Here is a 223,800-nt window from a genome sequence, read left to right as displayed (position 1 = left end):
TCTGGCGGATATAGCCGTCGGGATAGTGATCGTGGTTCATCGCTGCCTCCTTCGGCGTTGGCGACTGTCTCTCACACGTCTTCCAGGCCGATACCCTAGCGCAAAACCTTAAAGAAGCGGACCGCGCCGCCAGCCGTTGGGGCGGGCAGATTGTGCCAATCCGGGGCACATCCGGCCGTTTTCACCGCGCTTGACCGGCCTTGGCGGAAAATTCCGGATTGCAAATCGCCCGCTTTGGGCGGAAGAAGGGCTTCCCTTCGCCTGCCCGCCCCCGAGGTTCCAGATTGCCGCTCGACGTCCTCTTCCTCGTGCTCTTCGGCGCGGCCCTGCATGCGACCTGGAACGCCATCGTCAAGGCCGGCACGGACAAGTCGCTGGATGCGGCGATGGTGGCGCTCGGCGCGGGCGCCGTCGGCCTTTTCTTCCTGCCCGTCGTGCCGCTACCGAAGCCGGAGGCCTGGCCGTTCATCCTCGTCTCGGCCTTCCTGCAGTTCGCCTATTTCCAGCTCGTGGCAGGCGCCTACCGGGCCGGCGACATCGGGCTCGTCTATCCGCTGATGCGCGGCACCGCCCCCCTTCTCGTCGCCATGACGAGCGGCGTGGTGCTTGGCGAGCACCTGACGCCCGCGGCCATGGCCGGCGTCCTCGTCATCTCGGCCGGCGTCCTGACGCTCGCCTTCGAATCGCGCCGCGGCGGGCGGCACGCCATCCTGCTCGCGCTCGCCAATGCCGTGGTGATCGCCACCTACACCTTCGTCGACGGCGCGGGCGCGCGCGTCTCCGGCAATGCCGTTTCCTATACGCTGTGGATGTCGCTGCTGCCGCCGGTTCTGCTCTTCGGCTGGGCCGTCGCACGCCGCGGCAAGGCCACCGTCTGGAACCACGTCCGGCGCAACTGGGCACGCGGCCTCTTCGGCGGCGCCGGCTCCATCGCCTCCTACGGCCTTGCCCTCTGGGCGATGACGAAGGCCCCCGTCGCCACCGTCGCGGCGCTGCGCGAGACCGCCATCGTCTTCGCCCTCCTCATTTCCGTCTTCGTGCTGAAGGAGAAGGCCAGCGTCTGGCGCTACCTCGCCGGCGCGGTGATCGCAGCCGGCGTGCTGGTGCTGAAGCTGGCGTGACCGTTGAAATTCCGGCCCGGATGCTGTATGTACAAGGCTCCGTACAAAGGAACCCGTCATGAAGGTCGTCAGCCTTTCCGAACTGCGCGCGAACATCGCCAAGCACTTCGACAGTGTCGAGGCCGACCGGGACGAATTGATCGTCACGCGGCAGAACCGCGAGCCGATGGTCGTGATGTCCCTTGCGGATTTCGAGAGCTGGAAGGAGACCTTTTATCTCACTGCCAGCCCCGCCAATCGTGAACACCTCCTGCGCTCCATCCGCTCGCTGGATGCGGCGGAGGGCACGATCAGGACGCTCGACGATCTCGCCGCCGGCGAATGAAGATCTGCTTCTCCCCCGAAGCCTGGGCCGATTTCACCTATTGGACGGAAACCGACCGCAAGACGGTGGAGAAGATCGTGGCGCTGATCAAGGAATGCCGGCGCGAGCCGTTTTCCGGCATCGGCAAGCCCGAGCCGCTACGCGGCGAGTTGAAGGGCTTCTGGTCCCGCCGCATCACGCAGGAACACCGCCTCGTCTATCGCGTGACCGGCAGCGGCGCCGCGCAGGTGCTGGAGATCGCCGCCTGCCGCTATCACTACGGCTGACGCTGCCTCACTTCCACTCCGGCATGCGCTTGCCGAGGAAGGCGCCGATGCCTTCCTTCGCGTCGTCCACCAGCATGTTGTCCGTCATGGTGGCGACGGCGATGTCGTAGGCGTCGGCGAGCGGCAGGCCGGCCTGGGCGCGGAAGGCGGCCTTGCCGATGCGCAGGGCCTGCGGCGATTTCGCGGCGATGACGGCGGCGTATTTGTCGACCACCTGACGCAGATATTGCTGCGGCACGATACGGTTGACGAGGCCGAAATCCTTGGCGGTGGAGGCGTCGATCGTCTCGCCCGTCAAAAGCATCTCCATCGCCTGCTTGGGATGGGCCGCGCGGGAGACGGCGACCATCGGCGTCGAGCAGAAGAGGCCGATATTGACGCCCGGCGTGCAGAAGGCCGAAGTATCGGTGCAGACGGCAAGGTCGCAACTTGCGACGAGCTGGCAGCCGGCGGCGGTCGCAAGCCCGTCGACCTCGGCGACCACGGGCTGCGGCAGCGCGGCGATCTTCAGCATGATGTCGGCCGCCATGCGCATGGTCTTCTCGAAGAAGGCGCGTCCGCCGTCTTCATCCGCGCGCCGTGCGGTCATTTCCTTGAGGTCGTGGCCGGCCGAGAAGACCTTGCCCGTCGAGGCGAGCACGACGACGCGGATGGCATCGTCGGCCGCGGCGGCATCGAGGGCAGCGCCGAGCGCTTCCATCGTGGCGATGGAAAGGGCGTTCGCCGGCGGATTGTCGAGCGTGATCCTGAGGATCGGCTCCGCGCGCTCGACGCGCACCAGGCCGGCCGCTTCCTCTTTCCTGAACGTCACCACATCCGCCATGATCGCCTCCTTTCCGTTCTCTCCTTGCGGTCTACGCTTCACCGCCAAGGCTTTCAAGCGCAACGGCATCGACTTTGAGAGGGCTTGCCGCGCCCGCCGGACCGACTGTAAAGCAGGCGAGAGGAGAAGCCCATGCAACTGACGCCGATCATGGACCCGGAGGCGCTGAACCGCTTCCTTGAAGCCGACTTTCCGCAGCTTCATACGGACGGCAAGGTTTTCGAGGTGACGGAAGTCGGCCCCGGCACGGTGGTCATGCGGCTTATGCCCAACGAGCGGCATCTGCGCCCCGGCGGCACGATTTCCGGGCCCACCCTCTTCGCGCTCGCCGATGTCGGCGCCTGGTGCGCGGTGCTCGCCCATATCGGCCCGGTGGCGCTCGCCGTCACCACCAATCTCAACATCAATTTCCTGCGCAAGCCCGCGCCCGGTCCCCTCTCCTGCACCTGCCGGCTCCACAAGCTCGGCAAGCGGCTGGCGGTGGTGGAGGCCTCGATCTTCGACGCGGACAGCGAGGATCTGGTGGCCCATGCCACCGCGACCTACTCGATTCCGCCGCGATAATTTGCGGTATTGAGATACCACACAATTAAGCCATTGTTTTTACTTATCTATCTTTAGGGCTTCCCGGATCGCGTCTCTTGACGCCCCATCCGCTCTCGCTTATAAGCCGCCGAGATCGTGGTCCCCTCGGGCCGCGTTCGATTTTTGGCACCTGCAAGGGGCCAAACCAAGCAACAAGAAACGCCCGCGGCCCCGCAAGGCTCCGGGACCCAAGGAAAGAGCTACTCCCATGGCAACCTTCGTACAGAAGCCCGCCGAGGTAGAGAAGAAGTGGATCCTCATCGACGCCGAAGGCCTCGTTGTCGGTCGCCTCGCTACCCTCATCGCGAACCGCCTGCGCGGCAAGCATAAGGCCACCTTCACGCCCCACGTCGACGACGGCGACAACGTCATCGTCATCAATGCCGACAAGGTCGTCTTCACCGGCAAGAAGTACTCCGACAAGAAGTACTACTGGCACACCGGCTACCCGGGCGGCATCAAGGAGCGTACGGCTCGCCAGATCATCGAAGGCCGCTTCCCGGAGCGCGTCCTCGAAAAGGCCGTCGAACGCATGGTTCCGCGCGGCCCGCTCGGCCGTCGCCAGATGAAGAACCTGCGCGTCTACGCCGGCTCCAACCATCCGCATGAAGCCCAGCAGCCCGTCGCCCTCGACGTCGCCAAGCTGAACAGCAAGAACACAAGGAGCGCCTGATAATGGCCGACCTCTCCTCGCTCAAGGACCTCGGCGTCGCCGCTGCAGCTCCGGCCGCTTCCGCCCCGGTTCACGTCAAGAAGGTTGACGCCCAGGGCCGTTCCTACGCCACCGGCAAGCGCAAGGACGCCGTTGCCCGCGTGTGGGTCAAGCCGGGCTCCGGCAAGATCACCGTCAACGGCAAGTCTTTCGAAGCCTATTTCGCACGCCCGGTCCTGCAGATGATCCTGCAGCAGCCGATCGTCGCGGCTGCCCGTGACGGCCAGTTCGACATCGACGCCACCGTCGCCGGTGGCGGCCTTTCCGGCCAGGCCGGTGCCGTTCGTCACGGCATCTCCAAGGCGCTGACCTACTTCGAACCGGGCCTGCGCTCGATCCTCAAGAAGGGCGGCTTCCTGACCCGCGACTCGCGCGTCGTCGAACGCAAGAAGTACGGCAAGGCCAAGGCCCGTCGTTCGTTCCAGTTCTCCAAGCGCTGATCGCTCGGACAACGTGTTCTTCAGGAAAGGCCGGGGTTCGCCCCGGCCTTTTCGTTTTTAGGAACAAGTGGACGCCCCTCATCCGCCTGCCGGCACCTTTGTAACTTCCCTTTGCCCGGGATTGGCGTTGTACTGCCGATTGCGGTGGCGGATGAGAGACCGCAGCACCTTTGGGACACCAAGCCCGTGGGAGAGCCTGGGTCTTCATCCGCCGTTCCATCGAACCCGAACAGTCGCCAGGGCCGCTCGCGCATGCGAAGCCCGCTTAGGCAAGGATGGGACAGGATGGACGTGATCGTTGGCATTGATGTTTCGAAGGACCGGCTGGATGTGCATGTTCTTCCGGCCGGTGACAGTTTCCTTGTCGGCAACGACCATGCCGGCGTGGATGGACTGATCACCCGGCTGCGAGAGGCAAAGGCCGATGTCGTGGCGCTGGAAGCGACCGGCGGTTACGAGATGCTTGCGGCTGCGGGCCTGTCATCGGCCGGCCTTGCCGTTGTCGTGGTCAATCCGGCGCAGGTTCGTTCCTATGCCAATGCGCTGGGCAAACGTGCCAAGACCGACCCGATCGACGCGGCGGTGATCGCAGCCTTCGTGGCGGCGACGAAACCGGATATCCGGCCGTTGCGCGATGAGGAGAGTGAAGCCTTCTCGGCCATCGTGTCGCGCCGCCGCCAGATCGTGCAGATGATCACGGCGGAAGAGAACCGGGCACGGATGGCGCAGACGAAGGAGACACAGAAGAGCATCAAGCGCCTGCTTGCCGCGCTCCGGCACGAACTTGCAAGCCTGGACGACGAGCTCGACGGCCGTATTCGCAAGTCGCCCTTGTGGCGGGTGCGCGAGGCGCTTCTGACGTCTGTGCCGGGTGTCGGGCCGACCACCGCCCGCACGCTGATTGCCGAGATGCCCGAACTCGGCACGCTCGATCGGCGCCAGATCGCCTCACTGGCGGGGATCGCGCCGTTCACGCGGCAATCGGGCAAATGGCGAGGCAGGAGCTTCATCGGCGGCGGTCGCGGCAAGGTGCGCGCCGTGCTCTTCATGGCCGCCCTCGTGGCGTCCCGTCACAACCCGGTCCTCAAGGCTTTCCGCGACAGGCTCGTGGCTGCCGGCAAGCCGAAGATCGTCGCCATTGTCGCGACAATGCGAAAACTCCTCACCATCCTCAACGCAATCATCCGCGACGGTAAACCATGGAAAAACGCTTGACCACAAAGACAGTCGCTCTCCCCGCTTGCGGGGAGAAGGTCGCTGCAGCGGGATGAGGGGCAGCCTTGCCACTGCCTGAAAGTGACCCATCCTTGCCCGCCGCCCCATTTACCCCCTTGCCTAAAACGCCGCGATTGGCGAACGTCCGCCAGATTTCGGAGGGGATTTTCATGGCCAACAAGACCATCGACCACGCCATTACGGCCAGAACGCTGAAGAGCGCCGCATCGGACCCGACCCATGCCGGCATCCTCTCCTTCATGCGCCGGCGCTATACCAAGGTGCTGAAGGACGTGGACGCGGTGGTCTGGGGCATTCCCTTCGATGCCGCCACCTCCAACCGGCCGGGCGCGCGCTTCGGGCCGCAGGCCATCCGCCGAGCCTCGGCGATCATGGACAACGACCCGCAATACCCCTTCGAGCGCGACCTCTTCGAGGACATGGCCGTCATCGACTACGGCGACTGCCTGCTCGACTACGGCAACCACCAGAAGACGCCCGCGACCATCGAGCGGGAAGCCCGCAAGATCCTGAAATCCGACGCCTATATGCTGACGCTCGGCGGCGACCATTTCGTCACCCTGCCGCTGCTGCGCGCGCATGCGGAAAAATACGGCCCCCTCTCCCTCGTGCAGTTCGACGCCCACCAGGATACCTGGCCGGACGAGAAAGGCCGCATCGACCACGGCTCCTTCGTCGGCACCGCCGTGCGCGAGGGCCTGATCGACGCAGAAAGCTCGATCCAGATCGGCATCCGCACCCATGCGCCGGAAGATTGCGGCGTCCGCATCGTCTACGGCTACGAGGTGGAGGAGATGAGCGCGGGCGAGCTTGCCGACACGATCGTGCGCCATGTCGGCGCGCGCTCGACCTACCTCACCTTCGATATCGACTGCCTCGACCCGGCCTATGCGCCCGGCACCGGCACGCCGGTCTCCGGCGGCCCCTCCAGCGCAAAGATCCTCTCGGTGCTGCGCAAGCTCGGCGCGCTGCATGTGGTGGGCTCCGACGTCGTGGAAGTGGCGCCGGCCTACGACCATGCCGACATCACCGCCATCGCCGGCTCGACCATCGCCATGTACATGCTCGGCCTTCGCGCCGAATGGCTCGCCGAACGGCGTTGAATGCGACACGGCAAGGGTCTATATCGGCGGCAAATCATGAAAAGGATGGATGGCAGATGAAACCGAAGATCTTCATCGATGGCGAACACGGCACGACGGGTCTGCAGATCCGCACGCGCATGGCCGGCCGCGGCGATGTCGAGCTCCTGTCCATTCCCGAAGCCGAGCGCCGCAATGCGAAGCTGCGCGAGGACATGCTGAACAGCGCCGACGTCGCGATCCTCTGCCTGCCGGACGACGCCTCGAAGGAAGCCGTCGCCATGGTCGCCGGCAACAACCAGGTGCGCATCATCGACACCTCGACCGCGCACCGCGTCAACCCGGACTGGACCTACGGCTTTGCCGAGATGGACCGCGAGCAGGCGAAGAAGATCGCGGGCGCCCGCTGCGTCGCCAATCCCGGCTGCTATCCGACCGGCGCCATCGGGCTCCTGCGTCCGCTCCGCCTTGCCGGCATCCTGCCGGAGGACTATCCGGTCACGGTCAACGCGGTCTCGGGCTATACGGGCGGCGGCAAGCAGCTCATCGCGCAGATGGAGAACGCCGACCATCCCGAGCATATCGACGCGCCGCACTTCCTCTACGGCCTTTCCCTCAAGCACAAGCATGTGCCGGAAATGCAGGTGCACGGCCTTCTCTCCCGCGCGCCCCTCTTCTCGCCTTCGGTCGGAAAATTCGCGCAGGGCATGATCGTCCAGGTGCCGCTCTACCTTGCCGACCTCAACGACAATGCCTCGCTCGGCTCGATCCACGAGGCGTTGGCCGATCACTATGCCGGCCAGGACATCGTCGAGGTGGTGGGTCTCAAGGAAAGCGCGGCGCTCCCGCGCGTCAACGCCGTGGAGCTGGCCGATACGGACCGCATGAAGCTCTACGTCTTCGGCACCGCCGGCACCCCGCACGTCAACCTCGTCGCCCTCCTCGACAACCTCGGCAAGGGCGCCTCGGGCGCGGCGGTGCAGAACATGGACCTGATGCTGAACGGCTGAGGCGGTTCAGCCGAGAGCGGAGCGCAAGTCGGTCTGGCCGAAATCGTTGCCCTTGAAGAGCAAGGGGTCGTCGAGAGCTTTTGCCAGCGCATAGGAAAAGCAATCGCCGATATTGAGGCCGGCGGGATGCCGGCCTTTTCCGTAGGCGCGGAACGCCTCTATGGCGAGAGCGGCTTGTCTCGAATCGACAGGTATCGTTTCCGCATCGAGCGCCTCGAGGAAGGCCTCCAATGCCGTGCGTCCGGCTTCGCCCCTGCGTCCCTCGACCACGAACGCGATTTCAACGAGCGTGACGGTGGACAGGAAGCATTTTCGAGCGCCGGCCAGCGCCTCCGCATAGCGTTCGACGTCGTCTTCCATGAAGAGGATGGCCACGATTGCCGAGGTGTCGACGACCATCACCAAAGCCCGTCTTCGTCATATCCGATAATCTCGTCCGCGGAGCGGCCGTCCCGTTCCGGGAGAGCGGCGCAGGCCGCGCCAATCGCAAGCAGACGGCCTTTCAGGTCGGTCGAACGCCCGCGGCGGCGGCGTTCCCGATCGAGCCGCTCGGCAAGAGCGTTGCGGATCGCCGTCGTCAGGCTTTCGCCGGTCAGCGCCGCCACTTCGCGGGCGAGCCGATCCGTTTCCGTATCCTTCAGGCTGAGCGCCATGGAACACCTCTTCTATAAAATCATCGAGATTATGGAAGAATTCATTCCTCAAGTCACGGACGTTCCATTTCCCCGTAGAACCCGCGCCAATGCGCGACGGCGAAGCCAAGCACGATGAGGGCGCCGGCCTGGTGGGCGAGCGCCCAGCCGAGGGGGACCTGCCAGACCAGCGTGAGGATGCCGAGCGTCGCCTGGAGACAGACGAGGGCGAAGAGGACGAGCGAGCGGCGGGCATGGGTCGTCTGCGGCGCGGCGCGGAGCGAGACGATCAGGTTGACCAGCACCAGCGTGAAGAGCACGTAGGCGCCGACGCGGTGGACGAACTGCACGGTCTTCGGGTTCTCGAAGAGGTTGATCCACCAGGGCTGCTGCACGAAGAGGCCGCCCGGCACGACGGCGCCGTCCATCAGCGGCCAGGTGTTGTAGGAAAGGCCGGCGTCGAGGCCGGCCACGAGCGCGCCGAGATAGATCTGGAAGATCGCCATGCAGGCGATGATGCTCGCCATGCGCCGGGAGCTCGCCGCAGGCGCCGGATCGTCACTGTGCGGGGCGAGCGCGCGCATCAGCCACATCGTCCCGGTGAAGATGAGACAGGCGATGGTGAGGTGCGTGGCAAGCCTGTACTGGCTGACCGAAACGCGGTCGGCAAGGCCGGAGGAGACCATCCACCAGCCGATGAAGCCCTGGAAGCCGCCGAGCGCGAGAAGCCCGACGAGCGGCCAGCGCATCTTCTTCTCGATGCGGCCGGTCAGCCAGAAGAAGGCGAGCGGCACGGCGAAGACGAAGCCGATGGAGCGGGCGATCAGCCGGTGCGCCCATTCCCACCAGAAGATCGTCTTGAACGCCTCGATGGTCATGCCCTTGTTGATCTGCTCATATTGCGGGATGCGCTTGTAGAGGTCGAATTCCTCCTGCCAGTCCTTTTCGCTGAGCGGCGGGATGGCGCCGTGGATGGGGTTCCACTCGGTGATGGAAAGGCCCGATTCGGTGAGCCGCGTCGCGCCGCCGACGAGCACCAGCACGAACAGCGTGAAGAGGACGAAGCCCAGCCAGATGCGGATCTGCCGGCGGTTGCGGTCGATCCTGTCCGTCTCGTTGCCGCTGCGATAGGCGGTGGCGGTCGTGGCGCTCATTTCCTCGGCTCCTCTGTCCGGAAGGCGGATGGCCGGCCGGCATTTGACGCGATTGCAACGGCAAAACCGCAGATGCGGCGCCGCCAGCGTTGATTTGCCCGACCAGCCCGTGCAAAACAAGGCCCGAACCTTTGCGGCATGCCGTCGCGGCCCTGCCTCCCCTGAATCCGGAAGACCGTCCATGCCCCCTCGTATCAGAAAGCTGATCGGCACGATCCTCATCATCATCCTCGTGCTCGCCTATGCGCTGATCGCGACGACCGTCGCCTCGGCCACGCTCGGGCAATCGGCCTGGTACATCCATCTTCTCTATTTCGCGGTGACGGGGCTTTTGTGGATCCTGCCGGCCATGCTCATCATCAAGTGGATGGAAAAGCCGGGCAAGCCGCGCGGCAGGTAGGCCGGCCGCGCCCCGCGTTATCCAATCGCTAACCGCACCCGGCGATTCCCGCCGGCGCAAAGCCGCAGGTTAAACCAATCGGCAGGCCCAGCGGCTATGCTTGTCCTGCGGCGATACGGCCGCGGACAAAGGGCGCATGGGCCGCTAGCGATGCAACTCCATTTTCAGACCGCGCCATCCGAGCAGGCTTTCACGGGTGCGGCGGACGCTTCTCAGGGCTCGGCCGTCGCCGGGCCGCTCTCCTTCCGCCTGCACGAGCGCATGGAGCCGCTGGAAGCCGCCTGGCGGGCACTGGAAGCGGAGAACGGCCTTTCCCTGCACCAAGGCTACGACTGGTGCCGTGCCTGGATCGAAAACCATGGCGGGCGGATCCTCGTCGTCGAAGGGGTTTGCGCCGGGCGCACCCATCTTCTCCTGCCGCTCGACATCACCCGCCTCGGCCCGTTGCGTACCGCGCGGCTGCTCGCCAGCGATTTCAGCAACATCAACACCGGGCTTCATACGCCTGCCTTCCGCTCCCTTGCCGCGTCGGGAGAATTCGGAAAGGCGCTTCGGCAGGCGCGCGGCCTCTTCGCCCGCCATTTCGACCTCCTGCTGCTGGACAAGGTGCCGCTTGCCTGGCGCGGGCAGCAAAGCCCCTTCTCCGCGCTTGCCGGCCTGCGCAACCAGAATGCCTCGTTCCAGTTGCCGATCTTTGCGGATTTCGACGAGACGCTGGCGCAGCTCAACGCCAAGCGCCGCCGCAAGAAGTTCCGGGCGTCCGAGCGACGGATCGCCGCCGTCGGCGGCTATGAGCACGTCGTTGCAGAGCCCGGCGCCGAAGCCGTCGCGCTTCTGGAAACCTTCTTCCGCCAGAAGGCCGCGCGCTTCGAGACGATGGGCCTGCCGGACGCCTTCCGCAGCGAGGAAACGCGCAATTTCTTCCGCGCGCTCGTCGCGGTGCCGCACACGCGCGAAACCTATGCGCTCCGCCTTCACGCCGTGCGCCTCAAGGGCGAGCACGAGGGACATATCGTTGCCATCGCCGGCATGTCGCGCAAGGGCGACCATGCGATCTGCCAGTTCGGCTCCATCGACGAGACCGTCGCGGCGGATGCAAGCCCCGGCGAGATGCTGTTCTTCCTCATCATCCGCCAGCTCTGCGAGGACGGCGCGCGCCTCTTCGACTTCGGCATCGGCGACCAGCCCTACAAGCGTTCCTGGTGCACGCTGGAAACGACGCAGCACGATCTCTTCTGGGCGGCATCCACCGCCGGACAGGCGGCCGCCGCCCTCCACCGCATGAAGACGGGGGCAAAGCGCCTCATCAAGCAGAACGCGGCGGTCTATTCCTTCGTGCAGCGCCTTCGCTCCGGCCGGCAGCAGCCGGCACCGGCGGACGCCGAGACGGACTGACCGTCAGGCCGCGCGGCGGCCGGGACGGCGCGGCGGTTCGCCCGCCTCGCCCGTCATCAGCACGATCTCGCTGTAGCCCGCCTCGCCGAACGCGCCGATCAGGTCGACGATCCGGTCCTCGTCGGCACCGGGGATGGAGAGGATGATATTGGTCTCCTGCCCGCGGGTCAGGCGGCGCACGCCCTCCACGTCCGCCGGGCCGCATTCCACGATCACGGTGTCGTAGGCGTCGGAAAGCGAGCCGATCACCATGGCGAGCCGGTCGATACCACGCATGGCCCGCTTGATGTCGGCATTGCCGCGCGGGATGATATGGGCGGCGGAGAGCCGGTCGCCGTGGATGATGTCGCCGAAGGCGGCGTCGCCGACGAGAAGATCGGTGATGCCGGGCACGTCGGTCGACTGCGCCATCAGCCGCGTCGGGCAGGCCGAGCCGGTCAGGTCGATGACCAGCGTCTTGCGCTCGTCCCCGGCGATCCGCCGGGCGAGCATCACGGTGGCCGTGGAACCGCGGTCGCCGGAGGGCGAGACGGAAACGGCGATGGCGATATCGTTGTCGATCATGTGCCGGGCGACCGCGGCGACCGAGAAATTGTCCTCGTCGCCGAGGGCGGAGGCGGGCGATGCTTCGGACGCTTCCGCCTCTTCCTCTTCCAGATCCTCTTCCGGGCCGACATCGGCAAGGAGGGAGCGCGCCGGTACGGGCACGTCGCGAACGCTCGCAAGGTTCTCGCGAACCGCAGGCTTGCGGATGAGGACCGGCCCCTCGACCGTCACGGCGGGCTCGATTTCCTCCTCGGCCCCGTCTTCCTCGCGGCGGCCTTGCACGGCCGCGACGCCGCCGACCGGCCTCAGGGCGCGGCCGCTGAAGAGCTCGGCCAGCAGGATGGCGATGGCGCTGAGGACGAAGCCCGCGACGCCGCCGACGATGGTGATCGGCATGACCTTCGGGAAGGAAACCTCCGTGGGCTCGACGGCGGCGGAAATGACGCGGGCATCGGCCGGCGTCGCGCCGCTGCTGGTGCGCGAGGTCGCCTCGCGGTAGCGGGCAAGATAGGTTTCGAGAAGCTGGCGCTGGGCGGCGGCCTCGCGCTCCAGCGCCTTGAGGCCCACCTCATCCTCGCCCGCGCGCGCCGTGTCCGCCTTCAGCGTGTTGAGCTGCTGGACGAGCTGGTTCTCGCGAAACTGCGCGGTCTTCGCCTCGGTCTCCAGGCTCGTCAGGATCTTCTGCGTTTCCGTCTTGATCTGCGTGCGGATGCCGGCGAGCTGCGAGCGCAGGCCCTTCAGCCGCGGATGACCTTCGAGCAGCGATGTCGAAAGGTCCGATATCTGCGACTGGATCTGCGCCTCGTTTTCCTTGAGGCGCTGGATCATCTGGGAATCGACGACGGCCGGAAGGGTATCGGGCGCCCCGCCGCTCTTCAGCACGGTGCGCACGCTCTCGGCACGCGCTTCCGCGCTGGCGCGCTCGCCGCGAACCCGCGCCAGTTCGGTCGAGATATCGTTGAGCTGGCGCACGGCGAAGGTGGAATTGTCGCCGGTCGGCAGGAGATCGGATTGCGAGCGGTATTCGGCGACCTTCTGTTCAGCCTCGCGCACCTTCTCGCGCAGGTTGGCGATTTCCGGCTCCAGCCAGCGCGTCGCCTCCGAATTGGTGTCGAGCTTGGCGCCGCTCTGCAGGGAAAGGTAGACCTTGGCCATCTCGTTCGGGATATCGGCGGCAAGCCGCGGGTCCTTCGAGCTGAACTCGATGCCGATGACGCGCGACTTCTCCACCTGGTAGACGACCAGCTTGTCGTTGAACTCCTTCAGCACGCGCTCTTCCGGCGGCAGCTCCAGCGGGTTCTTCTTGAGGCCGAGGAGGACGAGGAGGTCGGAGATCGCGGAGGGCTTGGCGGTCGGGTCGAATTCCTCAAGCTCATAGAGCTTCATGTTACGGGCGACCTGCTTGATGAGGTCTGCGGACTTCAGGAGCTGGACCTGGCTGGCGATGCCCAGTTCGTCGAGGGCCGGGCGTTCGCGGTCCTGGGTGCGGTCCTGCCCGGTCGTGAAGGCCGGCTCGCGCGTCTCGATGAGAAGGCGCGCCTCGCCCTTGTATTTCGGCGTGATCAGGTTCGCCGCCACGAAGGCGACGCCCGCGCAGGCGACCGTCGCCATGAGGACACGCATGCGCCTGCGCCAGATCGCGCCGAACAGACCGCCAAGGTCGATATCGACATCCTGCTGGCTCCCGTGAACGCCCGACATATCCCTGCTCCAAACACGATGATTTCCCCGCAAGGTAAACAAAGATGGTAACCCAAGCGTTAATCACTTTCGGTTGTCTTTCTAAATACATGCGCTCCTGGAGAGAAAACCGCCGCCGGCAGTAGGGGCCCTTTACCAGCCATTAACCCTAACGGATCGATAACAGGCCCACACATCTGATTTGCGGGATTGGACAGCGAATGACATTCGCATCGATCAACAGGGGCTTACTGCTCGCGCTGGCGCTCGTCGTGCTGGCGGTTTCGGGCTGCAGCGGCTACCGCCCTGCCCCAAAGGCCTTCCACGAGGCGACCATCCAGCCCTACCGGCTCGATAGCGGCGACCGCCTGCGCATCACCGTCTTCGAGCAGACCGGCCTCAGCAACACCTACACCATCGACCAGGCGGGATACATCGCCTTCCCGCTCATCGGCCCCGTGCCGGCGCGCGGCAAGTCGATCCAGGAACTCGAAAGCATCATCGCGGCGAAGCTGCGCCAGGGCTACCTTCGCGATCCGGACGTCTCCATCGAGGTCGACCGCTACCGCTCGATCTACATCATGGGCGAGGTCGGCCAGGCCGGACAGTACAGCTATGTCGCCGGCATGACGATCCAGAACGCCATTGCGGTGGCCGGCGGCTTCTCGCCGCGCGCCAACCAGCGCGACGTCGACGTCACCCGCAAGATCAACGGCAAGATCATCACCGGCCGCGTCTCCATCTCCGATCCGGTGCTGGCCGGCGACACGATCTATGTCCGCGAACGGCTGTTCTAAGCATCATGGCGGACGATGGGCCTCTGCGCATCATTCACTGCTTCCGGTCGCCCATCGGCGGGATCTTCCGCCATGTGCGCGACCTTGCCGAATTCCATGCCAAGGCCGGCCATGACATCGGCATCATCTGCGACAGCCTCACGGGCAGCGCCTTCGAGGACTCGCTCTTCGACGAGATCCGCCCCTATCTCTCGCTCGGCCTCGTGCGCCTGCCGATCAGCCGGTCGATCAGCCCGCGCGACCTCTTCGCCTTCCGGGAAAGCTATCGTGAAATAAAAGGTTTGCGGCCGGACGTGCTGCACGGGCACGGCGCCAAGGGTGGCGCCATCGCCCGGCTCATCGGCTCAGCCCTGCGGGTCAACAGGTATCGCGTAGCCCGCCTCTATTCGCCGCACGGCGGCAGCCTGCACTACAGGCGCAACACCGCGTCGGGCCTTGCGATCCTGACCGCCGAACGGCTGCTCGAACCGCTCGGCGACGGGCTCACCTTCGTCTGCGACTACGAGCGCGACGTCTACGAGGCCCGGGTCGGCAAGCCGCGCGTGCGCGCCGAGCGCATCTACAACGGCATCCACGACCGCGACTTCGAGACCGTCCATCCGCGCGAGGATGCCGTCGACTTCCTCTATATCGGCATGCTGCGCGACCTGAAGGGGCCGGACCTCTTCGTCGACGCCTTCGCCCGCACGGAGCGCCTCGTCGGCCGCCCGCTCTCGGCGCTGATGGTCGGTGACGGGCCGGACAGGGAGAAATACGCGCAGATGATGCTCCAGCGCGGGCTCGCCCGCCGCATCGGCCTGCTGCCCGCCATGAAGGCGCGGGAGGCCTTCGCCCTCACCCGCAACGTCGTGGTGTCCTCGCGCGCCGAGGCGATGCCCTATATCGTCCTGGAAGCGCTCGCCGCGCGCAAGCCGGTCATCGCCAGCCGCGTCGGCGGCATTCCCGAAGTGCTCGGCCCCGGCAGCATCGCGCTGACCGAGCCGGGCGACGCCCAGTCGCTCGCCGCCGTCATGGCCGAAGCCATCAGCGACCGCGACTGGTTCGGCAAGGCGATGCCGGAGCCCGCCGCCTTCAAGCAGGCCTTCTCGGCCTCCGCCATGTCGAGCGCACTCCTTGGCCTCTACCGCGACATCCTCGCCGGCCAGGATGGCGGAAAACGGCACGCCCGGTAGGGCTCGCTCCTCCCGCTACGTAAACGTTTCTTAGGGCCTTCATGCTATCTCCGGCAGAAACCTCCTGCAGAGGCCTGCCATGAACCATGTCGACAAGCACGAGTCCTTCGATCCGGAAGCCCTGAGGCGCAAGGCCTCGGAAATCCGGACGATCTCGGCCGAATCCCCGCCGGACAACGCCAACGGCGAGAAGGTGGCCGCGCTCAACCCGCTTGCCCGCAAGATCGCCCAGCAGTTCCGCGACGACAGCTATTCGCCGGCAATGATCACCGGCCTCCTGCGCCTTGCCGAATTCGCCGCGCTCCTGGCCATCGGCTATTGCATCCATGTGTTCTACGTCAGCATGGCGATCACGGTGTTCTATGTCGCCGTGCTCGTCGGCGGCGCGGCCATCGGCGTGCTGCTGCTCCAGCTTGCCGACGCCTACCAGGTCCCCGCGCTCCGCTCGCCGCTGCGCATGACGCCACGCATCCTCGCCGCCTGGGCGATCGCGTTCGCCACCATGGCGCTCGCCCTCTTCTTCTTCAAATCGGGCGGGGAGTATTCCCGCGTCTGGTTCGCCTCGTGGTTCGCGGTCGGCGCCGTCTACCTCGCCGTCGAGCGGCAGGTGATCGCCTATGCCATCCGCCGCTGGGCGCGCAACGGCACCATGGAGCGCCGCGCCGTCATCGTCGGCGGCGGCGAGCCCGCCAAGGAGCTCATCCGCTCGCTCGAGCACCAGCCGGAAAACGACATCCGCATCTGCGGCATCTTCGACGACCGCGACGAGCGCCGCTCGCCCTCGATCATCGCCGGCTATCCCAAGCTCGGCACCGTCGCCGAGCTCGTGGAGTTCGCCCGCCTCGCACGTATCGACATGCTGATCATCTCGCTGCCGCTCTCGGCCGAGGCGCGCATCCTGGCGCTGCTCAAGAAGCTCTGGGTGCTGCCCGTCGACATCCGCCTTGCAGCCCATGCGAAAGGCCTGCGCTTCCGCCCGCGCAGCTATTCCCAGGTCGGCAACCTGCCGATGCTCGACATCTTCGACAAGCCGATCGCCGACTGGGACAATGTCGCCAAGCGCATCTTCGACCTCTTCTTCAGCGTGGTCGCGCTGGTGCTGCTCTGGCCGCTCATGCTCGGCGCGGCGGCGGCGGTGAAACTCTCCTCGCCGGGGCCGATCATCTTCAAGCAGAAGCGCCACGGCTTCAACAACGAGGTCATCGAGGTCTACAAGTTCCGCTCGATGTACACGCACCTTTCCGACCCGACGGCCCGCGCCGCGGTGACGAAGGGCGACCCGCGCGTGACTCCCGTCGGCCGCTTCATCCGCAAGACCTCCATCGACGAGCTGCCGCAGATCTTCAACGTGCTGAAGGGCCAGCTTTCCCTCGTCGGCCCGCGCCCGCACGCCGTCGAGGCACAGACCCACGACCGCAGGTATGTCGACGTCGTCGACGGCTACTTCGCCCGCCACCGCGTCAAGCCGGGCGTCACCGGCTGGGCGCAGATCAACGGCTGGCGCGGCGAGATCGACCACGACGACAAGATCCGCTTCCGCACGGAATTCGACCTCTACTACATCGAGAACTGGTCGCTCTGGCTGGACCTGAAGATCCTGTTCCTGACGCCGTTCCGCCTGCTCAACACGGAAAACGCCTATTGAGCGACATGGCCCTCCCCCACGCCCCGGTGTTCCGGCCGCAGCTTGCGGCCGTTGGCGTTGCCGGCTCGGCGCTGGTGACGGTGGGCGTGTTCCTGTCGGGCTTCGTCATCAGCGAGCCCGCGCCCTACGAAGTCTTCATGGCGGCGCTCATCGGCCTGTGGGCGATCGTCGGCCTGCGCATCTCGCGGGGCGTCGCGCCCCTCCTCATCCTGCTTCTTCTCTTCAATCTCGGCGGCATGCTCTCGCTGACGGTGATGGACGATCTTGCCGACGGGCCGATGTACATCGCCGTCTCGACCTTCCTCGCGCTCTCCTGCGTCTTCTTCGCCGCCATCGTCGAAGCGCGGCCGGCGCGGCTCGACCTCATCTTCCGCGCCTGGGTGGCGAGCGCCCTCATCACCTCCATCCTCGGCATCCTCGGCTATTTCCATGCCTTTCCGGGCTCGGAGGTCTTCACGCTCTACGACCGCGCCAAGGGCGCCTTCCAGGATCCGAACGTCTTCGGCCCCTTCCTCGTCGCGCCCTCGCTCTACCTGGTGCACGGGCTGCTGGCCGGGCGCCTTGCCGGCGCGCCGCTGAAGGTCGCCGGCGTCCTCATCCTGGCGCTCGGCCTCTTCCTCTCCTTCTCGCGCGCGGCCTGGGCGCTCTATCTCTTCTCCGTGATGGCGCTCGTCTTCGTCATGCTTTTGAAGGAGCGCACCGGCGCCTTCCGGCTGAAGATCCTCGTCCTCAGCCTCCTGGCCGCCGTGGTTCTCGTCCTTGCCCTCGTCGTCGCGCTGCAATCGGACAAGGTCTCCGACCTCTTCTCCAACCGCACCCAGCTCGTGCAGGACTATGACGGCGGCCATCTCGGCCGTTTCGAGCGCCACCGCATCGGCTTCCTGATGGCGATGGAAAAGCCGCTCGGCATCGGCCCCATGGTCTTCAGCACCATCTTCCCGGAGGACGAGCACAATATCTGGCTGAAATCGCTGACGACCTACGGCTGGCTCGGTTTCTCCTGCTATTTCGCCCTGATCGTCTGGACGCTTTGCGCCGGCTTCAAGACCCTGTTGCGCAACCGCCCCTGGCAGCCCTACCTGATGATCGCCTATATCTGCGTCGTCGGCCACACCGCCATCGGCTTCGTCATCGACACCGACCACTGGCGGCACGCCTATCTGCAGATCGGCATTGTCTGGGGGTGCGTTGCGCTGGAGCGCCGCTACAGCCGGCAGGCAGCGCCGGCCGCGAGCCCGTCATGACCGAGACGCCCGAACGAACCCAGCGGCCGCTCCGCCTGATGCAGGTGCTGGAGCCGAGCGGCGGCGGCTCGGGCCGCCATTTCATCGACCTGTGCCGGGGCCTGCAGGCGCGCGGCCATGTCGTGCACGCCGTCTATTCGCCGGTGCGCGCGGAGGACCGCTTCGTCGCGGAACTGCGAAGCCTCGATCTTGCCGGCATTCATGTCGTCGCCATGGCGCGCTCGCCCGGCCCTTCGGATTTCGGCGCCTGGCGGGCGCTGCGCGGCCTCATGCGGCAAGCCGGCCCCTTCGACGTCGTCCACGGCCATAGCTCCAAGGCGGGCGCGCTCCTGCGCCTTCATCTTCCCGGCCGGCATGTGCCGCGGGTCTATACGCCGCACGCCTTCCGCACCATGGATCCCGGCCTCGGCAATCTCGGCAGAAAGATCTACGGCTCGATCGAGAAACTGCTCGCGCGCGGCTTCACCGACCGGCTGATCTGCGTGTCGGCAGACGAATACGCCCATGCCCGCGCGCTCGGCGTGCCGCGCCGCAAGCTTTCCATCGTCATCAACGGGGTGGAGACGCCGCCGGACGATTGCCGTGCGGCCGTGCGCGATGCGCTCGGCATTCCGGCCGATGCCCTCACCTTCGGCTTCGTCGGCCGCCTCTGTCACCAGAAGGCGCCGGAGCGCCTCGTTGCCGCCTTCGACCTTGCGGCGCGCAGCCTGCCGGATGCCCATCTGCTGATGGTCGGCTCGGGCGAGGCGGAAGGCGATGTCCGCACGCGGATCGCGGCCTCGGCCCATCCGGAGCGCATCCACCTGACGGCCGGCTTCACCGGCGCGAAGGCCATGGCGGCCATCGACGCGCTTGTCATGCCGAGCCGCTACGAGGCGATGTCCTACGTGATGCTGGAAGCGGCCGCCGCCGGAAAGCCGATGATCCTCACCGATGTCGGCGGCGTCTCGACGGTGCTCAGGCCCGGCGAGAACGGCGAGGTGCTGGAAAACAGCGACGACCCGCAGCCTCTCGCCGATGCGATACTGCGCCTTGCCGAGCCGGACCGCCTCGCCCGCCATGCCGACGCCGCCCGCGCCCGCAGCCGGGACTACGGCCTCGAGCGCATGATCTGCGATACCGAGGCGATCTACCGGAGCCTCGTCGCGTAAAGGCCGCCTCCCCCAAAGGGGAAGCGGCCCGAAACGATCCATGCCGGCGATGCTATCGCCGGATCGCCCGTCCGATCGCGATGAGGATGCAGGCGCCGATGAAGCCGGCCACCAGATAGCCGAGCCAGCCGCCGAGCGAGACGCCGATCAGCCCCAGCAGAATGTTCGCCACCGCTGCGCCGACGATGCCGAGCACGATGTTCATCAGCACGCCCATGTTGCTTTTCATGAACATTTCGGCGAGCCAGCCGGCGATGCCCCCGATGATGATGGCTGCGATCCAGCCGATACCTGCGTCTTCCATTCCCGTCTCCTCACGTTGGGATGCCGCCGCCCCAAATGGCCGGCGGGAGGAAACGCAAAAACCGCCCCAAAGTTCCATGACGGAACCGGGCGGGCATTCGGCGGGTGAAGAGAAAATGGTCGGAATGGCGGGATTCGAACCCACGACCCCTTGACCCCCAGTCAAGTGCGCTACCGGGCTGCGCTACATTCCGGACCGCGCAAACCCCTATAGTCTCGGGCACTTGGATGCAAGCCAAAAAATCGGCGGGCGGGAACAAATACGGTGTTTTCGCCCGCCCCTGGGGATAGTGCCGCCTACCGCACCTGATCGAGCAGGCGCTTGCATTCGAGGAGATCGTAGAGGGCCTCCTGCAGGAGGGCGCGGTCCTCCTTGCCGACGCTCGTCTTGCCGATGGAGATTTCCGGCGCCTCGTCCGTGCCGCCGACGAAGGAGAAGAAGCGGCGGCTGGCGGGCGCCTTGGCGCGGCCGACGATCTGGTCCTCGTCGCTGCCGGCCTTGGGCGGCGGCGGCTCCTCGTGGCTTGCGGCCGCCAGGGCCTCGACGGTCGCAAGGTCGCCGCTCGCGATGGCGGCGACGAACTTGTTGCCGTTGACCTTGAGCAGCTTCTGCACGCCCTTGATCGTATAGCCGTGATCGTAGAGGAGATGGCGGATGCCCTTGAGGAGGTCGACGTCCTCCGGCCGATAGTAGCGCCGGCCGCCGCCGCGCTTCATCGGCTTGATCTGCGTGAAGCGCGTCTCCCAGAACCGCAGCACATGCTGCGGCAGGTCGAGATCGTCTGCGACTTCGCTGATGGTGCGGAACGCGTCCGGACTCTTGTCCATTCTACCCTCGATGAAAAGCCAGCGGCGGCATTCTGACACGAATGCCGCCGAATCGCATTCATTTCAGCGGGTTGCCGAACAATATTCAAGCATCGATTCGCCTTTGGCAGGCCGAAGCGCTCAGGAAGCGGGGGATGCCGGCTTCTGTTTCGCCTTGCGCGCGAGATGGGCCTTCAGCACGCGCTGCTTGAGAACGTTGGAGGCCTTGAAGGTCATGACGCGGCGGGGCGAGATCGGCACTTCCTCGCCGGTCTTGGGATTGCGGCCGATGCGCTCGTTCTTGTCGCGCACCTGGAACGTGGCGAAGGAGGAGAGCTTCACGCTCTCGCCGCGCACGATGGCGTTGCAGATCTCGTCGATCACGGTCTCGACGAGCTCTGCCGATTCGGTCCTGGAAAGGCCGACCTTCCGGAAAACCGATTCGGCCAGATCTGCGCGTGTCACCGTTTTGCCGCTCATCGTTCCTCACCGATTTCTTATTGAAAGCGCATGGTTAAGTGGCGGAAGAGTATTGTCCTTGCCCCCCGTGGTCAAGCGGCGCGACGGGCGCGCCGTTCACCTACCAGCGAAGCAGCACCGCGCCCCAGGTGAAGCCGCCGCCCATGGCCTCCAGGAGGACGAGGTCACCTTCCTTGATCCGGCCGTCGGCAGCCGCCGCGGCAAGCGCCAGCGGAATGGAGGCGGCCGAGGTGTTGCCGTGCTGGTCGACGGTGACGACGACCTTCTCCAGCGGGATGCCGAGCTTCCTGGCGGAGCCGTCGATGATGCGCTTGTTGGCCTGGTGCGGCACCAGCCAGTCGATGTCGTCGGCGGAAAAGCCCGTCGCATCGAAAGCCGAGACGATGACGTCCGTGATCATGCCGACGGCATGCTTGAAGACCTCGCGGCCTTCCATGCGAAGGTGCCCGACGGTGCCGGTGGTGGACGGGCCGCCGTCGACATAGAGCTTTTCGCGGTGCGCGCCGTCGGAGCGCAGCTGCGCCGTCAGCACGCCGCGGTCGGCGGTGGTGCCGCTGCCCTCCTGCCCTTCCAGCACGATGGCGCCGGCGCCGTCGCCGAAGAGCACGCAGGTCGTGCGGTCGGTCCAGTCGAGGATGCGCGAGAAGGTCTCCGCACCGATGACGAGGACGCGTTTTGCAAGGCCGCCGCGGATATAGGCGTCCGCCGTCGTCACCGCATAGACGAAGCCGGAACAGACGGCCTGCACGTCGAAGGCGAAGCCGTGGTGCATGCCGAGGCGGTTCTGGATGTTGACGGCGGTGGCCGGGAAGGTGTTGTCCGGCGTGGAGGTCGCGACGATGATGAGGTCGATGTCGGCCGGCGTCAGCCCGCCCTTGTCGAGCGCGGCGCGCGCGGCGGCCTCGCCGAGCGAGGCGGTCGTCTCGCCCTCGCCGGCGATGTAGCGCTGGCGGATACCAGTGCGCTGCACGATCCACTCGTCGGACGTGTCGACCATGCTTTCCAGCTCGGCATTGGTGAGCACCCGCTTGGGAAGCGCCGTCCCGAAACCGCGGACCACTGAACGAATCATTCTGTCTATACCTCGTCGCTCACGCCCTGCGCGCCTTCGACAGGCCGGCCCGCGTGATACTTCTGCAAATCTCTTTCGATCTTGTCCTTGAGGCCGTTGCGGACCATGTCGTAGCCGACATCCACCGCCGCGGCGAAGCCCTCGGCATCCGTGCCGCCATGGCTCTTGATGACGATGCCGTTGAGGCCGAGGAACACGCCGCCGTTGACCTTGCGCGGATCCATCTTCTCGCGCACCCGGTCGAAGGCGCTCTTGGCGAGCACGTAGCCGAGCTTGGCAAGCCAGGTGCGCGACATGGCCGCGCGCAGGTACTCGGCGATCTGCCGCGCCGTACCCTCCGCCGCCTTCAGCGCAATGTTGCCGGCAAAACCTTCCGTGACCACCACGTCCACCGTGCCGCGACCGATATCGTCGCCCTCGACGAAGCCATAATACTCGATCGTGTCGAAATTGGCCTCGCGGATGAGCTGGCCGGCGGCCTTGACCTCTTCCTGTCCCTTGATCTCCTCGACGCCGACATTGAGCAGGCCCACCGTCGGCCGGTCGATCTCGAAGAGGGCGCGCGCCATGGCGCCGCCCATCAGGGCGAAATCGAAGAGCTGGTTGGCGTCGGCGCCGATGGTCGCACCGATATCGAGCACGATGCTTTCACCCCTGAGGGTCGGCCAGATGCCGGCGATCGCCGGGCGCTCGATGTTCGACATCATGCGCAGGCAGAACTTCGACATGGCCATCAGCGCGCCGGTATTGCCGGCCGAGACGGCGACATCCGCCTCGCCCTTCGCCACCGCCTCGATCGCCAGCCACATGGAGGATTTTCCCCGCCCGCGGCGCAGCGCCTGGCTGGGCTTCTCGTCCATGGCGACGGCGATCTCGCAGTGATGGAAGGTGCTGGCCGCCTTCAGCTTGGGATGCTGCGCCAGAAGCGGCTCGCATTCGGCGGCATTGCCATAAAGCGCAAAGCGGACTTCGGGGTGGCGCTCCAGAGCCTTGGCTGCGCCTGGGATGGCGACCTTCGGGCCGAAATCGCCACCCATGACATCGACGGAAATTCTGACCACGCGTGCTTTGCCTTAATTCTTGTTTCCAACGGCAGAAGAGCCGCCGCGGCGGGGGTTGCGCCAAAATAGCGCTTTTCGCCGGGGGCACAACTGAATTATCGGGCGCCTCAAAGGCCTTTCAGTCTTTTTTCCAGTCCTTGAGAACCGCGAAAGGCGAAGGCTTGCGGTCGTCCGCCTCGGTGCTTTCGATATGGCCGGAAAAGGCGACGTCGGCCCTGCGCGGATAGGGATCGATGGCGAGCGCCGCATGCTCGGCGGCGACCGCGCCGGCATCGATCGTGTCGCCCGTGAAGACTTCCGGCGCGTCCGGGCCGTCCGGGTCGAGCAGCATTTCGCCGGTCTCGTTCGTCACCGCCATGCGCGCGAGCTTCGAGCCTTCCGGCACGAAGACGACCTCGACCGGCTCGTCGATATGGGACGGGACGGGATCGAGCGTCACGACGCAGGCCTGCACGATATCCGCCGTGACGCGGCCCTTGAGGCGCACGCCGTCGCGCTTCCAGCGCCGGATCTCGAAGGTCGCCGAAAGGGCCTTCACCTCCAGCACCGACCAGAGTTCGGCAAGCCCGGCACGCTCGTCCGCATCGGCGCTGATCGTCACCTCGACCGGATTGGCCGAGATGTGCCCCACCTTGACCGGGTAGGAGAACGGCGTGTCGTCGTCTTGTCTCATCTTTCGCCTTCCGCCGCCTCAGGCGGCCTGTTCTGCCGGGCCGGGCGCGATGACGTCGAGCGCGCCGACCGCCACCTCGTCCTCGCCCACCTCGGCCATCGCCTTCTCGGCGGTGAAGAGATAGGCGGCAAGGCCCTCCATCGACGGCGCGCCCTCGCCCGCCTGCGGATGGATATTGCGCCGGAGCGCCCCGGCAAGCGCCTCGCGGTCGCCGCCATCGAGCGCGGCCGCGTAGGATTCCAGCCGGCCGTAGAACATGCCGGCGAACTTCTTCATGCGCTTGGGCACGCCGACATCGCCGACGCCGAGTTCGCGAATCGAGTGGTCCACGTCCTCGAAGAAGGCGTCGATGATCTCCTGGGCGATCTCCTGGCCCGACGTGGCGCTGGCGCGCGTGCGGCGGAAGTAGAGGATCAGCATGGCCGAGAGCATCTCGAAACGGCCCATCACCGTGTCGGGAACATCAAGCGCTTCATAGAGATAGGGGTGGCGCGCCGCCTTTGTAAGCGTCGCGTACTGCTTTTCGACGATGCGCCGGTTGCCGTTTTTTTTGCCGAACAGGCCGAAAATCATCATAAAGCCTAGTTTTGCCCGATTCAAACCATGGAGCCATTGCAAGCCATGTTGCATGACGCTCGAAGCTGGTTTACCGAAGCAGGCACGAATTGCAATGGCTGCGCAGCCATCATCGTCCCGGGGATATTGTGAAGAGAGATGCCGTGAATATGAAGCTGTTGCGTAATGCCGCCGTTGCCGTCACCCTCTCCGCATCCGTGCTCGCAGCCTGCCAGGGCCCCAGCGAAGTGCTCTACCAGGGCTATGTCGTCGACGAGGAAACGCTGGCGCTCGCCCCGGTCGGTTCTTCGCGCGAACAGGTGCTGCTCTCGCTCGGCACGCCGTCCTCGACCGCGACCTTCGACAACGAAGTGTTCTACTACATCTCGCAGAAGCGCAAGCGCCCCGTCGCCTTCATGAAGCCGAAGCTGGTGGAGCAGAGCGTGCTCGCCGTCTATTTCGACAAGGACGGCAACGTGGCGCGGCTCGCCCATTACACGCTGCAGGACGGCAAGGTCTTCGACATGATCTCGCGCGTCACGCCGACGGGCGGCGCCGAAACCACCTTCCTCGGCCAGTTGCTGCGCGGCGGCGCGAACCCCGGCTCGGTCATCAAGAACGTTTTCGGCAACAACTGATCGCCGCCTTCGCAAGAAGACAAAAGGAAACCGCGGGGATCGCTCCCCGCGGTTTTTGTTTGTGCCGTCAGGCTCAGGCGAGAACGGCGAGCAGGAGCAGCGCGACGATGTTGGTGATCTTGATCGCCGGGTTCACAGCCGGGCCTGCCGTGTCCTTGTAGGGGTCGCCGACCGTGTCGCCGGTGACGGAGGCCTTGTGGGCTTCCGAGCCCTTGAGGTGCCGCTGGCCGTCCTTGTCGACGAAGCCGTCCTCGAAGCTCTTCTTCGCATTGTCCCATGCGCCCCCGCCGGAGGTCATGGAGATCGCCACGAAAAGGCCGTTGACGATGACGCCGAGCAGCGATGCGCCGAGCGCGGCGAAGGCCGAGGCCTTGGAGCCGGAGATCAGCAGCACGCCGAAATAGACGACGAGCGGCGCCAGCACCGGCAGCAGCGAGGGCACGACCATTTCCCGGATCGCCGCCTTGGTGAGAAGGTCGACCGCACGGCCGTAGTCCGGCCGCTCCGTTCCGGCCATGATGCCGGGCTTCTCGCGGAACTGCCTGCGCACTTCCTCGACGATCGAGCCCGCCGCACGGCCGACGGACGTCATCGCGATGCCGCCGAAGAGGTACGGGATGAGGCCGCCGAAGATGAGGCCGGCAACGACATAGGGGTTGGAGAGGTCGAACGAGATCGTGCCGATATCCGCGAAATACGGATACTTGTCGCCATTGGCGGCGAAGTAGGCAAGGTCGTTCGAATAGGCGGCGAAGAGCACCAGCGCGCCGAGGCCGGCCGAGCCGATGGCATAGCCCTTGGTGACGGCCTTGGTCGTGTTGCCGACGGCGTCGAGCGCGTCGGTGGACTTGCGCACCTCGGGGTCGAGGCCGGACATCTCTGCGATGCCGCCGGCATTGTCCGTCACCGGGCCGAAGGCGTCGAGCGCCACGATCATGCCGGCAATGCCGAGCATGCCGGTGACGGCGATGCCGGTGCCGAAGAGGCCGGCGAGCTGGTAGGTGGCGATGATGCCGCCGACGATGACGATCGCCGGCAGCGCCGTCGATTCCAGCGAGACGGCGAGGCCCTGGATGACGTTCGTGCCGTGGCCGGTGACGGAGGCCTGGGCGATGGAGTTCACCGGGCGCTTGTTGGTGCCGGTATAGTATTCGGTGATCACCACGATGAGCGCCGTCACCAGGAGGCCGACGAGGCCGCAGATGAAGAGGTGCGTGCCGGTGATCTCCTTGCCGGCGACCGTGCCGACCGTATCCCAGCCGATGGTGAGCGACGTCGCCGCACCGAGGCCGAGGATGGAGAGCACGCCCGTGACGATGAGGCCCTTGTAGAGCGCGCCCATGATCGACCCGTTCGCGCCGAGCTTGACGAAGAACGTGCCGATGATCGAGGTGATGATGCAGGCGCCGCAGATGGCCAGCGGATAGATCATCGCGCTGGCAAGGGTCGGCGTGCCGGCGAAGAAGATGGCCGCGAGAACCATGGTGGCGACGACCGTCACCGCATAGGTCTCGAAGAGGTCGGCCGCCATGCCGGCGCAGTCGCCGACATTGTCGCCCACGTTGTCGGCGATGGTCGCCGGGTTGCGCGGGTCGTCTTCCGGAATGCCGGCCTCCACCTTGCCGACGAGGTCGCCGCCGACGTCCGCGCCCTTGGTGAAGATGCCGCCGCCGAGACGGGCGAAGATGGAGATCAGCGAGGCGCCGAAGCCGAGCGCGACGAGCGCGTCGATGACCTCGCGGGAAGCCGGCTCATGGCCGAGCGGGCCGGTGAGGACCCAGTAGTAGATCGAGACGCCGAGAAGGGCGAGGCCCGCCACCAGCATGCCGGTGATGGCGCCCGACTTGAAGGCGATGTCGAGACCCGAGGACAGGCTGACGGACGCGGCCTGCGCCGTGCGCACGTTGGCGCGGACGGAGACATGCATGCCGATGAAGCCGGCAACGCCCGACAGCACGGCGCCGATCAGGAAGCCGACGGCAGCCGTAGCGGAAAGCAGCAGCCAGGCGCCGACGAAGACGACGACCCCGACGATGGCAATGGTTCTGTACTGGCGGGTGAGATAGGCCTGCGCCCCTTCCCGGATATAACCTGCAATTTCCTGCATGCGGGCATTCCCCTGGTCGGCGGCAAGCACCGACCGCGTCGCCCAGATGGCATAGACCACCGAGAGCAACCCGCATGCGACAACGCCAAACAATATGGTCATTTCGCTCTGTCCTCCTTGGAGGCCGCAGGGTCCTCTCCCCGCAGCCGATACGCGTCCGCTCCCGTTTGCCTCCTCACAAGCCGGGCGCCGGCGCGCGGCCAGAGTGCGATTGCGAATCGGTTGCGTCAAGCCGCTGCACCGCGGCAAGCGCTTCTGGGAAACGGATTTTTTTCAGGCGGCCGCGCGGCGGGAGCGCACAAGCAGCAGAAGGACGAGAACGAGGCTGACGCCGGTGATCGGCCAGAACACCAGGTTGATGGTCTGCCAACCATAGGCGTTGAACACCTTGCCGGAGGAGAAGGAGGCGAGCGCCACGGCGCCGAACAGGATGATGTCGTGGAAGCCCTGCACCTTGTCGGCCTCGTGCGGGCGGTAGCTGGAGGCGACGATGGCGGTGGCGCCGATGAAGCCGAAGTTCCAGCCGATGCCGAGAAGGATGAGCGCGCCCCAGAAATTCCAGAGCGCGATGCCGGCATGGGCGACGGCCGCGCAGCCCATGAGGATGAGGAGACCGGCGGCCACCACCTTTTCGGTGCCGAGGCGCTGGATCAGCATGCCGGTGACGAAGCTGGGGGCGAACATGGCGAGCACATGCCACTGGATGCCGAGCGTCGCCATTTCCGGCGAGAAACCGCAGCCGATGACCATGGCGAGCGGCGCGCCGGTCATCATGAAGGTCATCAGCGCATAGGAGGAGATGCCGCAGAACATGCCCGTCAGGAAGCGCTGCGTCAGCACGATCTCGCGCAGCGGACGGACGGCCTCCCCGCCCGCCATTCCGGCCGCCTTGTGGTCGGGCAGGCGCAGGAAGAGGAAGAGGACGATGGCGGCAAGGGAGAGCGGGGCGAGCGCCACGAAGGCGCCGGCGAAGAGCACCGGCTCGAAGAGGTCCTTGGTAAAGATCACCACCTGGGGCCCGAGCACCGCCGAGATGACGCCGCCGGCAAGGATCCAGGAAATGGCGCGCGGCTTGTAGAAGGAGGGCGAGGCATCGGCGGCGGCGAAGCGGATCTTCTGCGCGAAGCCGCTCGAAACGCCGATCAGCACGAAGCCGGCGGCAAAGAGCCAGAAATCGCTGCGGAAGAGCGCGATGGCGGCGAGCAGTCCGCCCCCTGCCCCGACGAGCGCGCCGACGATGAAGCCATGGGCCCGCCCGAGCATGCGCGCGGCGATGGCGACGAGCACGGCGCCGAGCGCCACGCCGATATTGAAGCCGGTGAGCGGGGCGGTGGCGAGCGACTTGTCCGGCCCGAGCAGGTCGTAGCCGGCAAGGCCGCCGATGGAGAACGCGATGGGACCGGAGGAGCCGAGCAGCGCCTGCGCGAACATCAAAAGGGAGACGTTCCGGCGCGCGGCCGAAAGCTCCCGTTCAAGACCTTCGACCGTTCCCGTGCTCATCGCGCCTACCGTTTACTTGCGGGTGTCGGACCGGACCTGCCTGGCGATGCGGTCGAGCACCGCGTTCACCAGCTTCGGCTCCTCGTCCTCGAAGAACGCCTTGGCGATCTCGACATATTCCGTGACGATCACGGCGACCGGAACGTCCTTGCGCTCGCGCAACTCGAAGGTGCCGGCGCGCAGGATGGCGCGCACGGTGGAATCGAGCCGGGACAGAGCCCAGTCGTCCTGCAGCGCCGAACCGATCATCGGGTCGAGCAGGCGCTGGTCGCGCACGACGCCCGAGACGATCGAGCGGAACCACGAGGGGTCCGCCTTGAGATAGGTGTCGCCGTCGAGTTCCTGGCCGAGACGGTGCGCCTCGTATTCGGCGACGATCTCCAGCACGCCGGTGCCGCCGATATCCATCTGGTAGAGTGCCTGCACGGCGGCAAGGCGCGCCGCGCCGCGCTGGTTGGCCGGCTTGACCGGCTGCTGGTTCTTCTCGTCGGTCACTGTTCGCCGCCCAGTTTCTTCTTCAGCCCGATCATGGTGAGGGCCGCGCGCGCGGCAAAGCCGCCCTTGTCGCCTTCCGAGCGGCGGGCGCGCGCCCAGCCCTGCTCGTCGTTCTCGACCGTCAGGATGCCGTTGCCGATCGGCAGAGCCTCGCTGACGGAGAGGTCCATCAGCGCGCGGCTCGATTCGTTGGCGACGATGTCGAAATGATAGGTCTCCCCGCGGATGACCATGCCGAGCGCGACGAAGCCGTCATACCAGGTGCCGCCGTTTTCCATGCCGTCGAGCGCCATGGAGATGGCGGCCGGGATTTCCAGCGCGCCCATGACGGTCACGATGTCGTAGGTGGCGCCGGCGGCATCGAGCGCGTGCTTGGCGCCGTCGAGCATCGCATCGGCCATGTCGTCGTAGAAGCGGGCTTCCACGATGAGGAGATGGGGATTGTCGGTGTTGGCCATGTGTCACCTGAAAATTGGAGGCGTGCCGCCATCATGGGGGATAAGGCGGCGGTCAAACCACGACGGGCGGGGCTTGGCAAGCCTTTTCCGTTTTACGAGGCCATTTCAGGGCTCAGGCGGCGAGCGAGACGCAGTTGCGGCCGTTGCGTTTCGACAGATAGAGCGCATTGTCGGCATTGCTGAGGAGGCAATCGAAGCTCGCGCCCTCCGCGCTGCCGAAGGCGATGCCGGCGCTGACCGTGCAGGTGATCGACCGGCCTCCGGCGGGAATGAGCTTTGCCGCGAAATCGGCGCGGATGCGCTCGGCGATGCGGTGCGCGCGGTCCGGCAGGGTGCGGTCCAGCACGACGACGAACTCCTCGCCGCCGAGGCGCGCCATGCAGGCCGCATGGCCGCAGGCATCGCGCACGACCCCGGCGAAGACCTTCAGCACCGCATCGCCCGCGGCATGGCCGTAGCGGTCGTTGACGGACTTGAAGGCATCGAGGTCGAAGGCGATGGCCGCCGTCTGGTCGCTCATCGCCTGCTCTCCGTAGCGGTCGAACAGGGCGCGGCGGTTGAGCAGGCCCGTCAGCGCGTCCGTATTGGCGGCGCGCTGGTGGCTGGCGGCGACGCGCCACTGGTTGAGCGCCAGCGACATGGCGCCGATGCCGGTGATGCCGACGATCGCCACGACGAGGTTCAGGGTCTCCGCCCAGTTCTGCGGCGCGTGACCGAGCACCGCCCGTCCGTCATGGATGAGCGCGGCCGCGCAGAGGATGAAGGACAGACCGGTCAGCAGGTAGAGGATGACGATGCCGGTGAGCGGCAGGGGCGCTTCCGCCCGGCCGCGCCAGTATTCCGAGGCCGTCGCGGCAAGCGCGGCGGCGATCAGCAGGTTGAGCAGGATGAAGGCGATGCCGTCATAGCCGGCCGCAAGCCACGGCAGGGCGACGGCCGAGCTTGCCGTGAAGACGAGGAACACGCGCCGGCGCCCGCGCAGGCCGGTGCGGAACCGATAGGCCGCGCCATAGATGAAGGCGAAGCCGAGGAACTGCAGCATGAAGGCAAGGCAGCCGAGGCGGAAGCCGGGGGCCTCGATATAAAGGCTGTAGACGATGACGGCCGGCACGATGCAGCCGATGCCGAGCGACCAGGAGAGCAGGAAGCGCTCCACCCTCGCGGACATCCACGAGGCGAAGAGCGTCGCCGAAAGACAAAAACCGGACAGCCCTATTGCCAGAAGCAGGGTCGTGTAGTCGGGCGTCATGCTGGACGGTCTCCAATCATCGGATGGTGCACCCTAGAGATGGAGAGGTATCGATATCGTTACCATCGACCGGGCCCAGCGGCCCGGTCCTGTGCCGATACGAGGCGTATCACCCGCCTGTCACGCCCGCGTCACGCCTTGGGCGCAGGGAACTCCGCCAGCCGCGCCGCATAGCGCGCCATGGTGTCGACCTCGAAGTTTACGAAGTCGCCCGCCCTGCGCTCGCCCCAGGTGGTGACTTCCAGCGTATGACGGATGAGAAGCACGTCGAAGACCGCGCCGTCGACCGCGTTGACGGTGAGCGACGTGCCGTCGAGCGCGACGGAGCCCTTCGGCGCGACGAAGCGCTCGAAGCCCTCCGGCGCGCGGATGCGGAAGCGCGTGGCGTCGCCCTCGGCTTCCACGGAGAGGATTTCCGCCTTGCCGTCGACATGGCCGGAGACGATGTGGCCGCCGAGCTCGTCGCCGATCTTCAGCGAGCGCTCGAGATTGATCTTCGTGCCCGCCTTCCAGCCGGAAATCGTCGTCAGCCGCAGGGCCTCTTCCCAGGCCTCGACCTCGAACCAGCGGGCGTTCGTGCCCGCCTCCGGCAGCGCCGTGACGGTGAGGCAGGTGCCGGAATGGGCGATGGAGGCGCCCATGTCGATGGTGGCGGGGTCATAATTGGTGCGCACGCGCAGGCGCACGCCCTCGTTCATGGGCTCGACCTTCTCGACCGTTCCGATATCCGTGACAATGCCGGTGAACATCACTCGTCTCTTTCGTATTCTTGAAAAGTATCCGCGCCGTAGCGCGCCGTACGGCGAAGCGCAAAGCCCTGCGGCATCCGCCCGGACACACATGGGGATGCGATCCCGCCCTTGCCAATGGCCTTCGGGCCGGTGAACAGCATTATGCGGTCGACAAGGCCGGCATCGAGGAAGGACCGCGCCGTCCGCGCCCCGCCTTCCACCAGCAGCGAGGAAATACCGCGCGTCGCCAGCGCCGCGAGAAGATCGTCGAGCCGGCGCGGATCGCAGATCAGCACCTCGACGCCCAGGGCTTCGAGCGCAGCGGCACGGGAACGCCAGTCGTCGGGCACGGCGGCCGGGTTACCCCCCTCTGGCCTGCCGGCCATCTCCCCCTCAAGGGGGGAGATCGATGGAGAGATGGTTTCCTTCCCATCGCTCCGCGGTGCGGCAGATTCTTCGTTTTCTGAAGAGGAAAACGATGACTCCCAGCCAATCCCCCCCCTTGAGAGGGAGATGGCCGGCAGGCCAGAGGGGGGTGTTCCGGGCATATCCGCCTCCCCCTCCCGCGCAGCCACCACGATCACCGGCACGTACCGCGCCGACAGGGCCAGCTTCGACGCCGACGGCAATTCCACCCGCGGGTCGAGCACGATGCGCACCGGCGAGCGGCTTTCCAGTCCCGGCAGGCGGCAGGTGAGCTCCGGATCGTCGGCGAGCGCCGTGCCGATGCCGATGAGGATTGCGTCCGTCTCGGCGCGCGCGACATGCACCTGCCCGCGCGAGACGAGGCCGGTAATCGCCACCTGCCCCTCGCCCAGCCGGCCGAGCATGCCGTCGCTCGAAACGGCAAGCTTGAGAGTCACATGCGGCCGCTTCTTCGTCTGGCGCGTCAGGTAGGCGGCAAGCGCCGCGCCGCCTTCCGCCTCCAGCACGCCCGTCTCGACCGCGATGCCGGCATCGCGCAGCATGGAAAGCCCCCTGCCCGCCACGCGCTCGTCCGGATCGGTGACCGAGACGACGACGCGCGCAACGCCGGAGGAAATCAGCGCATCGGCGCAGGGCGGCGTCTTGCCGTGGTGCGAGCAGGGCTCGAGGGTGACATAGGCCGTCGCCCCGCGCGCCGCCTCGCCGGCCATGGCAAGCGCCTGCGTCTCCGCATGCGGCCGGCCGCCCGGCGCGGTGACGGCCGAGCCGACGACCACGCCGTCCCTGACGATCAGGCAGGCGACGGAAGGATTGGTGGCTGTAAGACCGAGATTGCGGCGGCTGAGGCGGATCGCCGCCGCCATGAAGCGCTCGTCGTCCGGCACGACGGCGGGCATTCTCAACTATCCGCGCCCGGATCGCGGGCGATCTTGGCGGCGACTTCCGAAAGGATCTTCTCGAAGTCGTCGACATGGGAGAAGTCGCGGTAGACCGAGGCGTAGCGCACGAAGCCCACGTCATCCAGCGCCTTCAGCGCCTCCAGCACCTGGAGGCCGATTTCCTCGGAAGCGATCTCCGTCTCGCCGGAGCTTTCGAGCCGGCGGACGATCCCTGAGACCGCGCGTTCGATGCGGTCCCGGTCAACGGGCCGCTTGCGAAGCGCGATCTCGAAGGATTTCAGGAGCTTGTCGCGGTCGAAGGGGGCCTTTCGGCCCGTCTTCTTGACAACCATCAACTCGCGGAGCTGCACCCGTTCGAAGGTCGTGAACCGACCGCCGCAATCCGGGCAGATGCGCCGGCGGCGAATGGCGGCCCCGTCCTCTGCCGGACGGGAATCCTTCACCTGCGTATCTTCCGAACCGCAATAGGGGCAGCGCATCGGGCTCTCCTTGTTTCCACGCGGTTCCGGACAGAAAACCGCGCGACACTTTTCCTGGAACCGCTGCCCTTACATGTAGGGGTACATCGGGAAGCGGCCCGTCAGCGCGACGACCTTTTCCCGCACGCCCGCTTCCACGGCCGCGTTACCCTCGTCGGAGTTGGCGACCTTCAGGCCGTCGAGGACCTCGACGATCAGGTTGCCGATTTCCTTGAATTCGGCTTCCTTGAAGCCGCGGGTCGTGCCGGCCGGCGTGCCGAGGCGGACGCCCGAGGTGACGAAGGGCTTTTCGGGGTCGAACGGGATGCCGTTCTTGTTGCAGGTGATGTAGGCGCGGCCGAGGGCGGCTTCCGCACGCTTGCCGGTCGCGTTCTTCTTGCGCAGGTCCACCAGCATCAGGTGGTTGTCCGTGCCGCCCGAGACGATGTCGAGGCCGCCGGCCTTCAGCGTCTCGGCGAGCGCCTTGGCGTTCTTGACGATCTGCGCGGCGTAGTCCTTGAATTCCGGCTGCAGCGCCTCGCCGAAGGCGACGGCCTTGGCGGCGATGATGTGCATCAGCGGACCGCCCTGCAGGCCGGGGAAGACGGCCGAGTTGATCTTCTTGGCGATGTCCTCGTCGTTCGTCAGCACGACGCCGCCGCGCGGGCCGCGGAGCGACTTGTGCGTGGTGGTCGTGGCGACGTGGCAATGCGGGAACGGCGAGGGATGCTGGCCACCGGCGACGAGGCCGGCGATGTGGGCCATGTCGACCATGAGATAGGCGCCGACTTCATCGGCAATCTCGCGGAAGCGCTTCCAGTCCCAGATGCGCGAATAGGCCGTGCCGCCGGCGATGATGAGCTTCGGCTTGTTCTTGCGAGCCTTCTCGGCAACGTCGTCCATGTCGAGCAGGTGGTCGCCCTCACGCACGCCGTAGGAGACGACGTTGAACCATTTGCCGGACATGTTGACCGGCGAACCGTGCGTCAGGTGGCCGCCCGAATTGAGGTCGAGGCCCATGAAGGTGTCGCCCGGCTGGAGCAGCGCGAGGAAGACGGCCTGGTTCATCTGCGAGCCGGAGTTCGGCTGGACGTTGGCGAAGTTGACGCCGAACAGCTTCTTGGCGCGCTCGATGGCGAGCTCTTCCGCGATGTCGACGAACTGGCAGCCGCCGTAGTAGCGCTTGCCCGGATAGCCTTCGGCGTACTTGTTCGTCATGATCGAGCCCTGGGCTTCGAGCACGGCGCGCGAGACGATGTTCTCCGAGGCGATCAGCTCGATCTCATGGCGCTGGCGACCGAGTTCCTTCTGGATCGAGCCGAAAATCTCCGGATCGGTATCGGCAAGGGAACGCGTGAAGAAAACGTCGGTGGCGGAAGACTGGCTCATCCTCGAGGCTCCTTAAGGGTAGGTGGCACGGTGTTTATCGTCCTCGCATGGCAAGGGCAATATCCGCTCCACGGTTTGCGCCATTTCCGCGTGCCTTATGAGATAAAAACGACATGGCCGCTGCCGCACCCATGGCCTTCTCAGGCGGCCTCGCCCCCGTCCCGCAGCACCGGCGCGAGACCGAAGCCGAGCGCATGCATGATCTTCATCACGGTGGCGAATTCGGGATTGCCTTCGCCGCTGAGCGCCTTGTAGAGCGCCGGCCGGCTCATGCCTACATCGCGGGCCAGTTGCGCCATGTTGCGCGCCCTCGCCACGATGCCGAGGCAATGTGCGATATGGGCCGCATCGCCCTCCTCGAAGGCGGCAGCGAGGAATTCGGCGATCTCTTCTTCAGTATCGAGGCCTTGCGCCAGGTCGAACGGCTTGAACGTGATCTTCTCTTCCATCCTCATTCCTTCCATTCCCGGGCGATCCGCTTGGCCTCTTCGATGTCCCGCGGCTGGCTTGCCTTGTGCCCACCGCAGAGAAGGAGGACGACCACCGCACCGCGGCGCATGAAATACACGCGATAGCCCGGCCCATAGTCGATGCGCAGTTCGCTGATACCGTCGCCGACGGGCTTTGCATCACCCGCATGTCCTTGTTCGAGCCGTGCCAGCCGCTGGCGAATGCGGGCGCTGGCACGGTGATCGCGGAGACCACCGAACCATGTCTCGAACCGGCTGCTCGCGATTAGCGTGAACATCGCCCATATGTACTCCATGGAGTACATATCTTCAAGCGGCGACAGAATCAAAAGGCCGCACCCCCGTTGCCGAGGGCGCGGCCCGGAAAGCCGTTCTGGGGCTGCCTTATTGCGGCAGCAGGTCCTCGTCCGGGGAGCCGGCGGGCTTTTCCATGCCGTAGCCGGTCTGGAGCGCGAGTTCCGTGGCGCCGTCCATGCCGTAGATGTCGTCGCGGAACTGGACGATGCGGTCGCGGGCCGACCAGGCGGAGATATAGACGAAATAGACCGGGACCTCGACGGCCAGCTTGATCGGCGTGTTGACACGCTCGCCGATCACCTTCTCGATCTGCTGGCGCGACCAGCCGGGCGTGTCGCGCAGGAGCCAGGTCACGAGGTCGCGCACGTTCTGCACGCGCACGCAGCCGGACGATTCGAAGCGCATCAGCTTGTTGAACAGGCCCTGCTGGGGCGTGTCGTGCATGTATTCGTTGTTCTGGTTGTAGAAGTTGATCTTCGTCGAGGCCATGGCATTGATCTTGCCGGGGTCCTGGCGGAACATCAGGTTCGGCGCCTTGTCGGCGAACCAGTCCACCGTCTCCGGCGCCACTTCCTGGCCATTGCCGTCGAGAAGACGGATATTGTTGCGCGTGAGGTAGGTCGGGTCCTTGCGCATCAGCGGCACGATGTCCTTCTCGACGATCGAGCGCGGCGCGGTCCAGTAGGGATTGAGGATGACCTCGTAGATCTTGGAATTGAGGATATGCGTCGGTCGGCTGCTGCGGCCGACGACGGCGACGTGGTGCAGCGCGACGCGCCCGTCCTCCACGGCTTCGACGGAGGCGGCCGGGATGTTCACCATCACGTAGCGCTGGCCGAGATCGCCGGACATGGTCTGCAGGCGCACCAGGTTGGTGTTGAGCTGGCTGAGGCGCGTGGTGGCGGGTACGTTCATGGCCTTCAGCGTGTATTCGCCGAGCACGCCGTCCTGCGGCAGGCCGTGGCGGGCCTGGAAGCGCTTCACGGCGCCATCGACGTAGGAATCGAAGGAATCGGAAATGCCGGCCGAGCGCGCGAGGTCGCCGGAGATCATCAGGCGCTGGCGCAGCGCCTGCACGCCCGGATCGACCACGCCGATCCGCAGCTTCTGCTCGGAGCCGACCTGCGGCCAGCCGCCGGCGGAGACGATCTGCTGGTAGTCGGCGATCGCCTGCTGGATGTTCGGCACGGCGCCGGCGCCGAGGGTGGGATTGTTGGAGCTGACGGCGGCGGCGGCGCGCGAGGCCTTGGCGTCGAACTGGTCGTCCCAGTTGCCGCGGCGCGGAGCGTTGAGAATGTCGTCGAGTGTCGACTGCGCGAAGGCCTGTCCGGCCACGGCGGCAGCGCCGAAGGTTGCGGCAGAGCGCAGGAACGCGCGGCGCGAGAACACATCAATTCCGGTTTTGCGAGACATCTATCCTACCATCTCCTGAACGCCGCTATGGCGGCGCGGTGCATGCAGCACGGCGACCAAGGGGTCCTTACCCGATGCAGCTATCACGAACAGGGTTAATAAACGCAAACCGGCCCCGCCGCCCGCGCATACCTTAAGCCCAGGGTCCGGGTGTCACAGCAATATGGCCAATTCGTGTCTCGGGCCCGGGAGGCGGGGTCAGAACGCCGAAAGCCGGACGCGCAGGGAACGCGGCCGGCTTTTCTGGAGGAGGTCGGAAAAACGCCCGGGATTACAGGCGATAGAGGATGCTGTCGTTCCAGAAGCGGTCGAGGCGCTGGAGCAGCTTGTTCATCTGGCTGAACTCGCCCTCGCCGATGCCGCCGACCTTTTGGATCGAGCCGATATGGCGCTCGTAGAGGCCTGCGACCGTCTCGGCGACTTCCTGGCCGCTTTCCGTGAGCGAGATGCGGACGGAGCGGCGGTCGATGCGCGAGCGCTGGTGGTTGATGAAGCCGAGGTCGACCAGCTTCTTGACGTTGTAGGAGACGTTCGAGCCGAGATAGTAGCCGCGCGAGCGCAGTTCCCCGGCCGTCAGTTCCGAGTTGCCGATGTTGAAGAGCAGGAGCGCCTGGACGGCGTTGACGTCGGAGCGGCCGGCGCGGTCGAACTCGTCCTTGATGACGTCGAGCAGGCGGCGGTGCAGGCGTTCGACGAGGTGAAGGGATTCGAGGTACAGGTTGCGGATCGCGTCTTCCTGCGGATCGATGGCGGGAGCCGCCTGCGGCTTGATCTTGGTGTTCATGTTACTGCCTCACTGTTTCGTTTGGCGGTGTTGGTTTGTTTCCCGCCTTGAGTGAGAACCTAGCGAATGCATCTAAAATTCTACTTAAACCGCAGCCTTAACAGCGCCTTACCGGAAGGCGACCCTGTCTCAGGGTGAATCAGTCCTTACCGTGCGGGCCTGCCGGCGGCGCTGGAGGAAGAGCGCGATGCGGAAAAGGACGAAGACGGCGGCGACTGCAAGGTGCGTCACGACCAGCAGCCGGTTGATGCCGAAGATCGAGGGATAGACCTCGTGCATGGCGATCTCGGTGGCGGCCGCAAGCAGCCAGATCACCGGCCCCCAGGAGACGAGGAGCCAGAGGCCCACGGCGGCGACGGGAAAGAGCACGGCCAGCACCGTGGAGGCCGCCTTCCAGGCCGGCGGCAGGAGATCGAACCGCCCGCGCCCGTCGAAGGAGAAGCCCGTGAGCATCGCCCAGTATTGCAGGGCGAACCACAGGGACGCCACCGCCACCAGCCGCAGGAACAGCGCGAACAGCGTTTCGGTCAGGCTTGGTCTCGGGCCCTTGGCAGAATCAGCAACCATCCGGGGACAGTAAGGGCAAGGCCGGCGCGCATAAAGCCTTCAAAGCGCGTCATGCACGGCCATATGCCGCAGCGCTCCCTCCCCCACGCGATTTGATTGGCCGGCCCGGCATGGTAAGGAGGCGAAAAAACATCCATGCAAGGAAATGGCATCATGAACATCGTCGATGAGATCACCGGCCATCGCCGCATGCGGCGCAACCGGAAGGCCGACTGGACGCGCCGGCTGGTGCAGGAAAACCGCCTGACGGTGGACGACCTCATCTGGCCGGTCTTCGTTGTGCCGGGCGAAAACATCGTCGATCCGGTCGCCGCCATGCCGGGCGTCGACCGCATGAGCGTCGACAGGCTGGTGGAGGCGGCGAAGGAAGCGGCCGATCTCGGCATCCCGGCCATCGCCACCTTCCCCAATATCGACATGAACCTGCGCGACGAGACGGGCTCCAACAGTCTTGCGGCCGACAACCTCATCAACGAAGCCACGCGGGCGATCAAGAAGGCCGTGCCGAACATCGGCGTCATCACCGACGTCGCGCTCGACCCCTTCACCAGCCACGGCCATGACGGGGTGCTGCGCGGCGACGTCATCGTCAACGACGAGACGGTCGAGCTGGTGGCCAAGGCCGCCGTCCTCCAGGCCGATGCCGGCTCGGACATCATCGCCCCCTCCGAGATGATGGACGGGCGCATCGGCGCAATCCGCCATGCGCTGGACGCCGCCGGGCACCAGGACGTCGGCATCATGTCCTATGCGACGAAGTTCGCCTCCGCCTTCTACGGCCCCTATCGCGATGCCATCGGCACGGGCGGCCTGCTCAAGGGCGACAAGAAGACCTACTACATCGATCCCGCCAACGGCACCGAGGCGATGCGCGACGCCGCGCTCGACGTCGAGGAAGGGGCAGACATGATGATGGTCAAGCCCGGCCTTCCCTATCTGGACATCTGTTGGCGCATGAAGGAGGCCTTCGGCCTGCCGGTCTTCGCCTATCAGGTCTCGGGCGAATACAGCCAGATCAAGGCCGCCGCCCTCAACGGCTGGATCGACGGCGAGCGCGTCATGCTGGAAACCCTGCTCTCCTTCAAGCGCGCCGGCTGCGACGGCATCCTCACCTATTTCGCGATGGAGGTGGCGCGGCTGCTGGCGAAGAAGGGGTAAGCAGAGGGACTTACATCGCGGCACCCTCTGCGGGAAAATGGGGAAGGAAGAGCAAGCCGCCAGCCTTTCTCCCCCCTTGTGGGTGAGATGCCGGCAGGCAGAGAGGGTCTTCGTGGCCCCACACCCTCACCCGTTGTTTTCCCCTAAAACATCCCCATATGTGAGCCATGTTCCATTTCGGAGACAATGAGATGAGCGCAGACTTCAACGAGACGCGGGTTCCGACGACGGATTGGCAGGCCTATCGCGGCGTGCTGTCGCGGCGGATCTTCGCCTTTCTGATCGACTACGCCATCATCGCGCTCCTGTGGGTCCCCGCGGCCGTGGTCGTGTTCTTCCTCGGCATCCTGACCTTCGGTCTCGGCTTCTTCCTCTATCCGGCGCTCTTCGCCATCGTCGCCATGCTCTATTTCGGCCTGACGATGGGCGGACCGAGCCAGGCGAGCGCCGGCATGAACGTCATGGGCCTTGCCCTTGCGCGCGTCGACGGCCGGCCGGTCGATTTCCTGACGGCCATCGTCCACCTCGTGCTGTTCTGGATCGGCAATGCGCTGCTGACGCCGTTCATCGTGCTCATCGGCCTCTTCACGGATCGCGGCCGCCTGCTGCACGACCTCCTGCTCGGCACGGTGATGGTTCGCCGCGGCCGGTATTGAGGACCGTCAAAAGCCGCGGGCGAAATCCTCCAGTTGACCTTTTGCCGAACTGCGCCATGGTATTGGCAGAGAAACGTCATACAGCGACGGAGTCGCCCCACGGCCGATGAACACGCAGGCAACATCCTCTCCCCAGTTCTATCTCACCGCGCCGGCGGCATGTCCCTACCTGCCGCAGGAGATGGAGAGGAAGGTGTTCACCCATCTCGTGGGTGAGCGCGCGCCGGAGCTCAACGACCTCCTGACGCAGGGCGGTTTCCGCCGCTCGCAGAACATCGCCTACCGGCCGGCCTGCGAGACCTGCCGGGCCTGCATCTCCGTTCGCATCCTCGTCAACGAGTTCGAGCCGCGGCGCACCATGCGCCGCGTGCTTTCCGCCAATGCCGACCTCGTCTCGCGCGAATACCCGGCCGAGCCCTCCAGCGAGCAATATTCGCTCTTCCGCCAGTATCTCGACGCCCGCCACCAGAAGGGCGGCATGTCGGACATGTCCGTGCTCGACTATGCGATGATGGTGGAGGACACGCACGTCCACACCAAGATCATCGAGTACCGCCTGCGCGAGGAAGGCTCCGGCCTCAAGGAGCGCCCGCAGGGCGAGCTCATGGCCGTGGCGCTGACCGACCGGATGGGCGACGGCCTGTCGATGGTCTATTCCTTCTACAATCCCGACCTCGACCACCGCTCGCTCGGCACCTTCATGATCCTCGACCACATCCGCCGCGCCAGGGCGCTCGGCCTGCCGCACGTCTATCTCGGCTACTGGGTCAAGGGATCGCGCAAAATGGACTACAAAACAAAGTTTTTGCCGCAGGAGCACCTGATGCCGCGTGGCTGGGAGCGCTATGACGGGGAAACGCCTGAAACCCAGCCCTAGAATCGGTCCCCGCCTTGTCCCAGACGAACGACCCCGCCCTGCACCGCAAGGGCCTTCTCATCACCGCCATGGGCGGCCTTGCCCTTTCCTTCGATATTCCGCTGATCCGCTCCGCCGCCGGCGAGGTCTGGTCGGTGCTGGCGACCCGCAGCATCGCCACCTTCGTGACGGCCATGGTCGCCTGGTCGGTCCTGCGCTTCGTGCTGGGCAGGCGCACGGCGCTGATCCCCGGCCCGATGGGCCTCCTGATCGGCATCTTCTACGGCATCAATTCGCTGACCTTCATGCTGGCGGTGTTCAACACGACGACGGCCAACGTCGTCTTCATCCTCGCCTTCACGTCGATGTTCGCGGCGATCCTCTCCTGGGTCTTCCTCGGCGAGCGGCCCGCCAACGCCACGCTCCTCACCATGGCGGCGATGGTCGCCGGCGTGGCGCTGATCGTCCATGACGGCCTTGCGAGCGGCAACATCTTCGGCGATGCCATGGCGGCCTGTTCGGCCTTCCTGCTCGCCTCCGCCATCACGCTGAGCCGCCGCAGCGGCCTCGACATGGGCTTCGTGCCGCTCGTCACCGCCCTCGTTCCCGGCATCGCCGCGCTGTTCCTCCTGCCCGATACCGGGTTCGAGATCGCCCATCCCGGCTTCATCCTGTTCAACGGGCTCGTCATGATCCCGTTCGCCTTCTTCTGCCTGGCGACGGGCCCGCGCTACCTCTCCGCGCCGGAAGTCGGCATGTTCTACCTGCTCGAAACGGTGCTCGCGCCGATCTGGGTGTGGATCGTCTTTGCCGAGACGCCCACCACGCAAACCCTCATCGGCGGCTCCATCCTCATCCTCGCCCTCCTCGTCCACTCCCTCTGGCAGATGCGCTCGAAAGCCCGCGCCGCCCGCGAAAGCGACGCGGCGGCGGAGTTTCCGTTCACGGGATGAGGTGGTAAGCTGCGGTTCCGCCGCCAACATGAGGTGCGACCGTGACGCAGAAAGACGAAAAGCGCGATCCTCCGCCACCTGCCGCTGACGAGGATGTGGAAAGGCAACTGGCAGCGGCTCGGTTTTTCATGGAGAAGTACAAGGAAGCTCTGCGAGAACTTGCAAAGCACTAACGACGCGCTTCCTGCGCGACGTCAGTGTCCCCTATTCCGGCTGATCAGCCGCTGAACTTGCCGCTGCGCGGAAAACCCTTCGGCACGGTGCGGCCGGCGCCGGCGCGGTCGGCGAGCCATTCGGTGAGCTCGTCCTTCGTGCGCACGAAGGTGCGGCCGGCGCTGTCGTCCCAGGAAAGGCCCTCGGCCAGCGTGAAGCAGCGGATGTCGGAAACGCCGCCGTCCTTGTAGCGCTGGAGGCGCACGCCCTTGCCGCGCGACATTTCCGGAAGCTGCGCGAGCGGGAAGATCAGCATCTTGCGGTTCTCGCCGACGACGGCGACATGGTCGCCGCGCACCGGCACGACCAGCTTGGCCTCATCCGGCATCCCTACGTTCATCACCTGCTTGCCCTTGCGGGTATTGGCGACCATCTCGCTCTCGGCCACCACGAAGCCGTTGCCGGCCTGCGAGGCGACGATGACCTTGAGCGCGGGATCGTGGACGAAGGCCGTCAGCACGTCCTGGTCGTTCTCCATGTCGACCATGATGCGCAGCGGCTCGCCGTGGCCGCGCCCGCCCGGCAGCTTGTCCGCGCCGAGCGTATAGACCTTGCCGCCCGTCGTCATGACGAGCACCTTGTCCGTCGTCTGTGCCGGGAAAGCCACCTTCAGCGCGTCGCCCTCCTTGAACTGGAGGCCGGACGTGTCGGCGATATGGCCCTTCAGTGCGCGGATCCAGCCCTTTTCCGAGATGACGACCGTGATCGGCTCCTTCTCGATCATCGCCTGCTGGATGGCCTCGACATCGGCCTCGGGCGCGCTCGCGAACTGCGTGCGGCGGCGGCCGATCTCGGTCGCCTTGGCGAAGGTCTTGCGGACCTCGCCGATCTCCCAGGCGACGGTCTGCCACTGCTTCTCGTCGGAGGAAAGCAGCGCCTCGATCTCCGCCTTCTCCTTCGACAGGTTGTCGAATTCGGTGCGGATCTCGAATTCCTCGAGCTTGCGCAGCGAGCGCAGGCGCATGTTGAGGATCGCTTCGGCCTGCACGTCGGTGAGCGAGAAGGTCTCCATGAGGACGGCCTTCGGCTCGTCGTCCTCGCGGATGATGCGGATCACCTCGTCGAGGTTGAGATAGGCGACGAGGTAGCCGCCGAGGATTTCAAGCCGCCGGTCGATGGCGGCAAGGCGATGGCGCGAACGGCGCTGGAGCACTTCGCGCCGGTGGGCGAGCCATTCGACGAGAACGTCCTTGAGGCCCATGACCTTCGGCACGCGCCCCATCGAGAGCACGTTCATGTTGAGCGGAATGCGGCTTTCGAGCTCGGAGAGCTTGAAGAGCGATTCCATCAGGATCGTCGGATCGACCGTGCGGCTCTTCGGCACCAGCACGATGCGCACGTCCTCGGCCGATTCGTCCCGGATGTCCTCCAGCAGCGGCAGCTTGCGGGCGATCAGCAGCTCGGCGATCTTCTCGATCAGGCGCGACTTCTGCACCTGGTAAGGGATTTCGGTGACGACGATCTGGTAGCCGCCGCGGCCGAGGTCCTCGGTCACCCATTTCGAGCGCACGCGAAAACCGCCGCGGCCCGTCTTGTAGGCCTCGATGATGCTTTCGCGGCTGTCGATGATGATGCCGCCGGTCGGAAGGTCGGGGCCTTGCACGAATTCGACGAGCTTTTCGACATCCGCCTCCGGGTTGCGGATGAGATGGAGCGCTGCGTCGCACAGCTCATGCGCGTTGTGCGAGGGAATGGACGTCGCCATGCCGACGGCGATGCCGGAGGAACCGTTCGCCAGCAGGTTCGGGAAGGCACCCGGCAGGACGACCGGCTCCTCGTCCTCCTCGTTGTAGGTCGGACGGAAATCGACCGCGTCCTCGCCGATGCCTTCCAGCAGCAGCGAGGCGACCTCGGTCATGCGCGCCTCGGTGTATCGGTAGGCGGCCGCATTGTCGCCATCGATATTGCCGAAGTTGCCCTGCCCGTCGACGATGGGATAGCGCTGCGAGAAATCCTGCGCGAGGCGCACCAGCGCGTCGTAGACCGACTGGTCGCCGTGCGGGTGGAACTTACCGATGACGTCGCCGACGATACGCGCGCATTTCTTGAAGGAGGAATTTGACCGAAGGCCCATTTCGCTCATCGCGTGGATGATGCGGCGGTGCACCGGCTTCAGGCCGTCGCGAACGTCCGGCAGGGCGCGCTGGGTGATCGTCGACAGCGCATAGGCGAGGTAGCGCTCTTCCAGCGCCGCCTTGAGGTCGACGGGTTGAATGTGGTCGTCTCCGCCATCGGGCGGCAAAGTGTTTTGTCCCATGGGTCTTGACTAGACCTCCTGCCGATTCGCGGCAAGGAATCCGGGCGATCGGGCTGTGGATAGCGGTTTATAAAGGCTGTTCGAAAACTGTCGCGGCGGGCAGAGAATCCCGTGGAAAGTCCATGCGGCATGAATATATTTGCCGCACCGCCCGTCTAGGAGCGGTAACGGCAAGGCAGCCGTCCAAGAAATCAGAAAGAGAGCCTATCCATGATGCGCACCTCCCACTTCCGCACCCTTCTTGCGGGCGCCGCGCTCGCCACCCTGGCAAGCCCCGCCTTCGCACTCGACGGTGCGGACCTGCTGGCCAAGCTGAATGCGACCTATGCCACGAGCGGCGTCACCGTCACCTCCTCGAACGTCGCCGTCGACGGCTCGACCGTCACGCTGGAAGGCGCAGAGCTGAAGGCCACGGGCTCCGAGGCGCCGCTCAAGCTCGGCACCGTCACCATGGAAGGCGTCGAGGAAGCCGACGACGGCGGCTACACGATCGAGACGGTCTCCTTCGAGGACATCAACGTGACGGAACCCGACACCACGGTTTCGGCCAAGGATATCTCGGTAAGCGGCGTTTCCATTCCCGGCAAGGTCGTCCCCGGCACGCTCGATTCGCTGATGATGTACGAATCGGCCACCACCGGCCCGGTCAGCGTCACCGCCAAGGGCAAGGAAGTCTTCTCCATGTCCGGCGTGGAAGCGAACCTCTCGCGCATGGACGACGATGCCGGCCTCGAATTCGACGCCACGCTCTCCGACCTCAAGGCCGACCTGTCGACGGTCGAGGACCCCAAGACCAAGGACGCGCTGGACACGCTCGGCATCCATTCGCTGGACGGCGAAGTCACCATGTCGGGGAGCTGGGAACTGGCGAGCGGCAAGCTGGCCGTGGACGAATACGCCTTCGACTTCAAGGATATCGGCCGCCTGAACCTCAGCCTTGCCTTCTCCGGCTACACGCTCGACTTCCTGAAGAACGTGCAGGAAGCGCTGAAGACCGCTGAGGCCAACCCGAACAAGGACGAGGCGAACGCCGCCATGGGCATGGCCATGATGGGCCTCGTCCAGCAGCTCACCTTCAACAACGCCTCCATCACCTTCGAGGACGCCTCCATCACCAAGAAGCTGCTCGACTATGCCGGCAAGGAACAGGGCGTGACGGGCGACCAGCTCGCGCAGTCGCTGAAGGGCATGGTGCCGCTGATGATCGCCCAGCTCAACATGCCCGACCTGCAGAACCAGATCTCGGCCGCCGTGAACACCTATCTCGACGACCCGAAGAGCCTGAAGATCAGCGCCGAGCCGAAGGAGCCGGTGCCGTTCCCGATGATCATGGGCGCCGCCATGGGCGCGCCGCAGACCATTCCGCAGGTCCTCGGCGTCTCCGTCACGGCCAACGCCGAATAAGCCTTCCGGCACCCCGCGAAAACACGAAAGCCCGGAGCGTCGCCGCTCCGGGCTTTTTCCTGTCTTGCCGGGGCATGAGGCCGGGCAAGCCCAGCCTTTCGCGGGCTCAGTCCTTCTTGGACGGAACGACCCGGAGCGCGAGTTCGCGAAGCTGCGTCGGCGTTGCCGGCGACGGCGCATTCATCAGGAGGTCCTGCGCCTGCTGGTTCATCGGGAAGAGCGAGATCTCGCGGAGATTCTTCGCACCGACGAGCAGCATGACCACGCGGTCGATGCCGAAGGCGCAGCCGCCATGCGGCGGGGCGCCGTACTGGAAGGCCCGGTAGAGGCCGCCGAAGCGCTCTTCGACGTCCGCCTGCGAAAGGCCGACCTTCTCGAAGGCCTTGACCATCAGTTCCGGCGACTGGTTACGGATCGAGCCGGAGGCGATCTCGAAGCCGTTGCAGACGGCGTCGTACTGATAGGCTTTGAGCTCCAGCGGATCCTTGCTGTCGAAGGCTTCAAGGCCGCCCTGCGGCATGGAGAAGGGATTGTGCGCGAAGTCGATCTTCTTCTCGTCCTCGTTCCATTCGTAGAACGGGAAGTCGACGATCCAGCACATTTCGAAGCGGTCGCGGTCGACGAGGTTCAGTTCCTCACCGGCGCGCGTGCGGGCTTCGCCGGCGAACTTGTAGAACTTGGCCGGGTCGCCGGCGACGAAGAAGCAGGCGTCGCCGTCATCGAGGCCGAGCTGCGTGCGGATGGCTTCCGTGCGCTCCTCGCCGATGTTCTTGGCAAGGGGACCTGCGCCTTCCAGCTTCTCGCCTTCCTTGCGCCAGAAGATGTAGCCGAGGCCCGGCTGGCCGGTCGACTGCGCCCAGGCGTTCATGCGGTCGCAGAAGGCGCGGGAGCCGCCGGTCCTGGCCGGGATCGCCCAGACTTCCACTTTCGGGTTCGACGCGATCATGTTCGCGAAGACCTTGAAGCCGGAGCCGGCGAAGTGGTCGGTAACGGCCTGCATGACGATGGGGTTGCGCAGGTCCGGCTTGTCGGAGCCGTACTTGCGGATCGCCTCGTCGTAGGGAATACGCGGCCAGTTCTTCGTGACGGGCTTGCCTTCGGCAAACTCCTCGAAGACGGCCGTCATCATCGGCTCCATCGTCTCCCAGACGTCTTCCTGCGTGACGAAGCTCATCTCGACGTCGAGCTGGTAGAACTCGCCCGGCAGGCGGTCGGCGCGCGGGTCCTCGTCGCGGAAGCACGGCGCGATCTGGAAATAGCGGTCGAAGCCGGCGACCATGAGGAGCTGCTTGTACTGCTGCGGGGCCTGCGGCAGGGCGAAGAACTTGCCCTCGTGGATACGGGACGGCACGAGGAAGTCGCGCGCGCCTTCCGGCGAGGAAGCCGTCAGGATCGGCGTCGTGTATTCGGCAAAGCCGGCCTCGCCCATGCCGCGGCGCATGGCGGAGATGATCTGCGTGCGCTTGACGATGTTCCGGTGCAGCGTCTCGCGGCGAAGGTCGATGAAGCGGTACTTCAGGCGCACGTCTTCCGGATAGTCCGGCTCGCCGAACACTGGCAGCGGCAGTTCCTTTGCGGCGGACAGCACTTCGATCTCGTGGGCGTAAAGCTCGATCTCGCCGGTCGGCATGGCCTTGTTGACCGTCTCCTCGGTGCGCGCCTTGACGAGGCCGTCGATGCGGATGACCCATTCGCCGCGCACGGCCTCGGCCAGCTTGAACGCCTTCGAATCGGGGTCGGCGACGACCTGGGTGATGCCGTAATGGTCGCGCAGGTCGATGAAGAGCACGCCGCCATGGTCGCGGACGCGGTGGACCCAGCCGGAAAGGCGGACGGTCTCGCCGACATCCGACTTGCGAAGGGCGGCGCAGGTGTGGCTGCGGTAACGGTGCATCGTGGTATCCTGAAATGCTGACGGGCCGCGCGGGAGGAACCCGGCGCAGCTACCCAAGAAAATCGCGCGGAAAAGCGCATGGCCGGGCTCGTTTGTCAAGGCTTGAGGGGTATTCGCCTGCGGAAGCAAAGCGCGTCGTCGCGGATTTACCCCCCTCTGCCGGCAAACTCCCGATTGAGCATCAGCCATTGCAGCATCATGATCGTCTTGGCGTCGACGATGCCGCCGGTGGCGATAAGGGCGCAGGCCTCGTCGATCGGCATTTCGACGATCTCGATGTCCTCCCCCTCGCCGTCGACGCCGCCGCCCCGGCCCTCGCGCTTCGCGCTGTCGATATGCGCGGCGAAGCACGAGACGCGCTCCGTCAGCGTGCCGGGGCTCGAATAGGTGTCGAAGAGGTGGATGAGGTCGGAGACGGCGTAGCCGGTCTCCTCCATCGCCTCGCGGGCGATGGCGTCTTCCGGGCTGTCGTCGTCGAGAAGGCCGGCCGGCACCTCCAGGAGGAAGCCGTCCGGGTGGCCGCCGAAGAAAGCGCCGGGGCGGAACTGGCGCACGAGGACGACCGACCGGCGCACGGGATCGACCAGCAGGATCGCCGCGGCCGCACCGTGGTCATGCACCTCGCGGTCGAGCCATTCGACGCGTCCGTCCTTGCGGGTCTGTTCCAGAACGAGCGTGCGCAGGTGAATGAAGCGCTTCCACACCGTGTTCTGCTCGACGATGCGGATGGGCGAAACGGTTTCGGCCGGCATGAAAACTCCTCAGGCCTTGCGCAGCCAGACGCGGTTGTCGTGGAAGGCCGCGCCGCCATAGGGCGCGATGGGATCGGACCCCGTCAGCACGTTGATGCCCTCGCCGTCGAGATGGGCGGAGTTCGGCCAGATGCCCTCAGCGATCAGCACGCCGGGCTTGGCCTCGCCCGTGATGCGGGCATGGAGGCGGATATCCCCGCGCGTGTTGCCGAGGCGCACGACCGCGCCGTCCTCGATGCCGTTGGCCGCCGCATCCTCGGGATGGATCATCACCTCCGGCCGGCCCTCGCGCTCACGCGAAACCTTCGTCTCGCTGAAGGTGGAATTGAGGAAGGAGCGGTTCGGCGAGGTGGCGAGGCGGAAGGGATGCTCTTCGTCCGCCGCCTCGATGACCTCGACATAATCCGGAAGGACCGGCAGCGCCGCGTGCGGGCCGAAGGCGCCGAGCACCTTGGGCGGCTTGTTGGGCGCGGGCGTTCCCGTCCAGTCCGGGCGGAAGCGGAATTTTCCGTCCGGGAAGCCGAAGCCTTTGAGGAAATGCGAGGCCTCGAAATCCGGCTGGCAGTCGATCCACCTCTGTTCCTTCAGCCCGTCGAAGTCCGTTTCGTAATAGGGCAGCATGCGCGTGATGTGCTCACGCTCGGAAAGGCCGAAGCCCGGCATGTCGGCGACGCCGAGGCGTTTTGCCAGTTCCTCGATGACGAAGAGGTTGGTGCGCACCGTCGCGGGCGGCTCGACGAGCTTCGGCCCGAGAAGGATATGCTGGTGGCCGCCGCCGCGGTAGATGTCGTCATGCTCGACGAACATGGTGGCGGGCAGCACGATATCGGCGAGTTTCGCCGTATCGGTCATGAACTGCTCGTGGACGGCGACGAAGAGATCCTCGCGCAGGAAGCCCCGCTTCACGAGGCGCTGTTCGGGCGCGACATTCGCCGGGTTGGTGTTCTGGATGAGCATCGCCGTCACGGGCCCGCGCCCGCGCAGCGCCACGGGATCCCCCGTCAGGATGGGGCCGATCTGCGACTGGTCGAGCAGGCGGATATCCGGGTCGGCGAGCTTCAGGCCCATCAACTCGGACCGGCGCAGGTGGAAGATGCCGGAATTGCTGTGGAAGGCGCCGCCGCCCTCGTACTGCCAGGAGCCGAGCACGGTGGCGATGGAAAGCGCCGCGTGCATGGAGACCGCGCCGTTGCGCCCGCGCGAAAAGCCGTAGCCGAGGCGGAAGAAGCTGCGCTTCGTGCGCCCGACCAATGCGGCGAAGGCCTCGATCTCCTCCACCGAGAGGCCGGTGATCGCCGCCGCCCAGACGGGATCGCGGCTTGCAAGATGGGCCTCGAGGCCGGCCGGGTCGTCGGCGAACCTTTCCATATAGGCGCGGTCGGCATGGCCGTCGCGGAAGGCGACGTGCATGACGGCGCAGGCGAGCGCCGCGTCCGTGCCGGGGCGCAGCTTCAGCGCGAGGTCGGCCTGCTTCATCGTCGGGTTGTCGTAGACGTCGACGACGACGATCTTCGCACCCCGCTCCTTGCGCGCCTTCACCGCATGGGTCATCACGTTGACCTGGGTGGAGACGGCGTTGGTGCCCCAGATCACCACGCAATCGGACTTCGCCATCTCGCGCGGATCGGGCCCGCGCAGGGTGCCGGCGCCCATGGTGAAGCCGGTCCAGGCGGGATTGGTGCAGATGGAATCGAAGAAGCCGGAATAGCGCTTGGCATGGCGCAGCCGCTCGATGGAATCGCGCTGCACGAGCCCCATCGTGCCGGCGTAGAAATAAGGCCAGACAGCCTCGCTGCCGTGTTTCTGCTCGGCCTTGACGAAGTTCTCGGCGATGGCGTCGAGCGCGGCCTCCCAGGAGATGTCGGCCCAGTCGCCGCTGCCCTTCTCGCCCCGGCGCACCAAGGGCTTCATCAGCCGGTCGGGATGGTAGAGGCGGTCGGCATAGCGGGCGACCTTGGCGCAGATGACGCCGGCCGTGTAGCTGTTGTCGGCGCTGCCCTTGACGCGGCCCATGCGGCCGTCCGCGCTGATCTCGACATCGAGCGCGCAGGTGGAGGGACAGTCGTGCGGACAGGCCGAATGGCCGATGCGCGGTTTTCCGAGATTGGGGGTCGCAACGTTCATGGCTTTTCTATAGGACAGAGCCGGAACGGCCAAAAGGCAAAACGTTCGGCCATCGCAACAATTCATCGTCGTATCAGGGCGCGTTATCCCGCATGAACTATCGCCACATCTACCATGCCGGCAATTTCGCGGACGTGCTGAAACACGCCGTCCTCGCCCGCCTCGTCCTCTATATGCAGGGCAAGGACAAGGCCTTCCGCGTGCTCGACACCCATGCCGGCATCGGCCTCTACGACCTTTCCAGCCAGGAGGCGCAGAAGACCGGCGAATGGAAGGACGGGATCGGCCGGCTGCTGGACGGCGACATGCCGGCCGAGGCGGCCGCGATCCTTGCACCATATCTTGAAGCCGTTCGCACATTGAATCCGCAAGGCGGGCTAACCCTTTATCCCGGCTCGCCGAAACTTGCCCGCATGCTCTTCCGCCCGCAGGACCGGCTCTCCGCCATGGAGCTGCATCCGGACGACTACGAGACGCTGCACCGGCTCTTCGACGGCGACTTCCAGAGCCGCATCACCCATCTCGACGGCTGGCTCTCGCTCGGCGCGCACCTGCCGCCGAAGGAAAAGCGCGGCATCGTGCTGGTCGATCCGCCCTTCGAGATCGAGGGCGAGTACGAGCGGCTGGTGGACGGCCTCGAAAAGGCAGTGCGCCGCTTTGCCGGCGGGGTCTATTGCCTGTGGTATCCCTTGAAGAAGGGAGCGCCCGTCGCCGCCTTCCACAAGGCGCTGAAGGAGACGGGCATTCCCAAGATGCTCTGCGCCGAGCTTGTCGTGCGGAGCGACCGCGAGACGACGGGGCTCACGGGCTCCGGCCTCATCGTCGTCAACCCGCCCTATACGCTCAAGCAGGAACTCGACGTGCTGCTGCCGTTCCTCAAGGAGCGGCTGGCGCAGGACCGTTTCGCCTCGGCGCGCAGCTTCTGGATCGCGGGCGAGGCGAAGGCCCCTTGACCTTTGCCCGGCGGCGGCAACAATCGCCCGCCGAACCGGAGACCTCGACAATGCCGCTTTCCGCCCGCCTCTTCTGCCTGCTCGCCGCCGGCCTTGCCGCGCTGGCCGCCTGCAGCGAGGAGAAGCCGGCGGAAAAGCCGAAGACGGAGGCAAGCCGCAAGGCGCCGCTGGCAAAGACGGAGGTTCCACGCGGAAAAGGCTTCGACTTCTACGTCCTCTCGCTCTCATGGTCGCCGACCTGGTGCGCGGAAAACGATGCCGGCGGCCGCACGCAGCAATGCCGGCGCGGCGAGGATCACGGCTTCATCCTGCACGGGCTCTGGCCGCAGAACGACCGGGGCTACCCCGAATATTGCCCGACGCGCGAACCGGACCGCGTGCCCGAAAGCCTCGGCCGCACGCTGCTCGACATCATCCCCTCGATGGGCCTGATCGGCCACGAATGGCGCAAGCACGGCAGTTGCTCCGGCCTTTCGCAGAAGGAATATTTCACCGTCGCCCGCGCGGCTTTCGAGCGCGTCCGCGTCCCGGCGGAGCTCGATGCCGCGCGCAAGGCCGCGCGCCTTTCGCCCGATGCGGTGGAAGAGGCCTTTGCCGCCGCCAATCGGGGCCTTGCACGCAACGGGATTGCCGTCACCTGCGCGGACGGGCAGCTGGAGGAGGTGCGTATCTGCATGACGGCCGACCTTGCCTTCCGCCCCTGCCCCGCCGTCGACCGGGCCGGCTGCCGCGCCGGGTCCATCCAGCAGCCGCCCATCCGCTAGCCGCCTCTTTCAGGAGCCGAACCATGAAGATCTTCTATTCCGACGCCTCGCCCTATTCCACCAAGGTGCGCATGGCCGCGCTCTATGCGGGGCTTCCCGCCGAGGCCGTCGCCGTCGACACCTCGACGACCCCGCCGGAGCTTGCCGCCGTCAACCCGCTCGGCAAGATCCCGGTCCTCGTCACCGACGAGGGCCTTTCCGTCTACGACAGCCGGGCGATCATGAACTACATCGATCGCCAGACGCGCGGCGCGCTCTATCCGCGCAATGCCGCAAAGCGCACGGAAGCGGACATCCTGGAAGCGACGGCCGACGGCATCTGCGACTGCCTGCTCTCCATCGTCTACGAGCGGCGCATGCGCCCGGAGGAAAAGATCCACCAGGGCTGGATCGACCGGCAGTGGCAGAAGGTGGAACGGGCGCTCGATCACCTGGAGGCCAACATGCCGCGCCTCGGCAAGAAGCCGAACGGCGGCCATTTCGCGCTTGCCGCCATGCTGCGCTACATCGAGCTGCGCTTTGCCGGCCAGTGGCAGCGCGGCCGGCCGAAGCTGAAGCGCTATCTCTCGCGCTTCGAGGCCGTCTTCCCGGACTACGCCAAATTCAAGGCCTGAGCCCGAACGAAAAAAGGCCCTCCTAGCGGAGGGCCTTTCCTGTCGTGCGGAGCCGTTCGGTTTAGAACTTGACGCCGAGACCGACGCGGACGGCGTGGTCCTTGTCGTCGGCGCGAACCGTGGTGGCGCCGAGGTCGTAGTTCTTCTTCTGGTAGTCGCTGTAGCGGTATTCGACGCGGGCCGTGATGTTGTTGGTCACGAAGGCTTCCGCACCGACACCGGCCGTCCAGCCGAGAGCCGTGTGGTCGTCGCTGGCGCCGCCAGCGCCCTTCACTTCGATGTTGGAGGCCGCAAGACCGGCCGTGCCGTAGAGAAGGACCGGGTTGAGGTCGATACCGACGCGGCCGCGCAGCGAGCCGTTGAGGCCCTGCTGGGTGGTGATGCCGCCGTTGTGGGTGTCGACGCCCGAGTAGTTCAGGTCGGTTTCACCGCCGTAGACGATCTGGCCGCTCTGCATGTTGTAGCCGCCGTAGACGCCGCCGCCGATGGCATTGCCCTTGGCGTCGTTCATCTTGGCGCGCTGCCAGCTTGCCGTACCACCGACATAGGCACCGGCCCAGTTGCCGCTTGCGACCGGCTCGGAATAGTCGGCGGCCGGAGCCTGCGGAACTTCGTCGATGGCGTCGGCAGCCTGGGCGACCTGGAAGGCGGCCAGGGAAACGGTCGAAGCGATGAGGGTTGCGATGAGTGTACGCATGATATTCTCCTTTACTGAACGACGCCCTTTTCTGGGAGGCGATCGGGCATCGTCATTCCAATTCAGTCCCGCCCGGTTGAGGGGAAATTGAATAAAGATTGAGGAAATGGAAGAGCCAAATTGTGATATGATTGTGGCAGCGAGGCGGCACAAATTGGATGTGACTTTTCCACAACATGGAATTTGTTAACCATAATTCAAATATTGAAGGAAACCGGCAGAATATACTTAAATCTACTTCTTCCATGGCTTTCAGGTTAAATTTTCCGAAACCTTTTCTCCGGGGGAGTTTAAGCCTGCGCGCGAATGTCTATATCTTTGGCCGGTCAACCAAGTGAATCGGCAGGACGGACTTTTCTTGATGCAGCCCCTAAAGACGGCCCTCGTGACGGGCGGCGCGAAGCGGATCGGCAAGGCCATCGTGGACGATCTCGCCGCGCATGGTTTCTCGCTCGCCATCCACGCGAACACGTCGCTCGAAGAGGCGGAAGCCCTCGCCCGTTCGCTGCGGGAGCAAGGCGTGAAAGCGGCCGCCCTTTCCTGCGACCTTGCGGACGAGGCGGCGACCGCCGGGCTGATCGAGGCGGCGGTGGCCGCCGTCGGCCCGCTCGACCTTCTCGTCAACAACGCCTCCCTCTTCAAGCCGGATACGGTCGAGACCTTCGACGCGGCCCTGCTCGACCGGCATGTGGCGGTGCATGTGAAGGCGCCGTCCGTCCTTGCGCGCGATTTCGTGGGGCAGCTTCCCGCGGGCACGGCGGGCTCCATCGTCAACATCATCGACCAGCGCGTCTGGAACCCGACGCCGCGATACTATTCCTACACGCTCTCCAAGGCGGCGCTCTGGATGGCGACGCGCACCATGGCACAGACCTTTGCCCCGGCGGTGCGCGTCAACGCCATCGGCCCCGGCCCGTCGCTGCCGAACGAGCGGCAGAGCGACACCGATTTCCAGGCCCAGCTCGACGGATTGATCCTGCGCCGCGGGCCCGATCTTGCGGAATTCGGCCGCACGGTTCGCTTTTTGTTCGACACGCCGTCCATTACGGGGCAAATGATAGCGCTCGACGGCGGGCAGCATCTCGCCTGGGAAACCCCCGACGTCGCGGAGATCGCGGAATGAACAGCCGGAAGGTGGAGGATGGCGGCATCCTCTATGACGAGAACGAGACGGACGACGAGGACGAGCTTGTCGAAAGCCCGGCCGAAGGCGGGCCCGCATCCGGCCTCGCCACGCCCGGCATCGACTGGAACGAAGGCGGCGACGTGCCGCAGGGCCTCATCGGCGCCGAGCTGATCCAGCTCTTCGTCAAGCGCCTGCCGAACAGCCCCGGCGTCTACCGCATGTTCAATGCCGACGGCGACGTGCTCTATGTCGGCAAGGCGCGCAGCCTCAAGAAGCGCGTGACGAACTATGCGCAGGGCCGCGGCCATTCCAACCGCATCACGCAGATGATCCGGCAGACGGCGAACATGGAGTTCGTCACCACGCGCACCGAGACCGAGGCGCTGCTGCTGGAAGCGAACCTCATCAAGCGCCTGCGGCCGCGCTTCAACGTGCTTTTGCGCGACGACAAGTCGTTCCCCTATATCCTCGTGACCGGCGACAGCCGCGCGCCGGCCATCTTCAAGCATCGCGGCGCGCGCAGCCGCAAGGGCGACTATTTCGGTCCCTTCGCCTCGGCGGGGGCCGTGGGCCGCACGATCAACTCGCTGCAGCGCGCCTTCCTGCTGCGCACCTGCACGGACAGCGTCTTCGAGACGCGCACGCGCCCGTGCCTGCTCTACCAGATCAAGCGCTGTTCGGCCCCCTGCACGCACGAGATCAGCGACGAAGGCTATGCCGGCCTGGTGCAGGAGGCGAAGGACTTCCTGTCCGGCAAGAGCCAGAAGGTGAAGGCGCAGATGGCCGAGGCCATGAACGCCGCCGCCGAGGACCTCGATTTCGAGCGCGCCGCCGTCTATCGCGACCGGCTGGCCGCGCTCTCGCATGTCCAGAGCCACCAGGGCATCAATCCGGCGGGCGTGGAGGAGGCGGACGTCTTCGCCATCCACCACGAGGGCGGCATTTCCTGCATCCAGGTCTTCTTCTTCCGCACCGGGCAGAACTGGGGCAACCGCGCCTATTTCCCGAAGGCCGACCCGCAGCTTACGGGCGCCGAGGTGCTCAACGCCTTCCTCGCCCAGTTCTACGACGACAAGCCCTGCCCCCGGCAGATCTTCCTTTCCGAAACCGTCGAGGAGATCGACCTTCTCTCGCAGGCGCTCACCGAACGCTCGGGCCACAAGGTCGCGATCTCCGTGCCGCAGCGCGGCGAGAAGAAGGACCTCGTCGACCATGTGGTGGCCAATGCCCGCGAGGCGCACGGCCGCAAGCTCGCCGAGACCGCCTCGCAGTCGCGCCTGCTCGAAGGCTTCGCCGCGACCTTCAAGCTGCCTTACGTGCCGCGCCGCATCGAGATCTACGACAACTCGCACATCATGGGCACCAATGCCGTCGGCGGCATGGTGGTGGCGGGGCCGGAAGGCTTCGTGAAGGGGCAGTACCGCAAGTTCAATATCAAGTCGACCGAGATCACCCCGGGCGACGACTTCGGCATGATGAAGGAAGTGATGACCCGGCGCTTCTCGCGCCTCATCAAGGAAGAGGGCCTGCCGGACCGCAAGGCCGATCAGGGCGCGGAGGCGGCGGACCTGCCCTTCCCCGCCTGGCCGGACGTCATCCTCATCGACGGCGGCCAGGGGCAGATGACGGCGGTGCGCGCCATCCTCGAGGAGCTCGGCATCACCGACCAGGTGATCGCCATCGGTGTCGCCAAGGGCGCCGACCGCGAGGCGGGGCGCGAGCGCTTCTTCATGAAGGGCATTGCCGACTTCTCGCTGCCGCCGCGCGATCCCGTGCTCTATTTCGTGCAGCGCCTGCGCGACGAGGCGCACCGCTTCGCCATCGGCTCGCACCGGGCGCAGCGCAAGAAGGAGATGGTCAGGAACCCGCTCGACGAGATCGCCGGCATCGGCCCGACGCGAAAGCGCGCGCTGCTCCAGCATTTCGGCACGGCCAAGGCCGTCTCGCGCGCGGCGATGGCCGACCTCATGGCCGTCGCCGGCATTTCCGAGAGCGTCGCCCGCCTCGTCTACAACCATTTTCACGAGGATGCGGCGGGTTAGCTGGCCCGGACCCGGGGCGGGTGCTAGCATGGCGGTGGACGTCCTCACCGGGAGAAGCCGATGACCGCCTGCCCCTACCAGACCCCTGCCCTTGCCGCCGGCCTTCTCCTCCTGGCAGCCCCCGCCGACGCACAGACCACGGTGGGCGACGCGCAGATGGTGAGCGTGAGCGGCCGGTGCGGCAAACTCGTCGTCGGCAAAAGGACGCTGACCGATACCTGCACGGGCAAGCTCCTCAACGTCACCTATCCCGATGGCCGCACCGGCTTCTACTTCGTGCTGGCGGACGGGCGCATCGTCACCTTCAGCGGCATGGACGGCGACAATCCGACGCCGGACACCGACATGGTCGATCTCGACAAGGTGATCATGACCCGCAAGGATACGCCGGACAAGCCGGACGTCCTTTCCGCGACGGGCACCTGCCGCTTCGGCAATCCCATGCAGGGGCCGATGACCGTTTCCTGCGAGGGCAGGCTTTCCAGCGGCGGGGCCTTCTCGGCCACCTTCACCACGGACGGCAAGCCGCCGACCTGACCCGGGCGGTCCGTTTCGGACAAAAGGCGTCGGAAACCGCGACAATACGCGCGGCTCCGTAAATTCGCCAAGAATTGCCGGAAACAAAGGTTGACGGCACAGTCACAAAGACCTCATCTAACCCAAAATCGTAGAGACTGAAGATTCCATGGCTTCCCGCGCATACAGCATCCCGAATCTCCTCACCTATGGCCGGATCATCGCCGTTCCGCTGATCGTCCTGTGCTTCTTCATCGAGGGGCGGCTGGAATCGTCGGATTTCGCCCGCTGGACGGCCTTCTGGCTCTTCGTCGCCGCCTCTGTGACGGATTACCTCGACGGCTATCTCGCCCGCATCTGGAACCAGACGTCGAACATCGGCCGCATGCTCGACCCGATCGCCGACAAGCTGCTGGTCGCCTCGGTGCTGCTGCTGATGGCCGCCGACGGCACCATTGCCGGCTGGTCGATCTGGGCGGCCATCATCATCCTGTGCCGCGAGATCCTCGTCTCGGGCCTTCGCGAATATCTCGCCGACCTCAAGGTCTCCGTGCCGGTGACGCGCATCGCCAAGTGGAAGACGACGATCCAGATGTTCGCCATCGCCTTCCTGCTGGCCGGCCCCGCCGGTGACAAGGTCCTGCCCTATACGACCGAGATCGGCATCGGCCTGCTCTGGGTCGCCGCGCTCATCACCATGTATACCGGCTACGACTATTTCCGCGTGGGCCTCAAGCATATCGTGGACGAATAGCATGACGAAGCTCGTCTATTTCGCCTGGGTTCGCGAGCGCATCGGCAAGGGCGAGGAGGAGATCGACCTTCCCGCCGCGGTGAAGACCGGGGCAGACCTGCTGCGCCACCTCAAGACGCGCGGCGAGGAATATGCCCATGCGCTGGAGCATGAGAAGGTCATCCGCATCGCCGTCGACCAGGAACATGTCGAGCACGACGAGACGATAACCGGCGCACGCGAGATCGCCCTCTTCCCGCCGATGACGGGAGGCTGACCGTGGCCGGCGGCGTTCCGGCTCCGGTCGTCGTGCGCGTCCAGCGCGAGGATTTCGACGCGGCCGCCGAGACCGCGCGGCTGACGGCCGGAAGCGCGGCCGCCGGCGCCGTCGTCACCTTCACCGGCCTTTGCCGCGACGAGGGCGGCCGGCTTTCCGCGCTGGAACTGGAGCATTATCCCGGCATGGCCGAGGCCGAGATCGGCCGCATCTGCCGTACGGCGGTGAAGCGTTTCTCGCTCCTCGGCATTGCCGCCATCCACCGGGTCGGCAAGATCGCGCCGGGCGGGAACATCGTCCTCGTCGTCGCCCTCGCCCCGCACCGCCACGCCGCCTTCGACGGCGTGTCCTTCGTCATGGACTACCTCAAGACCTCCGCCCCCTTCTGGAAGAAGGAACACTTCGCTGACGGTTCCCAAGGCGGCTGGGTCGACGCCAAGGACAGCGACGACCGGGCGCGGGAGAAGTGGTCTTAGGCCTCGTTCGCGTTGTGCCGTGGGGCGTGGATCCTCGGGTCAAGCCCGAGGATGACGGAAGAAGAGAGGGGTGCGACCAAAGCGACGGCTCCGCATGCCGCACCGTTCAAGAGGCAGGCAATCTCTCCCCCCCTCCGTCATCCTCGGGCTTGACCCGAGGATCCACCCGCACGGCACGCCGCTACGGCACCGGCCGCTCCCGGCGGAAGATCACCAGCAGCAGCACCAGCGCGGAGAAGATGACAAGATCGCGCCAGAGGAAATCGCCGTAGGCGCTCCAGAGCGTTTCGGCGAGCCCCATCGCCGCGCCGCCGAGGGCGGAGAGGAGCGGCGCCCCTGCCCCGCCGATGGCGGCGATGAACAGCACCTTCACGCCGAAGACGAGGCCCGCACCGAAATCCATGTTGCCGTAGTAGGAAACGGCGAGGATGCCGGTGATGCTGGCGATGAGCGCGGCAAGCACATAGGCGCCGAGATAGACGCCCGCCGCATCCACTCCGCACAGTTCCGCCGCCTGCCGGTCCTGCGACACCGCGCGCCAGCGCCGCCCCCATGCGGAGCGGACGAGGAAGAGATGGCCGGCGGCGACGAGCGCGACCATCGCCGCCGTGTTGAGGAGCTGCAGCACCGTCAGCACGACCGGAAAGGCCGGATCGCCCCACAGCCGCACCGGCGTGCCGAGCAGCGGCGGCAGCCAGAGGCTGCGCGTCTCGGAGGCAAGCCGTGCGGTCTCCATCAGCACCAGCACGACGCCGAGCGCGGCCACCACCACAGTATTGTCCGAGGAAAAGGCGAGCGGGCGCATGACGTGGCGCCCGACGACGAGGCCGGCACCGACGCCGTAGACCAGCGCCATCGCCGCACCGAGGACGAGCGCGGCCGGCAGCACCAGCCAGAGCCTGCTCCAGCCGTAGCCGGCGAAGAGTACGAACATCTGCGCGGCGAAGGCGAAGAGCGCGCCATAGGCGACATCGGCCCGGCGCGTCACGGCGAAGGCGATCGAATAGCCGAAGGCGAGCGCCGCATAGAGCGCGGCGACAGGCAGGGCATTGGCGATCTGCTGGAGGAAATAGGCCATGGCGCTTTCCGGCGGCGTTTCGTGTGTGAAATTATAACTGGCAAAATTGCTTTTACCAGTTAGAATATCGCATGACCTTTTCCTGGACCCGACATCGCTTCTCCGGCGGGGCGCTTGCGCTGGACGTCGCCAATTCCGTGGTGCTGCGCGCCGATCCGGAACGCCGGATCGACCGCTTCGCCGACCCGGCGACGCTCGACGCCTTCCCGGCAGGCGCTGCCCGGCACGGCGCGGAACACGGCCTGTTCGGGGCATTGGAGCCGGTGCGAAAGGACGCGCGGGAAGATTTCCTTGCGCTGCGCGAGGCCATCGACCGGCATTTTCGCGCGGAAATCCTCGGCGCGGGCAAGCCGGCCCTGCTCGCCGACCTCCTCGACGCCATCTCGGCGACGCTCCGGCGCTCCGGCGAGCGGCCGCAGGCGCTGGATACGGCAACGGCCCGCTCCGCCCTCCTGCTCCTGTCCCGGCCGGAGCCGGAACGGCTGAAGATCTGCCCGAACTGCCATTGGCTCTTCCTCGACCGCAGCCGCAACCGCTCGCGCGCCTGGTGCGACATGGCCGTCTGCGGCAACCGAGTGAAGGCGAGCCGCCATTATCGCCGCACGAGGGAGGAGCCCCGGCCATGAAGCGCGTCCTGTTGTCGATCCTGCTGCCGCTTGCCCTTTCCGCCTGCCAGCGCGAGAGCGGGCCGGACCCCTTGAAGCTGACGGGCCGCATGTTCGTCTTCAACTACCGCCTCGCCTACGCGACCTATATCGTCACGCTCGACAAGGTGCAGCCGCTGCCGGACGGGTCCGTCGTGAAGGCGGAATTCGAGAACCCGGCGGGCGGCGACCCGCTGCTGCTGGAGCGGAAGATCTTTGCGAACCAGACGCGCGTCGTGCTGGAAAGCCCGGACATAACCTGCGTGAAGAAGGACCGGCCCTATTCCGTCGCCATCGCCGTGATCGGCCCGGACGGCGCGCGCCTGCAAGCGCTGGAGACGAAGGTGACCTCAAGCGCCGACCAGGACATCCTGCCGGCAAAGCCCCTGATCGTCGGCCCGGGCTACGACAAGAACCCGGAAGTCTTCAAGGACGGCAAGCCCCCCGCACATTTCGAAACGGCGAAGTGCCCCGTCTGAGGCAGGGCCGAGAGGCATGGATGGTCGGGTCAAGCCCGGCCATGACGAAGGAGAGGTTTGCGGAACGACGGTTCCGGTTTGATGGCCGGCATCGCCGCCTGCACGCCGTCATCCTCGGCCCTGAGCCGAGGATCCACAGCCGCGGACGGGGCAGCCCGGTCAAAAGCAAGACGGGGCCTTTCGGCCCCGTCTTTTCATGTCAAAAGCGCGCGGATCAGCCGACGATTTCGGTGTCGGAAAACCAGTACTTGATTTCCTGGGCAGCCGTTTCCGGGGCGTCGGAGCCGTGGACGGAGTTCTCGCCGATCGAGAGCGCGTGGGTCTTGCGAATGGTGCCTTCGTCGGCGTTCGCCGGGTTGGTGGCGCCCATGACTTCGCGGTTCTTCAGGATGGCGTTCTCGCCTTCGAGAACCTGGACGACCGTCGGGCCGGAGGTCATGCCTTCGACCAGCTCGCCGAAGAACGGACGTTCCTTGTGGACGGCGTAGAAGCCTTCGGCTTCGCGGCGGCTCATCCAGACGCGCTTGGAAGCAACGACGCGCAGGCCCGCGTCTTCCAGCATCTTGGTGATGGCGCCGGTCAGGTTGCGCTTCGTCGCGTCCGGCTTGATCATCGAAAAGGTGCGTTCAATCGCCATTTTCCCGTTTCCCTTGGTTTTCCGGTGAAAGTGGCGGTTCAATAGCCGCCAACGCCCGGCAAAACAAGGGGGTGGCGGCGTTTGGCGACTTCAGCGGCAAAGTTTCATGCCGCCGTCACGCGATGGCCGATGCCGCCGTGGAGATCGAGGCAACGGGCGAACCAGCCGGCGACCGGGTCGTCCTCCGCCAGCACCTTCGTGCCCGCGGTCGTGCGCAGCCATTGCAGCGCGCCGAAGACGATGTAGTCCGGAAAGAGCGGGCCGTCGCCGCCGATGAAGGGCTGCGCCTTCAGCATGTTGCGCAGCGGCTGGAGCCTCTTGGCAAACCCATCGACCTCGGCCCGCCCGGCCGCCGCGATCTCCTCCAGCGAGGCGCCGAGGCGCTCCTCCCGGCTGCGGCGGAAATAGGCCTGATCCTTCGGCGCGAGCATGTCGTGGATATCGAGGATGGCGATGCGGGTTACGGCCATGTGCAGCGCCGATTGCGACCAGTTCTCGATGAAGCGGGCCATGGCCTTGCCGCCCTCCCCGCCGAACAGCGAGGGCCGGTCGGGATAGGCCTCGTCGAGATAGAGCGCGATGTCGAAGCTGTCGCGCACCAGCCTCTCGCCGTCGCGCAGGAGCGGCACCGTCGCCGTGCAACCGCCCTCGATGGCCGGGATATCGGTGAAGGGAACCGGCACCGTCTCGTAGTCGAGCCCCTTGTGGGCGAGCGACATGACCGTCTTCCAGACATGGGGCGAGAACTGGCGCGCCGGATCGGCGGCGCAAAGGGCATAGAGCAGTCGCGTCATGAAGGCCTCGTTTGCTGATATGCCGCATTGGACCGCAGCATTGCGCGCGTGGCAAATCAGATAATTTCATGGATGGCATTCACGCCGCTGACGAAGCCCCGTTCTATAGTCCGGATGAATCAGGAGGCCACGATGCTCAATCAATACCGCATGTTCACCGCCTACAATGCCTGGGCCAACCGCACGCTCTACGAGGCGGTCGGCGCCCTTTCGGACGAGGCACGGCGCAAGGACCTCGGCGCCTTCTTCGGCTCGCTGCACCGCACGCTGAACCATCTGCTGGTGGCCGACCGCATCTGGATGAAGCGCTTCACGGGCGCCGGGGATGCGCCGACAAGCCTCGATGCCATCCTTTTCGAGGATTTCGCCGGCCTTCGCCAGGCGCGGCAGGAAGAGGACGCGCGTCTCGCCGCCTTCGTCGATTCGCTGACCGAGGAGAAGATCGCGGCTAACTTCACCTATAGCCCGATCACCAATCCGGGCAGCATCACCCATCCCCTCGGCCCGGCGCTCGCCCATATCTTCAACCACCAGACCCATCACCGCGGCCAGTGCCACGCCATGCTGACGGCGCTCGGCGGCCCGAGCCTTGCGCTCGACCTTCTCTTTTTCCTGCGCAGCGAGAGGCCGGATTTCCTGGCGATTTAGCGGCGAGCGGCCGCTTCGATTCCTGCAATAGCGGTGATACACTCTTCTGCTACGGGAGTATCCGGCATCGGGGCGCGGGGGCGGCTCCGTCTGTCACCCAGGTGACAGGCAGGAAAGGCCGATGCTGGGATAGTCGCTGCCATCGAGGCCGGCGCCGAAGGGCCCGCCTTGCCCGGAGAGAGGACGAACAATGGCAAGAACGACCGAGGAATGGGCCGCCCTGCTCGGCAGCACCCTTTGCAAGATGGCGCGCGTCCACGGCACCGACGCCCCCGATGCCTACCTGCCGGAGGAGTGCTATCCGGTGATCGAGAAGACCTTCGACGTGGCGCTGGCCGAGGCACGCGCCGAGGGCTATGCCGCCGCCATGCGCGACCTGCAGCACAACCGGCAGGTTCGCGAAGAGAGCCCGCGCCGACTGGCGGTGATCGGACAGGTCATGCGTGCAATCCCGCTCGCCCGCCGCATGGCCTGAGGCGGCCAGAATTGCCGTTCGTCAATTTGTCTCGAATTTTTCTTCAGCACACGTAAAATTAACCGCGCAATCCGATAGTTACGCCAATCGATCCGACCCCCGCGCAGGCGTTCCGCCGCGCTCATCCAATGGCGTTTCATGAGCAGCAAAGCCACCTCCGCCCCCAGGGACATACAACCGGCGGTTCCGCCGATCATGGCGCGCATCGCCCATGCCATGGCCAGCCTCGGCATTGCCGCGCTGCCGCGCAACTACGAACTCCTGTTCGAGGCGCTGAACGGCAATGCGGGCGTCGCGCGCGAGATCGCGACGCTCGGCAAGGCGCCCGACCAGGCGATGCTCGATTCGATCGCCCTCAGGCATTCCCTGCCGAGCCATAACGTGCTCGCCGCCGGGCAGGCCGCGGGCGAAGCGGTGCGCGTGCTTTCCGAAATCTCCCGCACGGCAGAGGAGAACCAGCGCCAGCGCGCCGCCGCGGTGCAGGAACTGGAGGAGATCGCCGGGCGGATGAAGGACGACCCGGTGCTCGGCATTTCCGACTTTTCGACCGACACGGGCCGCCTGCTCTCACTCGTGCGCGGCATTCTCGGCGCCGACCGGGCCACGGCTGCGAAAATGGGCGACCTCCAGGCCCATCTCGACGGCCTGCGCTCGGGCCTTGCCGTCAGCCGCGAGGCGCTGACCCACGACCCGGTCACCGGGCTTGCCAACCAGGCGGCGCTCATCGGCCGCCTGAAGCGCTTCTTCCAGGAGGAGGCCGAGGGCAATACCGCCGCCCTCCTCCTTTTCCGGGTCGAGCAGCTCAAGGAATTCGCCGAGACGCATCCGGCAGGGGCGGCGGAAAAGACGCTGAAGCGCCTTGCCGCGATCTTCCGCCAGTCGGTCAAGAAGAACGATTTCGTCGCGCGGACGGGACCGGACCTCTTCTGCCTGCTGCTCTGCGACGTCAACCGCGAGATCGCCGTCACCATTGCAAGACGTGTCGCCGGGCGCGTGGCCGAACGGCCCTTCCCCTTCCTCGACCGCGAGCTGCCGGCCGGCTTCCTCACGCTGACCGCCGGCGTCTCGCTGACCGATTCGGCCGAAACGCCGATGGCGCTCTACGAGCAGGCCGACCGGGCGCTCGCCTATGCCGCCGACAGCGGCATTGCGCTGCGCATCTATTCGGCCGAGGTCGCCGAACGGTCGGGCCGGCTCTATCGTTCAGGCAACGCGGCCTGACGATCCCCGCCGCAAAACCGCTTTACACTTTTGCTGGAATTGCCCCCTCTTCGTCCGGCGCAATTCCGGACGCAAAACCGCTTCGCACTTTTGCTGGAATTGCTCTATAGAGCCGGCATGATCACCATTTCCGGCCTCACCGCCCGCGTCGCCGGGCGTCTCCTCATCGACAATGCTTCCGTTTCCCTGCCGGCGGGCACGAAGGCGGGCCTCGTCGGCCGCAACGGCACCGGCAAGTCCACGCTGTTCCGCATCATCACCGGTGACCTTGCGCCCGAGGCCGGCACGATCTCGCTACCGAAGAACGCGCGCATCGGCCAGGTGGCGCAGGAAGCGCCCGGCACGGACGATCCGCTCATCGAGATCGTGCTTGCCGCCGACAAGGAGCGCGCCGCCCTCGTCAGGGAAGCGGAAACGGCGAGCGATCCGCACCGCATCGCCGAGATCCAGACCCGCCTCACCGATATCGGCGCCCATTCGGCCGAAGCGCGCGCGGCGAGCATCCTTGCCGGCCTCGGCTTCGACCACGAGGCGCAGCAGCGGCCGGCCAAGAGCTTTTCCGGCGGCTGGCGCATGCGCGTGGCGCTCGCCGCCGTGCTCTTCTCCGAGCCGGACCTCCTGCTCCTCGACGAGCCGACCAACTATCTCGACCTCGAAGGCACGCTGTGGCTCGAAGAATACGTGCGGCGCTATCCGCACACGGTCATCGTCATCAGCCACGACCGCGACCTTCTCAACACCGCCGTCAATTCGATCGTCCATCTCGACCAGCAGAAGCTGACCTTCTACCGCGGCTCCTACGACCAGTTCGAGCGCCAGAAGGCCGAGGCCGACGAATTGCAGATGAAGGCGAAGGCCAAGAACGAGGCGGCGCGAAAGCATCTCCAGAGCTTCATCGACCGCTTCCGCGCCAAGGCCACCAAGGCCCGGCAGGCACAGAGCCGCATCAAGGCGCTGGAGCGCATGGGCACGGTCGCCGCCGTCGTGGAAAGCCATGTGCAGCCGATCACCTTCCCCGAGCCGGAAAAGCAGCCGGCCTCGCCCATCGTCGCCGTCGAAGGCGGGGCGGTCGGCTATGTGCCCGGCAAGCCGATCCTCAGGCAGATCAACCTTCGCATCGACAACGACGACCGCATCGCCCTCCTTGGCTCGAACGGCAACGGCAAGTCGACCTTCGCGAAATTCATCTCCGGCCGGCTGGAGGCGGAGGCGGGCGCCGTCAAGCGTGCGCCGGGCCTCAAGATCGGCTTCTTCGCGCAGCACCAGCTCGACGACCTCATCCCCGACCAGTCGCCCGTCGAGCATGTGCGCCGGCTGATGCCGGAGGCCCCGGAAGCCAAGGTCCGCGCCCGCGTCGCCCAGATGGGCCTTGCCACGGAAAAGATGTCGACCGCCGCCAAGGACCTCTCCGGCGGCGAGAAGGCGCGCCTTCTCATGGGCCTTGCCGCCTTCGACGCGCCGAACCTGCTCATCCTCGACGAGCCGACGAACCATCTCGACATCGACAGCCGCCGCGCGCTGATCGAGGCGCTGAACGACTACGAGGGCGCCGTCATCCTCATCTCGCACGACCGCCACCTCATCGAGGCGACCGTCGACCGGCTGTGGCTCGTCAACAACGGCACGGTGAAGAGCTTCGACGGCGACATGGAGGAATACCGCAGCCTCATCGTGCAGTCCGCCCGCAGGGACGACAGGGACAAGCCGGCCGCAGCCGGCGGCGAGGCCAGCAAGGCGGACCTGCGCAAGGCGAATGCCGACCGGCGCGCCCAGCTCGCCCCGCTCCGCAAAAAGATCAACGAAATCGAATCGCTGACGGGAAAACTGCAGAAGCAGATTCAGCTCCTTGATGCGGAACTTGCAGACCCCGCGCTCTACGAGAAGAGCCCGGCCAAGGCCGCCGAGAAGGCGAAGCTGCGGGCGGCGGCTGCCGGAAAGCTCGGCGAGGCCGAGGAGGAATGGCTGGAGCTTTCCGCGCAATACGAAGAGGCGATGGCCGGGTGACCGGCCGGCGCCGGACGATGCTTTTTGCAAGAATCGCACAGAAAACAGGCAGATAGCCGGGCGTTCCCCTCTACGACGAAAGTCGTAGTGGGCCTTTCCGGCGATATCCCCTTCCCGGCTTGAAAGCCTCTTCCCGACATGGTTAGGTTTCCGCGATGATACCAGGACGGGCAAGCCGTCCGCCATTGGGAGGAAAAATATGGATCGTCGTTCATTCATCAAGAAGGCCGGTGTCGCCGGCATCGGCGGCGCGGCCGCCTCGGTGCTCGCCGCCCCGGCGCTCGCGCAGAGCAACCCGAAGATCAACTGGCGCCTCGCCTCCTCGTTCCCCAAGTCGCTCGACACGATCTACGGCGGCGCCGAGGTGCTGTCGAAATACGTGTCCGAGGCGACGGACGGCAATTTCCAGATCCAGGTCTTCGCGGCCGGTGAACTCGTTCCGGGCCTCCAGGCCGCCGACGCCGCCGCGGCCGGCACCGTGGAAGCCGCCCATACGGTTTCCTATTACTACTGGGGCAAGGACCCGGTCTGGGCGCTCGGCGCGGCCGTGCCCTTCGCGCTCAATGCGCGCGGCATGAACGCCTGGCAGTATCACGGCGGCGGCATCGACCTCTTCAACGAATTCCTCGCCACCCAGGGCCTCGTCGGCTTCCCCGGCGGCAATACCGGCGTGCAGATGGGCGGCTGGTTCCGCAAGGAGATCAAGACCGTCGCGGACATGGCGGGCCTGAAGATGCGCATCGGCGGCTTTGCCGGCAAGGTCGTCGAGAAACTCGGCGTCGTGCCGCAGCAGATCGCCGGCGGCGACATCTATCCCTCGCTCGAAAAGGGCACGATCGACGCGGCCGAATGGGTCGGCCCCTATGACGACGAGAAGCTCGGCTTCTACAAGGTCGCGCCCTACTACTACTATCCCGGCTGGTGGGAAGGCGGCCCGACGGTCCACGCCATGTTCAACAAGGCGGCCTATGACGGCCTGCCGAAGGCCTACCAGTCGCTGCTGCGCACGGCCTGCCAGGCGACCGACGCCGACATGCTGCAGAAGTACGACTACCTGAACCCCTCGGCCATCAAGCGTCTCGTCGCCGCCGGCGCGAAGCTGAGCCCGTTCAGCCAGGAAATCCTCTCGGCCTGCTTCGACGCCTCCAACGAGGTCTATGCCGAGATGGAAGCCTCCAACCCGACCTTCAAGAAGATCTGGGACTCCATCAAGGCCTTCCGCGGCGAGTTCTACCTCAATGCGCAGATCGCCGAATACAACTACGACACCTTCATGATGATCCAGCAGCGCAGCAACAAGCTGTAAGCGCCGGCTGAGACGGAAACGGAAAACCCCGGGGCGGCAACGCCCCGGGGTTTTTGTTTGGGCGGCGCGGCTGTCCGGCTCGGCACTCTGCCCTCGCCTTCACCGCCCTCGCCGTCTCCCCCTTTACCGCTCCCTCACCTTGGCTTTCGCTTTCGCTCCTTCTTTCCTCATACCTCCCACCTCCCACCTCTCCGCCGTCATCCTCGGGCTTGACCCGAGGATCCACGCCACAAAGCGAAGCGGTTCCGCGGGGGTGGATCCTCGGGTCAAGCCCGAGGATGACGGCGGAGAGGACGGCGGCTATCCGCTCCCTCTTCAAAGCAGAAGGGCCGGCTTTCGCCGGCCCTTCATGGTTCATTCCGTTACCCGTCAATTGAACGACGGCGGTGCGGAAAGGTCCGTCGCCGGCTTCTCGCCGCCGCCTTCGGCGGGCTTTTCGCCGCCGCTGCCGTCCAGCGGGTTGCCGGCGGGCAGTTGCAGGCCGCCGGGAAGGCCGAGGCCCCCGCCGTTGTCGGGCAGGCCCAGGCCGCCGCCGAAGCCGGGGACCTCGATCTTGATGGTCGCCGGGTCGATGCCGGTGCCCTCGCCCTTGTAGTGCATGACCATGCTCGGGAAGAAGATGGTGAGCGCCACCATGAGGATCTGGATGCCGACGAAGGGCACGGCGCCCCAATAGATCTGCCCCGTCGTCACCGGCTGGGTCATCTTGCCCGTCACGCGGTCGAGATAGGGCACCTTGGCCGCGACCGAGCGCAGGTAGAAGAGCGCGAAGCCGAAGGGCGGGTGCATGAAGCTCGTCTGCATGTTGATGCCGAGCAGGACGCCGAACCAGATGAGGTCGATGCCGAGCTTGTCGGCGGCGGGCGCCAGCAGCGGTACGATGATGAAGGCTAGCTCGAAGAAATCGAGGAAGAAGGCCAGGAAGAAGACGAGCAGGTTCACGACGATCAGGAAGCCCACCTCCCCGCCCGGCAGCGAGACCAGCAGGTGCTCGACCCACAGGTGCCCGTTCACGCCGTAGAAGGTGAGCGAGAAGACGCGGGCACCGATGAGGATGAACAGCACGAAGGACGAAAGCCGCGTGGTGGCGGTCAGCGCGGACCGCACCACATCCATGCTGAGCCGGCCCTTGGCGAGCGCCATGGCGAGCGCACCGACCGCGCCCATAGCGCCGCCTTCCGTCGGCGTGGCGATGCCGAGGAAGATCGTGCCGAGCACGAGGAAGATCAGCGCCAGCGGCGGGATCAGCACGATGATGACCTGCTGGGCAAGCCGCGACATCATGTTGATGTTGAGGCCCTTGTCGGCCAGCGCCACGATGTAGATGAAGATGACGCCGACCGTCGCGCCGAGGATATCGGCATTCTCGCCATAGGTCGGGGCGAGATAGATATGGGCGGCATAGGCGAAGCCGGCCGCGGCTGCGAGCGCGATGAAAAGCGACGTCACGCCCGAGCCGAGCGAACGCGCCTCCAGCGGCAGCGCCGGCATCGAATCCGGCCGGATGATCGTCATGATCAGCACGTAGCCCATGTAGAGGGCGGTGAGCACGAGGCCCGGAATGAGCGCGCCGGCATACATGTCGCCGACCGAGCGGCCGAGCTGGTCGGCAAGCACGATCAGCACGAGCGAGGGCGGGATGATCTGGGCGAGCGTGCCGGAGGCGGCGATGACGCCCGAGGCGATCGACCGGTCATAGCCGTAGCGCAGCATGATCGGCAGCGAGATGAGGCCCATGGCGATGACCGAGGCCGCGACGACGCCGGTGGTGGCCGCCAGCAGCGCGCCGACGAAGATGACCGCATAGGCAAGGCCGCCGCGGATCGGCCCGAAGAGCTGGCCGATCGTGTCGAGCAGGTCCTCGGCCATGCCGGAGCGCTCCAGCACGATCCCCATGAAGGTGAAGAACGGAATGGCCAGCAGCGTGTCGTTCGACATCACCCCCCAGAGCCGTTCGGGCATGGCGTTGAGCAGCGGCCAGGACAGGTTGATCGAATCGGACAGCGGCGCGAGCTCCACGCCGACGACGAAGAAGAGCAGGCCGTTCGCCGCGAGCGCGAACGCCACCGGATAGCCCAGCAGCAGGAACACGATCAGCGATGCGAACATGATCGGCGCAAGGTTCTGTGCGATGAACTCGATCATGCGCCCTTCTCCCCGGCAACGGCTTCATCGAGCGGGGCATGGGTCGGCACGTAGGGCGTCGGGTCCTCCATGTCGCCGCGCATGATGGCGATCTTCTTGATGATCTCGGATACGCCCTGGAAGGCCAGCAGCACGAAGCCGGCGAGCAGGATCGCCTTGGCGGGCCAGACGATGAGGCCGCCGGCGCTGGACGACATTTCCTTCGAATGGAAGGACATGATGACGTAGGGCACGAGGTAGTAGACCATCAGCAGCACGAAGGGCATCAGGAAGAGGCAATGGCCGAAAAGGTCGATCCAGTGCTGCACCCGGCGCGAGAACTTGCCGTAGACGATGTCGATGCGGATATGCTCGTTCTGCGCCAGCGTATAGGCGGCGGCGAGCATGAAGGCGCCGCCGAACAGATACCATTGCGCCTCGAGCCAGGCGTTGGACGATGTGTTGAAAACCTTGCGAACGACGGCATTGCCGGCACTGACGAGAACGGCCACGAGGATCAGCCAGCCGACGGCCTTTCCGATATTTTCCGTGATCGCGTCAATGAGCCGGCTGAAAACCAGCAGCATCTTCATGAAAGCTCCTCCCCGCTTGGCGTGTTATTGGTTTGTTGCCAAGCACAGGCACAGTGCCGATTTCAAGAGCCGATTCAAGCCCGCAGCCCGGTTTTCCCGGCCTGAGAGGCGGCATTAGACGAAAGGCGAATACGCGCGCTGCGCCTTTGCACAAAGGATAGGCAGGCTTGCCCGCACGGCGGCTCTTGCCGCCGGCGAAGGTTCTGCTAAAACAGCGGCGAAATCATCATACAAATAAGGACCGAGCCATGTCCCCGATCAATCTCGCAATCGTCGGCGTCGGCAAGATCGTGCGCGACCAGCATCTTCCGGCCGTCGCGAAGAATGCCGACTACCGGCTGATCGCCGCGGCGAGCCGCCACGGCACGGTGGACGGCATCGACAATTTCAAGTCCATCGACGAGATGCTGGCGGCCGTTCCCGCCATCGAGGCCGTCTCGCTGTGCATGCCGCCGCAGTATCGCTACGAGGCGGCAGAGAAGGCGCTTTCGGCCGGAAAGCACGTCTTCCTCGAAAAGCCGCCGGGCGCGACGCTTTCGGAAGTGGCCGACCTCGAGGCGCTCGCCGCCGCCAAGGGCGTTTCGCTCTTTGCAAGCTGGCACTCGCGTTATGCGCCGGCCGTCGAGGCCGCGAAGAGCTTCCTTGCCGGCACGACGATCCGCTCCATGCGCGTGATCTGGAAGGAGGACGTGCGCCAGTGGCATCCGAACCAGGAATGGATCTGGCAGGCCGGCGGCCTCGGCGTCTTCGATCCGGGTATCAATGCGCTCTCCATCGTCACGCATATCCTGCCGCGCCCGGTCTTCATCACCGCCACGACACTGGAATTCCCGGAAAACCGCGACGCGCCGATCGCCGCGACCATGACCTTCTCGGATGCCAAGGGCCTCGACCTTGCCGCCGAATTCGACTGGCGCCAGACCGGCAAGCAGAGCTGGGACATCGTCGCCGAGACGGATGCCGGCGCTATGGTGCTTTCGGAGGGCGGCGCAAAGCTCTCCATCGACGGCAAGCTCGTGCACGAGGAGCCGGAGCAGGAATATCCGATGCTCTACAGGCGCTTCGCCGAGATCGTGAAGGCCGGCAAATCCGACGTCGACCTCGCACCGCTGCGCCACGTCGCGGACGCCTTCATGCTGGGCAAGCGGAAGTTCGTCGAGGCGTTTCACGACTGAGACCGCCCGACAATGTCGTGACAAACGGTGCGCATTTTGCTAGAATAGGCCCCTGTGGAGATGCGCACCCCATGACCCGCACCATGCGATCCGAGAAACTCGACCTTCGTCTCACTGCCGCCGCGAAACGGACCCTGAGCGAAGCCGCCAAGGCGACAAACCGCTCCGTCAGCGAATTCGTGCTTGAAAGCGCGCTGGCGCGGGCGGAAGCCACCTTACCCGACAGGCGGCATTTCGGCCTTGATGCGGAGCGGTGGCAAACATTCCTCGCGACACTCGACGCCCCGCCACGCGCGATGCCACGATTGAAGCGCCTTCTTGAAACACCGAGCCTTTTCGAGCCGGAAGCAGATCGCTAGCCGTGGCCTTGCGCATAGAGAAATTGCGCCGCAACCATCCGGTCGACGGGTTCGATTGCGGCAAGGATCCACTCAACCGGTTCCTGACCCGCTTCGCCCTACAAAGCCAGCTCTCCAACAGTTCGCAAACCTATGTGGCTTTGTCGGACAACGAGGTCATCGGTTTCTATACACTCGTTTTCGCGGAAGTCCGTTTCGAGGATGCGCCCGACCGGCTGCGCAAGGGTGTGGCGCACCACCCAATTCCACTGATGCTTCTTGCCCGGCTGGCGGTTGCGGCCGATTGGGCCGGCAGGGGAGTCGGCTCCGGGCTTCTCAAGGACGCGTTGACTCGTACACTTGCGGCATCCGACATAGCGGGCCTGCGTGCCTTTGCCGTTCATGCGAAGGACGAAGACGCGCGTTCCTTTTATGCGCGTTTCGATTTCATCGAGTCTCCGAGCGACCCTATGCATCTTTTCGTACTTTTGAAGGATATCCGGGCGCTAATCGGCACCGCGTGAACGGAGCCGCCTCAAGCCTTCTTCACCCAGCGGCCGTCGTTGTTCTGCTGCCAGTAGGTGAGCTGGTGCCCCTCGCCTTTCAGGCGCTTCCAGTGGCCGCGGGCCGCTTCCACTTCCGTCTGGTCGTAGCCGTCGAACATGAAGATCACGCGGTCGTAGGCATCGAGCGGAGGCGGCTGCGCGCCGGCGACGAGGAAGCGGACGGTCGCGGCGTTGGCATTGTCGGGCGTGGTCGTCAGCAGCACCGGCTGTTCGGCGGGAAAGGCCTGCTCGTCGGTGCCATGCGGCAGGAAGCTGTCCTCGCGGAAGGTCCACAGATGCGTGTCGAGCGCATCGCGCCGGGCTTCATCGCCCGCCTGGACGACGACGCGCCAGCCGCGCTCGAGGCTCTTGTCGAGGAGCGGCGGCAGCGCGTCCTCAAGCTTCGATTCGGTCAGGTGGTAGAAGAGGACCTCGCTCACCGTCCCCTCACCCCTCGTAGTTTGCGCGCACCAGCTCGTCGAGCAGGCGCACGCCGAAGCCGGAGGCCCAGGACTGGTTGATCTCGTCGGTCGGCGAGCCCATGGCCGTGCCGGCGATATCGAGGTGCGCCCAGGGCGTGTCCTTGACGAAGCGGTGCAGGAACTGCGCGGCGGTGATCGAGCCGGCATAGCGTCCGCCGGTGTTCTTCATGTCGGCGAACCGGCTGTCGATCATCTTGTCGTATTCGCGCCCGAGCGGCATGCGCCACAGGCGCTCGTTGGTGGCAAGGCCGGCGGCCGTGAGCCGCGCGGCGAGCGTGTCGTCGTTGGAGAAGAGGCCGGCATGGTGGCTGCCGAGCGCGACCATGATCGCCCCGGTCAGCGTCGCGAGGTTCACCATGAACTGCGGCTTGAAGGTCTCGTTGCAGTACCAGAGCGCATCGCACAGCACGAGGCGGCCTTCGGCATCCGTGTTGATCACCTCGATGGTCTGGCCGGACATGGATTTGACGATGTCGCCCGGGCGCTGGGCGTTGCCGTCGGGCATGTTTTCCACAAGGCCGAGGATGCCGACGACGTTCGCCTTCGCCTTGCGGCTCGCAAGCGTGTGCATGAGGCCGATGACGGCGGCAGCGCCGCCCATGTCGCCCTTCATGTCCTCCATGCCGGCGGCCGGCTTGATGGAGATGCCGCCGGTGTCGAAGACGACGCCCTTGCCGATGAAGGCGATGGGGCGGTCCTTGTCCTTGCCGCCCTTCCACTGCATGACGGCAAGGCGCGGCGGGCGCACGGAGCCCTGCGCGACGCCGAGGAGTGCCGCCATGCCGAGGCGCTTCATCTCCCGCTCGGTGAGGATATCGACCTCGACGCCGAGCTTTTCGAGCGCCTTGGCCTTTTCGGCGAATTCGACCGGGCCGAGCACGTTCGCGGGCTCGTTGACGAGGTCGCGGGCAAGGATCACGCCCTCGGCGATGGCGTCGGAAACGTCGTTCGCCTTCTTTGCGGCAGCGGCGTTGGCGGTGACGATCGTCACCTTGACGGTCCTGGCGGGCTTCGTCTCCTCGTCCTCGCCCTTCTTCGTCTTGTAGGCATCGAAGCTGTAGGCGCCGAGCTGCATGCCGAGCGCGAAGTCGGCGGCGTTCTTCGCCGTCACCGTGGCGCCGGGCGCATCGATATAGATCGCCACCTTCTCGGCGCCGCCGGTCTTCGCCGCGGCCGCACCGCCCGCCTTCAGCCAGTCATGGGCGACGAGCTTGTCGGCTTCGCCGAGGCCGAGAACGCGGATACGGTCCACCGGCGCGCCGTGAGGGGCAATGATGTCGAGGCTTTTCAGCGCCTTGCCGGTGAATTTCGCCACGCCGGCAGCGCGCGCGACGACTCCTTCCGGATCGACCTCGCCGAGCCCCGCCGCCGGCTGGCCGGCGGCCTGGAGGAGGATCGCAAGGCCGCCCGAAGCGCGTGCCGTCTTTGCGAAACCGATGTCGAACGTGGAAGCCATGATTTACTCCGATGCCTGTCCTGCGGCCTTCAATGCGGCCGGAAAGGCCGCCAATGGCACCAATTCCTTGTCGCTTTTGCGGCGCTTGGCAAGATGCGGCGCCTCGTTTAGAGATCGTTGACCATGCTTGTTCGCCATAAATTTTCCATCCGCGCGGAGACTCTCCGCTATGGCGTCAGCCTGAAGAAAGTTTATATGCCCATAGGGGTTTCCATGGGCCTTCCCGGCGCAAGAGCGGAACCGCCTGTCGAACGTGCGGATTGAATGAAGATGAAGCTGATCGAGCGCTATATCCTGCGGCGGGCGTCGCTCATGTTCGTCGCCACGCTGCTCCCCCTGCTCGGCATCGTCTGGGTGACGCAGGCCCTCAGCAGCATCAACCTCGTCACCGACAGCGGCCAGTCGATCTTCGCCTTCCTCAAGCTCGCCACGCTCATCCTGCCCTCCGTCATCCCGATCATCCTGCCCTTCGCGCTGGTCATCGGCGTATCGCAGACGCTGACCGTGATGAACGGCGATTCGGAACTGACGGTGCTCGCTTCGGCCGGCAGCTCGCGCACGACGATCATCCGGCCGATCATGATCCTGGCGGTGGCGATGAGCATCGCGTCCTTCGCCGTCGACAATTTCGTCGAGCCCTATTCCCGCATGGCCGTACGCAAGATGATCGCGACGGCCCATGCCGACATGCTGTCCGCCGTCGTGCAGGAAAACACCTTCCGCAAGGTCACGGACGGGCTTTACGTGCAGGTCGCCAAACGGCGCAACGGCGGGGTCCTGGAGGGACTCTTCGTCGCCGACACGCGCGATCCGCGATTCGAGATGGTCTACTATGCCCGCGAGGGCGCCGTGGACGAGAGCAGTTCCGCCCTCGTGATGAAGGACGGCGAGGTGCACCGCAAGCTGCCGGACGGCAACGTCTCCATCATCAAGTTCGATTCCTACGCCTTCGACCTTGCCGACCTCACCCAGACCACCGGCGGCTCGAACATCCGCGCCAAGGACCGCGACCTTCCCTTCCTGCTCAATCCCGATCCGGACGATCCATACTACAAGAAGGATCCCGGCTCCTTCACCGCCGAGCTGCATCGCCGATTCTCGGAATGGCTCTTTCCCGCCGTCTTCGGCCTGATCGCACTCGTCGTCAGCGGCGACGCGCGCTCGCACCGCGAGGCCCGCATGCATCCGATGATCACCGCGCTTCTGACGGCGCTCTTCGTGCGCTGGCTCAGTTTCTACGCCTCCAACAGCGCGGAGGAATCGGCCTATTTCATTCCGGTCATGTATCTCATCCCCCTGCTCACGGCCGCGCTTGCCATCCGCTACCTCGCGCGCAACAAGAGCCTCGACATCCCCATGACCTTCGGCGAGCGTATCGGGGAGCTCCGTGGCCGGCTGCTGTCGCGGCTCACCGGGCGCGGTTCGGTCGGGAGCGGCGCGCCATGATCCGCACCCTCGGCCTCTATTTCTTCCGCCGCTACGTCGTCACCACCATCTGGTTCCTGCTCGGCATCTTCTCGCTGATCTTCATCATCGATTTCAGCGAGATGTCCAACCGGGTCGGCGGGCTCCCCGGCTACACGATCACCACGGGTCTCCTGGTGACGGGGCTGCGCATTCCGATGATCCTCATGCAGACGGTGCCTTTCGTCGCGCTCTTTTCCGGCATGGCGGCGCTCATCTCGCTCAACCGGCGTTACGAGCTCGTGGTGACGCGCGCGGCGGGCATCTCGGTCTGGCAGTTCCTGCGGCCCTTCGTCATCGGCGCTTTCCTGTTCGGGCTGCTCGCCGTGCTGACGCTCAATCCGCTCGCGGCCTGGGGCAGCAAGAAGGCGCAGGAGGTCGAGGCCGCCTGGGGCGCGACCAACTTGGCCCGCGCCGAAACCTCCGTTCCATGGCTGCGGCAGGTCTACGGAAAGGACGAGGCGATCATCGGCGCCAAGGCCGTCCTTGACGACGGAACGCGGCTCCTCAACGTCTCGGTCATCCACTTCGACGACGACAATCGCATATCGCTGCGACAGGACGCCGATTCGGCCACTTTGAAAGATGGTTACTGGCTTCTTAAGAACGTGCGCGAAACGCGCATCGGCGAATTGCCCGTGCATCTCGATGAGGTACAGCTTCGTACCAACCTGAAACAGGAGTTCGTCCAGGAGAGCCTGGAAAAGCCTGAAAGCATTGCCTTTTTCGAGCTTGGCCGGAAGATCGCGGCGGCCAGGTCCTTCGGTTTCCCCACGAACGCGATGGAAACCCAGTTCCAGTCCATGCTGGCCCTGCCGCTCCTGCTCGTTGCGATGACGCTGATCGCCGCCTGCGTCTCGTTAAAATTTAGCAGGTTTAATCAATCGCGTGCGGTGATTCTGGGTGGAATCCTTTCAGGCTTCATGCTTTATGTCGTCACCGTGCTTGTGAAGGCATTCGGAAGCAGCGGTGTTGTTCCTCCGTTCGTTGCGGCCTGGCTCCCAGTGGTCGTCGCAATGTCCTTGGGTGCGACGATTCTTCTGCATCAGGAGGACGGCTAGTGGCGGCAGGCGACCGCAAAACGTATCGGTGGTTGAAAGCCGCCCTGCTTGCAGGTGCGGCCATGTGCGCCCTCGTGCCCGCTTCCGCCCTTCCCGTTCGCGCCCAGATGTCGGACGTCGCCGCGTCCGATCCGAAGGTTCCCGAGGGCAGCAAGCTGCTCCTCGCCTCCAACGAACTCATCTATAACAAAGACAACGAAACGGTGCTCGCCCGCGGCGCCGTGCAGATCAATTACGGCGGCTACAAGCTCGTCGCCCGCGAGGTCGAATACGACCAGAAGACGGGCCGGCTGAAGGCGCGCGGCAATATCGAACTGATCGAGCCCACCGGCAACCGCGTCTACGGCGACGAGATGGACCTGTCGGACGATTTCGCCAACGGCTTCATGAATGCGCTGCGCATCGAGACCACCGACCTGACGAAGCTGGCCGCCACCAGCGGCGAGCGCGTCAACGACGAGGAGATGATCCTCAACCACGCCGTCTACACCGCCTGCACGCCCTGCGCGACCGATCCGACGCATCGCGGCCTCTGGGAGGTCAAGGCGGAGCGCATCGTGCAGAACGGGCGCACCAAGACCATCCGCCTCGAACATGCGCGCTTCGAGCTGTTCGGCAAGCCGGTCGCCTATATCCCGGTGCTCGAGGTGCCGGACCAGACGGTCAAGCGCAAGACGGGCTTCCTGTTCCCGCAGTTCCGTTACGCCCAGAAGCTCGGTTTCGGCGTGACGACCCCCTACTATATCGCGATCGCGCCGGACATGGACGCGACGCTCTTCCCGACGGCGCTCACCAGCCAGGGCTTCCTGCTGGAAGGGGAGTTCCGCAAGCGCTTCCACAACGGCCAGATCACGCTGCGCGCCGCCGGCATCAACCAGATGAACGCCGACGTCTTCACGGCGAATACGAGCGACTGGGAAGAGGACGGCTTCCGCGGCATGGTCGCCTCGACGGGCCGCTTCACGATCAATCCCCGCTGGACGTTCGGCTGGAACGTCATGGCGCAGAGCGACAACAACTTCTCGCGCACCTACGAAATCCAGGGCTACAAGGGCAGCACCGTCACGAACCAGGGCTATCTGACGGGCTTCAGCCGCCGCAACAGCTTTGACCTGCGCGCCTTCTATTTCGACGTGCAGGACGCCGATTCGACCGACACGGCCGAGCGCCAGCAGGCGATCGCCCAGGTTCTCGACCACAAGTATTTCGTGCCGGAATCCGTCTTCGGCGGCGAGCTGTCGATCACGACGAACCTCACCAATCTCGACCGGGACATCGCCGACACCTACACCGTGAACGGCACGAACCGCTACCGCGGCCTCGAAGGCGGCATGACGCGCCTGACCAGCGAGGTGGAGTGGAAGCGGCAGATCGTCGTGCCGGGCGGCCTGGTGCTGACGCCGCTTCTGGCTGCGCGCGGCGATGCCTACCGCCTCGACATGCGCCCGCCGGGCGGCGCCTATGCCGGCAGCTTCACCTCCGACGACAGCGCGACGCGCTCGATGCTGACGGCCGGCCTCGAGGCCCGCTACCCGATCCTGGCGACGACGGACTACAGCACGCATCTCTTCGAACCCATCGCGCAGATCTACGTGCGGCCGGACGAGGACCTTGCCGGCGGACTGCCGAACGAGGATGCGCAGAGCTTCGTCTTCGATGCCACCAACCTCTTCGAGCGTGACAAGTTCTCCGGCTTCGACCGCGTCGAGGGCGGCACGCGCGCCAATCTCGGCATGCGCTATACCGGCACCTTCGACAACGGCGTTACGCTGCGCAGCATCATCGGCCAGTCGTTCCAGCTCGGCGGCCTCAATTCCTTCGCCACCGCCGACCTCGTGAATGCCGGCGCCGATTCGGGCCTGGAAACCGACCGTTCCGACTATGTCGGCATGGCGGGCCTCGACCTGCCGGGCGGCATCTCCTTCTCGACCAGCACGCGTCTCGACAAGGACGACTTCTCGCTGCGCCGCATGGATACCGCGCTGCGCTTCGAGGGCATGCGCTTTACGACCGACCTCACCTATACGCGCATCGCCGCGCAGCCCGATTACGGCCTGACCGAGACCGCAAGCGAAATCCAGGCCGCCGGCGCGTTCCGGTTCCGCGACTACTGGTCGGTCTTCGGCTCGGTGACCTACGACATCGGCAACCATGTCGTCTCGCGCAACGGCATCGGCCTGTCCTATGACGACCGCGACACGATCTTCTCGATCGTCTACGAGCAGGAACGCGACAAATCGAGCAGCGTGGCCAACGACTGGTCGATCGGCGCACGCCTGATGTTCCGCACGATCGGCGACATCCGGGTCGGCGACGCCGCCTTCACCGGCCTCGAATAGGCCGCGCGGCGGCTCTTGTCATCGTTTGGCCGCATGTATTATGCACATCCGGGACGCTTGCGATGACGCCCATGCCGCCCCAGGGCAGCGGGGCGGGCACGGAACGGGTTTGGGAAAGGGACTGGCATGAACGGCAGACAATCTCTTGTGCGCTCCATGATGATGGGCGTCGCGCTGGCCGCGGCGGTCACGCTTGCCGTGCCGGCGGGCACGGCCCTGGCCGCAAGCACGGTCGTCGCCGTCGTCAACAACACGGCCATCACCACGGGCGATATCGAGCGCCGCGTCGCGTTCCTGCGCCTGCAGCATGCCAAGGGCAATCTCAGGAGCATGGCCCGCGAGCAGTTGATCGACGACACGCTGAAGCGCGAGGAAATCCTGCGTACGCGTTCGTCCGTCAGCATGACCGAGGTGGATGCCGCCTATGCGCGCTTTGCCGCCTCCAACAAGATGAACGTCGACCAGCTCGGCCAGATCCTCGACCGCGCCGGCGTCGGCACGGAACATTTCAAGCAGTTCATCGCCCTGCAGATGAGCTGGCCGCGCGTGGTCAACGCCCGCTTCGGCAAGGCAAACGGCAAGACGCTCGCCGAGCGCATGCAGGAGAACGGCGGCAAGAAGCCGGTCACCACCGAATATTTCCTCAAGCAGGTCATCTTCGTCGTGCCGGAAAAGCGCCGCAACGCCATCCTCGGCAAGCGCAAGGCGGAGGCAGAAGCCTCCCGCGCGAAATTCCCCGGCTGCGACCAGGCGAAGGCCTTTGCCGCGACCATGCACGACGTCTCGATCCGCGACCTCGGCCGCGTCCTCGCGCCGGAAATGCCGGAGGACTGGAAGCCGCTGGTGGAGAAGGCCAAGGGCCAGACGACCGGCACGCGCGTGACCGAGAAGGGCGTCGAGTACCTTGCGATCTGCAAGCAGCGCGAGGTGAACGACGACATGGCCGCGGAAATGGTCTTCCGCGCCGAGGACCTTGCCAAGGCGAAGAGCGGCGAGAGCGACGAGAACAGCAAGAAGTACCTCGCGGAGCTTCGCAAGAAGGCGACGATCACCGAACGCTGATGCCGCGCTCCGCCCGCCGGAGCGCTCCTTCCTCGAATTGTGACGGGGCCGCATGACCACGACGACGCTTCCTCCGCTGGCGCTCACGATGGGCGATCCGGCAGGGATCGGCCCTGATCTCACGCTTGCCCTCTGGACGGCCCGCAAGGCACTTTCGCTGCCGCCCTTTCTCTTCATCGGCGACGGCGACGTGCTCAGGCAGCGGGCACAGGCGCTCGGCCTCGACGTCGCCGTGACCGCCGCGGAGCCGGAGACGGCCGCCCGCCTCTTCCCGGAGGCCATTCCCGTCCTTGCCTCCGATTGCGCGGTGCCTGCCGTGCCGGGCACGCCGGATTCCCGCAATGCGGCCGCCGTCACCGGCGCCATCGAGGCGGCCGTGGCGCTGACGCTTGCCGGCCGCACCTCGGCCGTCGTGACGAACCCGATCGCCAAGGCCGTGCTCTACGAGGCCGGTTTCGGCTTTCCCGGCCATACGGAGTTCCTCGCCGACCTCTCGGCGGAGGCGGCGGGTGGACGCGTGCCCCTTCCCGTCATGCTGCTGGCCGGCCCGAAGCTGCGCGCCGTGCCGATGACGATCCACATCCCGCTGAAGGACGTGCCGGCGGCGCTCACGGAAGACCTGATCGTCGAGACCGCGACCATCACCGAAGGGGATCTTCGCCTCCGCTTCGGCATTGCCCGCCCGCGCCTTGCCGTTGCCGGCCTCAACCCGCATGCCGGCGAAGGCGGTGCGCTGGGGCTGGAGGACGACGCGATCGTGCGGCCTGCCGTCGAGCGCCTGAAGGCGGCCGGCATCGATGCCGTCGGCCCGCTTCCGGCGGACACGATGTTCCACGACGCGGCGCGCGCGACCTACGACGTGGCGCTCTGCATGTATCACGACCAGGCGCTGATCCCGGCCAAGGTGCTCGGCTTCGACACATCCGTCAATGCCACGCTCGGCCTTCCCTTCATCCGCACCTCGCCGGACCACGGCACGGCCTTCGCGCTCGCGGGCAAGGGCGTCGCGCGGCCGGACAGCCTGCTGGCGGCCCTTCGGCTCGCCGAAGAGCTGGCCCGCAACGGGCAGGCCATGAAGGAGGCCCGGTAATGGCGGCACTCGACGGACTTCCGCCGCTTCGCGAGGTCATCCAGCGGCACGGGCTCGACGCGAAGAAGGCGCTCGGCCAGAACTTCCTGCTCGACCTCAACCTGACGCAGAAGATCGCCCGCACGGGCGGCCCCATCGAGGACCATACGGTGATCGAGGTCGGCCCCGGCCCCGGCGGCCTGACGCGCGCCATCCTGGCGCTCGGCGCCAGGCGCGTGATCGCCATCGAGCGCGACGCGCGCTGCCTGCCGGCACTCGCGGAGATCGCGGCGCACTATCCGGGGCGGCTGACGGTCATCGAGGGCGATGCGCTGAAGACCGACTTCGAGGCGCTGGCGCCCGGCGAGCCGGTGCGCATCATCGCCAACCTGCCCTACAATGTCGGCACGCAGCTTCTCGTCAACTGGCTGCTGCCGAAGTCCTGGCCGCCCTTCTGGCAATCGCTGACGCTGATGTTCCAGCGCGAGGTGGGCCTTCGCATCGTGGCGGAGGAGAACGACGACCATTACGGCCGGCTCGGCGTGCTCTGCGGCTGGCGCACCCATGCCCGCATGGCCTTCGACGTGCCGCCGCAAGCCTTCACGCCGCCGCCGAAGGTGACGTCATCGGTCGTGCATCTGGAGCCTGTCGCCAATCCGCTGCCGTGCGACGTGGCGGCCCTGGAGCGCGTCACCCACGCCGCCTTCGGCCAGCGCCGCAAGATGCTGCGCCAGAGCGTGAAATCCCTCGGCGGCGAGGCGCTGCTGGCACGGGCGGAGATCGATCCGCAGCGGCGGGCGGAGACGCTGAGCGTGGAAGAATTCGTGCGGCTGGCGAACGCGCTGTAAGCTGTAATATCCCGGCTGCGAAGTATGCGGCCTTGGCTTACCCCGTCTGCCCGGCAGGGCAGACGGGGTGCGGTTTGCTACGATGCCGCCTATCCGAGAACCGGCCTCTCCGTCACCAGCCCCGTCACGAACTCGAACAGGCCATGGCGGCGATCGCGGCGCAGGCGCTCGGCTTTCACGATGCTCTGCACCGCGTCGAAGGCGACGGAGAGGTCGTCGTTGAGGATGACGTAGTCGTATTCCCGCCAATGCTCGATCTCGGCGCGGGAATTGGCAAGGCGCGTCTGGATGACCTCCTCGGTATCCTCCGCGCGGCGGTGCAGGCGCGATTGCAGCTCGCTCATCGAGGGGGGCAGGATGAAGATGGAGACGACGTCGGCGGGCATCTTCTCCTGAAGCTGCTGGGCGCCCTGCCAGTCGATGTCGAACAGCATGTCGCGGCCGGCGGACATGGCCTCCTCCACCGGCTCGCGCGGCGTGCCGTAGAAATTGCCGTGCACCTCGGCCCATTCGAGCAGCGCGTCGGAATCGCGCAGCCGCTCGAATTCCTTCTGGTTGATGAAGTGGTAGTGGCGGCCAGCGATCTCGCTGGCGCGGCGCGGGCGCGTCGTCACGCTGACCGAGAGGCTGAGGCCGGGATCGGCCTCCAGGAGGTTGCGCGCGATGGTCGACTTTCCGGCGCCGGACGGCGAGGAGATGACGAGCATGAGCCCGCGGCGTTCGATGTGGATCTGCTTCGACGGCTCGGCCATGGCCTACTCCAGATTCTGGACCTGTTCGCGGAACTGGTCGATGACGACCTTCAGTTCGATCCCTGCAGCTGTTACTTGAGCCGCGTTCGACTTGGAACAGATGGTATTCGATTCCCGGTTAAATTCCTGTGCGAGAAAATCGAGCTTGCGGCCGATCGGCCCGCCCGCGGCGATCAACTCGCGCGCGGCCGCCACATGCGCTGTCAGCCGGTCGATCTCCTCGCGCAGGTCCGCCTTGGTGGCAAGCAGCGCCGCCTCCTGGTGCAGCCGGTCGCGGTCGAGCGCGGACGCCCCCTGCAGGAGCGCGGCGACCTGCCCGGAAAGCCGCTCGGCAATCGCCGAAACGCTGCGCGAGGGATCGGCATCCACGATGGCGGTCAGCGCCTCGATGCGCGCCACCTGGCCGAGGAGGACGTCCGCAAGGGCCGATCCCTCCTTGCGGCGCATGTCGCCGAGGCGGCGGACCGCCTCGGCGAAGCCGGCACGGATATCGGCATCGCGCGCGGCGCGCTCCGCCTCGCTTTCCTCCGCCTCGCGGAAGTCGACGACGCCGCGCACGGACAGCAGCGTATCGAGCTTGACCGGGGCCGGGTCAATCATGCCGGCAAGCTGGTCGCGCAGCGCCAGAACGGCGGCAAGCGCGCGCTGGTTCACCACCGGCTCCACCTCCGCCTCGCTGATGCTGGCGGCAAGGCCGGCCTGGATGTTGCCGCGCGAGAAGGCTTCGCCCGCAAGGCGCCGCACATCCACCTCCAGCGCCTCGAAGCCGGGCGGCAGGCGCAGGCGCAGGTCGAGCCCCTTGCCGTTGACCGAACGCAGTTCCCAGGCCCAGCGGGTGCGCCCGCTCGTCCCCTCGACCCGCGCAAAGCCGGTCATCGATTGCAATGTCATGTCAGCCTCCAGTGGCGGCGCGGGAAGCAGGCCGCCGGTGCGCGTATGGCGCACGAAATATTCCCCCAAAGTGAAACAGATCGGCGGGCTTGGAAACCATCCAGCGCATGGATTGGCCGGCGATCCACATCAAAGGTGACGGAACGAAAAGGCCCCGGGCAAAGCCGGGGCCGGATCGTCGGGAAAGAGGATCACTCGGCGCCGGCCGCACCCGCTTCCTTGGCGGCCTCGGCCGCCTTCTCCGCTTCCATCTTGCGCCAGCGGCGGACGTTCTGGTTGTGCTCGTCCAGCGTCTCGGCGAAGACGTGGCCGCCTGTGCCGTCGGCGACGAAATAGAGGTCCCCCGTACGGGACGGGTTGGCGACCGCCTCCAGCGCCGCACGGCCGGGATTGGCGATGGGCGTCGGCGGCAGGCCCTTGATGATGTAGGTGTTGTAGGGCGTCTGCTTTTCGAGGTCCGACTGGAAGATCGGGCGATCCGAGGGCTTTCCGTCGCCGCCGAAGAGGCCGTAGACGATGGTGGGGTCGGACTGCAGGCGCATGCCCTTCTCGAGCCGGTTGAGGAAGACCGAGGCGACGCGCGGGCGCTCGTCCGCCTTGCCCGTCTCCTTCTCGACGATGGAGGCGAGCGTCACGAATTCCTCGCGCGTCTCGATCGGCAGGTTGTCGTCGCGCCGCTCCCAGATCTGGTCGATGAGCGCCTTCTGCGCCGCCGCCATCTGCTGGAGGATATCGGCGCGCTTGGTGCCGCGCGAGAACTTGTAGGTATCGGGCATCAGCGAGCCCTCGGCGGGAAGCTCCGCCGGCAGGTCGCCTTCCAGCACCGGGTCGTCGGAGAGGCGCTTGAAGACCTGCTTGACCGTCAGCCCTTCCGGCACGGAGACGCTGTAGAGGATCGACTTGCCGGATTTCAGCAGCTCGACGATCTCGCGCATGGAGGCGCCGGCCTTGATCTCGTATTCGCCGGCCTTCAGCGTCTCGCCGTCGAGATAGATGCGCGAAAGCAGGCGGAAGACGCGGCTGTCGCTGATGATGTCGTTGCGCTCGAGGTTCGCCGCGATCTCGTTGGTGCCCGCACCGCTCCTCACGATGAAGTTCGTGTTGGCCGCAAGCGGACCCGGCTCCTCGTAGCTCTTCACGCCGTAATAGAAGATGCCGATGCCGATGATCGTGGCGAAGACGATCACGGTCATGACGAAATTCAGGAAGATGACGATCTGGCTGCGGGCCTTGCGCGAGCGGCGGCGGCTCGGCGGCTCGGGCACCTGCTCGGGGCGCAGCGCCTCGTTGGCGGACTTGGGAATGATGCGCGGCTGGCCGGATGCCTCGCCGCGGCCGAAATGCGTCTCGCCGGAATCGTTCGTGTCGCTCACGGACTGTCCTCGTGGATTGGGTATTGCTCGACGTCTTCCAACAGAGCAATACGGCAAAAGCGGGATGAACCGCTTGATAGTCGATAAGCCGGGGCGGGCAAAGCCCTCTTCCCGGTCTTCGGATCGCCCTCCCCCGGGAAAGGCGATTCCGGCAGGCGTATGGGCCTGCCGGCGACGGGATGGTCAGGCGTAGCGCTTGAGGACGAGCGAAGCGTTCGTCCCGCCGAAGCCGAACGAGTTGGACAGCGCCACGTTGATCTCGCGCTTGCGGGCCTTGTGCGGCACGAGGTCGATCGCCGTCTCGACATCGGGATTGTCGAGGTTCAGCGTCGGGGGAGCGATGTTGTCGCGGATCGCAAGGGCGGCGAAGATCGCCTCCACCGCGCCGGCAGCGCCGAGCAGGTGGCCGATGGCCGACTTGGTCGACGACATGGAGATCCGCGAGGCCGCATCGCCGACGAGGCGCTCGACCGCGCCGAGCTCGATCGTGTCGGCCATGGTGGAGGTGCCGTGCGCATTGATGTAGTCGACGTCGCTTGCCGAGATGCCGGCGCGCTTCAGCGCCATCGTCATGCAGCGGTAGGCGCCGTCGCCGTCCTCGGAGGGTGCGGTGATGTGGAAGGCGTCGCCCGAAAGGCCGTAGCCGACGACTTCGGCATAGATCTTCACGCCGCGCGCCTTGGCGTGTTCCAGCTCTTCCAGCACCACGACACCGGCGCCCTCGCCCATGACGAAACCGTCGCGGTCGCGGTCATAGGGACGGGAAGCGGCGGTCGGATCGTCGTTGCGGGCGGTCGACAGCGCCTTGCAGGCGGCAAAGCCGGCCAGCGCAATGCGGCAGATCGGGGATTCGGCGCCGCCCGCCACCATGACGTCGGCATCGCCGAGCGCGATCAGGCGGCTGGCATCGCCGATGGCGTGCGCGCCCGTCGAGCAGGCCGTGACGACCGAATGGTTCGGGCCGCGCAGCTTGTGCTTGATCGAGACATGGCCGGAGGCAAGGTTGATCAGCCGGCCGGGAATGAAGAAGGGCGAAATGCGGCGGGGGCCCTTGTCGCGCAGCGTATAGCCGCCCTCGACGATGCCCTCGAGGCCGCCGATGCCCGAGCCGATGAGCACGCCGGTCGCGGTCTGGTCCTCGTCGGTCTTGGGATGCCAGCCGGCGTCGGCCAGCGCCATGTCGGCGGCGGCGACCGCATAGACGATGAAGGGGTCGACCTTGCGCTGTTCCTTGGGTTCCATCCACTGGTCGGCATTGTAGGTGCCGTCGGAACCGTCGCCGAGGGGAATGGAACAGGCGATCTTGGCGGGAAGGTCCTCGACCTCGAAGGCCGTTACCCTGGCAGCGCCGCTGCGGCCTTCGAGAAGCCGGCTCCAGGTGATTTCGGTGCCACAGCCAAGCGGGGATACCATGCCGGTACCCGTGATAACGACACGCCTCATCGTCCGTGATCCACCCTGTAGAATTCTATGTTCGTTGCCTCAATAGAGGGGCGCGGCCTCTTTGCGAGACCTGAACGGGCCGCCTTTCGGGCGGCCCGCCGGAAATCGATGCGGATCAGGCCTGGGCCTTCTCGATGAACTTGACGGCGTCGCCGACCGTCAGGATCGAGTCGGCTGCATCGTCCGGGATCTCGACGCCGAATTCTTCTTCGAACGCCATGACCAGTTCGACGGTGTCGAGCGAGTCCGCGCCAAGATCATCGATGAAGCTTGCGCCTTCGCTGACCTTTTCGGCGTCAACGCCCAGATGATCAATGACAATTTTCTTTACGCGTTCTGCGATATCGCTCATGTCGGATTCCTCGACCTTTGTTTTTGATCGGCACCTCACGGCGCCGGGCACTCAACACGCCCGATGTGCCTCAAGAACACATCCGGCAATCCCTGCAACCGGCAAGAGGGCATCGGCGATACTGCTCTGCACCGCCCGATCGCTCAGGCTTTTGCCGGTCGACTGCTGGCAGTCATGGCCCGATTAACACGGTTTAAGCCTGCCGCAAAGTCCGAAAATAGCCGGTGCGCCAGCGGTCAACATGCAATTTATGCTGCATCGCCGGGCATTTGGGCCCCTTGCCGGATCGTCGTTCAGATCATCGCCATGCCGCCGTTCACATGCAGCGTCTGGCCCGTCATGTAGGCGGCTTCCGACGAGGCGAGGTAAGCGACGGCGGACGCGACCTCCGCGCCGGTGCCCATGCGCTTCATGGGAATGGCGCCCATGATGGCTTCCTTCTGCTTGTCGTTCAGCTTGCCGGTCATGGCGCTCTCGATGAAGCCGGGGGCGACGCAGTTGACCGTGACGTTGCGCGTGGCGATCTCCTGGGCGAGCGACTTGGTGAAGCCGATCATGCCGGCCTTGGCGGCGCAGTAGTTCGCCTGGCCCGGATTGCCGGTGACGCCGACGACGGAGGTGATGTTGATGATGCGGCCGTAGCGGCGGCGCATCATGGGATGGGTGAGCTCGCGCGTCAGGCGGAAGACGGCGGTGAGGTTCACTTCGAGCACGGCGTCCCAGTCCTCGTCGCTCATGCGCACGAAGAGGCCGTCCTTGGTGATGCCGGCATTGTTGACGAGGATGTCGACGCCGCCGAGCTCGGCTTCGGCCTTCTCGCCGAGCGCCTTGACTTCGGCGCGGTCGGAAAGGTTCGCCGGGAAGATCTGGACGCGCTCGCCGAGGTCGTTCGCCAGCGCCTCCAGCTTTTCGACGCGCGTGCCGTGCAGGCCGACGAGCGCTCCCTGAGCGTGGAGGATGCGGGCGATCTCCTCGCCGATGCCGCCGGATGCGCCGGTAACGAGAGCCTTGCGGCCGGAAAGATCAAACATGGTTCCGTTCCTTTGAAGAAAGATCAGCCGATGAGGGTGGCGAGCGCGTTGTCGATATCGGCGGGGGTGTTGATGGCGATGCCGGTGACGGCCTTGTCGATGCGGCGGGCAAGGCCCGTCAGCACCTTGCCGGAGCCGACCTCGTAGAGCGTGGTGACGCCGTTGGCGCCGAACCATTCCACCGTCTCGCGCCAGCGGACCTGGCCGGTGACCTGCTCGACGAGGAGGCGGACGATCTCCTGCGGATCGCTGACCGGCGCGGCGCGGACATTGGCGACGAGCGGCACGACGGGGGCCTTCGCCTCGACGGCGGAAAGCGCCTCGCGCATGGCGTCGGCAGCCGGGGCCATCAGGGCGGAATGGAAGGGAGCGGAGACGGCGAGCATCAGCGCGCGCTTGGCGCCCTTGTCCGTCGCGAGCCGCGCGGCGATCTCGACCGCCGGCCTGGAGCCGGAGATGACGAGCTGTCCGCCGCCGTTGTCGTTGGCGATCTGGCAGGAGCCGCCGGTGGAGGCTTCCTTGCAGATGGCTTCGACATCGGCCTGCTCGAGGCCGATGATGGCGGCCATGGCGCCCTCGCCCACCGGCACGGCAGACTGCATGGCGTTGCCGCGGATGCGCAGGAGCCGCGCCGTATCGGCCAGCGAGAAGGTACCGGCGGCACAGAGCGCGGAATATTCGCCGAGCGAGTGGCCGGCGACATAGGAGACCTTGTCCTTCAGCGTCAGGCCGCGCGCTTCCAGCACGCGCATGACGGCGATGGAGACGGCCATCAGCGCCGGCTGGGCGTTCGCCGTCAGCGTCAGCGTTTCTTCGGGTCCGTCGAACATGACGGCCGAGAGCTTCTGGCCGAGGGCGTCGTCGACTTCCGCGAAAACGGCGCGCGCCTCCGGGAAGGCTTCAGCCAGGTCCTTGCCCATGCCGACGGCCTGGCTGCCCTGTCCGGGGAAGGTGAATGCTACGCTCATAGGGGTTTCTCCCGTCTTCCGTTTTCCTTTCCATTCACATTCCGCCCCCGCAAGTCAAGGCGCGGGTGGATACCACCCCGCGCCGGAAGCCTCATTTCCGGGCGCTTCACACAGGGAATTGCGGCTCGCGTCTTGCACTTCGCGGCGGGCGGCTTACATTCGCGCCGTTTTCCCACCAAAGGATTTTCCCCACCCATGAAATACAATCCGCTCGGCCGGACCGGCATAAGCGTGTCGGAAATCTGCCTCGGCACGATGACCTGGGGCTCGCAGAACAGCGAGCAGGACGCCCACGACCAACTGGACTACGCCGTCTCCCAGGGCATCAACTTTATCGATACCGCCGAACTCTACCCCACCACCCCGCTCTCGCCGGAAACCTACGGCGACACCGAGCGCTTTATCGGCAACTGGATGAAGGCGCGCGGCAATCGCGACAAGGTCGTTCTCGCCACCAAGGTCGCCGGTTCCGGCCGTCCCTATATCCGCGGCGGCGCACCGATGAGCCGGGCGGGCATGCTCGAAGCCATAGACAACAGCCTCTCGCGCCTGAAGACCGACTATGTCGACCTCTACCAGCTTCACTGGCCGAACCGCGGGCACTACCACTTCCGCAACGCCTGGAGCTACGACCCCTCCAGACAGGACCGGGCGAAGGTCGCGGCCGACCTTGAGGAAATCCTCGAAACCGCCGGCGACCTCGTCAAGGCCGGCAAGGTGCGGGCGCTCGGCCTTTCCAACGACACGGCCTGGGGCGTCATGCAGATGCTGAAGGTTTCGGAAGAAAGGGGCCTGCCGCGCGTCGCCTCCATCCAGAACGAGTACAACCTCCTCTATAGGCCCTACGACCTCGACCTTGCCGAGGTCTCGCATCACGAGGAGGTGGGCCTGCTTGCCTATTCGCCGCTTGCCGCGGGCCTTCTCACCGGCAAGTATCTCGACGGGGCCAAGCCCGACGGCTCGCGCCTGACGAAGAACGGCGACCTCGGCGGCCGCTACCAGCCGCTCCAGGAGCCGGCCGTACGCGCCTATGTCGAGCTTGCGCGGGAAAACGGCCTCGACCCCGCCCAGATGGCCCTCGCCTTCTGCCTGACGCGACCCTTCATGGCCTCCGTCATCATCGGCGCGACGTCGATGGAGCAGTTGAAGACGGACATCGCGGCCAAGGACCTTGCCCTTTCGTCCGACGTGATGAACGGCATCCGCCGTATCCACCGCCTCTACCCGGCGCCGATGTAAGCGGCGTCGGGTAGAGGGGGCGAAAGAAGAGAGACCGGCAGCAGAAAGACCGTCTGCAAGAAAGACCGCGCCGCGAGCCGCGTCATTCGATATGCGGGCCGCACCTCCCTCCCCTCCGTCATCCTCGGGTCAAGCCCGAGGATGACGGAGGAGTGAGAGGGTAAGGTGTGAAGGAGCATGAAGGCAAAGCGGTGGCGAAGGGGGTGAAGAGAGGCAAGGCTTGTCGCGAACAAACCCGCTCACGCTTTCCTTCAGAAACAAAACCGCCTCAACAAAGACCGCTTCACCACCCCTCACAAACGAAAAACCCGCCGTCGCCGGCGGGTTTTCCTTTGCGTGTGCCCCATACGGGTGACGTTACGGCGTGGTCGGGGTCGCGCCGCCGCCTTCGGCCGGCTGGCTGCCGCCGGGCTGGGCGTCCATCGGCTGGGTGCCGGTCGCACCGCCCGTCTGGCCGTCGGTTGCCGTGCCGCCGGCCGGCGCGCTGTCCTGCGTGATGGCCGAGGTGTTGGCGTTGGTGTCGACGCCGTCACCCGGCGTTCCGCTGCCGACGAAATAGAAGATGCCGACCGCGACGAGGACGGCGAGGATCACGGCCACCGCCCAGCCGCCCGTCCCGCTGCCGTTGCGGGCGTTGACGACGGTCGGGCCGCGGTCTTCCACGGGACGGTCGTAGCGATCTTCGGGGGGACGATTGACAAGGTTGGGGTCTTGCATGTCTGTCACTCCATCTGGTTGGGTTGCCGGAACAACGCGACATTCCTGCTTTGGTTCCCGCACCGTTCCGCAATGGCACAGCCGATTTGCCCCGCCGGCCTTGCTTTCGGCCGAAAAATCCGTATAAGCGCGCTGTTCAAAACACCCGGGTCACCGGCTGGTGGCTGAACGGAGGGCCGGCACATCCTCGGATTTGCCGTTTGGGGCCAAGGGCTCCAGCCTCCCGTGTCTCCGCTCTCGACCGTCTGGATGATACGCTTTTCTTGCTTCGGGCTCAGGCCCTTGAGAACTGTCGTTGAGGCTTGGCGCCGGTTTCGGGTGTGGATCAAACGCAAGAAAGGCAAAGCCACATGGCTCTCTACGAACATGTATTCCTGGCCCGCCAGGACGTGTCCGCCCAGCAGGTCGACGCTCTCGTCGAACAGTACAAGGGCGTGATCGAAGCACACGGCGGCAAGGTCGGCCGGGTCGAAAACTGGGGCCTCAAGTCCCTGACCTACCGCATCAAGAAGAACCGCAAGGCGCACTACGCGCTGATGGACATCGACGCTCCGGCCGCCGCCATCCACGAGATGGAACGCCAGATGCGCATCAACGAAGACGTCCTTCGTTACATGACCATCGCCGTCGAAGCCCACGAAGAAGGCCCGTCCGCGATGATGCAGAAGCGCGACCGCGACGACCGCCCGCGCCGTGACGGCGACGACCGCGGCCCGCGCCGCGACTTCGGCGATCGTGGCCCGCGCCGCGATTTCGGCGACCGTCCGCCGCGCGGCGACCGCCCGGCCCGCGAAGACCGCGCGTAATCGAAGCAGAAGGAGACTAAGACAATGGCTGATATTTCTTCCGCTCCGGCACGCCGTCCGTTCCACCGCCGCCGCAAGACCTGCCCCTTCTCGGGCGCAAACGCTCCGAAGATCGACTACAAGGACGTCCGTCTCCTGTCGCGTTACATCTCCGAGCGCGGCAAGATCGTTCCGTCCCGCATCACGGCCGTTTCCCAGAAGAAGCAGCGCGAACTCGCCAAGGCGATCAAGCGCGCCCGCTTCCTCGGCCTGCTGCCCTACGTCGTAGCGTAAGGACGTGACACCGCGGCCTGACTCAGCGTCGGGCCGGGGCACATGACTCAAGGGGAAGACGGCTCGCCGCCTTCCCCGTTTCCCTTCCGCGGTGGGCGCGGATCGGAGCCGCCGGCTTTGTAAAGCCAAGAATCCCATGTTGGGGAAACGGTCCTGAATCAGATTGTCAGGAAACTCCTCTAACTGTCTCATCGGACAGGACAGCGAAACGTGAAGACCCTGACGCCGACCTCGATTGCGACCGGCCTGATCGCCGGCCTGACCGCCGCTCTGCTTTCGCTGAGCGCGAACGCGCAGTCGTCGCTCGCCATCGTGCTTTACGCAGCGTCCGCCCTTCCCATCCTCATCGCCGGCCTCGGCTGGGGCAATGCCAGCGCCTTCATCGCCGTTATCGCCGGCGGCGCCATCGCCTCCGTGCTGGTCTCGTCCTATTTCGCCGCGCTCATCGTCATCATCACGCTGATCCCGGCCGGCTGGCTGAGCAACCTCGCCAACCTCGCCCGCCCCGCCTCCGAGCTCGGCGGCCCGGACGATGCGCTCGCCTGGTATCCGCTCTCCTCCATCCTCGTGCACCTCGCCGTCATGGTGACGCTCGGCATGATCGCGGTCGGCGCCATCGTCGGCTACGACAGCGCCATGGCCGGCAAGCTCGTCGACATCGTCATCGAGACGCTGAAGGAACAGGAACCGCTCTACAACCCCGATGCCGCCTCCGTCGCGCAGCTCAAGTCGATCTTCGCGCTGGCGCTGCCGCTCGTGCAGGGCGCGCTGTGGGTGTTCCTGCTGTTCCTTGCCTACTACGTCGCCACCTTCATCGTGCGCGTCTCGGGCAAGGGGCTTCGCCCGCGTGAGGACATGCCCTCCTCGCTGCGCATGCCCCGCAATGCGATCTTCCTCTTTCTCGCCGGTCTCGTGCTCGCCTTCGCGGGCGGCGTGCCGGCGATCGTCGGCGCGCTCGTGTGCGGCACCTTCGGGGCCGGCTTCGTGCTCGCCGGCTTCGCGAGCCTGCATTTCAGGACGCGCGGCAAGCCGTGGCGGCCTCTCGCCCTGTGGTTCGCCTATGCCTCGGTATTGCTCTTCACCTTACCGATCTTCGCCATCCTCGTCCTCGGCCTTTCGGATACGCGGCGCTCCATCGCGCTCACGCCCGCCGGCCCGGCCGGGAAAGACAACCGGAATACCTGAACTCTAGAAAGGAACTTGAAAATGGACGTCATTCTTCTCGAACGCATCGCCAAGCTCGGCCAGATGGGCGAAACCGTAAAGGTTCGCGACGGCTTTGCCCGCAACTACCTGCTGCCGCTCGGCAAGGCGCTGCGCGCCAACGACGCCAACAAGAAGCGCTTCGAATCCGAGCGTGCGACGCTGGAAGCCCGCAACCTCGAGCGCAAGTCGGAAGCCCAGAAGGTCGCCGAACAGCTCGACGGCAAGTCGTTCATCGTCGTTCGCTCCGCCGGCGAAACCGGCCAGCTCTACGGCTCGGTCGCTGCCCGCGACATCATCGAGGCGCTGGCTGCCGAAGGCTTCAACATCGGCCGCAACCAGGTCGAGCTCAACACCCCGATCAAGTCGATCGGCCTGCACAAGGTCGTCCTGCACCTGCATTCGGAAGTCGAGATCGCGATCGAACTCAACGTCGCCCGTTCGGCCGACGAAGCGGAACGCCAGGCCAAGGGCGAAAGCCTGACCTCGGCCGACGCCATCTACGGCGTCGACGAAGACGCCCTGACGGCCGCCGACTTCTTCGATCCGGAAGCCGACCTCGAAGGCGAAGACGAAGCCTGAGACAGACGGTGAGCCGGCCCTGCCGGCTCATTCGTTTCGGGGCGCCTTGCTCCAATCTTCCCTCTGCAGTGATTCCGGGCCGGCTTTGCCGGCCCGTTCGCTTTTGTCAAAGGCCAAAAAATACGGGTTGAAATCCCGGCCAGCGCGTTAATATTTATACTTCGTTAGACTGGATTGGCGGTCGGGCCGCTTCTACAGGCCGGTTTCCGACCAGACCCGTTCCGCCAGATTTTTTAAGCGTGACGGAGTTTACCGAATGAAATTCATTGTACAGACGCTCGTTTCCCGCCTTGTCGAGACCGGAAACCTGAAGATTACCTACCCCGACGGCACCAGCCAGACCTATGGCGACGGCACCGGCAATCCCGTCCACATGCGCCTCAACACCCGCAAGGCCCTGTGGGGCATCGCGTTCGATCCGGCCTATTATCTCGGCCATTACTACGGCACCGGCGATATCGACATCGTCGAGGGCGACATGTACGGCCTCCTCAAGGCCGTCTTCACCGGCAATCCCGATTTCAAATATTACGACACCGGCTGGAACCGCACGCTGGAGCGGGTCCGCTTCCTTTTCCGCTGGCTACGCCAGAAGAATAGCGTCGTGCGCTCGCGCCGCAACGTCCAGCACCATTACGACCTGACCGGCGCCCTCTACGACCTCTTCCTCGACGAGGACCGGCAATATTCCTGCGCCTATTTCGAGCGGCCGGACCTGTCGCTGGACGATGCGCAGCTCGCCAAGAAGCGGCACATCGCCGCCAAGCTCAACATCAACCGCCCGGGACAAAGCGTGCTCGACATCGGCTGCGGCTGGGGCGGCATGGCGCTCTACCTCGCCCGCCAGCTCGGCGCGAAGGTGACGGGCGTGACGCTCTCCGACGAGCAGCACGCGCTCGCCGTCAAGCGGGCGAGCGATGCCGGGCTCTCCGACGAGGTGAAATTCCTGTTGCAGGACTATCGCAACACGGAAGGCCCGTTCGACCGCATCGTCTCCGTCGGCATGTTCGAGCATGTCGGCCGGCCGAACTATCTCACCTATTTCAAGAAGAGCGCCGCGCTGATGAAGCGCGACGGGGTGATGCTGCTGCACACGATCGGCCGCACCGACCGGCCGACGGCCAACAACCCGTTCATCGAGAAGTACATCTTCCCGGGCGGCTACATCCCCGCCCTTTCGGAGGTGATGCAGGCGGTGGAAAAGAGCGGGCTTGCCATCACCGACATCGAGATCCTTCGGCTGCACTATGCCGAGACGCTGCGCCACTGGCGCGAGCGCTTCATGGCGCGGCGCGAGGAGGCGAAGGCCCTCTACGACGAAAAATTCTGCCGCATCTGGGAGTTCTATCTCGCGGCCTCGGAAAGCGCCTTCCGCTGGCAGAACCTCGTGGTCTTCCAGATCCAGCTCGTGCACGACCAGCAGGCCGTGCCGCTGACGCGCGACTATATCGGGCGCGGCGAGGACTGCCTGCGGGCGCACGAGGGCGATGCGAAGGGCGCCCAGCGCGGCGCGCGGCAGTTCCCGAAGGAGGCCTCGCTCTGAGATTCGGGGCCTGTCAACACGGAAGAGGCGGGCGCGGGCAAATCCGCGCTTGCCGCATCCCCGGGGCCTGTGGAAAAGTCTAACAGCGGGCCTAAAGCGCCGACCGGGCGGGAAGCGCTTGACCCCCGGCCCGAAAGACCGGAAACCACCGGCCTTCGCAAACAGCAACGGGGAGATTCGCAGCGATGAACGACGCGGTGCGCAAGCTGAACCAGGCCGGCCGGGAGCCGGCGGAAGCCCATCATCGCGAGGCGCCGAACAACGTCGAGGCCGAACAGGCGCTCCTCGGCGCCATCCTCGTCAACAACGATGCCTATTACCGCGTCTCGGATTTCCTCAAGCCCATCCATTTCTACGAGCCGCTGCACCGCAAGATCTACGAGCTTGCCGGCGACACGATCCGCATGGGCAAGATCGCGACCACCATCACGCTGAAGACCCACCTGCCGGCCGACGGCAAGGTCGGCGACCTGACGATCCCGCAGTACCTCGCGCGCCTCGCCTCCGAAGCCGTGACGATCATCAACGCGGAAGACTACGGCCGGGCGATCTATGACCTGGCGCTCCGCCGCTCGCTGATCACCATCGGCGAGGACATGGTCAACATCGCCTATGACGCGCCGCTCGACATGCCGCCGCAGAACCAGATCGAGGACGCCGAACGCCGCCTGTTCGAGCTGGCCGAGACCGGCCGCTACGACGGCGGCTTCCAGTCGTTCAACGACGCGGTGGCGCAGGCGATCGACATGGCGGGCGCCGCCTTCGAGCGCGACGGCTCGCTTTCGGGCATTTCCACCGGCATCCACTCGCTCGACGCCCGTATGGGCGGCCTGCAGCGCTCGGACCTTATCGTGCTCGCCGGACGCCCCGGCATGGGCAAGACCTCGCTTGCCACCAACATCGCCTACAACATCGCCGCGTCCTATGAGCCGGAGGTGCAGGCGGACGGCTCGTTCAAGGCGAGGAACGGCGGTGTCGTCGGCTTCTACTCGCTCGAAATGTCCTCCGAACAGCTCGCCACGCGTATCATCTCCGAACAGACGGAAGTGTCGTCTTCAAAAATCCGCCGCGGCGACATTTCCGAGGCCGATTTCGAAAAGCTCGTCGCCTGCTCGCAGATGATGCAGAAGGTGCCACTCTATATCGATCAGACCGGCGGCATTTCCATCGCCCAGCTTTCCGCCCGCGCGCGGCGCTTGAAGCGCCAGCGCGGCCTCGATTGCCTGGTGGTGGACTATATCCAGCTCATGACCGGCTCGGGCAAATCCAGCGACAACCGCGTGCAGGAAATCACCCAGATCACCACGGGCCTGAAGGCGCTCGGCAAGGAGCTGAACGTGCCGATCATCGCGCTCTCGCAGCTCTCCCGACAAGTGGAAAGCCGCGAGGACAAGCGCCCGCAGCTCTCCGACCTTCGCGAATCCGGCTCCATCGAGCAGGACGCCGACGTGGTGCTCTTCGTGTTCCGCGAAGAATACTATGTGAAGAACCTCGAGCCGCGCGACGAGTTCGACCCGAAATACGAAGAATGGAAGATGCAGTTCGAGAAGGTGAAGGGCACGGCGGACGTCATCATCGCCAAGCAGCGCCACGGGCCGACAGGCACGGTGAAACTCGCCTTCCAGTCGGAATACACCCGCTTCACCGACCTCGCGGACCCGTCGTTCACGCAATACGAGCATTGAGGCGGAAGGGGTGCCGGGCGGAGGTTGCCTCCGTTCGGCGCTCCTTTCACCACCGTCGACGTATCGCGTTTGCCCGCCCCCTCACCTCCTGCGAAACCCCGGGGCCTTGCAGAAATCCGCGACAATGGCGAGGGCGCGGCGGGCGCGGGCTTTCTGCTCGGCGTCCATCATCGGCAGGTCGAGGCGGTCGGAGCAGGTCTCGCCGGTGGCCGCCTCGCCCGAGAGCGACATGCGGCTGGAACAGTAGAGCCCCTCGCCCGCAAGCACGACCTGCACGGCCTCCTCCGAATCGAGCGGCACGGGGTTGGTCTCGGCGATCATGTCCTCCACCGAGGCATAGGCGGTGACGGAGGTGATGCGGGCGAGGTCGACGAGGCCGAGCGTCAGGGTCGCCCACTTGTCGGGGAATTGCAGGGCCGAGATCGTGCGGGCGCGGCAGGGCGCGCCGGACACTTCGAGCCGCGTCGCCAGCCGCGGCGCGTCGGGGTTCTCCACGACGGAATAGTAGATGTCGCCGCTGTTGTCGCGTTCCGGCAGGGCGCCGTCCTGGGCAAGGCCGAGCAGCACGGCATGCGTCTGGCGCATCTCGGCATCGGTCGGCGTTTCCTGCGCCGCCGCCGGCATCCGGCAGGCGAGCGCGATGGCCGCCGCCCAAAACATCGTTCCCGCCGTGCGCCGCATGGTTCCCCCGTTTCGGCCGGCACCATAGAGGCCGCTCCCGCCGGCGGCAATGCGGCCGGCGGGCATATTGCCGTCATGGTCCACAGGCTGTATTCAAAGCCATGAGCACGCAGCACACGCCCGCCCGTTCCAGCCTTCCCGTTGCCGGCGAGGACCATGCCCGCCTGACCGTCGACCTTTCCGCGCTCGCCGACAACTGGCGCGCCATGGCGCGCCGCTCGGGCGCGGCCCGTGCCGCCGCCGTCCTGAAGGCGGATGCCTACGGCATCGGGCTGGAACCGGCGGCAAGGACCTTCCACCAGGCGGGCGCGCGCGATTTCTTCGTCGCCACCCCGGCGGAAGGCGCGGCGCTGCGGGCCATCCTGCCCGAGGTGCGCATCTACGTGCTGTCCGGCATGTGGGCCGGCTCGGAGCGGCTGTTCTTCGAATTCGACCTCGTGCCCGTCATCGCCTCGGAAGAACAGCTCGTCGTCTTCATGGCGGCGATCGCCGAGGGAGGTGACCTTCCCTGCGTGCTGCATGTCGATACCGGCATGAGCCGCCTTGGCCTGCGGGTCGAGGACGCGCTGGCGCTCGCGGACGACCCGGCGCGGCCGGCAAGCTTCTCGCCGATCATGCTCCTCAGCCACCTCGCCTGCGCGGACGATCCCGGGCATATCCTCAACCGCCAGCAATTGCAGCGCTTCCGCAGCGTCGTCTCGGCCTATGACGATATCGATGCGAGCCTTGCCAATTCGGCCGGCATCTTCCTCGGCGAGGACTATCATTTCACCCTCACCCGCCCGGGCATTTCGCTCTATGGCGGCGCGGCGGTGAACGGCGTCGCCAATCCCATGAAGCCGGTCGTCACCGCCGAGGCCCGCATCCTGCAGGTGCGCGAGGCCAAGGCCGGCGAGAGCGTCAGCTACGGCGCCACCGCCGTCCTTTCGCGCGACACGCGCATCGCCGTCGCCGCCATCGGCTATGCGGACGGCTACATGCGCAGCCTTTCCGGCTCCGGCGTGCCGGTGCGGCAGGCGAACATTGCGGGCGCGCAGGGCGTCGTGCATGGCCACACCGTGCCGGTCATCGGCCGCGTCACCATGGACCTTACCCATTTCGACGTGACGGACCTGCCGGCCGGAAGCGTGCGGGCCGGCGACTTCATCGAGCTCTTCGGCCGCTCCATGCCGGTCAGCGACGTCGCGCGCGCCGGCGGCACCATCGACTACGAATTGCTGACGAGCCTCGGCCGCCGCTACGAACGGCGCTACGAGCTGGCGAAAAAATAGGAAATGTTCCCGTTTTGTGCTAAGGGCTTCCGAAGCGATTCCACCGACGCTCCGGAAAGCGAGACCTGATGGCGAAAGCCCGCACCCAATTCGTCTGCCAGAACTGCGGCACCGTGCATTCCCGCTGGGTCGGGAAATGCGAGGGCTGCGGCGAATGGAACACCGTCGTCGAGGAAGACCCGATGGGCGGCATCGGCGCCGGCCCCGGCAAGGTGCCGAAGAAGGGCCGGCCCGTCGCGCTCACCACGCTTTCCGGCGAGACGGAGGAAGCCCCGCGCATCCACACCGGCATCGCCGAGCTCGACCGGGCGACCGGCGGCGGCTTCGTGCGCGGCTCGGCGGTGCTGATCGGCGGCGATCCCGGCATCGGCAAGTCGACGCTGCTCATGCAGTCCGCCGCCGCCCTCTCCCGCCGCGGCCACCGCATCATCTACGTCTCGGGCGAGGAAGCGGTGGCGCAGGTGCGTCTTCGCGCCCAGCGCCTCGGCGCGCACGAGACCGACGTGCTGCTCGCCGCCGAAACCAATGTCGAGGATATCCTCGCCACCGTCGGCGAAGGCAAGCGGCCGGACCTCGTGATCATCGATTCGATCCAGACGCTGTGGAGCGACACGGCGGAGGCCGCGCCGGGCACGGTCACGCAGGTGCGCACCGGCGTGCAGGCGATGATCCGCTTCGCCAAGCAGACGGGCGCGGCTATGGTGCTCGTCGGCCACGTCACCAAGGAGGGCCAGATCGCCGGCCCCCGCGTCGTCGAGCACATGGTCGACGCCGTCCTCTATTTCGAGGGTGACCGCGGCCACCACTACCGGATTCTCCGCACCGTCAAGAACCGCTTCGGCCCGACGGACGAGATCGGCGTCTTCGAAATGTCCGACATGGGCCTGCGCGAGGTGTCCAACCCGTCCGAGCTCTTCCTCGGCGAGCGCAATGCGAAAGCCCTGGGCGCGGCGGTCTTCGCCGGCATGGAGGGCACGCGCCCGGTGCTGGTGGAGGTGCAGGCGCTCGTCGCCCCCACCTCGCTCGGCACGCCGCGGCGCGCGGTCGTCGGCTGGGATTCGGCGCGGCTCTCGATGATCCTCGCGGTGCTGGAGGCCCATTGCGGCGTCCGGCTCGGCCAGCACGACGTCTACCTCAACGTGGCGGGCGGCTACCGCATCTCGGAACCGGCGGCCGACCTTGCCGTCGCCTCCGCGCTCGTTTCCTCGCTTGCCGGTCTTGCCCTTCCGTCCGATTGCGTCTATTTCGGCGAAGTCAGCCTGTCGGGTGCCGTTCGCCCGGTGGCGCACACCGCCCAGCGCCTCAAGGAGGCGGAAAAGCTGGGTTTCTCGCAGGCCGTTCTGCCCGCCGGTTCCGCCGATCTGCCCAAGGGCACGGGCGGACGCTGGAACGAGATCGAGGGCCTGCCGGATCTGGTGGCGCGCATTGCCGGTTCGAAGAACGCCCTCACGCGGCAAGACGAGGACGTCTGACGCCCTCCGGCAGCGCAACGCCCCTGTGGGAAACGCGTGCCGAACTGAGACGGCGAAGGCGCCTTCCGCTAATGTGCGCTCCGCACAGGGTTTGGAGTAGGACGAACATGCCCATCACAATTCTCGACGGTATCGTCATCGGCGTCGCGCTGTTCTCCGCCGTGCTGGCGATGGTGCGCGGCTTCTCGCGTGAAGTGCTTTCCGTCGCAAGCTGGGTGGGTGCCGCGGCAGCCGCCTATTTCCTCTATCCGGTGCTGCTGCCTTACGCGAAGGACTATACGACCAGCGACACGGTCGCCATGGTCGGTTCGGCCGGCGCCGTCTTCCTCGTCGCGCTCATCGTGATCTCCTTCATCACCATGCGCATCGCCGACTTCATCATCGACAGCCGCATCGGCGCGCTGGACCGCACGCTCGGCTTCCTGTTCGGCGCGGCCCGCGGCATCCTGCTCGTCGTTGTCGCCATGCTGTTCTTCAACTGGCTGGTGGCCCCCCAGCAGCAGCCGACCTGGGTGACGACCGCAAAGTCCAAGCCGCTGCTCGACAATCTCGGCTCGCGCCTCGTGGCGCTGCTGCCGGAGGATGCGGACGCGACGATCCTCGACCGCCTGCGCGGCAAGCCCGCCGGCGGCGAAGGCACCACGGAAGACCCGGACGCGGCGACCGGCGGCACGAACCAGGCGCCCGCCGAAGATACGCCCGCCACCAACGGATGATCGACCGGGGGAGCCGCCGCTCGCGAAAAATGACGAAGGCGGGCTCCCCGGTTTTTTGGTAGGATGAGACATCGCCACTGACGCTCCCGGGCCTCGGTGGCAAATGCTTTCGGTAATGCCCATATGGGCATGGCCGAGGACGACGAAGACCCCGTGCAACCTCCTAGGTCCCGAGCAAAGGCTTGCAGCAATGAGCGATTTCCTGTTCCCCGGCCGCCACGACGACGATCTCGACGGCGACACGCTTCATGAGGAGTGCGGCGTCTTCGGCATTCTCGGCCATCCGGATGCCGCGACGCTGACGGCGCTCGGCCTGCACGCGCTCCAGCATCGCGGCCAGGAAGCGGCGGGCATCGTCTCCTTCGACGGCAAGCAGTTCCATACCGAAAAGCACATGGGCCTCGTCGGCGACCACTACACGAACCCGGCGACGCTGGCCAAGCTGCCCGGCAACATGGCGATCGGCCACACGCGCTATTCCACCACCGGGGAAGTGGCGCTGCGCAACGTGCAGCCGCTCTTCGCCGAGCTCGAAGTCGGCGGCATCGCCGTCGCGCACAACGGCAACTTCACCAACGGCCTGACGCTGCGCCGCCAGCTCATCGCCGGCGGGGCGATCTGTCAGTCGACCTCCGACACGGAAGTCGTCCTGCATCTCATCGCCCGCTCGCGCTACACCTCCACGACGGACCGCTTCATCGACGCCATCCGCCAGATGGAGGGCGGCTATTCGATGCTCGGCATCACCCGCACGAAGCTCATCGCCGCGCGCGACCCCACGGGCATCCGCCCCCTCGTCATGGGCGAACTCGACGGCAAGCCGATCTTCGCTTCGGAAACCTGCGCGCTCGACATCATCGGCGCCAAATACATCCGCGACGTGGAGAACGGCGAGATCGTTGTCTGCGAGATCCAGCCGGACGGCTCGATCACCATCGAGGCGAAGAAATCCGGCAATCCGCAGCCCGAGCGCCTCTGCCTCTTCGAATATGTCTATTTCGCCCGGCCGGACTCGGTCGTCGGCGGGCGCAGCGTCTATGTCGCGCGCAAGAACATGGGCATCAACCTTGCCAAGGAGCATCCGGTCGAGGGCGACGTCGTCGTGCCCGTGCCGGACGGCGGCACGCCCGCCGCGCTCGGCTATGCGCAGGAAAGCGGCATCCCGTTCGAATACGGCATCATCCGCAACCACTACGTCGGGCGCACCTTCATCGAGCCGACGCAGCAGATCCGCGCCTTCGGCGTGAAGCTCAAGCACTCGGCCAACCGCGCGATGATCGACGGCAAGCGCGTCATCCTCGTCGACGATTCCATCGTGCGCGGCACGACCTCGCTGAAGATCGTGCAGATGATCCGCGATGCCGGGGCCAGGGAAGTGCATATCCGCGTCGCCAGCCCGATGATCTTCTACCCGGACTTCTACGGCATCGACACGCCGGACCGCGACAAGCTGCTCGCCAACCAGTACAACGACGTGAAAGCCATGGCGAAGCATATCGGCGCGGATTCGCTGGAGTTCATCTCCATCGACGGCCTCTATCGCGCCGTCGGCGGCGAGGACCGCAATCCCGCCCGCCCGCAGTTCACCGACCACTACTTCACCGGCGACTATCCGACGCGCCTCCTTGACAAGGAAGGCGAGACGATGGGACGGAAGCTCTCGGTTCTGGCAAGCAACGGATAATTGAAGACAATCATGAGCATCGACCTGAAAGACCGCCTCGCGCTGGTCACCGGCGCGTCGCGCGGCATCGGCTATTTCACCGCCCTGGAACTGGCGAAAGCCGGCGCGCATGTCATCGCCTGCGCCCGCACCGTCGGGGGGCTGGAAGAACTCGACGATGCGATCAAGGAACTCGGCGGCAGCGCGACGCTGGTGCCCTTCGACCTCGCCGACATGGCGGCCATCGACAAGCTCGGCGGCTCGATCTTCGAGCGCTGGGGCAGGCTCGACATCCTCGTCGCCAATGCCGGCGTGCTCGGCACGATCTCGCCGATCGACCATGTCGAGGCGAAGGTCTTCGAGAAGGTCATGACGATCAACGTCACCGCGACGTGGCGGCTCATCCGCTCCCTCGCGCCGCTGCTGCTGAAATCGGATGCCGGCCGCGCCGTGCTCCTCTCCTCCAGCGCCGCGCACAAGTGCAAGCCCTTCTGGGGCCCCTACTCCGCCTCCAAGGCCGCCGTGGAAGCCCTTGCCCGCACATGGGCCGGCGAGACGCAGCGCACGGCGCTGCGCATCACCTCGCTCGACCCCGGCGCCACCCGCACCGCCATGCGCGCGCAGGCCGTGCCCGGCGAGGACCCGGCGACGGTACAGCACCCCTCCGAGGTGGCGAAAGCCATTCTGCCGCTGGTCTCGCCGGACTATGCCGAGACGGGCAAGCTCTTCGACATGCGCAAGGGATGGCTGGTGGAGTATCGCCTGCCGGAGTGAGGTGGGCTTCTTTTTGAAGGGCGGGTGCCGCGTGGATCCTCGGGTCAAGTCCGAGGATGACGGTGGGGAGGAGAGGTACCCATCCGTCAAACGGTGCGGCATGCGGAACCGCCGCTTTTGCCGCCATACTTCCCGTCTGTCGTCATCCTCGGGCTTGACCCGAGGATCCACCTCCCACGGCACGACGCACTGTTCAGGCCCAGCCTAGTCCCCCACCACCGTCCGCACCTCCACCGAAAGCCCCGGCGCGAGGTACTTCGCAAGGTCCTGCCCCTCGTCGATGGTGATGCGCACGGGAATGCGCTGGGCGATCTTGGTGAAGTTGCCGGTGGCGTTGTCGGGCCGGATGACGCTGAATTCCGAGCCGGCGGCGGGGGAGAAGCGTTCGACATGGCCCTTCAGCACGGCGTGCTTGAAGGCGTCCACCGTCAGTTCCACCGCCTGCCCGGGCTTGATATAGGCAAGCTGCGTCTCCTTGAAGTTGGCGATCACCCAGGTATCGCGCGGCACGACGGCCATGAGCTGCGTGCCGGCGGCGACGTACTGGCCGAGCTTGACGCCCACCTCGCCCACCGCGCCGTCGCGCGGGGCCTTGATGACCGTGTTGGAGAGGTCGATCTTCGCCAGTTCCACGGAGGCCTCCGCCCCCGCGACGGCCGCGCGCAGGGAATCGCGGGCGACGATGATCGTCTGGAGGTCCTGCTTCGTCACCTCGAGGTTGGCTGCGGCCTGCGTGACGGCGGCTTCCGCCTGGTCGAAGGCGGTGCGGCTCTGCTCGCGGTCGCTCTCGGTGGCGATGCCCTTGTCGGAGAGCTCCTCGATGCGGTTGCGGTTCTCCTCCGCCCGGCGCTTGGCATAGCTGGCGCTGGCAAGCGCCGCCTCGCTCGCGCCGATGCGCGCGTTGGCCGCCTTTTCCTGCTGTTCGGAATTGGCGAGCGCCGCCTTCTGGCTGGCGAGCGTGGCGTTGGCCTGCTCCACCTTCTGGCGATAGATGCGGTCGTCGAGCCGGGCGAGCACCTGGCCGGCCTTCACCGTCTCGTAGTCCTTCACCGCCACCTCCGTGACGTAGCCGGCGAGCTGCGGGCTGATCAACGTCACATAGCCGCGTACATAGGCATTGTCGGTGGTCTGCACGTCGCTGGAAAAGGGCGGAAGCTGCCAGGCGTAGAGCACGGCGCCGATGCCGGCGAGGCCGAGGATGAGGGCGAGCGTGGTGGCGGTGTTGCGGATGTATGTCTTCATGGCTCTCAACCTTCTGCGGCCGCCGGAACGGCAGGCCGGGCGTCGCGGATGCGGACGTAGAGAATGTGGATGGCAAGCGCGGCCGCGGCACAGACCGCCAGCAGCGCGATGACGAGGAAGGCGTCGTTGTGGGCAAGTACATTGGCCTCGCGCGTCACCTGCTGGCCGAGCAGCGCCACGCCCTCGGCCTTCAGCACGGCGGGATCGGTGATCGTGCGGCCATAGGCGGCGGAAAGCTGCGAGACGCGGGCGGCGACCAGCGGATCGGCAAGCGTCATCGACTGGACAAGCACGTTGGAATGGAATTTCTCGCGCAGCGTGATGAAGGAACCGAAGATCGCCGAGCCGGCGAGCCCCCCAAGGCTCTGCGTGACGAGGAAGACGACGATGAAGCTGAGGATGTATTGCGGCCCCTTCTTCAGCGCCATGGTGAAGCCGGCGGCGATGGCGGGCGGCAGGAACAGGCTGCCGCCGGCCGCGATCAGCCCCTGGCTCAGATACATTTCGGCCGGCCGCGTGAGGTTCGTCGCGCGGCTGTCGAGGAAGGCGCCGACGCCGATCAGGAGCAGCGCGACCATGTGAAGGCCGGGCTCTCGCCCGGGCTTCAGCACCGCCGCGCAGATGAGCCCGCCGGCCGCCGTCGCCAGCGCCACGATGGCGTAGAGATGCATGAGCTGGCCGTTCTGCAGGCCGATCACCTGAAAGAAATTGCCGGCGACAGCCGTTTGCTCGGCGAGCATCAGGCGGAAGAGCACCAGCACCGCACCGAAATGCACCATCTCGCGGCTGACGAGCCAGCGCAGGTCGATCAGCGGCTTCTCGCGGTTGAGCTCGATGACGGCGGCAAGCGTCAGCGCGGCGATCATGACCACCAGCAGCTCGCCGATCCAGCGGGCTTCGAACCACCAGTAGGTGCGGCCGGTCAGGAGGATGACCGCGCCCGAGCCGAAGCCGACGGCGATGAGGAGATAGCTGACGATATCGAGCTTCTCGATGACCTTCGCCCGCGGTATCGGCGTCAGCGGCAGGAGATAGATCGCCGCGAAGGACAGCATGGCGAGCGCCAGCTCCAGCCGCAGCAGGGCGCGGATGTTGCCGATATCGATCAGCAGCGGCGAGATGAGCCGGGTCAGCGGCGGGGCAAGGCCGATATTGGTGAGCGCCAGCGAGATGCCGATCGTCAGCTTGCGCGCCGGCGTGAAGGCCTCCAGCATGTAGAGGAAACCGAGCGAGGAGAGCGGGGCAGCGGCGATGCCGGCGAAGAAGCGCAGCACCAGCGCGGAACGAAGGTCCGTGATGAAGATGTGCAGCACCGCGACGACGAGGAAGACGGCGATGCCGAGCTCGGCGAAATGGCGCAGGCCGTACTGGTTGCGGATCTTGATGAGGGCGATGGAAAGCGAGGCGTTCGGCGCCATGTAGGCGGCCATCAGCCAGACGGCCTCCGTGCTCGTCGCGCCGAGCGGGCCCTGCATCTGCGGGATATTGGCGGCGACGAGGTTCATGCCGAAGCCCTGCGTCATGGCAAGCAGGGTGGAAGCGGCGATGCAGGCGGCGGCGCGGGTGGGGGCTATGGGCGCGGGCGCCGGGGGAACGGCCCCCTGCCCCGCCGATCGTGCCGGCTCGTCCTCCGGCCCGCTCGCATCGGTGGCGGGAACGATGCTCATGCCTCGACGCTCTCCCGACAGCTCTTGGCGATGTTATCGGCCATGGCGGCGAAGACCTTGACGGTGGTCGACATGTCGGTGGCCGAAATGCTCTCCAGCACGTCGGCGCGCAGCGAGCGGGCAAGGTCGAGCACCTCGTCGGCCACTTTTGCGCCGTGCGGCGTCATGACGATCTGCTTGGCGCGGCGGTCGCCCTCCACCGACTGGCGTTCGATGAAGCCCTGCTTCTCCATGCCGTCGAGCAGGCGCACGAGCGTCGGCGTCTCGATGTCGAGCTCGTCGGCAAGTTCGCGCTGGTTGAGCTGGGCGCCGCGGCCGAGGATCAGCAATGCGCGGGCGCGCGGCAGGGTCAGCCCCCGCTCCTTCACGCGTGCGTCGAACAGGGCGCGCATCTTGCGCTGCACGCGGGAAAGGTCGTCGAGGATGCGTTCGCGGGGGTCTGTGGCAGTCATCTTGGTAGTCCAAATACTATTAGCTTGCTATCTATTTGCCCACCAATTAATCGACCTGCAATTAAAAAGCAAGCCCCGCCGCGGGTGCCGCGGCGGGGCTTTTGCAATTCTCACACGGACGTGATGGCAGGGCGGCGTGCGCGCCCGTCAATGGCCGTCGGTTTCCTCGGGGAATTCCGTCGCGCCGTGAACCTGCGGCGTGCTCCAGCCGCCGTATTTGCGCTGCCAGGAGCGCGCGCCGAACGGCAGCGTCGCAAGATAGGCGACGACCGTCACCACCATGGTCTCCCAGGTGAAGCTCATCAGCGTGGCGACATAGATCACGACGAGAAGGATCGCCGGCAGCACGAGGTCGCGGCGGATGCGGCTGCCCTCCGACTTGCCGGACCAGACCGGCAGGCGGCAGACGAGAAGGAAGCCGATCAGCACCGTGTAACCGGAGGCTAGGAAGCCGAAGAGCGGGCTCGGCGCGACGCCGAGGAAGCCGATATAGACCGGCAGCAGCACCAGCATGGCGCCGGCCGGCGCCGGCACGCCGACGAAATATTCGCTCTGCCATTGCGCCTTGGTCTCGCGCTCGGCCATGACATTGAAGCGGGCAAGGCGAAGGCCCGCCGCGATCGTGTAGATCAGCGCCGCGATCCAGCCGAAGGAGCGCGCCTGGTCGAGGATGAAAACATAGAGCACCAGCGCCGGCGCCACGCCGAAATTGACGATGTCGGCAAGCGAATCCATCTGCCCGCCGAATTTCGACGTCGCCTTGAGGAGCCTGGCGACGCGCCCGTCGATGCCGTCGAGGAAGGCGGCGAGCAGCACCATGCCGACAGCGAGCTCGTAGCGGTTCTCGAAGGCAAGGCGGATGCCGGTCAGCCCTGCGCAGATGGCGAGAACCGTGATGACATTGGGGATGATGATGCGCAGCGGGATCTCGCGCAGGCGCGGGCCGCGGGCCTCGTCGTTCGGGCCATTGGGTTCATAGGGCGGAAACGGCGTGTCCATGAGCGAGGTCCTAACCGCGCCGGCTGATGACCGGCCCCTTGGCGGAACCGAATTCGGCCAGCACCGTCTCGCCGGCAATCGCCGTCTGGCCGAGGCTGACGCGCGGCTGGGCGCCGGCCGGCAGGAAGACGTCGAGGCGCGAGCCGAAGCGGATGAGGCCGAAGCGCTCGCCCGTTTCCAGACTGTCGTTCATCTCGGTCCAGCAGAGGATGCGGCGGGCGACGAGGCCGGCGATCTGCACGACGCCGATGGGCCCGTGCGCGCTCTCGATGACGAGGCCGTTGCGCTCGTTCTCCTGGCTCGCCTTGTCGAGGTCGGCATTGAGGAATTTTCCGGCGCGATAGGCGACGCGCGTCACGCGGCCGCGCATCGGCGCGCGGTTCACATGGCAGTTGAAGACGTTCATGAAGACGGAGATGCGCATCATCGGCTGGTCGCCGAGCTCCAGTTCGGCCGGCGGCGTCACCATGGCGATGGCCGAGACGCGGCCGTCCGCCGGGCTGATGACGAGGTCGTCATCCTGCGGCGTCATGCGCTCGGGATCGCGGAAAAAATAGGCGCACCACGCCGTCAGCACGAAGCCGATCCACATCAGCGGCTGCCAGAGCGCGCCGAGGACGAGCGAGGCGACAAAGAAGCCGGCCACGAACTTCCAGCCTTCCCGATGGATCGGCACCAGGGTGCTGCGTATCGTATCGACCAAACTCATCTTCCGACATCTCCTGATGATTTCACGCCATCGACCTAGCGTGAAATGGCGATGGGGGCAATGCGGCGCGGCGATTAGCCCACTGGCGGCGGCGGCTTCGGCAAGGCGTGCCGCTCCGCTATCCCCCTCCGCGACGGGGAGCAAGCGCATATGAAGGCCCTCTCTGCCTGCCGGCATCTCCCCCACAAGGGGGGAGAAAGGCTGGAAGCATGCTTTTCCCTAAAATTTTCCGCCGGGAGTGCCGAAATGTAAGTCCCTCCCCCTTGTGGGGAGGGATTTAGGGAGGGGTCTTCAATCCATAGGCGATTGCCCTGCTCCCCGGCCGGTCACTCCGCCGCCGGCGCGCCGCGCAGGACGATGCCCAGCTCGTCGCTCTCGCGTACCTGCTTCAGCCGCTCCTCGACCTCGACGGCCTCGCGCTGGCGGTTCCACATGGAGGCGTAGAGGCCGTCCTCGCGGTCCATCAGTTCGCCATGCGTGCCGCGCTCGGCGATCACGCCGTCTTTCAGCACGATGATCTCGTCCGCCGAGATGACGGTGGACAGGCGATGGGCGATGACGAGCGTGGTGCGGTTCTTCGAGACCACGTCGAGGGCGGCCTGGATTTCCTGCTCCGTGCGCGTGTCGAGTGCCGAGGTCGCCTCGTCGAGGATAAGGATCGGCGGGCTCTTCAGGATCGTGCGGGCGATGGCGACGCGCTGCTTCTCGCCGCCGGAGAGCTTCAGCCCGCGCTCGCCCACCATCGCCCTGAAGCCTTCCGGCAGGTGGCGGATGAAGGGGCCGATCTGCGCGGCCTCGGCGGCGGCGGCCACCTCCTCGTCGGTCGCACCCGGGCGGCCGTAGCGGATGTTGTAGGCGATGGTGTCGTTGAAGAGCACGGTATCCTGCGGCACCATGCCGATGACCTTGCGCAGGCTCTTCTGCGTGACGTCGCGCACGTCCTGCCCGTCGATGGTAATCGTCCCCTCCTGCACGTCGTAGAAGCGGTAGAGCAGGCGCGAGAGCGTCGACTTGCCGGCACCGGACGGGCCGACGACCGCGACGGTCTTGCCCGCCGGCACGTCGAAGGTGATACCTTTCAGGATCGGCCGGGCCGGATCGTAGGCAAAATGCACGTCCTTGAAGGAGATCGCGCCGTCGGTGACGACGAGTTCGCGGGCATCCGGCTTGTCCTGCACCTCCGCCTCCACTTCGAGGAGCTCGAACATCTGCTCGATATCCGTGAGGCCCTGGCGGATTTCGCGGTAGACGAAGCCGATGAAGTTGAGCGGGATGGCGAGCTGGATCAGCATCGCATTGATGAAGACGAAGTCGCCGACCGACTGGTCGCCGCGCTGCACGGCCATCGCCGACATCGCCATCATCACCGCCATGCCGAGCCCGAAGATCAGCGCCTGGCCGAAGTTCAGCCAGCCGAGCGAGGTCCACACCTGCGTCGCCGCCTTCTCGTAGCGCTCCATCGACTGGTCGAAGCGGCGGGCCTCCATCTCCTCGTTGCCGAAATACTTCACGGTCTCGAAGTTGAGCAGCGAATCGATGGCCTTGGTGTTCGCCTCCGTGTCGCTGTCGTTCATGGAGCGGCGAATGGAGATGCGCCAGTCGCTCGCCTTGACCGTGAACCAGATATAGAGCCAGACCGTTGCGGCGGTGACGAGGAGATATTGCAGGCCGTAGCCGCGCCAGAAGACGACGGCGGTCAGAAGGAACTCGATGAAGGTCGGCACGGAATTGAGGATCGTGAAGCGCACGATGGTCTCGATGCCCTTGGTGCCGCGCTCGATGACGCGCGAAAGGCCGCCCGTGCGCCGCTCCAGATGGAAGCGCAGCGACAGGCGGTGCAGGTGCACGAAGGTGCGGTAGGCGAGCTGGCGCACCGCATATTGCCCGACGCTGGCAAAGAGCGCGTCGCGAAGCTGGTTGAGCCCCGCCTGCACGATACGCGCGCCGTTATAGGCGAAAACCAGCATGACCGCGCCGAGAAGGAACGTCGGCAGCAGGCTGACGGCATCCGGCTTGTCGTTCAGCGCGTCGGTCGCCCATTTGAAGAAATAGGGAACGAGCAGCAGAACGATCTTGGAGGCGAGCAGGAAGACCGAGGCCCAGACGACCCGCATCTTCAGGTCCGGCCGGTCGGAGGGCCACATGTAGGGCCAGAGGTTCACGAGGGTGTGGAACGGATTGCTGCTGTCGGCCGAAATCGTCTTCTTCGTCGTCGTCGCCACGCTGGCCTCCGCCGGGTGTTGCCCGGCTCACGTCTGGTTGCCCGAATGAAAATGCGGCGCCCGACGGGGCGCCGCAGGATGCAGATAGGACCTCGCCGGCCACTTCGCAACGGCCGGCGGGAAATTGATGGGCGTCAATCGCCGTGGACGTGCTTGCGGTGCATCTCTTCCGCCTCGGCGTCGCTTTCCATCGTCTTGTCCGGAATGCCGAAGACCTGGCCGGGGATGATGCGGTCCGGATCGCTGATCTGGTCCTCGTTGGCGAGGTAGATCGTCGTGTAGCGCACGCCCTTGCCGTAGATGCGGCGGGAGATCTGCCAAAGCGTATCGCCGCGGCGGATGATCACCGACGTCTTGCTCGCCTGGAGCGGCGCCTGCTCGACGGTCTGCGGCTCGTCGGCCGCCGCCTCGCCCCCGGTCTTATCTTCCGCCGTCGCGGCGCTCTCGCTGCCGGCCGTCGCCGCACCGGCTGCGGTGCCGCTTTCGGTCCTGGCCGCGCCGTTGTCGGCGGTCACGGCCGTGGCGGCATCCTGCGTTGTCGTCGCAACGGCCTCGGCGGCGGCCGTCAGCGACGGCATGCCCTCGAGCGCGGCGAGCGCCTGCTGGTAGGCCTCACGGCCCGCGCCGGCCGGAACGGCGGCAAGGCGGTCGAGCGCCGTCGACGCCCAGCCCTTCAGCCCTTCGATGGCCGCGGCGACATCGCTTGCGGTGCCGGCCGGCGGCGCGAAGCCGACGATGCGCTTCAGCACGCCTTCGAGCGCGCTGCGGGCGGTCTCTATCTCGCCGGACGTCGCGTTGCGGCCGTCGGCGAAGAGACCGGCGAACTGCTGGCGCAGCGTGGTCGCCCGGCCCGTCAGCGCCTCGATCGTGTCGTCGGTCGCGGCCGAGACGTCGCCGGCGGCGACATGGGCCTTCTCGATGGCGGGCGCCAGTGCGTCGGCCACGGCCGTCTCGATGGAGCCGAGGGCCGCACCGACCGCCGAGGCATCCGCCGGCAGCGCCTGAAGGCGGGCGAGCGCCGCCGCGGCCGCGGCGGAGGCCTTGGCGGCCATCTGGCGGGCCGAGGCGCCCTCTTCGTCGCCCGGCCGGAACTCGGCGAGCGATTTCAGCGCGATTTCCGTCGCCGAGCGGGCCGCGGCCAGCTCCTCGGCGCCCGGCACGCGGCCGTTGGCGTAGAGCCCCTTGAGAAGGGCGAGCGCCTTGTCCGCCTCGCCGCGCAGCTTGTCGAACGTGCCGCCGCCGATGAGGCCGAGCGCCGTATCGGTATCGGGAGCCGCGGCATGGTCGTCTTGCGCCACGACGGCGACCTGCTCGCCCTCCGGCCGGTCGAAGGGCACGGAGGCGCGCAGGTCCACCTTGGCGCCGTCCGCGCTCATCACGTCGGCGCGAACCGCATGGCGGCCGACGGAAAGCGTGATGGCGCCATCGACGACATAGCGTCCGGCCTCGTCCGCCTTCGCTTCGCCCACCAGCTTGTCGTCGGCATAGATGCGCACGAGCGCGCCGGGCTTCGTCGTGCCGGCGACGAACATGTGGTCGCCTTCGAGCTCCACCGCGGAAACGCGGATCTGCGCCTTGGCGTCGCCTGCCGGCGTCGCGGCGTCGGTCGTCGTTGCGGCAGCCTCCGGCGTCGCAGCCGCCGTTTCGGTGCCTGCGGCTTCGGTGCCGGCCTTCGTATCGGTCGCGTCCGCCAGCGCCTCGCCGGCAGCCTTCGCCGCCTCGCCCGTCGCTTCCGCGACATCGCCGGCAACCGACTTCGCCGCCTCGGCGACGTCGTCCGTGGCAGCCTTGGCCGCTTCCACCGTCTCGGCGACGGCCTTCTTGCCGCCGACATCGGGAACCGTGATCAGGCGGCTCGCCTCGCCGGGCTTGGACACCATGGCGAGCAGTTCGCCGCTGCCGTCCTTCGGCACGGAAACCGTCGCAACCTCCTCGGAGGCCTTGGAGTCACCCTTGTCGTCCTTGGTGTTCAGCGTGAGCTCGTAGTCGCCCGCGGCGAGCGGCTGGTCGAAGACTGCCGCGAAATCGCCGCTGGGGCCGATATCGGCCGTGGCGACGACCGTGTCGCCGTTGCGGATCTCCAGCGTCGTGTTCGGCTGGCCGCGGCCGGCGATGACGGTGGAACCGTCCGGCTCGACGCGCAGCACGTCGAAGCCCGGCGTCACCCAGCCCGCGGTCGGGTCGGCGGGCGCCGCCTCGGTTTTCTCCGTTTCCGCCTTCGCCGTGTCGGCGGTCGCGGTCTCCGCGCCCGTCGTGCTTTCGGCCAGCTTTTCCTGCGTGGCGGTCGCCTCGGCCCCCGTTACGGCCTCGCCTGCCGCGTTCGTGCGGGCCTGCTTGCCGCCGGCCGTCGTCGTCTCGCCGCCGGTCTCGGCCGGCTTGTCGGTCAGGGTCGCGACGGGCGTTTGCGCCGGCTTGTCCTTGTTCATATTGGGCAGCACGAAGAAAACCATGAGCAGCGTCGCCGCCGCCAGCACGATCAGGGCCACGAGGCCAGTCCTGTTCTTCATCTTCAACTCTCTATCTATCCCGGTTTTCCGGGGAGTCCCTGCCGAAATTGCTATCGATTTCCAGTGTCTTGCACAAGGTTGCCGGGCCGTTCGGCGGCCCTCGCCGCCGCTTTTCCCGTCATTATCCTTGACGGGCTGCCGGCCGGGTGGCTGAATCCGGCCATGAGCGAACATACCCTACCGATTCGATCCGTCTGCGTTTACTGCGGTTCCCAGCCGGGACGCGATTCCGCCTATGTCGACGCCGGCCGGCGCCTCGGCAAGGCGATGGCCGAAAACCACCTGCGCCTCGTCTACGGCGGCGGCACGAAGGGCCTGATGGGCGCCGTTGCCAGCGGCGTGCTTTCCAACGGCGGGCGCGTCACCGGCATCATACCGCAATTCCTCATGGAGAAGGAGGCCACCCGGCACTCCCTCGGCCAGCTCAGCGAACTCATCGTCACGCCCGACATGCACGAGCGCAAGCACAAGATGTTCGACCGCGCGGACGCCTTCATCGCGCTTCCGGGCGGCATCGGCACGCTGGAGGAAATCGTCGAGGTGATGACCTGGGCGCAGCTCGGTCGCCACCGCAAGCCAATGGTCTTCGCCAATACCGGCGGTTTCTGGGATCCGATGCTGAAACTCATCCGCCACATGGCCGACGAGGGCTTCATCCACACCGCCCATCTCGTCCAGCCGATGGTCATCGACGAGCCGGAAGAGATCGTCAGCGCCCTCCTCGACCACTGGGCCAGCCAGGTCGACCGCGAGGGCGAAGCCGAGATCATCGCCCGGCTCTAGGCACCCCAAGCTTCGCAACCCAGCGCTGATGGCCTTGCGCCCAGCGCCGAGCGGCCTCGCACATCCCTCTCTTCCGTCATCCTCGGGCTCGACCCGAGGATCCACACGGCACCCGCAGCATGGATGGTCGGGTCAAGCCCGACCATGACGACGGTAAGGGATGCGAGCTTGGATAAGCGCAATCCAAGCAGGAATAACTTCCGCCCCTCACTCCGCTGGAGCAAGCCGCTTTGCGCGCGCCATGCGCAGCATCGAACCCGAATAGAGGAAGAGCGCCGCCCAGATGAAGGCGAAGGCGACGAGCTTGGTGGTGCCGAAGGGCTCGCCGAAGGCGAAGACGGCGATGATGAAGATCATCGTCGGGGCGATGTACTGCATGATGCCGATGGTGGAGAGCTTCAGGAGCTTCGCGCCGTTGGCATAGATCATCAGCGGTATGGCGGTGACGATGCCGCAGGACAGCAGCCACAGGACGTCGGCCGTGCCGGTGTCGCCGAAATGCCCGCGCCCCGTCACCTCCAGCCACACGACATAGCCGAGCGCCGGAACGCTGAGCAGCAGCACCTCCAGGAAGAAGCCCTGGTTCGGCCCGATCGGCAGCGTCTTGCGGAAGAAGGCGTAGAAGCCCCAGGAAAAGCAGAGGCCGAGCGACACCCACGGCAGGCCGCCCGCATCGAAGGCGAGGATCGCCACGGCGCAGGCCGCAAGGCCGATCGCCACCATCTGCGCCGGGCTCGGCTTTTCCTTGAGCAGCACCGCGCCGAGGAAGATCGAGAAGAGCGGATTGATGTAATAGCCGAGCGCCGTCTCGATCGCCCTGCCCGCGCCGATCGCCCAGACATAGATGCCCCAGTTGACGGTGATCAGCACGGCCGTCAGCGTCGCCATGGCGATCATGCGCGGCGAGCGCAGCGCCGCCTTCACCTCCGACGTGCGGCCGAGCCAGACGAGCACGAGGCCGGCAAGCGGCACCGACCAGATGATACGGTGCGCCACCACTTCGGGCGCGGGAATATGCGCGACGGCCTTCATGAAGAAGGGCAGGAAGCCCCAGAGCAGATAGGCCACCAGCGCGAACATGAAACCACGCGGCGAATCGCCGGTCTTGGTGGCGCCGGAGGCGTTTTCATCGGCCATCGTGTCGTTTCCCGTCAAAACATCGGATTTGCGCCGGAATACTCCAACACCCGTGAATGCACCAATTCATTCCGGTGAAGGGAGAATGAACCGCGCTGAACCGCAGCTACTGCGCCGAGAGGCCGAGAACGACGAGGCCGGTCGAAAGGAAGCCTGCATCCTTCGTGAGGATCGGCACGCCCTGGCGCCTTGCGACAGCGTAGTGGAAACAATCGGCCATGTTGAGGGCGCGGTTGCGCTCGGCGTCGCTGACGGTATGGCGACCGTTCGTCTCGAAGATCGCCAGTGCCAGCGCCTCGTCCTCCGGCTCGACCGGCAGGACATCGATGCCGGCGACTTCGACGAATTCCCGGACGACGGCCCTTGCCTCATTCATCGAAAGGCCGGTCTTGCGGAAGAGGCCGACCGATGCCTCCCAGGTAGCCATGACGGAGGTAATCCTGCGCCGGGCGTCCTCGATGAGGCCTGCATGGATTTCGCCGCCGTCTTCGCCGGTCAGGATGGCGATCATCACCGATGCGTCGACGAACATCAGTATTCGCCGCTCAGTTCATCGAAAAAAGCCTTGTCCGCGGCAAGGCCGGTCGGTTGCCGGGCCGCCACGCGGCCACGGAGCGGCCCAAGCCTCTCCCATAGGGAGGGCTGTCCATCGGAACGGCGCAGCTCGTTCTCAAGCGCGATGCGCACTGCCTCGGTCTTGGTGACACGCCGGCGCGTTGCCAGCTTTTCGGCCAGCACGTCCACCTGCCGGTTGCGGATATTGAGCGCCATGGCGTTCTCCCTGTGTAGACAATATGGCATCGTCTACACGGGAAATCAAACACCCCTCACCTATTCCGCCGCCACCCGGCCCGCCTCGCCGCGGTTCTTCAGGAGCTTGTAGACGATCGAGTCCATCAGGGCCTGGAAGGAGGCGTCGATGATGTTGTCGGAGACGCCGACCGTCCACCAGCGGGCGCCGGTGGCGTCGGCGGATTCGATGAGGACGCGGGTGATGGCCTCCGTGCCGCCGTTGAGGATGCGCACCTTGTAGTCGGCAAGCTCGAGGTCGGCGATTTCGCTCTGGTACTTGCCGAGGTCCTTGCGCAGGGCAAGGTCGAGCGCGTTGACCGGGCCGTGACCCTCGGCGACGGACATCATGGTCTCACCGTCGACGATCAGCCGCACCACCGCCTCGGAGACGGTCTTGAGCTGGCCGTTGACGTCGTAGCGGCGCTCCACCATCACGCGAAAGCTTTCGACATGGAAGAAATCCGGCACCGAGCCGAGCGTGCGGTAGGCGAGAAGCGCAAAGCTCGCATCCGCACCCTCATAGGCATAGCCGGTCGCCTCGCGCTCCTTGACGATCTGGATGAGGCGGTCGAGCTTCGGATCGTCCTTGGCGACGGCGATGCCGCGCAGCTTCAGCGCATTGATGAAATTCGCCTTGCCGCCCTGGTCCGACACCATGACCTTGCGCAGGTTGCCGACGCTTTCGGGCGTCACATGCTCGTAGGTGCGCGGGTCCTTGAGGAGCGCGGAGGCGTGGATGCCGGCCTTGGTGGCGAAGGCCGAGGCGCCGACATAGGGCGCCTGCTGCTCCGGCGAGCGGTTCAGCAACTCGTCGAAGGTATGCGCGAGCTTGGTGAGGCCGGCGAGCTTTTCCGTGTCGATGCCGATCTCGAAGCGGCTGTTATACGCTTCCTTCAGCGCGAGCGTCGGGATGAGGGTCACGAGATTGGCGTTGCCGCAGCGCTCGCCGATGCCGTTCAGCGTGCCCTGGATCTGGCGCACGCCGGCCTCGACGGCGGCAAGCGAATTGGCGACGGCCTGTCCCGTATCGTTATGGGCGTGGATGCCGAGGTTTTCGCCCGGCACGCCGGCCGCGATCACCGCCGCGACGATCTCGCGGATTTCGGAGGGCTGCGTGCCGCCATTGGTGTCGCACAGGACGACCCAGCGCGCGCCGGCGGAAAACGCCGTCTTCGCGCAGGCGAGCGCATAGGCGGGATTGGCCTTGTAGCCGTCGAAGAAATGCTCGCAATCCACCATGGATTCGCGGCCGGAGGCGACGACGGCCTTCACGGATTCGGCGATGCTCTCGAGGTTCTCCTCGTTGGAACAGCCGAGCGCCACGCGCACATGATAGTCCCAGCTCTTGGCGACGAGACAGATCGCATCGCTCTTCGAATCGAGGAGCGCGGCAAGGCCGGGATCGTTGGAGGCGGACACGCCGGCGCGCTTCGTCATGCCGAAGGCGACGAATTTCGCGCGGCCCGTGCGCTTCTTCGCGAAGAAAGCCGTATCCGTCGGATTGGCGCCCGGATAGCCGCCCTCGACATAGTCCAGCCCGAACTCGTCCAGCATGGTGGCGATGGCGATCTTGTCCTCGACGGAAAAATCGATGCCCGGCGTCTGCTGGCCGTCGCGAAGCGTGGTGTCGAAGAGGTGGATACGGTCTTTTCTCATGGGTTCCCTCCCGGGAGGCAATCTTTCAGATATGCGGATGCGATACCCCCCTCTGGCCTGCCGGCCATCTCCCCCTCAAGGAGGGAGATTGGCAAGTGGGACCAACATTGCTCCATCCTCATCGTTCGAGATGGGCGAGACGTGACAACAAGTCAATCTCCCCCCTTGAGGGGGAGATGGCCGGCAGGCCAGAGGGGGGTGAAAGCGGCACGCACGGCGCTAGACCTTACCCGCGAACATGTCGGTCGCGTAGATCAGGCGGTCGAGGATGCCGGGTTCGGAATAGGCGTGGCCGGCGCCCTCGATGAGGTGGAATTCGGCGTCCGGCCAGGCCTTGTGCAGCGCCCAGGCGTATTTCGCCGGGCACGGCATGTCGTAGCGGCCATGCACGATCACGCCGGGAATGCCGGCGAGCTTGTGCGCCTCGCGCAGGAGCTGCCCTTCCTCCAGCCAGCCGGCATTGACGAAGAAATGGTTCTCGATGCGGGCGAAGGCGTGGGCGTAGTCCTCCTCGGCGAAGGGATCGCTCGTCGCCGGCTCGGGCAGAAGCGTGATCGTCTCGCCTTCCCACAGGCTCCAGGCCTTGGCGGCGGCGAGGCGCGTCGCCCTGTCCTCGCTCGTCAGGCGGCGGTGATAGGCCAGCATCATCTCGTGGCGCTCTTCCGGCGGGATGGGCTCCACGAAACGCTCCCACTTGTCCGGGAACATTTCCGAGACGCCGAACTGGTAGTACCAGTCGAGCTCGGCCTTCGTCAGCATGTAGATGCCGCGCACGACGAGTTCGCTGACGCGTTCCGGATGTTTCTGCGCATAGGCGAGCGCCAGCGTCGAGCCCCAGGAGCCGCCGAAGACCAGCCACTTTTCCGCACCCGCCATCTCGCGCAGCCGCTCGATATCGGAAACGAGGTGCCAGGTCGTGTTGGCTTCAAGCTCCGCATGCGGCGTGGACCTGCCGCAGCCGCGCTGGTCGAACAGCGTCACGTCGTAGAGCTTCGGGTCGAACAGGCGGCGATGGTTCGGCGAGATGGTACCGCCCGGCCCGCCGTGCAGGAAGACGGCGGGCTTTGCGCCGGGCGTGCCGACGCGCTCCCAGTAGATCGTGTGCCCGTCTCCGACGTCGAGATGGCCCGAGGCATAGGGTTCGATCCCGGGATAGAGGGTACGCAACGTTTCGCTCATAGTTTCAGTCCGTGGGCCGGCCAGTTTTCCGTCTCATGGTCGGGATGCTGGAAGGAGATGATCTTCTCCTGCTGGCTGTAGAAATCCGGGTCGTCATGCACGGGCGCGGAAAAGATCGTCTCCACCCAGGGCAGGCGCGCGGAATAATTGACCTGGATCTGCGGGGCGAGGTCGTCGCGCTCGTCGAAGGCGCCGATGGCGATCTCGATACCGCCCGGATGCCTGTAGGTCAGCGGCGTGCCGCAATGCCTGCAGAAGCCGCGGGCGATATTGATCGAGGACTGGAAATAGGCCGGCTCCTCGCGCGTCCATTCCACCTCGCCCTTGGCGGTGACGAGCGGGCCGAAGAAGCCGCCGAACTGCTTCTGGCACATGCGGCAATGGCAGATCGACGGGCGGCCGAGCTCGCCCCGGATGCGGAAGCGGACGGCGCCGCACTGGCAGCCCCCGGTACGGAAGGTTTCGGTCATCTCTGTTCCTCCGGTGGCCATTTGTCGGTGTCGTGGTCGGGGTGCTGATAGGAAACGAGGTCGGCGAGGAAGGACGCCGCCTCCGCATCCGCCATGGTGTCCTCGCCCGGCAGCGCGGCGATCGTGTCGACATAGGGCAGCTTCGCCTCGATGCCCCACTGGATGCGCGGGGCGATCTCCGCCGGATCGTCGAACGTGGCGATGGTCAGCGCCACGCCGTCCGGCGCCTCGTAGGTCAGCGGCGTGCCGCAATCGGCGCAGAAGCCGCGATAGCCGTGGTTCGACGAGCGAAAACGCTTCGGCTCGCCCCGCGTCCAGGCGAGCTTCGCGCCGCGCACGGAAACGAGCGGCAGATAGAAATTGCCGGCCGCCTTCTGGCACATGCGGCAATGGCAGACCGACGCATCCCCAAGCGCGCCCTCGACATGAAAGCGAACCGCACCGCACTGGCATCCGCCGGTGTAGAAGGGTGTGGTCACCGCTTGACCTCCCAGGTCGTCACGCGCTCGCCGGTGGACGGGTCCTTGCCGTCCTTGAGCTGGATGCCCCTGGTGGCGAGGTCGTCGCGGATCTTGTCGGCTTCGGTGAAGTTCTTTGCCTTCAGCATTTCGAGGCGGAGCTGGATGACGGCGTCGATGCTGTCTTCCAGCGCCTTGGAGACCTCGGCCTTCTTCGGCAGGACGCCGAGGAGGGCGGCGCTGGCGGCGAAGACGGGCAGCATCAAGGGGTCGGCGTTGGCGCATTGGGCAAGCGCATGAAGCGCCTGCACCGCGCCGACGGTGTTGAGGTCGTCGAGAAGGGGCGCAAGGACGGTGCCGTCGACGCGGCCTTCGGCGGGGTTGCCGCCGGCCGGCCACTTGGCGAGGAGGCGCTCGGCCTCCTCCAGCCGCTTGACGGAGAAGTCGATCGGTTCGCGGTAATGCGTCATCAGCATGGCAAGGCGCAGCACTTCGCCCGGCCACTTGCGCCCGCCGAACTTCTCCTCGTGCAGCAATTCGTGGATCGTGACGAAATTGCCCTCCGACTTCGACATCTTGCGGCCTTCGACCTGCACGAAGCCGTTGTGCATCCAGACGTTCGCCATGACCTTCGTGCCGTGGGCGCAGCGCGACTGGGCGATCTCGTTCTCGTGGTGCGGGAAGATGAGGTCGAGCCCGCCGCCGTGGATGTCGAACGTCTCGCCGAGATAGGCCGCCGACATGGCCGAGCACTCGATATGCCAACCCGGCCGGCCTCTACCCCAAGGAGACTGCCAGCCCGGTTCCTCCGGCGAGGAGAGCTTCCAGAGCACGAAGTCGCCGGGGTTCTTCTTGTGCACGTCGACGGCGACGCGGGCGCCGGCCTGCTGTTCGTCGAGATTGCGCTTCGAAAGCTGGCCGTAGTCGGCCATCGAGCCGGTGTCGAACAGCACTTCGCCATTGGTTTCATAGGCATGGCCGCGCTCGACGAGACGCTGAATGAGCGTGATCATGTCCGCCTTGCCGTCCGCGCGCGGCTGGACGAACTCGGTGGCGCGCGGCTCGTGCGTCGGGGCGATCGCGCCGAGCATTTCGATATCCGAATGGAACTGGTTCGCCGTCTTCTCCGTCACGCGGCGGATCGCCTCGTTCAGCGACAGCGAGCCGTCCGCGATCTGCGGACCGAAGTCGCGCAACGCCCGCGCGTTGATCTTGTCGTCCACGTCGGTGATGTTGCGGGCATAGGTGACGTGGCTTTCGCCGTAGAGATGGCGCAGCAGCCGGAACAGCACGTCGAAGACGATGACCGGGCGGGCATTGCCGATATGGGCGAAGTCGTAGACCGTCGGGCCGCAGACATACATGCGCACATTGTCGGAATCGATCGGAGCGAAGGGCTCCTTCGACCGCGTGAGCGTGTTGTACAGCGACAGGACCGGCTTTTCGGCCATGAGAATCTCCCAAAATGCGTAAACCCGGCTGGCCGGGTCGTTGTCATCCGGGGATTTTGAGGGACGAAAACGGCCAGGCCAGCGCGTGCGCTAGCGAATAATGCTCCGGCGAATGCAGAGTACCGTTTTCATGGCCTGCTTTATCGCGCCCTCCACGCGCCCGGTCAAGCGGGCGGGTGCGAAAATCCCGCTCCTCCCGGCCGGCCAGACAGGCCCCGAAGGCGGGCGGCGGGAAACCATTGTTAGCCGCCGTCACAATTCTTGACCGCCAATCCCGCCGTTTGCCGCAGAGCGATCAAGATTTGAGCAGAATTTGGCCGAATGGGCCGCATAATCACATCGCTCGTCAGGGCGGCGCCTGGGGAATCAAAGGCGCCTGCTCAATGAGCCATCATCAGGAGAGTGACATGTCGACCGCAAGGAAACCCGCCCAACCCGCCGCCAGCGAGACGCTGCAGGCGCGCTACAAGCCGCTCGGCCTTCCGGCCGTCGTCGCGGCGACCCGGTGCAGGGCGGAAACCAAGGCCAAGGACGAGCAGCGCACGCCGCGCGAAATCCCCGCTGTCCTCCAGCCGCTCTACGAATAAACGGCTCAGAACAGCGAAAGCTGGTCGGGCTTTTGCCCGGCCTTCGGGGGCGCGTCTGCGCCCTTCTTCGTTTCCGGTTCCGCGATCTCCTCCACCGGCTCCAGGATGTCCGGCCCCATGTTTGAGACCTTGCCCACCTTGTCCGACACCGGGATCGCCTCGAAGAAGCCTTCCTCGATGGGCCGCATCAGGTCTTCCACCTCGCGCGGCTCCTGCGTCTTGCAATCGAGCCAGCGGGAAAAATCCTCCGGGCGGATGACGACGGGCATGCGGTCGTGGATGCGGGCGATATCGGCATTGGCGGCCGTCGTCAGGATGGCGCCGGTATCGACTTCCGAACCGTCCGCGGACGACCATGTCTCCATCAGGCCGGCGAAGGCGACGATCTCGCCCCTCTTCGGGCGGATGAAATAGGCCTGCGCCTTCGCGCCCTTGTCCGCCGGCCGTCGCCATTCGAAGAAGCCGGAGGCCGGCACGAGGATGCGCCGATGCCGCATGGCGGCGCGGAACGAGGCCTTGCCGATCGCCGTTTCGGCGCGCGCGTTGATCAGCAGCGGAAAATCCTGCGGATCCTTCACCCAGCCGGGCATGAAGCCCCAGCGCACCAGAAGCGCCTTGCGCTCCGGCAGGTTGCTGCCGGGCACCTGCCTGTCGCCGGCCACGACGACGAGGATCGGCTGCGTCGGGGCGATGTTGTAGCGCGCCGGCGGCTCCTCCAGGTTCACGAGATTGAGGAACTCGCGGAGAAGGTCGGCCCTGGCCAGCAATGCGAAGCGTCCACACATGGCGTCGTCATCGCACTTTGCCTATAAGGGGTCAACGACCCACCCGAACCGGACCCGCGATGAAGACGTCGAAGATGCCCCAGCCCGCCTCCTCCGCCATCGTCGAGCGCGACGGGCGCTACCTGCTCGTGCTGCGCACCAAGCCGCCGTCGGACGCGATGTACGCCTTTCCGGGCGGGCGCGGCGAGCCGGGCGAGAGCCCGGCCGAGACGGCGCTGCGCGAACTCTTCGAGGAAACGGGCCTGCGCGCCGAAAAGCCGGTGCTCTTCGCCACCTACGACCTGCCCGGCCGCGAAGACGGCCCCGGCAGCCCCTCCTTCTTCCTCTCCGTCTTCAAGGTGAAGGCGGACGAGAACGCGGTCGCCGTCGCCGCGGACGACGCGGCAAGCGTCGGCTGGTACACAGCGGGCGAGATCGAGAAGATGCCGGCGCCCGACAGCGTGCGCGAATGCATCCGCCGCCTGGAAGCCGAGCGCGCGGAGCTTTCCGCATGAGGCTCCGCCCCGCGCTCCTCCTGCTCCTCGCCCTTGCCGCCCCCGCTTTCGCCCAGTCGGCGAAGGACGACAAGGCCGCGCAGACACCCGAGGCGGCCGTGGAAAAGCCGGCGCCCTATGACGAGCGGCTGGAGCGGCTGTCGGAAATCCTCGGGGCGGTGAGTTACCTGCGCAATCTCTGCACGGACAAGGCGGAGGACGAGTGGCGCGGCTCCATGCAGCGCCTCATCGACCTCGAAGCGGCAGGCGAGCCGAAGCGGCAGGAACGGCTGACGGCGGCATTCAACCGTGGATACCGCTCCTTTGCGGCCATCTATACGGCTTGCACCGACTCGGCCGTTGTCGCAGAAGGAAGATACCGTGCCGAAGGAGCAACACTTGCCACGGAAATTACCGCAAGGTTCGGGAATTAGCGATTAATTAACCTGTTTTTCCAGCAGCCAGTGCCGTTTTGGGAAAAGGCTGCTAAGGTCGTTAACAGTCAAGTAAGAACTGAATGCCTCGCATGGACCGATCTATGGAACCTACTCTCAACGATATCGACGAGATGATCGTGCACGAGAAGATGCAGGCCGCTCTGGAATACCAGAACGAGGCTTGGGCCGATGGCATGGCGGACGGCATCGAGGCGGAAATCATCGCCGATGCAGCCATCGCGCTCGCCTTGCGCGAGACGATCCGGGTCCATGGCGAGCGCGGCGCGGAAGCCTTGCTTGATTCGCTGCGCGAGCGCATGCTGGCCGGAGAATTCTCCCCCGAGCGCATCCTGCAATAGGCTGGAAAGACACATCATGCAGACGAAGGCTGACGGCAAGAAGCTGCTTCGCGGCAGCCTTATCGCGTTCACCGTACTCTTCGGCACGACGGCGCTCACCCTGCCCTTGCGCCCCGCCTTCGCCCTCAGCGAGCTGAGGCACGAACAGGGCGTGGCGCAGCAGAAGCCCGCCGAAGAGGAGAAGGCCGCACCGGCCGAGACGGAGCAGGACGGAGAGGAAGCAAGCCCCCTCGAACTGCCGCTTCCCGATCCCATCGTCCGCAAGAACCAGGCCGTGACGGAGCCCGCGGACGACGCGCCCGCCGAGGACGAGCCGCAGACGCCGGTCGAGGTGTTCTACGATATCGAGAAGGCGCCGGAGCCCGTTCGCCGCATGCGCCAGCTCATCGTCGAGGCGGCCGCCTCCGGCGATATCGAGCGCCTTCGCCCGCTGCTCGGCAAGGGCGTGACGCAGACGCAGGTCTCCATGGTCGAGAGCGAGGAGGGCCCGGTCGAGACGCTGAAAGGCCAGTCCGGCGATCCGGACGGCATCGAGGTGCTCGCCATCCTGCTCGACGTGCTCTCCACCGGCTTTGCCCATGTCGGCGCCGGCACGCCGGACGACATGTATGTCTGGCCCTATTTCGCCGAAAAGCCGCTCGCCAGCCTGACGCCGCCGGAAAAGGTGGATCTCCTGCGCCTCGTGACCGCCGGCGACTACGCCGACATGCAGGAATTCGGCAGCTACAATTTCTACCGCGTCGGCATCACGCCGGACGGAGAATGGAAGTTCTTCGTCACGGGTGAGTGAACCCGGCTTTTTTAGTTCGTACGACGGCGGCCCATTTTCCCTCACATCTGGAGCTTGCCCCTCACCCTAACCCTCTCCCCGCAAGCGGGGAGAGGGGACTTGCCCTACTAACCGCTTTTGTTTGAGGAAACCGGCGCGGCGTATCCCCTTCGCCCCGCTTGCGGGGAGAAGGTGGCCGGCAGGCCGGATGAGGGGCTGCCTTTCTACGCGTTGCCTATACGAGAGAAAAAGCCCCGCACCTTGCGAAAGCGGCCCTGCCGTTCTACCTCTGTTTCCAAAGGCGCAGCGATGCGCCGCCTGCCGCCGGCCCCTGCCGGCGCGCGCAAAACTGGATCGAAACATGCCTTCCGTCACGCTTTCCGGCCGCGCCTTTCTCCGCCTTTCCGGCAAGGATGCCGAGACTTTCCTGCAAGCCCTGATCACCACGGACCTGCCGTCCCTGCCCGAAGGCGAAATCCGCCCCGGCGCGCTTCTGACGCCGCAGGGCAAGATCCTGTTCGACTTCCTCATCCGCCGCGACGGCGCGGACGCCTTCCTGATCGAGACGGGCGCAGAGCAGCGCGACGGGCTGCTGAAACGCCTCACCCTCTACAAGCTGCGCGCCGCGGTGGACCTCGCCGCCGTTAAGGGCGACGCGGTGACCGTGGCATGGGATGCGCCCGAGGCGGATGCGCCGCGCGACGCCCGTTTCGCCGCCGCAGGCCTGACGGTCTCCCGCCGGCCGGGCGCGGGCGGCGCCGATGCCCCTACTCTTTACGACGGCCTTCGCATTGCCGCCGGACTTCCCGAATCCGGCCGGGACTACGCGCTTTCCGACGCCTTCCCGCATGACGTGCTGCTCGACCGCAACGGCGGCCTTTCCTTCCGCAAGGGCTGCTATGTCGGGCAGGAGGTCGTCTCCCGCATGCAGCATCGCGGCACGGCGCGCCGCCGCCCGGTCATCGTCAAGGCCGAAACCGCCCTTCCCGAGACCGGCACGGAGCTTCTTGCCGGCGGCAAGCCCATCGGCACGCTCGGCACCGTCTCCGGCCCCCTTGGCCTCGCCATCGTGCGCCTCGACCGTGCGGCGGACGCCATGCGCACGGGCACGCCGATTACCGCGGGCGACGTGCCCGTGACGCTGGAGCTTCCCGCCTGGACCGGCCTCGCCTTCCCCGAGGAAGCCGCCGAGGCGCCGGCGCAATGAGTGCGGATTCGTTGCCGTCGCGGCGGGTGCCATACCCCCCTCTGGCCTGCCGGCCATCTCCCCCTCAAGGGGGGAGATCGGCGAGTGGCCCGCTCCCTGCTCAACCTCCGACGTTAAAGAAGGGCGAAGCAGTGCCCCATCCAATCTCCCCCCTTGAGGGGGAGATGGCCGGCAGGCCAGAGGGGGGTGAGCGCCGAGCACCGCGCGAAAAGGAGGCCGGCATTTCCGGCCACGCATCCCAATGACCGCCCCCCGCGCGAAAACCGAGCCGCGCGCATGGCAGCGCATGCTGTCCGGCCGCCGGCTCGATCTTCTCAACCCTTCGCCGCTCGACATCGAGCTTTCCGACATCGCGCACGGCCTTGCCCGCGTCGCGCGCTGGAACGGGCAGACGCATGGCGACCATGCCTTTTCCGTCGCGCAGCATTCGCTCGTCGTGGAGGCGATCTTTCGCCGGCAGAACCGCTGCGATGCGGGCGAATGTCTCGTGGCGCTGCTGCACGACGCGCCGGAATACGTGATCGGCGACATGATCTCGCCCTTCAAGGCGGTCGTCGGCGGCGGCTACAAGACGGTGGAGAAGCGGCTGGAGGCCGCCATCCACCTGCGCTTCGGCCTGCCGCCCGCAACGCCCGCCGCGCTGAAGGCGAAGATCAAGAAGGCCGACCAGGTCGCCGCCTTCTTCGAGGCGACGGAGCTTGCCGGCTTCTCCCATGCCGAGGCGACGAAATTCTTCGGCGCGCCGCGCGGCGTCACGCGCGACATGCTCGACATCGCCCCCATGCCGGCAACGCAAGCGCAGGCGCGCTTCTGCGAGCGTTTCGCGGCGCTGGAAGAGGAGCGCGGCCTTCCCGCCGCGGCGGTGTGAGGATGGGCCGGATCGTCGTCGCCCCCCTTCCGAAGATCGCCGAGCTCGCCGTCCGGCACGGCTGCCGCGAAATGGTGAGCCTCGTCGCGCCGAGGCAGGATTTCCACCGCCCGGCCGTGATCTCCGCCGGCCGGCACCTCATCCTCGGCGTCAACGATATCGCCTTTGCCGGCACGGGCAAACTCGTCGCGCCCGGCGAAGAGCATGTGGCGGCCATTCTCGCCTTCGCCCGCGGCTGGGACCGGCAGGCGCCGCTTCTCGTCCATTGCCAGATGGGCGTTTCCCGCTCGCCGGCCGCCGCCCTCCTCATCGCGCTCGCCGTGGAGCCGGATCAGGACGACCACGCGCTGGCGCTGCGCCTGCGGCAGGCCTCCGTGCAGGCAACGCCGAATGCGCGGCTCGTCGAGATCGGCGACCGTGTGCTGGATCGCGGCGGGCGGCTCGTCGCCGCCGTCCGGGCCATCGGGCGCGGGGCGGACTATGTCGGCGACAGCCCCTTCGTCTTTTCCGCCGTGCCGGAGCGGGGCGGACCATGACGGACGCCCTTACCCGCCCGCCTGTCGAGATCGGCCTCAATGCGGCGGTCGTCGCCATTTCCGGCCGCAGCCCGTCGATCCTCGCGGTCGCCGGCGAAGGCCCGGGTGCGCGCGACGCGCTGCCCTTCGGCCCCTTCGCCCCGCAGCAGCACCGCACCTTCGAGGCGAGCCTGCGCGCCAGCGTGGAGGCGCAGACGGCGCTGAAGCTCGGCTATATCGAGCAGCTCTACACGTTCGGCGACCGCGGCCGCCAGAAGCTGCCCGACGAGGCCGGCACGCACATGGTCTCCGTCGGCTATCTCGCACTTGCCCGCACGGACGACGAGGCGAACGAGCGGCTGGCCGAGGCGGGCGCGGCCTGGCGCGACTGGTACACCTATCTTCCCTGGGAGGACTGGCGGCAGGGCCGGCCGGCCATGCTCGACCAGGTCATCCTGCCGGCGCTGAAATGCTGGGCGGGCGATGCCCTGCGCGAAGAGCGGGCGGCCTCCACGCCCCCGCCGCTCACCCGCGTGCGCCTCGCCTTCGGCCTCGACGATTTCCCCTGGGACGAGGAGCGCGTGCTGGAGCGCTACGAACTGCTCTACGAAGCGGGCCTTGCCGAGGAGGCGGTGACGGACGGGCGCGCCCGGCCCGGCCAGCCCTCGCCGGGCGTCGCCATGCGGCACGACCATCGCCGCATCCTCGCCACCGCCATGGCGCGGCTGCGCGGCAAGATCAAATACCGTCCGGTGATCTTCGAGCTGATGGCGCCGGAATTCACCCTCACCGAGTTGCAGGCGACCGTGGAGGCGATCTCCGGCCGGCACCTGCACAAGCAGAATTTCCGCCGCCTCGTCGAGGGCGCGGAACTGGTCGAGCCGACGGGCGCCTCCACCTCCGCGACGGGCGGGCGGCCCGCCGCCCTCTTCCGCTTCCGCCGCCGTATCCTCGAGGAGCGCCCCGCGCCCGGCCTCAAGGTCGGAACGCGCTGAGAACCGCTACTTGATCACCGCGCAGGCGATCCGGTCGCCCGCCCCGCCGGCCGGGTCCGTGCGGTAGTCGTCGGAGCCGGCATGGACGATCAGCGCGCGGCCGCGGATGCCGCGCTCGGCATCGTCGAGGCGCACCATGGTAGAATAGATCTGCGCGCGCAGGATGCCGTCGTCGCCGACATACTGGTTCGGCAGGTCGCCCGCATGCGGGCCATCGGCGGAGGCGAAGCCGTGCTTCCTCTCATCCGGATTGAAATGGCCGCCGGCCGATTCGTGGCCGCCCGTGGGATCGCAGGCCCCCTTCTCATGGATGTGCAGCGCCACCCATTTGCGCGGGGTGAGCCCGGAGATCTCCACCTCGAACAGCACGCCCTCGGGGCCCGCGGTCAGGTGCGCGCGGCCGGTCTCGGTGCCGGCGCGGTCGACGAAATTGGCCTCGGCCGTGTTCTTCGTCTGCTGGGCGAAAGCCGGTGCGGCCAGGATTACCGCTGCGGCGGCAAGCGCGACGATCTTCGACATGATGCGTCCTCCGTTCAGGTGCTCAAGGAGCCGGAACGCATCGCGCTGTATGGTGTTCCGCTATCGCAGGACGATGTCGAGGCCGATGTCCAGCGTCGGCGCGGCCATGGTAATCTTGGAGGTCGAGATGTAGTCGACGCCCGTTTCGGCGATGGCGCGGATGGTGGCGATGTTCACGTTGCCGGAGGCTTCGAGCTTCACCCGGCGCGGATCGGCGGCATAGGCCTCGTCCGAAAGGCCGGCGCAGTCGCGGTTGATCTCGACGGCGCGGCGCAGCAGTTCCGGCCCCATATTGTCGAGAAGGATCACGTCGGGCTGCGCCTCCAGCGCCTCCTCCAGCTCCTCCAGCGTGGTCACCTCCACCTCCACCTTGACGAGATGGCCGGCAAAGGCCCGCGCGGCGCGGATGGCGCCGGCAACGCCGCCGGCGACGGCGATGTGGTTGTCCTTGATGAGGATGGCGTCGTCGAGACCGTAGCGATGCGAGGAGCCGCCGCCCATGCGCACGGCATACTTTTCGAGCGCCCTGAGGCCGGGGATCGTCTTGCGCGTGCAGCAGACCTTCGCCTTCGTATGGGCGATCTCGCCGGCAAAGCGTGCCGTATAGGTCGCAACGCCGCAAAGGTGCATGAGGAAGTTCAGCGCCACCCGCTCGGCCGAAAGCACCGCCCGCGCCGGGCCGGAGATCGTCGCGATCATCGTGCCGGGGGAAAGCCGGTCGCCGTCCTTCACGAAGGCCTCAAAGCGGATTGCCGGGTCCATCAGCCGGAAGGCGGCGCGCGCCAGATCGAGACCCGCGACGACCCCCTCCTCCCGCGCGTTCAGCTCCGCCGTCGCCGTCATCTCCGGCGCGATGGTCGCCTGGCTGGTGATGTCCCCGGCCCGGCCGAGATCCTCGACAAGCGCCGCACGCACCTGGTCCTCCACCATCAGCGGGGAGAGGACAGGGAGATGGGGGTGGGTCATGGGGATATCCTGTATTCCTGAGAAATTCTTTCTTCGAAGGCATCGAAACCGACAACGCGGAGAATGTGGGTGCACACGCCGTCGATGTCCTTCAGCACGTCGTCGTTCCAGAAGCGTAAGATCGTCCAGCCGAGCGCTTCGAGCTTATTGTTGCGTTCCTCATCCGACCTCAATGCGTCCGGTCTGGCATGCCCCGAACCATCGATTTCGACGATGATCTTATGCTCGGGACAGGCGAAGTCGACAATGTAGCCTGCTATCGGCATTTGCCTGCGGAAGCTCAGTCCCATGAGACGATGGGCACGAACCGCATTCCAGAACCGCAGCTCCGCATCCGTCATCGCCCGACGCATCCTGCGCGCGTTTCCGCGTGTTGTGGGGCGAACCTCGTGATGCGGCATTCGGTCCTCCTCTCATCGTCCTGCGGAGGCGCTACCCCCCTCTGCCCTGCCGGGCATCTCCCCCTCAAGGGGGGAGATCGGCTGGAAGCGAAAACACCCTTCAAACCGTAACGTCAAAGGAACGCGAAACAGTCCTCCAACCAATCTCCCCCCTTTGAGGGGGAGATGCCCGGCAGGGCAGAGGGGGGTGAACCACCACGGGCCGCCTCACCTCACGCCGCCGCCGTTTCCGCGACCTCCGCCACCACCTTCTCGGCATCGGCGAGCGTCAGGAAGGTGCGGTGCTTCCAGGCGGCCTTCTGCTCGGGGAAATCGGAGCGGAAGTGGCCGCCGCGGCTTTCCTCGCGCAGATAGGCCCCGACGGCGATCAGCTTGGCGGTGGTGACGATGTTGTGGAAGCGCATGCGGCTGTTCCCGCGCTCCAGCGCCGCGATCTCGCGGATGGCCGTCTTCAGGCCCTCGCGCTCGCGGATGACGCCGACGCAGTCGCTCATGACGCGGCGCAGGCGCTTCAGCGCGGCGCTGTCCTCCACCGTCACGAGGTCGTCGCTCTCGCCGGCATTCTGGCCCCAGTCGTTGGTCTTGGGCTCCGGCAGCATGCCCTTGATGTTTTCCGCGATGCGCGCGGAAAAGACGACGGCTTCGAGAAGCGAGTTCGAGGCAAGGCGGTTGGCGCCATGCACACCGGTCGAGGTGACCTCACCGGCCGCCCACAGGCCGTCGATGGAGGTGCGTCCCTCCCCGTCCGTCAGCACGCCGCCCATATGGTAGTGGACGGCGGGCACGACGGGGATCGGCTGCGTCACCGGATCGATGCCGGCCGCCTTGCAGGAGGCGTAGACGGTCGGGAACATGTCCGGGAAATGCGCCCCCACGGCCCTGGTGCAATCGAGGAAAGCGCCTCGGCCGGCCTGCACTTCGGCATAGACGCCGCGCGAGACGATGTCGCGCGGGGCGAGCTCCCCGTCCTCGTGGATATCCAGCATGAAGCGATGGCCGGCGGAATTGACGAGATGCGCTCCGTCGCCGCGCAGCGCCTCGGTGGCGAGCGGAGCGGGATCGCGGCCGATATTGATGGCGGTCGGGTGGAACTGCACGAATTCCGGATCGGCGATGATGGCGCCGGCGCGCGCGGCCATGCCGACGCCCTGCCCGCAGGCCTGCCACGGATTGGTGGTGACGGCGAAGAGATGGCCGACGCCGCCCGAGCACAGAACCACGGCGCGCGCCGGGAAATGCACGCGCTTCTTCGACTGGCCGGCATCCGGCCGCGCGACGACGCCGGCGATGAAGCGGCCCTCGCGCACCAGCTCCTCGACCACGTAGCCTTCCAGCACGCGGATCGACGGCGTCTTGCGCACGGCGGATATCAACGCCTCCATGATGGCCTTGCCGGCCATGTCGCCCTTGACGCGCACGATGCGCCGCTCCGAATGGGCGGCCTCGCGGGAAAGCATCAGCCTGCCCTCGAGGTCCCGGTCGAAGGGCACGCCGTAGTCGAGGAGGTCGTGGATGCGCGCGGGGCCCTCGGCCACCATGAAGCGCGCCATCTTCTCGTCGACGATGCCGGCGCCGGCCTCCAGCGTGTCGGCGACGTGCTTGTCGAAGGTGTCGCCGGGGCTCATGGCCGCCGCGATGCCGCCCTGCGCCCAGGCCGAGGATGCGCCCTGCCCGATGGGCGCGGCGGCAAGGACGGTGACGGGGCGCGGCGCGAGTTTCAGCGCGCAGAAAAGGCCTGCAAGCCCGCCGCCGACGATGACGATATCGTCGATGCCGTTCCAGGATTGCGGACGGAAGCTGTCGATGGGCATGCTGTTTTCCTCCTGCGCGCCGCGCCCCTCACCTGCCTGCCGGCATCCTCTCCCCGCAAGCGGGGCGAGGAGCGATGGGCTTACCGTTTTCCCCTTCTCACCGCAGCCAAGGAGAAGGTCCCGGCAGGGGGATGAGGGGCGACACCAAAGGCGCGCGCTCCACTACTGTTTCAAATTCACCATCCGCTCGACGGCGAGGCGGGCGCGGTCGGCGATTGCCGGGTCGACCAGGACCTCCTCCGTCATGGACACCAGGCTGTCGAGGATCTTCGGCAGCGTGATGCGCTTCATGTGCGGACAGAGGTTGCACGGCTTGACGAAATCGACGTCCGGAAGCTCCGCCTGGATGTTGGAGGCCATGGAGCATTCGGTGACGAGCAGCACGCGCGAGGGGCGATGGTCCTTCACGTAGTTGATCATGCCCGAGGTGGAGCCTGCGAAATCGCACACCTCGATGACGTCCGGGTGGCACTCCGGATGGCCGATGATCTCGATGCCGGGATGGGCTTCCTTGTAGGAAAGGAGCTCGGCCGCGGTGAAGCGCTCGTGTACCTCGCAGTGCCCCTTCCAGGTGAGGATCTTCTTGTTCGTCTGCCGGGCGACGTTGAGGGCGAGATATTCGTCGGGAATGCACAGCACCGTGTCGCTCGCAAGGCTCTCGACGACGGCGAGCACGTTGGAGGAGGTGCAGCAGATGTCCGTCTCCGCCTTCACGTCGGCCGAGGTGTTCACGTAGGTGACGACCGGAACGCCCGGATAGCGCTGTTTCAGGAGCCGCACATCCGCGCCGGTGATCGAATCCGACAGCGAGCAGCCGGCGCGCGAATCCGGGATCAGCACGGTCTTTTCCGGGTTCAGCAGCTTGGAGGTCTCGGCCATGAAGTGCACGCCGCACTGGATGATGATCTCGGCATCGACCTTGGCGGCATCGCGGGCGAGCTGGAGCGAATCGCCGACGATATCGGCGACGCAGTGGAAGATTTCCGGCGTCTGGTAATTGTGCGCGAGGATGACCGCGCCGCGCTCCTTCTTCAGCCGGTTGATGGCGGCGACATAGGGCGCATAGACCGGCCATTCGAAGGCGGGGATGAACTGCCTGACCTTCTCGTAGAGATGCTCGGTCTCGCGGGCGATCTCCGGCGTGAAGGCAAGATCCGGCTTATCGACGACGCCGAAGCGCTCCGCGGCGGTGAGCGGGCGAGCGGCTTCGGCTGCCTGCGCATGCTGGGCCAGAACGGTCATGGAACCCTCCTCTCAAGCTATTTTGCTCAAGTTGAGCATAATAGCCTTAAAACAAAACCGGCATTGCCGGTGGATCAGATTTAGAAACTTTCGTGACGCTTTGCAAGGCGCGCCGCCCGGAATCCTTTGCCGGGCGGCGCATTGTTTGCGATCAGGCCACGGCCGGGCGGGTAACGCCCTTCTCCTCGATCGGCCAATGGACGACGGCCGCGAAGAGGCCGAGCGCCACGCCCAGCCACCAGACCGGATCGTAGGTGCCGAAATGGTCGTAGAGGTAACCGCCCATCCATACGCCGAGGAACGAGCCGACCTGGTGCGACAGGAAGACGATGCCGCCGAGAAGGCCGAGATGGCGCGTGCCGAACATGATGGCGACGAGGCCGTTGGTCGGCGGCACCGTGGAGAGCCACAGGAGGCCCATGACGACGGCGAAGACGATGACCGAGACGGGCGACTTCGGCAGCAGGATGAAGGCCGACACGGCGACGGACCGGGCAAGGTAGATATAGGCGAGGAAATAGGGCTTGGAGTAGCGCTGGCCGATGAAGCCGGCGGCCAGCGAGCCGATGATGTTGAAGAAGCCGATCAGCGCCAGCGAGATCACGGCATAGCGGGCATCGATGCCGATGTCGCTGAGATAGGCCGGGAAATGCGCGGTGATGAAGGCGACCTGGTAGCCGCACACGAAGAAGCCGGCGACGAGCAACAGGTAGCTGCGGTAGCCGAGCGCCTCGCGCAACGCCTCGCCGATGGTCTGCTTGTATTCGCTCGCCGCAGTGATGCCGGAGGAGGAATTGCCGCGCAGCGGAATGGCGATGACGGGCACGGCAAGCATCAGGATGCCGAGATAGACGAGGCTGTCCGACCAGCCGAAGGCGCTGATGAGGCCCTGCGAGAGCGGCGCGAAGAGGAACATGCCGGCCGAGCCCGCCGCCGTGCAGATGCCGAAGGCCATGGAGCGCTGCTCGGGCGTCACGTTGCGCGCGAAAGCGGAAAGCAGGATGCCGAAGGAGCCCGCCCCGACGCCGAGGCCGACCAGCACGCCGCCGCCGACATGCAGCCAGAGCGGCGATGTGCCGAGCGACATGAGGTAGAGGCCGAGCGCATAGACGAGGCCGGAGATCAGGAGCACGCGCCAGGTGCCGAACTTGTCGGCGATGGCGCCGAAGAAGGGCTGGCTGACGCCCCAGGCAAGGTTCTGCAACGCCATGGCGAGGCCGAAGGTCGTGCGGTCCCAGCCGGTATCCTGGAGCATCGGAAGCTGGAAGAAGCCCATCGCCGAGCGCGGGCCGAAGGTGAGCACGGCGATCAGCGAGCCGGCGAGGATGATGAGCCAGGGCATCGGCCGGGCCGCGGCGGAAGCGGTTTCAGGACGGGAAGCGGGCATGGAACTGTCTCCAAAATCGGAGGCGCAATCTAAGGCGAGCCATTGATAAATAGAAATGAATTTAATTGAGCGGGCGATCAGCCCGATTGATGAGATGAGGCGGTCCGGCAAACCCGCGGTTCGACTTGACGCGCCATCGATTTAGGCGCATTGCCACCGTCGGGCGTCACACGGCGCCAACCGAACCCGGATAGAAAAATGGATCCCGACAGTCGACGATCGAGAGCAATCGAGCGGCCCATCCGGTAGAGCCCTGCGGCTTCCTCCGGACGGCGAGAATGCCCTCAAAGGAGTGAAGCATGCTGCAAATCTATGCCCGCAGGGCGGACCGCTTCTGCCTGCGCGAAATTTCCAACCCGGCCATCGAGCAGGCGGTCTCCCCTGCCCTCTGGTATGACCTGCTCGATCCCGCGCCCGAGGAGGTGCGGGAGGTCGAAGCCGCGCTCCACATCACCATCCCGAGCAAGGAGGAGATGGAGGACATCGAGCTTTCCGCCCGGCTCTACCAGGAGGACGGGGCGGAGTTCATGACCATGACGATGCTGACCAACCTCGACGGCGACGAGCCGGCCAAGACGCCGGCGACCTTCATCCTGCGCGGGGCGACGCTGGTGACGGTGCGCTACACCGACGCCAAGCCCTTCGCCACCTTCTGCGCCCGGGCGCTGCGCGGCAACGGCCACAGCTACCAGTCGGGCGGGGACGTCATGCTCGGCATCATCGAATCGGTGATCGACCGCATGGCGGACGTACTGGAACGGCTCGGCAACGAGATCGACGCCATCTCCCGCGAGGTCTTCCGCAGCAAGACCGGCACCTCCTCCGGCAACAAGACGCGCGACCTCGAGGCGCTGATCGAGCAGCTCGGCCGCAAGGGCGATTTCCTCAGCGGCGTGCGCGAAAGCCTCGTCAGCACCTCGCGCCTCGTCGCCTTCCATGCGGCGATCGACAATCCGGCGCGACGCCCCTCCAAGGAAATCCGCCAGGTGATGAAGCTCGTGCAGCGCGACGCCTCCTCGCTCGGCGACCACGCAGCCTTCCTCTCGGGCAAGATCAACTTCCTGCTCGACGCGACGCTCGGCCTCATCAATCTCGAGCAGAACCAGATCATCAAGATCTTCACCGTCGCCTCGGTCGTCTTCCTGCCGCCGACGCTCGTCGCCTCGGTCTACGGCATGAACTTCGAGCTGATGCCGGAGCTGCAATGGCACCTCGGCTATCCCTGGGCGATCGCCATCATGATCCTCTCGGCGCTCGTGCCCTTCCTCTACTTCCGCCGCCGCGGCTGGGTGTGAGAAGACGCTATCCCCGCACCTTCAGCGGCCAGCGTTCGGTGCGGGTCCTGACCACGCGCACCGGATCGCCGAGGCGGATTTCGCCGGTGGCGCGCGGCACCATGTTCCAGCCGAAGAGCACGCCGGGCACCCGGCGGTCGGCGGACATGCGCTTTTCGGCAAGGCCCTGGATGGGGTTGCCGCCGATCCGCTCGCCGGTCATCTGGTCCTGCGTGGTCATGATGCAGCGCGCGCAGGGCTTGACGAGGTCGAAGGCAATGCCGCCCACCTCGATCGTCTCCCAGAAGTCTTCCGCCCAGGGCTCGTCGTTCTCGACGAGGATGTTGGTGCGGAAGCGGTCCATGCCGACCGGCTCCTGCCCCTTTTCCACGAGCGTGCGGTTGAGGTCGGCCAGCGAGCCGGTGGTCGTCACGAGGGCGGGAAAACCGTCGACGAAGCCGACGGGCGTCGGACTGCCCGCCCATTCCTCGCCCTCGGCGCGGTGCGAGAGCGCATCCATGTATACGAGCTTCACCGGCCGGGCGAACCAGTCCGACAGCACCTCGTTCACCGCCTCGTCGGCGACCGACGCGCTGACGGGGCTGTCCCAGACGAGCACGTCGAGGCGGTCTTCGGGCTCGAAGCTGGCGAAGAGCTGGCGGCCCTCCATTTCCAGATGCAGGCTATCGCCTACCGCCGTCGCTTCCACGCGGGCGAGCGCCTGCAGTTCGCGCTGTGTGATGAAGCGGCCGTCCGGCTCGACGATCATGTAGCGCCGGTCGCCGGCAAGGCCGTCGAGGCGCACTTCCGCCGTTTCGAGCGGAATGGCCCGGGCGCTCTTCAGCGGGTGGATGTTGAGGCCCACGACCTTCATGGGACGACCCTTTCCTGACATTTCGATTCAACGCGCTGGCGAACCGATTCAATCCGGCAGCACAAAAGCATGTTTTTCCTCAGATTTCATCCAGAAGCATGGCGCGGATCGTCCTCAGGCGCTCCGTGCGCTCCTGCGCCATGCGCGCGCCGGCCGCCGTCTGGAAGCCGTCTGCCAGCTTGAAGAGCTTCACCTCGAAATGGTCGATGGCGAAGGCCTTGTCGTCGAGGGGTCGGTTTTCGGCGAGCGGGTCGAGCGAATCGTAGAGGCCGCTGCCCATGCGCCCGGCAATGTAGAAGCAGCGCGCCGCGCCGACCATGCCGATGGCGTCGAGCCGGTCGGCATCCTGCACGATCTTCGCTTCCAGCGTTTCCGGAACAAGGTTTGCGGAAAAGCTGTGGGTGAGGATGGCATGGGCGACGGCGGCGACGTCTTCCGCGTTCCAGCCCTCGGCGGCAAGCAGGCCGGCGGCCTTTTCCGCGGCGAGGCGCGAAGCTTCGGCGCGCAGCGGCGAGTTCTTCTCCACCGCCACGCAATCGTGCAGCAGCACGGCGGCGGCGAGCAGGCGCAGGTCCCCGCCCTCCTCCGCCCGGATGCGCCGGGCGTTCTTCCACACGCGAATGAGATGGGCGGCGTCGTGCGAGCCGTCGTCGGCCGAAAAAGCCTGCGGCAGCAGGCGTTCGGCAAGGCCGTCGAGCGGCGAGAAGGCGGCGGCAAGGCAAGTGAAGGACATGGGCGTTCCTAGCCGGTCAGGCCTTGCCGTTCAATTCCGCCTTTTCGCCCGTCCCGGACTTTCCGGAGAGGATCTTCTGGTAGAACAGGCCGATGCCGATCAGCACCGCGCCGAGCCCGATGAAGGAGAGCGCGCGCAGGATGCCTTCGAGATTGGACATGTCGATGAGGAAGACCTTCACCACCGCGATCAGCACGAGGCCGGCCGAGGCTAGGCGGATGGCCTTGGAATCGGCCTTCGAGCCGACCGCCAGAAGCAGCACGCCGAGCAGCAGCCAGACGACGGAATAGGTATAGGTCTCCGGCTGGAGGAAGCCCTTCCAGCCGGCGATGCTCTCGCCGTGCCAGTAGCGGCGCACCGAGAGCGTCACCCAGGCGAAGACGAGCGCGACGCCGGTGAGCGCCAGCGCCATCACATAGGGCGCCGGCCGGCGGCCGCGCGCATAGTAGGCAAGGCCCCCATAGGCAATGCCCGGCAGCAGGTAGCCGACGAGAAGGAGGTCGAGCACCGGCCACTTTCCGAGGAGTTCCCCGGTGAAATAGGGATTGAGGCCGATGAAATGGGCGCTCAGCACCGAGAGCATCGAGAGGCCGCCGACGACCATCGAGCCGTAGCGGAAGACCGGGCTCGGCGATTTCAGGTCCAGCGACATCATGATCGCCGAGGCGCCGATGACCAGCAGCGTGTAGATCGCCTGCTCGCCGAGCGTCGGCACGGCGCTGTCGAGCACGCCGCCGTTCATGCCGTGGCGCACGAGGATCGCCGCCGTCAGCAGGAGGAAGAGGCTGGCGAGCGCCTGCAGGAGATTGCGGATGCGTTCGCCCGGCCAGCGGCGCAGCTCGAAGGCCGAGAGCGCCAGCAGCAGGGCGGGAATGCCGTAGCCGGCGAGAAGCTGGTTGAAGACCGGCGTCTTCGAGAGGTTCGCCGCACCGACGATGGTGGGCTCCCATGCGATGCGGCCGGCGATGACCGCCGCCGCGCCCGCCATCAGCCAGGGCAGGACCGGCCAGGGGCGAAGGCGCGTCGCAAAGACCGCGGCCGCGCCGAGCAGCGCGACGCCGAGCGTCGTCGCAAGCCCGCTCGTCATGGCGTGTAGCGCCAGAACGAGGAAGGCGAAGCCGCCCGCCGCAAGCGCCCATTGCGGGATGAAGAGGCCGTCCGTCTCCTGCCGTTCACGAGAAAAGACCTCCGCCATGACGAAGAAGACGAGGCCGAAGACCAGCGCGAAGAGGCCGTGCTTGAGGTCGAAGCCGAGATCGCCGAAGCAGAGGAAGCTGATCGTGGCGATGACGAAGGGAACGGCCGGCGCCAGCACGCTCCACATCGTCGCAAGCGCCTCTCCCATGCGCAGCCGCACGCCGGCAAGGCCGACGGCGGCGAAAAGCGCGGCGAAGGAAAGGAGCAGGTTGACCGGCGCGGGCCCAACCAGCGGCGCGGCGCTGTCGAATGTCGGGGACGTGAGCGAGCCGACGACATCGATCAGGCCGTTCGGCAGCGCCGCCATCGCGGCGGTGCCGGCAACGGCCGCAAAGGCCGAAAGCAGCGCCGGGTAGATCGCCCAGCCGCGCAGCGCGCCGAGGGCGGCGAGCGCCAGCACGACGGCGGCAAAACCGTAGTCCGCATGGGAAATCGATGGCATGCCGCCGGCCAGCACCAGCGCCGGGAAGGCCATGGCGAGCGCGCCCGTCAGCGAGACGGCGACGGCCGGCGGGGCGAAGAGGCCGCCGAGCGGGTCAGCGGAGGGCGCGCTATGCGGCATCTCTTCGGCGGCAACGTTGCCCGGCCAGACGAGGCCGTGGCCGAGGGCGAGCACCAGCATGGCCATCAGCACCGGCAGGGCATCCGGGGCGGCGGCCTGCGAGAGATAGAGGAGCGCCCAGAGCAGCATGCCGGCATTGGCGAGCGCCGGCACGACCTGCCAGCGGCGGATGCGCGCGGCGGCGAAGGTGGCGAGCCACGCGACGGAAAGGAAACCGAAGAGCGTCCAGGCGCTCGGCCTGTCGGTCGCCACCAGCGCCGGCGTCATCATGGAGGCGAGGAGGCCGAGGCCGGCGAGCGCCTGCCCGTGCAGCAGCGACAGGCCGATGGTCGCGAAGGCGACGGCGGCGAGCAGCACGAAGGCGGCAAGCGGCCCGATATAGGCATAGACGCCATAGGCGACATAGGCGACGGCAAAGAGCGTGATGGCGCCCGCCGCCGTCAGCACGCCGGGGATCATGGCATTGCGGAAGGCATTGGCGATGAGCGGCTGAGCGCGGCGGCGCACGGCCTCGCCCGCCGCCATCAGCACGAGGCCGAAGACGGCGGCGAGCGACAGGCGCACCGCCGGGCTCAGAAGCCCCGCCTCGATGGAGTATTTCACCATGAAGATGCCGCCGAGCGCGAGCGCGATGCCGCCCACCCAGACGGCCCAGCGCGCGCCGATGCGGCTTTCGAAGCTTTCCTTCGGTTGCACCGGAGCGGCGGCAGCGTCTTCCGCAGTCTCGCTCGCCGCAACAGCCTCCGCCGGCGCGGCGGATTCGCCGCCGACGATCGCCTTGTCTTTTTCCGCTTCGTCCACCGTGCCTGCGGCCCATGGACCGGCGACTTCCGTCTCCGGTTCTTCCGGCACCGTTTCGGCCTCTTTCACCACGCCGCCGGCCTTCAGGGCCTCCACCTCCTGCCGGAGGCGGTCGACCTCCTCGCCGAGGGTCCGTGCGCTGCCGCGCGCGATGTTGAGGGCGTAGATGGCAAGGCCGAGGGCGACCAGGGGCAGGATTTCGAACATGAAGACTCCAACGCGGCACGAACGGCGCGCAGACTACCCGGTTTCGCCCGAACGCCAAACCGGGGACGTTTCAGCCCCGCGATCTCTTCGCAGTCAGCGTGTCAGGTTGTCGATGGGGAAGATCGCGCAGGTTTCCGTGCCGTGGGCGAGCAGCTTGCCGTTCGCATCACGAAGCCACGCCTCGGAGGTGGCGATGGTGCGGCCGCGATGGACGATCTTCCCCTCGCAGAAGACCTCGCCCATGCCGGGCAGGACGGGGCGCACGAGGTTCACCTTGAACTCGATCGTCGTATAGGCCTCGCCCGGCCTGATAACGGAGAAGACGGCGCAGCCGAGGGCCGAATCCATCACCGTCGCCGTCCAGCCGCCATGCACCGTGCCGAGCGGATTGAGATGATCGGCAGACGGCAGGCCGGCGAAGACCACACGCCCCTCCTCCACCTCCGTCATGCTGAAGGCGAGCGTCTTGGCCATCGGCGGGGCGGGCAGCGTGCCGGCGAGCATGGCCTCAAGCACCTTCAGGCCGCCGTCGCGCTTCACCACGTCGAGCGGCAGCGTGCCGACGCCGCCGACCGTCAGCCCCGGATAGATATCGACCGTCATGCATGTGCCTTTCGGGATTGGTCGTTCTGCGGCGTGCCGAGCGCCTTCAGCGCCGCCTGCACGAAACCCTCGCGGGCGCTGGCAAGCTCCAGCCCGCGCGGCTCGCAGACATGCCGGTTGAGGAAGAAGGCCGTGAGGCGGAAACCGTCCGCAAGCGCCACGGCATCGGCGGCATGACGGCTCTCGTCGCGCAGGAACGTGGGCAGCGCCAGCATCTTGTCCGCCCAGGGCGCGCCCGCCCCGCGCGAGACGGCGCGGCCGGATTTCGGCGAGACGTAGCAGAGGTCGTCCCGCGTGCCCGTCGCCGCGCATTCGAGAAGGTCGAGGCCGAAGCCGAGATCGTTGAGCACGGCAAGCTCGAAGCGGATGAAGAGCTCGCCGGCATCGGCCGGCTCGTGCAGGTGGTCGAGGATGACGGAAAGCGCCTCGAAGAGATGGGGGTGCGGATCGCGCTCGGGCAGGAAGCGCAGGAGTGCGGCCATGGCCTGCACGCCGTAGACGGCCGTCGCCGTCTCCATGAGCCGACCGGCGCGCAGCGTCATCGGCTCGATTCGGAACTCGCCGAGATGCTCGTCGAGCCGCGCGCGCCAGGTGACCTCCACCGAATTGCCCGGCTGGAGAACCGGCTGCATGGTGCGCGAGCGCCCGCCGCGCACCATGCCGAGATGCCGCCCGCGCCCGCGCGTCATCACCTCGGCGATCACCGACGTCTCGCCGTGGCGCCGCACGCCCAGCACGATGGCCTCGTCACTCCATTGCATGGCGAAAGCCTTACGCCCTCGCCCTGCCGGGAGCAAGCCGGCGGCGTCAAACGAAATCCTGCTGCTCGGCGGTGACGACGCCCTTCATCTCGCTCGGATAGTAGCCCTCGCGCAGGTTGATGCCGTATTCCAGGTAGGCCTTCATGCAGGCGAGCATCTGCGACCAGCCCTCGCAGTTCATGTAGGAGGATTTCTGGCCGCGCGCATTGTCCCGCCATCCGGTCTCGGCGATGGTGACCATCGTGCCGCCGTCCTCCAGCGGCTGGAAGCGCATCTCGACGCGGGTCTTGTAAGGCGCCTCGCCCTCCTCGACCATCGCATCCCAGCGCAGGACGATCAGCGCGTCCTTCTCCACCTTCTCGACGACGACCGGGGCCATGCCCCACCAGGTCACCGTCGTGCCCTCGGCGAGCGGCGCGCTCGCCCCGCCGACCGTGGTGAAATAGCCGCTCAGCTTTGCCGGATTGACCACGGCGTCGAAGACCTCGGCGACCGGCTTGCCGATACGCCCGTTCACGCGAAATTCCAGCGTCATGCCGTCCTCCTCCGGGCGTACCGCCCCTGCCTTGTGAAGCATCACAATATGTTATAAAAATATAACATGTCAAGCGAATCGCAACAGGATGCCGTCTTCAAGGCGCTCGCCAATGCACGGCGGCGGCAGATGCTGGATGCGATGAAGGACGCGCCGCTGACGACGGGCGCACTCTGCGAGCGGTTTTCCGACATGGACCGCTGCACGGTCATGCAGCACCTGAAGGTGCTGGAGGAAGCAAACCTCGTCATCCCCCGCCGCGAGGGCCGCGAGCGCTGGAACCATCTCAACGCCCTGCCGATCAAGGCGATCCACGACCGCTGGATCAGCCAGTATGCCGGCCACGCGATGAACGTGCTGTCGGCATTGCAGGGCGAAGCGGAGGCGTGAGGCGCCGCGCTTCGGCGGCGCCCTCCGTGTCAGGCCTCGGCGGCGATGCGGCCGATCTCGGCGATGACGGCGTTGCGCTCCTCGCCGGAAATGCCCGGGATCTCGCAGAAGGCGGTGACGACGACAGCGCCACGGTACGGCGTCCAGGCCACGGCGACGTCGTTGGCATTGCCGGCCGTGTCGCCGTTGGTGCCCGTCTTGTCGCCGGTCAGCCATGTCGCCGGGAAACCGGCGCGCAGGCGCGCGTCGCCGGTCTTGTTCATCACCAGCCAGGCGGCAAGCTGGGCGCGCGAGGGTGCGGAAAGAACAGTTCCGAACAGCAGCTTGTGCAGCGTCCCGGTCATGGCCGCGGGCGTCGTCGTGTCGCGCTCGTCCCCCGCCTTGTCGTGGTAGTTGAGCGCCGGTTCCGTTCGGTCGAGCCGGGTGACGGTATCGCCGCAGCCGCGCAGGAAGGCGGTGACGGCCTCCGGGCCGCCCGAGGCGCCCAGCAGCAGGTTGGCGGCGGCGTTGTCGCTGAGGGTGATGGCGGCCTCGCAGAGTTCGGCAACGGACATGCCCTCGCCGACACGCTTTTCCACTGCCGGCGCCCAGTCGATGATATCGGATTTCTTCACGACGATCCGCCGGTCGAGCGCTTCCTGCTTGCCGTCCACGCGGGCGAGGACATGAGCCGCCAGCAGCGCCTTGAAGGTGCTGCACATCAGGAAGCGCTCACCGGTACGGTGGCCGATCTGCGCGCCCGTTGCGAGATTATGTATGGCAACGCCGATGCGGCCCCTATGGCGCGCCTCGAGCGCGGCAAGCCGCTGCTCCAGCGCGCCGCCCGCTGTGGCCGCCGCCGGTACCGCCAATGCGGAAACCGCGGGAACGGCAAGAAGGGCACCGGCGATTGCCTGCCGGCGTGAAATCGTGATCGTCATATGTCGTTTTCCTGTCTGTCGCGCACCGGGGCGCGCCGCGCCGCCGGCCCCGTTTGAGCCCGCCCATGCCGCGACTATGCGCAAGGCCATGGGCCGGGACAAACGACGATTTCTGCCGGCAGCCATTAGGAAAACTAGGGCTTACTTCCGCTTCATCGCCTCGGCCAGCGCCGCACCGAAGGCGCCCTGCGCGGGGGCCTCGCGCTTCGGGGCGGCCTGGCTGAACTTCGGCTTCATGCCCGCGTTGCGGTCGTTCCGCGGGGCGTTGTCGCGCCCGGCGGGAGCGGCGCCGTCCTTGCGCATGGAAAGGCCGATGCGCTTGCGGGGCACGTCCACTTCGGTGACGCGCACCTTCACGACGTCGCCGGCCTTCACCACCTCGTGCGGGTCCTTGACGAAGCGGTCGGCGAGCTGGGAGACGTGCACGAGGCCATCCTGATGCACGCCGATATCGACGAAGGCGCCGAAGGCGGCGACATTCGTCACCGTGCCTTCGAGCAGCATGCCGACCTTGAGGTCCTTGATGTCGTCGATGCCGTCGGCGAAGGTCGCCGTCCTGAATTCCGGACGCGGGTCGCGGCCGGGCTTTTCCAGTTCGGCGAGGATGTCCTTCACGGTCGGCAGGCCGAAGCGCTCGTCGACGAAGACCTTCGGATCGAGCGTCTTCAGCGCCGCGCTGTCGCCCATCAGGGCGCGCACGTCGCGCCCGCAGGCCGCGACGATCTTCTTGGCGACGCCATAGGCTTCCGGGTGCACGGAGGAGGCATCGAGCGGCTCCCTGCCGTTCGGGATGCGCAGGAACCCGGCGCATTGCTCGAAGGTGCGCGCGCCGAGGCGCGAGACCTTCATCAGCTCCTTGCGGCTTTCGAACGGGCCGTTCGCGTCGCGATGGGCGACGATGGCTTCGGCCGAGGACTTGCCGAGGCCCGAGACGCGGGCGAGCAGCGGGGCCGAGGCCGTGTTGAGGTCGACGCCGACGGCGTTCACCGCATCCTCCACCACGGCGTCCAGCGAGCGCGAGAGCTTCCCCTGGTCGACGTCGTGCTGGTACTGGCCGACGCCGATGGATTTCGGCTCGATCTTGACGAGCTCGGCGAGCGGGTCCTGCAGGCGGCGGGCGATGGAGACCGCGCCGCGCAGCGAGACGTCGAGGTTCGGGAATTCGGCGGCAGCCGCCTCCGAGGCGGAATAGACCGAGGCGCCGGCCTCCGAGACGATGACCTTCGTCGGCTTGGGCGCGGGAAGCTCTGCCAGCATGTCGGCGACCAGCTTTTCCGTCTCGCGGCTGCCGGTGCCGTTGCCGATGGCGATCAGCTCGACCCTGTGCTTGCGCACGAGGCTCGCAAGCGCGGCCTGCGTGCCGCGCACGTCGTTCTTCGGCGGGAAGGGATAGACGGTCGTCGTCTCGACCAGCTTGCCGGTATTGTCGACCACGGCGACCTTGACGCCTGTGCGGATGCCCGGGTCGAGGCCCATCGTGGCGCGCGTGCCGGCGGGGGCGGCGAGCAGCAGGTCCTTGAGGTTGCGGGCGAAGACGCGGATCGCCTCCTCCTCCGAGCGCTCGCGCATCTCGCGCATCAAGTCGAGCGAGAGCGACATGGAGAGCTTGACGCGCCAGGTCCAGGCGATCACCTCGGAAAGCCACCTGTCGCCCGGCTTCGTGCCGACCGCATAGAAGGAGGCGACGATGCGCTCGGCCGGCTTGACCGGCTCGGTGCTGTCCTGGTCGACGACGATATCGACCGACAGCACTTCCTCGTTCCAGCCGCGCAGCATGGCGAGCGCCCGGTGGCCGGGCACCGTTGCCCAGCGCTCGGTATGGTCGAAATAGTCGGAGAACTTCGCGCCCGCCTCCTGCTTGCCCTCCACCACGCGCGAGCGCAGGAAGGCGTTGTCCTTCATGTAGTCACGCAGGCGCTTGAGAAGATCGGCGTTCTCCGTGATCTGCTCGGCGACGATGTCGCGCGCGCCTTCCAGCGCCGTCTTCACGTCCGGCACTTCGGCAGAGAGGAACTTTTCGGCAAGCTCGGCCGGCACCAGCGCGCGGTCGGCAAGGATTTCGTCGGCCAACGGGCCGAGGCCGCGTTCGCGGGCGATCTCCGCCTTGGTGCGGCGCTTGGGCTTGTAGGGAAGATAGATATCCTCCAGCTCGGCCTTGGTCGAAACGGCGGCGATCTTGGCGGCGAGCTCGTCGGTCAGCTTGCCCTGCCCCGCGATGGTTTCGAGGATGGAGGCGCGGCGGGCCTCCAGCTCGCGCAGATAGGTGAGCCGTTCGGAGAGCGTGCGAAGCTGCGTGTCGTCGAGGCCGCCGGTCACCTCCTTGCGGTAGCGGGCGATGAAGGGCACCGTCGCGCCCTCGTCGATGAGGCCGACGGCGGCGGTGACCTGCGCGGCGCTCGCCTTGATCTCGGCGGCGATGAGGTTCGCGATCTTGAGCGGGGTCGGGGCCATGTCGAACTCCTCTGGTTGCGGCCGGCACAGGCGGGCGCGCATCGTGTGAACCTGCTCATAGAGCGCGCCCGGCGGCAGGCCAACCGCAAGGCGGCCGGCGCCCCGGCACGTCCACAATATATCACGGGACGAAGCGGCGATGCCGTGTCCCGGTTGAAGAGGAGCGGCAAAGGGCTTAGCGGTTGTAACGCTTCATAAATCCTTCGCCCCTATCCTGCCCGACGTAACGGCAATGGGGCCTTGGCATGCGCGGCGCACTTCTTGCAGCAGTCTCTCTGACGGCCCTCGCCGCGGCCGGCCCCGCCGGGGCGACCACGCTCAACCTCCTCATCTGGGAAGCCTATATCGACGAGCAGATCCTTGCCGATTTCACGGCCGAGACCGGTATCGAGGTGCGGCAGACCTTCTACGACAGCGGCGATGCGCGCGACGAGATCCTCGCCGACCCCAACAGCAATGTCGACGCGGTCGTGACCAACGAGAACGGCGCCAAGCTCTACGGCAACCGCGGCATCATCATGGCGCTGGATGCGGCCAACGTGCCGGCCCTGAAGGACTATGCCGAAAGCTGGACGAAGCGCTGCGGCGGCTATGGCGTGCCCTATCTGTGGGGCACTATGGGCATCCTCTACCGCTCCGACAAGGTGACGACGGCGCCCGCCTCCTGGGCCGACCTCATGAAGCCGGCCGAAAGCCTGCGCGGCCATATCGCCATGTACGACGACCATGCGGAGGCCTTCGTCGCCCCATTGGTGCTGCTCGGCAAGTCGGTGAACGCCAACGACAACGAATCGCTGAAGGCCGCCTACGCGCTGATGAAGGCGCAGGCGCCCTACGTGCTGACCTACGACTACGTCATCACCTCCGTGCAGAGCCCGGACAAGGGACCGAACATCTACATGGCGCTCGGCTACAGCGGCGACCAGTACACGCTGAACGACAAGGTGAACGCGCCGGGCCTCTGGCGCTACGTCGTGCCGAAGGAAGGCACGCTCTCCTGGCTCGACTGCATCACCGTCAGCGAGCGCTCGGGCAACAAGGAACTCGCGCTCAAGCTCGTCGACTACATCAGCAACGCGAAGAACGGCGCGCGCAACGCCCTCAAGCTCAACATGCCGACCGCAAGCACCGCTGCGCTGGCGCTGCTTCCGCCGGACGTCCAGTCCAATCCCGAAATCTATGCCGCACCGGAAATCCTGGCCAAGAGCCAGCTTCAGGAGGAACTGACCGTCGAATCGGTCCAGGCCCGCCGCCGCATCATCAGCAGTCTGGCCCAACGCAGTGACGCTCGGTAAACGCGCCCTCGCCCTCATCTTCCCGGTCATTCTTTCAGGCTACGTGCTCGCGGCCTCCCTGATCTATTACGTGCAGAGCTCGTCGATCCTCGGGCTGGAGCGTGCGCGCCTGTGGCAGCAGATGGGCCTGCTCACCGCCGTCTTCCAGAACGACGTGACGCAGAACCGCAGCTTCATCTATTCGCTCGTCGAGGGCGGCGCGGTGCGCCTCTTCATCAACGAGCGCGACCCGGCCTATCGCAGCACGGCGCTCGGCGTCCGGCTGCAACAGTCCATCACTTCCCTTTCGGACGACCAGAGGCGCTTCATCTCGGTCGCCATCATCCGTCCGCCGCTGACGGTCGATTACTATTTCGAGGACAGCGACGACCCGTTCGCGCAGATCACGCCGCAGCAGCTCGATCATGCCCGTCAGGTCATTGCAAGCCCCCGGCTCTCCTCCTGGTCCTATCTGGACGAACCCGGCCTCGATCCGCTCATCGTGCATTCGGAATTCATCGATCCGCTGACCTTCAACCGGCCGGTGGCGAGCGCCAAGGGCGGCGCGATCCTCGTGCAGACCGCCGTGCGGCCGCGCGCCTTCCTCGACATGAAGCGCGGGCTCGAAAAGGAATACGGCGCGGCGATCGAGATCAGCCGCCACCAGTTCCTCTCGCAGGGCGCGCTTTCGGCCACGGCGACGCTCGGCCCGTCGCTGTTCGCGCGGCTGACGCCCGATACCGTCTTCCTCGAAAACCGGCTCCGCACGCTGAAGACCCTGCTCGCCGTCGGTGCCATCGCCCTCAGCCTGTGCACCATCGGCCTCGTGCTGCTGCTCGTGCGCCGCTACATCACCAATCCCATCGCCCGCCTCGACCGCCAGCTCACCGACGTCATGACCGGCAGCCGCAGCGCCCTGCCGGACATGCACGAGGCCGGCGAGATCGGCCGCCTCTCGGTCAACGTCAAGCGGCTGCACGACCATTCGATGAAGTCCTTCGACCTCGTGCAGAACGCCTCCTGGACGGATACGCTGACGGGCATCTCCAACCGCGAATATTTCAACATCCGCTCCACGCAGATCCTTGAAGAGGCCGAGGCCGAGGATCTCGGCTGCACGCTGCTCTTCATCGACGTCGACAACTTCAAGTTCGTCAACGACAAGCACGGCCACAAGATCGGCGACGAGCTTTTGAAGACGCTTGCTGCGCGCATCTCGGCCATCGTCACCCGCATCACGGCCGCAAACGGCCTGCCGGAAGGGCTTTTCGCGCGGCTTTCGGGCGACGAGTTCGCCATCATGCTGCGCTGCCAGCCGGGTTGCGGGACGATCACGCAGATATCGAACGAGATCCTTTCGCTCTTCGCCGAAGGCTTCGAGGTGCTGGACAAGGCCTATCCGGTCACCGCCAGCATCGGCATCGCCGTCTATCCGGAAGACGCCCATACGCTTGCCGAGCTCATCGCCAATGCGGACGCGGCCATGTACCAGGCGAAATCCCAGGGCAAGAACGGCTCGGCCCGCTACTCCCGCTCGCTGCACGAGAAGCGCAACCGCCAGCGCCGCATCGAGGAGGAGCTGCGCGTCCTCAACCCCGACGAGGAATTCCACCTCGTCTACATGCCCATCGTCGACGGCCACGGCAAGGTGACGGGCTGCGAGGCCCTTCTGCGCTGGACCTCTCCCCTCCTCGGCCGCGTGACGCCGGACGAATTCATCCCCATCGCCGAGACGACCGGCCTCTTCAGCAAGATCGACTGGTGGGTGATCGACCGCGCGATGGCAGAATACGGCCATATCCGCAAGCTCTTCGGCGCCGAGACGATCCTGTGCATCAACATCTCGTCCGCCGAGCTCTACACCAAGTCGATCAGCGACCATTTCTGCGACTGCGCCGACCGCCACGGCGTCGATGCGCGCATGATCGAGATTGAGCTGACGGAGACCTTCGCGGTAAAACTCGGCGAGCAGTCGCGCCGCAACATCGACATCCTGCGCGCACGCGGCTTCCGCATCTCCATCGACGATTTCGGCGCGGGCTACACGTCCGTGCAGCAGATCATCGAATACCCGGCGGAGACCATCAAGCTCGATCGCGAACTGGTCGAGAGCCTGACCCGCTCGGCGGCGCTGCCGACGCTGCGCGCGCTCGTGGCGCTCTGCCATGCGCAGGACATGTCGGTGATCGCCGAAGGCGTCGACACGACGGAGAAGATGACGCTGCTCGCCGCCGCCGGCTGCGACTTCTACCAGGGCTACCTCATCAGCCGCCCCCTCACCCTCGAGGAAATCGGCATATGGGCCATGCAGCGGATGATGGAAAAGGCCCGCGAGACGATCGGCGCGGGGCAGCGGGCGCGGGCTTGAGGCTTTTCAGAAACGGTCGGGGTGAAGGCCCCTCATCCCCCTGCCGGGACCTTCTCCCCGCGAGCGGGGAGAAGGGATATGCTGCTCCGGCTTCCCCATCCACCAACCCCATGCATGGCAAGTTCCCTCTCCCCGCTTGCGGGGAGAGGGTTAGGGTGAGGGGCTAATCCGCCCCGGTCACGACGTCGGGAAATCCAGGCCCATCTCGCGGAAGCGGGCGGGGTCGTCGCCCCAGTTCTCGCGCACCTTGACGAAGAGGAAGAGGTGCACGGGCTGTTCGAGGATTTCCGACAGCTCCTTGCGCGAGGCCATGGAGATGGCCTTGATCGCCTCGCCGTTCTTGCCGAGGGCGATCTTCTTCTGGCTGTCGCGCTCGACATAGATGACCTGCTCGATGCGCACGGAGCCGTCCTTGCGCTCCTCCCACTTCTCCGTCTCGACATGCGAGGAATAGGGCAGCTCCTGGTGCAGGCGCAGGAAGAGCTTTTCGCGGGTGATCTCGGCGGCGAGCTGGCGCATCGGCAGGTCGGAGATCTGGTCTTCCGGATAGTACCACGGGCCTTCCGGCAGGGCGGCCGCGAGGTAGTCCATCAGGTCCGTGCAGCCCGAGCCGGTGAGCGCGGAGACCATGAAGGTGCGCTCGAAGGCGACCGCCTCGTTCGCCGCGGCGGCGAGCTTCAGGAGGTCTTCGGGCCGGACCCGGTCGATCTTGTTGAGGACGAGGATCTTCGGCTGGCGGACCTCCTTCAGGCCCTCCAGGATCGTCTCGGCATCGCCCTTGAGGCCGCGCTCGCTGTCGATCAGGAGCATGATGACGTCGGCGTCCTTCGCCCCGCCCCAGGCGGTCGTCACCATGGCGCGGTCGAGCCGGCGGCGCGGCTTGAAGATGCCGGGCGTGTCCATGAAGACGATCTGCGCGTTGTCGTGGATGGCGATGCCGCGCACGATGGCGCGCGTCGTCTGCACCTTGTGGCTGACGATCGTCACCTTGGCGCCGACGAGGCGGTTGACGAGCGTGGACTTGCCGGCATTGGTCGCGCCGATGAGCGCCACGAAGCCCGAGCGGGTCGCGCCCTCACCGTTCGTATGCGTCTCGGCGGGGGTGTTGTGTTCTTCGGTCATGATATCCGTCAATCCGCGGCGTGGCTCTTGGGCCAGACGCCTTCGCGTTCCAGAATTTTCGTCGCGGCCGCCTGCTCGGCGGCCCGTTTCGAGCGGTCGATGCCGGTTTCCGGCGCAACGCCCCGGATCTCCACCGTCACGGTGAAGCGCGGGTCGTGGTCCGGTCCCGAGCGCTCGTCCACCCGGTAGCTCGGCGTCACGCCGAAGCGGGCATGCGCCCATTCCTGCAATTCGGTCTTGGCGTCGCGCCGCGCGCCTTCCGCACGGGCGGCCCTGCCCTCCCAGTTGGAAAGGATGAAGCTGCGCGCCGCCTCCAGCCCGCCGTCGAGATAGATGGCGGCGATCAGCGATTCTATCACATCCGCCCGCACATTCAGCATGGCTTTTCCGGTGAGCTTCTTGACGTCCGCCCCGGTGCGGATGAAGCGGTGCAGGCCGAGGTCATCCGAGACGGCCGCGCAGCTTTCCGCGCTGACGAGCTGGTTGAGGCGAACGGAAAGCTCGCCCTCCTTCGCCTCGCGGAAGGTGCGGAACAGCATCTCGGCGACGCAGAGCCCGAGCACGCGGTCGCCGAGGAATTCCAGCCGCTCGTAGTTCACGCCCTTGCCGGGGCGGGCGCTGGCATGCGTGATCGCCCGGTCGAGGCGGTCCTTGTCGGTGAAGACGTAGCCGATCAGCTCCTCGAGGGCCTTGCGGTTCACGTCGTTCAGCGGGATGGCGCCCTTCATTCAACGACCTTGAAGAGCCGGTCCCACCTGAGATTCGTCGGCCACTTCCAGATTTCGCTGAAGGAGGTGTCGTGGCCGAGCGAGAAGAAGATCAGGCTTGCACGGCCGATGAGGTTTTCGGCGGGCACGAAACCGACGTCGAAACGGCTGTCGGCCGAGTTGTCGCGGTTGTCGCCCATCATGAAGTAATGGCCTTCCGGCACGATGAATTCACGCGTGTTGTCGCCGACCGTGCCGGGGCGCGAATCGAGCGTGTCGAAGCTGACGCCGGTGTCGAAGGTCTCGCGGAAGACGGGCACGTCCTCGCCGGTGTCGTACTGGTCGTCGGCGCGGAAGAAGCCGTCATGCGCGCGCGGCACGGGCTGGCCGTTGATGTATAGGATGCTGTCCTTGACCTGCACATGGTCGCCCGGCAGGCCGACGAGGCGCTTGATGTAGTCGATCTCCGGGTTCGGCGGGAAGCGGAAGACGACGATGTCGCCGCGCTTCGGCTCGCTCGCGAAGATGCGGCCGGAGAACAGGTTCGGCGAGAACGGCAGCGAATACTTCGAATAGCCATAGGAGAACTTGTTGACGAAGAGATAGTCGCCGACGAGCAGCGTCGGCATCATCGAGCCCGAGGGGATCGTGAACGGCTGGAACAGCAGCGTGCGGATCACCACGGCGAGCAGAAGCGCCTGAATGATGACCTTGACGTTTTCCCACAGGCCGCCCTGGGCCTTCTCGGTCTTCTCTGCCACGGCGGACTTGTCCTTATTTGCAAACATGGGGCCCTCTATAGAGGAAAGGTTGTCTATTGGAAATCATGCCGGCCAAAAAGTCGCCGGGGCCGGTCATCCCGGCGTTCCGGCCGGCAGCGCCTCGATGATCACGAAGGCCTGCGCCAGCGGGAAATCGTCGGTGATGGTGATGTGGATGCGCGCCTCGTGGCCTTCCGGCAGGAGCTGCTTCAGCCGTTCGAGCGCGCCGCCCGTCAGCCGCATGGTGGGCTTTCCGCCCGGCAGGTTGACGACGCCCATGTCCTTCCAGAAGACGCCCTGCGCCAGCCCCGTGCCGAGCGCCTTGGAACAGGCCTCCTTGGCGGCGAAGCGCTTGGCGTAGGAGGCCGCACGGTTCTTGCGCCCGTCGGACTTGGCCTGCTCGATCTCGGTGAAGCAGCGCCCGGTGAAGCGCGCGCCGAAACGCTCCAGCGATTTCTCCACCCGGCGGATGTCGATGAGGTCGCTGCCGATGCCGATGATCATGAAGGTTCTCCGGGGAAAGGGACGGCCTGGGCGGCGAGCCGCGCCCGGCGCCGCGCCTTGAAGGAACGCACGGCAAGCTGCGTGGCGGCATAGGCGAGGAAGGCCGTGAGGCCGCCGAGGAAGCCGGCGCCGATGAGCATCGGCTTCAGCACCGGCTGCCAGAGTTCGGTAAGCTGCAGGTGCTCCATGCGATGGAAGAGTTCCGCCGCGGTGATCGCCTCGGTGGAGCGGATGCCGAGCAGCGCCTCGCCGGAGCGGAAGGTGGCAAGGGCGATCAGCGGGATCGTGAGGGGATTGGCGATGGTCGTCGCGAGCGCCGCGGCAAGCAGGTTGCCGGCGATCAGGTAGGAAAGCGCCAGCGCCAGGATGATGTGAAAACCGAGCAGCGGCGTGAAGGCCGAGAAGGTGCCGGCCGCAACGCCCGCAGCCACCGCATGGGGCGAGGCGGAAAGGCGCAGTATCCTTTTGGCAAGATAGCGCGCGGGACGCGTAACCCCCTTGCGCGGCCAGAAGAATTCGCGCAACCGCTCAGGCCAGGACGGCTTCTTTCTGCGTCTGAACAACATGGTCCAGACATAGCCGATCCCTTGGTGGCATTTCAATGGCGCCGGAAGGCGCCGGGGCGGCCGGCTGTCGTGGCGCGGCCTTCCGCGCCACCCGGCCCGTCGGTATCAGTAGGAACGGCGGAAGAGGCCGCGGTCGATCTGACGCTGGCGGTATTCCAGGTCGATCCGGTCGATGGCGCCGTTGAGATAGGCCATCTCGCGCTCTTCGGTGTTCGGGATGCGCAGGGCGCGGGTGAAATTCTTGATCTGCTTCAACATGGTAAACCTCGTTCGGTTACCTCCCGACGCAGAAGATAGGAGCGAGGCCCCTCCGGCACCAGCGACACTATTCCAACGCAGCCATGCGAATGACGCATAACGTCTGGTCAAAACTTGGGCAAACCTGCCTCAATCGAGGCAGGCTGCCGCAAAATTGCATGGAACCGTCAGGCGAAGACGCGGCTGATCGTCGAAACGCACTGGAGTTCCTTCAACTGGCCGATCAACTGGTTGAGCTGGCGCAGGTCCCAGACCTCGAGGTCGATATGCACCTCGGTGAAATCGGCCGCAACGCGCGCCATGGACATGGAGCGGATGTTGACGTCGCTGGTGGCGATGACCTGCGTGACCTCGGCGAGCGTGCCCGGTTCGTTCAGTGCATTGATCATGATGCGCGCCATGAAGCGGGTGTTGTTGGCCTCGTCGAGGTCCCAGCGCACGTCGATCCAGCGCTCCGGCTCGTCGTCGAACTTCTGCAGGGCCGGCGACTGGATCGGGTAGATAGTGATGCCCTTGTCCTTCTCCATGATGCCGACGATGCGGTCGCCGGGCACGGCGCCGCCGGCGGAGAAATGCACTTCGGCATTGCCGGAAAGGCCGCGGATCGGCAGCGCCTCGGGGCCGGTCTCCGTCTCCCCGCCCTCCAGCGCCGTCTTCGCCTTGCCGGGCAGCTTGAAGACCATGCCGGCGGCGCTGCGCATGTTGAACCAGCCGTCGTCCGAGCTCGGCTTCACCGTCACGCGCTCGTCCTGGTAGTCGGGGAAGACGGCGCGCAGCACGTCGAGCGAGGAGAGCTCGCCCCGGCCGACCGCGGCGATGGCGTCCTCCACGTCCTTCTGGCCGAGGCGGTGAAGGACGGGCTTCAGCCCGTCGCGCGAGAAGGACTTGCCGGCGCGGTCGAAGGTGCGCTCCAGGATGCGGTAGCCGAGGCCGGAATATTGCTTGCGCACGGCCGCGCGCGTGGCCTTGCGGATGGCCGCGCGCGCCTTGCCGGTGACGACGATCTCCTCCCAGGCCGGCGGCGGCACCTGGATGCCGGAGCGGATGATCTCCACCTCGTCGCCGTTGTTGAGGCGGGTGACGAGCGGCATGATGCGGCCGTTGATCTTGGCGCCGACGCAGGTGTCGCCGACATTGGTGTGCACCGCATAGGCGAAGTCGATGGGTGTCGCCCCGCGCGGCAGCGTGATGAGCTGGCCCTTCGGCGTGAAGGTGAAGACCTGGTCCTGGAAGAGTTCGAGCTTGGTGTGCTCGAGGAATTCCTCCGCATTGTCGCCCTCGGCCAGCGACTCGATCGTCCGGCGCAGCATGGAATAGGCATTGGAGCGCGGCGACTGCACGACCTCGTCGTTGGCGCTCTCGCGGTCCTTGTAGAGCGAATGGGCGGCGATGCCGTATTCGGCGATCTCGTGCATGCGCTTGGTGCGGATCTGCAGCTCGATGCGCTGGCGGGACGGGCCGACGATGGTCGTGTGGATCGACTGGTAGTCGTTCTGCTTGGGCGTCGAGATATAGTCCTTGAAGCGGCCCGGCACGACGCGCCAGCGCGTGTGCACGATGCCGAGCGCGGCATAGCAGGCGGGAATGTCGTCGACGAGGATGCGGAAGGCGTAGACGTCGGAAAGCTGCTCGAAGGAGAGCGACTTCGACTGCATCTTGCGGAAGACCGAATAGGGCTTCTTCTGCCGGCCCTTGACGAGGGCGTCCGGCAGGCCGTTGACGACCAGGAGCTCGCGCAGCTCCTCCTCGATCTTGCGGATCAGGCCCTCGTTGCGCTGGGACAGCTCCTCCAGCTTGCGCGTGACGGTCTCGTAGGCTTCCGGATTGATGTAGCGGAAGGACAGGTCCTCCAGCTCCTCGCGCATGTCCTGCATGCCCATGCGGCCGGCGAGCGGCGCATAGATATCCATCGTCTCTTCCGAGATGCGGGCGCGCTTTTCCGGCGACATGTGGTCGAGGGTGCGCATGTTGTGCAGGCGGTCGGCGAGCTTGACGAGCAGCACCCGCACGTCGTCGGAAATGGCGAGCAGCAGCTTCCTCAGGTTCTCGGCCTGCTTGGCCTTCTTGGAGACGAGGTCGAGCTTCTTGATCTTGGTGAGGCCCTCGACGAGCGCGCCGATGTCCTCGCCGAACAGTTCGTCGATCTCCGCGCGCGTCGCCGTCGTGTCCTCGATCGTGTCGTGCAGCAGCGCGACGGCGATGGTCGATTCGTCGAGGCGCATGTCGGTGAGGATCGCGGCCACTTCGAGGGGATGCGAGATATAGGGATCGCCGCTCGCCCGCTTCTGCTGCCCGTGCTTCTGCATGGCATAGACATAGGCCTTGTTCAGCAGGGCCTCGTTGACGTCCGGCTTGTATTTCTGAACCCGCTCGACGAGTTCATATTGACGCATCATTCTCGGTCGGCTCCTGCCCGCTTCGCGCGGGGCAAAAAAAAGTGCGCCCCGACCTTACGAGGGGCGCACCGGCATTCGCAATATCAAAGGTTTCGGCAAGGCGCCGAAATCAGTAATCGTCGCTCTTTTCCGGCGGCACGAGGCCTTCGATGCCGGCCAGCAGCTCTTCTTCCGACATGCGGTCGAAGGCGATCGTCTCCGGCTGGTCCTCGTCCTCGTCGATGACCGCGGTCGTCGCGTCGTCGGCGATGAGGCTTGCCGGATCGGGCTCGGGCTCGTCCACTTCCACATGCTTCTGCAGCGAGTGGATCAGGTCTTCCTTGAGGTCGTCGGGCGAAAGGGTCTCGTCGGCGATCTCGCGCAACGCCACGACCGGGTTCTTGTCGTTATCGCGATCGACGGTGATGGAGGCGCCCTGCGAGATGAGGCGGGCGCGATGGCTTGCAAGGAGAACCAGTTCGAAACGGTTGTCGACCTTGTCGATGCAATCTTCAACGGTGACACGGGCCATTGCCTGTCCTTTGTGATCCAGAATTTCAGGAGTTTGCATGCCCGATACAGGCATCGGGCGACAAATTCAAGTTTTTCCTTCCCCCGCCCCCGCGCGCGAGGTGTTGCGCCCGCCACGCCAAACCCCTGATTGAGCCCTCCCCTTACGGAAGGCGGACGGGGAAAATATCGGACAAATAGGGTAAGACGCGGGAACTGTTTCTCTATTCCGAAGCTCTTGAATCTGCTGAAACGTTGCCGGCGGGAAAAATCGCCTCCGCAACCTAGATTTGCTTGGAAACGGCGAGCCTCTGCCCTAAATGATGATTATATGAAAAAGAGTTAATTCAACCGGATAGTGCATCCGGCAAGACGCTGTACGACCGAAACCCAACCGTTTTCCTCAACTTCTATTTAAAAGGATTTGCCAGATATGTTCGACCCCCGCGAGAAAATCGCCCTCTTCATCGACGGTGCAAATCTCTATGCGGCTTCCCGGACACTCGGCTTCGACATCGACTACCGCAAGCTGCTCAAGGCCTTCCAGAAGCGCGGCTACCTGCTGCGGGCCTACTATTACACCGCCCTCATCGAGGACCAGGAATACTCCTCCATCCGCCCGCTGATCGACTGGCTGGACTATAACGGCTACAAGGTCGTCACCAAGCCGGCCAAGGAATTCACCGACTCGCTCGGCCGCCGCAAGATCAAGGGCAACATGGATATCGAGCTGGCCATCGACGCGATGGAGCAGTCCGAGACCGTCGACCACCTCGTCATCTTCTCCGGCGACGGCGACTTCACCACGCTGGTGGAAGCGCTCCAGCGCCGCGGCCGCAAGGTCTCCGTCGTCTCCACCATGCAGACGCAGCCGCCGATGATCGCCGACGACCTGCGCCGCCAGGCCGACTATTTCATCGACCTCGGCACGCTCAAGGCCGAAATCGGCCGCGATCCCTCCGAGCGCCCGCAGCGCGCCGCCGAGCCCGTGGAAAGCGCCGTGGAATGAGGGCTTCCGGCGGGCGGAAGCAGCAGTCGGATAACGGCGGAATGCGGCGTTTCAAGCTTCCATAAACCTTGAATCAAATCCCGTTTCCCGCCGTTAATGTTCCTCAAGACTCTGCTGATATTCCGGATACCTGAAATTCATCTCGCATCAGGACATCCGGAAAAATGGTGGACGCAGTATCGTTCTCGGGCAACAGCTATCGGGCCGTATCGAATGCGCTCGAAGCGCGCGCGCTGGCCCAGTCCGCCGAAAGCCGGCCTGCCGCAAGCGCGCTCGCCGCGCTCGCCGTGCCGCAGCCGGTCACCCGCGTTTCCACCCCGTCCGATATGGCGGAGGAGACCGGCGATCTCGGCTTCCTCTATACGCCGGCCGGCCTGCCGGGCACATCGGCCCTGCCCGCCTATGCCGTCCCCGCCACGCAGGCGACGGACCTAGAGGGGGCGAACGGCCGCAACGGGTCCGCGCGGCTTGCCGTGGAAAGCAGCGAACTCAACGCCCTGCTGTCGTCGTTCCTGACGGCGCGCACGCCGAGCGCCAACCCGGCGCCCTCGCCGGACGTTCCGGCGGAAACGGGCAACACGGAGCTTGCCCATGCCGCCCGCCAGTCGGTGATCGCGCAGATCTACAGCCAGTTCTAGTTTTTTGTCTTGTCGCATTGTCCGATGCCGAAGCGATATCGCTTCGGCTGGAAAGGCTCCGCGTCAGCCGCGTTCGCGCAGCAGGCGGCCCTTCTGGCGGTTCCAGTCGCGTTCCTTCTCGGTCTCGCGCTTGTCGTGCAGCTTCTTGCCCTTGGCGAGCGCCAGTTCGAGCTTGGCCCGGCCGCTGTCGTTGAAATAGATCTTCAGCGGCACGAGGGTCATGCCCTCGCGGTTGATCGCCACGCGCAGGCGATGGATCTCGCGCTTGGAGAGCAGCAGCTTGCGGCGCCGGCGGGTCTCGTGGTTGAAGCGGTTGGCCTGGAGATATTCCGGCAGGTAGGAATTGATCAGCCAGAGCTCGCCGTCCTCGTCCGAGGCATAGGATTCGGCAATGTTCGCCTTGCCCTCGCGCAGGGACTTGACCTCCGTGCCGGTCAGCACCAGACCGGCCTCGTAGGTATCCACGATCTCGTAGTTGTAGCGGGCCTTGCGGTTCTCCGCCACGATCTTCTTGATCGTCGTCGGGCGTGCCTTCGTCGCCATCAGTTCAGAAGGTCCGCATGGCGCAGCGCCGCGTCGATGGCCGCTTCCGTCGCCGGCTCCAGCGTCGACATGAGCGGCGAGCGGACGAGGCGGCTCAGGCCGCGAATGCGGTGCAGCGCATATTTCGCGCCGCAGACGCCGGGCTCCATGAAGATCGCCTTGTGCAGCGGCATCAGCCTGTCCTGGTATTCGAGCGCCTTGGCATAGTCGCCGGCAAGCGTCGCCTTCTGGAACTCGCTGCAAAGGCGCGGGGCGACATTGGCCGTAACGGAGATACAGCCGACGCCGCCATGGGCGTTGAAGCCGAGCGCCGTCGCGTCCTCGCCGGAAAGCTGCACGAATTCCTTGCCGCAGGTGATGCGCTGCTCGGAGACGCGCTCGATCTTGCCGGTCGCATCCTTGACGCCGACGATCGAGGGATGCGCCTTGTGCAGCGCGCCCATCGTTTCCGGCGTCATGTCGATCACCGAACGGCCGGGAATGTTGTAGATGACGATCGGCAGCTTCACGGCCTCGGCGATGGCCGAGAAATGCGCGAAGAGGCCCTTCTGCGTCGGCTTGTTGTAATAAGGCGTGACGACGAGGATGGCATCCGCCCCGGCCTTCTCGGCGTGGCGGGCAAGATCGATCGCTTCCTTCGTGTTGTTCGAGCCGGCGCCGGCGATCACCGGGACGCGGCGGGCGGCGACCTCGATGCACAGTTCCACGACCCGTTTGTGCTCGTCATGCGACAGCGTCGGCGACTCGCCGGTGGTGCCGACAGGCACCAGCCCGTGGCTGCCTTCGCTGATCGACCATTCGACATGCGCGGCGAAGGCCTTTTCATCGACTGCGCCGGCATCGGTGAACGGGGTGACGAGGGCGGGAATGGATCCCTGGAACATCGAGAACTCCTGAGGCCAGAGCCGCCCGGAGGGCTTACACGCTTTGGCCGTATTCCGTGGTTAAAAACGCCCGCACAATAATCATGTGACGGTGATGCGGCAAGCCGCGCGGCGGGCGTTTTTCACGCCGCGGCCGGGCGGCGGCGCCCGGGGCCGACGAATATCCGCCGCCCGCGATCCGTCGCAGGGAAAGAGGCGGCGTTCACGGCTTGGTGAGCGGCGCCGGTAAGGTTTCGTTAAGGCAACAAAGGGTTAATGGATGGCAGGGAACGGGCGGGACATGAAGGTCGTACGCGCCGCCCCGGAAGCCCCGCGGGACGTGACATGATCTCGAGAAACAGTTTCGCCCTCTGCGCCCTGTTGCTGGCCGGTGCCGCCGGGCTTGCGCTGCGCTCCTCGCCCGTCGAGGCGGAGAGCGGCACGACGCCGGCCATCGAGCCGCTCGGCTTTGCCGCCGACATGCCCTCCCCCGACATCATCACCAGCGCGATCCCGCGGGCCGGCGACGTCGCCCCCGTGAGCGCAGACCTGCGCGAAGGCCTCGACGCGCTTTCCAACCGGGACCCGGCCGCCGCCATCGCCGCGCGCGACCGCCTGCCCGCCGGCAGCCTCGACCGGCATATCCTGACCTGGTCCATCGCCGTTTCCGGCCAGAAAGGCGTGCCCTCATGGGAGATCGCCAATGCCCAGCGCGAATTGAAGGGCTGGCCGGGGCTGAAGGCGTTGCGCGCCCATTCCGAACGCGCGCTCGCCCGCGAGAACCCGCCGGCCGCCGACGTGCTTGCCGCCTTCGGCACCACCCGGCCGGAGACGGCCGAGGGCGCCACGGTGCTCGCCCGGGCGCTGATTGCCACCGGAAAGAGCACTGAAGCCGGCGAGATCCTGCGCACCTTCTGGCGGAAGGAAGCCCTTTCCACCGACCTCGAAGACCGGATCCTCGGCGAATTCGGCGGCCTTCTGACCGTTTCGGATCATTTCGCCCGCATGGAGATGCTGCTCTACCGCGACCGCGCCACGCAGGCCGAACGCTTCGGCGATCTCGGCAAGGCGCAGTCACTCTACCGCGCCTGGGCCGCCGTCATCCGCAAGACCCGCAATGCCGGCGACCTCGTCAAGGCCGTGGACGCGCGCTGGCGCAAGGAGCCGGCCTACACCTATCTTGGCATCCGCAACCTGCGCAACCGGGAGGAATACCGCGCGGCGGCGAAGCTCTTCGCCGAAATGCCGGAGGACCCGGCGCGCCTCGTCAATCCGGGCGCCTGGTGGAACGAGCAGCGCATCGTCAGCCGCGGCCTTGCCGACCTCGGCGACTACCGCGATGCCTATCGGGTCGCGGCACGCCACGGCGCCGACGATCCGGCCGATATCGTCGAGGCGGAATTCCATGCCGGCTGGTATGCGCTGCGCGATCTCGGCGAGGCGAAGACGGCGGCAAAGCACTTCCAGCGCATCCTGCAAGCGTCCGACCGGCCGCTTTCGCTCTCGCGAGCCTGGTACTGGCTGGGGCGCGCCGCCGAAAAGGGCGGGCCGGGCGATGCGAAGGCGTATTTCACCAAGGCGGCGAATTTCCCGGGCACCTTCTACGGCCAGCTTGCCGGCGCGCGGATCGGCCGCAAGACGCTGAACGTCGCCTATCCGAAGCCCACGGAGGAGGAGCGGACACGATTCCGCGGGCGCGAGGCCGTGCAAGCCATCGCCCGGCTGAAGGCCGCCGGCCACGGCTGGCGCGGCGACAGCCTCTACCGGGCGCTTGCCGGCGAACTGGCGAACCCCGGCGAGCTCGCCCTTCTCGCCGCGGACGCGGAAAAGGACGGCAACCACCAGCTTTCCCTGCAGATCGGCAAGATCGCCTTCGGGCGCGGCATCGACGTCGCGGCGCTCGCCTTCCCCATCGGCGTCATTCCGGACGGGGCCAACATTTCGGGCTCCGGCAAGGCGCTCGCCTATGCCATCGCGCGGCAGGAAAGCGCCTTCAACCCCGCCGCCGTCTCGCCGGCCAATGCGCAAGGGCTGCTCCAGTTGATGCCGGGCACGGCCGAGGGCGTCGCCAAACGCTACGGCATCGCCTATTCGCGCGAAAAGCTCACCACCGACGCCGGCTACAACGCCACGCTCGGCGCGCATTATCTCGGCGAGCAGATCAGCGAATTCGGTGGCTCCTACGTGCTGACCTTCATCGCCTACAATGCCGGCCCGCGCCGCGTGCCGCAATGGATCGCCCGCTACGGCGACCCGCGCGGCAAGCCGGTCGACGAGGTGGTGGACTGGATCGAGCGCATCCCCTTCTCCGAGACGCGCAGCTATGTGCAGCGCGTGATGGAGAACTACCAGGTCTACAAGGTCCGCCTCGGCCAGAAGGCCGACATCGAGCACGACCTCAGCGTCGGGCGATAGAGCGGTGCAGAACTTGCCTGCCCTTGAACCGGCCCGCCGGCCTCTTTACGCTGGCGGCGGGGAAATTGCGCAAAGGGCATTGTCGACATGAGCGAATTCACCAGCCGCTTCTTCACCGCGCCGGACGGCCTGCGGCTGCATGCGCGCGACTATCCCGCGGCCGGCGGCGGGAACACCCGGCTGCCCGTCGTCTGCCTGCCGGGGCTTAGCCGCAACGCGCGGGATTTCCATCAATTCGCCCTTCTCGTCGCGGGCGGTGCCGTCGCGCCCCGCCGGGTGATCGCGCTCGACTACCGCGGCCGCGGGCTTTCCGCCCACGATGCCGATCCGGCGAACTACACCGTGCCCGTCGAATGCAACGACGTGATCGCCGTCTGCACGGCGCTCGGCCTTTCACGCTGCCTTTTCGCCGGGACGTCGCGCGGCGGGCTCATCCTGCATGTGATGGCCGCCCTGCGGCCGGACCTCATCACCGGCGCGATCCTCAACGATATCGGCCCGCAGATCGAGGCTGCCGGGCTCATGGAGATTCGCGACTATCTTGCGAATCGCAGCACGCCCGCCAGCTTCGAGGCGGCGGCGGCCGGCCTTCGCCATCTTCACGGCGCCGCCTTCCCGGCCCTTGCGCCCGCCGATTGGCTGGACATGGCCCACGCCCTCTACACCGACCGGGACGGCCCCATCGTTGCCGACTACGACCCGAAGCTGACGGACCAGCTCAAGGCCATCGACTTCACCGAGCCGCTGCCGACACTCTGGCCGCAATTCGAGCGCCTGGCGGAAAAGCCGCTCCTCATCGTGCACGGCGAGCATTCCCGGATCCTTTCGGCCGAAACGCTGGAGCGCATGCAGGCCCACAGGAAGACCGTCGAAACGACGCTCGCCAAAGGCCAGGGCCACGCCCCTCTCCTGCATCTCCCGGATGTCTTCACGCCGATAAAGGCGTTCCTCGGGCACTTCTAAGCCCCGCGCGCATTATTCGCGGAACGCATGCTGCCCAAAACAGAAAACCCGCAGCCTCGAAGAGGCTGCGGGCTATTTTTCAGCTAGACTTCTGAATTAGAAGTTGCGCTGCAGACGGAGGAAGCCGCCGGTGCTGTCGCCCGATGCGTCGTTATCGGTGTAGTTAACCGTAGCGAGCAGGTCGAGGCCCTGGGTGATGCCGTAGCCGACCGTCAGGCCAACGCGCCACTGGTCAACACCGGAAACGAAGCCAGCGTCGCTCCAGTACTGAGCGGCCGGGGTGATCGTCAGCTTTTCCGTCGCCTTGAAGGAGTAGGAGGCAGCAACCGTCCATTCAGCTTCGTCGTAGTATGCGTTCGGGTCGGAAGCCCATACGCCAGCGAGCTGGAAGGTGCCCGGGCCGACGTCAGCCGACAGGATGGCGCGGATTGCGCCTTCGTCATTGTACGTGTCGTACGAACCGAGCAGGTCGATGGAAACACCACCGAGAGCAGCCGTTACGAGGCCGGTCACGCCGACGCCGTTCGAGTGGTCGATGTTGTATTCGAGTTCATCAACCGACAGAAGAGCGGAGAAAGCGCCGCCTTCATAGGTGTACGAGACCGAGTTGAAGACGTTGCCGGTGTGCAGGTCGTCGGTTTCGCCGTTGATGCCCTTGTCCCACGGACCGTAGATCAGACCGACCTTGAAGCCGCCGAGCTGGATGTAGGCTTCGTCGGTGTAGACGTCGCCGGCCCAGCCATCGTTGTCGGCTTCGAGAGCGATGTAGCCCGTCAGCGTGCCGAGTTCGGTGTCGGACTTGGCGTCGAACGTCAGGTAAACCTGCGTGCCGGAATCCCAGTCAGACGACCTGGTGGCCGGATCCGAGTTGTAAGCGACGTTCGAGCTGTCGTAGCCAGCGTCACGGCCGATGTTCGTCTGGAAGCGAACGTAGCCGCCGATCTTGAGGCAGGTTTCGGTGCCCGGGATGTAGAAGTAGCCGGTGCCGAAGGCGTCGCAGACGCGAACGTATTCCATGGGTTCCGGTTCGGCAGCGACGATAGCGTCGGCAGCCTGTGCGCCGGAGACTGCTGCGAAGGCAGCAGCGGAGCCGATGAGAAGGCTCTTGATGTTCATTTTCTGACCTCCAGTCAAAAAGTTTCAAACGGGTCTGGGTTTTTTGCTGAAGGACAGCGTTCCCTGCCCCATCCCCAAGTTCAGGAAGCGGACGATCAACCGCCCCTGCTTCCGAAGCCGAAAATACAAGACGCGTTCGTGTAAGCAATCTCCAAACTGAAACGAGACGGGGTTTGTGCCAGCCTTCGCCCTGCGCTGTTGCGCAAAGGACACAAAATGGCCGACAGGATTGCTAAAAGTTTAAAGATTCTTAACAAAATGCCTTATGAAGCGGGCACTTAGCCATGCCGCCCATGGGGAAAGGCGTGCCACAATCCCGGCAGGAGCGCGGCAAAACCGGCTCTTTGCGGTGGCGGCAAGGCGCTTTTCCCATGGCCGCTCCATCTTTCCGGCGTGAGGCGGGACCGCAAGGGCAGGGCATTTTCCCGCTTCGCCGCTCGAATCGGCCTCGAATCGCCACGCCGGCCGTGGCGAGGCGAATCCGTAACGGAATCGGCCGAGATTCCTCCGACTTCCAGGGAGCCGGGCGCTTCTCGTGGCGTACTCTATATACAGCGAGCCTGCCAGAAGTTGACCTCCATCGGCAAAACGCACGCCCCGGCCTTTTTGACTGGAGGTCAGAAAATGAACATCAAGAGCCTTCTCATCGGCTCCGCTGCTGCCTTCGCAGCAGTCTCCGGCGCACAGGCTGCCGACGCTATCGTCGCTGCCGAACCGGAACCCATGGAATACGTTCGCGTCTGCGACGCCTTCGGCACCGGCTACTTCTACATCCCGGGCACCGAAACCTGCCTCAAGATCGGCGGCTACGTTCGCTTCCAGACGAGCTTCGGTCCGGACGTCGACATCTATGACACGACCTCGGACATCGGCACGTCTGACTGGGACGCTGGCACGCAGGTTTACCTGACGGTCGACGCCAAGTCCGACACCGAACTCGGCACGCTGACGGGCTACATCGCTCTCGAAGCTGACGTCGACACCTACACGTCGGACACTTATGTCGACGAAGCCTACATCCAGCTCGGCGGCTTCAAGGTCGGTCTGATCTACGGTCCGTGGGACAAGGGCATCAACGGCGAAACCGACGACCTGCACACCGGCAACGTCTTCAACTCGGTCTCGTACACCTATGAAGGCGGCGCTTTCTCCGCTCTTCTGTCGGTTGATGAACTCGGCTCCGGCACGGTTGCTGCTCCGGCTTCGAACGGCGTCGGCGTGACCGGCCTCGTAACGGCTGCTCTCGGTGGTGTTTCCATCGACCTGCTCGGTTCGTACGACACCGACGCCGAAGAAGGCGCAATCCGCGCCATCCTGTCGGCTGACGTCGGCCCGGGCACCTTCCAGCTCGCTGGCCTCTGGGCTTCCGACGCAAACGCTTACTACAGCGAAGCTGAGTGGACGGTTGCTGCTTCCTACGCCTTCAAGGCTTCGGAAAAGCTGACGATCACCCCCGGCATTCAGTACTGGAGCGATGTCGGCTTCGCTTCCGGTGTTGACAAGTGGTCCGCTGGCCTGACGGTCGGCTACGGCATCACCCAGGGCCTCGACCTGCTCGCTACGGTTAACTACACCGATGTCGACGGTGGTGACGACACCACCACCGGCTTCCTGCGTCTGCAGCGTAACTTCTAAGCCTTACGGCTTTTCATATAGCGGGGACCCGGCCTTCGTGCCGGGTTTTCGTGTTTTTATTATTTCTGGGGGCTAATGTAGCAGGGGCTATTAACCATTTGATGCAACCAAGGCGCGACTGAAAAGGGCGCAACGGGGTCAGCATGTGGCAGCACACCCAAACGAACGGCATTTATTCACTTACTTATCAGCTTTCAGGCATAGATAACGAAACAACTCAACATACAAGCCTCCGCACCCTTCTTCAGCGCTATGTGGATCTCCTGTGGGAGCCGGGCTCGCATAAATACAATGTCTCCTCCTTCATCGGCGAGCTCGACGAAATCCTGTTCGGTGCCGCGTTTTCCGATTTCACGGACGAGATGCTGGACCGGCTGATTAGTGCCTTGCGCAAGCGGGGCAACAGCAACGCCACGATCAACCGGAAGCTGGCGGCGCTGAGCAAGTTGCTCCGCAAGGCGCACAAGATGGGCGACATTCGCGGCCTGCCGGAATTCCAGCGGCTCAAGGAGAAGGCGGGGCGCATCCGCTTTCTGGAGCCGGACGAGGAAACACGGCTTTTCGCGGCGATCTTCGAGAAATCGGAGATCTACGGCCGATTCTGTATCTTTCTGATCGATACCGGCGCGCGGCTTGGCGAAGGCATCGGCCTGCACTGGCAGGATATTCAGGGCGACCGCGTGACGTTCTGGCTCACCAAGAACGGCCGGAGCCGCTCCGTTCCGCTGACCGAGCGGGCCGCGCTCGCGCTCCAGGCCTCCGACCGGACACGGCGGGGCCCCTTCACGAGTATCGTCCAGGCGAAATTCCGCGCGGCCTGGAACGAGGCGAAGCATGAGGTCGGGCTCGGGGCGGAACCGGACGTCGTGCCCCATATCCTGCGCCATACCTGCGCGTCACGCCTCGTCCAGGGCGGCATCGACATCCGCCGCGTGCAGACCTGGCTCGGTCACCAGACCCTGCAGATGACCATGCGCTATGCGCATCTCGCCTCGGGAGACCTCGACATCTGCGTGCCGATCCTGGAGCGCGCCGCACGCACGGAGACGAAGTAGCGCCCGCACCCGTTTCCGCCTCCGCGAAGGACTTCGCGGCGGCTCCGGAAACGTGCCGGTTTCCCTGCCCTGCCCTCTTGCGCAAGACGGCGGTTCGGCAGCAAAATCTTCGGCATAACATCGAAAAAGGCCTTGCAATCCCTAGCCATGCCGCATACTGAAACCGCGAGCGGAGAGGTGGCCGAGTGGTCGAAGGCGCTCCCCTGCTAAGGGAGTATACCGGAAACGGTATCGAGGGTTCGAATCCCTTCTTCTCCGCCAGTCCCCCTTCTTGTCCCATCTTTCATGATGCGCCGCTTGTGCGAAGCCTTTCGCCCGAACGAAAGCCGCTGGAAACCGGCTTGCTTCCAGCGGCTTTGCTTTCACGGTGCCGCGCCTCAGGTGCGGGCGGCGAGGCGGTCTATGGCGTTCTGGGTCGAGGCGCCGAAGTCGCCGTCGATCGGGCCGTTGTAGTAGCCACGGTCCTTCAGTATCTGCTGGAATTCCTTGCGGAACTGCGGCGTGAAGTTCGCGGGCGAGCCTTTCAGCTCCTGCAGCTTGCCGGCATCGCCCCCCTCGACGCTGGCGGCGGCCCAGCGGGCGGCCTCCTTCGCATCGACGCGGGTGCCGAGGCCCTGGTCGTAGAGGCGCGAGAGATTGCCCATGGCATAGGTGTTGCCGCCGTTGGCCGCCTTCTCATACCAGTCGCGGGCCTGGGCATAATCCTGCGTCACGCCGTTGCCGACATCATAGAGCCAGCCGAGCGAGGCCATCGAATAGTAGTCGTTGAAGGCTGCCGCCTTCTCGTACCACTTGCGCGCCTCGGCATAGTCGACCGGAACGCCAAGGCCCGCCTGATAGGCGTAGCCGACCGAGGACATGGCGTTGATGTCGCCGCCTTCCGCGCCCTTCTTGTACCAGTCGAGCGAGGCGGCATAGTCCTTCGCCGTGCCGAGGCCCTCCCGGTAGAACCAGCCCATGGTCGCCTCGGCATTGGCATAGCCCTGCTCGGCGGCCTTGCGATACCACTTGATCGCCTCGTCATAGTCCTTGCGCGTGCCGTTGTAACCTTCGCGGTAGAGCCAGCCGAGGGAGGCCTGCGCATAGGGGTTACCGGCGTTCGAGGCCTCCTCGAACATGCGCGTGCCCTTGGCCATGTCGACCGGGCCGTCCGTGCCGTAGATCGAGTACCAGGCAAGGTTCGTCAGCGCGTAGAGGTTCCCCTCGTCGGCGGCCTTCTGGTAGTGCTCGCGGGCCTTCGGGTAGTTGCGCGCCGCGTCATGGGCGCGGCCCAGCATGTTGCGGACGGAATTGTCCGACGGGTTGGCGTTGAGCGCGGCCTCGCAGACCGGGATCGCCCGGCCGTAGTCGATCTGCGCGAAGAGCTTGCCGGCAAAGCCCGGACGCAGGTTCGGCTCGCCCGCAAGCTCGTAGCACTGGTCGATATCCGAACCGCCGAGCACCGTCGTCGACGTGTCCGTCGTGGTGTTGGTGTTCGAGAGCGTTACGTCGTTGCGGCCGGCCGCCAGCTTGTCGATGGCGGCAAGCGTCGCGGGGCCGAATTCACCGTCCGAGGTGCCGCTGTAGTAGCCGCGCTCACGCAGCAGGTCCTGCATGCCCTGGCGGAAGGCCACGGTGAAGTTGGCGGGCGTCTCCTTCATCTCCTTCAGCTTGCCCGGATCGCCGCTTTCGACGGCGGCCGCGGCCCAGCGCACGGCTTCCTTGGCGTCCGCCGGCGTGCCGAGGCCCTGGTCGTAGAGGCGCGAGAGATTGCCCATGGCATAGGCGCTGCCGGCATTGGCCGCCTTCTCGTACCAGTAGCGGGCCTCCACATAGTCCTGCTTCACGCCGTTGCCGACGTCATAGAGCCAGGCGAGCGAGGCCATCGAGTAGGAATCGCCGATATTGGCGGCCTTCTCGTACCAGACCTTGGCCTCGGCATAATCCTGAGCCGTGCCGAGGCCGTTCTGGTAGGCCCAGCCGAGCGAGGACATGGCGTTGGCATCGCCCGCGTCCGCCGCCTTGCGATACCAGGCGAGCGACTGGACATAATCCTGCGAAACGCCGAGGCCCTCGCGGTAGAACCAGCCCATCGTCGCCATGGCATTGGCATAGCCCTGGTTGGCGGACTGCTGGTACCACTTCACCGCCTCGTTATAGTCCTGCCGCGTGCCGCCGTAGCCCTCGCGGTAGAGCCAGCCGAGCGAGGCCTGGCCATAGGAATTGCCGGCGATCGCCGCCTTCTCGAACATCGAGAGGCCCTTGGCGACATCGACCGGTCCGTCCGTGCCGTAGACCGAGAACCAGGCGAGGTTCGTCATGGCATACATGTTGCCGAGCTCGATCGCCTTCTCGTAGTTGCGCCGCGCCTCGACATAGTTGCGGTCGGCATCGTGCGCGCGGCCGAGCAGGTTGACGAGCATGCCGTCGGACGGGTTCTCGTTGACGGCCTGCGCGCAGGCGGCGAGCGCCCGCTTGGCATCGATCTTCAGGAAGGCGACGCCCATGAAGCCGGGCAGCGACTGCGGCTCGCCGGCCAGCAGGAAGCAGTCCCGCGAGGCCGGCGTCTCCTTGCCGGCGACATCGACGCTGAGGCCCTTTTTCGGCTCCAGCGCGGCGATCAGGTGCTCGGCGTCGGCGCGATGCCTGCTGCCCGGATAGCGCTCGATGAAGCGCTGGAGGGCGGCCGCGTCGGTCGATTCCTTCAATGCCTCCCAGGCGATGCCGGCCGCATCCTGCCCTTCGTTCTCGGTCGCCTCCTTGAGGCTGGCGAGCTTCTTTTCCGCCAGCATCTTGTAGACCGGGTCCTTGCCGTGCTTGGCGAGGAAGGCGTTCAGCAGTTCCTCGTCGGCAAGGTCGCGGATGTTCTGCCAGTCGGCAGCCGCTTCCGACTGGCCGTTCGGCGAGACCTCCTGCGTGTTGCCGCTGTTGGTGACGTTGATGTTCACTTCCTTGATGTTCAGGAATATCTGCGCGCCGCCGAGCGAGCCGTAGACGAAGGGCTCCTGCTCGCGGTTGGTGGCTTCCACCACCTCGTCGCGCACCTTGCCGAGCGCGATGCGCACGTCGAGGCCGGGTTCGGTGAGATATTTGGCGAGCGCCGTGGCGAAGGGGCTGTTCCGCCCCTCCCCGTCGAGCGCCACCGTGCCGGCCTTCGAGGCGAAGGCGATCAGCGTGTCGGCCGATTCGGGCTCCACGCGGGCAAGGCCGCGGGTGACGGCGCGCGTGCCGATGGACCGGCTCATCGAGGCGGCGAAGGGATTGTTGCGGCAGGCATCGAGAATGAAGAGCTTGAGCTTCTTGGCGCCTTCCAGCGAGCGCTGCACGCGGTCGATGGCGACGCTCTCATCCTCCACGTCGCGATCGCTCTTCAGCGCCGCGTCGACGGGGATGAGATAATTGACCCCGTTCATCTCCATGGCATGGCCGGAGTAGTAGACCACGGCCATTTCCGCATCCACGGATTCGTCCTCGAACTCGCGCAGCGCCTTGACCATGGCGGCGCGGTCGAGATCGAAGACGGTCTTCACGGAATCGAAGCCCGCCGCCTCGAACGCCGAGCGCATCAGCTCCACGTCGTTGGCAGGATTGTTGAGCGGGGCGGTCTCCTCGTATTTCTCATTGCCGATCAGAAGCGCAACGCGTTTGGCCTCGGCGGCGCCCGCATTGAACACAACGACAGCGATGGAGACTAACAAGACCGGCGCCCAGCGGTTCGTCATTCGCCTGAACATGCCCTTCCCTCCGGCATTATTGCCGAGAGTATTACGTATGGCATGGGCCGTTTCAATGCGGCCGCGCGCGGATTTTTTTCGGAAATATCACGTATCGGGCACATCGACCCAGCGCGCCTCGCGGAAGGACTGCGCCATGGCGTGCACGGACTTCTCGATGCGAAGGCCGTGGTTGAAGTCGATGGAGTGGGTGGCCATGCCGGCGATGGCGGCGATCAGCTCGCGGCATTCGATGACCTTGAGGTCGTTGAAGCCGAGGCCGTGGCCGGGCGCGGGCACGAAGCGGTTGTAGGGCTTGTGGTGCGGGGCCGTCAGGATGGTCGAAAACCCCTGCTCGGCCGGCCGGCCGGCGGTGGTGTAAAGCTGGAACTCGTTCATGCGCTCCTGGTCGTAGAGGATCGAGCCCTTCGAGCCGTAGACCTGGAGGGCGATGCGGCCCTTGCGGCCCCAGGCGGAGCGGTTGGCCATCAGCACGCCGGAAATGCCGGCGGGAAGGCGCATGAGGACGCTGGCGATGTCGTGGTTCTCCACGGCGCGGCGCCCGCCGTCCTTCAACGGACGGTCCGCGTAGGGCTTTGCGAGCGAGGCGATGACGGCCTCGACATGGCCGAAGAGGCTCCACAGCAGCGAGAGCGGATGCACGGCGAAATCGTCGAGCGCGCCGTAGCCGGAGGCCGCCTCGCTCTTCCAGGAGAAGGGCGCCTCGGGATCGGCCATGAAGTCCTCGTCCATCTCCACGCGCACATGGTTGACCGTGCCGATGGCCCCCTCGTCAATGAGCGAGCGGATGTGCCGCATCACCGGGTTCTGGATATAATTGTAGCCCATGATCGCCACCTTGCCGGAGGAGCGCTGGGCGGCGAGCATGCGTTCGGCATCGGCGAGCGAGGTCGCCATCGGCTTTTCGCACCAGACATGCTTGCCGGCTTCCAGCGCGGCGATCGCCATCTCGGCGTGGAACTGGTTGGGCGTGGTGATAGAGATGACGTCGACCGCCGGATCCGACAGCAATTCGCGCCAGTCGCCCGTCGAGCGGGAGAAACCGAATTCACGGGCGCGGACGGCGGCAAGCTCCGCATTGGCCTCGGCGAGGAACACGAGGCGGGGCCGCTCGACATCCCCAAAGACGGCGGCGACATTGTTCCAGGCGAGCGCATGGCACTTGCCCATGTAGCCGGTGCCGACCAAGCCTACTCCCAAAGCCTTCATGACATCTCCTCCATCCGCTTTGCCGGCATCTCCGCGTTATCCGTAACGGGAAAGATCTGGAACGAGAACTATCCTTCGCAACCATATGGAATATTTATTTCATTTGTCGCAGAATGGCCGCAGGCAAAAGGATGGATCCATGGACAACAGCGAAGCGGCCCTTGCGCGTGTGCCGCGCGATTTCGACAGCTTGCGCAGCGTCATCATAGAGCGAAAGGCGGCCATGCCCAAGCGGCTTGCGCAGGTCGCGGCCTATGCGCTTTCCAACCCGGACGACATGGCTTTCGGCACCGCCGCCAGCATCGCCGCGGCAGCGGACGTGCAGCCCTCCACGCTGGTGCGCCTTGCCCATCACCTCGGCTACGAGGGCTTTTCCGACCTGCAGAACGTCTTTCGCGCCCGCCTGCGCGACCGCACGCTTTCCTACGAGGAACGCCTTCTTTCTCTTGAAGCCGGCGCATCGGCCGACAGCGACACGGAGCTGCTCTCCGGCTTCATCAACGCGGCCAGCCAGTCCCTCTCGCGCCTTGCCGGCACCATCGACGGGCGGACCTTCTCGAAATCCGTCGACCTGCTCGCCCGGGCCGAGACGATCTACCTCGTCGCCAAGCGCCGCTCCTACCCGCTGACGGCGCATATCGCCTATGCCTTCGGCAAGCTCGGCATCCGCCACCAGACCATCGCCTCGCCCAACGGCATCGACGCGGAAATCGCCGGGTTCGCGACGGAAAGGGATGCGGTGCTCGCCGCCAGCTTCGCGCCCTATGCCGCCGAAAGCCTGGCGCAGGCGCAGGCGCTCGCCGCCCGCGGCGTGCCGATCGTCGCCATCACCGATTCGGTCTTCTCGCCGCTCGCGGCCGCCGCCGCCCACTGGCTGGAAGTGTCGGAGGCGGACCATGCCGGCTTCCGTTCGCTTTCCGCCTCGATGGCGCTCGCCATGGCCCTGCCCGTCGCCATCGCGGAACGGCGCCGCAGCCTCAGGCGAGGCGCACCGCGGAACGCCATGGAATAGAAACGGAATACTTGTTCCGAATTGACAGGATAATGGAATTCATGTTTCATTTTCCGGCAATACCGCGCGGCGTGCACGATGCCGCAAGACCGGAGGGAAGACATGCCGACCATTGACCAGGACAAGACGCTCGACGTCATCACCATCGGGCGCTCCTCCGTCGACCTCTACGGCCAGCAGCTCGGCACGCGTCTCGAGGACACCGCCTCCTTCGCCAAATCCGTCGGCGGCTGCCCGGCCAACATCGCCATCGGCACCGCCCGTCTCGGCCTTAGGTCCGCACTCATCACGCGCGTCGGCGACGAGCAGATGGGCCGCTTCATCCGCGAGCAATGCGCGCGAGAGGGCGTCAATGTGGACGGCATCAAGACGGATAAGGAACGGCTGACGGCGCTCGTTCTGCTCGCCATCGAGGCCGAAGGCGTCTCGCCGATGATCTTCGTGCGCACGGACTGCGCCGACATGGCGCTCGACGAGGGCGACGTGGACGAAGCCTTCGTGCGTTCCTCGCGCGCCGTGCTCGTCTCCGGCACGCATTTCTCGCGGCTCGACAGCGAGGCGGCGCAGCGCAAGGCGATCCGCATCGCCAGGCAGTCGGGCGGCAAGGTCATCTTCGACATCGACTATCGGCCGAACCTCTGGGGCCTTGCCGGCCACGCCGAAGGCTTCGAGCGCTATGTGAAATCCGACCGCGTCTCGGCCATCATGAAATCCGTGCTGCCGGACTGCGACCTCATCGTCGGCACGGAAGAGGAGATCATGATCGCCTCGGGCGCCGACGACGTCCTCTCCGCGCTGAAGGCGATCCGCGCCGTCTCGCCGGCCACCATCGTCCTCAAGCGCGGCGCCATGGGCTGTATCGTCTATGACGGGCCGATCTCGGACGATCTGGAGGACGGCGTCGTCGGCCAGGGTTTTCCGATCGAGGTCTACAACGTGCTCGGCGCGGGCGATGCCTTCATGTCCGGCTTCCTGCGCGGCTGGCTCACTGGCGAGAACCACGCCACCTCCGCGACATGGGCCAATGCCTGCGGCGCCTTCGCCGTCTCGCGCCTGCTCTGCTCGCCGGAATATCCGAGCTGGGAGGAGCTTTCCTTCTTCCTTGCGAACGGCAGCAAACACCGGGCGCTGCGCAAGGACGCGGCAATCAACCATATCCACTGGGCGACGAACCGCAAGCAGGGCGACATCCCCCTCCTCATGGCGCTCGCCTGCGACCACCGCATGCAGCTCGTCGACATCGCCGACGAGCTCGGCGTGCCGCACGAGAAGATCTCCGCATTCAAGCGCCTCACCGTCGAGGCCGCCGCGCGGGTCGCCGAAGGCCGGCCCGGCTATGGCATGTTGATCGACGAGCGCTTCGGGCGCGAGGCCTTCTTCGACGCCGCAACGAAGGATTTCACCTGGCTCGGCCGGCCCGTCGAGCTGCCGGGATCGAAACCGCTGCGCTTCGAGTTCAGCCAGGATATCGGCTCGCAGCTCGTGGAATGGCCGGTCGACCATTGCATCAAGTGCCTGTGCTTCTATCATCCGGGCGATCCGGCGGCGCTGAAGACCGAGCAGCAGGAGAAGCTGCGCACGCTTTTCGAGGCGGCGCGGCGCGTCGGGCGCGAACTGTTGATCGAGATCATCGCCGGCAAGAACGGGCCGCTCGAGGATGACACGGTCTCGACGGCGCTTCAGGAACTCTACGACCTCGGCATCAAGCCGGACTGGTGGAAGCTGGAGCCGCAGGCATCGAGCGCCGCGTGGCGGAACATCGAGGCGGTGATCGCGAAGAACGACCCGTGGTGCCGCGGCATCGTGCTGCTCGGCCTCGAAGCGCCGGCCGAGGAACTGGTGAAGGCCTTCGAGGCGACGAAGTCGGCGCCGGCCGTCAAGGGCTTTGCCGTCGGCCGCACGATCTTCATCGAGGCCGCGCGCGCCTGGATGGCCGGCCGGATGGACGACGAGGCGGCCATTGCCGACATGGCCGGCCGCTTCCGCGCGCTGACCGACGCCTGGCTGAGAACGCGTGGGCTGTAAGAGAAAGATTGGGAGGAATACGATGGGCAAGACGATCCGGCTGACGATGGCGCAGGCCGTCGCACATTTCCTGAAGGCGCAGATGACCGTGGTGGACGGCAGGAAGGTGCCGATCTTCGCAGGCGTCTGGGCCATTTTCGGCCATGGCAACGTCGCGGGCATGGGCGAAGCGCTCTACCAGGTGCGCGAGGAGCTGCCGACCTATCGCGCCCATAACGAGCAGGGCATGGCGCATGCGGCCATCGCCTTCGCCAAGGCGAGCTTCCGCCAGCGCTTCATGGCCTGCACCACCTCCATCGGCCCCGGCGCGCTCAACATGGTGACGGCCGCCGGCGTCGCCCATGTCAATCGCCTGCCCGTGCTCTTCCTGCCCGGCGACGTCTTCGCCAACCGCATCCCCGACCCGGTGCTCCAGCAGATCGAGGACTTCGGCGACGGCACCGTCTCGGTGAACGACGCCTTTCGCTGCGTCTCGCGCTATTTCGACCGCATCACCCGGCCCGAGCAGATCGTCCCGGCCCTCAAGCGCGCCATGCAGGTGCTGACCGACCCGGTCGATTGCGGCCCGGTGACGCTCTCGCTCTGCCAGGACGTGCAGGCAGAAGCCTATGACTATCCGGCGAGCTTTTTCGAAGAAAAGGTCTGGGCGCAGCGCCGCCCGCGGCCCGATACGGAAGAACTTGCCGCCGCCATAGCAACGCTGCGCAAGGCTGAAAAGCCGCTGATCATCGCCGGCGGGGGCGTCCTCTATTCGCAGGCGACGGCCGAGCTGAAGGCTTTTGCCGGCATGCACGGCATCCCGGTCGCCGTCACGCAGGCCGGCAAGTCGGCAATCCCCGACGATCATCCGCTCGCCATGGGCTCGGTCGGCGTCACCGGCACCTCGGCGGCCAACGCCTTTGCCGAGGAGGCGGACGTCATCCTTGCCGTCGGCACGCGCCTGCAGGATTTCACCACCGGCTCATGGGCGCTCTTCAAGAACGACGCGGTGAAAATGATCGGCCTCAACACCGCCGCCTTCGACGCCGCCAAGCATGACGGCCAGCCGCTCGTCGCCGACGCGCGCGAGGGGCTGACGCTGCTTTCCGAGGCGCTGGGCGGCTGGAAGGCGCCGGCCGCGGTGGAATCCTCGGCAAAGGCCCGCAAGGACGAATGGATGGCTGCCGCCAACCGGGCGACGGCCGCGACCAATGCTGCGCTGCCCTCGGACGCGCAGGTCATCGGCGCGGTGCAGCGGAGCATCGGCGGGGACAATTCCATCCTCGTCTGCGCCGCCGGCGGGCTTCCGGGCGAATTGCACAAGCTCTGGCAGGCCAACCGGCCGGGCGGCTACCACATGGAATACGGCTTTTCCTGCATGGGCTACGAGATCGCCGGCGGCCTCGGCGTCAAGCTGGCGCGGCCGGAGGCGGATGTCGTCGTCATGGTCGGCGACGGCTCCTACATGATGCTCAACTCCGAGCTTTCGACCTCGATCATGCTCGGCAAGAAGCTCACCGTCGTCGTTCTCGACAACCGCGGCTACGGCTGCATCAACCGCCTGCAAATGGCGACCGGCGGGGCGAACTTCAACAACCTCCTCAAGGACGCGATGATCGAGGCCATGCCGGAGATCGACTTCCGGGCGCATGCCGAGAGCATGGGCGCGGTCGCCGTCAAGGTCTCCTCCATCGCCGACCTCGAAACGACGATCCAGCAAAGCAAGGCGAACGAGCGCACCTCCGTCATCGTCATCGACACCGATCCGCTCATCACCACGCAGGACGGCGGCCACTGGTGGGACGTCGCCGTGCCCGAGGTCAGCCCGCGCGGCGAGGTCAACGCGGCGCGCGAAGCTTATGTGAAGGCGCTCGAAGCCCAGCGGATCGGATAGGACGGAGAACGGAGCAGCCACTCACCTCACTTACTTACTCACTTACTCACTTACCGCTCACCTCTTTCTTCTCACCTCTCCACCGTCATCCTCGGGCTTGACCCGAGGATCCACCTACACGGCACGCCGGAGAGGGCGGCATGGATCCTCGGGTCAAGCCCGAGGATGACGAAAGAGAGGGAGTGAGGGAAAGGGAACGAGCAAGCGGGAAACAATAATACCGGAAGGCCCTCGCCTTCCCCCAAGGAGACCACAATGAAAGCCAAACTCGGCATGTCGCCCATCGCCTGGTGGAACGACGACCTTCCCGAACTCAGCGACGACGTCTCGCTGGAGGAATGCCTGCGGCAATCCCGTAGCGCCGGCTTCACCGGCATGGAGCAGGGCCGCCGCTTCCCCTCGAACCCGCAAGAGATGCTGCCGATCCTGCGCGCGGCCGACGTGACGCTGTGCGGCGGCTGGTTCTCCGGCACGCTGGTCGACGAGGAGCTTGCCGCCAACAAGGACCGCATCGCGCCGATGATCGAGCTGTTCAAGGCGGTCGACGCGCCCTGCATCGTCTATGGCGAGGTGGGCCGGTCCATCCAGGGTGACCGTTCGAAGCCGCTTGCCACCAAGCCGCGCCTTTCCGACGACGAGATGAAGGCCTATGCCCGCAAGGTGACCGAGTTCGGCGAATGGTGCGCGGATCAGGGCATGCCGCTTTCCTACCACCACCACATGGCCGCCGTCGTCGAGACAGAGCCGGAACTCGACGCCTTCATGAAGCATTCCGGCGAAGGCATCCCGCTGCTGCTCGATGCCGGGCACCTCGCCTTTGCCGGCGGCGACGTGCTGCGCGCCATCGACAAGCACCACGCCCGCATCAACCACGTCCACGTCAAGGATATCCGCAAGGCCGTGGTGGACGGGCTCGACCGGAGCAAACAATCCTTCCTCGATGCGGTGGCGCTCGGGGCCTTCACCGTGCCGGGCGACGGCTCGCTCGATTTCGGCGCCATCGTCCAGCGCTTCGCCGATTACGGCTACGAAGGCTGGTTCGTCGTGGAGGCCGAGCAGGATCCGCGTGAAGCGCCCCCGCAGAGGATGGCCGAGATCGGCCACAAGGAACTGATGCGCGTCATGACCGCCGCAGGCTATACCGTAGAGACGGAAGGTTTTCCGAAGGCATAAGGAGAAGCCCATGCCCAAGCTCATCGTCAAACCCGAGGGCACGCACGGCCGCGTCAGCCATGTGACGCCGGAAAGCGCCGGCTGGACCTATGTCGGCTTCGACGTCCACCGCATGAAGCCGGGCGAGATCCTCGCCGCGGAAACGGGAAGCCGCGAGGTCTGCCTCGTGTGGATTTCCGGCAAGGGCAAGGCGACGGCGTCGGGCGAGGATTTCGGCATCCTCGGCGAGCGCATGAGCCCGTTCGAGGGGCCGCCGCACGCGCTCTACGTGCCGGCCGATTCCAACTGGTCGGTGACTGCGGAGACCGACCTGGAGCTTGCCGTCTGCTCGGCGCCCGGCGGCGGCGACTACAAGGCCAGGGCCATCCCGCCCGGAACGCATCCCAAGCTGACGCGCGGCAAGGGCTCGAATGTCCGCGACGTCCACAACATCATGCCGGAGGACGACAATTCGGCCCACTCTCTGCTCGTCGTCGAGGTGATCACGCCGAACGGCAACACCTCCTCCTACCCCTCGCACAAGCACGACCGGGACGACCTGCCGAACGAGAGCCTTCTGGAGGAGACCTACTACCACCGCCTCAACCCGCCGCAGGGCTTCGCCTTCCAGCGCGTCTACACGGACGACCGCTCGCTCGACGAGGCGATGGCGGTGGAGGACGGCGACGTGACGCTGGTGCCGAAAGGCTACCACCCCTGCGCCACCATCCACGGCTACGACCTCTACTATCTCAACGTGATGGCCGGGCCGAAGCGGGTGTGGAAGTTCCACAATGCGAAGGAGCATGAGTGGCTGCTGGGGTGATTGGACGCGAGATCGCTACGTGACCGCATCCTTCAAACGGATTGGTCCGCCTGCTCCAGAAACCCGCCTATGCGGGTTACCCCTCATCCGGCCTGCCGGCCACCTTCTCCCCGCAAGCGGGGCGAAGGGGATATGCCACACTGTTTTCCCCAAGCAATATCCGCTCGTGGGGCACGTCCCCTCTCCCCGCTTGCGGGGAGAGGGTTAGGGTGAGGGGCGAACGGAAAGGCAGGGCGTAACGCCTACCGCTTCCACTTGCGCGTCAGACCCCATTCCTTCGCGATCTCCAGCGTCGAGGAGAACCCCGCCTCCAGCATGAAGGGCTCGGCGGACACCGCATACCCGCCGCCTTCGCCGGAAAGCACCGGGGTGCCGTGGCCCATGCCGTCGATGGCGTGGAAGGTGACGAGGGGCTTGCCGTCCTTGTCCGGCCAGATGCGGGTGCGCCGGCCCTTGAGGCGCTTTTCCACGAAGGCCTCCTTCGGCAGGCGGTAGAGATCGCGCCATTGCTCGACGAGGGCGAGGCCGTTGGAGAGCGAGACGGTCTCATCCGCCGTGCCGTGCCAGATGGAGACGGCGGGCTTGCGGGCGATGCGCGGGGAGACGGCGCGCACGAGGTCCGACCAGTCGCGCGGGCTGCGCTCGGGGGCTTCCGCCATCGCGTCGAAGGCGCGGGTCGCATCGCGCGCGGCGCCGAAGGGCAGGCCGGCGATGATCGCGCCGCCGGCAAAGACGTCCGGATAATTGGCGAGCATGGCGGCGGCCATCGCCCCGCCGGCGGAAAGGCCTGTGACGAAGACGCGCTCCGGGTCGCTTGCCGCCGTCTCGGCCGCATGGGCCACCATCTGGCGGATCGACATCGTCTCGCCGCGGTCGCGCGTCACCTCGCTCGGCCGGAACCAGGTGAAACAGAGGCGCGGATTGTTCGCCTCGCGCTGCTGGGCATAGACGACGGCAAAGCCGCGCTCCCCGGCAAGCGATGTCCAGCCGGCGGCCCGGTCGTAGCCTGCCGCATCCTGCTGGCAGCCGTGCAGCACGAGGACGAGCGGCCGGCCGGCGGGCAGGCCCTCGGGGATGTGCGCGAACATGCGCAGGGCCCCGGGATTGCTGCCGAAGCCGGCCACCTCTTCCAGCATCGAGCCGGCGGGGCGCCGCCGGGCCGCGGGCGCCTTGCGCTCCTCGTGGCGGGGTGACGGCCGGAACAGGTCGCCGAGCCGCGCTTCGGCCGGCAGCAGGCGCTCGACGGATCGCTTGAAGCGGTCGCGCATGGTGGGCCTCTCTTTCGTGGAATTGCTCATTGTCAGGCTACATGCCCATGGCGGAGGGCGCAATCAAGGCGAAAAGGCGGGCATGGCTCATTCTTCGGATTCATGAGGGCATTCATAAATAGCCAAAGCATTCGGCCTTCGGTTTCGTTCCCGCCCTTTCGGAGAGAGGCGAGCTGATGTAGCACTTTTGCAACGACGAACCGCAACGGGAGGACCCCATGAGCGAGCACCACAGCGCCACCCCGCAGCAGGCCCGCGCCAAGATGGCAGCCTTCGACTGGGCCGATCCCTTCCTCCTGGAAGACCAGCTCACCGACGAGGAGCGCATGATCCGCGATACGGCCGCGGCCTATTGCCAGGACAAGCTCGCCTCGCGCGTGACGGAGGCCAACCGCCACGAAATCTTCCACCGCGAGATCATGAGCGAGATGGGCGAGCTCGGCCTGCTCGGCCCCACGATCCCCGAGGAATATGGCGGCGTCGGCGCGAACTACGTCTCCTACGGCCTCGTCGCCCGCGAAGTCGAGCGCGTCGATTCCGGCTACCGCTCGGCCATGTCCGTGCAGTCCTCACTGGTCATGCACCCGATCTTCGCCTACGGCACGGAAGAAAGCCGCAGGAAGTACCTGCCCAAGCTCGCCTCCGGCGAATGGGTCGGCTGCTTCGGCCTCACCGAGCCGGACCACGGCTCCGACCCCTCCTCCATGATCACCCGCGCGAAGAAGGTCGACGGCGGCTACCTCGTCTCGGGCGCCAAGAACTGGATCACCAATTCGCCGATCGCCGACGTCGCCGTCGTCTGGGCGAAGTCCGACGCGCATGACGGCAAGATCAAGGGCTTCATCCTCGAGCGCGGCATGAAGGGCTTCGAGACGCCGAAGATCGAGGGCAAGTTCTCGCTGCGCGCCTCCGTGACGGGCATGATCATGATGCAGGACGTCTTCGTTCCCGACGAGAACCTGCTGCCGGAAGTCTCCGGGCTCGCAGGCCCCTTCGGCTGCCTCAACCGCGCCCGCTACGGCATCGCCTGGGGCGCCATGGGCGCCGCCGAGTTCTGCTGGCATGCCGCCCGCCAGTACACGCTCGACCGCAAGCAGTTCGGCAAGCCGCTCGCCGCCACCCAGCTCATCCAGAAGAAGCTCGCCGACATGCAGACCGAGATCGCGCTCGGCCTTCAGGGGGCGCTGCGCCTCGGCCGCCTGTTCGACGAGCACCGCGCGCCCGCCGAGCTCATCTCGCTGATGAAGCGCAACAATTGCGGCAAGGCGCTCGACATCGCCCGCGTTTCCCGCGACATGCACGGCGGCAACGGCGTCTCGGACGAATACGGCGTCATCCGCCACGTCATGAACCTGGAAGCCGTCAACACCTACGAGGGCACGCACGACATCCACGCGCTGATCCTCGGCCGCGCGCAGACGGGGCTTCAGGCCTTCCAGTAAGGCGGGCGCGGAAGCGCATTCGCGGCCGCGGCATTTGGATCGTCGGGTCAAGCCCGAGGATGACGGAGAGGGGGAGATGTCGCCCGTCCGTTGAGCGGTGCGGCAAGCGGCGGCGTCGCTCTGGCCGTCATGCCTTGCTTCCGTCGTCATCCTCGGGCTTGACCCGAGGATCCATCTCCTCCTCCCCTCGACCGCTCGTTAAAACGCGAGCGGCCGTTTTCATGTTTTATCCACCCCGTTTCGGTACAGTTCGACTCCGGCAACACAAGCGGGAGGGCGCCATGCCCCTCGAACAGGTCCACGAACAGCTTCACCTGCGCCACCCCAAGCGCAGCTTCGTCCAGTATCGCCTCGACAAGCCCGGCTTCATCACCCCGATCGGCCACCATCTCAGCACGGCGATGCGCTACACCTGCCTCATCCGCAGCATCTCCAGCGCGGGCGCGGTGCTTTCGATCAACAAGACGCTGACGCTGCCGGAGAACTTCTACCTGGAGATCGACGGCATCCGCGACGAGATCCCCTGCACGGAGTTCAAGCGCGAGGGCGAGGAGATGGTCGTGCACTTCAACATGTTCCTCGACACCGACTTCCTGAACCTGGTGCTCGGCCGGCGGCCCGCCGGGCAGGACGCCTGAGAGAAAAACGGACGTTAAACTTTTAACCTTTTGTTTTAACGAAACAAAACACTCGCCTGCGACACTCCCCCTCTCTTGGACATGACGTCCCTCCCTCAGGAGAGTGTGATAATGGCTATCGGTGCAGATTCCCGTTCCGTCGCAGGGCTTTACGAGCGTAAATGGGAGCGGTTCGCCGTCAACCGGCAGGGCATGCTGATGACCGTCGGGTTCGACCTTGCCGCACCGAAGATGCGAAGCTGCAAGCTGGTCGACATCTCGCTCGGCGGCGCCAGCTTCACCGTCAGCACGACGATCGGCCTGCCGCTCCACTATTACCTCTCGGTCGTCGGCGTCACCTCGCGAATCGGCTGCGCGGAGGTCTACCGCAACGACAGCCGCGTCGGCGTGCAGTTCATCAAGGAAATCGACGAGGAGCTGCTGCACATGATCGTGCGGTCGGACTATTTCACCGGCGGCGTGAACAACCGCGCGCGGAGCGAGGAGCGCCGCTACATGGTCGGCGTGGAGCGCGGCGGCATCGGCTCGGCCGTCATCTGATCGTTTCACGCGCGCGGATTATTGGCTAGGGTGCCGGAGGCCGATTCCGGCCGGCTTTCCGATTTTCCCGATCCAGGCGCATCCATGTCCGCATTTTCCCGTTTCACCGCCCTCGCCCAGAGCCTTCCCTCCACCGTGCCCTTCGTGGGGCCGGAAGCCATCGAGCGCGGCCGCGGCCTTGCGGTGAAGGCGCGCATCGGCGCGAACGAAAGCGGCTTCGGCCCCGCCCCTTCGGTTCTCGAAGCGATGCGCGCGGCGGCCGAAACGACCTGGATGTACAGCGACCCGGAGAATTTCGAGCTGCGCGAGGCGCTTGCCCTCCATCACGGCGTCTCGCGGGACAATATCGCCATCGGCGGCGGCATCGACGGCCTGCTCGGCGAGATCGTGCGGCTCGTCGTGGAGCCCGGCACGCCCGTGGTCACCTCGCTCGGCGGCTATCCCACCTTCAACTATCATGTGAACGGTTTCGGCGGACGGCTCGTCACCGCGCCCTATGCGGGCGACCGGGAAGACCTCGACGGCCTCCTCGACGCGGTGCGGCGGGAAAACGCGCCGCTCGTCTATTTCGCAAACCCCGACAATCCGATGGGAAGCTGGTGGGACGGCGACAGCGTCGTCGCCTTCGCCAGGGCCCTGCCGGAAACGACCCTCCTCATTCTCGACGAGGCCTATGGCGAGACGGCGCCCGCCGGCACCATTCCCGCCATCGATGCGCTGATCGGCCAGCCGAACGTGCTGCGCATGCGCACCTTCTCCAAGGCCTACGGCCTTGCCGGCGCGCGCGTCGGCTATGCGATCGGCACCCTCGGCAATGCGCAGGCCTTCGACAAGATCCGCAATCATTTCGGCATGGCCCGGTTGTCGGTCGCGGCCGCGCTGGCGGCCCTGAGGGACCAGGCCTATCTGGTGGACGTTCTCGCCCGCATCGCCGCATCGCGCGAGCGCATCACGGCCATCACCCGGGCGAACGGCCTTCAGCCGCTCGCCTCCGCCACCAATTTCGTCACCGTCGATTGCGGCCGTGACGGCACCCATGCCCGCGCCATCGTCGACGGGCTGATGGAGCACGGCGTCTTCATCCGCATGCCGGGCGTCGCCCCGCTCAACCGATGCATCCGCATCAGCGTCGGGCCGGAGGCGGATATGGTTTTGCTGGAAGAAGCCCTGCCGAAGGTTCTCGGCCGGCTCGGCTGACAGCGAACGAGACCCCGGGGCGCCGCTTTGGCGGTCTTTTCCCCGGGGCCTCGCCAGTAACCGATCAGTGAACCGTCATCCATTCGCGGGCGGCGCGCAGCGCCATTGCGAGGTCGGTCTTCGTCATCGTGGCGGCGACGTCGGCGCGCAGTTCCGCGGCGCGTTCGCAACCCTTGATGGCGGCGATGTTGAGCCACTTGTGCGCCTGCACGAGGTCGATGCCGCAGCCGCGGCCCGTGGCATACATGAGGCCCATGTCGCAGAAGATTTCGGCGCGGTTCTCGCCGCCAACCATGGCGGCCGTTTCGATGGTCTGAAAGTCAAAGCGTGCCATTTTCGTCAGTCCCTGTCCAACTGGTTGTTGCCTGCATTATCCTGTTTTACCTGCCCTTTCGGGCCTCCCCGGGCGCCGGCCGTCTTGTGCGGCCTGGTTTCGCCCTCGGAGTTTTGCCGGCGGGTTCGTCCCGCTCGTCTTATGGCTCCACTATGCCGGCGGGCTTTCAAAATGCGCTTAAAATGCATGCTTAATTTGAGACAAACGAAATCCGAACGCTTGGTAAAATTGGATTTTCGTTAAACATCGCACCCGCTGGAAACCGCGGCATTCGCCTCAAAATTTACGGATTGTTCAACCGGCGATTTCAACCCTTCGCTAACCACCGCGAACGAGGGGCCGCAAAACGCACGCCCGGATTCCCGTTCCGCGGCATATTTACCTTTACGTGTGCGTAAGATATATTCCGGCCGCATTCCGGAGGAGGAAGAGAATGAAACTGAGGACATGGATTGCCGCCGCCCTGATCGCCGCGCCGGGCTTTGCGCTTGCCGGCGAGCCGATCGAGGGCAACTGGAAGACGGCGAGCGGCGCCACCGCCGCCATCGCCAAATGCGGCGGCAGCTTCTGCATCACGCTGAAATCAGGCAAGCACGCCGGCAAGCAGATCGGCAAGCTCGACGGTTCGGGCGCCGACTACACCGGCTCGATCACCGACCCGGAAGCCGACAAGACCTACAGCGGCGCCGGCACCGTCAACGGCAATTCGCTGCGCATGAAGGGCTGCATGCTGGCGGTGCTGTGCAAGTCGCAGACCTGGACGCGGCTTTGAGCTGACGCGGCCGCGCATAGGAAGCCATCACTCCAAGCACTTCGTCATCCTCGGGCTTGTGTGGATGAGATGTGGTTTAGTGGCTTGCATCGGCCGGGATGCGCATCCCGGCCGATGCAGGCAGGTGGCCGTTCCCTCGGGTTGGCTTTGAAGGCCGCGGTCGAGCAAGGCCCTGCCTGCTCCCTTTGACCCCGAACGGTTGCTCGGGCTTTTCGCCCGCACCACAAGCCTGGGAGCAAGGCCATGATACATGATCTCCCCTTCGTCGGCATCGACGTGTGCAAGACCCGCTTCGATGTCTTTGTCCATCCAGCAGGCACGCGGTTTTCCTGTCCCGCCTCGCAAGACGGTATCGGCGCCCTCGTGCAGCGCCTGTCCGGCCTCGGGCGGTGCGCCGTCGCGGTGGAAGCCTCCGGCGGCTATGAGCGCAAGCTGATCGCACCGCTCCATGCGGCCGGCATGACGGTGTACGTCGTGGCGCCGGCCCGCGTGCGCCAGCTGGCGGGTGCGCTCGGCCAGCTGGCCAAGACCGACGCCATCGACGCAGCCATGATCGCCCGCTACCTGGCCGTCGCGCAGGAGAACCTGACACCCTGGCGCCCCGATGCCGCCCGCCAGCGGCTCAGCGCCGTCCTGGCCCATCGCCGCAGGCTGGTGGCAGAAAGAAGCGGACTTGCCAGCCTGCTCGACACCGAGGACGAGCCGCTGGTGCGTTCCCTCGTCCAGGAACGGCTGGATGCCATCGCCCGGGATATCGAGCAGCTCGACAGGGCCGTGCGCGTGCTCCTCGTCGAGCACACCCATCTGCGGCAGCGCTATGACAGGCTTCGTGACGTCAAGGGCGTCGGCCCGGTTCTGGCCAGCACCCTGCTGGCAGACCTGCCCGAGCTGGGCTTCGTTTCGGCCAAGGCAATCGCCGCGCTTGTCGGCGTCGCGCCCCATGCGCGCCAATCCGGGGCCTCCAATCGGTCGGGGCGATGCTCGGGCGGCCGAAAACATCTGCGCGACATCGCCTACATGGCGGTCCTCAGTGCCATCAAGGCAAAGGACCCTGTCCTGGCAGGCTTCTATCAGCGCCTGCGCGGCAGGGGAAAACCATTCAAGCTCGCAATGGTCGCAACCATTCGAAAGCTCATGACAATCCTCAATGCAATCGCCCGATCCCAAACAGCCCTCTCTCAATGACTCCACGGTTGCTTGACCCGAGGATCCACCGAAATGGCACGCCCTGTCTTTGTGGCATGGATCCTCGGGTCAAGCCCGAGGATGACGGAGCGGGTGGGGTGAGTTTCCGGACTTTATCGAAGGGACAATCAAAGGCCGGCGCCAAACGCCGGCCTTTTGCATTCCGGCCTTACCGCGCCCGCTGACCGAAGAGGATTTTCTGCGCTTCCTTGTCCTCGGCAAGGCTTGCCTGGCGGGCGCGCTCTTCCTTGCCCACCTCGATGCCGCGCTGCACGGCGGGGCGGACGAGCACGGCCTCGAACCAGCGCTTGAGGTTCGGGAAATCGTCGAGGTCCTGGCCCTGGTTCTCGTAGGACCGCACCCAGCCGATCGAGGCCATGTCGGCGATCGAATAGTCGCCGGCGAGGTAGTCGCGGTCGGCGAGGCGCTTGTTCATCACGCCGTAGAGGCGGTTCACCTCGTTCGTGTAGCGGTTGATGCCGTATTCGATCTTCTCCGGCGCATATTGGCGGAAGTGATGCGCCTGGCCGGCCATCGGGCCGAGGCCGCCCATCTGCCAGAACAGCCACTGGTCGACCTCGACGCGCCGGCGCTCGTCCGCCGGATAGAATTTTCCGTACTTGCGGCCGAGATATTGCAGGATCGCACCGGATTCGAAGACGGAGATCGGCGCGCCGCCCGGGCCGTCCGGATCGATGATGGCGGGCATGCGGTTGTTCGGCGAGATCTTCAGGAAATCGGGCTCGAACTGCTCGCCCCGGCCGATATTGACGTATTTCACCACATAGGGAACACCGAGTTCCTCGAGCATGATGCTGATCTTGTGGCCGTTCGGCGTCGGCCAGTAATAGAGTTCGATGGGCGCGGTCATTGCCTGTCTCCCGGTTGCACAGGTCAAACAGGTAGAAGCCCGCCTCCCCTCCTTCAAGGCCCGATCACACCTTTCCTGAACGGGAGATGAACCGGCATGTCAGGGAGCGTTCAGTCCGGGAGTGGCAAAAAGGTTCCATCGAAACATCTGGAATGGAATGAGGGACACGACCATGGACATCCTCGCACGCCGCCTGACCATCATCACCCTGCTGATGGCCGTTTTCGCGATCATGCTGGCTGCCGCCGTCGAAACCGACTATCGCCGCAGCGCGCGCAACGACACCGGCAAGCTCATGGCCTGCGCCGCCTCGCACGGCTGCCGCGCCGCCCTCTGATTTCCAGCCTCCCGGAAGACGCCCGATGACCGCCGCCCTCACCCACGCCTCCGCCACGCTGCTGCGCATCCTCGCCCTTTCGGCGATGCTGATGGCGCCGGTCGGCGCCCTCGCCTGGAGCAATGCGGGCGGCCTCGGCATCGAGAAGAACGGCGCGGGCCTCGTGCTTTTCGTCACCCTGCAGCGGCAGTCCATGAGCTGAGCGGGCTTTCCCGCCCTCCGTTCCATGCTACATCCGGCAGCGTTCGCACCCGCAAGGAGCCCCGGATGAAATCCCTCCTCGTCTTTTCCGCCGCGGCCCTTGCCGAGATCGCCGGGTGCTTTGCCTTCTGGGCCTGGTGGCGGCTCGACAAATCCATCCTCTGGCTCGTGCCCGGCATGGCCTCGCTCGCGCTCTTCGGCTGGCTGCTGACGCAGGCCGACAGCGCCTTTGCGGGCCGCGCCTATGCGGCCTATGGCGGGGTCTATATCGCCGCCTCGCTCCTCTGGCTGTGGCTTGCCGAGGGCCTGCGCCCCGACCGCTTCGACCTTGCCGGTGCGGGGCTTGCCGTTGCCGGCGCCGTGGTCATCCTCGCCGCCCCGCGATAAGGCTTGCGGACGCATCGAACTTGTCGTTTGCTTGTCAAAAGACAGCAACTATAGTGATTCATGAGCAAACGAATCTTTTCTCCCCGCCCCCTTTCCTTCTCCACGCCCACGCCTTACGAGCCGCGCTCCTTCGACGATCCGGTCGCCGCGGTCGATGCGCTGGAAGAGCTCTATGAGCGCAACACGAAATTCCTGACCGACGCCTTCGTCTCGCTCGGCCGGAACGGCACGCCGGACAAGCGCTTCCGCGCCTGCTATCCGCAGGTCAGCCTGGAAACGACCAGCTTCGGCCATGTCGATTCCCGCCTTTCCTACGGCTATGTCGCCTCGCCCGGCATCTACACGACGACCATCACCCGCCCGAAACTCTTCCGGCACTACCTCAAGGAACAGCTCGGCCTGCTGATGCGCAACCACGGCGTCCGCATCACGGTCTCCGAATCCACGACGCCGATCCCCCTGCACTTCGCCTTCGGGGAAGGCGCCTATGTGGAGGCTGAGATCGCCGAGAACATCGAGCTGCCGCTGCGCGACCTCTTCGACGCGCCGGACCTGACGAACACCGACGACGAGATCGCCAACGGCTCCTATGAGCCCGGTCCCGGCGAGCCCTCGCCGCTCGCCCCCTTCACCGCGCAGCGCATCGACTATTCGCTCGCCCGCCTCAGCCACTACACGGCGACGAGCGCCAACCATTTCCAGAACTTCGTGCTCTTCACGAACTACCAGTTCTATGTCGACGAGTTCTGCGCCTGGGCGCGCCAGCAGATGGCCGAGGGCGGCAACGGCTACACGGCATTCGTCGAGCCCGGCAACATCATCACGCCCGCCGGCGCCGACAAGCCGGAAACCGACCTGACGCTCGCCCGCCTGCCGCAGATGCCGGCCTACCACATCAAGAAGAAGGGCCATGGCGGCATCACCCTGGTCAATATCGGCGTCGGCCCCTCCAACGCCAAGACGATCACCGACCATATCGCCGTGCTGCGCCCGCATGCCTGGCTGATGCTCGGCCATTGCGCGGGCCTTCGCAACAGCCAGACGCTCGGCGACTACGTGCTTGCCCATGCCTATGTGCGCGAAGACCACGTCCTTGACGACGACCTGCCCGTCTGGGTGCCGATCCCGGCGCTGGCGGAAATCCAGGTAGCGCTGGAAGACGCGGTGGAGGAAGTGACCGGCCTCGAAGGCTACGACCTCAAGCGCATCATGCGCACCGGCACCGTCGCCACCATCGACAACCGCAACTGGGAACTGCGCGACCAGCGCGGGCCGGTGAAACGCCTCTCCCAGTCCCGCGCCATCGCGCTCGACATGGAATCGGCAACCATCGCCGCCAACGGCTTCCGCTTCCGCGTGCCCTACGGCACGCTGCTGTGCGTTTCCGACAAGCCGTTGCACGGCGAGCTGAAACTGCCCGGCATGGCGACCGCCTTCTACCGCACCCAGGTGAACCAGCACCTCCGGATCGGCATCCGCGCCCTCGAAATCCTCGCCGGCATGCCCTCGGAAAAGCTGCATTCGCGCAAGCTGAGAAGCTTCTTCGAGACGGCGTTCCAGTAACGCACAGGCGAAAGGGTAGCTGCCGGGATTGAAGCGCCCGGCGGCATCGACTACATTGAACTACAAAGCCATGGCGGTAGACAATGAGCACGGCAACCCACCCAACCTCCATCAGACTGTCGAAGGAAACGCTTGCGCTGCTCGATCAACGGGCGCGCGAAACCAGACGCTCGCGGTCGTTTCTCGTCGAACAGGCTGTCCGAAGGCACCTTGGGACGCCAGCGGAGCCCGCCGACATGGATGAAACTGCCCGGAAGATCGAACGCCTTCGTGCATTCAGGGGCGCGGGCACGAAGCTCTATGCGCCGCTTTCGGCGAATGAAGTAGACAACCTGCGCCGAGAATTCTCCGGCGATGACGAATAACGGCTGGCTCGATCAGACGACGCGTCTCTATCTCGATTCCAACATCGTCATCTACTACGTCCAGGGGGAAGAAAACCTGCAAAGGCGGGTCGACGCCCTGCTGACAGACGCTTTATAGCGCAACATAGAACTCATCGCTAACGAGATTGTTGTTTGCGAATGCTTTTACGGCGCCTACCGCCTCGCCCGGCCAGAAGTGGAAGCCGCCTACAGGTCGTTCTTCTTCGATGCGGGGATCGTAACGGTGGTCCCGGCGGATTTCCCCCTGCTGAATGCGGCAGCCCGCATCGGTGCTGCGAAGGGCTTGAAGCTGCTCGACGCCAGCCACTATTGCTCCGCGGTCGATTCCGGTTGCGAATGTCTCATCACCAACGACAGGAAATTCGTTTCCGATGAGACACTTCGCATTCTTCAGCTCGGTGAATAGTCAGCCCGCCAGCACGCTCCACGCATGCTCCAGCCCCTTCCGCGTGATGTCGATCATCTCATCGACCTCGGCATGGGTGATGACGAGCGGCGGGGAGAAGAGCATGCGGTCGGCGGTGGCGCGCAGCACGAGGCCGTTTGCAAGGCAATGGTTGCGGACGGTGACGCCGGCCGTCTCCTTGTCCTCGAAGCGCTTTCGGGTCGCCTTGTCCTCGGCGAGCTGCACGGCGGCCATCAGGCCGACCTGCTGCACCTCGCCGACGATGGGCAAGTCCTCCAGCGATTTGAGGCCAGCGGCGAGGTAGGGGCCGATGTCGTCGTGGACGCGCTCGACGAGCTTCTCGTCCTCGATGATGCGCAGGTTCTCCAGCGCAGCGGCCGCGCAGACCGGGTGGCCGGAATAGGTGAAGCCGTGGTTGAAGTCGCCGACCTCCTCGACCAGCACGTTGCCGACACGGTCGGAGACCATGACGCCGCCGATGGGCAGGTAACCGGAGGAGAGGCCCTTGGCGATGGGCGCAAGATCCGGCTCGACGCCGAAATGCTGGTGGCCGAACCAGTGGCCGGTGCGCCCGAAGCCGCAGATCACCTCGTCGGCGACGAGCAGGATGTTGCGCGCCTTGCAGATGCGGGCGATCTCCGGCCAGTAGCTGTCCGGCGGCACGATGACGCCGCCCGCCCCCTGGATCGGCTCGGCGACGAAGGCGGCGACATTGTCCTCGCCGAGTTCGTCGATCTTCTCTTCGAGCTGGCGGGCCATCTTCAGGCCGAATTCGTCGCGGGAGAGCTCGCCGCCCTCGCCGTACCAGTAGGGCTGGTCGATATGGTGGACGCCGGCAATCGGCAGGTCGCCCTGCTCGTGCATCCACTTCATGCCGCCGAGCGAGGCGCCGGCGACGGTGGAGCCATGATAGCCGTTCCTGCGGGCGATGACCGCCTTCTTGGTCGGCTTGCCCATGGCGCCCCAGTAGACGCGCGCCATGCGGAACCAGGTGTCGTTCGCCTCCGAGCCCGAGCCGGTGAAGAAGACGCGGTTGATGTTCGGCCCGGCGTGCGACGTGATCTTCTGGGCGAGCAGCACGGCCGGCGGCGTCGTGGTGCCGAAGAAGGTGTTGTAGTAGGGCAGCTCGTTCATCTGCCGCATGACGGCTTCTGCGATCTCCTTGCGGCCATAGCCGATATTGACGCACCACAGGCCCGCGAAGCCGTCGAGATAGCGCTTGCCGTGATTGTCGAAGATGTAGCAGCCATCGCCGCGCTCGATGATGCGCGTGCCGGCCGCGTTCAGCTTCTTCATGTCCGAGAAAGGATGAAGGTGGTGGGCGGCGTCGAGGGCTCCGAGGTTGGAAACGGCGGCTGCGCTGGTGTTCGGCATCGGGATCATCCTTGCGGGTAGGTCGCGCCTTATTGAACGGCGGGACAGAATGGGTTACGAAAATGCCCATACAACAGGCATTTGGCAAGAGATCGAGCACGAGCAAATCACCTTATCCATGCCTCCCGCCAAACCAAAAGCAGGCATCATGACAAACGACAAGACGGCGGCCGGTCCGCTGCCCGCCAACACCCCGCCCCGCATCGAAATCCTCCTCGTCGGCATGAACGGGGACCTGCGCGGCAAGCAGGTTCCGCTCGAGGGAGAGAAGAAGATCTGGGACGGCTCGGTGCGCCTGCCCTCCTCCACACAGTCGCTGGATATCTGGGGCGACGACAACGACGACATCACCGGCCTGTCGCTCTCCGTCGGCGATCCGGACGGCGTGTGCATTCCCGACAAGCGCTCGCTGACCGTCATGCCCTGGGCGCCTGAAGGCTCCCGGCAGGTGCTGGCCACCATGCACGAATTCGACGGTACCGCCTCCTTCATGGACCCGCGCGCCATCCTCTCGCGCATGCTGGAGCGCTTTGCCGCGCGCGGCCTGACGCCGGTGGTGGCGACCGAGCTCGAGTTCTACGTGGTGGAAGGCGACTGGTACGAGACCGGCAAGCCCCGCCCGCCAGAGGCGCTGACCTGGCGTGGCGAGCCGAACGGCTTCCAGCTCTACGACATGAGCGCGACGGATGCACTCGACGGCTACCTCCAGACCGTGCGCGCGTGGGCGAAGGCGATGGACCTGCCGGCGGATGCCACGACGGCGGAGTTCGGCCCCGGCCAGTTCGAGATCAACCTCTTGCACCGGCCGGACGCGCTGGCGGCGGCCGACGACTGCATCTATCTCAAGCGCATCGCCGACCAGGCCGCGCGCCGCTTCGGCCTGAAATCCACCTGCATGGCAAAACCCTATGCCGGCCAGGCGGGCTCGGGCCTGCACGTCCATTGCAGCATCCTCGACCGGGACGGCAGGAACATCCTCGACGCAAGGGGCGGCGAACCGGCGAAGCTGAAGTCGATCACCGCCGGCATGTTGCAAACGATGCGCGACGCGCAACTCGTCTTCGCGCCCTTCGCCAATTCCTACCGCCGCTTCCAGCCGGGCTCCTTCGCGCCCGTCGACCTCACCTGGGGCTTCGGCCATCGCGGCACCGCCATCCGCATCCCCGACAAGGACGGCCCGGCGGCGCGCGTCGAGCATCGCGTGGCGGGCGCGGACGTGAACCCCTATCTGCTGCTGACCGCCATCCTCGGCGGCATCCTCCTAGGCCTCGACAAGGACCTCGACCCGGGGCCGGTGACGGAGCCGGGCAAGGACGTACCGGATGCGAAGCGCCTGACGCACGACTTCCTGACGGCCGTGGAGGAATTCTCGGCCTCGCCCTTCATCGGGGACGCGTTCGGGGCCGAGTACCAGAAGCTCTATGGGGATACGAAGCGCAAGGAGGCGATCACCTACCTGCGCACGGTCTCGGATTTCGATTACCAGACCTACTTGCCGCGGATTTAGCGGGCGTTCGAAGGCCCCTCCCCAACCCCTCCCCACAAGGGGGAGGGACTTAACCCGCGGCACTCTCAGCGGAAAATTTTAAGGGAAGAGCATGCTGCTAGCCTTTCTCCCCCCTTGTGGGGGAGATGCCGGCAGGCAGAGAGGGCCTTTACAAGCGATGGGCACCCATGCTCAAGCCGCCGCCGTCTCGGCCTTGGCCATGTTCTCGGCCTGTACCTTGGGCACCATGACCTTCAGCTCGCCCGGATGCAGGCGGATCGAGACGTCGCGGTCCATGGGCAGCAGCTCGCCGTCGATGACGCAGTTGATCGCCCGGTCGACCCTGGGAAAATGCAGCTCCACCTCCGCGCCGGTCATCTCGCAGACGTCGGCGTTCTCGCGCAGCCTGCCGCGCAGGATATCGAAGGCGAGCTTCGCCGCGCCGGCCGGCTTCAGCGGATTGGTCGTGTAGAAGCCGAGATGGCCGCCGGTGAGGTCCTCCGCATAGAGCAGGCCGTTCTCGCCGAAGCGGTTGTTCGAGACGTTGATGGCGGAGACCTTGCGATGCGCCGCAACGCCGTCGACGTCGAACTCCACGTCGAATTCCGGCGGGTCGAGGATGACGCCGAGGGCGGCGCGGGTGTTGGCGGCGATCTTGCCGAGGCGCGAGCGGTAGCTCATCGTGTTGCGCAGGCGCACGAGGCGGGCATGGAGGCCGGCGGCGAACTGGTGCACGAAGGCCCGGTCGTCCGCCGTGCCGATGTCGGCCGCGGCGATATCGCCGTCGGCGAGCGCATCGATCGCCTCCCATATATCGAGCGGGATCTTCAGCGAGCGGGCGAAGAGGTTCATCGTGCCCGCCGGCACGACGCCGAGCGGCATGCCGTTCTGCCAGGCAAGGCCGGCGGCGGCCGAGACCGTGCCGTCGCCGCCGCCGGCGAGCATCGCGTCGAGGTCCGTCCGGTCGGCGCAGCGGCGCAGCGCCATCTCGATATCGGCGCCCTCGACAATATCGCAGTCGAGATGATGGCCCGCCTCGGCGAACACCTTTTCCGCATGGCGGGCATAGGCGTCCATGTCGATGGTGCGGAACGTGCCGCCGTCCCTGTTGAAGATCGCCTGAACTCTCATTCGCATACTCCGCATCTTTTCGCCGTGAACGGCAAAAGTGGCTGGATAGCCATTAGATAAGGGAGAAAGCGGCGATTAGCAGGCGAGCGCGCAACAGAGCGCAACAAATCGTGAGCGGATCAAATTCGGGTGAGGTGAAAAATCGCAGTAGGAGCCGGGTGCGAATTGATATATTACAGCCCGGTCGCCTGGCGTCGGGAGTGCGCCGGCCGACCCGATTTACCTACCCATCAGGCCTTTCCGGCCGGAACCAGACCGCATCAGCAGCCAGGAGGAGTGGCAGCCCCGTGCGAGGGTCCGTCGCCGTTTTGCCGCGTGGGCCACACCTGCGGAGCCCCCCGTGTCCGAACATCCCCTGCCGCATGCCGCCCTCTCCTCCGGGCAGCCGCCGCTCGCCGCGCTTACCGTCACCCTGATCATCCTGGCGCTCGCCGTTGGCAGCTTCGGCATCGGCACCGGCGAATTCGCCATCATGGGCCTCCTGCCGGATGTCGCGAAAACCTTCGGCGTGACGACCGCCGAGGCGGGCTACGTCATCAGCGCCTATGCCCTCGGGGTCGTGGTCGGTGCGCCGGTCATCGCCGTCATCGGCGCGCGCTTTCGCCGGCGCGACCTGCTGCTCGCGCTGATGGGCATCTTCGCCGCCGGCAATCTTGCCAGCGCCGCCGCCCCCACCTTTCACACCTTCATCCTCTTCCGCTTCCTGACGGGCCTGCCGCACGGGGCCTATTTCGGCGTCGCCGCGCTCGTCGCCGCCTCCATGGTGCCGGTCAACAAGCGCACGCAGGCGGTCGGCAAGGTCATGCTGGGCCTGACGGTGGCGACGCTGATCGGCACGCCGCTCGCAGCCTTCTTCGGCCAGCTGCTCGACTGGCAGTTCATGTTCGTCGCCGTCGGCATCACGGGGCTGCTGACGGTCGGGCTGATCGCCATCTTCCTGCCGCGCGACAAGGCGCCGAAGGGCATCAACGCGCTGACGGAACTCGGCGCCCTCAAGCGCAGGCAGGTCTGGCTGACGCTCGGCATCGCCGCGACCGGCTTCTGCGGCATGTTCGCGGTCTTCTCCTATATCTCGCCGATCGTCACCGAGGTCGCCGGCCTTCATGTAAGCATGGTGCCGGTCATCATGGCGATCTTCGGCTGCGGCATGATCGTCGGCAACATCTTCGGCGCCAAGCTCGCCGACCTGTCGCTGATGCGCACCATCGGCTGGTCGCTGGTGCTCTATTTCTTCGTGCTCGTCAGCCTGTCGCTGACGGCGGAGAACCCGGTCCTGCTCGGCCTGTGCTGCTTCCTGATCGGCTGCTCCTTCGTCGTCGGCCCTGCGCTCCAGACGCGGCTGATGGATGTCGCGGGCGACGCGCAGACGCTTGCCGCCGCCCTCAACCATTCCGCCTTCAACGTCGCCAACGCGCTCGGCGCGCTCTTCGGCGGCATGGCGATCACGGCGGGCTACGGCTACGGCTCGATGGGCTTCGTCGGCGCGGCGACGGCTGTCATCGGCTTCGGCGTCTTCCTTCTCTCGCTGGCGCTCGAAAAGGCCGACCGCACGGCCACCCCCGCCTGCCCGGCGGAGTGAGCGACCAAAACCCGGCTATCGCGGCGGCGCCCCTCGGGGCGCCGTTTGCGTTCAGACGGCCGGCAGTTTCAAGGGGCCGCCTGTCTTGATGCTGCGGATCGCGAAATTGGAGCGGATGTCGGTCACGCCCGGCATGGCGAGCAGCGTTTCCGTCAGCAAGGTCTCGTAGGCCGAAAGGTCCTCGACCACCACTTCAGCCAGGAAGTCCGCATTGCCGGAGATCAGGAAGCAGGAGACGATCTCGGGAACGGCGAGCAGCGCCGCCTGCTGCTCGGCGGCGTTTTCCCGGCTGTGCAGCCCCACCTTGATCTCGACGAAGACAGTGAGGCCCAGCCCCACTTCCTTGCGGTCGATGTCCGCCCGGTAGCCGCGCAGCACGCCGGATTTCTCCAGGTTGCGGATGCGGCGCAGGCAGGGCGACGGCGAGAGGTTCACCCGCTCGGCGATCTCCACGTTCGTCGCCCGCGCATCCTCCTGCAGCACCTTGAGGATGGCGATATCGAATTTATCGAGGTTTGGCATATCTGCGAATTTTCCCGGCCCACTTTGGCATGATCGTGCGCATCCTACCTCCACAGCACCACAACTCGCAAGGACATGCCGCGACCTTCGGCGCTAGTGTCCCGCCGTGACCTGAGCCGCAGCGCAGAAAGGATGCCAGATGGCCATGACCTCGCTTTCCTCCCCCGGGACCTCCAATCCGCTTGCCGCCGGCTATGCCGGCGCGGCGGTGACGGTGCTGATCTGGGCGACATGGGTGGTGGCGACGCGCCACACGGCCGCAACCCCGCTCGGCACCGTCGACATCGGCCTCATCCGCTACGGCGTGCCGGCCATCCTGCTCGCGCCCGTCTGGCTGCGCACGGGACTGCTGCCGAAGGGCGTGCCGCTGCGGCTCGTCGTCGTGATGGTGGCCGGCGCGGGCGCCCTCTTCTTCCAGATCACGGCGGCGGCGCTGCATGTGACGCCTGCCGCGCCGGGCGGCATCCTGCTCGGCGGCTCCATGCCGCTGGCGACCGCCCTCATCGGCATGGTGCTCTTCGGCGAGCGGCCGGACCGCATGCGCCTTGCCGGCCTTGGCGCCATCGTCTTAGGCGTCGTCATCCTCCTTGCGGCAAGCCTCCAGAAGAGCGGCATGACGATGACCGGCTTCGTGCTGCTGCCGCTCGGCGCGGTGCTCTGGGCGGGCTTCACCCACGCCTTCCGCCGCTCCGGCCTCAGCGCGCTTGAGGGCGCCGCGCTCGTCGCCGCCTGGTCCTTCCTCATCCATCTCGGGCTGGCGGCGGTCTTCGGCACGCATCTTGCCGCAGCCTCCCTGCCCGACCTTGCGCTGCAGGTCGCCAGCCAGGGCATCCTTTCCGGCCTCGTCGCCACCTTCGCCTACGGCACGGCCATCCGCGCGCTCGGCGGTAGCCAGGCCGCGGCCTTCACCGCCATCACGCCGGTCCTGGCGACGCTCGGCGGCGCAGTGTTCCTCGGCGAGAGCTTCGGCGCCGCCGAGATGGCGGCCGCGCTGGTAGTCGGCGCCGGCGTGGCGCTCTCGACGGGGGTTTTCTCGCCGAAGCGGTGAATTGCGGGTGGGCTTTTCTTTCCTGCTTCTGCTTCTGCTCCTTCCCTTTCCCTTTCCCTTCCCCTCCCTCTCTCTACTCGTCTGCCTACTGTCTCTCTGCCCACTCCCTTCGTCATGGTCGGGCTTGACCCGACCATCCATGCCTCACCCGCGGCTGTGGATCCTCGGGTCAAGCCCGAGGATGACGCAAAGGTATGGGGTGGGATTTGAGGAAGGCAGTTGGGTGACGCCAACAAGAAAAGGCGCCCGCGGCTTTTGCCGGGGCGCCTTTTTGCGTTCGTCGTTGCGGCGGGATCAGCCGTGGATGATCTCGCGGTGCTTCTGCAGGCGCTTGCCGTAGGCCTGGCTGACGCGGTCGAAGATGATCGCGATGCCGACGATGGCGAGGCCGTTGAAGATGCCGAGGGTGAAATACTGGTTGGAGATAGCCTTAAGCACCGGCTGGCCGAGGCCCTGCACGCCGATCATCGAGGCGATGACGACCATGGCGAGGGCCATCATGATCGTCTGGTTGATGCCGGCCATGATGGTGGGCAGCGCGAGCGGCATCTGCACGTTCTTCAGCTTCTGCCAGTTCGACGAGCCGAAGGCGTCGGCGGCCTCCAGCACGTCCTTGTCGACGAGGCGGATGCCAAGATTGGTGAGGCGGATCATCGGCGGAATGGCGTAGATGACCACCGCGATCAGCCCCGGGACCTTGCCGATGCCGAGCAGCATGACGACCGGGATGAGGTAGACGAAGCTCGGCATGGTCTGCATGACGTCGAGCACCGGATTGACGACGTTCTGCACCCGGTCCGATCGCGACATGAGGATGCCGATCGGTATGCCGATGACGATGGAAAGGACGGTACAGACGAAGATCATCGAGACCGTCTTCATCGTGTCGTCCCACATGTCGAAATAGCCGATGATGAGCAGCGTGACCATCGAGCCGGCGACGATCTTCCAGTTGCGGCTGGCGAACCAGGCGACAAGGGCGATCAGGATGAGGATGATCGGCCAGGGCGTCTTCGTCATGAAGCGCTCGGACCAGATGAGAAAGTGTTGCAGCGGCTCGAAGAGGGATTCGATGCCGTCGCCATAGGCGCGGGTGAAGGCGCGGAAACCTTCGTCGATCGCCTTCTTGAGGTCGCGCAGCGAATTCGCGTCCATCGTCGGAAATTTCGTGAACCAGTCCATGTCGATCCCCTTTCGGCTGGGCCAGTCTTGCGCCGGCCTTCCCGCCTACCCTGAAAGATGCCGCGGCCATGCGCGCGGCCGTTTGCGCCAACGAGATGCATGTTGGCGAAGGCGGATGACGGCGCGCCGCGGGGCGCGCCGTCCGTTTGCGTCAGGCTCAGAGAGCGGCCTTGATCTTCTCGGCGACTTCCGGCGAGACCCAGGTCGTCCAGAGCGCTTCATTCTCTTCCAGGAAGTGCTTGGCGCCGTCGTCGCCGCTCGCCTGGTTGTCGGTCATCCAGGCCATCAGCTTGTTGACCGTGTCGTTCGTCCAGGCGCGCTTGTTGAGGTAGTCCATGACGTCCGTGCCGGCGCGTTCGGAGAACGGCTTGGTCACGAGCGTCTGGACGGTGTCCTTCGGCCAGTCGTTCTTCTTCGGGTCCGGGCAATCCGCAACGGTGTTGCAGCGCTTCCACTCGGCCGCGTCATAGGGAACGCCGTGCTCGAGCTTGACCATGTCGTACTTGCCGAGAAGCGCGGTCGGGGCCCAGTAGTAGCCGACCCAGCCTTCCTTGCGCTCGTAGGCCTTGGCGATCGAGCCGTCGAGGCCGGCCGCCGAGCCCGTGTCGACGAGCGTGAAGTTGGCGGCTTCCCCGCCGTAGGCCTTGAAGAGCTGGCTGGTCACGACCGTGCCGCCCCAGCCCTGCGGGCCGTTGTGCACGGCGCCCTTGCTCTTGTCTTCCGGATCGGGGAACAGTTCGGGATGCTTCAGGGCATCGTCGATCGTCTTGATGTCCGGATGCGCCTCGGCGACGTATTTCGGGATCCACCAGCCCTGGACGGCGCCGTCGGAGAGCGCGACCGCCGCACCGACCAGCTTGCCCTCGTCGATGCCGCGCTTGACGACGTCCGGCAGGAGGTCGACCCAGCCTTCGGGCGCGAGGTCCGGCTCGCCCTTCTCGATCATCGAGGTGATGGTCGGAACGGTGTCGCCGACGATGACCTCGGCGTTGCAGCCGTAGCCTTCGGTCAGGATGAACTTGTCGAGTGCGGCGAGAACCTCGGCGCTCTGCCAGTTCATGCTGGCGATGGTCACGTCGCCGCATTCGGCGCGTGCCGCGCCCGTCATGGCCAGGAGGCCGGCGACGAGGCAGGTGGAAGCAAGAAGATGTTTCATATCCGTTCCCTCATTTGCGGCGGTGTCGTTATCCTGTCGAGCCCGGCTGCACCGCCGCCGCAGGGCTCGTGATCCCTCGTGCGGATCGCTGCCGGACCGGCCGGAAAGGCTCCGGTGGTCCGCGATACCGCATCCTCGACTTTTGCAGCTACAGGGTCGAATGCCGGTACGAATGCGTCTGCCATTGACCTCGATGCGTCATGGGGCCGTCAAAACCGCAAAGCCTTGCCCGGTTTTCGCGGGCGCGGGATCATGCGGGCAATGGTATGATACAATTCAGCTTTTTCAAACCGCAAAAACGGAAAGGCCGGCAAAGCCGGCCTTGTCCCGTTGCGACATGTCCCGGAAATCAGGCCTCGCGGCGCCCCTGGACGACGAAGACACGCGTGCCCGGCTCGACGCGGGCGTAAAGATCGATCACGTCATGGTTGAGCATGCGCACGCAGCCGCTCGACATGGCCTGGCCGATGGACCAGGGCTGGTTGGTGCCGTGGATGCGGAACATCGTGTCGCGGCCGTTCTGGTAGAGATACATGGCGCGCGCGCCCAGCGGGTTGTTGATGCCGCCCGGCAGGCCGCCGGCATATTTCAGGTTGCGCCTGTCGCGGCGCATCATGTTCGGCGTCGGCGTCCAGCTCGGCCATTCGGCCTTGCGGCCGACCGTGGCATTGCCGGCGAGCGAATAGCCCATCCGGCCGACGCCGATGCCGTAGCGGATCGCCCGCCCCTCGCCGAGCACGTAGTAGAGCCGGCGGGCCGGCGTATCGACGACGATGGTGCCCGCCGCCTGGCCCGTCTCGTAGGCGACTTCCTGGCGGCGCAGTTCCGGCTTGATCTTGTCGAGCGGCATCGCCTTCAGCGGATGCTTCTCGTCCGGCCGCGCGCCATAGTCGGCACGGCCGCCCATGCCGTTCGTGGCGCAGCCCGCAAGCAGGGCGGCGGAAGCGCCGAGCAGGAATCCGCGGCGGGAGATCGACATGGTTAACGCCCCTTGAATGATTGGTCCTCGGGGCTGAGAATTATGCAGTTATGGTTAATCGAGGGTTAAGGCGCGCGGTGCGGTTGTGGGCGGGATTAACGTATTGGGGGAAAGCACCACCTCTCCACCGTCATCCTCGGGCTTGACCCGAGGATCCATCCACGAATGCAGGGCGTGCCGTGAGGCGTGGATCCTCGGGTCAAGCCCGAGGATGACAACCGAGAGATGATGCGCCCAAAAATGCCCGGACGGCGGCTCTCCCGGCAGCCGTCCGCGACCTGTCACATGTTCGGATAAACCGGCCCCTCGCCGCCCTGCGGAGGCACCCAGTTGATGTTCTGGTTGGGGTCCTTGATGTCGCAGGTCTTGCAGTGGACGCAGTTCTGCGCGTTGATGACGTAGACGTCCTTGCCGTCCTTCTCCACCCACTCGTAGACGCCCGCCGGACAGTAGCGGGTGGACGGGCCGGCATAGACGTCGAGCTCAGAGGTCTTCTGCAGCTCCGGGTTCTTGAGCTGGAGGTGGATCGGCTGGTCTTCCTCGTGGTTGGTGTTCGACAGGAACACCGAGGAGAGACGGTCGAAGGTCAGCACGCCGTCCGGCTTCGGATAGTCGATCTTGTTGTGCTTTGCCGCCGGCTCCAGCGAGGCCGCGTCCGTCTTGCCGTGCTTCAGCGTGCCGAAGAAGGAGAAGCCGAAGAGCGTGTTCGTCCACATGTCGAGGCCGCCGAGCGCCACGCCGACGGCCGTGCCGAACTTCGACCATAGCGGCTTGACGTTGCGCACCTTCTTCAGGTCCGAGCCGATGGCGCTGTCGCGCCAGCCCTGCTCGATCTCGATCGGCTCGTCGTTCGCGCGGCCGGCGGCGATGGCATCGGCCAGCTTTTCCGCCGCGAGGATGCCCGAGAGCACCGCGTTGTGGCTGCCCTTGATGCGCGGCACGTTGACGAAGCCGGCCGAGCAGCCGATCAGCGCGCCGCCCGGGAAGGAGAGCTTCGGCACCGACTGGTAGCCGCCCTCGGTGATGGCGCGCGCGCCGTAGGAAAGGCGCTTGCCGCCCTCGAAGGTGCCGCGGATGGCGGGGTGCGTCTTGAAGCGCTGGAATTCCTCGAAGGGATAGAGCCAGGGGTTCTTGTAGTTGAGGTGCACCACGAAGCCGACGGCGACGAGGTTGTCCTCCAGGTGATAGAGGAACGAACCGCCGCCGGTCTTCATGCCGAGCGGCCAGCCGAAGGAATGCTGCACGAGGCCGGGCCTATGGTTCTCGGGCTTGACCTGCCAGAGTTCCTTGAGGCCGATGCCGAATTTCTGCGGCTCGCGGTCCTTCGAAAGGTCGAATTTCGCGATGAGCTGCTTGGCGAGCGAGCCGCGCACGCCTTCGCCGATCAGCGTGTACTTGCCGAGAAGGGCCATGCCGCGGGTGTAATTCGGGCCGGGCTCGCCACTCCGCTCGATGCCCATGTCGCCGGTGGCGACGCCGATCACCGCGCCGTCGTCGTTATAAAGCACTTCCGTCGCGGCAAAGCCCGGATAGATCTCGACGCCGAGTTCTTCCGCCTTGGTCGCCAGCCAGCGACAGACATTGCCGAGCGAGACGATGTAGTTGCCGTGGTTGTTCATCAGCGGCGGCATGAAGGCGTTCGGCAGGCGCACGGCGCCGGCCGGCCCGAGGAACAGGAAATGGTCGTCCGTCACCTCGGTCTTGAAGGGATGGCTCCCGTCCTCGCGCCAGTCCGGCAGGAGGCGGTCGATGCCGATGGGATCGACGACGGCGCCGGAGAGGATATGCGCGCCGACCTCCGAACCCTTTTCCAGAACGACGACGGAAAGCTCGGGGTTCACCTGCTTCAGACGGATGGCCGCGGAAAGGCCGGCGGGGCCTGCGCCGACGATCACCACGTCGAATTCCATGCTCTCGCGCTCGGGGAGTTCCATTTCTTCGCTCATTCGTCTTTCTCCACCCCGCAACCCCTCGAAAGCCGCGGAAAATCCCTCTTGTCGGCCTGTCATGACAAATACGGCGAACCTTGTCGAGCCGGTCTGCGACAGACGATCCCCGCATTTGCGCATGACGTCATGATACCATCCACCGTTTTATTGACTTTAACGTAAACGTCAACATGCCGCCGGTTGCACCGCCACCTCATCGCTTGATTCCGGCTGCCGGGGGGAATAGGCATCGTGCAGTCCACACTGCGGAGGATCGTCGCCCCATGTCTGAGATTATCCGATCGCTCCAGCGCGACCTGAACGATTTCGGCGAAGACCTTCACCTTATCGGAGCGGAGGCGCTTGCCGGCCGGCATCCCGGCGAGCACCCGGACAATCTCGGCGCAGGCGCGATGGCGGCACCGGAAACGCCGGAGGCGGCGGTCGCCGTGGTGCGCTGGTGCCTTGAGAACGGCGTGCCGATGGTGCCGCAGGGTGGGCGCACCGGCCTCGTCGGCGGCGGCACCAGCCGGCCAGGCGAGCTCATCCTTTCCACTGCGCGGCTTGCCCGCATCGAGGCGATCGATCCCCTCGCCCGGACAGCGACCGTCGGCGCGGGCGTGACCTTGCAGGCCTTGCAGGAGGCCGCCGCGGAATTCGGCCTCACGCCCGGCATCGACCTTGCCGCCCGCGGCAGCGCCACCATCGGCGGCATGATCGCCACCAATGCCGGCGGCATCCTCGCCTTCCGCAACGGCGTGATGCGCCATCAGGTGCTCGGCATCGAGGCCGTGCTGCCGGACGGCAGCCTCTTCAGCGACCTAACGCGCGTGCTGAAGGTCAGCGCCGGGCCGGACATCAAGCAGCTTCTCATCGGTTCCGAAGGCGCCTACGGCTTCGTCACCCGCGCCGTGCTGAAACTCGAAACCTTCAATCCGCTGCGCGCCACCGCGCTCGTCGGCGTGCCGGATGCCACGGCGGCGCTCGCCGTCATCGCCCATTTCCGCGCGCAGCCGGCCTTGCAGCTCGAAGGGGCGGAGCTGATGTGGCGGCACTATTTCCGCGACAGCGCGGGAGAACGCGGCTTCGGCCTCGACTGGCTGGCGGCGGAAACGCCGGCCGTGCTGCTGCTGGAAGTTTCCGCCGCAAGCGAGGCGGAGGCGCGCGCGGCCCTGGAAGACGGGCTTGCCGCACTCTGGGAAGAACAGGGGCTGACGAGCGGCATCGTCGCCGCCTCGCTCGACCAGGCGCGGCGCTTCTGGGCGATCCGCGAGGAGAGCGATTTCATCTATCGCCTGCACCCCGCCGCGCCCTCCTTCGACGTCTCCGTGCCGCCGGGCGCGCTCGATGCCTATGTTGCAGGTCTTGAGGCGCGGCTGAGGGCGGTCGACGCCGGCTTTGCGGCCTATGTCTACGGCCATGTCGCGGACGGCAACCTGCATATCTCCGTCTTCGGCGAGGGCGCGGCCGCGCCGGCGATGAAGCGGCCGATCGAGGATGCGGTCTATACGGGCGTTTCGGGCCTCGGCGGCAGCTTTTCCGCCGAGCACGGCGTCGGCCTCGAAAAGCAGCGCGCCTTCCTTGCCTACGGCAATCCCGTCCGTCGCGCGGCGGCCGTGGCGATCAAGGCCGCGCTCGACCCCAAAAACCTCTTCAATCCGGGCAAGGTGCCCTTCGCCTGAGCCCAAAATGGAAGGATAACGTCATGGATCTTGGAATTTCCGGCAAGCGCGCCCTCGTCCTCGCCTCCTCCCGCGGCCTCGGCAAGGGCATCGCCGTGGCGCTCGCCCGCGAGGGCGCGCATGTGCTGCTGTGCGGGCGCAGCACGGAAACGCTCGAGGCCAATTGCGCTGCCATCAATGCGGAAGGTCCCGGCCGGGCCGACTGGGTGCAGGCGGACCTCGGCGATGCCGGTTTCGTCGAGACCATCGTCAAGGCCGTTTCGGAAAAGCTCGGCGGCGTCGACATCCTCGTCAACAATTCCGGCGGGCCGGTACCGGGCTCGACCGAGGACATGGACGCGGAGAAGCTCGCCGCCTATTTCAACTCCATGGTGCTGCGGATCATCACGCTCACCAACCGGCTTCTGCCCGGCATGAAGGCTGAGGGCTGGGGCCGCATCCTCACCGTCGCCTCCTCCGGCGTGATCGAGCCGATCCCCGGCCTTGCGCTCTCCAACACGCTGCGCCCGGCGCTCGCCGGCTGGTCGAAGACGCTGGCGAGCGAAGTCGCGCAATACGGCGTCACCAGCAACCTGCTCCTGCCCGGCAGCATCTTCACCGACCGGCTGAAGAGCCTCGACGCCGCAGCCGCCGAGCGCAGCGGCCGGAGCGTGGAGGAGGTGAAGGCCGCCTCGGAAAAGGCGATCCCCGCACGGCGCTACGGCACCGTCGAGGAATTCGCCGCCACCGCCGCCTTCCTGTGCAGCGCACCGGCAAGCTACGTCACTGGCAGCGTCATCCGCTGCGACGGCGGGGCGGCGCGGTCGGTGTGAAGCCGCGCGGGAAGTGCCCCTCATCCGCCTGCCGGCACCTTTGTAACTTCCCTTTGCCCGGGATTGGCGTTGTACTGCCGATTGCGGTGGCGGATGAGAGACCGCAGCACCTTTGGGACACCAAGCCCGTGGGAGAGCCTGGGTCTTCATCCGCCGTTCCATCGAACCCGAACAGTCGCCAGGGCCGCTCGCGCATGCGAAGCCCGCTTAGGCAAGGATGGGACAGGATGGACGTGATCGTTGGCATTGATGTTTCGAAGGACCGGCTGGATGTGCATGTTCTTCCGGCCGGTGACAGTTTCCTTGTCGGCAACGACCATGCCGGCGTGGATGGACTGATCACCCGGCTGCGAGAGGCAAAGGCCGATGTCGTGGCGCTGGAAGCGACCGGCGGTTACGAGATGCTTGCGGCTGCGGGCCTGTCATCGGCCGGCCTTGCCGTTGTCGTGGTCAATCCGGCGCAGGTTCGTTCCTATGCCAATGCGCTGGGCAAACGTGCCAAGACCGACCCGATCGACGCGGCGGTGATCGCAGCCTTCGTGGCGGCGACGAAACCGGATATCCGGCCGTTGCGCGATGAGGAGAGTGAAGCCTTCTCGGCCATCGTGTCGCGCCGCCGCCAGATCGTGCAGATGATCACGGCGGAAGAGAACCGGGCACGGATGGCGCAGACGAAGGAGACACAGAAGAGCATCAAGCGCCTGCTTGCCGCGCTCCGGCACGAACTTGCAAGCCTGGACGACGAGCTCGACGGCCGTATTCGCAAGTCGCCCTTGTGGCGGGTGCGCGAGGCGCTTCTGACGTCTGTGCCGGGTGTCGGGCCGACCACCGCCCGCACGCTGATTGCCGAGATGCCCGAACTCGGCACGCTCGATCGGCGCCAGATCGCCTCACTGGCGGGGATCGCGCCGTTCACGCGGCAATCGGGCAAATGGCGAGGCAGGAGCTTCATCGGCGGCGGTCGCGGCAAGGTGCGCGCCGTGCTCTTCATGGCCGCCCTCGTGGCGTCCCGTCACAACCCGGTCCTCAAGGCTTTCCGCGACAGGCTCGTGGCTGCCGGCAAGCCGAAGATCGTCGCCATCGTCGCGACAATGCGAAAACTCCTCACCATCCTCAACGCAATCATCCGCGACGGTAAACCATGGAAAAACGCTTGACCACAAAGACAGTCGCTCTCCCCGCTTGCGGGGAGAAGGGGGTATGCCGGGCCCCTTTCCCCAGGCAAAATCCGTTCATAGGGCAAGTCCCCTCTCCCCGCTTGCGGGGAGAGGGTTAGGGTGAGGGGCAATCCCCCCGCCTCCCCTTGCCTTCCACGGCCGCCTGTGCCATCTGGCGCGCTCTTCATTTTCCGGCGCGTCCGACGCGCCTTTCACGCGGGGCCATTCGCTCCGGTTCAACACAATTTGGCACTCACAGGGGGCACGGCGATGGCGCGGGCACTCGGGCTCGATTTCGGCACGACGAACACGGTTCTGGCGCTGGCGACCGGCGGCAGCGAGACGCGGTCGATGCATTTCCAAAGCAGCGTCGGCGTGACCGACACGATGCGCACGGCTCTCTCCTTCATGAAGGATCCGCAGGTCGGCGCGCAGGCGCTGAAGGTCGAGGCGGGACAGGCGGCGATCCGCCAGTTCATCGACAATCCCGGCGATTGCCGCTTCCTGCAATCGATCAAGACCTTTGCGGCAAGCGCCCTCTTCCAGGGCACACTGATCTTCGCCCGCCGCCACGCCTTCGACGACCTGATGGAAATCTTCCTGCGCCGCCTCAAGGCCTATGCCGGCGCGGACTGGCCGGCGGAGGTCTCGCGGGTGGTCGCCGGCCGTCCCGTGCAGTTCGCAGGCGCAAGCCCCGATCCGGCACTGGCGCTGGAGCGCTACAACGCGGCGCTGACGCGGCTCGGCTTTCCGGAAATCCACTATGTCTACGAGCCCGTGGCGGCGGCCTACTATTTCGCCCAGACGCTGAGGAGCGACGCCACCGTGCTCGTCGCGGACTTCGGCGGCGGCACGACGGACTATTCGGTGATCCGCTTCGAGCGGCAGGCGGGCCGGCTTTCGGCGACGCCCATCGGCCATTCCGGCGTCGGCATTGCCGGCGACCATTTCGATTCGCGCATGATCGACCACCTCGTCGCGCCGGAGATCGGCAAGGGCTCGCATTTCAAAAGCTTCGACAAGGTGCTGGAGGTGCCCTCCGGCTACTACGCCAATTTCGCGCGCTGGAACCAGTTGTCGATCTTCAAGACGACGCGCGAGTTCACCGACCTCAAGTCGCTGTTGCGCTCGGCGCTGGAGCCGGAGAAGCTGGAGCTCTTCATCGACCTCGTCGAGCATGACGAGGGCTATCCGCTCTACCAGGCGATCTCGGCCACCAAGATGGCGCTCTCGGCAGACGAGGAGGCGGAGTTCCGCTTTCCCCCGCTCGGCAAGGCCGGGCATAAAAGCGTCAGGCGCGCCGATTTCGAAAGCTGGATCGCGCCGGACCTTGCCCGCATCGAGGGCGCGCTGGACGAGGTTCTGGAAAAGACGAATACGCCGGCGGGCGCCATCGACAAGGTGTTCCTGACGGGCGGCACCTCCTTCGTGCCGGCGGTGCGTAATCTCTTCCTGCGCCGTTTCGATGCCGGGAAGATCGAGAGCGGCGGCGAGCTTCTTTCCATCGCCCATGGTCTTGCCCTCATCGGCGAAAGCGACGACGTGGCGGCCTGGGCGGCGTAAGCGGCTTTCCTCTCCGCTCCCGCTTCGATAATGTACCCGCCATGAACGCCGCCAGAGACCTTCACCCCGAGCAGCTCCGTTCGCTCCTGCATTTCTATGCGGATGCGGGCGTGGAATGGCTGCTGGAGGAAGAAGCCGTCGACCGCATCGCCGAGTTCGAGGCGATGCGCGCGGCGCGCGGTATCGCACCCCCGCGCGAGGCGGCCCCCGCCCCGCAGCCGGCCGCCCGGCAGGCCCCGGCGCGGCAGGAACAGCCGCGCCCGGCCGCCCCGGCGCCGCTGCCGAACGTGGCGATCCCCGACAGCCAGGCCGTGGCGGAAGCGGAATTTGCCGCGAGCAACGCCCGCTCGCTGGAGGAACTGCGCACGGCGATGGAGGCCTTCAACGGCTGCAACCTGAAGACCAGCGCGCGCTGCCTCGTCTTCGCGGAAGGCAATCCGAAGCCCTCCGTCATGGTGATCGGCGCCATGCCGAACGCCGAGGACGACCGCGACGGCCAGCCCTTTTCCGGCCGGCAGGGCGCGATGCTCGACCGCATGCTCGCCGGCATCGGGCTTGCCCGCGCCGATCTTCTCCTCACCAATGTCGTGCCGTGGCGCCCGCCGGGCAACCGCCCGCCCTCGCAGCGCGAGGCCGATATCTGCCGGCCGTTCATCGAGCGGCAGATCGCGCTCGCCGAGCCGAATCATCTCTTGGTCCTCGGCAATTTCGCGGCGCGATTCCTGCTGCGCTCCAACGATACGATCCACCAGTTGCGCGGAGAATGGCGGACTGTGGAGATTTCCGGCCGCACGATTCCGGCCTTTGCGACGCTGCATCCGCAGGATCTCGTGACGGCGCCGGTCAGCAAGCGGCTTGCCTGGCAGGACCTGCTTGCTTTCCGTGCAGGGCTGAACGGCTAGCCGAAAGGCTCCATCTCCTTTTTTCAATGGCTTAGGCGAACCGCTTTGCGGGACCCGCATCGCATTTGCCGCGAATCTGCCGCAAGCATGAACAAAATGCTTCAGCAGCCATGCGAATTTCTCATACCAGCCGGGCAGAATGTCGCATTGCAAAATCAATGCTGCAGCGCAATATGGCGATGTGGGAGGGACAGGATTTAAGGAATCGACCCATGACCGCCCGCTTTCGGCCCATCCATTCGAGCTTCGAGACGCTCCGCCATTCCGGTCTTCGCGCCGGCCGCGGCTTCGGCGGCATCGCTGCCCCGGCCAACGAGCAGATGACGGCCACCGGCTTTACCCGCATCAACCGTCCCGTCCAGCTCTTCTCCGACTTCATCCAGCGCTGAGGGATCGACGATGGCCCGCATCCGCAAGCTGATGTCCGACATCGCCGATATCCGCGCCGCCGTGAATGCAGCGCGCGAATATTCCGTGCTCGCCTCGCTGCCGCGCGATGCCGCCCAGCGCCGCGACCCGCTCAAGGCCTTCCTGCCGAACTGAGCCGCTTTGAAAAACGGCGGGCGTCGTGGTATCGTCTTCGACGTGAGGAGGTGAGACGCCTTTTCTCCGGTGGGAACCGGGCCGAAGCCCGATCCCCGTTTTCTTAGCTGATTGTCAGGCTGAACCGCCAAGTCCTGAACCTGATCGTCAGCGTAAGCCGGATTTTCAAACGTCTCACCTCCTTTCGTTTTGCCGGAAATCGATCCGGCCATTCCTCATAACACAACCCTGCCGGGAATCACCAAACCATCCGGGAAATCTTCCCGGATTACGCCAGCCGTTGTCGCTGTAGACAGCGCGCGGGCGCCGCAATAGAGCGACAGTCGCAAACCTGTCGCGCCATTCTGCGGAGCCCTCATGCTGGCGAGCCTCGCCTCCATTCTCAGCCTGATGCTGTCCACCCTCCTCATGATGGTGGCCTTCGGCCTCCAGAGCTATGTCGTGCCGGTGCGGGCCGTCGCGGAGGGCTGGTCGACGCAGACGATCTCGATGATCGCGACGGGCTATACGATCGGCTTCACGCTTTCCTGCGTCGTCACGCCGAAATTCGTGCTGCTCGTCGGCCATGTGCGGGTCTTCGTCGCGCTGATCACGCTCCTGGCCATCGCCATCCTGCTCTGCGCGCTTGCCGTCGACTGGCGGGCCTGGATGCTCTTTCGCGGCATTTCCGGCTTTGCCATTTCCGGCAGCTACCTCATCATCGAAAGCTGGCTGAACGAGCGGGTGACCAACGAGAACCGCGGCTCGGTCTTCTCCATCTATCTCATCACCACCATGGTCGGCACGATCGGCGGGCAGTATCTCGTGCCGCTCGGCGATCCGTCGAACACCTCGCTCTTCATCCTGTGCGGCATCATCTTCTCCGTCGCGCTGCTGCCGACGGCGCTCACCTCCTCGCCGCTGCCCGCCCCGCCGACGCAGGCGCGCTTCAACGTGCCGGCGCTCTACCGCCGCTCGCCCGTCGCCGTCGTCGGCGCGTTCCTGGCCGGCGCGCTCTCCGGCGCCTGGCTGAACCTCGGCGGCGTGTTCACCCAGCGCACGGGCCTTTCCACCGCCGAGGGCGCGACGCTGCTCGCCTCGGTACTGATCGGCAGCGCCCTTTCGCAGATCCCCATCGGGCGGGCCTCCGACCGCATGGACCGCCGCCTCGTCATGGTTGCCTGCGGGGCGGTCGGCACCGTCTCCTGCCTCGTCATGGCGATGGTTTCCGGCGGGCCGGCGGCGCTGCTCTATGTCGTCGCGGCCTTCGTCGGCTCGGTCATCTTCCCGATCTATGCGCTGAACGTCGCCCATGCCAACGACCGCGCGCAGCCGGACGAATATGTCGAGGTCTCCTCCGGCATGATGATCGTCTACGGCTTCGGCACGATATCCGGGCCGCTGATGGTCGGGCCGATCATGGACCGCTTCGGGCCGGGGTCGCTCTTTGCTGTGCTGGCCATCTATTTCGCCCTCTACGGCGCCTATGCGGCCTGGCGCATCAGCCGGCGCGAGGAGAACGACGGCCTCGTCGCCAAGACGGACTTCCAGGCGATGGCCGCGCAGCCGCTCGGCGCAGATGCCGCCGCCGCCGCGCTCCAGCCGGATGCGCCCGCCGAGGACGTGCTGGAGGACACCACGACGCCGGAATGGCGTCAGCCCTGAGGCGTGATGTGCTTGCGGGCCGCGCGGCGCTGCAGGCCGAGGCGATGCTCGCGCAGGATGACGAAGATGCCCGCGATCACCACGATGACCGTGCCGACCAGCATGGCGCCCGTCGGCACGTCGCCGAACAGGAAATAGCCGATGACGAGGCCGAGCACGATCGAGGTATATTCGAACGGCGCGATGGTGGAGACGTCCGCATAGCGGTAGCTCGCCGTCAGGAGAAGCTGGGCGATGCCGCCGCAGAAGCCGGCGAGCGCAAGAAGGATCAGCGCCTGCCAGCTCAGTTCGCTCCAGCCGAAGGGCAGCGTCACCAGCGAGAAGACCGAGGCCGAGAGCGAGAAATAAAGGACGATCGTATGCGTGCGCTCGGCCTGCACGAGCTTTCGCACCAGCACCATGGCGCAGGCCCCGAGCGTCGCCGAGGCGAGCACGGCGAGCGCCCCCATCGCCTCCACGGAGCCCACACCGCCGTCTCGGAAAAGCGTGAGGCGCGGCCAGGTGATGATGACGACGCCGGTCAGCCCCACCAGCACCGCCGACCAGCGGTAGAGGCCGACGGTCTCCTGCAGGAACACCGCGGCGATGACGACGGCAATCAGCGGCATGGCATAGCCGATGGCGATCGCCTCCGGCAGCGGCAGGCGGGTGAGGCCGTAGAAGCCGCAGCCCATGGCGAGGATGCCGACGAAGCCGCGCATGAGATGCCCGGTGAGATCGCGGGTGCGGAAGGCGTCGACGAGCTCGCCGCGACAGCCGAAATAGATGGCGATGGGCACGATGGCGAAGGCCGAGCGCAGGAAGGTGATCTGCCCCGCCGCCATATCCTTGCCGGCCGCCTTGATGAGCGTGGACATGCACAGGAAGATCACCACCGAGGCGACCTTGAGCAAGATACCCCGCATAGGGTTCGAATACGGCGCGTCCATGCAAAACTCGTCGCGCCAGGCAGTCCGCCGCAGAGGCGGGCCGTGGCGTCAGGCATCGAAAGGAGCCGTCGAAGCGGCCCGCAGGATTTCAAGTCTAGCGGGATTGCCCGGCCGGTGGCATCAATTCTGCTGATGTTTCGCGGATATTTTTGATCGAATGGCGCCCTAAGCGTTGAGCGCCATCCAGACTTTCTGCGGCGTCGCCGGCATGTCGATATGGGTTATGCCCTTCTCGCGGTAAAGCGCATCGACCACGGCATTCATGACGGCGGGACAGGCCCCGATGGTGGCAGCCTCCCCCGCGCCCTTGATGCCGAGCGCATTGGTCGTCGAGGGCACGTTGCGCGTCTCGAAACGGAAGAAGGGCAGGAGATCGGCGCGCGGCATGCCGTAGTCCATGAAGCTCGCCGTCAGGAGCTGGCCGTCCGGCGAATAGACCGCCTCTTCGGTGAGGCACTGGCCGATACCCTGCACGATGCCGCCATGCACCTGGCCAAGCAGCAGGACGGGATTCACCGTCAGGCCGAAATCGTCGACGACCTGGTAGTTGACGATCTCCGTCGTCCCGGTCTCCGGGTCGATCTCGACCTCCACCACATGGGTGCCGTTCGGATAGGTCGCCTCGTCCTGCACGAATTCGGCGACCGCGACAAGGTCGTCGCCGCTCTTTGCGGCGCGGGCGATGGCGGCGTAATCCAGCGCCTGGTCCGTGCCGACGACGCGTGCCTCGCCCGCCACCAGCTCGATATCCTCGACCGCGGCCTCCAGCTCCTCGCCGGCGATGCGTTTCATTTTCTGCGCGAGGTCCTCGCTCGCCGCGGCGACGGAGGCGCCGCCCAGCGGAATGGAGCGCGAGCCGCCCGTGCCGCCGCCCTTCGCAAGGTCCTTCGTATCGCCCTGCCGCACCGTGATGCGGTCGAAATCGATGCCGATCTTCTCGGCGATGAACTGGCTGTAGGCGGTGGCGTGGCCCTGTCCGTTGGTCTGCGTGCCGATGAAGAGGGTGATCGTGCCGTCGCCCTCGAGGCGGATATGCGCGGGCTCGGAGCCGGCGAAGGCGCAGGCCTCCACATAGGTGGAAAGGCCGATGCCGCGGATGCGCCTGCGCGTCTTCGCTTCTGTCGCGCGGGCCGGAAAATCGGCCCAGCCGGCGCGTTCCATGGCAAGCGTCATGTGGCCGTCGAATTCGCCGACATCGTAGAGCCGGCCGCCGGCCGTGCGGTAGGGAAACTGCTCGGGGCGGATGAAGTTGAGGCGGCGGAAGGCTTCCGGCGAGAGGCCGAGGTCGCGTGCGGCCGTATCGACCATCCGCTCGATGACATAGGCCGCCTCGGGCCTTCCGGCACCGCGATAGGCATCGACCGGCGTGGTGTTGGTGTAGAAGGCCCGGATATGCATGTCGAGCAGCGGGATGTCGTAGACGCCGGTCGCCATGATCGAGGCCATGGTGGGGATCATCGGCCCGTATTGCGAAAGATAGGCGCCCATGTTCGCATCCATGCGGATGCGCAGCGCCGTAATGCGGCCCTCCGCCGTCATCGCCACGGCGGCATGGACGATGCTGTCGCGGCCATGCGCGTCGGCAAGGAAATGCTCGCCGCGGCTCGCCACCCACTTCACCGGCCGGCCGAGACGCTTCGCCGCTTCCATGACCAGCGGATATTCGCGGTAGTTGAAAGCCTTGGTGCCGAAGCCGCCGCCGACATCGGGCGTCACGACGCGGATCTTCTCCGGATCGACGCCGAAGACGTGCCGCGCCAGCGAATTGCGCACGCCATGCACGCCCTGCGAGCCGCAGGTGAGCGTGAATTCCTCCGCCTCTTCATTCCATTCGCCGAGCGCGGCGCGGGTTTCCATATAATTGGAGACGAGGCGGTTGTTGACGACGGTGATTTCGGAGACCCGCTCGGCCGCGGCGAAGGCCTTCTCCACGGCCGCCGCGTCCCCCGTCTGGTGCCGATAGGCGAGGTTGGAGCCGAGCTCGGGCCAGACGAGCGGTACACCTTCCCCGCCGGCCTCGGCGAGCGAGACATTCGCCTCGTCCATGTCCCAGTCGATCTCGACGAGCTCGGCGGCGTCCTCGGCCGCCTCCTGGCTGTCGGCGACGACGAAGGCGACCGCGTCGCCGACATGGCGCACGCGCTCGCGACAGAGCACCGGCGTGCCCCGCAGCGGATGCTTCGTGCCGTCCGGCTGGATGACCTGCGCAAGGCAGGGCACGTCGCCGAGATGGGCGACGTCGGCCGCCGTCATGACGAGATGCACGCCGGGCGCTGATTCCGCCGCCTCGGTCGAGACGATGCGGAAGGTCGCCGCCGCATGGGGCGAGCGCAGGACGAAGCCGCGCAACTCGCCCGGACGCACGATATCGCCGGTATAGGCGCCCTCGCCCTTCAGGAGCGGCAGGTCCTCCTTGCGCAAAGCGGAGGCGCCCACGCCGAATTTCGGTGCTATGGTGTCCATGACGGCGATGTCCTGAGATTGAAAGACGGGAGAGCCAAATCTAGTGCGGATCGGCGCGTTGTCGACCCCTTCCCGTTCGTTCCCCTGTGGAACAAAGTTGTGATCGAAGCGTCGCTGGCAATGAGATGTTAAGCGAATAAGCATATCAATCGGTGGAATTTGGGGGCAATGGGTCCCGGCGAACCGCCCGGTTGTATGAAAACGGGACAGGCCGGGGCAGCAGGAGACGGGACATACCATGCGGACAGAGAACGGCCGGATCATCCATCTGGCAGATTATCGCCAGACTGACTTCGTTCTCGAACGCGTCGACCTGACCTTCGAACTCGACCCGACCGAAACGAAGGTCGAGGCGCGGCTGATCTTCCACCGCCGCGAAGGCGCCTATCCTTCCGCCCCGCTCGTCCTCGACGGCGACGAACTCGTCATGACGAGCCTGCTCTTCGACCAGATGGAGATGGACAAGGCGCGCTACGACGCGACGCCCGAGAGCCTGACGATCCGCGACCTGCCGGCAAGCGAGCCCTTCGAGATCACCGTCACCACGATGATCAATCCCGAGGCCAACACACAGCTTATGGGCCTCTACCGCGCCAACGGCGTCTACTGCACCCAATGCGAGGCGGAAGGCTTCCGCCGCATCACCTATTTCCCCGACCGGCCGGACGTGCTGGCCGTCTACACGGTCAATATCATCGCCGACAAGGCGAGTTGCCCGCTGCTTCTTTCCAACGGCAATTTCCTCGGCGGCGCGGGCTATGGCGAAGGCAAGCACTTCGCCGCCTGGTTCGACCCGCACCCGAAGCCCTCCTACCTCTTCGCGCTGGTCGCCGGCGACCTCGGCGTGGTGGAAGACACGTTCGTCACCATGTCCGGCCGCGAGGTGGCGCTGAAGATCTATGTCGAGCACGGCAAGGAGCCGCGCGCGGCCTATGCCATGGACGCGCTGAAGCGCTCCATGAAATGGGACGAGGAGGTATTCGGCCGCGAATACGACCTCGACATCTTCATGATCGTCGCCGTCTCCGACTTCAACATGGGCGCCATGGAGAACAAAGGGCTCAACGTCTTCAACGACAAATACGTGCTGGCCGACCCGGAAATCGCCACCGACCAGGACTATGCGAATATCGAGGCGATCATCGCCCACGAATATTTCCACAACTGGACCGGCAACCGCGTGACCTGCCGCGACTGGTTCCAGCTCTGCCTCAAGGAAGGCCTGACGGTCTATCGCGACCACGAGTTCTCCGCCGACCAGCGCTCGCGCGCCGTCAAGCGCATCGCCGAGGTGCGGCACCTGAAATCCGAGCAGTTCCCGGAGGATGCGGGGCCGCTCGCTCACCCGGTGCGCCCGACGAAATACCGCGAGATCAACAACTTCTACACGACGACCGTCTATGAAAAAGGCTCCGAGGTGACGCGCATGATCGCGACCATCCTCGGCAAGGACGGCTTCAAGAAGGGCATGGACCTCTATTTCGAGCGTCACGACGGCGATGCCGCGACGATCGAGGATTTCGTGAAATGCTTCGAGGATGCCAACGGCGTCGACCTTAGCCAGTTCTCGCTCTGGTACAACCAGGCCGGCACGCCGCTCGTCAGCGTCTCCTCGGCCTATGACCAGGGCAAGGGCGAATTCACGCTCTCGCTGGAGCAGATGATCCCGCCGACGCCCGGCCAGAGCGTCAAGGAGCCGATGCACATTCCGCTGCGCTTCGGCCTGCTGCTCACCGACGGTTCGGAAGCCAGCCCCTTCGCCGTCAGCGGCGCGGACGTGACCGGCGATGTGCTGCACCTGACCGAGCGCCGCCAGACCGTCACCTTCTCCGGCATCGCCTCGCGCCCGGTCGTCTCGCTCAACCGGGGCTTTTCCGCGCCGATCAACCTGCATTTCGAGCAGGCTGCCGCGGACCTTGCCCATATCGCGCGGCATGACGGCGACCTCTTCGCCCGCTGGCAGGCGCTGAACGACCTTGCGCTTCCGACCCTCGTCGATGCCGCCCGCAAGGCGCGCGCCGGCGCGCCGGTCGAAACGAGCGACGTGCTGGCCGATACGCTGATCGCCATCGCCGCCGACGAGAGCCTGGAGCCTGCCTTCCGCGCACAGGCGCTCGCCCTTCCCTCCGAATCCGACATCGCCCGCGAGCTCGGCAGCAACAACGACCCGGACGCCATCCGCACCGGGCGCGAAGCCGTGCTCGCCTTCGTGGCGAACCGCGACCCCGCCGTCTTCGCCGCTCTCTTTTCGGGCCACCACACCGAAGGCGCCTTCACGCCGGATGCTTCGGGCGCCGGCCACCGCGCGCTGCGCAATGCGGCGCTCGCCTATCTCGCCGTCTCGGACGGCACGCCGGCCCGCGCGGCGGAAGCCTTCGCCAGCGCCGACAACATGACGGACCTCAGCGCCGCCTTGACGGTGCTTGCCCACCGCTTCCCGGATGCACCGGAAACGGCAGAGGCGCTGGAGGCCTTCCGCGCGCGCTTTGCCGACAATGCGCTGGTCATCGACAAGTGGTTCTCCATCCAGTCGACCATTCCGGGCGACGGCGCGCTGGACCGCGTCAAGGCGCTGATGGAAAGCCCGCTCTTCAACAAGGCGAACCCGAACCGCGTGCGCGCGCTCGTCGGCACCTTCGCCTTCTCCAACCCGACCGGCTTCAACAGGGCGGACGGCGCGGGCTACCGCTTCCTTGCCGACCAGATCCTCGAGATCGACCCGAAGAACCCGCAGCTTGCCGCCCGCATCCTTACCTCCATGCGCTCCTGGCGGGCGCTGGAAGAGGTGCGCTCGGACCACGCCCGCAACGCGCTGCGCGCGATCGCTGCGGGCGAGAAGCTCTCCTCCGACGTGTCGGACATCGTGGAGCGCATGCTGAAGGCGTGAGCTGTCGGCTCACTTGTCCGGCGGGCAGACGCGGATGCGGTGGCCGTCGGGATCGAGCGCGACGAAGGTGCGGCCGAAGACGGCCGTGAACGGCGCCTGCTCGATCGTCACGCCCGCCGCGCGCCACTCGTCATGCAGCCGGTCGATTTCCGCATCGTCGTCGACGACGACGGCGATCTCGCCGCGGTGGCCCGTGCCGCCCGACACGAATTCCGGCGAGCTGGCCGACCACAGGCCGAGGCCAAGGCCGTTGGGGAACCGGAAGGACACGAAGCCCGGCGACAGCACCTGCGGCGCGGTGCCGAAGATCGTTTCGTAGAAGCGGCCGCTTGCCGGCGCGTTCTCGACATAGAGGATCATGAGATTGGGGGAGATCATGGGGTCTTCCTTTCGTGTTGACGGGAATGATCCTAGTCGACACCGCTGCCAGAAATTGGCAGTATCCTGCCATGGCCCGATCCGAACGACTGCTCTCCCTCCTCCAGGTCCTGCGCCGCCATCGCCGGCCCGTCAGCGGCGCGACGCTCGCCGCCGAGCTCGGCGTCAGCATCCGCACGCTCTACCGCGACATCGCCACGCTTCAGGCGCAAGGCGCCGATATCGAGGGTGAGCCCGGCGTCGGCTATGTGCTGCGCCCCGGCTTCATGCTGCCGCCGCTGATGTTTTCGCAAGGCGAGCTGGAGGCCCTGATGCTCGGCTTCCGCTGGGTGGAGAAATTCGCCGATGCGCCCGTGACGAAAGCGGCGACGGATGCGCTCGCCAAGATTTCCGCCGTGCTGCCGGCCGAGCTTCGCGAGGAGCTGGAGAACACGGCGCTGCTGGTCGGCCCGCGCAAGATCGTCGACAGCGAGACCGTCGACCTTGCGCTGCTGCGCGCGGCGATCCGCCGGGAGCGCAAGCTGCGCCTTTCCTATGCCGATGCGGCGGGCGCCGTCACCGAGCGGATCGTCTGGCCGGTGGCGCTCGGCTATTTCGAGGACACGCGCATCCTCGTCGCCTGGTGCGAGCGGCGGCAGGCCTATCGCCATTTCCGCACCGACCGCATGCTGGGCCTCACGCTGCTGGAGGCGCGGCCGCCGCGCCGGCGCGCGGCGATGCTGAAGGAATGGCGCGAGAGCGAACCCGGCCCGCGCCGGCCGGCCGCCCCGCCGCCGGATGCAATTTCCCAACCATAAGAATTGGTTAAAAGTCCGTTACCTTTTCCTCTGGACAAGCCGAATCACAATTGATTCATTAGGGCAGATTCGGGCGAGCGGCGCGCCGAATCACGAGAGGGTACAAGGTTTATGACGATGGCGGACGCGCAACGAGGACGCGCAGCCGGCGGGTGGACTCGTCTCAGATTTCCGGGAATGGCGGCCTGGGAAGATGAGTTGACGGGACAGGCGAAGATTTTCGCCGGACCTGCCGCACGGCACCTGGCACGGGCGGAGCCCGTGCTGAAACGGTCGATACCGATCCTGATCATCGCCTTCCTGTTCGTGGTGGCCGTCTCGCGCATGGCCGGCATCATCGTCGAGCACGACCGGATGGACACGGGCGTCAGGGATGCGACCTCGCTGACGGCGATGGCCGTGGGCGCGGTGTTCTCCGGCCCGCTGGCAGACAGCCTTGCCGCCTCCGACCGCATGGCCGTCGAGGCCGCGCTTTCCGTGCATCTGCCGCAGGATCGCCTTCAGCCCGGCGGCATCGTGCTCTTCGTCGCGGAGGACGGGCGGGTCTTCGGCGCCTCGCTGGCGGCGGCGCGCTATGTCGGCCAGTCGCTCGCGCGCTTCTCGCCGGAGCTGGCGGCCAGCCAGTATTTCGGCCCGCAGGCCGGCGTCTTCCGCACCGGCATCGACGGCGGCGACTACTATGCCGCGCTCGTGGAAATGCCGCGCAAGGGCGGCTTCGTCGTCGTCGCCAACCCGATCGGCCAGCTTGCCGTGTTCTGGCGCGACGAGGTGGCGCTGAACGTCACGCTCTTCGCCGGCATCTCGGCCATCCTGCTCGTCATCCTCTATGCCTATTACATCCAGGCCAAGCGCGCGCGCGACGCCGACGCGATCTTCGCGGAATCGAACCTGCGCGTGGAAACGGCGCTCGCCCGCGGGCGCTGCGGCCTCTGGGACTTCGACCTTGCCAGCCGCCGGCTGTTCTGGTCGCGCTCCATGTACGAGATGCTCGGCATGCCGCCGCGCGACAGCGTGCTCTCCTTCGGCGATGCCGCGCGCCTGATGCATCCCGACGACGACGGCATCTACCAGGTCGCCCGTTCCGTCGCCCGCGGCGAGGCGAGGCAGGTGGAGCAGGTCTTCCGCATGCGCCACGCCGACGGCCACTATGTCTGGCTGCGCGCCCGCGCGCAGGTCATCCGCATGGCGTCGGGCCGCATGCACATCATCGGCATCGCCATGGACGTGACCGAGCAGCACCGGCTCGCCCAGCGCTACCAGGAGGCCGACCAGCGCCTTGCCGACGCCATCGAATGCACGTCCGAAGCCTTCGTGCTGTGGGACAAGAACGACCGGCTCGTCATGTGCAACGCCCATTACCAGCAGGCCTACGGCCTTCCGGACGACGTTCTCGTGCCCGGCACGGAGCGCGCGGCGGTGCATGCCGCGGCCGCCCGCCCGGTCATCGAGCGCCGCATCGCGGACGCCGACGGCACCGGCATCTCGCAGACGACGGAAGTGCAGCTTGCCGACGAGCGCTGGCTGCAGATCAACGAGCGGCGCACGCGCGACGGCGGCCTCGTCTCGGTCGGTACCGACATCACCATGATGAAGCGCCATCAGGTGCGCCTGCGCGAATCCGAGCGGCGGCTGATGGCGACCATCGGCGACCTTTCCGCCTCCCGCGCCAAGCTGGAGCGCCAGAAGGCCGAGCTGTCGCTGGCCAATGCCAATTACCAGGCGGAGAAGGAGCGCGCCGAGGCGGCCAACCGCGCCAAGTCCGAATTCCTCGCCAACATGTCGCACGAGCTGCGCACGCCGCTCAACGCCATCCTCGGCTTCTCCGAGATCCTGCAGAACCAGATGTTCGGCCCCATCGGCTCGGACAAGTACCGCGAATATTCCCGCGACATCCACGAGAGCGGCAAGCACCTGCTCAACGTCATCAGCGACATCCTCGACATGTCGAAGATCGAGGCCGGGCACCTGCGCCTGAGCTGCGAGACGGTGGACCTCGCCCCGCTGATCGAGGAGACCATGCGCCTCACCATGCTCCAGGCGGAGAAGAAGGAGATCGACGTGCGGCAGACCTGCCCGTCCCATCTCCTCACCGTCGCGGACCGGCGGGCGATGAAGCAGATCCTGCTCAATCTCCTCTCCAACGCCATGAAGTTCACCAATCCGGGCGGCAGGGTCGAGGTGCGCGCGCGCCGCGTCGAAGGCGCCGTCACGCTCACCATCGCCGACACCGGCATCGGCATCCCGAAATCCGCCCTCCAGAAGATCGGCCAGCCCTTCGAGCAGGTGCAGAGCCAGTACGCCAAGAGCAAGGGCGGCTCCGGCCTCGGCCTCGCCATCTCCCGCTCGCTGGCCCACCTCCACGGCGGCGCCATGCGCATCCATTCCGTCGAGGGCAAGGGCACGATCATCTCCGTGCGCATCCCCGACCGCGAGCGGCTGGCGGCGCTGCATCTGGCGGCCGCGTAAAAAGGGTACACCGGCGCTTTACCGTGCGTGGGACACACCGCCACCCAACCACCGACGTCATCCTCGGGCTTGACCCGAGGATCCATGCCACGAACTCAAGGCGTGCGGAGAGGTGTGGATCCTCGGGTCAAGCCCGAGGATGACAAAGGAGAGGTGGGAGAGAAAAAGGGAAAGACGCGCGCGAGAGAGGGAGAGTTTGTGTATGTTGAGGTGAATGAATGAGCGGGCGGGTGTGAGTGAACCATCTCCCCTCCATGTGCGCCTACCCCTTCACCACCCCCTGGAAAATCTTCCGCACCGCCTTGGAAATCCGCCGCAGCTCCGCCTCCAGCGTACGCAGGTCCGGGCAGTCGCCGGCCCGGCAGACGAGGTCGATGAGGCCGGCGGGGGCTTCCTTCGGGTCGAAGCCGCCGTCGACGCACAGGCGCACGATCTGCGATATCTCCGTATAGAGCGACAGCGCCTTCTGGACCGTGTCGAGGTCGTTTTCGTCCATCATCGCCGCACCGAGGATGGCCAAAGCCTCGCCCGTCGGCAACGCCCTTTCCGGCTGCGGCGCGCCGCGCGCGGGCGCGACCAGCGCGAGGAACTGGGCGATGAACTCGATGTCGATCACCCCGCCGGCAATGAGCTTTAAATCCCAGATGTCCTTCGGCGGCTTCTCCTCGTCGATGAGGGCGCGCATTTCCGCGACGTCCTTGGCGATCTTCGCCGTGTCCCGCTTGCGGGCGAGGACCGTGCGGAGGATTTCCTCCGCCTCGGCGATCAGGCTCTCGTCGCCGGTAAGAAGCCGCGCGCGCGTCAGCGCCATGTGCTCCCAGGTCCAGGCCTCCTCCGCCTGATATTTCGCGAACGAAGTGATGCGTGTGGCGACGGGGCCCTTGTTGCCGGAGGGGCGCAGCCGCATGTCGACCTCGTAGAGCACACCTTCGGCCGTCGGGGCGGAGAGCGCCGCGATCAGCCGCTGGGTGATGCGGGTGAAATACCGGATGTTGTCGAGCGGCTTGGGACCGTCGGACTCGAAGGCGTCGTTGTCGTGGTCGTAGAGGAGGATGAGGTCGATGTCCGAGCCGGCGGTCAGCTCGAAGCTGCCGAGCTTGCCCATGCCGACCAGCGCCACGCGCCCGCCGGGAAATTTACCATGCGCCGCCTCGATCTCCGCCAGCACCGCCTTCAGCGTCGCGGCGACGATGAGGTCGGCGACGTGGGTGAAGGCGCGCGCGGCCTGCTTTCCGGTGATCGCGCCGGTCAGGAGCCGGATGCCGATGAGGAAGCGCTGCTCGGCGGCGATGATGCGCAGGCGATCGAGGATGTCTTCATAGTGCCGGGCGCCGGAAAGGAAGCCCTCGATACGTTCGGCAAGATAGGCGCGCGTCGGCAATTCGGCGAGAAGGCCGGGATCGAGCATGCCGTCGAAGACATGGGGCTTTGCCGCGATGATCTCGGCCAGCTTCGGCGCCGAGGACATGATGTTGACGATGAGGGAGAGCAGCGCCGGATTGTTGCCCAGCAGCGAGAAGAGCTGGATGCCGGCCGGAAGGCCCGAGATGAAATTGTCGAAGCGCAGCAGCGCCTCGTCCGCCCGCTTGCTTTCGCCGAAGACGCGCAGCAGTTCCGGCGTCAGCTCCGTCAGCCGCTCGCGCGCCTCGACGGACTGCGTTGCGCGGTAGCGGCCGTAATGCCAGGTGCGGATGGTGCGGGAAATGTCGGACGGGCGCTCGAAGCCGAGCCGCTTCAAGGTCTCCAGCGTATCGGGATCGTCGTTCTGGCCGGTGAAGACGAGGTTGCCCGTCTCGGAGGAGAGCTTCGCCTCCTGCTCGAAGAGCGCGGCATAGCGGCGCTCGACCGTGCGCAGCACCTCGACGAGCCGCTTCGAGAAGGCGGCCGTGTCCTCGAAGCCGAGCATGAAGGCGATGCGCTTCAGTTCCGCCTCGGTCTCCGGCAGGAGATGGGTCTGCTCGTCACGCACCATCTGGATGCGGTGCTCGACGTCGCGCAGGAACCAGTAGGCCTCTGTCAGCTCCGCCGCCGTCGCCGCGTCGATCCAGTTGGCTTTCGCAAGCTCGGCCAGCATCGGCTCGGTGGCGCGCAGGCGCAGCGCCGGCACGCGGCCGCCCGCGATCAACTGCTGGGTCTGCACAAAGAACTCGATCTCGCGGATGCCGCCGCGGCCGAGCTTGACGTTGTGCCCCTTCACCGCGATCTCGCCGTGGCCCTTGTGGGCATGGATCTGCCGCTTGATCGAATGGATGTCTGCAATGGCCGCATAGTCGAGATATTTGCGGAAGACGAAGGGCACGAGGCCCTTGAGGAAGGCCGCGCCCGCCGCAAGGTCGCCGGCAATCGGCTTGGCCTTGATGAAGGCGGCGCGCTCCCAGTTCTGCCCGCGGCTCTCGTAGTAGAGCATGGCCGAATCGAAGGAGATGGCGAGCGGCGTCGCGCCGGGATCGGGGCGCAGGCGCAGGTCCGTGCGGAAGACATAGCCGTCCGCCGTGCGCTCCTGCATGATGCGGATGAGGCGGCGCACGATCCGTGAAAAGGTCTCGACGGCCTCGCTCGGATCGGCCGCGACATCGGCCATCGGATCGAAGAAGACGACGAGGTCGATATCGGAGGAATAGTTGAGCTCGGCGGCGCCCAGCTTTCCCATGCCGAGCACGATGAGGCCCGATTTCTCGCTCGGACGGGCGGGATCGGGCAGCTTCAGCTTGCCGCTCTCATGCGCCGCAAGGAGGAGATGGTCGATGGCGGCGGAGGTCGCGGCCTCGGCAAGCGCCGTCAGGAGCGCCGTCGTGCGGCGCGCGTCGAAGATGCGGGCAAGGTCGGCAAG

At 66.0% G+C, this 223,800-nt stretch carries 216 protein-coding genes and 2 tRNA genes (2 of these 218 running past the window's edge); 111 read left to right on the top strand and 107 right to left on the bottom strand.

The features are described from left to right. A protein-coding gene (locus ACZ5TO_RS05585) for a CoA-binding protein (RefSeq protein WP_464799852.1) crosses the window boundary here: on the bottom strand, positions 1-40 show its beginning. Its footprint begins 398 nt before the window's first position; 40 of the gene's 438 nt are visible here — the first part of the coding sequence; its start codon is at positions 38-40; its stop codon lies off the left edge, out of view. Between the two features lie 244 nt (positions 41-284). Here ACZ5TO_RS05585 and ACZ5TO_RS05580 point away from each other — a divergent pair, with 244 nt between their 5' ends. Genes ACZ5TO_RS05580 through ACZ5TO_RS05570 form a run of 3 tightly spaced genes read left to right on the top strand, consistent with a single transcriptional unit; the run spans position 285 to position 1,712 of the window. Continuing rightward, positions 285-1,121 carry an EamA family transporter gene (locus ACZ5TO_RS05580; protein ID WP_464799851.1) on the top strand — a complete coding sequence of 279 codons (837 nt, stop codon included), beginning with the start codon at positions 285-287 and terminating at the stop codon, positions 1,119-1,121. Positions 1,122-1,179: 58 nt separating this feature from the next. After that, positions 1,180-1,446, top strand: a complete 267-nt coding sequence (locus ACZ5TO_RS05575; protein ID WP_464799850.1) for a type II toxin-antitoxin system Phd/YefM family antitoxin — start codon at positions 1,180-1,182, stop codon at positions 1,444-1,446. Further along, the gene (locus ACZ5TO_RS05570) at positions 1,443-1,712 is read left to right on the top strand and encodes a Txe/YoeB family addiction module toxin (RefSeq protein WP_464799849.1); all 270 of its coding nucleotides are present in this window, start codon (positions 1,443-1,445) and stop codon (positions 1,710-1,712) included. Before ACZ5TO_RS05575 ends, ACZ5TO_RS05570 begins: the two co-directional genes overlap by 4 nt. A gap of 7 nt (positions 1,713-1,719) precedes the next feature. Here ACZ5TO_RS05570 and ACZ5TO_RS05565 read toward each other — a convergent pair whose 3' ends face one another. Further along, the gene (locus tag ACZ5TO_RS05565; RefSeq protein WP_464799848.1) at positions 1,720-2,535 is read right to left on the bottom strand and encodes an enoyl-CoA hydratase; all 816 of its coding nucleotides are present in this window, start codon (positions 2,533-2,535) and stop codon (positions 1,720-1,722) included. Between the two features lie 132 nt (positions 2,536-2,667). On the opposite strand from ACZ5TO_RS05565, the gene ACZ5TO_RS05560 reads away from it, so the two are divergent. From ACZ5TO_RS05560 to argC, 6 genes are all read left to right on the top strand, one after another. Continuing rightward, a complete protein-coding gene (locus ACZ5TO_RS05560; RefSeq protein WP_464799847.1) occupies positions 2,668-3,099 on the top strand; it encodes a PaaI family thioesterase in 432 nt (143 codons plus the stop codon). Between the two features lie 229 nt (positions 3,100-3,328). Then, on the top strand, positions 3,329-3,793 hold the full coding sequence (rplM, locus tag ACZ5TO_RS05555) for a 50S ribosomal protein L13 (RefSeq protein WP_023513729.1): 465 nt from the start codon (positions 3,329-3,331) through the stop codon (positions 3,791-3,793). Positions 3,794-3,795: 2 nt separating this feature from the next. Continuing rightward, complete coding sequence (gene rpsI, locus ACZ5TO_RS05550) at positions 3,796-4,272, top strand: 30S ribosomal protein S9 (RefSeq protein ID WP_064329731.1); 477 nt, start codon at positions 3,796-3,798, stop codon at positions 4,270-4,272. Positions 4,273-4,557: 285 nt separating this feature from the next. Then, entirely contained in the window at positions 4,558-5,487 is a 930-nt protein-coding gene (locus ACZ5TO_RS05545; protein WP_464798050.1) for an IS110 family RNA-guided transposase, read from the top strand. Positions 5,488-5,657: 170 nt separating this feature from the next. Further along, positions 5,658-6,611 (top strand): agmatinase, encoded by a 954-nt coding sequence (gene speB, locus ACZ5TO_RS05540; protein ID WP_464799846.1) that lies wholly within the window; start codon positions 5,658-5,660, stop codon positions 6,609-6,611. A 56-nt stretch (positions 6,612-6,667) separates the two neighbouring features. Next, entirely contained in the window at positions 6,668-7,600 is a 933-nt protein-coding gene (gene argC / locus ACZ5TO_RS05535; RefSeq protein WP_464799845.1) for an N-acetyl-gamma-glutamyl-phosphate reductase, read from the top strand. 6 nt (positions 7,601-7,606) lie between these two features. Here the strand turns inward: argC and ACZ5TO_RS05530 are convergent, their stop codons facing one another. From ACZ5TO_RS05530 to ACZ5TO_RS05520, 3 genes are read right to left on the bottom strand one after another with little or no spacing between them, the layout of a single operon-like run. Continuing rightward, positions 7,607-7,999 carry a type II toxin-antitoxin system VapC family toxin gene (locus ACZ5TO_RS05530; RefSeq protein WP_464799844.1) on the bottom strand — a complete coding sequence of 131 codons (393 nt, stop codon included), beginning with the start codon at positions 7,997-7,999 and terminating at the stop codon, positions 7,607-7,609. Continuing rightward, positions 7,999-8,253: a type II toxin-antitoxin system VapB family antitoxin gene (locus tag ACZ5TO_RS05525; protein WP_184144571.1), complete on the bottom strand. Its 255-nt coding sequence runs from the start codon at positions 8,251-8,253 to the stop codon at positions 7,999-8,001. Before ACZ5TO_RS05525 ends, ACZ5TO_RS05530 begins: the two co-directional genes overlap by 1 nt. Positions 8,254-8,306: 53 nt before the next feature. Continuing rightward, complete coding sequence (locus ACZ5TO_RS05520) at positions 8,307-9,386, bottom strand: COX15/CtaA family protein (protein ID WP_464799843.1); 1,080 nt, start codon at positions 9,384-9,386, stop codon at positions 8,307-8,309. A gap of 181 nt (positions 9,387-9,567) precedes the next feature. Between ACZ5TO_RS05520 and ACZ5TO_RS05515 the strand changes: the two genes are divergently transcribed. Continuing rightward, a complete protein-coding gene (locus tag ACZ5TO_RS05515) occupies positions 9,568-9,786 on the top strand; it encodes a DUF2842 domain-containing protein (protein WP_464799842.1) in 219 nt (72 codons plus the stop codon). Between the two features lie 150 nt (positions 9,787-9,936). Continuing rightward, positions 9,937-11,181 (top strand): GNAT family N-acetyltransferase, encoded by a 1,245-nt coding sequence (locus ACZ5TO_RS05510; RefSeq protein WP_464799841.1) that lies wholly within the window; start codon positions 9,937-9,939, stop codon positions 11,179-11,181. Positions 11,182-11,184: 3 nt separating this feature from the next. Here the strand turns inward: ACZ5TO_RS05510 and ACZ5TO_RS05505 are convergent, their stop codons facing one another. Next, positions 11,185-13,428, bottom strand: coding sequence for a GumC family protein (locus ACZ5TO_RS05505; RefSeq protein WP_464799840.1), 2,244 nt, complete (start codon positions 13,426-13,428; stop codon positions 11,185-11,187). A 200-nt stretch (positions 13,429-13,628) separates the two neighbouring features. On the opposite strand from ACZ5TO_RS05505, the gene ACZ5TO_RS05500 reads away from it, so the two are divergent. The 5 genes from ACZ5TO_RS05500 (at position 13,629) to ACZ5TO_RS05480 (ending at position 19,416) form a co-directional block, all read left to right on the top strand. Beyond that, entirely contained in the window at positions 13,629-14,204 is a 576-nt protein-coding gene (locus tag ACZ5TO_RS05500; protein WP_464799839.1) for a polysaccharide biosynthesis/export family protein, read from the top strand. 5 nt (positions 14,205-14,209) lie between these two features. After that, on the top strand, positions 14,210-15,376 hold the full coding sequence (locus ACZ5TO_RS05495; protein ID WP_464799838.1) for a glycosyltransferase family 4 protein: 1,167 nt from the start codon (positions 14,210-14,212) through the stop codon (positions 15,374-15,376). Positions 15,377-15,455: 79 nt separating this feature from the next. Then, complete coding sequence (locus ACZ5TO_RS05490; RefSeq protein WP_464799837.1) at positions 15,456-17,021, top strand: undecaprenyl-phosphate glucose phosphotransferase; 1,566 nt, start codon at positions 15,456-15,458, stop codon at positions 17,019-17,021. Positions 17,022-17,026: 5 nt separating this feature from the next. Next, positions 17,027-18,265, top strand: a complete 1,239-nt coding sequence (locus ACZ5TO_RS05485; protein WP_464800339.1) for an O-antigen ligase family protein — start codon at positions 17,027-17,029, stop codon at positions 18,263-18,265. Then, entirely contained in the window at positions 18,262-19,416 is a 1,155-nt protein-coding gene (locus ACZ5TO_RS05480; RefSeq protein ID WP_464799836.1) for a glycosyltransferase, read from the top strand. Before ACZ5TO_RS05485 ends, ACZ5TO_RS05480 begins: the two co-directional genes overlap by 4 nt. Positions 19,417-19,468: 52 nt before the next feature. Here ACZ5TO_RS05480 and ACZ5TO_RS05475 read toward each other — a convergent pair whose 3' ends face one another. The 8 genes from ACZ5TO_RS05475 to ACZ5TO_RS05440 all read right to left on the bottom strand — a co-directional run bounded on the left by ACZ5TO_RS05475 (position 19,469) and on the right by ACZ5TO_RS05440 (position 24,385). Further along, on the bottom strand, positions 19,469-19,720 hold the full coding sequence (locus ACZ5TO_RS05475; protein ID WP_184144580.1) for a GlsB/YeaQ/YmgE family stress response membrane protein: 252 nt from the start codon (positions 19,718-19,720) through the stop codon (positions 19,469-19,471). A gap of 116 nt (positions 19,721-19,836) precedes the next feature. Further along, positions 19,837-19,913, bottom strand: a tRNA-Pro gene (locus tag ACZ5TO_RS05470). A gap of 103 nt (positions 19,914-20,016) precedes the next feature. Further along, positions 20,017-20,547 carry a MerR family transcriptional regulator gene (locus ACZ5TO_RS05465; protein WP_184144581.1) on the bottom strand — a complete coding sequence of 177 codons (531 nt, stop codon included), beginning with the start codon at positions 20,545-20,547 and terminating at the stop codon, positions 20,017-20,019. Positions 20,548-20,667: 120 nt separating this feature from the next. Beyond that, a complete protein-coding gene (locus tag ACZ5TO_RS05460; RefSeq protein ID WP_064329714.1) occupies positions 20,668-21,006 on the bottom strand; it encodes an integration host factor subunit alpha in 339 nt (112 codons plus the stop codon). A gap of 100 nt (positions 21,007-21,106) precedes the next feature. Next, positions 21,107-22,078: a beta-ketoacyl-ACP synthase III gene (locus ACZ5TO_RS05455; RefSeq protein WP_464799835.1), complete on the bottom strand. Its 972-nt coding sequence runs from the start codon at positions 22,076-22,078 to the stop codon at positions 21,107-21,109. 5 nt (positions 22,079-22,083) lie between these two features. After that, positions 22,084-23,139, bottom strand: coding sequence for a phosphate acyltransferase PlsX (gene plsX / locus ACZ5TO_RS05450; RefSeq protein WP_184144583.1), 1,056 nt, complete (start codon positions 23,137-23,139; stop codon positions 22,084-22,086). A 118-nt stretch (positions 23,140-23,257) separates the two neighbouring features. Next, entirely contained in the window at positions 23,258-23,812 is a 555-nt protein-coding gene (locus tag ACZ5TO_RS05445; RefSeq protein ID WP_464799834.1) for a YceD family protein, read from the bottom strand. Between the two features lie 18 nt (positions 23,813-23,830). Continuing rightward, entirely contained in the window at positions 23,831-24,385 is a 555-nt protein-coding gene (locus tag ACZ5TO_RS05440; RefSeq protein ID WP_464800338.1) for a ubiquinol-cytochrome C chaperone family protein, read from the bottom strand. Between the two features lie 128 nt (positions 24,386-24,513). Here ACZ5TO_RS05440 and ACZ5TO_RS05435 point away from each other — a divergent pair, with 128 nt between their 5' ends. Further along, positions 24,514-25,005, top strand: a complete 492-nt coding sequence (locus ACZ5TO_RS05435) for an outer membrane protein assembly factor BamE (protein WP_464800337.1) — start codon at positions 24,514-24,516, stop codon at positions 25,003-25,005. A gap of 73 nt (positions 25,006-25,078) precedes the next feature. Here ACZ5TO_RS05435 and ACZ5TO_RS05430 read toward each other — a convergent pair whose 3' ends face one another. The 14 genes from ACZ5TO_RS05430 to ACZ5TO_RS05365 all read right to left on the bottom strand — a co-directional run bounded on the left by ACZ5TO_RS05430 (position 25,079) and on the right by ACZ5TO_RS05365 (position 38,248). Next, positions 25,079-27,214 carry a sodium-translocating pyrophosphatase gene (locus ACZ5TO_RS05430; protein WP_464799833.1) on the bottom strand — a complete coding sequence of 712 codons (2,136 nt, stop codon included), beginning with the start codon at positions 27,212-27,214 and terminating at the stop codon, positions 25,079-25,081. A gap of 171 nt (positions 27,215-27,385) precedes the next feature. Continuing rightward, positions 27,386-28,612: an MFS transporter gene (locus ACZ5TO_RS05425; protein WP_464799832.1), complete on the bottom strand. Its 1,227-nt coding sequence runs from the start codon at positions 28,610-28,612 to the stop codon at positions 27,386-27,388. A gap of 12 nt (positions 28,613-28,624) precedes the next feature. Beyond that, the gene (gene nusB, locus ACZ5TO_RS05420; RefSeq protein ID WP_464799831.1) at positions 28,625-29,107 is read right to left on the bottom strand and encodes a transcription antitermination factor NusB; all 483 of its coding nucleotides are present in this window, start codon (positions 29,105-29,107) and stop codon (positions 28,625-28,627) included. Further along, positions 29,104-29,565: a 6,7-dimethyl-8-ribityllumazine synthase gene (ribH, locus tag ACZ5TO_RS05415; RefSeq protein ID WP_464799830.1), complete on the bottom strand. Its 462-nt coding sequence runs from the start codon at positions 29,563-29,565 to the stop codon at positions 29,104-29,106. The genes nusB and ribH overlap by 4 nt, the downstream gene beginning before the upstream one ends. Positions 29,566-29,677: 112 nt before the next feature. Further along, positions 29,678-30,814 carry a GGDEF domain-containing protein gene (locus ACZ5TO_RS05410; protein WP_464799829.1) on the bottom strand — a complete coding sequence of 379 codons (1,137 nt, stop codon included), beginning with the start codon at positions 30,812-30,814 and terminating at the stop codon, positions 29,678-29,680. Positions 30,815-30,945: 131 nt separating this feature from the next. Further along, positions 30,946-31,563 carry a riboflavin synthase gene (locus ACZ5TO_RS05405; protein ID WP_464799828.1) on the bottom strand — a complete coding sequence of 206 codons (618 nt, stop codon included), beginning with the start codon at positions 31,561-31,563 and terminating at the stop codon, positions 30,946-30,948. Beyond that, entirely contained in the window at positions 31,563-32,867 is a 1,305-nt protein-coding gene (gene ribD / locus ACZ5TO_RS05400; protein WP_464799827.1) for a bifunctional diaminohydroxyphosphoribosylaminopyrimidine deaminase/5-amino-6-(5-phosphoribosylamino)uracil reductase RibD, read from the bottom strand. The genes ACZ5TO_RS05405 and ribD overlap by 1 nt, the downstream gene beginning before the upstream one ends. Positions 32,868-32,869: 2 nt before the next feature. Beyond that, entirely contained in the window at positions 32,870-33,349 is a 480-nt protein-coding gene (gene nrdR / locus ACZ5TO_RS05395; protein ID WP_184144593.1) for a transcriptional regulator NrdR, read from the bottom strand. Between the two features lie 69 nt (positions 33,350-33,418). Then, positions 33,419-34,717, bottom strand: a complete 1,299-nt coding sequence (gene glyA, locus ACZ5TO_RS05390) for a serine hydroxymethyltransferase (RefSeq protein ID WP_184144594.1) — start codon at positions 34,715-34,717, stop codon at positions 33,419-33,421. 140 nt (positions 34,718-34,857) lie between these two features. Beyond that, positions 34,858-35,166, bottom strand: a complete 309-nt coding sequence (locus tag ACZ5TO_RS05385; protein WP_464799826.1) for an addiction module antidote protein — start codon at positions 35,164-35,166, stop codon at positions 34,858-34,860. A 2-nt stretch (positions 35,167-35,168) separates the two neighbouring features. Next, positions 35,169-35,465, bottom strand: coding sequence for a type II toxin-antitoxin system RelE/ParE family toxin (locus ACZ5TO_RS05380; RefSeq protein WP_464799825.1), 297 nt, complete (start codon positions 35,463-35,465; stop codon positions 35,169-35,171). A gap of 106 nt (positions 35,466-35,571) precedes the next feature. Beyond that, complete coding sequence (locus ACZ5TO_RS05375; protein ID WP_184144595.1) at positions 35,572-36,897, bottom strand: L,D-transpeptidase family protein; 1,326 nt, start codon at positions 36,895-36,897, stop codon at positions 35,572-35,574. A gap of 271 nt (positions 36,898-37,168) precedes the next feature. Continuing rightward, complete coding sequence (gene ldtR, locus ACZ5TO_RS05370; RefSeq protein WP_184144596.1) at positions 37,169-37,681, bottom strand: transcriptional regulator LdtR; 513 nt, start codon at positions 37,679-37,681, stop codon at positions 37,169-37,171. 129 nt (positions 37,682-37,810) lie between these two features. After that, the gene (locus ACZ5TO_RS05365) at positions 37,811-38,248 is read right to left on the bottom strand and encodes a DUF6163 family protein (RefSeq protein ID WP_184144597.1); all 438 of its coding nucleotides are present in this window, start codon (positions 38,246-38,248) and stop codon (positions 37,811-37,813) included. 153 nt (positions 38,249-38,401) lie between these two features. Here ACZ5TO_RS05365 and hemB point away from each other — a divergent pair, with 153 nt between their 5' ends. The 4 genes from hemB to ACZ5TO_RS05345 all read left to right on the top strand — a co-directional run bounded on the left by hemB (position 38,402) and on the right by ACZ5TO_RS05345 (position 41,871). Continuing rightward, positions 38,402-39,406, top strand: coding sequence for a porphobilinogen synthase (gene hemB / locus ACZ5TO_RS05360; RefSeq protein WP_464799824.1), 1,005 nt, complete (start codon positions 38,402-38,404; stop codon positions 39,404-39,406). Between the two features lie 191 nt (positions 39,407-39,597). Beyond that, positions 39,598-40,062 carry an RDD family protein gene (locus ACZ5TO_RS05355; protein ID WP_184144599.1) on the top strand — a complete coding sequence of 155 codons (465 nt, stop codon included), beginning with the start codon at positions 39,598-39,600 and terminating at the stop codon, positions 40,060-40,062. A gap of 106 nt (positions 40,063-40,168) precedes the next feature. Further along, positions 40,169-40,939, top strand: coding sequence for an arginyltransferase (locus ACZ5TO_RS05350; protein WP_464799823.1), 771 nt, complete (start codon positions 40,169-40,171; stop codon positions 40,937-40,939). A gap of 68 nt (positions 40,940-41,007) precedes the next feature. Further along, a complete protein-coding gene (locus ACZ5TO_RS05345; protein WP_464800336.1) occupies positions 41,008-41,871 on the top strand; it encodes a DMT family transporter in 864 nt (287 codons plus the stop codon). A gap of 217 nt (positions 41,872-42,088) precedes the next feature. Here the strand turns inward: ACZ5TO_RS05345 and parC are convergent, their stop codons facing one another. Continuing rightward, positions 42,089-44,341: a DNA topoisomerase IV subunit A gene (gene parC / locus ACZ5TO_RS05340; RefSeq protein ID WP_464799822.1), complete on the bottom strand. Its 2,253-nt coding sequence runs from the start codon at positions 44,339-44,341 to the stop codon at positions 42,089-42,091. A 210-nt stretch (positions 44,342-44,551) separates the two neighbouring features. Here parC and ACZ5TO_RS05335 point away from each other — a divergent pair, with 210 nt between their 5' ends. Further along, positions 44,552-45,745 (top strand): hypothetical protein, encoded by a 1,194-nt coding sequence (locus tag ACZ5TO_RS05335; protein WP_464799821.1) that lies wholly within the window; start codon positions 44,552-44,554, stop codon positions 45,743-45,745. A 106-nt stretch (positions 45,746-45,851) separates the two neighbouring features. Here the strand turns inward: ACZ5TO_RS05335 and aspS are convergent, their stop codons facing one another. The 3 genes from aspS to ACZ5TO_RS05320 form a co-directional block, all read right to left on the bottom strand. Further along, positions 45,852-47,639, bottom strand: coding sequence for an aspartate--tRNA ligase (gene aspS, locus ACZ5TO_RS05330; RefSeq protein WP_184144604.1), 1,788 nt, complete (start codon positions 47,637-47,639; stop codon positions 45,852-45,854). A 146-nt stretch (positions 47,640-47,785) separates the two neighbouring features. Next, positions 47,786-48,391 carry an NUDIX domain-containing protein gene (locus ACZ5TO_RS05325; protein WP_464799820.1) on the bottom strand — a complete coding sequence of 202 codons (606 nt, stop codon included), beginning with the start codon at positions 48,389-48,391 and terminating at the stop codon, positions 47,786-47,788. Positions 48,392-48,400: 9 nt separating this feature from the next. Beyond that, on the bottom strand, positions 48,401-50,515 hold the full coding sequence (locus tag ACZ5TO_RS05320; RefSeq protein ID WP_464799819.1) for a molybdopterin-containing oxidoreductase family protein: 2,115 nt from the start codon (positions 50,513-50,515) through the stop codon (positions 48,401-48,403). Positions 50,516-50,607: 92 nt separating this feature from the next. Between ACZ5TO_RS05320 and ACZ5TO_RS05315 the strand changes: the two genes are divergently transcribed. Genes ACZ5TO_RS05315 through ACZ5TO_RS05305 form a run of 3 tightly spaced genes read left to right on the top strand, consistent with a single transcriptional unit; the run spans position 50,608 to position 52,846 of the window. After that, positions 50,608-51,468, top strand: a complete 861-nt coding sequence (locus ACZ5TO_RS05315) for a 23S rRNA (adenine(2030)-N(6))-methyltransferase RlmJ (protein WP_464799818.1) — start codon at positions 50,608-50,610, stop codon at positions 51,466-51,468. A 50-nt stretch (positions 51,469-51,518) separates the two neighbouring features. Then, a complete protein-coding gene (locus ACZ5TO_RS05310) occupies positions 51,519-52,232 on the top strand; it encodes a ribonuclease T2 family protein (protein ID WP_464799817.1) in 714 nt (237 codons plus the stop codon). Positions 52,233-52,255: 23 nt separating this feature from the next. Then, entirely contained in the window at positions 52,256-52,846 is a 591-nt protein-coding gene (locus ACZ5TO_RS05305; protein WP_184144609.1) for a glutathione S-transferase family protein, read from the top strand. 61 nt (positions 52,847-52,907) lie between these two features. Here the strand turns inward: ACZ5TO_RS05305 and ACZ5TO_RS05300 are convergent, their stop codons facing one another. Next, entirely contained in the window at positions 52,908-53,543 is a 636-nt protein-coding gene (locus tag ACZ5TO_RS05300; RefSeq protein ID WP_464799816.1) for an outer membrane protein, read from the bottom strand. Between the two features lie 358 nt (positions 53,544-53,901). On the opposite strand from ACZ5TO_RS05300, the gene ACZ5TO_RS05295 reads away from it, so the two are divergent. From ACZ5TO_RS05295 to ACZ5TO_RS05270, 6 genes are all read left to right on the top strand, one after another. Further along, positions 53,902-54,666: an SDR family oxidoreductase gene (locus ACZ5TO_RS05295; RefSeq protein ID WP_464799815.1), complete on the top strand. Its 765-nt coding sequence runs from the start codon at positions 53,902-53,904 to the stop codon at positions 54,664-54,666. Further along, positions 54,663-56,711, top strand: coding sequence for an excinuclease ABC subunit UvrC (gene uvrC, locus ACZ5TO_RS05290; protein WP_464799814.1), 2,049 nt, complete (start codon positions 54,663-54,665; stop codon positions 56,709-56,711). The genes ACZ5TO_RS05295 and uvrC overlap by 4 nt, the downstream gene beginning before the upstream one ends. A gap of 60 nt (positions 56,712-56,771) precedes the next feature. Continuing rightward, positions 56,772-57,248 (top strand): hypothetical protein, encoded by a 477-nt coding sequence (locus ACZ5TO_RS05285; RefSeq protein ID WP_464799813.1) that lies wholly within the window; start codon positions 56,772-56,774, stop codon positions 57,246-57,248. A 148-nt stretch (positions 57,249-57,396) separates the two neighbouring features. Continuing rightward, a complete protein-coding gene (gene pgsA / locus ACZ5TO_RS05280; protein ID WP_184144614.1) occupies positions 57,397-57,981 on the top strand; it encodes a CDP-diacylglycerol--glycerol-3-phosphate 3-phosphatidyltransferase in 585 nt (194 codons plus the stop codon). Between the two features lies 1 nt (position 57,982). Further along, complete coding sequence (gene moaD / locus ACZ5TO_RS05275) at positions 57,983-58,237, top strand: molybdopterin converting factor subunit 1 (RefSeq protein WP_464799812.1); 255 nt, start codon at positions 57,983-57,985, stop codon at positions 58,235-58,237. A gap of 2 nt (positions 58,238-58,239) precedes the next feature. Beyond that, complete coding sequence (locus ACZ5TO_RS05270; RefSeq protein ID WP_464799811.1) at positions 58,240-58,713, top strand: molybdenum cofactor biosynthesis protein MoaE; 474 nt, start codon at positions 58,240-58,242, stop codon at positions 58,711-58,713. 181 nt (positions 58,714-58,894) lie between these two features. Here the strand turns inward: ACZ5TO_RS05270 and ACZ5TO_RS05265 are convergent, their stop codons facing one another. After that, positions 58,895-59,791 (bottom strand): branched-chain amino acid ABC transporter permease, encoded by an 897-nt coding sequence (locus ACZ5TO_RS05265; protein WP_464799810.1) that lies wholly within the window; start codon positions 59,789-59,791, stop codon positions 58,895-58,897. A 71-nt stretch (positions 59,792-59,862) separates the two neighbouring features. Here ACZ5TO_RS05265 and ACZ5TO_RS05260 point away from each other — a divergent pair, with 71 nt between their 5' ends. Beyond that, the gene (locus ACZ5TO_RS05260; RefSeq protein ID WP_464799809.1) at positions 59,863-60,417 is read left to right on the top strand and encodes a CGNR zinc finger domain-containing protein; all 555 of its coding nucleotides are present in this window, start codon (positions 59,863-59,865) and stop codon (positions 60,415-60,417) included. Continuing rightward, positions 60,414-60,914, top strand: coding sequence for a hypothetical protein (locus tag ACZ5TO_RS05255; RefSeq protein ID WP_464799808.1), 501 nt, complete (start codon positions 60,414-60,416; stop codon positions 60,912-60,914). The genes ACZ5TO_RS05260 and ACZ5TO_RS05255 overlap by 4 nt, the downstream gene beginning before the upstream one ends. Before the next feature lie 214 nt (positions 60,915-61,128). Here the strand turns inward: ACZ5TO_RS05255 and ndk are convergent, their stop codons facing one another. Together ndk and ACZ5TO_RS05245 are read right to left on the bottom strand one after the other, a co-directional pair. After that, positions 61,129-61,551, bottom strand: coding sequence for a nucleoside-diphosphate kinase (ndk, locus tag ACZ5TO_RS05250; RefSeq protein ID WP_184144620.1), 423 nt, complete (start codon positions 61,549-61,551; stop codon positions 61,129-61,131). Positions 61,552-61,655: 104 nt separating this feature from the next. Further along, positions 61,656-62,345, bottom strand: coding sequence for a glutathione S-transferase family protein (locus ACZ5TO_RS05245; protein ID WP_464799807.1), 690 nt, complete (start codon positions 62,343-62,345; stop codon positions 61,656-61,658). Between the two features lie 132 nt (positions 62,346-62,477). Between ACZ5TO_RS05245 and ACZ5TO_RS05240 the strand changes: the two genes are divergently transcribed. The 5 genes from ACZ5TO_RS05240 (at position 62,478) to ACZ5TO_RS05220 (ending at position 67,999) form a co-directional block, all read left to right on the top strand. Next, positions 62,478-62,993 carry a DinB family protein gene (locus tag ACZ5TO_RS05240; protein ID WP_464799806.1) on the top strand — a complete coding sequence of 172 codons (516 nt, stop codon included), beginning with the start codon at positions 62,478-62,480 and terminating at the stop codon, positions 62,991-62,993. A gap of 190 nt (positions 62,994-63,183) precedes the next feature. Then, positions 63,184-63,468, top strand: coding sequence for a hypothetical protein (locus ACZ5TO_RS05235; RefSeq protein ID WP_464799805.1), 285 nt, complete (start codon positions 63,184-63,186; stop codon positions 63,466-63,468). 138 nt (positions 63,469-63,606) lie between these two features. Beyond that, a complete protein-coding gene (locus tag ACZ5TO_RS05230) occupies positions 63,607-64,689 on the top strand; it encodes a GGDEF domain-containing protein (protein WP_184144624.1) in 1,083 nt (360 codons plus the stop codon). A 117-nt stretch (positions 64,690-64,806) separates the two neighbouring features. After that, positions 64,807-66,693, top strand: coding sequence for a ribosomal protection-like ABC-F family protein (gene abc-f, locus ACZ5TO_RS05225; RefSeq protein WP_184144625.1), 1,887 nt, complete (start codon positions 64,807-64,809; stop codon positions 66,691-66,693). Between the two features lie 199 nt (positions 66,694-66,892). Continuing rightward, a complete protein-coding gene (locus ACZ5TO_RS05220) occupies positions 66,893-67,999 on the top strand; it encodes a TRAP transporter substrate-binding protein (protein ID WP_184144626.1) in 1,107 nt (368 codons plus the stop codon). A 369-nt stretch (positions 68,000-68,368) separates the two neighbouring features. Here the strand turns inward: ACZ5TO_RS05220 and ACZ5TO_RS05215 are convergent, their stop codons facing one another. Beyond that, positions 68,369-70,144, bottom strand: a complete 1,776-nt coding sequence (locus ACZ5TO_RS05215) for a TRAP transporter large permease (protein WP_464799804.1) — start codon at positions 70,142-70,144, stop codon at positions 68,369-68,371. After that, entirely contained in the window at positions 70,141-70,716 is a 576-nt protein-coding gene (locus ACZ5TO_RS05210) for a TRAP transporter small permease subunit (RefSeq protein WP_464799803.1), read from the bottom strand. The genes ACZ5TO_RS05215 and ACZ5TO_RS05210 overlap by 4 nt, the downstream gene beginning before the upstream one ends. Positions 70,717-70,964: 248 nt before the next feature. Between ACZ5TO_RS05210 and ACZ5TO_RS05205 the strand changes: the two genes are divergently transcribed. The 3 genes from ACZ5TO_RS05205 (at position 70,965) to ACZ5TO_RS05195 (ending at position 72,753) form a co-directional block, all read left to right on the top strand. Beyond that, the gene (locus ACZ5TO_RS05205; protein ID WP_464799802.1) at positions 70,965-71,891 is read left to right on the top strand and encodes a Gfo/Idh/MocA family protein; all 927 of its coding nucleotides are present in this window, start codon (positions 70,965-70,967) and stop codon (positions 71,889-71,891) included. Positions 71,892-71,962: 71 nt separating this feature from the next. Further along, positions 71,963-72,250 carry a type II toxin-antitoxin system TacA family antitoxin gene (locus ACZ5TO_RS05200; protein WP_464799801.1) on the top strand — a complete coding sequence of 96 codons (288 nt, stop codon included), beginning with the start codon at positions 71,963-71,965 and terminating at the stop codon, positions 72,248-72,250. Positions 72,251-72,252: 2 nt separating this feature from the next. After that, the gene (locus tag ACZ5TO_RS05195; protein ID WP_464799800.1) at positions 72,253-72,753 is read left to right on the top strand and encodes a GNAT family N-acetyltransferase; all 501 of its coding nucleotides are present in this window, start codon (positions 72,253-72,255) and stop codon (positions 72,751-72,753) included. 11 nt (positions 72,754-72,764) lie between these two features. Here the strand turns inward: ACZ5TO_RS05195 and ACZ5TO_RS05190 are convergent, their stop codons facing one another. From ACZ5TO_RS05190 to ACZ5TO_RS05180, 3 genes are read right to left on the bottom strand one after another with little or no spacing between them, the layout of a single operon-like run. Beyond that, positions 72,765-73,214, bottom strand: a complete 450-nt coding sequence (locus ACZ5TO_RS05190; protein WP_464799799.1) for a DNA polymerase III subunit chi — start codon at positions 73,212-73,214, stop codon at positions 72,765-72,767. 7 nt (positions 73,215-73,221) lie between these two features. Next, the gene (locus ACZ5TO_RS05185; protein WP_464799798.1) at positions 73,222-74,712 is read right to left on the bottom strand and encodes a leucyl aminopeptidase; all 1,491 of its coding nucleotides are present in this window, start codon (positions 74,710-74,712) and stop codon (positions 73,222-73,224) included. Between the two features lie 3 nt (positions 74,713-74,715). Further along, positions 74,716-74,850 (bottom strand): hypothetical protein, encoded by a 135-nt coding sequence (locus ACZ5TO_RS05180; protein ID WP_281396984.1) that lies wholly within the window; start codon positions 74,848-74,850, stop codon positions 74,716-74,718. Positions 74,851-74,982: 132 nt separating this feature from the next. Between ACZ5TO_RS05180 and lptF the strand changes: the two genes are divergently transcribed. The 6 genes from lptF to rsmA all read left to right on the top strand — a co-directional run bounded on the left by lptF (position 74,983) and on the right by rsmA (position 82,555). Further along, positions 74,983-76,158 (top strand): LPS export ABC transporter permease LptF, encoded by a 1,176-nt coding sequence (lptF, locus tag ACZ5TO_RS05175; protein WP_464800335.1) that lies wholly within the window; start codon positions 74,983-74,985, stop codon positions 76,156-76,158. Beyond that, positions 76,155-77,237 carry an LPS export ABC transporter permease LptG gene (lptG, locus tag ACZ5TO_RS05170; RefSeq protein WP_464799797.1) on the top strand — a complete coding sequence of 361 codons (1,083 nt, stop codon included), beginning with the start codon at positions 76,155-76,157 and terminating at the stop codon, positions 77,235-77,237. The genes lptF and lptG overlap by 4 nt, the downstream gene beginning before the upstream one ends. Continuing rightward, positions 77,237-79,576: an LPS-assembly protein LptD gene (locus ACZ5TO_RS05165; protein WP_464799796.1), complete on the top strand. Its 2,340-nt coding sequence runs from the start codon at positions 77,237-77,239 to the stop codon at positions 79,574-79,576. Before lptG ends, ACZ5TO_RS05165 begins: the two co-directional genes overlap by 1 nt. Before the next feature lie 156 nt (positions 79,577-79,732). Next, complete coding sequence (locus tag ACZ5TO_RS05160) at positions 79,733-80,638, top strand: SurA N-terminal domain-containing protein (protein WP_464800334.1); 906 nt, start codon at positions 79,733-79,735, stop codon at positions 80,636-80,638. Positions 80,639-80,690: 52 nt separating this feature from the next. Beyond that, positions 80,691-81,728: a 4-hydroxythreonine-4-phosphate dehydrogenase PdxA gene (gene pdxA, locus ACZ5TO_RS05155; RefSeq protein ID WP_464799795.1), complete on the top strand. Its 1,038-nt coding sequence runs from the start codon at positions 80,691-80,693 to the stop codon at positions 81,726-81,728. Beyond that, positions 81,728-82,555 (top strand): 16S rRNA (adenine(1518)-N(6)/adenine(1519)-N(6))-dimethyltransferase RsmA, encoded by an 828-nt coding sequence (gene rsmA, locus ACZ5TO_RS05150; protein ID WP_464799794.1) that lies wholly within the window; start codon positions 81,728-81,730, stop codon positions 82,553-82,555. Before pdxA ends, rsmA begins: the two co-directional genes overlap by 1 nt. Before the next feature lie 89 nt (positions 82,556-82,644). Here the strand turns inward: rsmA and gmk are convergent, their stop codons facing one another. The 7 genes from gmk to fabD all read right to left on the bottom strand — a co-directional run bounded on the left by gmk (position 82,645) and on the right by fabD (position 89,365). Next, the gene (gene gmk, locus ACZ5TO_RS05145) at positions 82,645-83,307 is read right to left on the bottom strand and encodes a guanylate kinase (RefSeq protein WP_464799793.1); all 663 of its coding nucleotides are present in this window, start codon (positions 83,305-83,307) and stop codon (positions 82,645-82,647) included. A 3-nt stretch (positions 83,308-83,310) separates the two neighbouring features. Continuing rightward, the gene (locus ACZ5TO_RS05140) at positions 83,311-84,198 is read right to left on the bottom strand and encodes a YicC/YloC family endoribonuclease (protein ID WP_184144640.1); all 888 of its coding nucleotides are present in this window, start codon (positions 84,196-84,198) and stop codon (positions 83,311-83,313) included. A gap of 191 nt (positions 84,199-84,389) precedes the next feature. Next, the gene (gene mltG / locus ACZ5TO_RS05135) at positions 84,390-85,571 is read right to left on the bottom strand and encodes an endolytic transglycosylase MltG (RefSeq protein WP_464799792.1); all 1,182 of its coding nucleotides are present in this window, start codon (positions 85,569-85,571) and stop codon (positions 84,390-84,392) included. 183 nt (positions 85,572-85,754) lie between these two features. Beyond that, on the bottom strand, positions 85,755-87,014 hold the full coding sequence (gene fabF, locus ACZ5TO_RS05130; protein ID WP_464799791.1) for a beta-ketoacyl-ACP synthase II: 1,260 nt from the start codon (positions 87,012-87,014) through the stop codon (positions 85,755-85,757). Between the two features lie 115 nt (positions 87,015-87,129). Further along, complete coding sequence (locus ACZ5TO_RS05125) at positions 87,130-87,366, bottom strand: acyl carrier protein (protein ID WP_003531676.1); 237 nt, start codon at positions 87,364-87,366, stop codon at positions 87,130-87,132. 293 nt (positions 87,367-87,659) lie between these two features. Continuing rightward, positions 87,660-88,397, bottom strand: a complete 738-nt coding sequence (gene fabG / locus ACZ5TO_RS05120) for a 3-oxoacyl-[acyl-carrier-protein] reductase (RefSeq protein ID WP_184144643.1) — start codon at positions 88,395-88,397, stop codon at positions 87,660-87,662. Between the two features lie 23 nt (positions 88,398-88,420). Then, positions 88,421-89,365 (bottom strand): ACP S-malonyltransferase, encoded by a 945-nt coding sequence (fabD, locus tag ACZ5TO_RS05115; protein ID WP_464799790.1) that lies wholly within the window; start codon positions 89,363-89,365, stop codon positions 88,421-88,423. Between the two features lie 195 nt (positions 89,366-89,560). On the opposite strand from fabD, the gene ACZ5TO_RS05110 reads away from it, so the two are divergent. After that, positions 89,561-90,604: an aldo/keto reductase gene (locus tag ACZ5TO_RS05110; RefSeq protein WP_464799789.1), complete on the top strand. Its 1,044-nt coding sequence runs from the start codon at positions 89,561-89,563 to the stop codon at positions 90,602-90,604. A gap of 357 nt (positions 90,605-90,961) precedes the next feature. Here ACZ5TO_RS05110 and ACZ5TO_RS05105 read toward each other — a convergent pair whose 3' ends face one another. Continuing rightward, entirely contained in the window at positions 90,962-91,321 is a 360-nt protein-coding gene (locus ACZ5TO_RS05105) for a hypothetical protein (RefSeq protein WP_184144646.1), read from the bottom strand. A gap of 350 nt (positions 91,322-91,671) precedes the next feature. Between ACZ5TO_RS05105 and rpsF the strand changes: the two genes are divergently transcribed. From rpsF to ACZ5TO_RS05075, 6 genes are all read left to right on the top strand, one after another. Continuing rightward, complete coding sequence (gene rpsF / locus ACZ5TO_RS05100) at positions 91,672-92,127, top strand: 30S ribosomal protein S6 (RefSeq protein ID WP_184144647.1); 456 nt, start codon at positions 91,672-91,674, stop codon at positions 92,125-92,127. A 24-nt stretch (positions 92,128-92,151) separates the two neighbouring features. Then, the gene (gene rpsR / locus ACZ5TO_RS05095) at positions 92,152-92,400 is read left to right on the top strand and encodes a 30S ribosomal protein S18 (RefSeq protein ID WP_097139135.1); all 249 of its coding nucleotides are present in this window, start codon (positions 92,152-92,154) and stop codon (positions 92,398-92,400) included. A gap of 210 nt (positions 92,401-92,610) precedes the next feature. After that, on the top strand, positions 92,611-93,585 hold the full coding sequence (locus tag ACZ5TO_RS05090; protein WP_464799788.1) for a DUF2232 domain-containing protein: 975 nt from the start codon (positions 92,611-92,613) through the stop codon (positions 93,583-93,585). Between the two features lie 21 nt (positions 93,586-93,606). Next, on the top strand, positions 93,607-94,185 hold the full coding sequence (gene rplI / locus ACZ5TO_RS05085; RefSeq protein ID WP_464799787.1) for a 50S ribosomal protein L9: 579 nt from the start codon (positions 93,607-93,609) through the stop codon (positions 94,183-94,185). A 256-nt stretch (positions 94,186-94,441) separates the two neighbouring features. Next, positions 94,442-95,728, top strand: a complete 1,287-nt coding sequence (locus ACZ5TO_RS05080) for a class I SAM-dependent methyltransferase (protein ID WP_464799786.1) — start codon at positions 94,442-94,444, stop codon at positions 95,726-95,728. Between the two features lie 185 nt (positions 95,729-95,913). Further along, on the top strand, positions 95,914-97,413 hold the full coding sequence (locus ACZ5TO_RS05075) for a replicative DNA helicase (protein WP_184144651.1): 1,500 nt from the start codon (positions 95,914-95,916) through the stop codon (positions 97,411-97,413). Positions 97,414-97,494: 81 nt separating this feature from the next. Here ACZ5TO_RS05075 and ACZ5TO_RS05070 read toward each other — a convergent pair whose 3' ends face one another. Then, a complete protein-coding gene (locus tag ACZ5TO_RS05070; protein WP_464799785.1) occupies positions 97,495-98,073 on the bottom strand; it encodes a hypothetical protein in 579 nt (192 codons plus the stop codon). Positions 98,074-98,195: 122 nt separating this feature from the next. Here ACZ5TO_RS05070 and alr point away from each other — a divergent pair, with 122 nt between their 5' ends. From alr to ACZ5TO_RS05045, 5 genes are all read left to right on the top strand, one after another. Then, positions 98,196-99,365, top strand: a complete 1,170-nt coding sequence (gene alr / locus ACZ5TO_RS05065; protein ID WP_464799784.1) for an alanine racemase — start codon at positions 98,196-98,198, stop codon at positions 99,363-99,365. 68 nt (positions 99,366-99,433) lie between these two features. Continuing rightward, positions 99,434-100,837: a DNA repair protein RadA gene (gene radA / locus ACZ5TO_RS05060; RefSeq protein WP_464799783.1), complete on the top strand. Its 1,404-nt coding sequence runs from the start codon at positions 99,434-99,436 to the stop codon at positions 100,835-100,837. Positions 100,838-100,944: 107 nt separating this feature from the next. Next, positions 100,945-101,553, top strand: a complete 609-nt coding sequence (locus ACZ5TO_RS05055) for a CvpA family protein (protein ID WP_184144655.1) — start codon at positions 100,945-100,947, stop codon at positions 101,551-101,553. 190 nt (positions 101,554-101,743) lie between these two features. Continuing rightward, the gene (gene purF, locus ACZ5TO_RS05050; RefSeq protein ID WP_184144656.1) at positions 101,744-103,237 is read left to right on the top strand and encodes an amidophosphoribosyltransferase; all 1,494 of its coding nucleotides are present in this window, start codon (positions 101,744-101,746) and stop codon (positions 103,235-103,237) included. Between the two features lie 12 nt (positions 103,238-103,249). Further along, on the top strand, positions 103,250-103,990 hold the full coding sequence (locus ACZ5TO_RS05045) for an SDR family NAD(P)-dependent oxidoreductase (protein ID WP_464799782.1): 741 nt from the start codon (positions 103,250-103,252) through the stop codon (positions 103,988-103,990). Between the two features lie 204 nt (positions 103,991-104,194). On the opposite strand, the gene ACZ5TO_RS05040 is transcribed toward ACZ5TO_RS05045, so the two are convergent. The 7 genes from ACZ5TO_RS05040 to ACZ5TO_RS05010 form a co-directional block, all read right to left on the bottom strand. Further along, positions 104,195-105,232, bottom strand: coding sequence for an HlyD family secretion protein (locus ACZ5TO_RS05040; protein WP_464799781.1), 1,038 nt, complete (start codon positions 105,230-105,232; stop codon positions 104,195-104,197). 5 nt (positions 105,233-105,237) lie between these two features. After that, entirely contained in the window at positions 105,238-106,899 is a 1,662-nt protein-coding gene (locus ACZ5TO_RS05035; RefSeq protein ID WP_464799780.1) for an MFS transporter, read from the bottom strand. Further along, positions 106,896-107,351: a MarR family winged helix-turn-helix transcriptional regulator gene (locus ACZ5TO_RS05030; protein ID WP_184144660.1), complete on the bottom strand. Its 456-nt coding sequence runs from the start codon at positions 107,349-107,351 to the stop codon at positions 106,896-106,898. The genes ACZ5TO_RS05035 and ACZ5TO_RS05030 overlap by 4 nt, the downstream gene beginning before the upstream one ends. 147 nt (positions 107,352-107,498) lie before the next feature. After that, positions 107,499-108,350 (bottom strand): CDP-diacylglycerol--serine O-phosphatidyltransferase, encoded by an 852-nt coding sequence (gene pssA, locus ACZ5TO_RS05025; protein WP_464799779.1) that lies wholly within the window; start codon positions 108,348-108,350, stop codon positions 107,499-107,501. 10 nt (positions 108,351-108,360) lie between these two features. Then, a complete protein-coding gene (locus tag ACZ5TO_RS05020; RefSeq protein WP_464799778.1) occupies positions 108,361-109,059 on the bottom strand; it encodes a phosphatidylserine decarboxylase in 699 nt (232 codons plus the stop codon). Positions 109,060-109,385: 326 nt separating this feature from the next. Then, entirely contained in the window at positions 109,386-111,281 is a 1,896-nt protein-coding gene (locus ACZ5TO_RS05015; RefSeq protein WP_464799777.1) for an ABCB family ABC transporter ATP-binding protein/permease, read from the bottom strand. A 134-nt stretch (positions 111,282-111,415) separates the two neighbouring features. Further along, the gene (locus tag ACZ5TO_RS05010) at positions 111,416-113,788 is read right to left on the bottom strand and encodes a LysM peptidoglycan-binding domain-containing protein (protein WP_464799776.1); all 2,373 of its coding nucleotides are present in this window, start codon (positions 113,786-113,788) and stop codon (positions 111,416-111,418) included. 162 nt (positions 113,789-113,950) lie between these two features. On the opposite strand from ACZ5TO_RS05010, the gene ACZ5TO_RS05005 reads away from it, so the two are divergent. After that, positions 113,951-114,571, top strand: coding sequence for an LOG family protein (locus ACZ5TO_RS05005; protein ID WP_184144664.1), 621 nt, complete (start codon positions 113,951-113,953; stop codon positions 114,569-114,571). Positions 114,572-114,778: 207 nt separating this feature from the next. Here the strand turns inward: ACZ5TO_RS05005 and rarD are convergent, their stop codons facing one another. The 8 genes from rarD to cysS form a co-directional block, all read right to left on the bottom strand. Next, positions 114,779-115,708: an EamA family transporter RarD gene (gene rarD, locus ACZ5TO_RS05000; RefSeq protein ID WP_464799775.1), complete on the bottom strand. Its 930-nt coding sequence runs from the start codon at positions 115,706-115,708 to the stop codon at positions 114,779-114,781. A 106-nt stretch (positions 115,709-115,814) separates the two neighbouring features. After that, positions 115,815-116,240, bottom strand: a complete 426-nt coding sequence (locus ACZ5TO_RS04995) for a PIN domain-containing protein (protein ID WP_464799774.1) — start codon at positions 116,238-116,240, stop codon at positions 115,815-115,817. Continuing rightward, a complete protein-coding gene (locus ACZ5TO_RS04990; RefSeq protein WP_464799773.1) occupies positions 116,240-116,479 on the bottom strand; it encodes a type II toxin-antitoxin system VapB family antitoxin in 240 nt (79 codons plus the stop codon). Before ACZ5TO_RS04990 ends, ACZ5TO_RS04995 begins: the two co-directional genes overlap by 1 nt. Positions 116,480-116,539: 60 nt before the next feature. Beyond that, positions 116,540-118,156 (bottom strand): citramalate synthase, encoded by a 1,617-nt coding sequence (gene cimA / locus ACZ5TO_RS04985; RefSeq protein WP_464799772.1) that lies wholly within the window; start codon positions 118,154-118,156, stop codon positions 116,540-116,542. Between the two features lie 219 nt (positions 118,157-118,375). Further along, positions 118,376-119,335 carry a prolyl aminopeptidase gene (gene pip / locus ACZ5TO_RS04980; RefSeq protein ID WP_464799771.1) on the bottom strand — a complete coding sequence of 320 codons (960 nt, stop codon included), beginning with the start codon at positions 119,333-119,335 and terminating at the stop codon, positions 118,376-118,378. Then, a complete protein-coding gene (locus ACZ5TO_RS04975; protein WP_184144670.1) occupies positions 119,332-119,805 on the bottom strand; it encodes a GFA family protein in 474 nt (157 codons plus the stop codon). Before ACZ5TO_RS04975 ends, pip begins: the two co-directional genes overlap by 4 nt. Beyond that, positions 119,802-120,284: a GFA family protein gene (locus tag ACZ5TO_RS04970; RefSeq protein ID WP_464799770.1), complete on the bottom strand. Its 483-nt coding sequence runs from the start codon at positions 120,282-120,284 to the stop codon at positions 119,802-119,804. Before ACZ5TO_RS04970 ends, ACZ5TO_RS04975 begins: the two co-directional genes overlap by 4 nt. Continuing rightward, complete coding sequence (gene cysS, locus ACZ5TO_RS04965; RefSeq protein WP_464799769.1) at positions 120,281-121,714, bottom strand: cysteine--tRNA ligase; 1,434 nt, start codon at positions 121,712-121,714, stop codon at positions 120,281-120,283. Before cysS ends, ACZ5TO_RS04970 begins: the two co-directional genes overlap by 4 nt. A gap of 407 nt (positions 121,715-122,121) precedes the next feature. Between cysS and ACZ5TO_RS04960 the strand changes: the two genes are divergently transcribed. Next, positions 122,122-122,301, top strand: coding sequence for a hypothetical protein (locus ACZ5TO_RS04960; RefSeq protein ID WP_464799768.1), 180 nt, complete (start codon positions 122,122-122,124; stop codon positions 122,299-122,301). A 5-nt stretch (positions 122,302-122,306) separates the two neighbouring features. On the opposite strand, the gene ACZ5TO_RS04955 is transcribed toward ACZ5TO_RS04960, so the two are convergent. Then, positions 122,307-123,086, bottom strand: a complete 780-nt coding sequence (locus ACZ5TO_RS04955) for an SOS response-associated peptidase (protein WP_464799767.1) — start codon at positions 123,084-123,086, stop codon at positions 122,307-122,309. Positions 123,087-123,145: 59 nt separating this feature from the next. On the opposite strand from ACZ5TO_RS04955, the gene ACZ5TO_RS04950 reads away from it, so the two are divergent. From ACZ5TO_RS04950 to ACZ5TO_RS04915, 8 genes are all read left to right on the top strand, one after another. Next, positions 123,146-123,580, top strand: a complete 435-nt coding sequence (locus tag ACZ5TO_RS04950) for an NUDIX domain-containing protein (RefSeq protein WP_464799766.1) — start codon at positions 123,146-123,148, stop codon at positions 123,578-123,580. Next, positions 123,577-123,993, top strand: coding sequence for a TIGR02301 family protein (locus ACZ5TO_RS04945; protein ID WP_464799765.1), 417 nt, complete (start codon positions 123,577-123,579; stop codon positions 123,991-123,993). Before ACZ5TO_RS04950 ends, ACZ5TO_RS04945 begins: the two co-directional genes overlap by 4 nt. A 92-nt stretch (positions 123,994-124,085) precedes the next feature. After that, positions 124,086-124,355 (top strand): hypothetical protein, encoded by a 270-nt coding sequence (locus ACZ5TO_RS04940; RefSeq protein WP_184144678.1) that lies wholly within the window; start codon positions 124,086-124,088, stop codon positions 124,353-124,355. Positions 124,356-124,371: 16 nt separating this feature from the next. Beyond that, on the top strand, positions 124,372-125,145 hold the full coding sequence (locus tag ACZ5TO_RS04935; protein WP_464799764.1) for a hypothetical protein: 774 nt from the start codon (positions 124,372-124,374) through the stop codon (positions 125,143-125,145). A gap of 340 nt (positions 125,146-125,485) precedes the next feature. Continuing rightward, entirely contained in the window at positions 125,486-126,331 is an 846-nt protein-coding gene (gene ygfZ / locus ACZ5TO_RS04930) for a CAF17-like 4Fe-4S cluster assembly/insertion protein YgfZ (protein WP_464799763.1), read from the top strand. Positions 126,332-126,572: 241 nt separating this feature from the next. After that, positions 126,573-127,199, top strand: coding sequence for a YfbR-like 5'-deoxynucleotidase (locus ACZ5TO_RS04925; RefSeq protein WP_464799762.1), 627 nt, complete (start codon positions 126,573-126,575; stop codon positions 127,197-127,199). Positions 127,200-127,201: 2 nt separating this feature from the next. Then, complete coding sequence (locus ACZ5TO_RS04920) at positions 127,202-127,735, top strand: tyrosine phosphatase family protein (protein WP_464799761.1); 534 nt, start codon at positions 127,202-127,204, stop codon at positions 127,733-127,735. Then, positions 127,732-128,709, top strand: coding sequence for an NUDIX hydrolase (locus ACZ5TO_RS04915; RefSeq protein ID WP_464799760.1), 978 nt, complete (start codon positions 127,732-127,734; stop codon positions 128,707-128,709). Before ACZ5TO_RS04920 ends, ACZ5TO_RS04915 begins: the two co-directional genes overlap by 4 nt. Before the next feature lie 6 nt (positions 128,710-128,715). Here the strand turns inward: ACZ5TO_RS04915 and ACZ5TO_RS04910 are convergent, their stop codons facing one another. The 6 genes from ACZ5TO_RS04910 to ACZ5TO_RS04885 form a co-directional block, all read right to left on the bottom strand. After that, positions 128,716-129,228: a superoxide dismutase family protein gene (locus tag ACZ5TO_RS04910; protein WP_464799759.1), complete on the bottom strand. Its 513-nt coding sequence runs from the start codon at positions 129,226-129,228 to the stop codon at positions 128,716-128,718. Between the two features lie 60 nt (positions 129,229-129,288). After that, entirely contained in the window at positions 129,289-130,194 is a 906-nt protein-coding gene (gene nadC, locus ACZ5TO_RS04905; protein ID WP_464799758.1) for a carboxylating nicotinate-nucleotide diphosphorylase, read from the bottom strand. Continuing rightward, entirely contained in the window at positions 130,191-130,595 is a 405-nt protein-coding gene (locus tag ACZ5TO_RS04900; RefSeq protein ID WP_464799757.1) for an endonuclease domain-containing protein, read from the bottom strand. Before ACZ5TO_RS04900 ends, nadC begins: the two co-directional genes overlap by 4 nt. 212 nt (positions 130,596-130,807) lie before the next feature. Further along, positions 130,808-132,406, bottom strand: coding sequence for an L-aspartate oxidase (locus ACZ5TO_RS04895; RefSeq protein ID WP_184144687.1), 1,599 nt, complete (start codon positions 132,404-132,406; stop codon positions 130,808-130,810). Between the two features lie 162 nt (positions 132,407-132,568). Then, positions 132,569-133,648, bottom strand: a complete 1,080-nt coding sequence (gene nadA, locus ACZ5TO_RS04890) for a quinolinate synthase NadA (RefSeq protein WP_464799756.1) — start codon at positions 133,646-133,648, stop codon at positions 132,569-132,571. Between the two features lie 151 nt (positions 133,649-133,799). Beyond that, positions 133,800-135,035, bottom strand: a complete 1,236-nt coding sequence (locus ACZ5TO_RS04885) for an MFS transporter (RefSeq protein ID WP_464799755.1) — start codon at positions 135,033-135,035, stop codon at positions 133,800-133,802. Between the two features lie 299 nt (positions 135,036-135,334). Between ACZ5TO_RS04885 and corA the strand changes: the two genes are divergently transcribed. Beyond that, on the top strand, positions 135,335-136,330 hold the full coding sequence (gene corA / locus ACZ5TO_RS04880) for a magnesium/cobalt transporter CorA (RefSeq protein ID WP_464799754.1): 996 nt from the start codon (positions 135,335-135,337) through the stop codon (positions 136,328-136,330). A 7-nt stretch (positions 136,331-136,337) separates the two neighbouring features. Here the strand turns inward: corA and ACZ5TO_RS04875 are convergent, their stop codons facing one another. The 6 genes from ACZ5TO_RS04875 to ACZ5TO_RS04850 all read right to left on the bottom strand — a co-directional run bounded on the left by ACZ5TO_RS04875 (position 136,338) and on the right by ACZ5TO_RS04850 (position 142,582). Continuing rightward, entirely contained in the window at positions 136,338-137,183 is an 846-nt protein-coding gene (locus ACZ5TO_RS04875; protein WP_464799753.1) for an MOSC domain-containing protein, read from the bottom strand. A gap of 79 nt (positions 137,184-137,262) precedes the next feature. After that, positions 137,263-137,916, bottom strand: a complete 654-nt coding sequence (locus tag ACZ5TO_RS04870; RefSeq protein WP_464799752.1) for an HD domain-containing protein — start codon at positions 137,914-137,916, stop codon at positions 137,263-137,265. A gap of 16 nt (positions 137,917-137,932) precedes the next feature. Continuing rightward, positions 137,933-140,683 carry a DUF2339 domain-containing protein gene (locus tag ACZ5TO_RS04865; protein ID WP_464799751.1) on the bottom strand — a complete coding sequence of 917 codons (2,751 nt, stop codon included), beginning with the start codon at positions 140,681-140,683 and terminating at the stop codon, positions 137,933-137,935. Between the two features lie 93 nt (positions 140,684-140,776). Further along, the gene (locus ACZ5TO_RS04860) at positions 140,777-141,286 is read right to left on the bottom strand and encodes a PaaI family thioesterase (protein WP_464799750.1); all 510 of its coding nucleotides are present in this window, start codon (positions 141,284-141,286) and stop codon (positions 140,777-140,779) included. Further along, complete coding sequence (gene recO, locus ACZ5TO_RS04855; protein WP_184144695.1) at positions 141,283-142,047, bottom strand: DNA repair protein RecO; 765 nt, start codon at positions 142,045-142,047, stop codon at positions 141,283-141,285. Before recO ends, ACZ5TO_RS04860 begins: the two co-directional genes overlap by 4 nt. A gap of 46 nt (positions 142,048-142,093) precedes the next feature. Continuing rightward, positions 142,094-142,582 carry an SRPBCC domain-containing protein gene (locus tag ACZ5TO_RS04850; RefSeq protein ID WP_464799749.1) on the bottom strand — a complete coding sequence of 163 codons (489 nt, stop codon included), beginning with the start codon at positions 142,580-142,582 and terminating at the stop codon, positions 142,094-142,096. A 66-nt stretch (positions 142,583-142,648) separates the two neighbouring features. Between ACZ5TO_RS04850 and ACZ5TO_RS04845 the strand changes: the two genes are divergently transcribed. Further along, positions 142,649-142,972, top strand: coding sequence for an ArsR/SmtB family transcription factor (locus ACZ5TO_RS04845; protein WP_464799748.1), 324 nt, complete (start codon positions 142,649-142,651; stop codon positions 142,970-142,972). Between the two features lie 29 nt (positions 142,973-143,001). On the opposite strand, the gene bla is transcribed toward ACZ5TO_RS04845, so the two are convergent. Further along, complete coding sequence (gene bla, locus ACZ5TO_RS04840; protein WP_464799747.1) at positions 143,002-143,892, bottom strand: class A beta-lactamase; 891 nt, start codon at positions 143,890-143,892, stop codon at positions 143,002-143,004. 141 nt (positions 143,893-144,033) lie between these two features. Next, positions 144,034-146,343 carry a Tex family protein gene (locus ACZ5TO_RS04835; RefSeq protein WP_464799746.1) on the bottom strand — a complete coding sequence of 770 codons (2,310 nt, stop codon included), beginning with the start codon at positions 146,341-146,343 and terminating at the stop codon, positions 144,034-144,036. A 245-nt stretch (positions 146,344-146,588) separates the two neighbouring features. Between ACZ5TO_RS04835 and ACZ5TO_RS04830 the strand changes: the two genes are divergently transcribed. Both ACZ5TO_RS04830 and ACZ5TO_RS04825 read left to right on the top strand, forming a co-directional pair. Then, entirely contained in the window at positions 146,589-147,638 is a 1,050-nt protein-coding gene (locus ACZ5TO_RS04830) for a polyamine ABC transporter substrate-binding protein (RefSeq protein WP_464799745.1), read from the top strand. Further along, complete coding sequence (locus ACZ5TO_RS04825) at positions 147,625-149,985, top strand: putative bifunctional diguanylate cyclase/phosphodiesterase (RefSeq protein WP_464799744.1); 2,361 nt, start codon at positions 147,625-147,627, stop codon at positions 149,983-149,985. The genes ACZ5TO_RS04830 and ACZ5TO_RS04825 overlap by 14 nt, the downstream gene beginning before the upstream one ends. Before the next feature lie 177 nt (positions 149,986-150,162). Here ACZ5TO_RS04825 and era read toward each other — a convergent pair whose 3' ends face one another. From era to rpoZ, 8 genes are all read right to left on the bottom strand, one after another. Next, a complete protein-coding gene (era, locus tag ACZ5TO_RS04820; RefSeq protein WP_464799743.1) occupies positions 150,163-151,107 on the bottom strand; it encodes a GTPase Era in 945 nt (314 codons plus the stop codon). A gap of 8 nt (positions 151,108-151,115) precedes the next feature. After that, positions 151,116-151,835, bottom strand: coding sequence for a ribonuclease III (gene rnc, locus ACZ5TO_RS04815; protein ID WP_464799742.1), 720 nt, complete (start codon positions 151,833-151,835; stop codon positions 151,116-151,118). Next, a complete protein-coding gene (lepB, locus tag ACZ5TO_RS04810) occupies positions 151,832-152,602 on the bottom strand; it encodes a signal peptidase I (RefSeq protein ID WP_184144704.1) in 771 nt (256 codons plus the stop codon). Before lepB ends, rnc begins: the two co-directional genes overlap by 4 nt. Before the next feature lie 66 nt (positions 152,603-152,668). After that, entirely contained in the window at positions 152,669-153,079 is a 411-nt protein-coding gene (acpS, locus tag ACZ5TO_RS04805) for a holo-ACP synthase (RefSeq protein WP_184144705.1), read from the bottom strand. Further along, positions 153,076-153,645 (bottom strand): DUF2062 domain-containing protein, encoded by a 570-nt coding sequence (locus ACZ5TO_RS04800; RefSeq protein WP_184144706.1) that lies wholly within the window; start codon positions 153,643-153,645, stop codon positions 153,076-153,078. The genes acpS and ACZ5TO_RS04800 overlap by 4 nt, the downstream gene beginning before the upstream one ends. A gap of 105 nt (positions 153,646-153,750) precedes the next feature. Further along, complete coding sequence (locus ACZ5TO_RS04795) at positions 153,751-153,903, bottom strand: DUF3563 family protein (protein ID WP_184144707.1); 153 nt, start codon at positions 153,901-153,903, stop codon at positions 153,751-153,753. A 167-nt stretch (positions 153,904-154,070) separates the two neighbouring features. Next, the gene (locus ACZ5TO_RS04790; RefSeq protein WP_464799741.1) at positions 154,071-156,299 is read right to left on the bottom strand and encodes a RelA/SpoT family protein; all 2,229 of its coding nucleotides are present in this window, start codon (positions 156,297-156,299) and stop codon (positions 154,071-154,073) included. A gap of 109 nt (positions 156,300-156,408) precedes the next feature. Beyond that, positions 156,409-156,810: a DNA-directed RNA polymerase subunit omega gene (gene rpoZ / locus ACZ5TO_RS04785; protein ID WP_184144709.1), complete on the bottom strand. Its 402-nt coding sequence runs from the start codon at positions 156,808-156,810 to the stop codon at positions 156,409-156,411. A 411-nt stretch (positions 156,811-157,221) separates the two neighbouring features. On the opposite strand from rpoZ, the gene ACZ5TO_RS04780 reads away from it, so the two are divergent. Both ACZ5TO_RS04780 and ACZ5TO_RS04775 read left to right on the top strand, forming a co-directional pair. Further along, positions 157,222-157,797, top strand: a complete 576-nt coding sequence (locus tag ACZ5TO_RS04780; RefSeq protein WP_464799740.1) for a LabA-like NYN domain-containing protein — start codon at positions 157,222-157,224, stop codon at positions 157,795-157,797. Between the two features lie 164 nt (positions 157,798-157,961). Next, positions 157,962-158,435: a hypothetical protein gene (locus ACZ5TO_RS04775; RefSeq protein WP_464799739.1), complete on the top strand. Its 474-nt coding sequence runs from the start codon at positions 157,962-157,964 to the stop codon at positions 158,433-158,435. 63 nt (positions 158,436-158,498) lie between these two features. Here ACZ5TO_RS04775 and smpB read toward each other — a convergent pair whose 3' ends face one another. Together smpB and dapA are read right to left on the bottom strand one after the other, a co-directional pair. Then, on the bottom strand, positions 158,499-158,978 hold the full coding sequence (gene smpB / locus ACZ5TO_RS04770; RefSeq protein WP_184144712.1) for an SsrA-binding protein SmpB: 480 nt from the start codon (positions 158,976-158,978) through the stop codon (positions 158,499-158,501). After that, complete coding sequence (gene dapA, locus ACZ5TO_RS04765) at positions 158,978-159,862, bottom strand: 4-hydroxy-tetrahydrodipicolinate synthase (protein WP_464799738.1); 885 nt, start codon at positions 159,860-159,862, stop codon at positions 158,978-158,980. Before dapA ends, smpB begins: the two co-directional genes overlap by 1 nt. A 324-nt stretch (positions 159,863-160,186) precedes the next feature. On the opposite strand from dapA, the gene ACZ5TO_RS04760 reads away from it, so the two are divergent. Both ACZ5TO_RS04760 and ACZ5TO_RS04755 read left to right on the top strand, forming a co-directional pair. Beyond that, the gene (locus ACZ5TO_RS04760) at positions 160,187-162,256 is read left to right on the top strand and encodes a lytic transglycosylase domain-containing protein (protein WP_464799737.1); all 2,070 of its coding nucleotides are present in this window, start codon (positions 160,187-160,189) and stop codon (positions 162,254-162,256) included. An 87-nt stretch (positions 162,257-162,343) separates the two neighbouring features. Further along, on the top strand, positions 162,344-163,219 hold the full coding sequence (locus tag ACZ5TO_RS04755; protein WP_464799736.1) for an alpha/beta fold hydrolase: 876 nt from the start codon (positions 162,344-162,346) through the stop codon (positions 163,217-163,219). Between the two features lie 96 nt (positions 163,220-163,315). Here the strand turns inward: ACZ5TO_RS04755 and ACZ5TO_RS04750 are convergent, their stop codons facing one another. Then, entirely contained in the window at positions 163,316-164,335 is a 1,020-nt protein-coding gene (locus tag ACZ5TO_RS04750; RefSeq protein ID WP_464799735.1) for a porin, read from the bottom strand. A 624-nt stretch (positions 164,336-164,959) separates the two neighbouring features. Between ACZ5TO_RS04750 and ACZ5TO_RS04745 the strand changes: the two genes are divergently transcribed. The 3 genes from ACZ5TO_RS04745 to ACZ5TO_RS04735 all read left to right on the top strand — a co-directional run bounded on the left by ACZ5TO_RS04745 (position 164,960) and on the right by ACZ5TO_RS04735 (position 167,286). Next, a complete protein-coding gene (locus ACZ5TO_RS04745) occupies positions 164,960-165,970 on the top strand; it encodes a porin (protein ID WP_464799734.1) in 1,011 nt (336 codons plus the stop codon). 143 nt (positions 165,971-166,113) lie between these two features. Continuing rightward, entirely contained in the window at positions 166,114-167,025 is a 912-nt protein-coding gene (locus ACZ5TO_RS04740) for a tyrosine-type recombinase/integrase (protein WP_464799733.1), read from the top strand. 171 nt (positions 167,026-167,196) lie between these two features. Continuing rightward, positions 167,197-167,286, top strand: a tRNA-Ser gene (locus tag ACZ5TO_RS04735). A 116-nt stretch (positions 167,287-167,402) separates the two neighbouring features. On the opposite strand, the gene ACZ5TO_RS04730 is transcribed toward ACZ5TO_RS04735, so the two are convergent. Both ACZ5TO_RS04730 and ACZ5TO_RS04725 read right to left on the bottom strand, forming a co-directional pair. Further along, positions 167,403-170,738 carry a caspase family protein gene (locus tag ACZ5TO_RS04730; RefSeq protein WP_464799732.1) on the bottom strand — a complete coding sequence of 1,112 codons (3,336 nt, stop codon included), beginning with the start codon at positions 170,736-170,738 and terminating at the stop codon, positions 167,403-167,405. Positions 170,739-170,825: 87 nt separating this feature from the next. Then, positions 170,826-171,947 (bottom strand): Gfo/Idh/MocA family protein, encoded by a 1,122-nt coding sequence (locus tag ACZ5TO_RS04725; RefSeq protein WP_464799731.1) that lies wholly within the window; start codon positions 171,945-171,947, stop codon positions 170,826-170,828. 139 nt (positions 171,948-172,086) lie between these two features. Between ACZ5TO_RS04725 and ACZ5TO_RS04720 the strand changes: the two genes are divergently transcribed. The 5 genes from ACZ5TO_RS04720 (at position 172,087) to iolB (ending at position 178,835) form a co-directional block, all read left to right on the top strand. Continuing rightward, positions 172,087-172,959 carry a MurR/RpiR family transcriptional regulator gene (locus ACZ5TO_RS04720; protein ID WP_464799730.1) on the top strand — a complete coding sequence of 291 codons (873 nt, stop codon included), beginning with the start codon at positions 172,087-172,089 and terminating at the stop codon, positions 172,957-172,959. 102 nt (positions 172,960-173,061) lie between these two features. After that, the gene (locus ACZ5TO_RS04715; protein ID WP_464799729.1) at positions 173,062-174,984 is read left to right on the top strand and encodes a bifunctional 5-dehydro-2-deoxygluconokinase/5-dehydro-2-deoxyphosphogluconate aldolase; all 1,923 of its coding nucleotides are present in this window, start codon (positions 173,062-173,064) and stop codon (positions 174,982-174,984) included. Positions 174,985-175,006: 22 nt separating this feature from the next. Further along, a complete protein-coding gene (gene iolD / locus ACZ5TO_RS04710; RefSeq protein ID WP_464799728.1) occupies positions 175,007-176,857 on the top strand; it encodes a 3D-(3,5/4)-trihydroxycyclohexane-1,2-dione acylhydrolase (decyclizing) in 1,851 nt (616 codons plus the stop codon). A 255-nt stretch (positions 176,858-177,112) separates the two neighbouring features. After that, entirely contained in the window at positions 177,113-178,030 is a 918-nt protein-coding gene (gene iolE, locus ACZ5TO_RS04705; RefSeq protein ID WP_464799727.1) for a myo-inosose-2 dehydratase, read from the top strand. A gap of 10 nt (positions 178,031-178,040) precedes the next feature. Then, positions 178,041-178,835 (top strand): 5-deoxy-glucuronate isomerase, encoded by a 795-nt coding sequence (gene iolB, locus ACZ5TO_RS04700; RefSeq protein WP_464799726.1) that lies wholly within the window; start codon positions 178,041-178,043, stop codon positions 178,833-178,835. Positions 178,836-179,077: 242 nt separating this feature from the next. Here the strand turns inward: iolB and ACZ5TO_RS04695 are convergent, their stop codons facing one another. Further along, positions 179,078-180,103 carry an extracellular catalytic domain type 1 short-chain-length polyhydroxyalkanoate depolymerase gene (locus ACZ5TO_RS04695; protein WP_464799725.1) on the bottom strand — a complete coding sequence of 342 codons (1,026 nt, stop codon included), beginning with the start codon at positions 180,101-180,103 and terminating at the stop codon, positions 179,078-179,080. 218 nt (positions 180,104-180,321) lie between these two features. Here ACZ5TO_RS04695 and ACZ5TO_RS04690 point away from each other — a divergent pair, with 218 nt between their 5' ends. The 4 genes from ACZ5TO_RS04690 (at position 180,322) to ACZ5TO_RS04675 (ending at position 183,920) form a co-directional block, all read left to right on the top strand. Further along, entirely contained in the window at positions 180,322-181,545 is a 1,224-nt protein-coding gene (locus ACZ5TO_RS04690; RefSeq protein ID WP_464799724.1) for an acyl-CoA dehydrogenase, read from the top strand. A gap of 281 nt (positions 181,546-181,826) precedes the next feature. Continuing rightward, positions 181,827-182,183 (top strand): hypothetical protein, encoded by a 357-nt coding sequence (locus ACZ5TO_RS04685; protein ID WP_184144728.1) that lies wholly within the window; start codon positions 181,827-181,829, stop codon positions 182,181-182,183. A 111-nt stretch (positions 182,184-182,294) separates the two neighbouring features. Further along, positions 182,295-182,723 carry a PilZ domain-containing protein gene (locus ACZ5TO_RS04680; protein WP_464799723.1) on the top strand — a complete coding sequence of 143 codons (429 nt, stop codon included), beginning with the start codon at positions 182,295-182,297 and terminating at the stop codon, positions 182,721-182,723. 84 nt (positions 182,724-182,807) lie between these two features. Beyond that, entirely contained in the window at positions 182,808-183,920 is a 1,113-nt protein-coding gene (locus ACZ5TO_RS04675; protein ID WP_464799722.1) for a pyridoxal phosphate-dependent aminotransferase, read from the top strand. Positions 183,921-183,984: 64 nt separating this feature from the next. Here ACZ5TO_RS04675 and ACZ5TO_RS04670 read toward each other — a convergent pair whose 3' ends face one another. Continuing rightward, positions 183,985-184,254 (bottom strand): SEL1-like repeat protein, encoded by a 270-nt coding sequence (locus ACZ5TO_RS04670; RefSeq protein ID WP_464799721.1) that lies wholly within the window; start codon positions 184,252-184,254, stop codon positions 183,985-183,987. Between the two features lie 433 nt (positions 184,255-184,687). Between ACZ5TO_RS04670 and ACZ5TO_RS04665 the strand changes: the two genes are divergently transcribed. After that, positions 184,688-185,026, top strand: coding sequence for a DUF2147 domain-containing protein (locus tag ACZ5TO_RS04665; RefSeq protein WP_184144732.1), 339 nt, complete (start codon positions 184,688-184,690; stop codon positions 185,024-185,026). Positions 185,027-185,269: 243 nt separating this feature from the next. Next, positions 185,270-186,211, top strand: a complete 942-nt coding sequence (locus tag ACZ5TO_RS04660; protein WP_464799720.1) for an IS110 family RNA-guided transposase — start codon at positions 185,270-185,272, stop codon at positions 186,209-186,211. 169 nt (positions 186,212-186,380) lie between these two features. On the opposite strand, the gene ACZ5TO_RS04655 is transcribed toward ACZ5TO_RS04660, so the two are convergent. After that, positions 186,381-187,082, bottom strand: a complete 702-nt coding sequence (locus ACZ5TO_RS04655; RefSeq protein WP_464799719.1) for a glutathione S-transferase N-terminal domain-containing protein — start codon at positions 187,080-187,082, stop codon at positions 186,381-186,383. 172 nt (positions 187,083-187,254) lie between these two features. Between ACZ5TO_RS04655 and ACZ5TO_RS04650 the strand changes: the two genes are divergently transcribed. The 6 genes from ACZ5TO_RS04650 (at position 187,255) to ACZ5TO_RS04625 (ending at position 190,362) form a co-directional block, all read left to right on the top strand. Then, the gene (locus ACZ5TO_RS04650) at positions 187,255-187,419 is read left to right on the top strand and encodes a hypothetical protein (RefSeq protein ID WP_184144756.1); all 165 of its coding nucleotides are present in this window, start codon (positions 187,255-187,257) and stop codon (positions 187,417-187,419) included. Positions 187,420-187,444: 25 nt separating this feature from the next. Next, positions 187,445-187,621 carry a hypothetical protein gene (locus tag ACZ5TO_RS04645; RefSeq protein WP_184144734.1) on the top strand — a complete coding sequence of 59 codons (177 nt, stop codon included), beginning with the start codon at positions 187,445-187,447 and terminating at the stop codon, positions 187,619-187,621. 65 nt (positions 187,622-187,686) lie between these two features. Beyond that, a complete protein-coding gene (locus ACZ5TO_RS04640) occupies positions 187,687-188,007 on the top strand; it encodes a YnfA family protein (RefSeq protein WP_184144735.1) in 321 nt (106 codons plus the stop codon). 60 nt (positions 188,008-188,067) lie between these two features. Beyond that, positions 188,068-189,570 carry an AMP nucleosidase gene (locus tag ACZ5TO_RS04635; protein WP_464799718.1) on the top strand — a complete coding sequence of 501 codons (1,503 nt, stop codon included), beginning with the start codon at positions 188,068-188,070 and terminating at the stop codon, positions 189,568-189,570. A gap of 83 nt (positions 189,571-189,653) precedes the next feature. After that, positions 189,654-189,935, top strand: coding sequence for a ribbon-helix-helix protein, CopG family (locus ACZ5TO_RS04630; RefSeq protein WP_464799717.1), 282 nt, complete (start codon positions 189,654-189,656; stop codon positions 189,933-189,935). Between the two features lie 124 nt (positions 189,936-190,059). After that, on the top strand, positions 190,060-190,362 hold the full coding sequence (locus ACZ5TO_RS04625; RefSeq protein WP_464800333.1) for a type II toxin-antitoxin system VapC family toxin: 303 nt from the start codon (positions 190,060-190,062) through the stop codon (positions 190,360-190,362). On the opposite strand, the gene ACZ5TO_RS04620 is transcribed toward ACZ5TO_RS04625, so the two are convergent. Then, entirely contained in the window at positions 190,363-191,736 is a 1,374-nt protein-coding gene (locus ACZ5TO_RS04620) for an aspartate aminotransferase family protein (protein ID WP_464799716.1), read from the bottom strand. It lies immediately after the preceding gene. Between the two features lie 148 nt (positions 191,737-191,884). Here ACZ5TO_RS04620 and ACZ5TO_RS04615 point away from each other — a divergent pair, with 148 nt between their 5' ends. Next, positions 191,885-193,243: a glutamine synthetase family protein gene (locus ACZ5TO_RS04615; protein ID WP_464799715.1), complete on the top strand. Its 1,359-nt coding sequence runs from the start codon at positions 191,885-191,887 to the stop codon at positions 193,241-193,243. Positions 193,244-193,414: 171 nt separating this feature from the next. Here the strand turns inward: ACZ5TO_RS04615 and ACZ5TO_RS04610 are convergent, their stop codons facing one another. Beyond that, positions 193,415-194,353, bottom strand: a complete 939-nt coding sequence (locus ACZ5TO_RS04610) for a diacylglycerol/lipid kinase family protein (protein WP_184144741.1) — start codon at positions 194,351-194,353, stop codon at positions 193,415-193,417. A 340-nt stretch (positions 194,354-194,693) separates the two neighbouring features. On the opposite strand from ACZ5TO_RS04610, the gene ACZ5TO_RS04605 reads away from it, so the two are divergent. Further along, positions 194,694-195,932: an MFS transporter gene (locus tag ACZ5TO_RS04605; RefSeq protein WP_343059504.1), complete on the top strand. Its 1,239-nt coding sequence runs from the start codon at positions 194,694-194,696 to the stop codon at positions 195,930-195,932. Between the two features lie 51 nt (positions 195,933-195,983). Here the strand turns inward: ACZ5TO_RS04605 and ACZ5TO_RS04600 are convergent, their stop codons facing one another. Further along, positions 195,984-196,454 (bottom strand): Lrp/AsnC family transcriptional regulator, encoded by a 471-nt coding sequence (locus ACZ5TO_RS04600; RefSeq protein WP_184144742.1) that lies wholly within the window; start codon positions 196,452-196,454, stop codon positions 195,984-195,986. A gap of 145 nt (positions 196,455-196,599) precedes the next feature. On the opposite strand from ACZ5TO_RS04600, the gene ACZ5TO_RS04595 reads away from it, so the two are divergent. Continuing rightward, positions 196,600-197,502: a DMT family transporter gene (locus tag ACZ5TO_RS04595; RefSeq protein WP_464800332.1), complete on the top strand. Its 903-nt coding sequence runs from the start codon at positions 196,600-196,602 to the stop codon at positions 197,500-197,502. 294 nt (positions 197,503-197,796) lie between these two features. On the opposite strand, the gene ACZ5TO_RS04590 is transcribed toward ACZ5TO_RS04595, so the two are convergent. The 4 genes from ACZ5TO_RS04590 to ACZ5TO_RS04575 form a co-directional block, all read right to left on the bottom strand. After that, positions 197,797-198,684: an ABC transporter permease gene (locus ACZ5TO_RS04590; protein WP_184144743.1), complete on the bottom strand. Its 888-nt coding sequence runs from the start codon at positions 198,682-198,684 to the stop codon at positions 197,797-197,799. Positions 198,685-198,841: 157 nt separating this feature from the next. Beyond that, the gene (locus ACZ5TO_RS04585; protein ID WP_184144744.1) at positions 198,842-199,840 is read right to left on the bottom strand and encodes an ABC transporter substrate-binding protein; all 999 of its coding nucleotides are present in this window, start codon (positions 199,838-199,840) and stop codon (positions 198,842-198,844) included. A 349-nt stretch (positions 199,841-200,189) separates the two neighbouring features. Further along, positions 200,190-200,819, bottom strand: coding sequence for a L,D-transpeptidase (locus ACZ5TO_RS04580; protein WP_464799714.1), 630 nt, complete (start codon positions 200,817-200,819; stop codon positions 200,190-200,192). Between the two features lie 281 nt (positions 200,820-201,100). Continuing rightward, positions 201,101-202,765, bottom strand: a complete 1,665-nt coding sequence (locus ACZ5TO_RS04575) for an electron transfer flavoprotein-ubiquinone oxidoreductase (protein ID WP_464799713.1) — start codon at positions 202,763-202,765, stop codon at positions 201,101-201,103. 266 nt (positions 202,766-203,031) lie between these two features. On the opposite strand from ACZ5TO_RS04575, the gene ACZ5TO_RS04570 reads away from it, so the two are divergent. The 8 genes from ACZ5TO_RS04570 to ACZ5TO_RS04535 all read left to right on the top strand — a co-directional run bounded on the left by ACZ5TO_RS04570 (position 203,032) and on the right by ACZ5TO_RS04535 (position 211,050). Continuing rightward, positions 203,032-204,429 (top strand): FAD-binding oxidoreductase, encoded by a 1,398-nt coding sequence (locus ACZ5TO_RS04570; RefSeq protein ID WP_464799712.1) that lies wholly within the window; start codon positions 203,032-203,034, stop codon positions 204,427-204,429. 23 nt (positions 204,430-204,452) lie between these two features. Then, positions 204,453-205,241 carry an SDR family oxidoreductase gene (locus tag ACZ5TO_RS04565; protein ID WP_464799711.1) on the top strand — a complete coding sequence of 263 codons (789 nt, stop codon included), beginning with the start codon at positions 204,453-204,455 and terminating at the stop codon, positions 205,239-205,241. Between the two features lie 227 nt (positions 205,242-205,468). Next, entirely contained in the window at positions 205,469-206,398 is a 930-nt protein-coding gene (locus tag ACZ5TO_RS04560; protein ID WP_464798050.1) for an IS110 family RNA-guided transposase, read from the top strand. Between the two features lie 270 nt (positions 206,399-206,668). Beyond that, positions 206,669-207,961: an Hsp70 family protein gene (locus ACZ5TO_RS04555; RefSeq protein WP_464799710.1), complete on the top strand. Its 1,293-nt coding sequence runs from the start codon at positions 206,669-206,671 to the stop codon at positions 207,959-207,961. A gap of 41 nt (positions 207,962-208,002) precedes the next feature. After that, a complete protein-coding gene (locus tag ACZ5TO_RS04550) occupies positions 208,003-208,863 on the top strand; it encodes a uracil-DNA glycosylase (RefSeq protein WP_464799709.1) in 861 nt (286 codons plus the stop codon). A 212-nt stretch (positions 208,864-209,075) separates the two neighbouring features. Then, the gene (locus ACZ5TO_RS04545) at positions 209,076-209,252 is read left to right on the top strand and encodes a hypothetical protein (RefSeq protein ID WP_464799708.1); all 177 of its coding nucleotides are present in this window, start codon (positions 209,076-209,078) and stop codon (positions 209,250-209,252) included. Between the two features lie 10 nt (positions 209,253-209,262). Then, entirely contained in the window at positions 209,263-209,406 is a 144-nt protein-coding gene (locus tag ACZ5TO_RS04540; RefSeq protein WP_184147022.1) for a hypothetical protein, read from the top strand. A 357-nt stretch (positions 209,407-209,763) separates the two neighbouring features. Beyond that, positions 209,764-211,050 carry an MFS transporter gene (locus ACZ5TO_RS04535; RefSeq protein WP_464799707.1) on the top strand — a complete coding sequence of 429 codons (1,287 nt, stop codon included), beginning with the start codon at positions 209,764-209,766 and terminating at the stop codon, positions 211,048-211,050. On the opposite strand, the gene ACZ5TO_RS04530 is transcribed toward ACZ5TO_RS04535, so the two are convergent. After that, a complete protein-coding gene (locus ACZ5TO_RS04530) occupies positions 211,041-211,979 on the bottom strand; it encodes a DMT family transporter (RefSeq protein WP_464799706.1) in 939 nt (312 codons plus the stop codon). The two genes, ACZ5TO_RS04535 and ACZ5TO_RS04530, sit on opposite strands and share 10 nt — an antisense overlap. A gap of 165 nt (positions 211,980-212,144) precedes the next feature. Further along, positions 212,145-214,442 (bottom strand): xanthine dehydrogenase family protein molybdopterin-binding subunit, encoded by a 2,298-nt coding sequence (locus tag ACZ5TO_RS04525; protein WP_464799705.1) that lies wholly within the window; start codon positions 214,440-214,442, stop codon positions 212,145-212,147. Between the two features lie 238 nt (positions 214,443-214,680). Here ACZ5TO_RS04525 and pepN point away from each other — a divergent pair, with 238 nt between their 5' ends. Next, the gene (gene pepN, locus ACZ5TO_RS04520) at positions 214,681-217,329 is read left to right on the top strand and encodes an aminopeptidase N (RefSeq protein ID WP_464799704.1); all 2,649 of its coding nucleotides are present in this window, start codon (positions 214,681-214,683) and stop codon (positions 217,327-217,329) included. A gap of 9 nt (positions 217,330-217,338) precedes the next feature. Here pepN and ACZ5TO_RS04515 read toward each other — a convergent pair whose 3' ends face one another. Further along, entirely contained in the window at positions 217,339-217,707 is a 369-nt protein-coding gene (locus tag ACZ5TO_RS04515; protein ID WP_464799703.1) for a VOC family protein, read from the bottom strand. A 71-nt stretch (positions 217,708-217,778) separates the two neighbouring features. Between ACZ5TO_RS04515 and ACZ5TO_RS04510 the strand changes: the two genes are divergently transcribed. Together ACZ5TO_RS04510 and ACZ5TO_RS04505 are read left to right on the top strand one after the other, a co-directional pair. Next, a complete protein-coding gene (locus ACZ5TO_RS04510) occupies positions 217,779-218,504 on the top strand; it encodes a helix-turn-helix transcriptional regulator (RefSeq protein WP_464799702.1) in 726 nt (241 codons plus the stop codon). A 117-nt stretch (positions 218,505-218,621) separates the two neighbouring features. Beyond that, the gene (locus ACZ5TO_RS04505) at positions 218,622-220,970 is read left to right on the top strand and encodes a PAS domain-containing sensor histidine kinase (protein WP_184147030.1); all 2,349 of its coding nucleotides are present in this window, start codon (positions 218,622-218,624) and stop codon (positions 220,968-220,970) included. 262 nt (positions 220,971-221,232) lie between these two features. On the opposite strand, the gene ACZ5TO_RS04500 is transcribed toward ACZ5TO_RS04505, so the two are convergent. After that, positions 221,233-223,800, bottom strand: the 3' portion of a protein-coding gene (locus ACZ5TO_RS04500) for a bifunctional [glutamine synthetase] adenylyltransferase/[glutamine synthetase]-adenylyl-L-tyrosine phosphorylase (RefSeq protein WP_464799701.1). The gene runs 384 nt beyond the window's last position; 2,568 of the gene's 2,952 nt are visible here — the last part of the coding sequence; its start codon lies beyond the right edge, outside the window — the gene reads right to left on this strand; its stop codon occupies positions 221,233-221,235.

It is taken from the genome of Shinella sp. Sh6 (assembly GCF_055392685.1).
The sequence above is the reverse complement of the archived record's forward strand: the minus strand, read 5'-3'. Positions and strand labels throughout refer to the sequence as shown.

Coding starts and splice junctions, on each gene's coding strand:
- nadC (WP_464799758.1), bottom strand. CDS start 130,194: ATGACCCACCCCCATCTCCCTGTCCTCTCCCCGCTGATGGTGGAGGAC.
- ACZ5TO_RS04580 (WP_464799714.1), bottom strand. CDS start 200,819: ATGTCGATCTCCCGCCGCGGATTCCTGCTCGGCGCTTCCGCCGCCCTG.
- ACZ5TO_RS05040 (WP_464799781.1), bottom strand. CDS start 105,232: ATGAAGACATACATCCGCAACACCGCCACCACGCTCGCCCTCATCCTC.
- ACZ5TO_RS05205 (WP_464799802.1), top strand. CDS start 70,965: ATGTCCCCGATCAATCTCGCAATCGTCGGCGTCGGCAAGATCGTGCGC.
- ACZ5TO_RS05210 (WP_464799803.1), bottom strand. CDS start 70,716: ATGAAGATGCTGCTGGTTTTCAGCCGGCTCATTGACGCGATCACGGAA.
- ACZ5TO_RS04650 (WP_184144756.1), top strand. CDS start 187,255: ATGGACATCCTCGCACGCCGCCTGACCATCATCACCCTGCTGATGGCC.
- ACZ5TO_RS05500 (WP_464799839.1), top strand. CDS start 13,629: ATGACATTCGCATCGATCAACAGGGGCTTACTGCTCGCGCTGGCGCTC.
- ACZ5TO_RS05245 (WP_464799807.1), bottom strand. CDS start 62,345: ATGACGCGACTGCTCTATGCCCTTTGCGCCGCCGATCCGGCGCGCCAG.
- parC (WP_464799822.1), bottom strand. CDS start 44,341: ATGGGACAAAACACTTTGCCGCCCGATGGCGGAGACGACCACATTCAA.
- acpS (WP_184144705.1), bottom strand. CDS start 153,079: ATGATCATCGGCATCGGCAGCGACCTCATCGACATCCGCCGGGTGGAG.
- ACZ5TO_RS05485 (WP_464800339.1), top strand. CDS start 17,027: ATGGCCCTCCCCCACGCCCCGGTGTTCCGGCCGCAGCTTGCGGCCGTT.
- cimA (WP_464799772.1), bottom strand. CDS start 118,156: ATGAGAAAAGACCGTATCCACCTCTTCGACACCACGCTTCGCGACGGC.
- ACZ5TO_RS04760 (WP_464799737.1), top strand. CDS start 160,187: ATGATCTCGAGAAACAGTTTCGCCCTCTGCGCCCTGTTGCTGGCCGGT.
- ACZ5TO_RS04950 (WP_464799766.1), top strand. CDS start 123,146: ATGAAGACGTCGAAGATGCCCCAGCCCGCCTCCTCCGCCATCGTCGAG.
- ACZ5TO_RS04665 (WP_184144732.1), top strand. CDS start 184,688: ATGAAACTGAGGACATGGATTGCCGCCGCCCTGATCGCCGCGCCGGGC.
- ACZ5TO_RS04910 (WP_464799759.1), bottom strand. CDS start 129,228: ATGTCGAAGATCGTCGCGCTTGCCGCCGCAGCGGTAATCCTGGCCGCA.
- ygfZ (WP_464799763.1), top strand. CDS start 125,486: ATGCCTTCCGTCACGCTTTCCGGCCGCGCCTTTCTCCGCCTTTCCGGC.
- ACZ5TO_RS05375 (WP_184144595.1), bottom strand. CDS start 36,897: ATGTCTCGCAAAACCGGAATTGATGTGTTCTCGCGCCGCGCGTTCCTG.
- lepB (WP_184144704.1), bottom strand. CDS start 152,602: ATGTTTGCAAATAAGGACAAGTCCGCCGTGGCAGAGAAGACCGAGAAG.
- ACZ5TO_RS05480 (WP_464799836.1), top strand. CDS start 18,262: ATGACCGAGACGCCCGAACGAACCCAGCGGCCGCTCCGCCTGATGCAG.
- ACZ5TO_RS04915 (WP_464799760.1), top strand. CDS start 127,732: ATGACGGACGCCCTTACCCGCCCGCCTGTCGAGATCGGCCTCAATGCG.
- ACZ5TO_RS04860 (WP_464799750.1), bottom strand. CDS start 141,286: ATGACGGTCGATATCTATCCGGGGCTGACGGTCGGCGGCGTCGGCACG.
- ACZ5TO_RS04655 (WP_464799719.1), bottom strand. CDS start 187,082: ATGACCGCGCCCATCGAACTCTATTACTGGCCGACGCCGAACGGCCAC.
- ribD (WP_464799827.1), bottom strand. CDS start 32,867: ATGCCCGCCGTCGTGCCGGACGACGAGCGCTTCATGGCGGCGGCGATC.
- pip (WP_464799771.1), bottom strand. CDS start 119,335: ATGAGCGAAACGTTGCGTACCCTCTATCCCGGGATCGAACCCTATGCC.
- uvrC (WP_464799814.1), top strand. CDS start 54,663: ATGAACAGCCGGAAGGTGGAGGATGGCGGCATCCTCTATGACGAGAAC.
- rarD (WP_464799775.1), bottom strand. CDS start 115,708: ATGGCCGATGAAAACGCCTCCGGCGCCACCAAGACCGGCGATTCGCCG.
- rpsR (WP_097139135.1), top strand. CDS start 92,152: ATGGCTGATATTTCTTCCGCTCCGGCACGCCGTCCGTTCCACCGCCGC.
- ACZ5TO_RS05285 (WP_464799813.1), top strand. CDS start 56,772: ATGACCGCCTGCCCCTACCAGACCCCTGCCCTTGCCGCCGGCCTTCTC.
- ACZ5TO_RS05465 (WP_184144581.1), bottom strand. CDS start 20,547: ATGGACAAGAGTCCGGACGCGTTCCGCACCATCAGCGAAGTCGCAGAC.
- ACZ5TO_RS05380 (WP_464799825.1), bottom strand. CDS start 35,465: ATGTTCACGCTAATCGCGAGCAGCCGGTTCGAGACATGGTTCGGTGGT.
- ACZ5TO_RS05385 (WP_464799826.1), bottom strand. CDS start 35,166: ATGGAAGAGAAGATCACGTTCAAGCCGTTCGACCTGGCGCAAGGCCTC.
- ACZ5TO_RS04595 (WP_464800332.1), top strand. CDS start 196,600: ATGACCTCGCTTTCCTCCCCCGGGACCTCCAATCCGCTTGCCGCCGGC.
- ACZ5TO_RS04715 (WP_464799729.1), top strand. CDS start 173,062: ATGCCGACCATTGACCAGGACAAGACGCTCGACGTCATCACCATCGGG.
- ACZ5TO_RS04975 (WP_184144670.1), bottom strand. CDS start 119,805: ATGACCGAAACCTTCCGTACCGGGGGCTGCCAGTGCGGCGCCGTCCGC.
- ACZ5TO_RS05140 (WP_184144640.1), bottom strand. CDS start 84,198: ATGACATTGCAATCGATGACCGGCTTTGCGCGGGTCGAGGGGACGAGC.
- ACZ5TO_RS04845 (WP_464799748.1), top strand. CDS start 142,649: ATGTCAAGCGAATCGCAACAGGATGCCGTCTTCAAGGCGCTCGCCAAT.
- ACZ5TO_RS05265 (WP_464799810.1), bottom strand. CDS start 59,791: ATGGCCTATTTCCTCCAGCAGATCGCCAATGCCCTGCCTGTCGCCGCG.
- nrdR (WP_184144593.1), bottom strand. CDS start 33,349: ATGCGCTGCCCCTATTGCGGTTCGGAAGATACGCAGGTGAAGGATTCC.
- aspS (WP_184144604.1), bottom strand. CDS start 47,639: ATGCACCGTTACCGCAGCCACACCTGCGCCGCCCTTCGCAAGTCGGAT.
- ACZ5TO_RS05440 (WP_464800338.1), bottom strand. CDS start 24,385: ATGATTTTCGGCCTGTTCGGCAAAAAAAACGGCAACCGGCGCATCGTC.
- ACZ5TO_RS04680 (WP_464799723.1), top strand. CDS start 182,295: ATGGCTATCGGTGCAGATTCCCGTTCCGTCGCAGGGCTTTACGAGCGT.
- ACZ5TO_RS04690 (WP_464799724.1), top strand. CDS start 180,322: ATGAGCGAGCACCACAGCGCCACCCCGCAGCAGGCCCGCGCCAAGATG.
- ACZ5TO_RS04555 (WP_464799710.1), top strand. CDS start 206,669: ATGGCGCGGGCACTCGGGCTCGATTTCGGCACGACGAACACGGTTCTG.
- ACZ5TO_RS04525 (WP_464799705.1), bottom strand. CDS start 214,442: ATGGACACCATAGCACCGAAATTCGGCGTGGGCGCCTCCGCTTTGCGC.
- gmk (WP_464799793.1), bottom strand. CDS start 83,307: ATGGCCGAGCCGTCGAAGCAGATCCACATCGAACGCCGCGGGCTCATG.
- iolB (WP_464799726.1), top strand. CDS start 178,041: ATGCCCAAGCTCATCGTCAAACCCGAGGGCACGCACGGCCGCGTCAGC.
- alr (WP_464799784.1), top strand. CDS start 98,196: ATGAGCACGCAGCACACGCCCGCCCGTTCCAGCCTTCCCGTTGCCGGC.
- ACZ5TO_RS04955 (WP_464799767.1), bottom strand. CDS start 123,086: ATGTGTGGACGCTTCGCATTGCTGGCCAGGGCCGACCTTCTCCGCGAG.
- ACZ5TO_RS05180 (WP_281396984.1), bottom strand. CDS start 74,850: ATGGCGAACAAGCATGGTCAACGATCTCTAAACGAGGCGCCGCATCTT.
- ACZ5TO_RS04895 (WP_184144687.1), bottom strand. CDS start 132,406: ATGCCCATCGACAGCTTCCGTCCGCAATCCTGGAACGGCATCGACGAT.
- ACZ5TO_RS05515 (WP_464799842.1), top strand. CDS start 9,568: ATGCCCCCTCGTATCAGAAAGCTGATCGGCACGATCCTCATCATCATC.
- ACZ5TO_RS05260 (WP_464799809.1), top strand. CDS start 59,863: ATGACCTTTTCCTGGACCCGACATCGCTTCTCCGGCGGGGCGCTTGCG.
- ACZ5TO_RS04530 (WP_464799706.1), bottom strand. CDS start 211,979: ATGGACGCGCCGTATTCGAACCCTATGCGGGGTATCTTGCTCAAGGTC.
- ACZ5TO_RS04695 (WP_464799725.1), bottom strand. CDS start 180,103: ATGCGCGACCGCTTCAAGCGATCCGTCGAGCGCCTGCTGCCGGCCGAA.
- ACZ5TO_RS05345 (WP_464800336.1), top strand. CDS start 41,008: ATGGGCGGCCTTGCCCTTTCCTTCGATATTCCGCTGATCCGCTCCGCC.
- rnc (WP_464799742.1), bottom strand. CDS start 151,835: ATGAAGGGCGCCATCCCGCTGAACGACGTGAACCGCAAGGCCCTCGAG.
- ACZ5TO_RS05110 (WP_464799789.1), top strand. CDS start 89,561: ATGAAATACAATCCGCTCGGCCGGACCGGCATAAGCGTGTCGGAAATC.
- ACZ5TO_RS04790 (WP_464799741.1), bottom strand. CDS start 156,299: ATGATGCGTCAATATGAACTCGTCGAGCGGGTTCAGAAATACAAGCCG.
- ACZ5TO_RS04565 (WP_464799711.1), top strand. CDS start 204,453: ATGGATCTTGGAATTTCCGGCAAGCGCGCCCTCGTCCTCGCCTCCTCC.
- iolE (WP_464799727.1), top strand. CDS start 177,113: ATGAAAGCCAAACTCGGCATGTCGCCCATCGCCTGGTGGAACGACGAC.
- ACZ5TO_RS04675 (WP_464799722.1), top strand. CDS start 182,808: ATGTCCGCATTTTCCCGTTTCACCGCCCTCGCCCAGAGCCTTCCCTCC.
- ACZ5TO_RS04540 (WP_184147022.1), top strand. CDS start 209,263: ATGGCCCGCATCCGCAAGCTGATGTCCGACATCGCCGATATCCGCGCC.
- ACZ5TO_RS05565 (WP_464799848.1), bottom strand. CDS start 2,535: ATGGCGGATGTGGTGACGTTCAGGAAAGAGGAAGCGGCCGGCCTGGTG.
- ACZ5TO_RS04745 (WP_464799734.1), top strand. CDS start 164,960: ATGAACATCAAGAGCCTTCTCATCGGCTCCGCTGCTGCCTTCGCAGCA.
- ACZ5TO_RS05455 (WP_464799835.1), bottom strand. CDS start 22,078: ATGATTCGTTCAGTGGTCCGCGGTTTCGGGACGGCGCTTCCCAAGCGG.
- purF (WP_184144656.1), top strand. CDS start 101,744: ATGAGCGATTTCCTGTTCCCCGGCCGCCACGACGACGATCTCGACGGC.
- ACZ5TO_RS04780 (WP_464799740.1), top strand. CDS start 157,222: ATGTTCGACCCCCGCGAGAAAATCGCCCTCTTCATCGACGGTGCAAAT.
- fabG (WP_184144643.1), bottom strand. CDS start 88,397: ATGTTTGATCTTTCCGGCCGCAAGGCTCTCGTTACCGGCGCATCCGGC.
- ACZ5TO_RS05235 (WP_464799805.1), top strand. CDS start 63,184: ATGGCAAGAACGACCGAGGAATGGGCCGCCCTGCTCGGCAGCACCCTT.
- ACZ5TO_RS04870 (WP_464799752.1), bottom strand. CDS start 137,916: ATGTCCTTCACTTGCCTTGCCGCCGCCTTCTCGCCGCTCGACGGCCTT.
- ACZ5TO_RS04750 (WP_464799735.1), bottom strand. CDS start 164,335: ATGAACATCAAGAGCCTTCTCATCGGCTCCGCTGCTGCCTTCGCAGCA.
- ACZ5TO_RS05185 (WP_464799798.1), bottom strand. CDS start 74,712: ATGGCTTCCACGTTCGACATCGGTTTCGCAAAGACGGCACGCGCTTCG.
- ACZ5TO_RS05350 (WP_464799823.1), top strand. CDS start 40,169: ATGAACACGCAGGCAACATCCTCTCCCCAGTTCTATCTCACCGCGCCG.
- ACZ5TO_RS05410 (WP_464799829.1), bottom strand. CDS start 30,814: ATGACGCCCGACTACACGACCCTGCTTCTGGCAATAGGGCTGTCCGGT.
- rsmA (WP_464799794.1), top strand. CDS start 81,728: ATGGCGGCACTCGACGGACTTCCGCCGCTTCGCGAGGTCATCCAGCGG.
- ACZ5TO_RS05575 (WP_464799850.1), top strand. CDS start 1,180: ATGAAGGTCGTCAGCCTTTCCGAACTGCGCGCGAACATCGCCAAGCAC.
- fabF (WP_464799791.1), bottom strand. CDS start 87,014: ATGAGGCGTGTCGTTATCACGGGTACCGGCATGGTATCCCCGCTTGGC.
- ACZ5TO_RS04545 (WP_464799708.1), top strand. CDS start 209,076: ATGACCGCCCGCTTTCGGCCCATCCATTCGAGCTTCGAGACGCTCCGC.
- ACZ5TO_RS05030 (WP_184144660.1), bottom strand. CDS start 107,351: ATGACTGCCACAGACCCCCGCGAACGCATCCTCGACGACCTTTCCCGC.
- ACZ5TO_RS04960 (WP_464799768.1), top strand. CDS start 122,122: ATGTCGACCGCAAGGAAACCCGCCCAACCCGCCGCCAGCGAGACGCTG.
- rpsF (WP_184144647.1), top strand. CDS start 91,672: ATGGCTCTCTACGAACATGTATTCCTGGCCCGCCAGGACGTGTCCGCC.
- cysS (WP_464799769.1), bottom strand. CDS start 121,714: ATGGCCGAAAAGCCGGTCCTGTCGCTGTACAACACGCTCACGCGGTCG.
- ACZ5TO_RS04875 (WP_464799753.1), bottom strand. CDS start 137,183: ATGAAGGTCGTGGGCCTCAACATCCACCCGCTGAAGAGCGCCCGGGCC.
- bla (WP_464799747.1), bottom strand. CDS start 143,892: ATGACGATCACGATTTCACGCCGGCAGGCAATCGCCGGTGCCCTTCTT.
- rpsI (WP_064329731.1), top strand. CDS start 3,796: ATGGCCGACCTCTCCTCGCTCAAGGACCTCGGCGTCGCCGCTGCAGCT.
- ACZ5TO_RS05425 (WP_464799832.1), bottom strand. CDS start 28,612: ATGAGCACGGGAACGGTCGAAGGTCTTGAACGGGAGCTTTCGGCCGCG.
- ACZ5TO_RS05300 (WP_464799816.1), bottom strand. CDS start 53,543: ATGCGTACACTCATCGCAACCCTCATCGCTTCGACCGTTTCCCTGGCC.
- ACZ5TO_RS05520 (WP_464799843.1), bottom strand. CDS start 9,386: ATGAGCGCCACGACCGCCACCGCCTATCGCAGCGGCAACGAGACGGAC.
- ACZ5TO_RS04535 (WP_464799707.1), top strand. CDS start 209,764: ATGCTGGCGAGCCTCGCCTCCATTCTCAGCCTGATGCTGTCCACCCTC.
- ACZ5TO_RS04740 (WP_464799733.1), top strand. CDS start 166,114: ATGTGGCAGCACACCCAAACGAACGGCATTTATTCACTTACTTATCAG.
- ACZ5TO_RS04830 (WP_464799745.1), top strand. CDS start 146,589: ATGCGCGGCGCACTTCTTGCAGCAGTCTCTCTGACGGCCCTCGCCGCG.
- ACZ5TO_RS05495 (WP_464799838.1), top strand. CDS start 14,210: ATGGCGGACGATGGGCCTCTGCGCATCATTCACTGCTTCCGGTCGCCC.
- ACZ5TO_RS04630 (WP_464799717.1), top strand. CDS start 189,654: ATGAGCACGGCAACCCACCCAACCTCCATCAGACTGTCGAAGGAAACG.
- ACZ5TO_RS05315 (WP_464799818.1), top strand. CDS start 50,608: ATGAACTATCGCCACATCTACCATGCCGGCAATTTCGCGGACGTGCTG.
- hemB (WP_464799824.1), top strand. CDS start 38,402: ATGAACATCGTCGATGAGATCACCGGCCATCGCCGCATGCGGCGCAAC.
- ACZ5TO_RS05545 (WP_464798050.1), top strand. CDS start 4,558: ATGGACGTGATCGTTGGCATTGATGTTTCGAAGGACCGGCTGGATGTG.
- dapA (WP_464799738.1), bottom strand. CDS start 159,862: ATGTTCCAGGGATCCATTCCCGCCCTCGTCACCCCGTTCACCGATGCC.
- recO (WP_184144695.1), bottom strand. CDS start 142,047: ATGCAATGGAGTGACGAGGCCATCGTGCTGGGCGTGCGGCGCCACGGC.
- ACZ5TO_RS05255 (WP_464799808.1), top strand. CDS start 60,414: ATGAAGCGCGTCCTGTTGTCGATCCTGCTGCCGCTTGCCCTTTCCGCC.
- ACZ5TO_RS05105 (WP_184144646.1), bottom strand. CDS start 91,321: ATGCAAGACCCCAACCTTGTCAATCGTCCCCCCGAAGATCGCTACGAC.
- ACZ5TO_RS05005 (WP_184144664.1), top strand. CDS start 113,951: ATGAGCGAACATACCCTACCGATTCGATCCGTCTGCGTTTACTGCGGT.
- ACZ5TO_RS05305 (WP_184144609.1), top strand. CDS start 52,256: ATGAAGATCTTCTATTCCGACGCCTCGCCCTATTCCACCAAGGTGCGC.
- ribH (WP_464799830.1), bottom strand. CDS start 29,565: ATGGCCAACACCGACAATCCCCATCTCCTCATCGTGGAAGCCCGCTTC.
- ACZ5TO_RS05020 (WP_464799778.1), bottom strand. CDS start 109,059: ATGAGTTTGGTCGATACGATACGCAGCACCCTGGTGCCGATCCATCGG.
- ACZ5TO_RS04800 (WP_184144706.1), bottom strand. CDS start 153,645: ATGTTGTTCAGACGCAGAAAGAAGCCGTCCTGGCCTGAGCGGTTGCGC.
- ACZ5TO_RS04865 (WP_464799751.1), bottom strand. CDS start 140,683: ATGTTCGAAATCCTGCCCCTGGTCGCCCTCGGCCTTGCCATCTACGCC.
- lptG (WP_464799797.1), top strand. CDS start 76,155: ATGATCCGCACCCTCGGCCTCTATTTCTTCCGCCGCTACGTCGTCACC.
- ACZ5TO_RS05365 (WP_184144597.1), bottom strand. CDS start 38,248: ATGGTTGCTGATTCTGCCAAGGGCCCGAGACCAAGCCTGACCGAAACG.
- smpB (WP_184144712.1), bottom strand. CDS start 158,978: ATGGCGACGAAGGCACGCCCGACGACGATCAAGAAGATCGTGGCGGAG.
- ACZ5TO_RS05505 (WP_464799840.1), bottom strand. CDS start 13,428: ATGTCGGGCGTTCACGGGAGCCAGCAGGATGTCGATATCGACCTTGGC.
- moaD (WP_464799812.1), top strand. CDS start 57,983: ATGACGAAGCTCGTCTATTTCGCCTGGGTTCGCGAGCGCATCGGCAAG.
- ACZ5TO_RS04995 (WP_464799774.1), bottom strand. CDS start 116,240: ATGTTCGTCGACGCATCGGTGATGATCGCCATCCTGACCGGCGAAGAC.
- ACZ5TO_RS05460 (WP_064329714.1), bottom strand. CDS start 21,006: ATGAGCGGCAAAACGGTGACACGCGCAGATCTGGCCGAATCGGTTTTC.
- rplI (WP_464799787.1), top strand. CDS start 93,607: ATGGACGTCATTCTTCTCGAACGCATCGCCAAGCTCGGCCAGATGGGC.
- ACZ5TO_RS05055 (WP_184144655.1), top strand. CDS start 100,945: ATGCCCATCACAATTCTCGACGGTATCGTCATCGGCGTCGCGCTGTTC.
- ACZ5TO_RS04730 (WP_464799732.1), bottom strand. CDS start 170,738: ATGTTCAGGCGAATGACGAACCGCTGGGCGCCGGTCTTGTTAGTCTCC.
- ldtR (WP_184144596.1), bottom strand. CDS start 37,681: ATGAACACCAAGATCAAGCCGCAGGCGGCTCCCGCCATCGATCCGCAG.
- corA (WP_464799754.1), top strand. CDS start 135,335: ATGCTGCAAATCTATGCCCGCAGGGCGGACCGCTTCTGCCTGCGCGAA.
- ACZ5TO_RS04725 (WP_464799731.1), bottom strand. CDS start 171,947: ATGAAGGCTTTGGGAGTAGGCTTGGTCGGCACCGGCTACATGGGCAAG.
- ACZ5TO_RS05230 (WP_184144624.1), top strand. CDS start 63,607: ATGAGCAGCAAAGCCACCTCCGCCCCCAGGGACATACAACCGGCGGTT.
- ACZ5TO_RS04515 (WP_464799703.1), bottom strand. CDS start 217,707: ATGATCTCCCCCAATCTCATGATCCTCTATGTCGAGAACGCGCCGGCA.
- speB (WP_464799846.1), top strand. CDS start 5,658: ATGGCCAACAAGACCATCGACCACGCCATTACGGCCAGAACGCTGAAG.
- ACZ5TO_RS04670 (WP_464799721.1), bottom strand. CDS start 184,254: ATGGCACGCTTTGACTTTCAGACCATCGAAACGGCCGCCATGGTTGGC.
- ndk (WP_184144620.1), bottom strand. CDS start 61,551: ATGGCGATTGAACGCACCTTTTCGATGATCAAGCCGGACGCGACGAAG.
- nadA (WP_464799756.1), bottom strand. CDS start 133,648: ATGACCGTTCTGGCCCAGCATGCGCAGGCAGCCGAAGCCGCTCGCCCG.
- ACZ5TO_RS04795 (WP_184144707.1), bottom strand. CDS start 153,903: ATGTTGAAGCAGATCAAGAATTTCACCCGCGCCCTGCGCATCCCGAAC.
- ACZ5TO_RS04720 (WP_464799730.1), top strand. CDS start 172,087: ATGGACAACAGCGAAGCGGCCCTTGCGCGTGTGCCGCGCGATTTCGAC.
- ACZ5TO_RS05070 (WP_464799785.1), bottom strand. CDS start 98,073: ATGTTTTGGGCGGCGGCCATCGCGCTCGCCTGCCGGATGCCGGCGGCG.
- ACZ5TO_RS05335 (WP_464799821.1), top strand. CDS start 44,552: ATGATGCGCACCTCCCACTTCCGCACCCTTCTTGCGGGCGCCGCGCTC.
- ACZ5TO_RS04935 (WP_464799764.1), top strand. CDS start 124,372: ATGCAGACGAAGGCTGACGGCAAGAAGCTGCTTCGCGGCAGCCTTATC.
- ACZ5TO_RS04560 (WP_464798050.1), top strand. CDS start 205,469: ATGGACGTGATCGTTGGCATTGATGTTTCGAAGGACCGGCTGGATGTG.
- radA (WP_464799783.1), top strand. CDS start 99,434: ATGGCGAAAGCCCGCACCCAATTCGTCTGCCAGAACTGCGGCACCGTG.
- ACZ5TO_RS05310 (WP_464799817.1), top strand. CDS start 51,519: ATGCCGCTTTCCGCCCGCCTCTTCTGCCTGCTCGCCGCCGGCCTTGCC.
- ACZ5TO_RS05445 (WP_464799834.1), bottom strand. CDS start 23,812: ATGAGACAAGACGACGACACGCCGTTCTCCTACCCGGTCAAGGTGGGG.
- ACZ5TO_RS04570 (WP_464799712.1), top strand. CDS start 203,032: ATGTCTGAGATTATCCGATCGCTCCAGCGCGACCTGAACGATTTCGGC.
- abc-f (WP_184144625.1), top strand. CDS start 64,807: ATGATCACCATTTCCGGCCTCACCGCCCGCGTCGCCGGGCGTCTCCTC.
- ACZ5TO_RS04550 (WP_464799709.1), top strand. CDS start 208,003: ATGAACGCCGCCAGAGACCTTCACCCCGAGCAGCTCCGTTCGCTCCTG.
- ACZ5TO_RS05560 (WP_464799847.1), top strand. CDS start 2,668: ATGCAACTGACGCCGATCATGGACCCGGAGGCGCTGAACCGCTTCCTT.
- ACZ5TO_RS04775 (WP_464799739.1), top strand. CDS start 157,962: ATGGTGGACGCAGTATCGTTCTCGGGCAACAGCTATCGGGCCGTATCG.
- ACZ5TO_RS05045 (WP_464799782.1), top strand. CDS start 103,250: ATGAGCATCGACCTGAAAGACCGCCTCGCGCTGGTCACCGGCGCGTCG.
- ACZ5TO_RS04945 (WP_464799765.1), top strand. CDS start 123,577: ATGAGGCTCCGCCCCGCGCTCCTCCTGCTCCTCGCCCTTGCCGCCCCC.
- ACZ5TO_RS05570 (WP_464799849.1), top strand. CDS start 1,443: ATGAAGATCTGCTTCTCCCCCGAAGCCTGGGCCGATTTCACCTATTGG.
- rplM (WP_023513729.1), top strand. CDS start 3,329: ATGGCAACCTTCGTACAGAAGCCCGCCGAGGTAGAGAAGAAGTGGATC.
- ACZ5TO_RS05430 (WP_464799833.1), bottom strand. CDS start 27,214: ATGACCATATTGTTTGGCGTTGTCGCATGCGGGTTGCTCTCGGTGGTC.
- ACZ5TO_RS04505 (WP_184147030.1), top strand. CDS start 218,622: ATGGCGGACGCGCAACGAGGACGCGCAGCCGGCGGGTGGACTCGTCTC.
- ACZ5TO_RS04835 (WP_464799746.1), bottom strand. CDS start 146,343: ATGGCCCCGACCCCGCTCAAGATCGCGAACCTCATCGCCGCCGAGATC.
- rpoZ (WP_184144709.1), bottom strand. CDS start 156,810: ATGGCCCGTGTCACCGTTGAAGATTGCATCGACAAGGTCGACAACCGT.
- ACZ5TO_RS04755 (WP_464799736.1), top strand. CDS start 162,344: ATGAGCGAATTCACCAGCCGCTTCTTCACCGCGCCGGACGGCCTGCGG.
- ACZ5TO_RS04990 (WP_464799773.1), bottom strand. CDS start 116,479: ATGGCGCTCAATATCCGCAACCGGCAGGTGGACGTGCTGGCCGAAAAG.
- ACZ5TO_RS04620 (WP_464799716.1), bottom strand. CDS start 191,736: ATGCCGAACACCAGCGCAGCCGCCGTTTCCAACCTCGGAGCCCTCGAC.
- ACZ5TO_RS04635 (WP_464799718.1), top strand. CDS start 188,068: ATGAGCAAACGAATCTTTTCTCCCCGCCCCCTTTCCTTCTCCACGCCC.
- ACZ5TO_RS05530 (WP_464799844.1), bottom strand. CDS start 7,999: ATGGTCGTCGACACCTCGGCAATCGTGGCCATCCTCTTCATGGAAGAC.
- ACZ5TO_RS05010 (WP_464799776.1), bottom strand. CDS start 113,788: ATGAAGAACAGGACTGGCCTCGTGGCCCTGATCGTGCTGGCGGCGGCG.
- pepN (WP_464799704.1), top strand. CDS start 214,681: ATGCGGACAGAGAACGGCCGGATCATCCATCTGGCAGATTATCGCCAG.
- fabD (WP_464799790.1), bottom strand. CDS start 89,365: ATGAGCGTAGCATTCACCTTCCCCGGACAGGGCAGCCAGGCCGTCGGC.
- era (WP_464799743.1), bottom strand. CDS start 151,107: ATGACCGAAGAACACAACACCCCCGCCGAGACGCATACGAACGGTGAG.
- ACZ5TO_RS05160 (WP_464800334.1), top strand. CDS start 79,733: ATGATGATGGGCGTCGCGCTGGCCGCGGCGGTCACGCTTGCCGTGCCG.
- ACZ5TO_RS04940 (WP_184144678.1), top strand. CDS start 124,086: ATGGACCGATCTATGGAACCTACTCTCAACGATATCGACGAGATGATC.
- ACZ5TO_RS04920 (WP_464799761.1), top strand. CDS start 127,202: ATGGGCCGGATCGTCGTCGCCCCCCTTCCGAAGATCGCCGAGCTCGCC.
- ACZ5TO_RS04615 (WP_464799715.1), top strand. CDS start 191,885: ATGACAAACGACAAGACGGCGGCCGGTCCGCTGCCCGCCAACACCCCG.
- ACZ5TO_RS04850 (WP_464799749.1), bottom strand. CDS start 142,582: ATGACGCTGGAATTTCGCGTGAACGGGCGTATCGGCAAGCCGGTCGCC.
- ACZ5TO_RS04590 (WP_184144743.1), bottom strand. CDS start 198,684: ATGGACTGGTTCACGAAATTTCCGACGATGGACGCGAATTCGCTGCGC.
- ACZ5TO_RS05200 (WP_464799801.1), top strand. CDS start 71,963: ATGACCCGCACCATGCGATCCGAGAAACTCGACCTTCGTCTCACTGCC.
- ACZ5TO_RS04585 (WP_184144744.1), bottom strand. CDS start 199,840: ATGAAACATCTTCTTGCTTCCACCTGCCTCGTCGCCGGCCTCCTGGCC.
- ACZ5TO_RS05080 (WP_464799786.1), top strand. CDS start 94,442: ATGAAATTCATTGTACAGACGCTCGTTTCCCGCCTTGTCGAGACCGGA.
- pssA (WP_464799779.1), bottom strand. CDS start 108,350: ATGGACACGCCGTTTCCGCCCTATGAACCCAATGGCCCGAACGACGAG.
- ACZ5TO_RS04925 (WP_464799762.1), top strand. CDS start 126,573: ATGACCGCCCCCCGCGCGAAAACCGAGCCGCGCGCATGGCAGCGCATG.
- ACZ5TO_RS05405 (WP_464799828.1), bottom strand. CDS start 31,563: ATGTTCACCGGCATTGTCACGGATATCGGAACGGTCGAGAAGGTCGAG.
- ACZ5TO_RS05215 (WP_464799804.1), bottom strand. CDS start 70,144: ATGATCGAGTTCATCGCACAGAACCTTGCGCCGATCATGTTCGCATCG.
- ACZ5TO_RS05325 (WP_464799820.1), bottom strand. CDS start 48,391: ATGCCGGCCGAAACCGTTTCGCCCATCCGCATCGTCGAGCAGAACACG.
- ACZ5TO_RS05035 (WP_464799780.1), bottom strand. CDS start 106,899: ATGAGCATCGTTCCCGCCACCGATGCGAGCGGGCCGGAGGACGAGCCG.
- ACZ5TO_RS05125 (WP_003531676.1), bottom strand. CDS start 87,366: ATGAGCGATATCGCAGAACGCGTAAAGAAAATTGTCATTGATCATCTG.
- ACZ5TO_RS05355 (WP_184144599.1), top strand. CDS start 39,598: ATGAGCGCAGACTTCAACGAGACGCGGGTTCCGACGACGGATTGGCAG.
- argC (WP_464799845.1), top strand. CDS start 6,668: ATGAAACCGAAGATCTTCATCGATGGCGAACACGGCACGACGGGTCTG.
- ACZ5TO_RS04900 (WP_464799757.1), bottom strand. CDS start 130,595: ATGCCGCATCACGAGGTTCGCCCCACAACACGCGGAAACGCGCGCAGG.
- ACZ5TO_RS05075 (WP_184144651.1), top strand. CDS start 95,914: ATGAACGACGCGGTGCGCAAGCTGAACCAGGCCGGCCGGGAGCCGGCG.
- ACZ5TO_RS05475 (WP_184144580.1), bottom strand. CDS start 19,720: ATGGAAGACGCAGGTATCGGCTGGATCGCAGCCATCATCATCGGGGGC.
- ACZ5TO_RS04640 (WP_184144735.1), top strand. CDS start 187,687: ATGAAATCCCTCCTCGTCTTTTCCGCCGCGGCCCTTGCCGAGATCGCC.
- ACZ5TO_RS04575 (WP_464799713.1), bottom strand. CDS start 202,765: ATGAGCGAAGAAATGGAACTCCCCGAGCGCGAGAGCATGGAATTCGAC.
- ACZ5TO_RS05320 (WP_464799819.1), bottom strand. CDS start 50,515: ATGAACGTTGCGACCCCCAATCTCGGAAAACCGCGCATCGGCCATTCG.
- iolD (WP_464799728.1), top strand. CDS start 175,007: ATGGGCAAGACGATCCGGCTGACGATGGCGCAGGCCGTCGCACATTTC.
- glyA (WP_184144594.1), bottom strand. CDS start 34,717: ATGAGCCAGTCTTCCGCCACCGACGTTTTCTTCACGCGTTCCCTTGCC.
- ACZ5TO_RS05240 (WP_464799806.1), top strand. CDS start 62,478: ATGCTCAATCAATACCGCATGTTCACCGCCTACAATGCCTGGGCCAAC.
- ACZ5TO_RS04645 (WP_184144734.1), top strand. CDS start 187,445: ATGACCGCCGCCCTCACCCACGCCTCCGCCACGCTGCTGCGCATCCTC.
- ACZ5TO_RS04510 (WP_464799702.1), top strand. CDS start 217,779: ATGGCCCGATCCGAACGACTGCTCTCCCTCCTCCAGGTCCTGCGCCGC.
- ACZ5TO_RS04660 (WP_464799720.1), top strand. CDS start 185,270: ATGATACATGATCTCCCCTTCGTCGGCATCGACGTGTGCAAGACCCGC.
- ACZ5TO_RS05490 (WP_464799837.1), top strand. CDS start 15,456: ATGAACCATGTCGACAAGCACGAGTCCTTCGATCCGGAAGCCCTGAGG.
- lptF (WP_464800335.1), top strand. CDS start 74,983: ATGAAGCTGATCGAGCGCTATATCCTGCGGCGGGCGTCGCTCATGTTC.
- ACZ5TO_RS05220 (WP_184144626.1), top strand. CDS start 66,893: ATGGATCGTCGTTCATTCATCAAGAAGGCCGGTGTCGCCGGCATCGGC.
- ACZ5TO_RS04610 (WP_184144741.1), bottom strand. CDS start 194,353: ATGAGAGTTCAGGCGATCTTCAACAGGGACGGCGGCACGTTCCGCACC.
- ACZ5TO_RS05510 (WP_464799841.1), top strand. CDS start 9,937: ATGCAACTCCATTTTCAGACCGCGCCATCCGAGCAGGCTTTCACGGGT.
- pgsA (WP_184144614.1), top strand. CDS start 57,397: ATGGCTTCCCGCGCATACAGCATCCCGAATCTCCTCACCTATGGCCGG.
- pdxA (WP_464799795.1), top strand. CDS start 80,691: ATGACCACGACGACGCTTCCTCCGCTGGCGCTCACGATGGGCGATCCG.
- ACZ5TO_RS04600 (WP_184144742.1), bottom strand. CDS start 196,454: ATGCCAAACCTCGATAAATTCGATATCGCCATCCTCAAGGTGCTGCAG.
- ACZ5TO_RS05525 (WP_184144571.1), bottom strand. CDS start 8,253: ATGGCGCTCAGCCTGAAGGATACGGAAACGGATCGGCTCGCCCGCGAA.
- ACZ5TO_RS04685 (WP_184144728.1), top strand. CDS start 181,827: ATGCCCCTCGAACAGGTCCACGAACAGCTTCACCTGCGCCACCCCAAG.
- ACZ5TO_RS04885 (WP_464799755.1), bottom strand. CDS start 135,035: ATGCCCGCTTCCCGTCCTGAAACCGCTTCCGCCGCGGCCCGGCCGATG.